The 225,051-nt window shown below is 69.5% G+C and carries 209 protein-coding genes and 1 pseudogene (2 of these 210 cut by a window edge); 94 read left to right on the forward strand and 116 right to left on the reverse strand.

What is annotated here, in order from left to right; all coding sequences use genetic code 11:
- The 3 genes in view from QSJ60_RS16075 to QSJ60_RS16085 are tightly spaced (at most 4 nt apart) and all read left to right on the forward strand, a layout consistent with a single transcriptional unit that may run on beyond the window.
- Positions 1-566 carry the 3' portion of a DsbA family protein gene (locus QSJ60_RS16075; RefSeq protein ID WP_285464477.1) on the forward strand. The gene continues 298 nt to the left of window position 1, outside the view, so only the last 566 of its 864 coding nucleotides appear in the window; its start codon lies off the left edge, out of view; the stop codon is at positions 564-566.
- A 4-nt stretch (positions 567-570) separates the two neighbouring features.
- Entirely contained in the window at positions 571-1,422 is an 852-nt protein-coding gene (locus tag QSJ60_RS16080; protein ID WP_285464479.1) for a cytochrome c biogenesis CcdA family protein, read from the forward strand.
- Positions 1,419-2,117 carry a GntR family transcriptional regulator gene (locus QSJ60_RS16085; protein ID WP_230764464.1) on the forward strand — a complete coding sequence of 233 codons (699 nt, stop codon included), beginning with the start codon at positions 1,419-1,421 and terminating at the stop codon, positions 2,115-2,117. The genes QSJ60_RS16080 and QSJ60_RS16085 overlap by 4 nt, the downstream gene beginning before the upstream one ends.
- An 18-nt stretch (positions 2,118-2,135) precedes the next feature.
- Here QSJ60_RS16085 and QSJ60_RS16090 read toward each other — a convergent pair whose 3' ends face one another.
- Positions 2,136-2,555 carry a pyridoxamine 5'-phosphate oxidase family protein gene (locus QSJ60_RS16090; protein WP_230764465.1) on the reverse strand — a complete coding sequence of 140 codons (420 nt, stop codon included), beginning with the start codon at positions 2,553-2,555 and terminating at the stop codon, positions 2,136-2,138.
- Between the two features lie 117 nt (positions 2,556-2,672).
- Between QSJ60_RS16090 and QSJ60_RS16095 the strand changes: the two genes are divergently transcribed.
- Positions 2,673-3,062 (forward strand): RidA family protein, encoded by a 390-nt coding sequence (locus QSJ60_RS16095; RefSeq protein WP_230764466.1) that lies wholly within the window; start codon positions 2,673-2,675, stop codon positions 3,060-3,062.
- A gap of 13 nt (positions 3,063-3,075) precedes the next feature.
- Here QSJ60_RS16095 and QSJ60_RS16100 read toward each other — a convergent pair whose 3' ends face one another.
- The 8 genes from QSJ60_RS16100 to QSJ60_RS16135 form a co-directional block, all read right to left on the reverse strand.
- Positions 3,076-4,632 (reverse strand): hydantoinase/oxoprolinase N-terminal domain-containing protein, encoded by a 1,557-nt coding sequence (locus QSJ60_RS16100; RefSeq protein ID WP_285464482.1) that lies wholly within the window; start codon positions 4,630-4,632, stop codon positions 3,076-3,078.
- Complete coding sequence (locus QSJ60_RS16105; RefSeq protein WP_285464484.1) at positions 4,632-5,759, reverse strand: S-methyl thiohydantoin desulfurase family protein; 1,128 nt, start codon at positions 5,757-5,759, stop codon at positions 4,632-4,634. The genes QSJ60_RS16100 and QSJ60_RS16105 overlap by 1 nt, the downstream gene beginning before the upstream one ends.
- Complete coding sequence (locus QSJ60_RS16110; protein WP_285464485.1) at positions 5,756-7,114, reverse strand: cytosine permease; 1,359 nt, start codon at positions 7,112-7,114, stop codon at positions 5,756-5,758. The genes QSJ60_RS16105 and QSJ60_RS16110 overlap by 4 nt, the downstream gene beginning before the upstream one ends.
- Positions 7,115-7,206: 92 nt before the next feature.
- Positions 7,207-7,785, reverse strand: coding sequence for a TetR/AcrR family transcriptional regulator (locus tag QSJ60_RS16115; RefSeq protein WP_189085775.1), 579 nt, complete (start codon positions 7,783-7,785; stop codon positions 7,207-7,209).
- 83 nt (positions 7,786-7,868) lie between these two features.
- Positions 7,869-8,348, reverse strand: a complete 480-nt coding sequence (locus QSJ60_RS16120; protein WP_285464487.1) for a GNAT family N-acetyltransferase — start codon at positions 8,346-8,348, stop codon at positions 7,869-7,871.
- Between the two features lie 47 nt (positions 8,349-8,395).
- Positions 8,396-8,884, reverse strand: a complete 489-nt coding sequence (locus QSJ60_RS16125) for an FBP domain-containing protein (RefSeq protein WP_230764475.1) — start codon at positions 8,882-8,884, stop codon at positions 8,396-8,398.
- A 228-nt stretch (positions 8,885-9,112) separates the two neighbouring features.
- Entirely contained in the window at positions 9,113-10,189 is a 1,077-nt protein-coding gene (locus QSJ60_RS16130) for an alpha/beta hydrolase (RefSeq protein ID WP_285464490.1), read from the reverse strand.
- Positions 10,190-10,217: 28 nt separating this feature from the next.
- Entirely contained in the window at positions 10,218-10,871 is a 654-nt protein-coding gene (locus QSJ60_RS16135) for a TetR/AcrR family transcriptional regulator (RefSeq protein WP_285464491.1), read from the reverse strand.
- Positions 10,872-10,949: 78 nt separating this feature from the next.
- Between QSJ60_RS16135 and QSJ60_RS16140 the strand changes: the two genes are divergently transcribed.
- A complete protein-coding gene (locus tag QSJ60_RS16140) occupies positions 10,950-11,822 on the forward strand; it encodes an oxygenase MpaB family protein (protein WP_285464493.1) in 873 nt (290 codons plus the stop codon).
- 69 nt (positions 11,823-11,891) lie between these two features.
- Here QSJ60_RS16140 and QSJ60_RS16145 read toward each other — a convergent pair whose 3' ends face one another.
- Complete coding sequence (locus QSJ60_RS16145; RefSeq protein ID WP_230764482.1) at positions 11,892-12,905, reverse strand: SDR family NAD(P)-dependent oxidoreductase; 1,014 nt, start codon at positions 12,903-12,905, stop codon at positions 11,892-11,894.
- 129 nt (positions 12,906-13,034) lie between these two features.
- On the opposite strand from QSJ60_RS16145, the gene QSJ60_RS16150 reads away from it, so the two are divergent.
- Together QSJ60_RS16150 and QSJ60_RS16155 are read left to right on the forward strand one after the other, a co-directional pair.
- Positions 13,035-13,601, forward strand: a complete 567-nt coding sequence (locus QSJ60_RS16150) for a TetR/AcrR family transcriptional regulator (protein WP_285464496.1) — start codon at positions 13,035-13,037, stop codon at positions 13,599-13,601.
- A gap of 46 nt (positions 13,602-13,647) precedes the next feature.
- The gene (locus QSJ60_RS16155) at positions 13,648-14,223 is read left to right on the forward strand and encodes a GNAT family N-acetyltransferase (RefSeq protein ID WP_189085769.1); all 576 of its coding nucleotides are present in this window, start codon (positions 13,648-13,650) and stop codon (positions 14,221-14,223) included.
- Here QSJ60_RS16155 and QSJ60_RS16160 read toward each other — a convergent pair.
- Entirely contained in the window at positions 14,216-15,757 is a 1,542-nt protein-coding gene (locus tag QSJ60_RS16160; protein WP_285464498.1) for an aminotransferase class I/II-fold pyridoxal phosphate-dependent enzyme, read from the reverse strand. The two genes, QSJ60_RS16155 and QSJ60_RS16160, sit on opposite strands and share 8 nt — an antisense overlap.
- An 83-nt stretch (positions 15,758-15,840) precedes the next feature.
- On the opposite strand from QSJ60_RS16160, the gene QSJ60_RS16165 reads away from it, so the two are divergent.
- Positions 15,841-16,749, forward strand: coding sequence for a LysR family transcriptional regulator (locus QSJ60_RS16165; RefSeq protein ID WP_285464500.1), 909 nt, complete (start codon positions 15,841-15,843; stop codon positions 16,747-16,749).
- A 10-nt stretch (positions 16,750-16,759) separates the two neighbouring features.
- Here the strand turns inward: QSJ60_RS16165 and QSJ60_RS16170 are convergent, their stop codons facing one another.
- A complete protein-coding gene (locus QSJ60_RS16170) occupies positions 16,760-17,749 on the reverse strand; it encodes an ArsR/SmtB family transcription factor (RefSeq protein WP_285464503.1) in 990 nt (329 codons plus the stop codon).
- Between the two features lie 46 nt (positions 17,750-17,795).
- Here QSJ60_RS16170 and QSJ60_RS16175 point away from each other — a divergent pair, with 46 nt between their 5' ends.
- The 8 genes from QSJ60_RS16175 to QSJ60_RS16210 all read left to right on the forward strand — a co-directional run bounded on the left by QSJ60_RS16175 (position 17,796) and on the right by QSJ60_RS16210 (position 24,176).
- Positions 17,796-18,131: a cupin domain-containing protein gene (locus QSJ60_RS16175; RefSeq protein ID WP_229781732.1), complete on the forward strand. Its 336-nt coding sequence runs from the start codon at positions 17,796-17,798 to the stop codon at positions 18,129-18,131.
- Positions 18,132-18,173: 42 nt separating this feature from the next.
- Positions 18,174-18,464: a DUF4287 domain-containing protein gene (locus QSJ60_RS16180; RefSeq protein ID WP_230764495.1), complete on the forward strand. Its 291-nt coding sequence runs from the start codon at positions 18,174-18,176 to the stop codon at positions 18,462-18,464.
- A 126-nt stretch (positions 18,465-18,590) separates the two neighbouring features.
- Positions 18,591-19,718 (forward strand): ABC transporter substrate-binding protein, encoded by a 1,128-nt coding sequence (locus QSJ60_RS16185; protein WP_285464510.1) that lies wholly within the window; start codon positions 18,591-18,593, stop codon positions 19,716-19,718.
- Between the two features lie 2 nt (positions 19,719-19,720).
- Positions 19,721-20,647 (forward strand): ABC transporter permease, encoded by a 927-nt coding sequence (locus tag QSJ60_RS16190; RefSeq protein WP_285464511.1) that lies wholly within the window; start codon positions 19,721-19,723, stop codon positions 20,645-20,647.
- Positions 20,644-21,474 (forward strand): ABC transporter permease, encoded by an 831-nt coding sequence (locus tag QSJ60_RS16195; RefSeq protein ID WP_230764501.1) that lies wholly within the window; start codon positions 20,644-20,646, stop codon positions 21,472-21,474. The genes QSJ60_RS16190 and QSJ60_RS16195 overlap by 4 nt, the downstream gene beginning before the upstream one ends.
- Complete coding sequence (locus QSJ60_RS16200; RefSeq protein ID WP_285464513.1) at positions 21,471-22,595, forward strand: ABC transporter ATP-binding protein; 1,125 nt, start codon at positions 21,471-21,473, stop codon at positions 22,593-22,595. The genes QSJ60_RS16195 and QSJ60_RS16200 overlap by 4 nt, the downstream gene beginning before the upstream one ends.
- 47 nt (positions 22,596-22,642) lie before the next feature.
- Positions 22,643-23,917, forward strand: a complete 1,275-nt coding sequence (gene ectB / locus QSJ60_RS16205) for a diaminobutyrate--2-oxoglutarate transaminase (protein WP_230764505.1) — start codon at positions 22,643-22,645, stop codon at positions 23,915-23,917.
- Between the two features lie 55 nt (positions 23,918-23,972).
- A complete protein-coding gene (locus QSJ60_RS16210) occupies positions 23,973-24,176 on the forward strand; it encodes a hypothetical protein (protein WP_285464515.1) in 204 nt (67 codons plus the stop codon).
- A 52-nt stretch (positions 24,177-24,228) separates the two neighbouring features.
- On the opposite strand, the gene QSJ60_RS16215 is transcribed toward QSJ60_RS16210, so the two are convergent.
- The 5 genes from QSJ60_RS16215 to QSJ60_RS16235 form a co-directional block, all read right to left on the reverse strand.
- The gene (locus tag QSJ60_RS16215) at positions 24,229-24,693 is read right to left on the reverse strand and encodes a recombinase family protein (RefSeq protein WP_189085757.1); all 465 of its coding nucleotides are present in this window, start codon (positions 24,691-24,693) and stop codon (positions 24,229-24,231) included.
- Positions 24,694-24,797: 104 nt separating this feature from the next.
- The gene (locus QSJ60_RS16220; RefSeq protein WP_285464517.1) at positions 24,798-25,655 is read right to left on the reverse strand and encodes an intradiol ring-cleavage dioxygenase; all 858 of its coding nucleotides are present in this window, start codon (positions 25,653-25,655) and stop codon (positions 24,798-24,800) included.
- A gap of 78 nt (positions 25,656-25,733) precedes the next feature.
- The gene (locus QSJ60_RS16225) at positions 25,734-26,534 is read right to left on the reverse strand and encodes an alpha/beta fold hydrolase (protein ID WP_285464519.1); all 801 of its coding nucleotides are present in this window, start codon (positions 26,532-26,534) and stop codon (positions 25,734-25,736) included.
- On the reverse strand, positions 26,534-27,085 hold the full coding sequence (locus QSJ60_RS16230) for a bifunctional nuclease family protein (protein WP_285464521.1): 552 nt from the start codon (positions 27,083-27,085) through the stop codon (positions 26,534-26,536). The genes QSJ60_RS16225 and QSJ60_RS16230 overlap by 1 nt, the downstream gene beginning before the upstream one ends.
- A gap of 77 nt (positions 27,086-27,162) precedes the next feature.
- Positions 27,163-27,747 (reverse strand): TetR/AcrR family transcriptional regulator, encoded by a 585-nt coding sequence (locus tag QSJ60_RS16235; RefSeq protein WP_285464523.1) that lies wholly within the window; start codon positions 27,745-27,747, stop codon positions 27,163-27,165.
- Positions 27,748-27,836: 89 nt separating this feature from the next.
- Between QSJ60_RS16235 and QSJ60_RS16240 the strand changes: the two genes are divergently transcribed.
- Positions 27,837-28,637: an SDR family oxidoreductase gene (locus QSJ60_RS16240; RefSeq protein ID WP_285464524.1), complete on the forward strand. Its 801-nt coding sequence runs from the start codon at positions 27,837-27,839 to the stop codon at positions 28,635-28,637.
- Positions 28,638-28,705: 68 nt separating this feature from the next.
- Here the strand turns inward: QSJ60_RS16240 and QSJ60_RS16245 are convergent, their stop codons facing one another.
- The 6 genes from QSJ60_RS16245 to QSJ60_RS16270 all read right to left on the reverse strand — a co-directional run bounded on the left by QSJ60_RS16245 (position 28,706) and on the right by QSJ60_RS16270 (position 36,159).
- On the reverse strand, positions 28,706-29,464 hold the full coding sequence (locus QSJ60_RS16245; RefSeq protein WP_285464525.1) for a GntR family transcriptional regulator: 759 nt from the start codon (positions 29,462-29,464) through the stop codon (positions 28,706-28,708).
- 28 nt (positions 29,465-29,492) lie between these two features.
- A complete protein-coding gene (locus QSJ60_RS16250; protein ID WP_285464527.1) occupies positions 29,493-31,040 on the reverse strand; it encodes a sulfatase family protein in 1,548 nt (515 codons plus the stop codon).
- On the reverse strand, positions 31,037-32,377 hold the full coding sequence (locus QSJ60_RS16255) for an MFS transporter (protein ID WP_285464529.1): 1,341 nt from the start codon (positions 32,375-32,377) through the stop codon (positions 31,037-31,039). The genes QSJ60_RS16250 and QSJ60_RS16255 overlap by 4 nt, the downstream gene beginning before the upstream one ends.
- 208 nt (positions 32,378-32,585) lie before the next feature.
- Positions 32,586-33,971 carry an MFS transporter gene (locus tag QSJ60_RS16260; protein ID WP_285464531.1) on the reverse strand — a complete coding sequence of 462 codons (1,386 nt, stop codon included), beginning with the start codon at positions 33,969-33,971 and terminating at the stop codon, positions 32,586-32,588.
- A gap of 239 nt (positions 33,972-34,210) precedes the next feature.
- Complete coding sequence (locus QSJ60_RS16265) at positions 34,211-34,876, reverse strand: class II aldolase/adducin family protein (protein ID WP_285464533.1); 666 nt, start codon at positions 34,874-34,876, stop codon at positions 34,211-34,213.
- Entirely contained in the window at positions 34,873-36,159 is a 1,287-nt protein-coding gene (locus QSJ60_RS16270) for an MFS transporter (RefSeq protein ID WP_285464534.1), read from the reverse strand. Before QSJ60_RS16270 ends, QSJ60_RS16265 begins: the two co-directional genes overlap by 4 nt.
- A gap of 182 nt (positions 36,160-36,341) precedes the next feature.
- Between QSJ60_RS16270 and QSJ60_RS16275 the strand changes: the two genes are divergently transcribed.
- Positions 36,342-37,256 (forward strand): sugar-binding transcriptional regulator, encoded by a 915-nt coding sequence (locus tag QSJ60_RS16275; protein WP_285464535.1) that lies wholly within the window; start codon positions 36,342-36,344, stop codon positions 37,254-37,256.
- Positions 37,257-37,306: 50 nt separating this feature from the next.
- On the opposite strand, the gene QSJ60_RS16280 is transcribed toward QSJ60_RS16275, so the two are convergent.
- The 4 genes from QSJ60_RS16280 to QSJ60_RS16295 all read right to left on the reverse strand — a co-directional run bounded on the left by QSJ60_RS16280 (position 37,307) and on the right by QSJ60_RS16295 (position 42,816).
- The gene (locus tag QSJ60_RS16280) at positions 37,307-38,314 is read right to left on the reverse strand and encodes an NAD(P)-dependent oxidoreductase (protein WP_285464537.1); all 1,008 of its coding nucleotides are present in this window, start codon (positions 38,312-38,314) and stop codon (positions 37,307-37,309) included.
- Between the two features lie 94 nt (positions 38,315-38,408).
- Entirely contained in the window at positions 38,409-39,944 is a 1,536-nt protein-coding gene (locus tag QSJ60_RS16285) for an FGGY-family carbohydrate kinase (RefSeq protein ID WP_285464538.1), read from the reverse strand.
- A gap of 129 nt (positions 39,945-40,073) precedes the next feature.
- Positions 40,074-41,405, reverse strand: a complete 1,332-nt coding sequence (locus QSJ60_RS16290; RefSeq protein WP_285464539.1) for an ArgE/DapE family deacylase — start codon at positions 41,403-41,405, stop codon at positions 40,074-40,076.
- 97 nt (positions 41,406-41,502) lie between these two features.
- On the reverse strand, positions 41,503-42,816 hold the full coding sequence (locus QSJ60_RS16295) for an MFS transporter (protein WP_285464540.1): 1,314 nt from the start codon (positions 42,814-42,816) through the stop codon (positions 41,503-41,505).
- Between the two features lie 174 nt (positions 42,817-42,990).
- Between QSJ60_RS16295 and QSJ60_RS16300 the strand changes: the two genes are divergently transcribed.
- Entirely contained in the window at positions 42,991-44,163 is a 1,173-nt protein-coding gene (locus QSJ60_RS16300) for a PucR family transcriptional regulator (protein ID WP_230764544.1), read from the forward strand.
- Here QSJ60_RS16300 and QSJ60_RS16305 read toward each other — a convergent pair.
- Positions 44,069-44,749: a phosphatase PAP2 family protein gene (locus QSJ60_RS16305; RefSeq protein ID WP_285464541.1), complete on the reverse strand. Its 681-nt coding sequence runs from the start codon at positions 44,747-44,749 to the stop codon at positions 44,069-44,071. The two genes, QSJ60_RS16300 and QSJ60_RS16305, sit on opposite strands and share 95 nt — an antisense overlap.
- Before the next feature lie 139 nt (positions 44,750-44,888).
- Entirely contained in the window at positions 44,889-45,746 is an 858-nt protein-coding gene (locus QSJ60_RS16310; RefSeq protein WP_230764547.1) for a polysaccharide deacetylase family protein, read from the reverse strand.
- Between the two features lie 179 nt (positions 45,747-45,925).
- Between QSJ60_RS16310 and QSJ60_RS16315 the strand changes: the two genes are divergently transcribed.
- Together QSJ60_RS16315 and QSJ60_RS16320 are read left to right on the forward strand one after the other, a co-directional pair.
- The gene (locus QSJ60_RS16315; RefSeq protein WP_230764549.1) at positions 45,926-46,558 is read left to right on the forward strand and encodes a class I SAM-dependent methyltransferase; all 633 of its coding nucleotides are present in this window, start codon (positions 45,926-45,928) and stop codon (positions 46,556-46,558) included.
- 63 nt (positions 46,559-46,621) lie between these two features.
- Complete coding sequence (locus QSJ60_RS16320; protein WP_285464545.1) at positions 46,622-48,067, forward strand: carboxylesterase/lipase family protein; 1,446 nt, start codon at positions 46,622-46,624, stop codon at positions 48,065-48,067.
- On the opposite strand, the gene QSJ60_RS16325 is transcribed toward QSJ60_RS16320, so the two are convergent.
- From QSJ60_RS16325 to QSJ60_RS16345, 5 genes are all read right to left on the reverse strand, one after another.
- On the reverse strand, positions 47,979-48,344 hold the full coding sequence (locus QSJ60_RS16325; protein WP_230764553.1) for a helix-turn-helix domain-containing protein: 366 nt from the start codon (positions 48,342-48,344) through the stop codon (positions 47,979-47,981). The two genes, QSJ60_RS16320 and QSJ60_RS16325, sit on opposite strands and share 89 nt — an antisense overlap.
- Positions 48,341-51,196 (reverse strand): alpha-L-rhamnosidase, encoded by a 2,856-nt coding sequence (locus QSJ60_RS16330; RefSeq protein ID WP_285464547.1) that lies wholly within the window; start codon positions 51,194-51,196, stop codon positions 48,341-48,343. The genes QSJ60_RS16325 and QSJ60_RS16330 overlap by 4 nt, the downstream gene beginning before the upstream one ends.
- Complete coding sequence (locus tag QSJ60_RS16335) at positions 51,193-52,488, reverse strand: MFS transporter (RefSeq protein WP_285464550.1); 1,296 nt, start codon at positions 52,486-52,488, stop codon at positions 51,193-51,195. Before QSJ60_RS16335 ends, QSJ60_RS16330 begins: the two co-directional genes overlap by 4 nt.
- Before the next feature lie 127 nt (positions 52,489-52,615).
- On the reverse strand, positions 52,616-53,203 hold the full coding sequence (locus QSJ60_RS16340; RefSeq protein WP_285464552.1) for a MarR family winged helix-turn-helix transcriptional regulator: 588 nt from the start codon (positions 53,201-53,203) through the stop codon (positions 52,616-52,618).
- Between the two features lie 68 nt (positions 53,204-53,271).
- The gene (locus QSJ60_RS16345) at positions 53,272-54,399 is read right to left on the reverse strand and encodes an FAD-dependent oxidoreductase (protein ID WP_352230706.1); all 1,128 of its coding nucleotides are present in this window, start codon (positions 54,397-54,399) and stop codon (positions 53,272-53,274) included.
- A 125-nt stretch (positions 54,400-54,524) separates the two neighbouring features.
- Between QSJ60_RS16345 and QSJ60_RS16350 the strand changes: the two genes are divergently transcribed.
- The 3 genes from QSJ60_RS16350 (at position 54,525) to QSJ60_RS16360 (ending at position 57,052) form a co-directional block, all read left to right on the forward strand.
- Positions 54,525-55,016: a MarR family winged helix-turn-helix transcriptional regulator gene (locus tag QSJ60_RS16350; protein WP_285464553.1), complete on the forward strand. Its 492-nt coding sequence runs from the start codon at positions 54,525-54,527 to the stop codon at positions 55,014-55,016.
- 93 nt (positions 55,017-55,109) lie between these two features.
- Positions 55,110-56,213, forward strand: a complete 1,104-nt coding sequence (locus QSJ60_RS16355) for an MBL fold metallo-hydrolase (protein WP_285464555.1) — start codon at positions 55,110-55,112, stop codon at positions 56,211-56,213.
- A gap of 35 nt (positions 56,214-56,248) precedes the next feature.
- The gene (locus tag QSJ60_RS16360; RefSeq protein WP_285464557.1) at positions 56,249-57,052 is read left to right on the forward strand and encodes an aminoglycoside adenylyltransferase domain-containing protein; all 804 of its coding nucleotides are present in this window, start codon (positions 56,249-56,251) and stop codon (positions 57,050-57,052) included.
- Here the strand turns inward: QSJ60_RS16360 and QSJ60_RS16365 are convergent.
- Positions 57,033-57,320, reverse strand: coding sequence for a hypothetical protein (locus tag QSJ60_RS16365; protein ID WP_230764568.1), 288 nt, complete (start codon positions 57,318-57,320; stop codon positions 57,033-57,035). The genes QSJ60_RS16360 and QSJ60_RS16365 overlap by 20 nt on opposite strands.
- A 110-nt stretch (positions 57,321-57,430) precedes the next feature.
- Between QSJ60_RS16365 and QSJ60_RS16370 the strand changes: the two genes are divergently transcribed.
- Both QSJ60_RS16370 and QSJ60_RS16375 read left to right on the forward strand, forming a co-directional pair.
- Entirely contained in the window at positions 57,431-57,589 is a 159-nt protein-coding gene (locus tag QSJ60_RS16370) for a hypothetical protein (RefSeq protein WP_189085730.1), read from the forward strand.
- Between the two features lie 148 nt (positions 57,590-57,737).
- Entirely contained in the window at positions 57,738-58,409 is a 672-nt protein-coding gene (locus QSJ60_RS16375) for a YoaK family protein (RefSeq protein ID WP_230764573.1), read from the forward strand.
- Here QSJ60_RS16375 and QSJ60_RS16380 read toward each other — a convergent pair.
- Positions 58,406-58,804, reverse strand: a complete 399-nt coding sequence (locus QSJ60_RS16380) for a hypothetical protein (RefSeq protein WP_189085728.1) — start codon at positions 58,802-58,804, stop codon at positions 58,406-58,408. The genes QSJ60_RS16375 and QSJ60_RS16380 overlap by 4 nt on opposite strands.
- 368 nt (positions 58,805-59,172) lie before the next feature.
- Positions 59,173-60,621 carry a multicopper oxidase family protein gene (locus QSJ60_RS16385; protein WP_285464563.1) on the reverse strand — a complete coding sequence of 483 codons (1,449 nt, stop codon included), beginning with the start codon at positions 60,619-60,621 and terminating at the stop codon, positions 59,173-59,175.
- 590 nt (positions 60,622-61,211) lie between these two features.
- Between QSJ60_RS16385 and QSJ60_RS16395 the strand changes: the two genes are divergently transcribed.
- The 6 genes from QSJ60_RS16395 to QSJ60_RS16420 all read left to right on the forward strand — a co-directional run bounded on the left by QSJ60_RS16395 (position 61,212) and on the right by QSJ60_RS16420 (position 67,256).
- Positions 61,212-61,694 (forward strand): hypothetical protein, encoded by a 483-nt coding sequence (locus tag QSJ60_RS16395; protein ID WP_285464566.1) that lies wholly within the window; start codon positions 61,212-61,214, stop codon positions 61,692-61,694.
- 78 nt (positions 61,695-61,772) lie between these two features.
- Positions 61,773-62,369 carry a DUF305 domain-containing protein gene (locus QSJ60_RS16400; protein ID WP_285464567.1) on the forward strand — a complete coding sequence of 199 codons (597 nt, stop codon included), beginning with the start codon at positions 61,773-61,775 and terminating at the stop codon, positions 62,367-62,369.
- Between the two features lie 132 nt (positions 62,370-62,501).
- Positions 62,502-63,074, forward strand: a complete 573-nt coding sequence (locus QSJ60_RS16405; RefSeq protein WP_124974030.1) for a CueP family metal-binding protein — start codon at positions 62,502-62,504, stop codon at positions 63,072-63,074.
- A gap of 96 nt (positions 63,075-63,170) precedes the next feature.
- Positions 63,171-65,441, forward strand: coding sequence for a heavy metal translocating P-type ATPase (locus tag QSJ60_RS16410; protein ID WP_285464568.1), 2,271 nt, complete (start codon positions 63,171-63,173; stop codon positions 65,439-65,441).
- 212 nt (positions 65,442-65,653) lie between these two features.
- The gene (locus tag QSJ60_RS16415) at positions 65,654-66,037 is read left to right on the forward strand and encodes an ArsR/SmtB family transcription factor (protein WP_285464570.1); all 384 of its coding nucleotides are present in this window, start codon (positions 65,654-65,656) and stop codon (positions 66,035-66,037) included.
- Entirely contained in the window at positions 66,030-67,256 is a 1,227-nt protein-coding gene (locus QSJ60_RS16420) for an MFS transporter (RefSeq protein WP_285464572.1), read from the forward strand. The genes QSJ60_RS16415 and QSJ60_RS16420 overlap by 8 nt, the downstream gene beginning before the upstream one ends.
- Positions 67,257-67,383: 127 nt before the next feature.
- Here the strand turns inward: QSJ60_RS16420 and mobF are convergent, their stop codons facing one another.
- The 13 genes from mobF to QSJ60_RS16485 form a co-directional block, all read right to left on the reverse strand.
- Positions 67,384-70,923, reverse strand: a complete 3,540-nt coding sequence (mobF, locus tag QSJ60_RS16425) for a MobF family relaxase (RefSeq protein ID WP_285465359.1) — start codon at positions 70,921-70,923, stop codon at positions 67,384-67,386.
- 117 nt (positions 70,924-71,040) lie between these two features.
- Positions 71,041-72,804 (reverse strand): ATP-dependent nuclease, encoded by a 1,764-nt coding sequence (locus QSJ60_RS16430; RefSeq protein ID WP_285464574.1) that lies wholly within the window; start codon positions 72,802-72,804, stop codon positions 71,041-71,043.
- Complete coding sequence (gene brxL, locus QSJ60_RS16435) at positions 72,801-74,981, reverse strand: BREX system Lon protease-like protein BrxL (RefSeq protein WP_285464576.1); 2,181 nt, start codon at positions 74,979-74,981, stop codon at positions 72,801-72,803. The genes QSJ60_RS16430 and brxL overlap by 4 nt, the downstream gene beginning before the upstream one ends.
- Positions 74,982-74,988: 7 nt before the next feature.
- Positions 74,989-77,481 carry a BREX-1 system phosphatase PglZ type A gene (pglZ, locus tag QSJ60_RS16440; protein WP_285464577.1) on the reverse strand — a complete coding sequence of 831 codons (2,493 nt, stop codon included), beginning with the start codon at positions 77,479-77,481 and terminating at the stop codon, positions 74,989-74,991.
- A complete protein-coding gene (gene pglX, locus QSJ60_RS16445; protein ID WP_285464578.1) occupies positions 77,474-80,857 on the reverse strand; it encodes a BREX-1 system adenine-specific DNA-methyltransferase PglX in 3,384 nt (1,127 codons plus the stop codon). The genes pglZ and pglX overlap by 8 nt, the downstream gene beginning before the upstream one ends.
- A complete protein-coding gene (gene brxC, locus QSJ60_RS16450; protein ID WP_285464579.1) occupies positions 80,857-84,339 on the reverse strand; it encodes a BREX system P-loop protein BrxC in 3,483 nt (1,160 codons plus the stop codon). Before brxC ends, pglX begins: the two co-directional genes overlap by 1 nt.
- Positions 84,340-84,343: 4 nt before the next feature.
- Positions 84,344-84,955, reverse strand: a complete 612-nt coding sequence (locus tag QSJ60_RS16455; protein ID WP_285464580.1) for a DUF1788 domain-containing protein — start codon at positions 84,953-84,955, stop codon at positions 84,344-84,346.
- Positions 84,955-85,698, reverse strand: coding sequence for a DUF1819 family protein (locus QSJ60_RS16460; protein ID WP_352230693.1), 744 nt, complete (start codon positions 85,696-85,698; stop codon positions 84,955-84,957). Before QSJ60_RS16460 ends, QSJ60_RS16455 begins: the two co-directional genes overlap by 1 nt.
- Positions 85,643-85,840, reverse strand: coding sequence for a helix-turn-helix domain-containing protein (locus QSJ60_RS16465; RefSeq protein WP_285464583.1), 198 nt, complete (start codon positions 85,838-85,840; stop codon positions 85,643-85,645). The genes QSJ60_RS16460 and QSJ60_RS16465 overlap by 56 nt, the downstream gene beginning before the upstream one ends.
- Before the next feature lie 113 nt (positions 85,841-85,953).
- A complete protein-coding gene (locus tag QSJ60_RS16470; RefSeq protein WP_285464586.1) occupies positions 85,954-87,090 on the reverse strand; it encodes an alpha/beta hydrolase family protein in 1,137 nt (378 codons plus the stop codon).
- The gene (locus QSJ60_RS16475; protein ID WP_285464588.1) at positions 87,087-88,106 is read right to left on the reverse strand and encodes a DUF6545 domain-containing protein; all 1,020 of its coding nucleotides are present in this window, start codon (positions 88,104-88,106) and stop codon (positions 87,087-87,089) included. Before QSJ60_RS16475 ends, QSJ60_RS16470 begins: the two co-directional genes overlap by 4 nt.
- Positions 88,103-88,567 carry a hypothetical protein gene (locus tag QSJ60_RS16480; protein WP_285464589.1) on the reverse strand — a complete coding sequence of 155 codons (465 nt, stop codon included), beginning with the start codon at positions 88,565-88,567 and terminating at the stop codon, positions 88,103-88,105. The genes QSJ60_RS16475 and QSJ60_RS16480 overlap by 4 nt, the downstream gene beginning before the upstream one ends.
- 61 nt (positions 88,568-88,628) lie before the next feature.
- Positions 88,629-89,060 carry a hypothetical protein gene (locus QSJ60_RS16485; RefSeq protein WP_285464591.1) on the reverse strand — a complete coding sequence of 144 codons (432 nt, stop codon included), beginning with the start codon at positions 89,058-89,060 and terminating at the stop codon, positions 88,629-88,631.
- A gap of 387 nt (positions 89,061-89,447) precedes the next feature.
- On the opposite strand from QSJ60_RS16485, the gene QSJ60_RS16490 reads away from it, so the two are divergent.
- From QSJ60_RS16490 to QSJ60_RS16550, 13 genes and pseudogenes are all read left to right on the forward strand, one after another.
- Positions 89,448-90,530 (forward strand): ArdC-like ssDNA-binding domain-containing protein, encoded by a 1,083-nt coding sequence (locus tag QSJ60_RS16490; RefSeq protein WP_285464592.1) that lies wholly within the window; start codon positions 89,448-89,450, stop codon positions 90,528-90,530.
- A complete protein-coding gene (locus QSJ60_RS16495; protein ID WP_285464593.1) occupies positions 90,530-91,453 on the forward strand; it encodes a bifunctional DNA primase/polymerase in 924 nt (307 codons plus the stop codon). The genes QSJ60_RS16490 and QSJ60_RS16495 overlap by 1 nt, the downstream gene beginning before the upstream one ends.
- Entirely contained in the window at positions 91,450-92,055 is a 606-nt protein-coding gene (locus tag QSJ60_RS16500) for a DUF2637 domain-containing protein (RefSeq protein WP_285464595.1), read from the forward strand. Before QSJ60_RS16495 ends, QSJ60_RS16500 begins: the two co-directional genes overlap by 4 nt.
- Entirely contained in the window at positions 92,052-92,423 is a 372-nt protein-coding gene (locus QSJ60_RS16505; protein ID WP_285464597.1) for a hypothetical protein, read from the forward strand. Before QSJ60_RS16500 ends, QSJ60_RS16505 begins: the two co-directional genes overlap by 4 nt.
- 96 nt (positions 92,424-92,519) lie before the next feature.
- Positions 92,520-93,374, forward strand: a complete 855-nt coding sequence (locus QSJ60_RS16510) for a hypothetical protein (protein WP_285464622.1) — start codon at positions 92,520-92,522, stop codon at positions 93,372-93,374.
- Entirely contained in the window at positions 93,371-94,387 is a 1,017-nt protein-coding gene (locus tag QSJ60_RS16515; RefSeq protein WP_285464623.1) for a ParB N-terminal domain-containing protein, read from the forward strand. Before QSJ60_RS16510 ends, QSJ60_RS16515 begins: the two co-directional genes overlap by 4 nt.
- Before the next feature lie 30 nt (positions 94,388-94,417).
- Complete coding sequence (locus tag QSJ60_RS16520) at positions 94,418-95,098, forward strand: hypothetical protein (RefSeq protein WP_285464625.1); 681 nt, start codon at positions 94,418-94,420, stop codon at positions 95,096-95,098.
- Between the two features lie 12 nt (positions 95,099-95,110).
- Positions 95,111-96,277, forward strand: a pseudogene (locus QSJ60_RS16525) (M23 family metallopeptidase); the annotation flags it as partial.
- Between the two features lie 23 nt (positions 96,278-96,300).
- On the forward strand, positions 96,301-96,567 hold the full coding sequence (locus QSJ60_RS16530) for a DUF6112 family protein (RefSeq protein WP_285464626.1): 267 nt from the start codon (positions 96,301-96,303) through the stop codon (positions 96,565-96,567).
- A 165-nt stretch (positions 96,568-96,732) separates the two neighbouring features.
- Positions 96,733-97,092: a Cd(II)/Pb(II)-sensing metalloregulatory transcriptional regulator CmtR gene (cmtR, locus tag QSJ60_RS16535; protein WP_025102589.1), complete on the forward strand. Its 360-nt coding sequence runs from the start codon at positions 96,733-96,735 to the stop codon at positions 97,090-97,092.
- Entirely contained in the window at positions 97,089-98,993 is a 1,905-nt protein-coding gene (locus tag QSJ60_RS16540) for a heavy metal translocating P-type ATPase (protein WP_285464630.1), read from the forward strand. The genes cmtR and QSJ60_RS16540 overlap by 4 nt, the downstream gene beginning before the upstream one ends.
- Before the next feature lie 47 nt (positions 98,994-99,040).
- Complete coding sequence (locus QSJ60_RS16545; protein WP_036292217.1) at positions 99,041-99,556, forward strand: signal peptidase II; 516 nt, start codon at positions 99,041-99,043, stop codon at positions 99,554-99,556.
- A 76-nt stretch (positions 99,557-99,632) separates the two neighbouring features.
- The gene (locus tag QSJ60_RS16550) at positions 99,633-100,235 is read left to right on the forward strand and encodes a cadmium resistance transporter (RefSeq protein ID WP_285464634.1); all 603 of its coding nucleotides are present in this window, start codon (positions 99,633-99,635) and stop codon (positions 100,233-100,235) included.
- 222 nt (positions 100,236-100,457) lie between these two features.
- Here the strand turns inward: QSJ60_RS16550 and merA are convergent, their stop codons facing one another.
- Entirely contained in the window at positions 100,458-101,834 is a 1,377-nt protein-coding gene (merA, locus tag QSJ60_RS16555; RefSeq protein WP_285464636.1) for a mercury(II) reductase, read from the reverse strand.
- A 100-nt stretch (positions 101,835-101,934) separates the two neighbouring features.
- On the opposite strand from merA, the gene QSJ60_RS16560 reads away from it, so the two are divergent.
- From QSJ60_RS16560 to QSJ60_RS16575, 4 genes are all read left to right on the forward strand, one after another.
- A complete protein-coding gene (locus QSJ60_RS16560) occupies positions 101,935-102,324 on the forward strand; it encodes a heavy metal-responsive transcriptional regulator (RefSeq protein WP_026937354.1) in 390 nt (129 codons plus the stop codon).
- A 185-nt stretch (positions 102,325-102,509) separates the two neighbouring features.
- Complete coding sequence (locus tag QSJ60_RS16565) at positions 102,510-102,821, forward strand: DUF6112 family protein (protein WP_026937353.1); 312 nt, start codon at positions 102,510-102,512, stop codon at positions 102,819-102,821.
- Positions 102,822-102,855: 34 nt separating this feature from the next.
- On the forward strand, positions 102,856-104,247 hold the full coding sequence (locus tag QSJ60_RS16570) for a TrbL/VirB6 family protein (RefSeq protein ID WP_285464644.1): 1,392 nt from the start codon (positions 102,856-102,858) through the stop codon (positions 104,245-104,247).
- Positions 104,248-104,253: 6 nt separating this feature from the next.
- Positions 104,254-105,720 (forward strand): SCO6880 family protein, encoded by a 1,467-nt coding sequence (locus tag QSJ60_RS16575; RefSeq protein WP_285464646.1) that lies wholly within the window; start codon positions 104,254-104,256, stop codon positions 105,718-105,720.
- A 9-nt stretch (positions 105,721-105,729) separates the two neighbouring features.
- On the opposite strand, the gene QSJ60_RS16580 is transcribed toward QSJ60_RS16575, so the two are convergent.
- Positions 105,730-106,983 carry a hypothetical protein gene (locus tag QSJ60_RS16580; protein WP_285464648.1) on the reverse strand — a complete coding sequence of 418 codons (1,254 nt, stop codon included), beginning with the start codon at positions 106,981-106,983 and terminating at the stop codon, positions 105,730-105,732.
- 104 nt (positions 106,984-107,087) lie between these two features.
- On the opposite strand from QSJ60_RS16580, the gene QSJ60_RS16585 reads away from it, so the two are divergent.
- From QSJ60_RS16585 to QSJ60_RS16620, 8 genes are all read left to right on the forward strand, one after another.
- Positions 107,088-107,861 carry a hypothetical protein gene (locus QSJ60_RS16585; protein WP_285464650.1) on the forward strand — a complete coding sequence of 258 codons (774 nt, stop codon included), beginning with the start codon at positions 107,088-107,090 and terminating at the stop codon, positions 107,859-107,861.
- On the forward strand, positions 107,858-109,351 hold the full coding sequence (locus tag QSJ60_RS16590) for a putative type IV secretion/conjugal transfer ATPase (protein WP_285464652.1): 1,494 nt from the start codon (positions 107,858-107,860) through the stop codon (positions 109,349-109,351). The genes QSJ60_RS16585 and QSJ60_RS16590 overlap by 4 nt, the downstream gene beginning before the upstream one ends.
- A 103-nt stretch (positions 109,352-109,454) precedes the next feature.
- Entirely contained in the window at positions 109,455-110,432 is a 978-nt protein-coding gene (gene trxB, locus QSJ60_RS16595; RefSeq protein ID WP_285464657.1) for a thioredoxin-disulfide reductase, read from the forward strand.
- Entirely contained in the window at positions 110,429-110,752 is a 324-nt protein-coding gene (gene trxA, locus QSJ60_RS16600; protein WP_026937347.1) for a thioredoxin, read from the forward strand. Before trxB ends, trxA begins: the two co-directional genes overlap by 4 nt.
- Before the next feature lie 41 nt (positions 110,753-110,793).
- Positions 110,794-111,888, forward strand: a complete 1,095-nt coding sequence (gene arsB, locus QSJ60_RS16605; protein ID WP_502871409.1) for an ACR3 family arsenite efflux transporter — start codon at positions 110,794-110,796, stop codon at positions 111,886-111,888.
- A 20-nt stretch (positions 111,889-111,908) separates the two neighbouring features.
- Positions 111,909-112,877 carry a metalloregulator ArsR/SmtB family transcription factor gene (locus tag QSJ60_RS16610; RefSeq protein ID WP_245575489.1) on the forward strand — a complete coding sequence of 323 codons (969 nt, stop codon included), beginning with the start codon at positions 111,909-111,911 and terminating at the stop codon, positions 112,875-112,877.
- Positions 112,878-112,897: 20 nt separating this feature from the next.
- Positions 112,898-113,308 carry an arsenate reductase ArsC gene (locus QSJ60_RS16615; protein WP_026937344.1) on the forward strand — a complete coding sequence of 137 codons (411 nt, stop codon included), beginning with the start codon at positions 112,898-112,900 and terminating at the stop codon, positions 113,306-113,308.
- A complete protein-coding gene (locus QSJ60_RS16620) occupies positions 113,305-114,390 on the forward strand; it encodes an ArsO family NAD(P)H-dependent flavin-containing monooxygenase (RefSeq protein WP_245575488.1) in 1,086 nt (361 codons plus the stop codon). The genes QSJ60_RS16615 and QSJ60_RS16620 overlap by 4 nt, the downstream gene beginning before the upstream one ends.
- A gap of 17 nt (positions 114,391-114,407) precedes the next feature.
- Here the strand turns inward: QSJ60_RS16620 and QSJ60_RS16625 are convergent, their stop codons facing one another.
- Positions 114,408-115,595: an MFS transporter gene (locus tag QSJ60_RS16625; protein WP_051267044.1), complete on the reverse strand. Its 1,188-nt coding sequence runs from the start codon at positions 115,593-115,595 to the stop codon at positions 114,408-114,410.
- Positions 115,596-115,626: 31 nt separating this feature from the next.
- Complete coding sequence (locus QSJ60_RS16630) at positions 115,627-116,934, reverse strand: NAD(P)-binding domain-containing protein (RefSeq protein ID WP_026937341.1); 1,308 nt, start codon at positions 116,932-116,934, stop codon at positions 115,627-115,629.
- 87 nt (positions 116,935-117,021) lie between these two features.
- On the opposite strand from QSJ60_RS16630, the gene QSJ60_RS16635 reads away from it, so the two are divergent.
- The 5 genes from QSJ60_RS16635 (at position 117,022) to QSJ60_RS16655 (ending at position 120,904) form a co-directional block, all read left to right on the forward strand.
- Complete coding sequence (locus QSJ60_RS16635; protein ID WP_026937340.1) at positions 117,022-117,375, forward strand: ArsR/SmtB family transcription factor; 354 nt, start codon at positions 117,022-117,024, stop codon at positions 117,373-117,375.
- 87 nt (positions 117,376-117,462) lie between these two features.
- Positions 117,463-117,996: a hypothetical protein gene (locus QSJ60_RS16640; protein WP_285464668.1), complete on the forward strand. Its 534-nt coding sequence runs from the start codon at positions 117,463-117,465 to the stop codon at positions 117,994-117,996.
- A complete protein-coding gene (locus QSJ60_RS16645; RefSeq protein WP_026937338.1) occupies positions 117,993-119,771 on the forward strand; it encodes a type IV secretory system conjugative DNA transfer family protein in 1,779 nt (592 codons plus the stop codon). Before QSJ60_RS16640 ends, QSJ60_RS16645 begins: the two co-directional genes overlap by 4 nt.
- Positions 119,772-119,854: 83 nt before the next feature.
- Positions 119,855-120,313 carry a single-stranded DNA-binding protein gene (locus QSJ60_RS16650; protein WP_026937337.1) on the forward strand — a complete coding sequence of 153 codons (459 nt, stop codon included), beginning with the start codon at positions 119,855-119,857 and terminating at the stop codon, positions 120,311-120,313.
- An 18-nt stretch (positions 120,314-120,331) separates the two neighbouring features.
- The gene (locus tag QSJ60_RS16655) at positions 120,332-120,904 is read left to right on the forward strand and encodes a hypothetical protein (RefSeq protein WP_026937336.1); all 573 of its coding nucleotides are present in this window, start codon (positions 120,332-120,334) and stop codon (positions 120,902-120,904) included.
- Between the two features lie 8 nt (positions 120,905-120,912).
- Here QSJ60_RS16655 and QSJ60_RS16660 read toward each other — a convergent pair whose 3' ends face one another.
- Positions 120,913-121,269 carry a hypothetical protein gene (locus tag QSJ60_RS16660; protein WP_035733135.1) on the reverse strand — a complete coding sequence of 119 codons (357 nt, stop codon included), beginning with the start codon at positions 121,267-121,269 and terminating at the stop codon, positions 120,913-120,915.
- Positions 121,270-121,463: 194 nt separating this feature from the next.
- Here QSJ60_RS16660 and QSJ60_RS16665 point away from each other — a divergent pair, with 194 nt between their 5' ends.
- Positions 121,464-122,444, forward strand: a complete 981-nt coding sequence (locus tag QSJ60_RS16665) for a DNA-processing protein DprA (RefSeq protein WP_285464674.1) — start codon at positions 121,464-121,466, stop codon at positions 122,442-122,444.
- Positions 122,445-122,447: 3 nt separating this feature from the next.
- On the opposite strand, the gene QSJ60_RS16670 is transcribed toward QSJ60_RS16665, so the two are convergent.
- The 10 genes from QSJ60_RS16670 to QSJ60_RS16715 form a co-directional block, all read right to left on the reverse strand.
- Positions 122,448-122,654: a helix-turn-helix domain-containing protein gene (locus tag QSJ60_RS16670; RefSeq protein ID WP_026937334.1), complete on the reverse strand. Its 207-nt coding sequence runs from the start codon at positions 122,652-122,654 to the stop codon at positions 122,448-122,450.
- A 58-nt stretch (positions 122,655-122,712) separates the two neighbouring features.
- Positions 122,713-123,993, reverse strand: coding sequence for a tyrosine-type recombinase/integrase (locus QSJ60_RS16675; protein WP_285464676.1), 1,281 nt, complete (start codon positions 123,991-123,993; stop codon positions 122,713-122,715).
- 363 nt (positions 123,994-124,356) lie between these two features.
- A complete protein-coding gene (gene nrdF / locus QSJ60_RS16680; protein ID WP_189085727.1) occupies positions 124,357-125,376 on the reverse strand; it encodes a class 1b ribonucleoside-diphosphate reductase subunit beta in 1,020 nt (339 codons plus the stop codon).
- A 25-nt stretch (positions 125,377-125,401) separates the two neighbouring features.
- The gene (nrdE, locus tag QSJ60_RS16685; protein ID WP_189085726.1) at positions 125,402-127,507 is read right to left on the reverse strand and encodes a class 1b ribonucleoside-diphosphate reductase subunit alpha; all 2,106 of its coding nucleotides are present in this window, start codon (positions 127,505-127,507) and stop codon (positions 125,402-125,404) included.
- 32 nt (positions 127,508-127,539) lie between these two features.
- Positions 127,540-127,959 (reverse strand): class Ib ribonucleoside-diphosphate reductase assembly flavoprotein NrdI, encoded by a 420-nt coding sequence (gene nrdI / locus QSJ60_RS16690; RefSeq protein ID WP_189085725.1) that lies wholly within the window; start codon positions 127,957-127,959, stop codon positions 127,540-127,542.
- Between the two features lie 57 nt (positions 127,960-128,016).
- Positions 128,017-128,250, reverse strand: a complete 234-nt coding sequence (gene nrdH / locus QSJ60_RS16695) for a glutaredoxin-like protein NrdH (RefSeq protein WP_189085724.1) — start codon at positions 128,248-128,250, stop codon at positions 128,017-128,019.
- A gap of 311 nt (positions 128,251-128,561) precedes the next feature.
- Positions 128,562-129,974, reverse strand: coding sequence for an acyltransferase family protein (locus QSJ60_RS16700; RefSeq protein ID WP_285464678.1), 1,413 nt, complete (start codon positions 129,972-129,974; stop codon positions 128,562-128,564).
- Positions 129,975-130,149: 175 nt separating this feature from the next.
- Entirely contained in the window at positions 130,150-130,821 is a 672-nt protein-coding gene (locus tag QSJ60_RS16705) for a response regulator (protein ID WP_189085722.1), read from the reverse strand.
- Positions 130,818-132,170: a sensor histidine kinase gene (locus QSJ60_RS16710; RefSeq protein ID WP_285464679.1), complete on the reverse strand. Its 1,353-nt coding sequence runs from the start codon at positions 132,168-132,170 to the stop codon at positions 130,818-130,820. Before QSJ60_RS16710 ends, QSJ60_RS16705 begins: the two co-directional genes overlap by 4 nt.
- Before the next feature lie 83 nt (positions 132,171-132,253).
- Entirely contained in the window at positions 132,254-132,838 is a 585-nt protein-coding gene (locus QSJ60_RS16715) for an HhH-GPD-type base excision DNA repair protein (protein ID WP_285464681.1), read from the reverse strand.
- A gap of 140 nt (positions 132,839-132,978) precedes the next feature.
- Here QSJ60_RS16715 and QSJ60_RS16720 point away from each other — a divergent pair, with 140 nt between their 5' ends.
- The gene (locus QSJ60_RS16720; protein WP_285465362.1) at positions 132,979-133,353 is read left to right on the forward strand and encodes a VOC family protein; all 375 of its coding nucleotides are present in this window, start codon (positions 132,979-132,981) and stop codon (positions 133,351-133,353) included.
- A 141-nt stretch (positions 133,354-133,494) separates the two neighbouring features.
- On the opposite strand, the gene QSJ60_RS16725 is transcribed toward QSJ60_RS16720, so the two are convergent.
- The 10 genes from QSJ60_RS16725 to QSJ60_RS16770 all read right to left on the reverse strand — a co-directional run bounded on the left by QSJ60_RS16725 (position 133,495) and on the right by QSJ60_RS16770 (position 147,247).
- The gene (locus QSJ60_RS16725; RefSeq protein ID WP_230764579.1) at positions 133,495-134,616 is read right to left on the reverse strand and encodes a substrate-binding domain-containing protein; all 1,122 of its coding nucleotides are present in this window, start codon (positions 134,614-134,616) and stop codon (positions 133,495-133,497) included.
- A 96-nt stretch (positions 134,617-134,712) separates the two neighbouring features.
- Positions 134,713-136,107, reverse strand: a complete 1,395-nt coding sequence (gene mmsB / locus QSJ60_RS16730; RefSeq protein WP_285464683.1) for a multiple monosaccharide ABC transporter permease — start codon at positions 136,105-136,107, stop codon at positions 134,713-134,715.
- Complete coding sequence (gene mmsA, locus QSJ60_RS16735) at positions 136,104-137,651, reverse strand: multiple monosaccharide ABC transporter ATP-binding protein (protein ID WP_285464685.1); 1,548 nt, start codon at positions 137,649-137,651, stop codon at positions 136,104-136,106. Before mmsA ends, mmsB begins: the two co-directional genes overlap by 4 nt.
- Before the next feature lie 168 nt (positions 137,652-137,819).
- Positions 137,820-138,860: a LacI family DNA-binding transcriptional regulator gene (locus tag QSJ60_RS16740; protein WP_502871396.1), complete on the reverse strand. Its 1,041-nt coding sequence runs from the start codon at positions 138,858-138,860 to the stop codon at positions 137,820-137,822.
- A gap of 281 nt (positions 138,861-139,141) precedes the next feature.
- Entirely contained in the window at positions 139,142-140,569 is a 1,428-nt protein-coding gene (locus tag QSJ60_RS16745) for an MFS transporter (RefSeq protein ID WP_285464689.1), read from the reverse strand.
- A 34-nt stretch (positions 140,570-140,603) separates the two neighbouring features.
- Positions 140,604-141,572: a cyclase family protein gene (locus QSJ60_RS16750; RefSeq protein ID WP_285464690.1), complete on the reverse strand. Its 969-nt coding sequence runs from the start codon at positions 141,570-141,572 to the stop codon at positions 140,604-140,606.
- Positions 141,569-142,948, reverse strand: coding sequence for an APC family permease (locus tag QSJ60_RS16755; protein WP_285464692.1), 1,380 nt, complete (start codon positions 142,946-142,948; stop codon positions 141,569-141,571). Before QSJ60_RS16755 ends, QSJ60_RS16750 begins: the two co-directional genes overlap by 4 nt.
- 124 nt (positions 142,949-143,072) lie before the next feature.
- Positions 143,073-144,236, reverse strand: a complete 1,164-nt coding sequence (locus QSJ60_RS16760; protein ID WP_285464694.1) for a cystathionine gamma-synthase — start codon at positions 144,234-144,236, stop codon at positions 143,073-143,075.
- 57 nt (positions 144,237-144,293) lie between these two features.
- A complete protein-coding gene (locus tag QSJ60_RS16765; protein ID WP_285464696.1) occupies positions 144,294-145,661 on the reverse strand; it encodes a cystathionine beta-synthase in 1,368 nt (455 codons plus the stop codon).
- Between the two features lie 119 nt (positions 145,662-145,780).
- Complete coding sequence (locus tag QSJ60_RS16770) at positions 145,781-147,247, reverse strand: sugar porter family MFS transporter (protein WP_285464698.1); 1,467 nt, start codon at positions 147,245-147,247, stop codon at positions 145,781-145,783.
- A 197-nt stretch (positions 147,248-147,444) separates the two neighbouring features.
- Here QSJ60_RS16770 and QSJ60_RS16775 point away from each other — a divergent pair, with 197 nt between their 5' ends.
- Both QSJ60_RS16775 and QSJ60_RS16780 read left to right on the forward strand, forming a co-directional pair.
- Positions 147,445-148,101 (forward strand): thioredoxin-like domain-containing protein, encoded by a 657-nt coding sequence (locus tag QSJ60_RS16775; protein WP_285464700.1) that lies wholly within the window; start codon positions 147,445-147,447, stop codon positions 148,099-148,101.
- Positions 148,102-148,105: 4 nt separating this feature from the next.
- The gene (locus tag QSJ60_RS16780) at positions 148,106-148,720 is read left to right on the forward strand and encodes a DUF305 domain-containing protein (RefSeq protein ID WP_285464701.1); all 615 of its coding nucleotides are present in this window, start codon (positions 148,106-148,108) and stop codon (positions 148,718-148,720) included.
- Positions 148,721-148,730: 10 nt separating this feature from the next.
- Here the strand turns inward: QSJ60_RS16780 and QSJ60_RS16785 are convergent, their stop codons facing one another.
- The 4 genes from QSJ60_RS16785 to QSJ60_RS16800 form a co-directional block, all read right to left on the reverse strand.
- A complete protein-coding gene (locus QSJ60_RS16785) occupies positions 148,731-150,605 on the reverse strand; it encodes an ABC transporter ATP-binding protein (protein WP_285465363.1) in 1,875 nt (624 codons plus the stop codon).
- A gap of 166 nt (positions 150,606-150,771) precedes the next feature.
- Positions 150,772-151,773 carry a carbohydrate ABC transporter permease gene (locus tag QSJ60_RS16790; RefSeq protein ID WP_189085709.1) on the reverse strand — a complete coding sequence of 334 codons (1,002 nt, stop codon included), beginning with the start codon at positions 151,771-151,773 and terminating at the stop codon, positions 150,772-150,774.
- Entirely contained in the window at positions 151,770-152,738 is a 969-nt protein-coding gene (locus tag QSJ60_RS16795) for a carbohydrate ABC transporter permease (RefSeq protein ID WP_230764598.1), read from the reverse strand. The genes QSJ60_RS16790 and QSJ60_RS16795 overlap by 4 nt, the downstream gene beginning before the upstream one ends.
- Before the next feature lie 131 nt (positions 152,739-152,869).
- Complete coding sequence (locus tag QSJ60_RS16800) at positions 152,870-154,228, reverse strand: ABC transporter substrate-binding protein (protein ID WP_230764601.1); 1,359 nt, start codon at positions 154,226-154,228, stop codon at positions 152,870-152,872.
- A gap of 258 nt (positions 154,229-154,486) precedes the next feature.
- Here QSJ60_RS16800 and QSJ60_RS16805 point away from each other — a divergent pair, with 258 nt between their 5' ends.
- Complete coding sequence (locus QSJ60_RS16805) at positions 154,487-155,521, forward strand: LacI family DNA-binding transcriptional regulator (RefSeq protein ID WP_189085706.1); 1,035 nt, start codon at positions 154,487-154,489, stop codon at positions 155,519-155,521.
- A gap of 73 nt (positions 155,522-155,594) precedes the next feature.
- Here the strand turns inward: QSJ60_RS16805 and QSJ60_RS16810 are convergent, their stop codons facing one another.
- Both QSJ60_RS16810 and QSJ60_RS16815 read right to left on the reverse strand, forming a co-directional pair.
- Positions 155,595-156,839 (reverse strand): MFS transporter, encoded by a 1,245-nt coding sequence (locus QSJ60_RS16810; protein WP_285464705.1) that lies wholly within the window; start codon positions 156,837-156,839, stop codon positions 155,595-155,597.
- Positions 156,836-157,300: a MarR family winged helix-turn-helix transcriptional regulator gene (locus tag QSJ60_RS16815; protein WP_189085704.1), complete on the reverse strand. Its 465-nt coding sequence runs from the start codon at positions 157,298-157,300 to the stop codon at positions 156,836-156,838. Before QSJ60_RS16815 ends, QSJ60_RS16810 begins: the two co-directional genes overlap by 4 nt.
- 116 nt (positions 157,301-157,416) lie before the next feature.
- On the opposite strand from QSJ60_RS16815, the gene QSJ60_RS16820 reads away from it, so the two are divergent.
- A complete protein-coding gene (locus QSJ60_RS16820; protein ID WP_230764605.1) occupies positions 157,417-158,196 on the forward strand; it encodes a GntR family transcriptional regulator in 780 nt (259 codons plus the stop codon).
- A 16-nt stretch (positions 158,197-158,212) separates the two neighbouring features.
- Here the strand turns inward: QSJ60_RS16820 and add are convergent, their stop codons facing one another.
- The 5 genes from add to rplJ form a co-directional block, all read right to left on the reverse strand.
- Positions 158,213-159,184, reverse strand: a complete 972-nt coding sequence (add, locus tag QSJ60_RS16825; protein ID WP_285464707.1) for an adenosine deaminase — start codon at positions 159,182-159,184, stop codon at positions 158,213-158,215.
- An 11-nt stretch (positions 159,185-159,195) separates the two neighbouring features.
- Entirely contained in the window at positions 159,196-159,990 is a 795-nt protein-coding gene (locus QSJ60_RS16830) for a nucleoside phosphorylase (protein ID WP_230764609.1), read from the reverse strand.
- Positions 159,991-160,078: 88 nt separating this feature from the next.
- The gene (locus QSJ60_RS16835; RefSeq protein ID WP_230764611.1) at positions 160,079-161,179 is read right to left on the reverse strand and encodes a BMP family lipoprotein; all 1,101 of its coding nucleotides are present in this window, start codon (positions 161,177-161,179) and stop codon (positions 160,079-160,081) included.
- A gap of 235 nt (positions 161,180-161,414) precedes the next feature.
- Positions 161,415-161,807, reverse strand: coding sequence for a 50S ribosomal protein L7/L12 (gene rplL / locus QSJ60_RS16840; protein ID WP_189085699.1), 393 nt, complete (start codon positions 161,805-161,807; stop codon positions 161,415-161,417).
- A gap of 43 nt (positions 161,808-161,850) precedes the next feature.
- The gene (gene rplJ, locus QSJ60_RS16845) at positions 161,851-162,366 is read right to left on the reverse strand and encodes a 50S ribosomal protein L10 (RefSeq protein ID WP_189085698.1); all 516 of its coding nucleotides are present in this window, start codon (positions 162,364-162,366) and stop codon (positions 161,851-161,853) included.
- 356 nt (positions 162,367-162,722) lie between these two features.
- Between rplJ and QSJ60_RS16850 the strand changes: the two genes are divergently transcribed.
- A complete protein-coding gene (locus QSJ60_RS16850; RefSeq protein ID WP_285464709.1) occupies positions 162,723-164,453 on the forward strand; it encodes an MDR family MFS transporter in 1,731 nt (576 codons plus the stop codon).
- Positions 164,454-164,463: 10 nt separating this feature from the next.
- On the forward strand, positions 164,464-164,901 hold the full coding sequence (locus QSJ60_RS16855) for a MarR family winged helix-turn-helix transcriptional regulator (RefSeq protein ID WP_189085697.1): 438 nt from the start codon (positions 164,464-164,466) through the stop codon (positions 164,899-164,901).
- 76 nt (positions 164,902-164,977) lie between these two features.
- Here the strand turns inward: QSJ60_RS16855 and QSJ60_RS16860 are convergent, their stop codons facing one another.
- Together QSJ60_RS16860 and QSJ60_RS16865 are read right to left on the reverse strand one after the other, a co-directional pair.
- The gene (locus QSJ60_RS16860; RefSeq protein ID WP_285464711.1) at positions 164,978-166,537 is read right to left on the reverse strand and encodes a sensor histidine kinase; all 1,560 of its coding nucleotides are present in this window, start codon (positions 166,535-166,537) and stop codon (positions 164,978-164,980) included.
- Positions 166,534-167,274 (reverse strand): response regulator transcription factor, encoded by a 741-nt coding sequence (locus tag QSJ60_RS16865; RefSeq protein ID WP_189085696.1) that lies wholly within the window; start codon positions 167,272-167,274, stop codon positions 166,534-166,536. The genes QSJ60_RS16860 and QSJ60_RS16865 overlap by 4 nt, the downstream gene beginning before the upstream one ends.
- A gap of 200 nt (positions 167,275-167,474) precedes the next feature.
- Here QSJ60_RS16865 and QSJ60_RS16870 point away from each other — a divergent pair, with 200 nt between their 5' ends.
- The 3 genes from QSJ60_RS16870 (at position 167,475) to QSJ60_RS16880 (ending at position 170,448) form a co-directional block, all read left to right on the forward strand.
- On the forward strand, positions 167,475-167,888 hold the full coding sequence (locus tag QSJ60_RS16870) for an SIP domain-containing protein (RefSeq protein ID WP_285464713.1): 414 nt from the start codon (positions 167,475-167,477) through the stop codon (positions 167,886-167,888).
- A 296-nt stretch (positions 167,889-168,184) separates the two neighbouring features.
- Positions 168,185-169,702: an ABC transporter permease gene (locus QSJ60_RS16875; protein ID WP_285464715.1), complete on the forward strand. Its 1,518-nt coding sequence runs from the start codon at positions 168,185-168,187 to the stop codon at positions 169,700-169,702.
- A 74-nt stretch (positions 169,703-169,776) separates the two neighbouring features.
- Positions 169,777-170,448 (forward strand): ABC transporter ATP-binding protein, encoded by a 672-nt coding sequence (locus QSJ60_RS16880; protein WP_285465365.1) that lies wholly within the window; start codon positions 169,777-169,779, stop codon positions 170,446-170,448.
- Between the two features lie 156 nt (positions 170,449-170,604).
- On the opposite strand, the gene QSJ60_RS16885 is transcribed toward QSJ60_RS16880, so the two are convergent.
- The 7 genes from QSJ60_RS16885 to QSJ60_RS16915 form a co-directional block, all read right to left on the reverse strand.
- The gene (locus QSJ60_RS16885) at positions 170,605-171,645 is read right to left on the reverse strand and encodes a sugar phosphate isomerase/epimerase family protein (protein ID WP_285464717.1); all 1,041 of its coding nucleotides are present in this window, start codon (positions 171,643-171,645) and stop codon (positions 170,605-170,607) included.
- Positions 171,642-172,511 carry a sugar phosphate isomerase/epimerase family protein gene (locus QSJ60_RS16890; protein WP_285464719.1) on the reverse strand — a complete coding sequence of 290 codons (870 nt, stop codon included), beginning with the start codon at positions 172,509-172,511 and terminating at the stop codon, positions 171,642-171,644. The genes QSJ60_RS16885 and QSJ60_RS16890 overlap by 4 nt, the downstream gene beginning before the upstream one ends.
- Before the next feature lie 116 nt (positions 172,512-172,627).
- Complete coding sequence (locus QSJ60_RS16895; protein ID WP_189085972.1) at positions 172,628-173,836, reverse strand: substrate-binding domain-containing protein; 1,209 nt, start codon at positions 173,834-173,836, stop codon at positions 172,628-172,630.
- Entirely contained in the window at positions 173,836-175,014 is a 1,179-nt protein-coding gene (locus tag QSJ60_RS16900; RefSeq protein ID WP_230764623.1) for an ABC transporter permease, read from the reverse strand. The genes QSJ60_RS16895 and QSJ60_RS16900 overlap by 1 nt, the downstream gene beginning before the upstream one ends.
- Positions 175,011-176,096, reverse strand: coding sequence for an ABC transporter permease (locus QSJ60_RS16905; RefSeq protein ID WP_230764625.1), 1,086 nt, complete (start codon positions 176,094-176,096; stop codon positions 175,011-175,013). The genes QSJ60_RS16900 and QSJ60_RS16905 overlap by 4 nt, the downstream gene beginning before the upstream one ends.
- Positions 176,093-177,601, reverse strand: a complete 1,509-nt coding sequence (locus QSJ60_RS16910) for a sugar ABC transporter ATP-binding protein (protein ID WP_230764627.1) — start codon at positions 177,599-177,601, stop codon at positions 176,093-176,095. Before QSJ60_RS16910 ends, QSJ60_RS16905 begins: the two co-directional genes overlap by 4 nt.
- A complete protein-coding gene (locus QSJ60_RS16915) occupies positions 177,598-178,704 on the reverse strand; it encodes a Gfo/Idh/MocA family protein (RefSeq protein ID WP_285464722.1) in 1,107 nt (368 codons plus the stop codon). Before QSJ60_RS16915 ends, QSJ60_RS16910 begins: the two co-directional genes overlap by 4 nt.
- Positions 178,705-178,819: 115 nt before the next feature.
- Between QSJ60_RS16915 and QSJ60_RS16920 the strand changes: the two genes are divergently transcribed.
- Complete coding sequence (locus QSJ60_RS16920) at positions 178,820-180,007, forward strand: ROK family transcriptional regulator (protein WP_230764631.1); 1,188 nt, start codon at positions 178,820-178,822, stop codon at positions 180,005-180,007.
- A 9-nt stretch (positions 180,008-180,016) separates the two neighbouring features.
- Here QSJ60_RS16920 and QSJ60_RS16925 read toward each other — a convergent pair whose 3' ends face one another.
- From QSJ60_RS16925 to QSJ60_RS16940, 4 genes are all read right to left on the reverse strand, one after another.
- On the reverse strand, positions 180,017-181,033 hold the full coding sequence (locus QSJ60_RS16925) for a LacI family DNA-binding transcriptional regulator (protein ID WP_285464725.1): 1,017 nt from the start codon (positions 181,031-181,033) through the stop codon (positions 180,017-180,019).
- A gap of 10 nt (positions 181,034-181,043) precedes the next feature.
- A complete protein-coding gene (locus QSJ60_RS16930; protein WP_230764635.1) occupies positions 181,044-182,033 on the reverse strand; it encodes a nucleoside hydrolase in 990 nt (329 codons plus the stop codon).
- Positions 182,030-184,249, reverse strand: coding sequence for an arylsulfatase (locus QSJ60_RS16935; RefSeq protein ID WP_285464727.1), 2,220 nt, complete (start codon positions 184,247-184,249; stop codon positions 182,030-182,032). The genes QSJ60_RS16930 and QSJ60_RS16935 overlap by 4 nt, the downstream gene beginning before the upstream one ends.
- 68 nt (positions 184,250-184,317) lie before the next feature.
- The gene (locus QSJ60_RS16940) at positions 184,318-185,658 is read right to left on the reverse strand and encodes an MFS transporter (RefSeq protein WP_189085685.1); all 1,341 of its coding nucleotides are present in this window, start codon (positions 185,656-185,658) and stop codon (positions 184,318-184,320) included.
- A gap of 250 nt (positions 185,659-185,908) precedes the next feature.
- On the opposite strand from QSJ60_RS16940, the gene QSJ60_RS16945 reads away from it, so the two are divergent.
- Together QSJ60_RS16945 and QSJ60_RS16950 are read left to right on the forward strand one after the other, a co-directional pair.
- Positions 185,909-186,571: a YqaJ viral recombinase family protein gene (locus QSJ60_RS16945; RefSeq protein ID WP_285465367.1), complete on the forward strand. Its 663-nt coding sequence runs from the start codon at positions 185,909-185,911 to the stop codon at positions 186,569-186,571.
- Entirely contained in the window at positions 186,568-187,356 is a 789-nt protein-coding gene (locus QSJ60_RS16950) for an alpha/beta fold hydrolase (RefSeq protein WP_285464730.1), read from the forward strand. Before QSJ60_RS16945 ends, QSJ60_RS16950 begins: the two co-directional genes overlap by 4 nt.
- Here QSJ60_RS16950 and QSJ60_RS16955 read toward each other — a convergent pair.
- Positions 187,295-188,002 carry a Pr6Pr family membrane protein gene (locus QSJ60_RS16955; RefSeq protein ID WP_285464732.1) on the reverse strand — a complete coding sequence of 236 codons (708 nt, stop codon included), beginning with the start codon at positions 188,000-188,002 and terminating at the stop codon, positions 187,295-187,297. The two genes, QSJ60_RS16950 and QSJ60_RS16955, sit on opposite strands and share 62 nt — an antisense overlap.
- Before the next feature lie 44 nt (positions 188,003-188,046).
- Entirely contained in the window at positions 188,047-189,006 is a 960-nt protein-coding gene (locus QSJ60_RS16960; RefSeq protein WP_230764644.1) for an ArsR/SmtB family transcription factor, read from the reverse strand.
- Between the two features lie 56 nt (positions 189,007-189,062).
- Between QSJ60_RS16960 and QSJ60_RS16965 the strand changes: the two genes are divergently transcribed.
- Complete coding sequence (locus QSJ60_RS16965; RefSeq protein ID WP_285464734.1) at positions 189,063-190,421, forward strand: MFS transporter; 1,359 nt, start codon at positions 189,063-189,065, stop codon at positions 190,419-190,421.
- Here the strand turns inward: QSJ60_RS16965 and QSJ60_RS16970 are convergent.
- The 3 genes from QSJ60_RS16970 to aceA form a co-directional block, all read right to left on the reverse strand.
- On the reverse strand, positions 190,418-190,972 hold the full coding sequence (locus QSJ60_RS16970; protein ID WP_285464736.1) for a GNAT family N-acetyltransferase: 555 nt from the start codon (positions 190,970-190,972) through the stop codon (positions 190,418-190,420). The two genes, QSJ60_RS16965 and QSJ60_RS16970, sit on opposite strands and share 4 nt — an antisense overlap.
- A 73-nt stretch (positions 190,973-191,045) precedes the next feature.
- Positions 191,046-192,710 carry a malate synthase A gene (gene aceB / locus QSJ60_RS16975; protein ID WP_285464738.1) on the reverse strand — a complete coding sequence of 555 codons (1,665 nt, stop codon included), beginning with the start codon at positions 192,708-192,710 and terminating at the stop codon, positions 191,046-191,048.
- Positions 192,711-192,780: 70 nt separating this feature from the next.
- Positions 192,781-194,115, reverse strand: a complete 1,335-nt coding sequence (gene aceA, locus QSJ60_RS16980; protein WP_285464739.1) for an isocitrate lyase — start codon at positions 194,113-194,115, stop codon at positions 192,781-192,783.
- 360 nt (positions 194,116-194,475) lie between these two features.
- On the opposite strand from aceA, the gene QSJ60_RS16985 reads away from it, so the two are divergent.
- The 5 genes from QSJ60_RS16985 (at position 194,476) to QSJ60_RS17005 (ending at position 200,388) form a co-directional block, all read left to right on the forward strand.
- On the forward strand, positions 194,476-195,633 hold the full coding sequence (locus QSJ60_RS16985) for an ABC transporter ATP-binding protein (RefSeq protein ID WP_285464741.1): 1,158 nt from the start codon (positions 194,476-194,478) through the stop codon (positions 195,631-195,633).
- A gap of 55 nt (positions 195,634-195,688) precedes the next feature.
- Positions 195,689-196,873 carry a polyamine ABC transporter substrate-binding protein gene (locus QSJ60_RS16990; protein ID WP_285464743.1) on the forward strand — a complete coding sequence of 395 codons (1,185 nt, stop codon included), beginning with the start codon at positions 195,689-195,691 and terminating at the stop codon, positions 196,871-196,873.
- Positions 196,866-197,792, forward strand: coding sequence for an ABC transporter permease (locus tag QSJ60_RS16995; RefSeq protein WP_230764656.1), 927 nt, complete (start codon positions 196,866-196,868; stop codon positions 197,790-197,792). The genes QSJ60_RS16990 and QSJ60_RS16995 overlap by 8 nt, the downstream gene beginning before the upstream one ends.
- Positions 197,789-198,631: an ABC transporter permease gene (locus QSJ60_RS17000; RefSeq protein ID WP_189085674.1), complete on the forward strand. Its 843-nt coding sequence runs from the start codon at positions 197,789-197,791 to the stop codon at positions 198,629-198,631. The genes QSJ60_RS16995 and QSJ60_RS17000 overlap by 4 nt, the downstream gene beginning before the upstream one ends.
- Positions 198,632-198,732: 101 nt before the next feature.
- Positions 198,733-200,388 (forward strand): amidohydrolase, encoded by a 1,656-nt coding sequence (locus QSJ60_RS17005; protein WP_285464746.1) that lies wholly within the window; start codon positions 198,733-198,735, stop codon positions 200,386-200,388.
- 189 nt (positions 200,389-200,577) lie between these two features.
- Here the strand turns inward: QSJ60_RS17005 and QSJ60_RS17010 are convergent, their stop codons facing one another.
- From QSJ60_RS17010 to QSJ60_RS17020, 3 genes are all read right to left on the reverse strand, one after another.
- Positions 200,578-201,039, reverse strand: coding sequence for a hypothetical protein (locus tag QSJ60_RS17010; protein WP_285464748.1), 462 nt, complete (start codon positions 201,037-201,039; stop codon positions 200,578-200,580).
- A gap of 232 nt (positions 201,040-201,271) precedes the next feature.
- Positions 201,272-201,919 carry a GNAT family N-acetyltransferase gene (locus tag QSJ60_RS17015; RefSeq protein WP_285464750.1) on the reverse strand — a complete coding sequence of 216 codons (648 nt, stop codon included), beginning with the start codon at positions 201,917-201,919 and terminating at the stop codon, positions 201,272-201,274.
- A gap of 166 nt (positions 201,920-202,085) precedes the next feature.
- On the reverse strand, positions 202,086-202,943 hold the full coding sequence (locus tag QSJ60_RS17020) for an NAD-dependent epimerase/dehydratase family protein (RefSeq protein ID WP_285464752.1): 858 nt from the start codon (positions 202,941-202,943) through the stop codon (positions 202,086-202,088).
- Positions 202,944-203,026: 83 nt separating this feature from the next.
- Here QSJ60_RS17020 and QSJ60_RS17025 point away from each other — a divergent pair, with 83 nt between their 5' ends.
- The 8 genes from QSJ60_RS17025 (at position 203,027) to QSJ60_RS17060 (ending at position 211,797) form a co-directional block, all read left to right on the forward strand.
- Complete coding sequence (locus QSJ60_RS17025; RefSeq protein WP_352230695.1) at positions 203,027-203,524, forward strand: winged helix-turn-helix transcriptional regulator; 498 nt, start codon at positions 203,027-203,029, stop codon at positions 203,522-203,524.
- Between the two features lie 207 nt (positions 203,525-203,731).
- Positions 203,732-205,336, forward strand: coding sequence for an HNH endonuclease signature motif containing protein (locus QSJ60_RS17030; RefSeq protein ID WP_285464754.1), 1,605 nt, complete (start codon positions 203,732-203,734; stop codon positions 205,334-205,336).
- Positions 205,333-205,902: a cysteine hydrolase family protein gene (locus QSJ60_RS17035; RefSeq protein WP_285464756.1), complete on the forward strand. Its 570-nt coding sequence runs from the start codon at positions 205,333-205,335 to the stop codon at positions 205,900-205,902. Before QSJ60_RS17030 ends, QSJ60_RS17035 begins: the two co-directional genes overlap by 4 nt.
- Positions 205,903-206,098: 196 nt before the next feature.
- Positions 206,099-207,598, forward strand: coding sequence for a helix-turn-helix domain-containing protein (locus tag QSJ60_RS17040; protein WP_285464757.1), 1,500 nt, complete (start codon positions 206,099-206,101; stop codon positions 207,596-207,598).
- A gap of 130 nt (positions 207,599-207,728) precedes the next feature.
- Positions 207,729-209,180 (forward strand): NAD(P)/FAD-dependent oxidoreductase, encoded by a 1,452-nt coding sequence (locus tag QSJ60_RS17045; RefSeq protein WP_285464759.1) that lies wholly within the window; start codon positions 207,729-207,731, stop codon positions 209,178-209,180.
- On the forward strand, positions 209,177-209,548 hold the full coding sequence (locus QSJ60_RS17050) for a cupin domain-containing protein (RefSeq protein WP_285464761.1): 372 nt from the start codon (positions 209,177-209,179) through the stop codon (positions 209,546-209,548). The genes QSJ60_RS17045 and QSJ60_RS17050 overlap by 4 nt, the downstream gene beginning before the upstream one ends.
- Positions 209,549-209,609: 61 nt before the next feature.
- Complete coding sequence (locus tag QSJ60_RS17055) at positions 209,610-210,986, forward strand: NAD-dependent succinate-semialdehyde dehydrogenase (RefSeq protein WP_285464762.1); 1,377 nt, start codon at positions 209,610-209,612, stop codon at positions 210,984-210,986.
- A gap of 10 nt (positions 210,987-210,996) precedes the next feature.
- Positions 210,997-211,797, forward strand: a complete 801-nt coding sequence (locus QSJ60_RS17060) for a nitrilase-related carbon-nitrogen hydrolase (RefSeq protein WP_285464763.1) — start codon at positions 210,997-210,999, stop codon at positions 211,795-211,797.
- 37 nt (positions 211,798-211,834) lie between these two features.
- On the opposite strand, the gene QSJ60_RS17065 is transcribed toward QSJ60_RS17060, so the two are convergent.
- Together QSJ60_RS17065 and QSJ60_RS17070 are read right to left on the reverse strand one after the other, a co-directional pair.
- Positions 211,835-212,431: a TetR family transcriptional regulator gene (locus QSJ60_RS17065; protein WP_285464765.1), complete on the reverse strand. Its 597-nt coding sequence runs from the start codon at positions 212,429-212,431 to the stop codon at positions 211,835-211,837.
- Positions 212,428-213,909 carry an APC family permease gene (locus tag QSJ60_RS17070; protein ID WP_285464766.1) on the reverse strand — a complete coding sequence of 494 codons (1,482 nt, stop codon included), beginning with the start codon at positions 213,907-213,909 and terminating at the stop codon, positions 212,428-212,430. Before QSJ60_RS17070 ends, QSJ60_RS17065 begins: the two co-directional genes overlap by 4 nt.
- 153 nt (positions 213,910-214,062) lie before the next feature.
- Between QSJ60_RS17070 and QSJ60_RS17075 the strand changes: the two genes are divergently transcribed.
- Positions 214,063-215,211: a DmpA family aminopeptidase gene (locus QSJ60_RS17075; RefSeq protein ID WP_285464767.1), complete on the forward strand. Its 1,149-nt coding sequence runs from the start codon at positions 214,063-214,065 to the stop codon at positions 215,209-215,211.
- Here QSJ60_RS17075 and QSJ60_RS17080 read toward each other — a convergent pair.
- The 5 genes from QSJ60_RS17080 to QSJ60_RS17100 all read right to left on the reverse strand — a co-directional run bounded on the left by QSJ60_RS17080 (position 215,208) and on the right by QSJ60_RS17100 (position 219,436).
- Positions 215,208-215,837, reverse strand: a complete 630-nt coding sequence (locus QSJ60_RS17080; RefSeq protein ID WP_285464768.1) for a hypothetical protein — start codon at positions 215,835-215,837, stop codon at positions 215,208-215,210. The genes QSJ60_RS17075 and QSJ60_RS17080 overlap by 4 nt on opposite strands.
- Positions 215,834-216,490, reverse strand: coding sequence for a hypothetical protein (locus QSJ60_RS17085; RefSeq protein ID WP_285464769.1), 657 nt, complete (start codon positions 216,488-216,490; stop codon positions 215,834-215,836). The genes QSJ60_RS17080 and QSJ60_RS17085 overlap by 4 nt, the downstream gene beginning before the upstream one ends.
- A 94-nt stretch (positions 216,491-216,584) precedes the next feature.
- A complete protein-coding gene (locus tag QSJ60_RS17090; RefSeq protein ID WP_285464770.1) occupies positions 216,585-217,328 on the reverse strand; it encodes a winged helix-turn-helix transcriptional regulator in 744 nt (247 codons plus the stop codon).
- A 10-nt stretch (positions 217,329-217,338) separates the two neighbouring features.
- Positions 217,339-217,776 (reverse strand): VOC family protein, encoded by a 438-nt coding sequence (locus QSJ60_RS17095; RefSeq protein WP_285464771.1) that lies wholly within the window; start codon positions 217,774-217,776, stop codon positions 217,339-217,341.
- Positions 217,777-217,879: 103 nt separating this feature from the next.
- Positions 217,880-219,436 carry a PucR family transcriptional regulator gene (locus tag QSJ60_RS17100; RefSeq protein ID WP_285464773.1) on the reverse strand — a complete coding sequence of 519 codons (1,557 nt, stop codon included), beginning with the start codon at positions 219,434-219,436 and terminating at the stop codon, positions 217,880-217,882.
- Between the two features lie 180 nt (positions 219,437-219,616).
- Here QSJ60_RS17100 and QSJ60_RS17105 point away from each other — a divergent pair, with 180 nt between their 5' ends.
- The 3 genes from QSJ60_RS17105 (at position 219,617) to QSJ60_RS17115 (ending at position 224,150) form a co-directional block, all read left to right on the forward strand.
- Complete coding sequence (locus tag QSJ60_RS17105; protein WP_189085654.1) at positions 219,617-221,167, forward strand: CoA-acylating methylmalonate-semialdehyde dehydrogenase; 1,551 nt, start codon at positions 219,617-219,619, stop codon at positions 221,165-221,167.
- Positions 221,168-221,196: 29 nt separating this feature from the next.
- Entirely contained in the window at positions 221,197-222,603 is a 1,407-nt protein-coding gene (locus tag QSJ60_RS17110) for an aspartate aminotransferase family protein (protein ID WP_285464774.1), read from the forward strand.
- 77 nt (positions 222,604-222,680) lie between these two features.
- Entirely contained in the window at positions 222,681-224,150 is a 1,470-nt protein-coding gene (locus tag QSJ60_RS17115) for a flavin monoamine oxidase family protein (RefSeq protein ID WP_285464775.1), read from the forward strand.
- On the opposite strand, the gene QSJ60_RS17120 is transcribed toward QSJ60_RS17115, so the two are convergent.
- Complete coding sequence (locus tag QSJ60_RS17120; RefSeq protein ID WP_230768078.1) at positions 224,047-224,835, reverse strand: Pr6Pr family membrane protein; 789 nt, start codon at positions 224,833-224,835, stop codon at positions 224,047-224,049. The genes QSJ60_RS17115 and QSJ60_RS17120 overlap by 104 nt on opposite strands.
- Before the next feature lie 31 nt (positions 224,836-224,866).
- Positions 224,867-225,051, reverse strand: partial view of an amino acid ABC transporter ATP-binding protein gene (locus tag QSJ60_RS17125; protein WP_285464777.1) — the end only. It continues 634 nt past the right edge of the window; 185 of the gene's 819 nt are visible here — the last part of the coding sequence; the start codon falls outside the window, past its right edge — the gene reads right to left on this strand; it ends in the stop codon at positions 224,867-224,869.

Raw genomic sequence — 225,051 nt, forward strand, 5'->3', positions numbered from 1 at the left:
GCGACCCCGACGACCCCTTCGCGATCGGCAGCGTCGACGCGCCGATCGTGCTCGTCGAGTGGGCCGACTTCCGCTGCCCGTTCTGCGCGGTGTTCACGAACGACACGATGCCCGTCATCCTCGACGAGTACGTCGACGCCGGGCTCGTGCGCTACGAGTTCCGCGACGTCGCCTTCTTCGGCGACGAGTCCGTCGACGCGGCCGTCGCCGCCCGCGCCGCCGGCGAGCAGGGCCGCTTCCCCGAGTACCTCGCCGCCCTCTACGCCGCGGCGCCCGAGTCCGGGCACCCCGACATGCCCCGCGAGAAGCTCCTCGGCTTCGCGAAGACGGCCGGCGTCCCGGACCTCGCCCGCTTCGAGGCCGACCTCGACCGGCCCGAGCTGCGCGACGCGGTGACGAAGAGCACCGCCGACGCGCAGGCGCTCGGTGTCTCGAGCGTGCCCTTCTTCGTCGTCGGCACGCAGGCGATGGCCGGCGCGCAGCCCGTCGACGCGTTCCGCGAGTTCCTGGACGCCCGGCTCGCCGAGGCCGGCGTCGACGCCCCCGGGGCCGGCCGGGCGGGCTGAGCCCGTGGAACTCGGCCTCGCGGGCGCGCTCGTCGGCGGCATCCTGACGCTGCTGAGCCCGTGCTCGGTGATGCTGCTGCCGGCGTTCTTCGCCTACGCCTTCACCACGCCGGGACGTCTGATGGCCCGCACCGGGGTCTTCTACCTCGGGCTGATCACGACGCTCGTGCCGATCGGGGTGCTCGCCGGCACCGTCGGCGCGTTCGTGAGCGCCAACCGGGTGCTGCTCGTGACGATCGCCGCGGTCGTCGTGATCGTGCTCGGCCTCGTGCAGCTGCTCGGCATCCCGCTGCCCGCCTTCACCCGCGAGCAGCCGGGCGAGCTCGGCTCGATCGCCTCGGTGTATCTGCTCGGCACCGTCTACGGGCTCGCCGGGGTGTGCGCGGGGCCCGTGCTCGGCTCGGTGCTCGCGCTCGCGGCGCTCGGCGGCAGCCCGCTGCAGGGCGGCGTCGCGCTCGCGGTGTTCGCCTTCGGCATGACGGTGCCGCTGTTCGTGCTCGCCTTCGCCTGGTCGCGCTCCGCGTGGGTGCGCCGGCTCGTGCGCCCCCGTACCGTGCGCATCGGCCGGTGGACGAACACGTGGACGCAGATCGTCGCCGGCCTCCTCGGGATCGGCATCGGCGTGCTGCTGCTCGTCACCGACGGCACCGCCGCCCTCGGCGGGGTGCTCGGCGCGACCGCGCAGTTCGAGCTCGAGGCATCCGCGCTCCGCCTCACCTCCGCCGTCCCCGACCTCGCGGTCGCGGGCGTCGCGATCGCGGTACTGCTCGGCGCCTGGCTGCTGCACCGGCGGAACCGGCGCCGAGCCGAGGCGCCGCGCTCCGCCGACGGCGGCGACGAGCGGATCGACGCGTGACGCTCGCGGCGCGGGCGGATGCGGCGACCCGGCACGCGCGCGATGATGGGCGGGTGCCCACGCCCGACAGCGCCGCGCTCCGCGCGCACACCGCCATCCGCGCGGCGATCCTCGACGGCACGCACCGCCCCGGCGAGATGCTCAGCGAGAACGAGCTCGCGCAGGGCCTCGGCATGAGCCGCACCCCGGTGCGCTCCGCACTCACGAGGCTGCAGGACGAGGGCTGGATCACGATCTACCCGAAGCGCGGCGCCCTCGTCCGCGCGCTCAGCGACCGCGAGATCGCCGAACTCGCCGACGCCCGGTTGATCCTCGAGGCCATGGGCGTGCAGCGCGCCTCCACCGAGGTGCGCCGGGCGCTCGCCGACCGCCTCGAACCGCAGCTCGACGCGCAGCGCCGGGCGCTCCTCGCGCGCGACCTCGACGGCTTCGTGACGCTCACGATCGCTTTCCACCGCTCCTTCGTGGAGGCGGCCGGGAACGCCGTGCTCGCCGAGATCGCCGATCGGCTGACCGATCGGCAGCGGCTGCTGCTCAGCGCCCACCGGGAGACCCTGTTCGAGCGGGTCGAGGAGACGGTCGCCGAGCACCGCTCGCTGATCGAGCGGCTGCGCGCCGACGACCCTGCCGGATTCGCCGCGGCGCTGCGCGGCCACCTGATGGACACGCACGGGCCGGAGCTCGGGCCGGTCTGACCTCGGCGCGGGAAGGCGCTACTGCGCGCGGCGCTCGAACCAGCGGCCGTGCAGCTCGGTGACGTCGATGCGCACCCAGCGGTCCTTCTGCTCGGGCGCCCAGGGCTCGATGCCGAGCCGCTCGGCCGCGGCGACCTCTCCCTGCCGATCGAACTCGCGCGCCGCTCCCTTCGCGACCACGCTGAACGCCTCGCGCTCGGTGAAGCCGTCGACCTGGAACGCCACATGGTCGCGGATCGTGAGCTCGAGGAGCTTCGTGCCCGGTGCGGTGCGGAACACGATCGAGCTGCCGTCGACCTTGTGGTTCACGGGGAAGATGTCGACCTCCCCCGCGACCGCGAGCGCGACGCGGCCGTACGGCGCCTCGCGCAGCCGCTGCCAGCACTCCTCGTCGCTCAGATGCCTGGTCGGGTTCCGCTCGTCGACCTGTTCGCTCATGCTCCGAGGCTAGGCCGATCGGATCGGCATGGCCAGAGCCGGGACGCGTCATCGACGGCCGGATGCCTCGGCCGCCGGGTCCCCGCCGATGTCGGCGGGGCGCGGCAGAATCGAGCCATGACGAAGCCCACGCAGATCGATCCGCCCCAGCTCTTCCGCAGCCCGGCGTTCGCGCAGGGCATGCTGGCCCCGGCCGGCCCCGTGCTCTACGTCGGCGGCCAGAACGGCACCGACGCCGAGGGGGCCTTGCTGGAGGGCCTGCGCGCCCAGACCGAGCAGGCGCTGCGCAATGTACTCGCCGTGCTCGCCGAGGCCGGCACCGACGCCGAGCACGTGGTGAAGCTCACCATCCACCTCGCGCCCGGCATCGACCCGACCGACGCCTACGGAGCGACGCGCGAGGTGTGGGGCGACCACCGCACCGCGGTCACCGTGCTCACCGTCGCCCCGGCCCGGCCGGGCGCGCTCGTCGAGATCGACGCGATCGCCGCGGTGCCCGCGGCCTGAGGCGCGGCGCCGCTCAGGCGGCGAGCCGCCCGACCGCACGCGCCCGGATGAGCACGGCCTGCCCGTCGAGGTACGCCACCGGCAGCTCCTCCACCGCGACGAGCTCGATCGTCGCCGGGTCGGCGCCGGCCAGGCGGGCGCGCTCGGCGGCCTCGCGCGAGGCATCCTCCCGCGAGGCGCGACGGTCGGTGCCCTCGAGCCGGTAGATCTTCTCGACCTGCCCGGCGATCTCGCCGAGCGCGGCGCCGACCGCATTGGCCGCGCCGAAGTGCTCGGGGCGGATCAGCTCCGCGACCCCGTCGAGCTCGTCGGGCGCGATGATGCTGCCCCCGCCCACCAGGATGACCGGCACGGGGGCCGCGTTCGGCTTCATCCGGTCGATCGAGTCCTCCAGCAGCTCGCGGATGCCGACCCAGGCGGCCGCCCCGGTCGCGGCATCCAGCTCGGGAGGGATGAGGCCGTCGATCGTCGCGCCGCCGACCGCGAGCGCCACATCGGTCGCGGTGAGCGTGCCGCCGCCGAAGGCGAGGCCCTCCTGCGGCAGGCGGTAGCCGACGCTGTCGGGTCCGACGGTGACGCCGTCGCCCTGCGGCCGCACGATGGTGCCGCCGCCGAGGCCGACGGACAGCACGTCGGGCATGCGGAAGTTCGTGCGGATGCCGCCGATCTCGACCGCGTGCGCCGACTGCCGAGGGAAGCCGCCGACGAGCACGCCGATGTCGGTCGTGGTGCCGCCGATGTCGACGACGAGGGCGTCGCTCGCCCCGGAGAGGTGCGCCGCGCCGCGGATCGAGTTCGTCGGCCCGCAGCCGATCGTGAGCACCGGGAACTCGAGCGCGTACTCGAGCTGCATGAGCGTGCCGTCGTTCTGCCCGAAGTACGGCGTCGCCTCGATGCCGCGGGCGCGCAGCGCGCCGACGAAGCCCTCCGCCATCTGCGTGAGCGTGCGCATCAGCGCCGCGTTCAGCACGGTCGCGTTCTCGCGCTCGAGCAGTCCGAGCGAGCCGATGCGGGCCGAGCGCGAGACCGGCACGCCGAGCTCTTCGGCCACGATCGCGGCGACTCGCTCCTCCTGCCGCTCGTCGACGGGCGAGAAGACGCCGACGACGGCGACCGCGTCGACCTCCCCGCGCATGCTGCGGCAGGCGGCGCGCACCGCGTCCTCGTCGAGCGGGGAGAGCAGTCGCCCGTCGACCTCGTAGCCGCCCGCGACGAGGTGGGCGTGCTCGCCGATCGCCCGGCGCAGGTCGTCGGGCCAGCCCTCGAGCGGCGGCACGGCGGTGGTCGCCGGCGCGCCGAGCCGGAGGATGCCGACCCGGCCGAGGCCGCGGCGCTCGACGATGGCGTTCGTGCAGTGCGTCGTGCCGAGCATGGCGTGGGTGACGAGCGCCGGGTCGATGCCCGCGGCCTCCAGCACGGCGTCGATCGCGGCGGCGACGCCGTCGCCGGTGTCGGCGGTGGTCGGCCGCTTCACGGAGGCGACGACGTCGAGCCGGCCGTCGAGCACGACCGCGTCGGTGTTCGTGCCGCCGACGTCGATGCCGATGCGGTAGCCCTGCGCTGCGGTCATCACGCCGCCTCCTTCCGCTCGCGCCGCTGCCGGGCGAGCTGTTCGACGGGGACCCAGTCGACGTCGTAGCCGAAGTGGCCGGGACCCGCGGTCGCGAGGCCGGCCTCGGTGCGCCACTTCTCGTGGCAGGGCATGGCGATCACCGTGACCCGCGCGCCGTAGCGGAGCGCCTCGGTCGTGATCGGCAGGCCGGTCGCGAGGTCGAGCACGGCGATCAGGTCGGGCGTGACGGCGGCGAGCTCGCCGTCGCGGCGGGCGAGCAGCATCTCGTTCTGGAAGTCGAGGCGGAAGCCGCTCCCCCGGTCGTCGCCGACGCCGTCGAGCTCGGCCGCGCCGCGGGTGAAGCCGCCGACGACCTCCCGCTGCAGGTCGGCGACCTTGCCGTCGAACAGCCGCACGGCGTCGAGCTCGGCGCAGAGCGCGTCGATCTTCTCGTCGTCGCGCAGTTCGGCGCCCGAGGCATCCCGTCCCAGCAGGATGCGGCCGATCCGCTGCGCCTGGGTGAGCGTCGCAGGGATGGCGCACTCGCGCACCACCTCGCCCCCGTAGGCGTAGTCGATCATCGTGGCCGCGCCGCCCATCTCGACGGTCGCGGCGCGGGCGAGCCGCTCGGACCACGCGCCGTCGACGGGCCGGCTGACGACCTCGTTGCCGTGGTGGTCGACGAGCACCGTCGCGCCCGGGCCGTAGCCGGCGAGGTGGAATGTCACCATCTGCGCCTCGGGGAAGGCCCGGCCCATCGCGTCGCCGTCCACGACGGGGAGCCCGGCCAGCGCGGCCGCCGCGATCGGCAGCATCGAGTTGCCGCCGCCGACCTCGATCGGCATGATCGCCGTCGGCACGCGGCGCACCGCACCCTCGATCGCCTCGAGCGCGGCGAGCAGTTCCGACTCGGCCTGGATGCGCTCGACGCTCACCGAGGGCGCGCCGATGCCGCCGATCGGCACGACGAAGTCGTGGTCCTCGAGGTCATCGACGTCGATGAGGCGCACGGGGCCGTGCAGGCGGATGAGTCGCTTCGCGATGAGCGAGCCGACGTGCGGGTCGCCGCCGCCGCCCGTGCCGAGCACGGCCGCGCCGAGGGCGATCTCGTCGATGTCGGACTCGGTGATCAGCCGCTCGCTCATGCGCGGGCCTCCTCGGGGTCCAGGCCGGTACCGGCGGCGGCCCCGGTGGCAGCGCTCGCAGCGGACTCGACGTGCTCCGTCAGCTCGCGCCGGCGCAGCGGCAGCAGGGCGAGATAGGCCACGAAGCCGACGACGAGCCCATCGAGCGCCGAGATGGTGGTGAGGCTGAACCAGCCGAAGCCGAGGCCGTCGGCCGGGTTCGTCGTCGCGAGCGCGACGAGGATGCCGACCGCCCACGCCGCGATCGCCCAGCCGTCGACCGTCGGCACCGCCGCACCCGCGCTCCACCGCGCGCTGCGGCGGCCGGTGAGGTACGCGGCGAGGTAGACGCCGCCGTACGGTGCGATGACGACGCCGATCGCGAGGATGAACGGCACGAAGAAGTCCGCGGCGCCCGCGACGGCGATGACGATGCCGATCGCCCCGCCGATGATCGTCAGCGTGCGCCGGTTGAGGCGCCCGTTGATCGAGGCGAAGCTCAGCGCCGCCGAGTAGATGTTCGTCGTGTTCGTCGTCCACTGCGCGAGGATCAGCACGACCACGGCGATGACGCCGAGCCCGAGGGCGAAGTAGATGGTCATGAGCTCGGACTGGTTCATCACCCGGGCGAGCAGGATCGCGACGACGATGATGATCGAGTTGCCGAAGAAGAAGCCGACGAAGCCGGCCGCCATCGCCTGCTTCGGCGTCTTCGCCCAGCGCGCCATGTCGGGGGCCGACACCACGCCGAGGATGAAGATGCCCATGACGAGCGACACCGCGCCGCCGAAGGTGATGGTCGCCTCGACCGGGGCGTCGAGGCCGCTCGCGCCGTGCATCGCGAAGGCGACGATGACGCCGACCACGAGCAGGATGAGCAGCAGCGGCACGGCGAGGGTGCTGAGCCGCGAGATCGAGCGGTAGCCCCAGAGGGCGGTGAGCACCATGAGCACGCCGCCGATCGCGGTGAACAGCTGCACGGGCAGCTCGAATCCGGTGAGCTCGGTGAAGGCGATCTGCGCGTTCGAGCCGAAGAAGCCCGCCTGCACCGCGAACCAGCCGAGCAGGCTGATCGCGAGGGCCAGGGCGAGCACGGCGCCGCCGATCTTGCCGAACACGGCGCGCGAGATCATCGCGGTGGACAGCCCGGTCGCGGCGCCGACGTAGGCGCACGCCATCGCGAGCAGGCCGAGCAGCAGGGAGCCGGTCACGGTCGCGAGGATGGCGGGCCAGAACGCCATGCCCGAGGCGAGGGCGATGCCGAGGAAGGCGCCGGAGAGGTCGATGCCGATGGCGATCCAGACGGCGGCGATGGAGATCCAGCTCTTGCGCTGGTCGGCGGGCACGGTTCCGTGCTCGTAGTCGGTCGAGTCCATGGGGGTTCTTTCGGAAGCGAGTGGCCGAGGTGCCCGACGTTCATGAGCGTCGGGCGACTCGGGAGTTCGGGGGAGGGAGTGGGGGATGACGGTCAGGCGGACAGCACGGCGGCGAGCTGCCGCCAGGCGTGCTCGAATCGCTCGCGGTACACCTCGGGCGCGTAGTGCGTGAGCTGCAGGAACAGGCCGTCCATGATGACGAAGACGAGGGCGGTGAACCCCTCGGGATCGCCCGGGGCGAAGCTGCCCGCCGCGACGCCGTCGTCGTACGCGCGCCGCACCGCGGCGGCGAGCTCGGACTCGGTGTCGAGGAAGATCTGCCGCAGTGCCTGCCCGTCGGGGCCGTATTCGGCGAGCGCGGCGCGCAGGCTGAACTCGGCGAGGTCGGGGCGGTCGCGGTAGTACGACTCGATGCCGCCGAGGAAGTGGCGCAGCCGCTCCAGGGGCGGCAATGCGCCGCTTCGCTGCACGAGCTCGTCGAAGAACGCGGTGTGCTCGACGACGACCTCGGCGTAGACCGCCTCGTACAGCGCCTCCTTGCTGGGGAAGTGCGCGTACAGGGAGGGCGTCTTGATTCCGACGGCCCCGGCGATCTCGCGCAGGCTCGCCTCGGCGTAGCCTCGTCGCCCGAAGACCGCACGGGCTTCGGAGAGGATCAGCGCTCTGGTCATGGCCTGCCTAACGATCATTAGTTAGGCAGAGGTTAGTCCGCGATGCCGCGGCATGCAAGAGCGGTTTCCTCGCGCGTCGGCGCTCAGAGGGCGAGCTTGAACCCGAGATGGGACGCCTCGAACCCCAGTCGCTCGTAGAAGCGGTGGGCGGCGTCGCGGCGCGCGTCGCTCGTGAGCTGCACGAGCCGGGCGCCGCGCTCGCGGGCGCAACCGATCGCCCACTCGATCATCGCCGCGCCGATGCCGCCGCCGCGCAGCGCCTCATCGACGCGCACCGCCTCGATCTGCATCCGGGTCGCCCCGCCGCGGGACAGGCCCGGGATGAAGCTCAGCTGCATCGTGCCCACGATCGCGCCGCCGGGGCCCTCGACGACGACGAGCAGCTGCGAGGCATCCGCGTCGATGACGTCGAAGGCGCGCAGCGCGGCGGCGTCGTCGCTGCGCGACTCCTCCCGGCGCAGCACGTCGCCGGCGAGCAGCTCGAGGATCGCCTCGACGTCGTCGCGCTCGGCGCGGCGCAGCGCATAGCGGGATCCGGATGCCTCGATGGTGGTGAGCGTCACGCTCCCACGATGCCACGCACCGAGGCATCCACCGACCCCGCGGGCGCTCAGTCCGCCGTCACCGCGCGGACGAAGCCGGCGACGTTCTCGCGCAGCGCCTGGATGCGGCGATCGCGCGCGGCCTCCACGTCGAAGCCGAGGTAGGCGACCGGCGGTCGCTTCCTGACGTTCTTCGAGCACTGGAAGTCGGCGCAGACGAGCGTGCCGACGGTGTCGCCGCGCCGGCCGGCCTGGCCGCCGCGCTTCGCGACGTAGAAGAGCACGTCGTTCGGCAGGTGCACGTCCTCGCACCACGCGCACTGCGGCCGGGAGCGCAGGCGCCCCTCGGCCCGGCGCAGCATGATGCCGACGGGGCCCTGCTCGCCCGGGACGACCGCGTACGCGACGAGCGGGAGCTTGGGATCGCGCCAACCGAGGAAGTCGAGGCGGTCCCAGTCGAGCTCGGCGAAGCCGGGCGGCAGGGTGAGGGCGGCGCGTTCGCGCACGCTGGCGTTGACGAAGGAGGCGCGGATCTGGGCGTCGTTCAGGGAGTGCATGGTGAAGTGACCTTTGTCTGCGTGGCGCCCGGGGACGGGCGACCGGAGGAATCGTTGACCTCGGCGCACGGGCGCGCCGGACCGCGGCCCCTCCTGCTCGCGCGCGGAGGAACCGGGGGCGGGGTCACCTGATCGCGGCGCGTGCGGCGCCGGAGACCTCCTGGATGCAGACGGATCGAAGCACGGAGTCGAGTGTACTCCGGTGCGCGAGCGGGAGGCCCGGCCGGCTCAGCGGTCGGCGTAGCGGTCGAGGAAGTCGATGGTCTGCACGAAGGCCTCCTGCGCCTCGTCCAGCTTGAAGTGGAACTGGTACTCGTGCGGGAGCTTCGGCTCGTGGTCGGCCGACCAGAACAGCTCGGTCGTCTCGACGCCGGCGTCCTGCAGGGCGGTCGACATCGGGATCGACTCGATCCAGGTGAGCGCGTCGCCGTTGCCGCCGCTGATGAAGGTGGGCGGCAGCGCCTCCGTGACGAACTCGATGGTCGACATCGTGCTGCCCGCGTAGTCGCTCGACCAGTTCTTCGTGCCCGTGTACGCCCACAGCGCGACCTTGAGCCCCCACTGCCCGATGCCGTTCAGCTCGGCCATCGCGGGCAGGTCGTAGACGCCGCAGTTCAGCACGAGCGCTGAGAGCTGCTGCGGCTGCAGCGCGGGCTCGATGCCGAGGAGGTGCGCGTACTTCTCGTTCGTGGTGAGCACCGCGAGCTGGCTCGCGAGCTGCGCGCCGGCCGAATCGCCCGCGAGCACGAGGTGGTCGGGGTCGACGCCGTACTCCTCGGCGTGCTCGAGGAGGTAGCCGAGGGTGTCGTTCAGCTGGTTCACCGCGGTCGGGTAGGTGGCCTCGGGGGCGACGGTGTAGTCGACGCCGACCGCCGTGTAGCCGTGACTCGCGATGAGGCTGAGGTAGGGGGCGACGTTCTCCTTCGAGCCCGAGATCCAGGCGCCGCCGTGGATCCAGACGACCGTGGGGTGCGCGCCGCTCGCTCCGGCCGGGGTGAACACGTCGAAGCCGGTGCCCGGCCCGCCCGCGACGTCCGTCGCCTGGTCGAGCCGCGCGTCAACCGGGCCGGCGGGCTCGGGGCCGTAGTCGAGCATCTCCTGCACCGTCGCCGCGCCGCCCTGCTCGAACACCGAGCGGATGAGCATCGCCGCGGGCCAGGGCGTCGCCGAGGTGATGCCGGTGACCGCGACGATCGCGAAGGCGGCGATCAGCGCGGCGAGGGTCCAGCGCCGCGCGCGTCGCGAGAGCGGCGGGCGACGGTCGAGGACGGCGGCGGCAGGGTCGGTGCGCGGTCGACTGGTCACGCCTCACATGCTGGCAGCCGCGCCGCGTTCACCCGTGCGACGCGCCGGGCGCGCCGGCGCCGGCGACGAGCGCCATCGCGGCGAGCGCCGCCCGGAACCGCTCCTCGTCGATCGCAACATCGCCCGCGCCGGCGAGGAACTCGGCCATCATCAGCCGCCCCGCTCCGGTGGCGGCCGCGACGGTGAGCGTCGCCTCGACGAGCGGGTCGCCCGGCAGGCGCTGCGCGTCGGGATGCCGGGCCAGCCAGTCGGCGAGGAGCGCGACGAGTCCGGCTTCCAGCTTCGCGACGGCCGCGGCGTGATGGTGCGCGAGGGAGGGGTCGGCCGCGACGAGGGCCACTCGCGCGCGCGCCACCTCGGTGTTGACCCGCTGACTGCCGAGCGCGTGGAGTCCCACGTAGAACACCCCGACGGCGAGTTCGCCGGCGTGCGCGTCGAGGATCGCCTCGCTCGTGGCGTCGGGCGCGAACTCGGCGGCGCGCCCGAAGATCGCCTGCTCTTTGCTCGGGAAGTAGTTGAAGAAGGTGCTTCGGGAGACCCCGGCCTCCCGGCAGATCGCCTCGACCGTCGCCGCCGGGATCCCGTCGCGCAGCGCCAGACCGACGGCGGCCTCTTCGATCGCGTTCTCGGTCGCGCGCCGCTTGCGCTCGCGCAGGCCCCCGGAGCTGCGCGAATCGTCCATGTCCCCATTATGCGTGACTTGCCCCCAGACTTGGACTGAGTACAAACTTGCACTTTGTCCAAGATTTCGGGAGCACGGATGAGCATCGCCACGGAGACGACCACGACGAGCCGACAGGGCGCCACGAGCACCCGCGCGGATGACGGCTACTTCGGCCCCGCCAGCGTCAGCTGGCGCCTGTTCGCCGATCCCGCCTCGAAGCTCGGCGGCATCGCCGCCATCCTGCTCCAGGCCCTCAACCCCGAGATGATGCGCCTCTTCGAGCACACCACGAACCTGTTCCAAGACGCCCAGGGCCGCGCCGAGCGGACGGCGCGCTACATCGACACGACCGTCTTCGGCGACCGCGCGCACGCCGACGCGGCCGGCGCCTCCGTGCGGCGGATGCACGCGCATGCGAGCTGGACCGATCCGGTGACGGGCCGCACGCTCCGCGCCGACACCCCCGAGTGGCTCGAGTGGACGCACAGCACGGTCGTCTGGGGCGTCTTGCGCGCGGCCGAGGCGTTCGGCCCGGAACTCAGCCGCGCCGAGCAGGACGAGTTCGTGCGCGAGCAGCACGTCGCCGCCCGACTCGTCGGCATCGAGCACGCGCTCCCGGCGACCCGCGCGGAGCTCGACGACTACGTCTCGGCGCAGCGCGAGCGGATGGCGCTCACGCTCCCGGCGGCCGAGCTCAGCCGGAGCCTGCGCCGGCCGTCGCTCGGCGGCAACCCGGTGAAGGCGTGGACCGGCGTCGTGATCCAGGACGGCATCCTCTCCCTCCTGCCGGACTGGGCGCGCCTGCTCTATGGCATCGAGGGCCGGCCGATGAACCTGCGCGCGGCGGCCGGGACCACACGCGGCCTCATCCGCGCCGCACGGCGCAGCGCCGGCTACGAGCGCACGATCACCGAGCTCACCACGCGGGTCGACACGCACCCGTACCGGAAGCTGCGCCGCCCGGCCTGAAACGCGCGACGCGCCGGAGCCGCGGGGGAAGCGGCTCCGGCGCGTCGCGGGAGCGGACGGATGGCCGGACTACTGCACCGACCAGCCGCCGTCGCTCGGCAGCACGGCGCCGTTGATGTTCACGCCGTCGTCGCTCAGCAGGAAGGTGATCGACGCGGCCAGCTGCTCGGCGGTCGCGATCGTCGGGATCTGCTGCTGGAACGGGGTGAGCCGGGCCTGCCCGGCCTCCGAGACGTGCGGCGGGAAGGGGATGCCGGTCGCGACGCCGCCCGGGGCGACCGCGTTCACCCGGATGCCCTGCGGCCCATACATGAAGGCGGCGCTGCGAGTCAGGCCCACGACGCCGTGCTTCGACACGGTGTACGCGTTGCCCGAGGCGTTGCCGCGGATGCTGGCCTCGCTCGCGACGTTCACGACCGAGCCGCGACCGGCCTCCACCATGCCGGGCAGCACCGCGCGGGTGAGCTTGAAGACGCCGGTGAGGTTGATGCCGATGACGCGGTCCCAGATCGCGTCGCTCGTCTCGGCGAGCGGCGAGAAGTCGTCGTTCACGCCGGCGACGTTGGCGAGGCCGTCGATGCGGCCGCCCGCCGCGGCGACGACGCGATCGATGTCGTCCTGCTTCGTGACGTCGGCGGCGACCGCGACGACCTGCCCCTCGGGCGCGGAGGCCGCGAACTCCTCGAGCCGCTCGGCGGAGATGTCGACGGCGACGACCCTGCCGCCCTCGCGCACGATGCGCGAGGCGGTGGCGCGGCCGATGCCGGAGGCCGCGCCGGTCACGACGATGGTGCGGCCGTCGAAGCGGCCGGGCGTCACGCGCTCCTGCCAGCCGGATGCCTCGGCGTCGTCTTCGGGCATGACGCCGCCGTTCGCCTTCAGCACGAGGTCGTCGATCACGGACTGCGGCAGCTGCCCCTGGCTGAGGGCGACGAGCTGCTGCAGCGGGAGCCCCTTGATCGGGGCGAGGGTCTCCTCCGAGGCGCCGCTCGCGGCGAGCAGGCCGCGGACGAGCGGACCGCCCTCCGGGTGCTCGAGCCACTGCTCGATCGAGCTGTTCGCGGTGAGGGGGTGGTGCGACATCGGGGTCTCCTTCTTCGGTCCCAGGCGCGTGATCTCGCGTCCTCTTCAGGGTATCCGACACTTGTTGGAAAACCGACGAATGTCGGAAATATCCCAGCTCTCGCGCCGTCGAGCTGGCAGACTCGCACGGTGGATGCACGAGTCGAACGGACCAGGCGGGCGCTGCAGGGCGCGCTGCTCGAACTCGCCCGCGAGCGGCCGTACGACGAACTGAGCATCAGCCTCATCGCCGAGCGAGCCGGCGTCAACCGCAGCAGCTTCTACCAGCACTACGGCGACCGCGACGAACTGCTCGCCGACGCCCTCGACGCCGCGGCCGACGCCGCGGGCGCGAGCGCCCCCGAGCTCGAGCTCGTGCCGACCGGTCGGCCGCCGGAGGGCATGACGCACTTCCTCAGCCACTTCGCCGACCACGCCGAGCTCTACCGGCGCGCGCTCGGCCCGCGCGGCTCCGCGCTCGTCGTCGCCCGGCTCCGCGGCCGCGTCGCCGCACTCGTGCGCGAGGGCGTCGCGCGCACCCACTCGCACGCCTTCGACGAGATGCCCATCGAGGTCGCCGCGGCCGGCCTCGCCGGCTCGATCGTGGGCGTCATCACCGCCTGGCTCGAACTCGACCCGCTGCCCGACGTCGACGTCGCCGCCGAATGGCTCTGGCGCATGGTGCTCGGCCCCGGCGACACTCGCGAGCCGCCGTAGCGCGGTGCGCCGTCGCGTTGTCGGTGGCGGGTGCCAGACTCTGCGCATGGGGATCGAAGTCCGCCCGGCCGACGTCTTCGACGACGTGGCCGCCGTCATCGGGCCGAAGAAGCCGACGTCGAACGTGTGCTTCTGCCTGAGCTACCGCCTGCTGTCCTCGAAGGAGAACGTGTCGCTGAAGGAGCCGGCCCGCTCCGCCCGGGTGCGCGAGCTCTGCGCCGAGGACCCGCCGCCCGGCGTGCTCGCCTACGACGGCGACGAGCCGGTCGGCTGGGCTGCCGTGCACCCGCGCGCCGACACGAGCTTCGCGAAGAACCGGCGCATCCCGCACGTCGACGAGCTCGACGTGTGGTCGGTGTGGTGCTTCCGGGTGCGTCCCGGCCATCGCAAACAGGGCCTCGTGCACCACCTGCTCACCGGGGCCGTCGAGTTCGCGCGCGAGCGCGGCGCGCCCGCGATCGAGGGCTACCCGGTCGACAACCGGGGCGAGAAGGTCGACCTGACGATGGCCTACGTCGGCACTCGCGCGGTGTTCGAGGCGGCGGGCTTCGAGAAGGCCGCCGACACGCAGTCGGTGCTGTCGGGGCATCCGCGCGTCATCATGCGGCTCGACCTCAGCTGAGCGCGAGCTCCCGATCGGCGTCGAGCACTGCGTCGGCGTCGGCCGCTGCGTCGGGCTGCCCGCGATCGGCGCGCACGACGCGCAGCACCGAGAGCGCCGGGTCGGCCGCGCCGCGGACGTGCCCGCCGGGCATCGCCGCGATGCGGCGCAGGAACGCGACCACCTCGGCGGTGATGCGCTCGCCGGGCAGCACGTTCGGGATGCCGGGCGGGTACGCCGCGAGCGAGTCGGTCGACACCCGGCCGACGGCCTGCTCGATCGGCACGGCCTCGCCCGGCGCGAGGAAGGCGTCGCGGGGGCGCATCACGAGCGGCCCGGGTGCGGGCAGCGCGAGCGCGCCGGCGCGGGCGACGAGGGCCTCGCCGGCGGCGGGCTCGACGGCCGGGATCGCGTGCAATGCCTCGACGACGCGATCGACGTCGGGCACGGCGCCCGCGCCCAGCACGGCGACGACGGCCGAGTCGGTCGAGATCTCGAAGGAGACGCCCTCGTGCTCGAGCCGCTCGCGCACCGCGTGCCCGTTCAGCCCGGCGGCGCCGACGTCGATCGAGACCCGCAGCGGGTCGACCGCGACGATGTCCGCGAAGCGGTCGAAGCCGTCGCTCACGATGCCGAAGCGGCCGCGCGACCGAACTGCCTCACGCAGCCGGTCGGCGGCCCCGATCGAAGCCGCGATGCGGGCTTCGCCGTGCTCGATGCTGTCGCGGGCGAGGTCGAGCGAGGCGAGCAGCAGCGCACTCGTGCTCGTCGACTGGGTGAGCGCGAACGCGCGCTCGAGCAGCGGCTCGAGCTCCGCGGCGAATGGCCCGTCGCCGAGGTGCAGCATGGCCGACTGGGTGAGGCTGCCGGCGAGCTTGTGCGTGCTCGAGACGACGAGGTCGGCGCCGAGCGCGAGCGGGTTCTCCGGCAGCGCCGGGTGGAAGCCGAAGTGGGCGCCCCAGGCGGCGTCGACGATGAGCGGCGCGCCGACCGCATGGGCGGCCTCGGCGAGCGCCGCGACGTCGGCGACGGCGCCGAAGTAGCTCGGCGTGATGAGGTAGACGGCCTTCGGCCGGGCCTCGCCGCGCTCGATCGCCTCGCGGAGCGCGGCGGGCGAGACGCCGTGGTTGATGCCGAGCACGGGGTCGATCGTGGGTGAGACGAAGGCGGGCACGAGGCCGGCGAGGATGATGCCGTCGATGAACGAGGAGTGGGCGCTGCGCTGGGCGAGCACGGGCTCGTCCGCGGCGCGGAAGGAGCCGAGCGCAATCGCGGCCATCCGGTTCGCCTGCGAGGCCCCGTTCGTGAGGAACCAGGTGCGCTTCGCGCCCCAGGCGCGCGCGGCGAGCCGCTGGGCCTCGTCGAGCGCGTTGCCCGGCCCCTTGTCGAGCCCGGAGAGCAGCGGTGTCACGTCGTGGCGCAGCAGCTCGGCCCCGAAGTACTCGGCGAGCGCGGGCGCCGCCTCGGCGTCGGCACCGTGCCCGGGCACGTAGAGGCGCACCCGGTCGTCGCGGGCGGCGTACTGGGCGAGGGCGTCGGCGTAGGGGGCGGTCATGCCTCGATCATCCTCCCGAGCGCTTCGATACGGAATAGCGGGTAGGCTGCAGATCTCGATACTGAGTATGGAGGTGAGCGACGATGCTCGACCTGCGTCAGCTGCGCGCCCTGCGCGCGGTCGAGGAGCACGGCTCGCTCGCCCAGGCGGCGCGGGCCCTCGACTGGAGCCAACCCACCGTCTCGCACCACCTGGCGGCGCTCGGCCGGGTCACGGGGGCGCCGGTGATCGCGAGCGATTCGGCGGGAACCCGGCTGACCGAGGCCGGCCGAGCCTGGCTGCCGCACGCCGTCGCGATCACGGAGCGCGCCGACCGGGCGCTCACCGAGGTGCGGGACGCGCTCGAGGCGAGGCGGCGCACGGTGCGCTTCGGGGTGTTCCCGACCGCCGCAGCCCGGCTGCTCCCCCGGCTCGTGCAGACGCTCGACGGACAGGGATGGCGCGTGGAGGCCTTCGAGGCCGAGCTCGACGGCATCGAGGCCGCGCTCGGGCGGATGGCGCTCGACGCGGCCGTCGTCTACGACACTCCCGGCGAGGCGCCGCACCCGACGCCGGGCCTCACCCGCACCCGGCTCTTCACGGAGCGCTTCTCGCTCGTGCTCCCGGCGGGGCATCCGCTCACCGACGGCGGGCCGGTGCCGCTCCGCGCGCTGGCCGAGACCCCCTGGATCATCGGCACGAAGGACGACGACCCGGTCGACGCGGCGTTCCGCGCTGCGGCGCGACGGGCGGGCTTCGAGCCCGTGATCGGCCCGCGCAGCGACGACTACCGGGTGGTCGTGGAATACGTCGCGGCGGGACTCGGGGTCGCCCTCGTGCCCGAGCTCGCGCTGCCGGTGTGGCGCGACGACCTCGTGCTCGCTCCTCCGGCCGGGCTCCGGCTCTCGCGCGAGGTCTCGCTCGTCACGGCGGCGACGATGGCACCTGGGCTGCGCGATGCCCTGTCGGCGGCGCTCGGCGCGGGCGCGGCGGGCGAGCGCGAGCAGGTCTAGAGCACGGCGCCTAGAGCACCGCCCCGATCATCGCCTCGCCGAGCGGCGTGCGCAGGTGCAGCACGCTCGTGCCCTCGCGGCGGCTCGCGACGAGCCCGGCGTCGCGGAGCACCGTGAGGTGGTGCGAGACGGTCGAGACGGCGAGGCCGGCGTCGGCGGCGACCTGCGAGGTGCTGCGGGCGCTGTGCGCCGAGAGCAGGATGCCGGCGCGGGCGGGGCCGAGCAGCGCACCGAGCGCGGCCTCGATGGACGCAGGGTCGCGCGCCCATCGCTCGGTGACCCCCTGCGCCGGGTAGAACACGGTCGGCTGGGCGGGCGGCTCGGTGAGCACCATGCAGCCGAGGGAGCTCATCACCGAGGGCACGAGCACGAGCCCGCTCCCCCGGCAGTCGAGCGCCTCCCGGTGCAGGCGCAGCTGCACCCGCACGGAGCCCTCGCTCCAGCGCACCGAGGGATGCAGCTCGTCGATCATGCTCGCGAGCCCCGCCGTCGCGACCCGCCGCGAGCGCACGGCGATATCGGCGCGGAGGATCCGCTCGAGCTGCGGCCAGACGGGGGCGAGCGCGGCATCCCACACCGCGTCCCAGGCGTCCGCGACCATCGCGCGCGCCCGCTCGGGCGCGGCGATCATCCGGCGCAGGGCGTCCTGCCTGGAGCCCTCGGAGCGCAGCACCATCTTCTCGAGGTCGACGAGCATGGGCGCGATCGGCGCCCGGCGGATGGCCTCGGCCTCGTCGGCGGGCTCGAGGTCCCAGGCGGGGTCGGAGGTGAGGAAGTCGGGCAGGTAGCCGTCGACGCCGATGAGCACGGCGAGGAGCTCGAACGGCTCGCGGGGCAGGCGTTCGCGCACCGCCCGCAGCCAGCCCCACTGCAGCGGATGCTCCGCCGGGCGCTGCAGCACGCGCACCGCGTGCGCCAGTTCGTGGCCGGGCGAGACGCCGAAGCGGATCGCCGAGACGTCGCCGGGGGCCAGCCGGAAGTCCACGAAGTTTCGATCCACATCGAAAGACTACCGAGCGCGGATGCCTCGGGCGGAAGCTCATGGCATGTCAGCACACATCGTCACCGCCGAGGAACTCCGCATCGGCACCCGCGGCACGCGCCGCTTCGAAGGCCGCGAGCACGAGGCCGCCATCTCGTACTTCTTCGTCGACAACCAGCCGGGCGAAGGCGCCGAGCGGCACTGGCATCCGTACCACGAGACGTGGCTCGTCATCGAGGGCACCGCGCGTGCCACGATCGGGGACGAGGAGCTCGAACTCCACGACGGCGACACCGCCACCGTGCCGCCGAACACCTGGCACGGCTTCGTGAACGCCGGGCCGGGCAAGCTGCGCCTCATCGGCATCCACGCCTCCGACACCATCGTCCAGACCTCCTGACCACCCGCCGCCCACCGCCAACCGCCCACCAGGGAGCACCGCATGTCGTTCCAGAGCTACCTCGACAACATCGAGACGAAGACCGGGCTGACGCCCCGCCAGTTCCTCGAGCTGGCCCACGAGCAGGGCTTCGACGAGACCACCAAGGCCACGCCGATCGTGGCCTGGCTGAAGGCCGACTACGGCCTCGGCCAGGGCCACGCCATGGCGCTCGTGCACGTCATCACCAAGGGGCCGAAGATCAGCCAGAAGCACGTCGGCACCGACGGCGTGCACCGCGACGCCACCGACACGCTCTGGCTCGACGGCAAGGACACGAACCCGAACCGCTGAGTTCACCGCGCATTCACCGGCGCACTCCCGACCGTCCTCCTTCGGCTCCTAACTTCGCTCTGGCGCTGCGGTCCCGACGCCCGCATCCACAGCGCGGGCGGCCCGGCGCCAGACGGAGGACACGCGTTGAAGAAGCACTACGCACTCGGTGCGCTCGCCCTGTCGACCGCGGTCGTGCTCGGCCTCGCCGGCTGCGCCGGCGGCTCGGCCGACGCCGCGGGCGGCGACGGCGGGACGGATGCCGCGACGGCCACGAGCCTCGCCGACTTCGGCGATCTCGCCGCGCTCGAGGAGGCCGCGAAGGCCGAGGGCCAGCTGAACGTCATCGCGCTCCCGCGCGACTGGGCGAACTACGGCGAGATCCTCGACCTCTTCGCCGAGAAGTACCCGGAGATCACGATCAACGAGGCCTCCCCCGACGCGTCCAGCGCCGAGGAGATCCAGGCCGCCGAGACGAACGCCGGCCTCGACACCGCGCCCGACGTGTTCGACCTCGGCCTCACCGTCGCCCTGCAGAACACGAAGCAGTTCGCGCCGTACCAGGTCGCGGGCTGGGACGACATCCCCGCCGAGCTGAAGGAGCCCTCGGGCCTCTTCGTCGGCGACTACGGCGGGTACATGTCGATCGGCTACGACTCGGCGAAGTACGCCGAGCCGGCGAGCCTCGACGCGCTGCTCGGCGCCGACTACAAGGGCGCCGTCGCCATCAACGGCGACCCGACCCAGGCGGGCGCCGCGTTCGCCGCCGTGGGCCTCGCGACCGTGCAGTCCGACGGCACCCTCGACGACTTCCAGCCCGGCATCGACTTCTTCCAGAAGCTGAACCAGGCCGGCAACCTGCTGAAGGTCGACGTCACCACCGCGACGGTCACCTCGGGCGAGACCCCCGTCGTCTTCGACTGGGACTACCTGAACGCCGCGCACACCGCCGACAACCCGAACTGGAAGACGGTCATCCTGCCGGGAACCGGCTACGCCGGCTACTACAACCAGGCCATCAACGCGGACGCCCCGCACCCCGCGGCGGCCCGTCTCTGGCAGGAGTTCCTCTACAGCGACGAGGTGCAGAACCTCTGGCTGAAGGGCGGCGCCCGCCCCGTCCGCGCCGAGGCCATGGCCGACGCCGGCACCATCGACCAGAAGCTCTTCGACGCGCTCCCCGAGGCGCCGGAGGACACGGTCGTGCCGACCGAGGAGCAGTCGACGAACGCCGGCACCCTGCTCGGCGAGAAGTGGGCCGCGGCGGTCGGCTGAGCATGACCGTCGCCGCTCCCGCGGCACCGCTCGTCGACGCCGCCGGGGCGGAGGAGCTCCCTCCGCCCCGGCGGCGCCTCGGCTCCGGCGCCGCGGCGGTGCTCGGCCTCGTGCCCTTCGCCGCCTACCTGCTGATCTTCCTCGCCCTGCCCACGGTCCTGACCGTCGCGAGCGGCTTCGTCGACGCCGACGGGAGCTTCACGCTCTCGAACGTCGCCGCCCTCGTCGACCCGGTGATCGTGCAGACCTTCGCGAACTCCGCCTGGCTCTCGGCGCTCACCGCCGCCGGCGGCGCGCTCCTCGGCGCGCTCGCCTGCTACGCGATGGCGGGCCTGCCCGAGACCGGCCGCACCCGCCGGCTCGTCGACGCCGCGAGCGGGGTGCTCGCGCAGTTCGGCGGCGTCATGCTCGCCTTCGCCTTCATCGCGACGATCGGCCTGCAGGGCCTCGTCACGCTCACCCTGAAGGACCGCTTCGGCATCGACCTGTTCGCCGAGGGCGCCTGGATCTACGGCCTGCCCGGCCTCATCCTGCCCTATCTCTTCTTCCAGGTGCCGCTCATGGTGATCACCTTCATGCCCGCCATGAGCGCGCTCCGCCCGCAGTGGGCCGAGGCGAACCTCACGCTCGGCGGCACCCGCGCGGGCTTCTGGTGGCACATCGGCATCCCCGTCCTCGCCCCGTCGTTCCTCGCGAGCCTGCTGCTGCTGTTCGCGAACGCCTTCTCCTCGTACGCGACCGCTGCGGCCCTCGCGAGCCAGGGCTCGCAGATCGTGCCGCTGCAGATCCGCACCGCGCTCACGAGCGAGACGCTCCTCGGCCGGGAGAACCTCGCGGGCGCGCTCGCGCTCGGCATGATCGTCGTGATGGCGGTGACGATGTCGCTCTACGCCCTCGTGCAGCGCCGCGCCGCCAGGTGGCAGCGATGAACACCCGCGGCTTCGCCCCGCACCCCGCCGTGCGCTGGCTGATCGGGCTCGCGATCATCGTGCTGTTCGCGATCCCGATCGTGTCGATGGCGGAGTACACGCTCCGTGACGCGGCCACGGGCGGCCACTCCCTCGTGCACTGGGTCGAGCTCTTCGACCCGGCGAAGGCGGGCACGTACCGGCCCATCTGGACCGGGCTCGGCAACTCGGTCGTGCTCGCCGTCGTGACCGTCGCGATCGTGCTGCTGCTGCTCGCGCCGACGATGGTGCTCGTCGAGCTGCGCTTCCCCAAGCTGAAGCGCCCGTTCGAGTTCCTCGCGCTGCTGCCGATCTCGATCCCCGCGATCGTGCTCGTCGTCGGCCTCGCGCCGATCTACCTCGCCATCGGCCGCACGATCGGCACCGGCATCTGGCCGCTCGCCTTCGCCTACGGCGTCACCGTGCTGCCGTTCGCGTACCGGGCCATCCAGGCCGCGATCGACGCGACCGAGCTGCGCGTCCTCGCCGAGGCCGCCCGTTCGCTCGGCGCGAGCTGGCCCGCGGTGCTCCTGCGCGTGCTCGCCCCGAACCTCCGCCCGGGGCTGCTCGCCGCCTCGCTCATCTCCGTCGCGGTCGTGCTCGGCGAGTTCACGATCGCCTCGCTGCTCAACCGGCAGAACCTGCAGACGGCGCTCGTCGTCGTCGGCAAGCAGGACCCGTACGCCTCGGTCATCCTCTCCCTCCTCGCGCTCGCCTTCGCCTTCGTGCTGCTCGTCGTCATCGGGCGCATCGGCGGCGGGACGCCGCGCGCCCGACGCTCCAGCCGACCCCCGAAGGACCAGCCATGACCGACACCGCCATCGCGACCGCCGACAACGCGATCCTCGCCGGGGCCCGCACGGGCTCGGCCGTCGCCTTCGAGGGCGTCGTCAAGGACTACGGGCGGACCCGGGTGCTGCACGGCCTGGATCTCGGGATCCAGCCCGGCGAGTTCGTCTCCCTGCTGGGTCCCTCGGGCTGCGGCAAGACGACGGCGCTGCGGGTGCTCGCCGGCCTCGAGCGCGCGAACGGCGGCACCGTACGCATCGGCGGCGCCGACGTCTCGGCGGTGCCGACGAACCGCCGCGACCTCGGCATGGTGTTCCAGGCGTACTCGCTCTTCCCGCACCTCGACGTCACCGCGAACACCGCCTTCGGACTGCGGATGCGGAAGGTCGCGAAGCGCGAGGCCGCCGAGCGGGTGCGCGACGCCCTCGCCCTCGTCGGACTCACCGGCTTCGGCGAGCGCTACCCGCACCAGCTCTCGGGCGGGCAGCAGCAGCGCGTGGCCCTCGCCCGCGCGCTCGTCACCGAGCCCCGGGTGCTGCTGCTCGACGAGCCGCTCTCGGCGCTCGACGCGAAGGTGCGCGTGACGCTGCGCGACGAGATCCGCCGCATCCAGCTGCGCCTCGGCATCACGACCGTGTTCGTGACGCACGACCAGGAGGAGGCCCTCGCCGTCTCCGATCGGATCGCGGTGATGAACGCCGGGCGCATCGACCAGATCGGCACGCCGGAGGAGCTCTACCTGCGGCCCGCGACGGCGCACGTCGCCGAGTTCGTCGGCCTGTCGAGCGTGCTGCCGTGCACCGTCGGTGGCGGGGCCGCGGAGGTGCTCGGCATCCGCCTCCCGATCGTCGGCGAGGCGGCGGATGGCCCGGCCGAGGCCTTCGTGCGGCCGGAGAACGTGCGCCTCGGCGGACCGATCGACGCCGTGGTGCTCGAGAGCACCTTCCTCGGCAGCGTGCGGCGCACCGTGCTCCGCACCGCGGGCGGGCAGCTGCTGCGCATGCAGCACGCGGTCGGCGAGCGGGTGCAGTTCGACGAGCGGGTGACGCTCGGCATCGAGCCCGCGCCCGTCGCGGTGCGCCCGCGGGAGGGATGCCCCGGGCTGCCCGGCTGCGCGCCCGCTCTCAGGCGGAGGCTCTAGGCTCGGAGCACCGCCTTCCGCCGATCCCGCAGAGGAGCCCGTCCGCCATGAGCGATGCCGCGAACCTTGACGTCTTCACCCGCCGCGAGTCCGAGGTGCGCGGCTACGTGCGCGCCTTCCCGACCGTGTTCGACCGTGCGAGCGGCTCGACCATCGTCGACGCCGACGGGCGCGAGTACCTCGACTTCTTCGCGGGCGCGGGCGTGCTGAACTACGGGCACAACAACCCGGCGTTCACCGAGGCGCTCATCGCCGAGCTCGAGCGCGGCGGCATCATGCACGGCCTCGACATGGCCACCTCCTCGAAGCGCGCCTTCATCGAGGCCTTCGAGCGCCTCGTGCTCGAGCCCCGGGGCTTCGACCACAAGCTCCAGTTCACCGGCCCGACCGGCGCGAACGCCGTCGAGGCCGCCCTCAAGGTCGCCCGCCAGGCCACGGGCCGGCAGACCGTCGTGGCGTTCACGAACGCCTTCCACGGCCTGAGCCTCGGCGCGCTCGCCGCGACGGGCAACAGCCACTACCGCGGCGCCGCCGGCGTCGGCCTCGACGACGTCGTGCGCCTGCCCTACGACGGCTACCTCGGCGACGGCGTCGACACCCTCGATCTGCTCGAGAAGATGCTCGACGACCCGGGCTCGGGCCTCGACCTGCCCGCCGCCGTCATCGTCGAGGCGGTGCAGGGCGAGGGCGGCATCAACGTCGCGAGCGTGCCGTGGCTGCAGCGGCTGCGGGCGATCACGGCGGAGCGCGGCATCCTGCTGATCCTCGACGAGATCCAGGCCGGCGTCGGCCGCACCGGCACCTTCTTCGCCTTCGAGGCCGCGAACATCGTGCCCGACCTCGTGACCGTCTCGAAGTCGATCTCGGGCTCCGGCCTGCCGATGTCGCTCGTGCTGCTGCGCCCCGAGGTCGACGTCTGGCAGCCGGGTGCGCACACCGGCACCTTCCGCGGCAACAACCTCGCCTTCGTCACCGCCCGCGTCGCACTCGAGCGGTACTGGGCCGACGACGCCTTCACGAGCGAGGTGGCCCGCAAGTCGGCGCTGCTGCGCGGCGAGCTCGAGGCGATCGCGGCCGAGCACCCCGAGCTCGAGCTCCGCGTGCGCGGCCGCGGCCTCATGTACGGCCTCGTCTGCGAGCTCGACCGCGGGCTCGCCGGGCGCATCTCGAAGGCCGCGTTCGCGCGCGGCCTCGTGATCGAGACCTCGGGCGCGCACGACGAGGTGCTGAAGTTCCTCCCCGCGCTGACCATCACCGACGAGGAACTGCGCCGCGGCCTGGAGATCGTGCGCGAGAGCCTCGCCGAGGTCAAGGGGCAGTAGCCCCGGCTCGCACGGCGAGATACCGCGCGCGCCGTTCTGGAGCTACCATGCACGCATGGACCGGAACGAGGGCGGCGGCATCCCGCCGTCGAGCGAGCCGCCGTTCCAGGCCGTCAGCCCGAACCTCGACCGCTTCTCGCGCTCGTCGCTCGACCCCGGCACGCTCAGCCGTCGCCGCATCGTGCGAACGGGCATCGCGCTCGGGGCGCTGCTGCTCGTGATCGTGGCGGGCGTGAGCTGGTGGATCGCGCTCGGCTGACCGAGCCGAGCCGCTGACCCGAGCCGAGCCGAGCCCCCGGGGTCGCCCGGCGCTACGCCTCGAGCCCGGTGCCCTCGAGGCCGGTGTCGGCGAGGTGGCGCGCGCCGTGGCTCAGCACCTTGACGACGACGCCGCGGCGGCGGAGCTCGGCGAGCGTGCGGAGCTCTTCGTCGACGTCGCGGCCGAGCGCGTGCACGGTGGCGACCACGAGCACGTCGCCGCTCTTGAGGGTGCCGAAGAAGCGCGCGAGCCGCTGCTCCCACGACTCGGACAGGTTCTCGGGCGCGGGGTGGCGGAAGTCGGAGATGGCGACCCCGAAGTGCGTCAGGTCGTCGCGCTGCTCGACGATCGAGGGCATGTCGTCGCGCGAGACGACGAGGCCGACGAGTCGCGAGCCGGCCGGGCGGGCCATCCACCAGTGCCCGTCGCGCTGCAGCTCGACGAAGCAGTCGGGGCACTCGATGGCGGCGTGGATCGCCTCGGCCTCGGCCATGGATCCCGTGTTCGTCTCGCTCATCGCCCGCTCCTCGTCAGTTTCCGCGCTCCCCTCCAGGGTACGGCCTCCGGCCGACACTCGCCGGGGGCATCCGCCCGTAGCGAGTACGAGGCCGAACGCGACGCTCAGACCTCGACGCCGAGGTTGGTGTAGGCGAGGTGGCCGTCCCCGACGACCTCCACCGTGAGCATCCCGCTCGCGTCGAGGATCCCGTCGTCGTCGTTGCGGGTGTCCCGCCCGGGATGGGCGTCGTACGGCGGCAGCCCGTGCACGGCGTCGTTCAGCGCATCGTCGAAGTACAGCTGGCTGGTCAGCACGTTACGCCGGCCGAGATGCACCTTCAGGTGCACGTGCACCGTGCGCCCCGTGTACCAGCCCGGCCAGATCGTGCGGAACTGCACGATGCCGTTCGCGTCGGCGACCTGGGCGCCGCGCAGGTAGGTGCCGTCGTCGTCGGGCACGTTCTCACGCACCCCGGCGCTGTACTCGCCGTCGCTCGTCTCGGTGCGGCCCGAGCTCGGGCCGCCGCGCGACGCCACCTCGTACCCGGAATAGAGCCCGCCCGCGTCGCAGTGCCAGATCTCGACGACGCTGTTCGGCAGCGGCCGGCAATCGCGGTCGTAGACCCGGAGCGCGAGCCGCAGCTCGGATCCGGGGCGGTCCTCGCGGATGTCGCTGCGGATGGCGTCGACGTCGAACCAGTACGGCCCCTGCGTCTCCTCGCTCGTCAGTCGGCATGCGCCGACCCCGTCGAGCTTCGCGATGAGCTCGGCTGTGGAGTCGGTGGAGGGCGAGATGGGGACGCCGTCGGAGGCGAGCGGGGTGGGCGGCGGCGGCGCGGTGCTCGGCGTCGCGCTCGCGAGCGACGGCTCGTCGGCCGGCCGGCAGGCGGCGAGGAGCGTGCCGAGGCCGATCGCGCCCCCGGCGGCCAGTGCCCGTCGTCGGCTGACTCGCAGCCGGCTCGCTCGGACGTCGTCATCCATGAGTGCATCCTCCCCGCCGGGGCCATCCGCGGCGCTCGTGGCGACGCTACCGGCGAGCGGATGCGCGTTCGCTGAGTCTCAGATCGAGTCGGCGAGGAACGCCGCCGCCCCCTCGCGGAAGACCTTTGACCCCGGCGCGTTGAAGTGGTGCCGCCCGGGCACCTCGAGGAAGCTCGCGGCCGGGGTCGCCTCGGCGAGGCGCTTGGACTGCGGCAGGATGGCGTCCTCCGAGCCGGTCGCGAAGAGCACCGGCTGACGCGGCGGGCGGGCGGGATCCGGGTCGGCGTCGCCGCCGGCCATCCCCTCGGCGAGCGCGATGAGCGCGAGGAGGTCGTTGCCGGGTACCCGCTCGGCGAGCGAGACGTAGCTCCGGGTCACCCGGTCCTCGACCGGGGTGCCGTGCTCGGCGTAGGCGCGGGCCTGCTCGGTCTTCAACCGGGCGAGCGGTCGGCCGTCGGGGATGCCGCCGAGCACCGCGCGGGAGACGTGCTCGGGCGCCTGCACGGCGAGCTGCCAGCCGACGCGGGCGCCGAGCGAGTAGCCCGCGTAGCGCACGCCGTCGAGCAGATACGTATCGAGCACCGTCACGAGGTCGGTGACGAAGGCCGACATCCGGTACGCCTCGGGGTCGTGCGGATGCCCGCTCGCCCCGTGCCCGCGCTGGTCGACGCCGAGCACGCGGAAGCCGGCGCCGAGGAGCTCCCGCACCCAGCCGGTCTCGACCCAGTTGTCACGGCAGCTCGAGGCGAAGCCGTGCACGCAGAGCACGGTCGGCGCGTCCTCGTCGCCCCAGGAGTAGGTGGCGATGCGGGTGCCGTCGGGGGCGAGCACGAACTGCGGGGCGGGCAGCTCGGTGCGCTCCGGGATCTTCGCGTCCATCAGCCTTGGAAGTCCTCCGGGTCGACGTCGTCGAGGAAGCGCTTGAACTCCTCGAGCTTGGCCTCGTCGGCGGCGGACGGCGGCGCGTCGGGATCGGCGGCGGATGCGGCGTCCTCGTCGTCCTCGTCGGCACCCGCCGTGAGCGCGGCGGGGATGGCGGCGTCCTCGAAGACGGACTCGTCGACGACGATCTCGGCCCCGGCGCGCACCGCGAGCGCGATCGCGTCGCTCGGCCGGGCGTCGACGAGGCGCGGGCCGCTCGGCGTGACGAGGGTGAGCTCGGCGTAGAAGGTGCCGGCGTCGAGCTTCGTCACCTCGGCGCGCGCGATGCGCGCCCCGAGGAGGTCGATGAGGGTGGTCGTCAGATCGTGCGTGAGCGGGCGCGGCGTGCGCTCGTCGTTGATCGCGACGAGGATCGAGTTCGCCTCCTGCGCGCCGATCCAGATGGGCAGCACCCGCGGTTCGCCGGGCCCGTCGATGAGGGGTTTCAGCAGCACGAGATGCTGCCCGGCCTGGTCGAGCGCGACCCCGAGCACGCGCATCATGATCATGCCGCCACCTCCCCTCCCATGGTAGGCGGAGCGGTGCGGTGGGGCTGAAGCCCCTTGCGCTCGGCGGCCGCGCGCGCTCAGGGGGCGTCGGGCGCCAGGCGGATCCAGGCGAGCGCGGCGTCGACCGCGTCGGCCGGGTCGCCCGGCACGCCGCCCTCGGCCCAGGAACTGAGGGCGGCGAAGGTCGCCGCCTCGTAGGCCGCGGCGAGCGCGGCGCACACGGCGGGCGTCGCCCCGGGCAGCCGCTCGGCGAGGTGCGCAGCGAGCCGGGCGGTCCAGAGCCGGTTCGCCGCGGCGGCGGTGGCGACGAGCTCGGGCTCCGCGGCGATGAGGCGGAACCAGGCGGCGGCGCTCCGGGCGACGTGCTCGTCGTGCGAGACGGAGGCGACGATCGCCCGGCGGACGGCGGCTGCGGGGTCGGGCTCGCCGCGGAGCTCGGCGATGGCCTGCTCGAGGCGCTCGTTCGCCGCCTCGACGCCGGCCCAGGCGATGCGGTCACGGGTGCCGAAGTGGCGCATCAGGGTGCGGGCGCTCACGCCGGTCGCCTCGGCGAGCTCCTTCCAGCCGGTCTCGGCATAGCCGCGATCCGACCAGAGCAAGAACGCGGCCTCGGTGACGGCCCCGACGTCGACGACACTGGGGCGTCCGCGGCCTCGAGTCATGCGATCCTCCCCATCCGTCGGATTATTGGCGTATCGTGTCAAATATACGGCATCACCCCAGCCGTCCCGTGAAATCGGAAGGACACCCCATGACTCGCACCTACGTCGTGACGGGCTCGGCCTCCGGCATCGGCGCCGCCACGAAGGGCGCGCTCGAGGCCGCAGGCCACCGCGTCATCGGCATCGACCTGCGCGGCGCCGACGTCGAAGCCGACCTCTCCACCCCCGAGGGCCGCACCGAGGCCGCCGCCCGCGCGATCGAGCTCGCCGGCGGCGTCGTCGACGGCGCCATCGCCTGCGCCGGCATCTCGGCCCCCGTCCCCGCCACCATCGCCGTCAACTACTTCGGCGTCGTCGAGGTGCTCACCCAGCTGCTGCCCGGGCTCGCGAAGTCCGACGCGCCGCGCGCGGCGGTCGTCTCCTCGATGGCCTCGCTGCAGCCGAACTCCGCCGAGCTCGTCGAGGCCGCGCTCGCGGGCGACGAGGCCGGCGCGCTCGCCGTCGCCGGCGAGCTCGCGGCACAGGGCCCCGAGGTCGGCTACCTCGTGTACCCGTCGTCGAAGCGCGCGCTCTCGCGCTGGGTGCGCCGCGCCTCGATCACCCCCGAGTGGGCCGGCGCCGGCATCCCGCTGAACGCGGTCGCCCCCGGCACCGTCATCACGCCGATGACGGCCGGGCTCCTCGAGACCCCCGAGGGCCGCGCGATGGTGGATGCCGCGGTGCCGATGCCGCTCAACTCGCACCAGCCGCCCGAGTCGATCGCGAACCTGCTCGTCTGGCTCACGAGCGAGCAGAACACGCACATGGCCGGCCAGACGATCTACTGCGACGGCGGCGCCGACGCGACGCTCCGCGGCGACGACATCTGGTCCTGGAACGACCCCGCCTGAGCCGCACCCACCCCACCGAGTTGCCCGACTTTCATGAAAGTCGGGCAACTCGGTTTGGAGCGGTTGGCTCAGCCGCCGATCGCGCGCACGAGCGTCGTGCTGATCTCGTCCTCGCGGAACGCGAGCTCGGCGCAGCTCACGGTCTCGCCCGTGTCGGAGATCGCGAGCTGCCTCGTGCGCAGCTGCGGCGCGCCGGGCTCGCGACCCAGGAGCCGGGCGGTCTCCTCGTCGCACGCGACCGCTTCGAGCGTCGACTCGTACTTCACGATGCGCGCGCCGTTCAGGCGCAGGAAGCGCGGCAGATCCATGCCGAGGTCGGCGAGCTCGGTCGGGTTCAGCCGTCCGCCCGGCAGCTCGAGCGGCAGGAAGTCGCGCATCACCATCGCGGGCGCCCCGTTGATCGCGAGCGTGCGGGTGACCCGCCAGAGCTTGCCGTCGGCGCCGAGCCGTTCGGGCGCGAGCGCCTCGGCCACCCACGCGGGCGGCACCAGGTGGTCCACGGCGAAGGCCGCGAGGCTCGCCTTCCGGCCGCTCGCGTCGATCTGCCCCGGCAGCGAGCCGATGTCGTCGAGGGCGACGTAGATCCGCCGGAACGGGCCCGCCGAGGCATCCCGCGAGCGCGCCGCGATGAAGGTGCCCGCACCCCAGCGGCGCACGATCGCGCCCTCGTACCAGAGCCGGTCGAGCACCTCGCGCACCGTGACCCGGCTGACGCCCGCGAGCTCGGCGAGCTCCGCCTCGCTCGGCAGCCGGTCGCCCGCGGCGCCGCCGTCGAGCAGCGCGCGGATCGCGGCTTCGGCGGCGGTGACCTTGCTCGAGGCGGGCATGGCTCCCATTATCGCGGCGGCCCGCCGCTCACCACGCGCCGATGCGGTACAGCTCGCGCGGCGTGTTCGGGAAGCCCTCCGCGATGATGAGCTCCGTCAGCCGGGCGAAGAGCTCGTCGCGCGTCGACCGCCAGGCCGGATCGGCGGCGAGGTTGCGCTGCTCGTCCGGATCGGCGAGGAGGTCGAAGAGCTGCTCGCCGCCGCCGTCCGGGTAGTAGGTGAAGCGGAAGCGTTCGGTGCGCACCGTGCGCGCCCAAGAGGACGGCCGGGCCTCGACGTGGCTGTTGTTCGACTGGATGTAGACGGCATCGCGGGCGGATGCCGCGGCCGACTCGCCGCCCGGCGCACCGAGCACGCTCGGCAGCAGTGAGCGGCCGTGCAGCATCGGCAGCCGGCGCTCCCCCGCCCGGGTGTGCTGCGGCAGCGTCGGCGGCTCGATCCCGGCCCAGTCGTACACGGTCGCGGCGATGTCGGTGTGCTCGGCGAGCTCGGCGCGCGGGCCCGGCACGGCGCCCGGCGCGGCGACGACGAGCGGAACCCGGATGCAGGGGTCGTAGTGCCGCTCCCACTTGCCGAGCAGGCCCTGGTCGTGCAGCAGCTCGCCGTGGTCGGAGGTGAACAGGAAGAGGGCCCCCTCGAGCCGGCCCGCCTCGGCGAGCGTGCGGCGGACCCGGCCGAGCTCGTGGTCGAGGTGCGCGAGGTCGGCGAAGTAGAGCTGCCGCTGCCGCCGCCAGTCGGCGTTCGCGTAGCTCGGCTCGCGGTAGCGCTCCTGGGCGAAGTACGGGATCGGCCGCTCGACCCACTCGGCGGGCACGGGCTCGGGGATCGCGTCGACGTCGACCCGGTCGACGAACTCGGCGGGCGGGGCGAAGGGGTTGTGCGGCTGCACGTAGGAGATGTGCGCGAAGAGGTCGCGCTCGCCGCCCTCGGCGAGGAACGCGCAGGCGCGGTCCGTGATCCACGCGGTCTGCGAGACCTCGGCGGGGAACGGCAGCTCGTACGCCTCCTCGGTCGACTCGGGGAAGCGCTTCTGGGCGGCGAGGATCCGCGCGCGCAGGTCGACGTGCTCGGGGCCGTAGTCGAGCAGGTCCTCCGACATCGTCATCCACACCGTCGAGAGCGCCGCCTCGTAGTGCTCGGGGTGCTCCCGCTCGACCCAGTCGATCCACTCGCCGGCCCGCAGGTCCTCGGTGTTCGCGACGACGTCGTAGCCGTAGACCGTGTAGTCGGGGGCGAGCTCCTCGAGCTGGGTGACGTGGTGCAGCTTGCCGAAGGCGCCCGTGCGCCAGCCGGCCTCCTGCAGCCCGCGCATGAAGGTGGGCACGCCCGGGTCGAGGTCGTAGCCGCACTCGGTGACGCCGTGGCTCACGTTCGCGAGCCCGGTGGCGATGCTCGCCCGGGACGGGCTGCACACCGGGTTCGTGCTGAACGCGTTGCGGAACGTCGCCCCCTCGGCCTGCAGCGCGTCGAAGTTCGGCAGTTCGACGATGCCCTCGCGGGCCCGCTCGAGCCACTTCGCGGCGAGCTGGTCGACCATGAGCAGCACGATCGTGCGCGGGGCGGTGGGGCGGGTCATACGGCGGATCCTTCGACGGGTTCGCGGACGGCGGATGGTTCGTGGGCGGCCTCGCGGCGGATGACCCTGGGCGCGACGAGCGTGCACACGATCATGAGGGCGGTGAGCGCGCCGAGGTAGACCGACACCGAGGTGGTCGTGCCCGTGGCCTCGGTGAGGCTCGCGGCGATGAGCGGAGTGAGCCCGCCGCCCAGCACGGCGGCGATCTGGAAGCCGAGCGAGATGCCCGTGTAACGCACCCGAGCGGGGAACAGCTCGAAGAAGAGCGCGGCCTGCGCGCCGTAGGCCACGCCCCCGAGGGCGCCCACGACGGGCATCACGGCGAGGATGAGCGGCACCGAGCCGGTCGCGCCGATGCCGAACATCAGGAACGGGGCGATCAGGATGAGCACGGCACCGACGAGGTAGGCGCGGGTGCGGCCGATCCGGTCGGAGAGCCAGCCGCCGAGGAGCGTCGCGAGCAGGTAGCCGGCGGCCGCGACGAGGTTCGCGAGCGTCGCCGTCGCCGGGGCGATCTGCATCTGGTTCACGAGGTAGGAGACGAAGAAGACGCCCTGCGTGAAGCCGAAGGCGGCGACGGAGATGTACATGCCGATGGCGACGAGCACCATGCGCCAGTGCTTGCGCAGCGTCTCGAACACGGGCACCCTGGGCGGCGCGGCAACCGCCTCGCGCTCGCGGAACGCGGGCGACTCCTCGATCTTCGAGCGGATGATGAGGCCGACGGCGACGAGCACGACGCTGAACAGCAACGGGATGCGCCAGCCCCACGCGTCGATCTGCTCGGGGGTGAGCAGCACGAAGAGCAGGGTGACGACGCCCGTGGAGAGCATGATGCCGAGGCCGCTGCCGGTCTGCACCGCGGAGCCGAAGATGCCCCGCCGTCTCTCGGGGGCGGACTCCATCATGAGGGTGATCGCGCCGCCCCACTCGCCGCCGATGCCGAGCCCCTGCACGAAGCGCAGCAGCACGAGCAGCACGGGCGCGAGCGCGCCGACCTGGGCGTAGGTCGGCAGGAGCCCCATCAGCATCGTCGCGATGCCCATCGTGAGCAGGCTCGCGACGAGCATGGGCTTGCGGCCGATGCGGTCGCCGAAGTGCCCGAAGACGATGCCGCCGATCGGGCGGGCGAGGAAGCCGACGGCGAAGGTCGTGAAGGCGAGGAAGGTGCCGAGCACCGGGTCCTCGGCGGAGAAGAAGAGCCGACCGAACACGACGGCGGTGAGGGTGCCGTAGACGTTGAAGTCGTAGAACTCGATCGCGTTGCCGACGACGGTCGCGGCGGTGAGCCGGGCCATCGGGGTGCGCGAGCCGGGGGAGGCGAGCTGGCGGGTCACGGGAATCTCCTTCGATTCGAGCCGAGAGGTATAGACGTCTTGTGCAGGCCGAGCGTAAGCCTTTCCGCGCAGGCCGTCAAGATCGATTCCGCAGCAGTCACGAAAGAGGTATGGATGTCTCCGCGTCTCGCTGCGCCCGCACGCGGAAGGGGCGCGGCATCCGATCGGATGCCGCGCCCCTCCGCGAGTTCGGCCCGCCGGCCGCGCCTCAGGCCTTGCTCAGACCGTAGATCGGGCTCTTCGCCTGCTCCGCCTCGTGATCCGGGCCGAGCGGGATGCCGCTGCGGTCGCGCAGCAGCAGGCTCGCCAGGAGCCCGAGCAGCGTCATGCCCGCGAGGTACCAGGTCACCGACATCGTGGTGCCGGTCGCGTCGACGAGCGCCGTCGCGATCGACGGCGCGAAGGCCCCGCCGAGGATGGCGCCGATCGCGTACGAGATCGAGACGCCCGAGAAGCGGATGGAGGCGGGGAACAGCTCCGAGTAGAGCGCCGCCTGCGGGCCGTAGGTGAAGCCGAGGCCGATCGTGAGCACCGCGAGACCCGCGAACAGCAGGCCGACCTCGCCCGTGTTCACGAGCGGGAACAGGGCGAAGACGCCGCCGAGCTGCAGCACCCAGCCGATGAGGTAGGTGGTGCGGCGGCCGATGCGGTCGCTGAGCCAGCCGGCGAACCACGTCGAGAGCAGCCAGGTCACGGCGGAGCCCGTGACGGCCCAGAGCACCGGGCCGCGCTCGAGGCCGATCGGGCCCTCCGGGTTCGTCGCGTAGTTCTGGATGTAGCCGCCGGTCGTCATGTACCCGACCGCGTTGTTGCCGGCGAAGACGAGCGCCGCGATGATCACGAGCAGCAGGTGCTTGCGGAACAGCTGGATGATCGGCATCCGCGTCTGCTCCTTGCGGTCCGCGATCTCGACGAAGACCGGGCTCTCCTCGACGCTGCGGCGCACGTAGTAGCCGATGAGGATGAGCACGACGCTGAGCAGGAACGGGATGCGCCAGCCCCACTCGAGGAAGGCGTCGCCCGGGGCGATGATCGCCATCAGCGCCATCGTGCCCGAGGCGAGCAGGAGGCCGAGCGGCACGCCGATCTGCGGCGAGGCGCCGAAGAGCCCGCGCTTGGACTTGGGGGCGTGCTCGACGGCCATCAGCACCGCGCCGCCCCACTCGCCGCCCGCCGAGATGCCCTGAACCACACGGAGCAGGATCAGCAGGATCGGCGCCGCGACGCCGATCGCGGCGTACGTCGGCAGGAGGCCGATGAGGGCCGTGGCGACGCCCATCAGGATGAGCGTCAGCATCAGCACAAGGCGGCGGCCGTACTTGTCGCCGAGGTGGCCGGCGAGGAACGCGCCGAACGGCCGGAACAGGAAGCTGATGCCGACGGTGAGGAAGGAGAGCAGCGTGCCGATGCCGGGACCGGCGGGGGCGAAGAACAGCTCGCCGAAGACGAGGCCGGCAGCGGAGGCGTAGATGAAGAAGTCGTACCACTCGACGGTGGTGCCGACGACCGTGGCGAAGACGACGCGCCGGCGGTCGGCCGCCTGGGCGATCGTGCCGGTCGGGGTGAACCCCGGAGGGTGCGCTGCTGCGCTCATGGCTGACTCCTTCGTCTGATCAGGGGCTCGGTGAGCGAGCGCCGCACGATCACCGAGGGCGGTCGCGACGAGGGGGTCGTCGACGACCGGCATCCATGATGATATACGATTTCAGATTTCTTCTCGACCCTGCCCGGCACACGAACCGCGCGCGAACCGCACACGAACCGCACGCGAACCAGGGTTGCCCAACTTTCATGAAAGTCGGGCAACCCTGGCTCTGGAGCGGATGAGCGCGCTCAGGCGTGGTGCAGCGCGGCGAAGTCCTCCGGCGGGAACGTGGTCGAGGTGTCCCCCAGCAGCAGCGCGCGATAGGTCGTCGTCGCCGCCTCCTCGAGGTTCAGCGCCCGGCGGAACGCCATCGCGACCGAGTCGCCGAGCGCCGAGCAGCCGTGGTGCCCCATCACGATGCAATCGTGCTCGCGCGCCTGCTCGGCGGCGCTGTCGGCGAGCTCGTCGGAGCCGTTCGGGTAGAACGGCGTGCGGCCGATCGAGCGCACGTAGTACGCGTGATCGAGGGTGATCAGCCGGATGTCCCGACCGAGCGCGTCGAGCAGCACTGCGTGCTGCGGGTGCACGTGGACGACGGCGCGCACATCGGGGCGCACGGCGTAGCTGCGCTGATGCAGCTTCCACTCGCTGGACGGCGTCGCCCCGGCGAGCACCTCCCCGTCGAGCGTCATGACGGCGAAGTCCTCGGGCCTCAGCCGGTCGAGCCAGGTGCCCGCGCCGGTCACGACGAAGCGCTCCTCGTCGATGCGGGCCGAGAGGTTGCCCCCGGAGGCGAGGGCGAGCCCGCGGGCGACGATGTCGGAGCCCACGCCCACGAGTTCGGCGACGAGCTCCCGGGCGCGGGCGTCGAACGCGGCGGCCGCGCCGCTCGGTGCGAGGTCGGTGTCGGTCATGCGGGGATCCTCTCGGGGGTCGGGAAGGTGCCGAGCCCGTCCTTCGGCGAGCGCAGCAGGAAGGTCAGGCCGAAGCCGACGAGGTACAGCGAGGCGATGATCCAGACGGTGCCCTGGATGCCGATAGGCGTGACGAGGCCGGCGATCACGGGGCCGACGAACTGGCTGAGCCCGGCGCCGAGGTTCAGGATGGCGACGGCCGCCGCCTTGTGCTGCGGGGCGAGCAGCGGCACGATCGCGGACAGCGGCACGAACATGCCGAGCGCGAGGCCGTAGACGATCGCGATGGCGATGGTGATGCCGAAGTTCGGGCCGATCGCCGTCGGCACGTAGTAGAGCGCGAGCACGGTGACGAAGCAGCCGATGCCGCCGGCCCAGGCCACCACGTTTACGCGACCGATCCAGTCGGCGAGGTAGCCGGAGATGAGGTTCGCCGCGACGTTCGCCGCGAGCATGGTGCCCCAGATGGCCTGCCACTCGGCGAGGCCGAAGCCGACGTCGCGCACCATGTACGTCGTGAGGAAGACCACGAAGGCGTAGAACGACAGCGTGTTGATGATGCGCACGACGCCGCCGACGCCGACCTTCGGGTTCGAGGCGACGATCGTGATGCTCGAGACGACGCCCTTGACGCTGTTCGCGAGCGTCACCTTCTGCGTCACCGGGTTCCGCAGCAGGAAGAGCACCATGAGCCCGCCGACGACGACGAAGGCGAGCGCCATCCAGAGGGTCGCGAGTTCGCCGATGAACGGGATGACCGCTCCGGCGAAGTAGGAGCTCAGCACGCCGAGGCCGAGCGTCGAGAAGAACCAGTACCAGCCGACGGCACGGCCCATGACCTGCTCGTCGGTGCCGATGGTGATCCAGACGAGGAAGCCGTAGGCGAACATCGGGTAGCCGAGGCCGCGGATGCCGAAGGCGAGCAGCATGATGCCGTAGTTGCCGCCCATCACGCCGAACACGAGGAAGACGAGCTCGAAGACCACCCAGATGGCGAAGCCCAGCATCATCACCCGCTTCGGCCCCCAGGCCTCGGCGAGCGCGCCGCTCAGCCAGGCGGCGACCGCGACGACGATGCCGTAGACGGCCCAGAGCGTCGCGACCTGCCCGGCCTCGAAGCCGAGCTCGTCGAGGTACGGCGAGAGGAAGCCGGCCTCGATGCCGTCGCCGATCATGAAGATCGTCAGGGCGACGAAGCCCCAGGCGAGCGGGCGGGCGATGCCCTGCGTGCGGAGCAGTCGGCCGAACCGGGTCTCGGTGCCGGCCGTGGGGGTGGCGGTCATGGATGGACTCCTCATTGAGTGCGCAGTCGGGCTGCGAGACTTCGGGGGATAATGTACATTTGTTCACAAGAATGAACTTCTGCTCAGTCATCATCCGGCGAAGCCGTGCTGCTGTCAAGCCCGCCAGGGACTGAGCCCCGGCGCGACCGTCGCGCCGGGATCCGGCATGGGAGGATGACGGCATGCTCTTGGGTCGCGTCGCACGCATGTACTACGAGCACGGGTTGACGCACCAGGAGATCGCCGACACGCTCGGCGTCTCCCGCATCCGCGTCACGCGCCTGCTCGCCGAGGCGCGCGAGACCGGCGTCGTCGAGATCATCGTGCACGTCGAGGAATCCCTCTTCGCCGACGACGAGCGCGACCTCGCCGCCGCCTTCGGGCTGCGCCAGGTGTGGATCTCCCCCAGCGTCGCCGACGAGCAGAAGGCCGCGCGCGCCTTCGCGAGCGTGGGCGCCGAGGCGCTCGCCGCGAAGCTCGAGCCCGACGCGGTCGTCGCCCTCGGCCTCTCGACGGCCGTCGCGCTCGTCGCCGAGGAGTTCCCCGAGCAGCCCCTCGCCGCGAGCTTCGTGCCCGTGGCCGGCAGCGTCAGCGGCCTCGTCAACGGCGCCAATCCGCACGAGCTCGCCCTCGCCTTCGCGCGGCGCACGAACGGCCGGGCGTTCCACCTGCCCGCGCCGCTGCTCGCCGCCTCCCCCGAGGCCGCCGCGGCCTCCCTCGCCGACCCGGGCGTGCGCGAGGTCCTCGAGCTCGCGGCCCGCGCGGACACCCTCGTCGCCGGCATCGGCGGCACTGCGAGGGGGCAGGGCCTGCTGCTCTCCTCGCTGGGCGACGCCGAGCGCGAGCGCCTGCTCGCCGACGGCGCGGTCGGCGACCTCGCCGGGCGCTTCTTCGACGCGGACGGCGAGGCCGTGCACGGCGCGCTCGACGCCCGGGTCGTCGGGCTCGGACTCGACGAGCTGCGGGCCATCCCGAACCGGCTCGGCATCGCGCGCGGCGAGACGAAGCTCGCCGCGCTGCGCACGGCGCTCTCCAGCGGACTCGTGAACCTGCTCGTCACCGACTCCGACACCGCGAGAGCGCTGCTCGCCGACTGAGCGCCCCCAGCGTTCGGCCGGCCGACCCCGCCGGCCCGGCAGGGCCCGCCTCAGGCGGCCCGCTCGGCGAGCGCGCGGGCATTGGCCACACCCGGCACCTCGTCGCCGGCGAGCCAGCTCCGCAGCGCGGTGGCCGCGATCCGGGAGTGCTCGGCGATCACGTCGTCGGACGCGCCCGCGATGTGCGGCGTCATCGTGACGTGCTCGAAGGAGAACAGCTCGGAGTCGCGCGGCAGCGGCTCCTCGTAGAAGACGTCGAAGCCGGCGCCCGCGATGCGCCGCTCGCGCAGCACCTCCATGAGCGCGGCCTCCTCGATGATCGCGGCGCGACCGGCGTTGACGAGGAACGCGCTCGGCTTCATGAGCGCGAGCTCGCGGGCGCCGATCAGCCCCTCTGTCTCGGGCATGAGCGGCACGTGCACGGTCACGATGTCGGCACTCGACATGACCTCGTCGAGCGGGGCGATGCGCGCCTCCTCGCCGAAGGCGTCGGCGGGCAGGAAGGGGTCGTAGACGAGCACGTCCATGCCGAAGCCGCGGGCCCGCCGGACCATCCGCCGCCCCACCGCGCCCCCGCCGAGCACGCCGAGCGTGCGCCCGCCGAGCCCGATGCTGCGGAAGCGCTCGTACGGCTCGAACACGTCGTCGGCGGTCCAGTTGCCCTCGCGCAGCCAGCGCTCGGAGGCGCTCACGTGGCGCACGGTCGCCATCAGCAGGGCGAAGCTCAGGTCGGCGGTCACCTCGGCGTTGCGGCCGGGCGTGGTGATGACCGGGATGCCGCGAGCGGTGCAGGCGTCGAGGTCGACGTTGACGGGCTTCGCGCGGCAGGAGACCACCGCCTTCAGGACCGGCGCGAGCGCGAGCGTCGCCTCGTCGACGACGTCGAGCTCCGCGACGATCACCTCCGCGCCGGCGAGCTGCGCCTCGAGCCCGCGCTCGGCGAGCGAGGCGCCGTCCATCGTCGCCTCGACGAGCTCGACGTCGAAGGCGTCGGTGAGCGCGGCCGCGACGCCCTCGTCGAAGGCGGCGGTCACGAGGATCTTGGGTCGGTGGGTCACGGGGCTCCTCCTCGGAGTGGATCGGTGCGTCGGTGGGTCAGTGGGTCGGGACGGGTGCGCGCCGGGAGCGCGGCCGGCAGGGCGGCGGGATGCCTCAGCCGGCGAGCCGCGTCGAGGCGGCCCGGAGTCGCCGCAGTGCGGGCCAGTGCGGGCGCATCGCGTCGCGGATGGCGAGGAAGTCGCCGTACGCCTCGGCGTAGACGGCGGAGCGCTCGGCATCCGGCGCGAAGACGCTCGTCTCGGGCGCGAGGGCCGCGACGGCCGAGGCGAGATCCTCCGCGTGCCCGGAGGCGACGAGCGCGAGGCTCGCGACCCCGCGGGCGCCGACCTCGGGTGCGTCCTGCCGGACGATCTCGCGACCGGTGACGTCGGCGAGGATCGCGCAGAGCAGGTCCGACTCGGAGCCGCCGCCGCACACGAGCAGCGCGCCCGCCACGCCGAGCACGTCGAGGCTTTCGCGCAGCGAGAAGGCGATGCCCTCGTACCCGGAGCGCAGCAGCTCGGCCGGGGTGGTGGTGACGCTCATGCCGTGCCAGGAAGCCGAGGCGGCCGAGTCGAGGAAGGGGGCGCGCTCGCCGCTCGGCGAACCGTAGGGCAGGTAGAGGACCCCGCCTGAGCCGGCCGGAACGGCGGCGGCCTGCCGCTCGACCTCGGACCAGTGGTCATCGGTGAGCCCGAGCGTGGCGCGCACCCAGTCGAGGTTCGGCGTGCCGGTCATGGGCGCCATCGACTCGAGCACCTGCGTGCCGCGTCCCGTCGAGAGCACGATGCCTGCGTCGCTGCGCACGTGCGCGCGGCTCGGCTGGTTGACCCCGACGAAGCCGGTGGTGCCGAGGATGGCGTAGCCCTGGCCGTCGCCGATGGCGCCGAGCCCGACGCCGGCGGCCGCGGTGTCGACGAGGCCGACGGCGACGGGCGTGCCCTCCGGCAGCCCGAGCCGTGCGGCCGCGGCGGCGGTCACCCGACCGGCGAGCGACTGCGGGTCGCGCACCTCCGGCAGGCCCGCCCGGATGTGCTCGTGCCCGAGCGCGTCGACGAGTTCGGCCGAGTAGGCGCCGGTCGCGGTGTCGAGGTAGGTGCGGGATGCCTCGCTCGGATCGGTCGCGATCTCGCCGGTGAGCCGGTAGCGCAGCCAGTCCTTGCAGTTCAGCTGGTGGGCGAAGCGCTCGCGGGTCTCGGGCTCGGCCTCGAAGAGCTCCTCCGCGAGCAGCGGCAGCGCGCCGGCGAACAGCGGCGACCCGGTCGCACGCTGCACGGCCTCGGCGCGGCCGTCGGCCCGCCAGGTCTCGAGCCGTTCCGTGGCGCGGCCGTCGAGCCAGAGCGCGGCGGGCCGCACGGGCCGCCCCTCGCGGTCGACGAACCAGGCGCCGTCGCCCTGGCCGGTGAGGCCGATGGCGAGGATCTCGGGGTCGTCGTCGGCGCGCACCTCCTCGAGCACCGCGGTGATCGTGGCGGACGCGGCATCCCAGATCCGGTCCAGGTCCGCCTCGGCGCCGCCGCGGGCGTCGCGCTCGATGCGCACGCTCGATCTGGCGACGCCGGCGATCGTGCCGTCGAGCCGGAAGGCGACGGTCTTTACCGAGGTCGTGCCGGCGTCGATTCCGAGGACAATCGGGGTGCGTCTCTGCATGAGCCCATCCGAACATTAGTACGCGTGATTGATCGATTGTTCACAGCGTACCCCGTGCGGCCCGATCGGTCCAACACGCAGGGTTGCCCGACTTTCATGAAAGTCGGGCAACCCTGGGAAGCGCGCGGCTCAGCCGCGCGGCGTCACCCCGCACCAGCCGGCGATGAACAGCGCGATGCTCTTCGTCACCCGGCGCAGCGAGTCGATGCTCGTGCGCTCGTCGTAGCCGTGGATCTGTTCGGTCTTGGGCCCGTACACGAGCGTCGGCAGCCCCTCGTAGAGCACGAACAGGCGCGAGTCGATGTAGCCGGGCGTCGTGAAGGAATCGAGCGGCGAGCCGAACGCGGCCTCGTGCGTCTCCCCCAGCAGCCGCTCGGCGTCCGAGCCCTCCTCGAGCACGTAGCCCTCGGCGTAGAAGCCCGTCTTCTCGGCGGTCACCGTCGCGTCGGCCGTGCCGAGCGCGGCCTCCGCGATCGCGAGCTGCTCGAGGATGCGCGCCCACGCTTCATCGGCCGTCATCCCCGGGTACAGCGCTGCGCGCAGCTCGAACTCGCACCACGCCGGCACGCTCGACGGCCAGTCCCCGCCGGAGATCTGCCCGATATTGAAGTTGATCGGGTGGTCGAGGTGCTCGAAATGCGGGTGCCGGGCGCGCTCGGCGTTCCACTCGGCCTCGAGCACCCGCAGCTGCGCGACGACCGCGATCGCGGCGTCGATGGCGTTGAAGCCGCTCGTCATCTCGCGCACGTGGGTCGGCGTCCCGCCGACGCGCACCTTCGCCCAGATCACCCCGACGTTCGCCCGGACCAGCATGTCCTCCTCGGGCTCGGGGATGAGCACGGCATCCGCCGTGTACCCGCGCTGGATGGCGGCGAGCGTGCCGTTGCCCGTGCTCTCCTCCTCGACGACCGATTGGAAGTGGATGCGCGCAGCCGGGTCGAAGCCCGCCGCGCGCACCGCGTCGAAGGCGAACAGCATCGCCCCCAGGCCGGCCTTCATGTCGCCCGAGCCGCGGCCGTAGAGCCAGCCGTCTTCGATGTGCGCGTCCCAGGGGTTCCGCGCCCACTGCTCGTGCGGCCCGTCGGGCACGACGTCGACGTGGCCGTTCAGGATGAGCGAACGGCCGAGCGTCTCGGCGGGCTCGTAGCTGCCGACGAGGTTCGTCATGCCCTCGTACGAGATCGCGACGGCGCCGGCGCCGACGTGCGTGCCGATCTCCTCGGGGTCGAGCTGCCAGCGGTCGAGGTCGAGGCCGCGCTCGGCCATCGCGCGCTCCATGAGGTCCTGGGCGCCGGCCTCCCGGCCGCGCAGGGACGGTTCGCGGATCAGCTCCTGCGTGAAGGCGAGCTGCCGGTCGAAGGCGGCGTCGACGGCGTCGAGGATGGCCCGGCGGGCCGTCTCGTCGAGGGCGGCCGCGCCGGTGTCGGCGAGGGTCGAGCTGGTGGGGTCTGCACTGGGCATGGTGGTGGGTCCTTCGTGTGGTCGCGGCCGGCCGGCCGCAGGAGCGGATGCGTGGGGATCGGGGGCAGGGTCGGGCCCGGCTCGGGGTCGGGCCGGCTCAGTCGAGCGGGCGCAGCCGCCCGGCGATGGCGCCGCCGAGCGCGGTGATCGCCGCGATCCCGACGAGCACGAGCGCGGGGGCCCAGGACTGGTTGCCCGCGGCCTCGAGCGCCGCGAGCGAGAGGAACGGCATGAACCCCGAGAGGGCGCCCGCGATGTTGTACCCGAGCGAGACGCCCGAGTACCGCAGGGCCGCAGGGAACAGATCGGCGAGCGCCGAGCCGGTGCCCGCGTAGCCGACGGTCATCAGCACGATGCCGAGCACGATGGCGACGACGACCGCTGCGGGCGACTGCTGGTCGATGAGCCAGAAGATCGGGAACGCCGCGAGCGCGGTCGTCGCGCCGCCGAGCAGCACCATGAAGGCGGAGCCCCAGCGCACGGCGAGCTTGCCGGCGATCACGGTCACGAAGATCTGCGCGACGGAGGCGATGAGGGTCGCGTTCACCATGAGGCCGCGGTCGAGGCCGATGCCCGTGCCGTAGCTGATCGCGAACGTCGTGATCATGTAGAAGCCGCCGACGGCGAGGAACGCGCACATCACGGCGACGAGCAGGCGGCCGCCGGTGCGCCGGAAGACCTCGACCGTCGGCACCTTCGCGCGGTCCTCCTGGGCGACGAGCTCGGCGAAGACGGGCGACTCCTCGAGCCGCATCCGCAGGTAGAGCGCGATGAGCAGCAGCGGGAACGCGGCGAGGAACGGCAGGCGCCATCCCCACGCGTCGAACTCCTCGCTCGGCAGCAGCAGCACGAGCGCAAAGGCGCCGGACGAGAGCAGCGTGCCGACGGGCGAGCCGATCTGCACGAGCGCCGCGTACCAGGCGCGGGTGCGCTTGGGGGCGTGCTCGACCGCGATCGTCATCGCCCCGCCCCACTCGCCGCCGACGGCGAGGCCCTGCACGAGCCGCAGCACGGCCAGCGCGATCGGCGCGGCGATGCCGACGGCGTCGAACGTCGGGAGCACGCCGATGAGGCCGGTGGCGACGCCGATCGCGACGATCGTGGTGAGCAGCGCCGGGCGGCGGCCGTAGCGGTCGCCGAGGTAGCCGAACAGGGCGGCGCCGACCGGTCGGGCGAGGAAGCCGACGCCGAAGGTGGCGAAGGCCGCGAGCGTCGCCGCAGTCGCGTCGAGCTCGGTGAAGAACAGGCGGTTGAAGACGAGTGCGGCGGCGGTGCCGAACAGGAAGTAGTCGTACCACTCGAGGGCGGTGCCGACGAAGGCGGCGCGGGTGACCCGCGCGGCGTCGCGCGGGTCGAGCTCGAACTCGTCGGCCTCGGCCGCGGCGCCGGGCTCGGAGGAGGTGGCGGTCATCGGGGGAATCCTTCCGGGAGAGTGTGCGAACGCCGCCGAACCGGAGGATGGTCCATTCGATCCTCGGGCGGATGCCTCGGCGGGTCGTGCGGGGACGTCCCCATCAGTATCGGACCGGATGGCTCCGCGCCACGAGGGTCGATCACTCCGCGTTCGACGGCGTATGGTGTGCACATGCACACCATCGCTGCGGATGGCCCGCCCGAGACCGCGCCCGATGCCGCGCTCCGCTCGCTCATGCTGGCGACCCTCGACGACATGGACGAGCTCATCGAGGGGTACCTCGGCCAGCTGCGCACCATCCCGGGCTACGGGCAGGTCGACATCCCCTCCGCCGATCTCGCCGACACGACGCGCGACGCGCTCGAGCTGATCCTCCGGAAGTCGAGCGGCCTGCCGCTCTCAGCCAGGCACGAGATCGTCTCGGAGGCCCTGGGCCGCCGCCGGGCGGCGCAGGGCGTGCCGCTCGAGGTGCTGCTGCAGGCGGTGCGCATGGTGTTCCGCCTGCTCTGGACGACCCTGCACGAGCGGGCCGACGACGCCCAGCGGGCGGCGCTCGACCGCTCGGCCGTGCAGCTCTGGGAGGCGATCGAGTTCCACACGGTGCGCGTGCACGCGGGCTACCTGCACGAGGTCTCGCGGATGCGGCGCGACCGCGAGACCGAGCGGGCCGTGCTGCTCACGCGCTTCCTCGACGCCGGCCGGCGCAACCCGGCCCTCACCGCGCAGCTCGCCGCGGAGCTCGGGCTCGAGCCCGAGGGGCCGCTGCTCGTCGGCGCCGCCCCGCTCGCCGCGGAGGCCGAGCTGCGCCGCCTGGCCGGGCCGACCACCCAGGTGCACCCGCGCAACGACTCGCTGCTCGTGCTCGAGCCCGGCGGACGAGCCGCATTCGACTGGGCCGAGCGCGCGGGGTTCCCCGTCGGGGTCGGCACCGCCGCGCCGCGGCTCGACGCCGTGCCGGCCGCCTGGCGCATCGCGCACGAACTGCTGATGGCCGCGCCGCCGGATGCGTCGGGCCCGCGCACCCTCATCGAGGACTGGCCGGACCTCGTCGTCCGGCGCCTGCCCGAGCTGTCGCAGAGCGTGCTCGGCACCGTCCGTCAGCGGCTCGCCCCGGTGAGCGGCGAGTCCCGCGAGCGCCTCCTCGAGACCGTCGAGCTGTACCTCCGCACGGGTTCCCTCGGCGGCACCGCCGAGCGGCTGTTCGTGCACCGCAACACCGTGTTGAAGCGCCTCGCCCGCTTCGCGGAGCTCACCGGGCTCGACCCGGCGCAGCCGTGGAATGCGGCGACGATCCGCCTCGTGCTCGCCGAGCGGGCCTCGCACCCCGCCGGCCCCCGCGAGTAGGGGCCAGCAGCCACCAGACCGTCGAGACGACGAGCACGCCGAGCAGCGCGCCCGCGGCGACGTCGTGCGCGTAGTGCACCCCCTCGAGCACCCGGGCCGCCGCCGCGACGACCGCGATGGCGAGCGCGAGCCAGATCGCGACCCGCCGCCCGGCGGCCAGCGCGATCACGGTGGCCAGCGCGAAGGCGACCGTCGCGTGGTTCGAGGGGAACGACCAGTCCCCAGCCGGCGGGCAGTCCGCCGCGATCCCGCTCGACCAGCACGGCCGGCCCTGCGCGACGAGCAGCTTGATCCCCTCGCTCGCGCCGTAGGCGAGCGGCACGGCGGCGCTCGCGAGCGCGAATCGCCGCAGCCGACGGCGGTCCCGCCCGCGCAGCAGTCGGATCGCGACGAGCAGCCACAGCCCGCCCAGCAGCCCGAGCGCGACGAGCGTCAGGGCGCCGATTCCCGGCAGCGCCGCCGCCTGGGCGACGGCCTCGTGCAGCCGCCCCGGCAGGCTGCCCGGCACGACGGGCATGAGCAGGAACGCCGCGGCGAGCGCGAGCAGCAGGGTGGCGGGCAGGAGGAGCGGGTGGCGGAGCGACATGGACCTCGACCGTACGTGGACGGGCGGGCGGCGTCATCCGCCTCGAGTCGGCCCCCGCGTCATCCGCTCGATCGACATCGACCGCCGACCACTCCCGAGTTGCCCCACTTTCATGAAAGTCGGGCAACTCAGGAGGAAGTCACGGGTGGTACTCGCTGCGGAACACGTCGTTCAGGGTGACCGTGGTGAGCCCGCGGTCGACGACGATGCGGTGCAGCTGCGGGAAGACGTTGGTCACGGGGGCGAAGTTCAGATGCCCGATCACGATGTGCTGCGGCAGGAACCACTGCCCCGCGAGATCGACGATCTGCTGCTCGGAGACCAGCCCGGAGTCGGCGAGCGAGCCGTACCAGAGCGTCGGCGTCGTGTAGCCGATCGAGGCGGCCGCGGCGATCACCCGATCGTCGAAGTAGCCGAACGGCGGCCGGTAGAACGGGCGCGCATCGACCCCGAACGTCTCGCCGAGGAAGTCGTGCGTGCGCGTCAGCTCGTCGACGATGCCCGCCTCGTCGAGCGAGGTGAGGTCGGCGTGACTCCACGTGTGGTTCGCGAGCTGCACCTGCCCGGCGTCGACCAGCGGGCGGAGCGCGTCGGCGTTGCGCGCCCACGAGTCGTAGCAGCCCGTGACGAAGAGGGTGAGCCGCACGCCGGTCGCGGCCGCGAAGGCGGCGTACGCCGCGACCACGGCGGAGTCGGTGCCGTCGTCGGCGGTCCAGGCGAGGAGCGTCCCCTCGCCGGGCAGGCCGGTGATCGGCTCGAACGGCGCATCGACGCGGTCGAGCACGGGGGCGGCCTGGCGCGTCTCGACGTGCACGGCGCCCGGGACCGCGCTCGGCGCAGGACGCGGCGGCGGGCCGCTCTGGGTGCTGGGGGCGGCGGCGGGAGCCGCGGGGCGCTCCTTCGCGCACGCGGCGAGCGCGCCGCTCACGAGCGCGGCGGCGCCGAAGCCGAGGACGGCGCGGCGGGACGCCCCGCCCGACTCCGCTGCCACGCGCATGCCCACTCCCCCCGGGTGAACGGCCGACGCCCTGCTCGCGGCGATCCTCGCACGGCGATGCGGTGCCGCCGAGCCCTGGCGCGGCATCCCCCCGCGTTCTGGGGGTGCCCACCGGACCGTCGATGCCGCTCGGATCGGCGCGTTTCGGCGGCGCAGCGGCGGCTGAGTAGGCTGCCCGGATGAGCCACGCGCACGACGCCGCCCACCCGCACGACGAGGCGCACGCCTTCGACGGGGCCTACTGGGAGGCGCACTGGGTCGAGGCCGCGCCGGACGGGGCGGCACCGCCGAACCCGCACCTCGGCGAGCTCGTCGGGCTCGCGCCGGGCACCGCACTCGAGGCCGGTTGCGGCGAGGGCGGCGAGGCCATCGCGCTCGCCGAGCTCGGCTGGCGCGTCACGGCGGCGGATGTCTCGGCCGAGGCGCTCGCGCGAGCCCGCCGCCGCCCCGGCGCCGACGCCGTGGAGTGGCGTCAGGCCGACCTCGGCAGCTGGGCGCCCGCCGAGCCGTTCGATCTCGTCACGACGTTCTACGCGCACCCCGCGATGCCGCAGCTGGACTTCTACGCGCGCATCGCGGGGTGGGTCGCGCCCGGCGGCACGCTCCTGATCGTCGGGCATCAGCACGATCACGGTCATCCCGAGCAGGCCAGCGCGAGCGCCGAGGCCGTCGTCGCCCGGCTCGACGCCGACGAGTGGACGGTCGCCGCCGCGTTCGAGCGCCCCCGCCGCGCGGTAGCGCCCGGTGGGCGCGAGATCGAGCTGCACGACGTCGTGGTCCGCGCGGTGCGGTCCCCGGGCACCGTCGTCTGAGCCGGCGCCTGCCCGCAGCAGCGGAGCAGCAGCGACCGGGGAGCGGCCCCCTACGCTGGACGGATGATCGAGTCGGAGAAGCCCCGGTCCGCCGCCCCCGCCGTCGCCTCGCTCTCGAGCGGGGCCGTCCGCGGCCGCGAGGAGGGAGGCATCCGCCGCTTCCTCGGCATCCCCTACGCGGAGCCGCCCGTCGGCGCCCGCCGCTTCGCTGCCCCCGAGCCGGTCGCGCCCTGGGCGGGCGTGCGCGAAGCCGAGCGGTTCGGCCCGACCGCGCCGCAGTCGCCCTACCGGGGCGCCCTCGGCGAGCTGCTCAGCTGCCCGGTGATCGAGGGCGACGAGGTGCTCACCGTCAACGTCTGGACCGCGGCCGTCGCCGCCGCGACCCCGGCGCCGGTCGTGCTCTGGCTGCACGGCGGGGCCCTCGAGCGCGGCGCCGCGGCCCAGCCCGGGTACGACGGCACGAGCTTCGCCCGCGACGGGGTCGTCTTCGTCTCGGCGAACTACCGCCTGGGCGCCGAGGGCTTCAGCGTGCTCGACGGCGCACCCCGGAACCTCGGGCTGCTCGACGCGGCCCTCGCGCTCGAGTGGGTGCACCGCGAGGTCGCGGCGTTCGGCGGCGATCCGGCCCGCATCACGATCATGGGCGAATCGGCGGGCGGCGCGCTCGTCGCCGCCCTGCTCGCGCGCCCGGCATCCCGCGCCCTCGTCGCCGGCGCGATCATCCAGTCCGGTCCGCTCGAGGCGGTCGCGCCTGAGCGGGCGCGACGCGCCTCCGACGCGATCGCGGAGCGGCTCGGCATCACCGCGACCCGTGAGGCGTTCTCCGCGGTGCCGCCCGCCGAGCTGCTGCGGGCCCGCTCGGAGATCGCGGCCGGCTCCTCTCCCCTGAACGGCGCGCCGGGCTTCGCGCTCGCGATCGACCCGCACACCCTGCCCGCCTCGCCCGTCGACGCGCTCGCCGACGCCGAGGTGCCGATCCTCATCGGCACGAACACCGACGAGTACCGGCTGTGGCTGAGCCCGGAGGCCCTCGGCGAGATCGGCCGGCTGAAGGCCTGGCTCGCCCGCCGGGTCATGCGCATCCCCGAGCGCGCGGCGCGGGCGGTACGACGCGCGTATCCGGACGCCTCGCCCGGCGAAGTGCTCGGCCAGCTCGTCACCGATCGGATGCTGCGCGCCCCCGCCACCCGCCTCGCACAGTCCAGGATCGCGCCGACCTTCGTCTACGAGTTCGCCTGGCCGAGCCCGGTCCGCGAGCTGCGCGCGGCGCACGCGATCGAGATCGCCTTCGCGTTCGATCGGCTCGACGACGAGGACGCGGTGCGGCTGAGCGGGACGGATGCCCCGGCCGCCCTCGCCCGCGAGATGCACGCCGCCTGGGTCGCCTTCATCGCGACGGGCGACCCCGGCTGGCCGGCGTTCACCGACGGGCGGATGACTCGCGTCTGGGACGAGCGCTCGCAGACGGTGCCGCAGCGCCGGGCCGAGGTGGTCGACGCGCTGGGATAGTGGCGGCCTCGTCGAGCTGCGCGGCGATCGCGGCGAGCAGCCCGGCGAGCCGGACCCCGTAGCCGCGGGCGAGGGCGGCGAGCACCTCGCTCGACGCCTCCTTGCGCCCGCGCTCGAGCTCGGAGAGGTACTGACTGCTGACCCCGGCACGCGCGGCCGCCTCGGCCAGGCTCTCGCCGCGACCCGCGCGGCGGCGACGCAGCTCGGCGCCGAGCGCCGCCCGCCAGAGCGGTTCGCGTTCGCCGAGCACGGCGATGCGCACCTGCGGCCCGCTCACGCCGCCCGCTCGCGCGCCGCTCGCTCGCGCGCCACGGAGAGCGCATCGAGCCGATGCCCGATCTCACGCTGCACCGTCGGGCTCGCGTACTGGAAGACGAGCTCGGCGAGCGTCTGCCCACGCGTCCACCGCGTGGCCGCGCGCATCGCGGCGACCGCGCCGGGGCGGTGCGCCTCGAGCAGCTGCTCCACGAGGTCGAGCGCCTCGGGATCGTCGGCGAGCTGCGCGAGCGACGAGTCGAGGCCGACGGTGCCGGGCCGTACCGGGTCGGGGGCCGAGCAGGTCCAACGGTGCCGCCCGGCGCCGACCACCCGCGGGGCGCCCGCCGGTGCGCCGGGCAGCGCGAGCTCGGCCTCGACCCCGAGCGGGATCGTGGCGGTGACGACGATGAGCCCGCCGTCGCGGCGCCAGCCGAGCTCGATGCGACCGAAGGGGCTCTCGAACGCGACCGCGGCATCGTCGATCCCGGGCAGCGGGTGCGGGGCGAGCCGCACCCGCCGATGGCCGGCCTCGAGGATCGTGAGCCCGGCGAGCTCGCGATGCATCCAATCGGCGACGGCGCCGAGCGCGTAGTGGTTGAAGCTCGTCATGTCGCCGGGGTTGATCGTGCCGTCGGGCAGCATCGAGTCCCAGCGCTCCCAGATCGTCGTCGCGCCCATCGTCACCGGGTAGAGCCACGAGGGGCATGCGGTCTGCAGCAGCAGCCGCGCCGCGGCCGCCTCGTGGCCGGTGGCGGTCAGCGCGTCGAGGACGAGGGGCGTGCCGACGAAGCCGGTCGCGATGCGGTAGCCGTTCTCCCGGACGAGCTCGGCGAGGCGGGAGCCGGCCGCCGCCCGGAGCGCCCCGGGGAGGAGGTCGAAGGCGAGTCCGAGGGCGTATGCGGTCGGGGTGTCCGAGAGCATGCGGCCGGCCGGGGTGACGTACTCGCGCACGAAGGCCCGGCGAACCTCCTCGGCGATGCCGTCGTAGTCGTCCGCGTCCCCGTCCCGACCGAGCAGCCGCGCCGCCCGGGCGAGCAGTCGGACCGAGCGGGCCAGGCAGGCCGTGGCCACGAGCCCGGTCGCCGTCATGGCCTGCCCGGGGCGCTCGGGCGGTGCCGTCGGGTCGAGCCAGTCGCCGAACTGGAAGTCGCCCTCCCAGACCCGGGCGGGGCCGGCGAGCCGGAGGCAGAGCTCGACCCAGGCCCGGGCGCTCGGGTACTGACGCTCCAGCGTCGCGAGGTCGCCGAAGCGGCGCTGCAGTTCGTCGGGCACCACGACCGCGGCGTCGCCCCACGCCGCAGCCGGGCGGGCCAAGCCGATGACGTTCGGCACGACGAACGGCACGAGCCCGTCGTCGTCCTGCTCGAGCGCGAGATCGCGGAGCCAGGAGTCGAGGAAGCCGCGCACGTCGTAGAGGAAGCCGGCGGTCGGCGCGAAGACCTGGATGTCCCCGGTCCAGCCGAGACGCTCGTCGCGCTGCGGGCAATCGGTCGGCACGGACAGGAAGTTGCCGCGCAGGCTCCACACCACGTTGTCGTGCAGCCGCTGCAGGAGGGGGTGCGAGGTCTCGAACCACCCGGTGCGCTCGAGCTCGCTGTGCACCACGACCGCGACGACGTCACCGGACCGGAGCTCGCCCGGCCACCCCGAGACCTCGGCGTAGCGGAAGCCATGGAACGTGAACTCGGGCTCCCACTCCTCCTCGCCGCTGCCGGCGAGGGTGTAGTGATCCGTCGCACTCGCCCGGCGCAGCGGTCGGGTGCCGAGCCGCCCGTCTTCGAGCACCTCGGCGTGCCGCAGGGTCACGGTGGTGCCCGCGGGCCCGGACACCCGGATGCGCAGGCGCCCCACGAGGTTCTGCCCGAAATCGAGGATGGTCGCTCCGTCCTCACCCGGGAGCTGGGCGACCGCGGCGAGCTGCTCGATCCGCCGCACGGGCGGCGAGATCCGGGCACCGGGCACCGCCTCGGCGGGCAGCACGCGCGCTCCGGGCCATCCGGTGTCGTCGTAGCCGGGTTCGGCGCAGTCGCGACCGGCGGCGTCGACGAGCGCGCTGCGGGCGTCGAAGCGCTCGCCCGCGTACAGGCCGCTCTCGAGGAGCGGGCCGGTCGCGGCCCGCCAGTCGCCGCTCGTCGCGATCCACCGGCTCGTGCCGTCGGCGAACTCGAGCAGGAGCTGGGCGGCCGCCCTGGGTTGGCCGCCGTAGCGGGGTTGCGCGTTCTGCCGGAAGCCGAAGTGCTCGGTCGCCCAGGCGCCAGCGAGCCGGATGCTCAGGCAGTTGGCGCCCGGCCGCACGAGCGTGGTGACGTCGGTCGTGTCGTGCACGGTGCGCGTCGCGAACGGGGTCCAGCCCGGCTTCAGCACCTGGTCGTCGACGTCGACGCCGTTCACGGCGAGCTGGGCGACACCGACGGCGCTCGCGTACAGCGTCGCTCTCACGACGGCGCCGCAGTCGAACTCGTGGCGGAGCACGACGGGCTGGGCGTGCCGCTCGGGAGCCGGGTGCCCGATCCACGCGGCGATCCACTCCCCTGCGCCGAGGAATCCGGCCGCGACCGCGACCGGCGCGCTCCAGTCGCCCGTCGCCCCGTCCTCGCCCGCGACCCGTACGCGCAGCCGGCCGCGGTCCCGGGGCGCGAGCGGCGCGAAGGGCCACGCGACGCCGAGCCGCCCCTCGCCCTCGACCCTGGCCATGGCCGTCGTCGTCGCGCTGCCGAGCTCCCAGCTGAGTTCGGCGAACGCCTGCCGCCACGCCGGATCGTCGGCCTCGACCCGCCAGCCGAGACGGGGCTCGGCGACGGAGACGGGGTCGCCTGGCCGGGGCGATTCGAGGTCGATGCGGACGACCCGGGCGCCGGTGCGCCCGCTCACCGGGCCGCCTCCGCCGACTCCGCCGTGACCTCCGGGTCCACGGCGCCCTCCTCGTCGATCACCCGCGTGGCCGCTCGCCCCCGGCGGAACACGAGCCACGCGCAGCCGAGGCCGAGCACGTTGAAGAGGGTGAGCAGCGCGTACATGAGAGTGACGCCGGACTCCAGGATGAGCGGCGTGATCACGGCGAGCCCGGCCGCGGCGAAGCGGCCGACCGCGATGATCGCGCCCTGCGCGGTGGAGCGGAGCAGCGTGGGGAACGACTCCTGCGTCCAGACCTTCATGATCCCTTCGAAGGCGAACGCGCCGCCGAGCGCGGCGAGCAGCGCGCTCACCGCGTAGCTCACGAGGTCGAGGCCGACGATCACGACCAGCAGCTTCGAGGCGATCATCAGCAGGGCGCCGATCTGGAAGTAGCGGAAGCGGTTCGGGCCGTCGGCGATCTTCATGAACCAGAGGTACCCGAGCACCGCGACGGGAACCATCGGCAGGGCGATGAGCGCGGCCTGACCGACCGTCGCGCCGCCGTAGGTGACCACGATGTAGGTGCCGAACTGGCCGCTCGTGTTGGCGACGAGATTCGTCAGCCCGTAGAAGGCCAGCAGCGCGAGGAACGGCACGAGGTACGGCGGGCGCAGCAGGTCGCGCACCCGCGCGCGGTCGGCGCGGATGGTCGCGACGCCGGCGCGACGCTCCGCGCGGGCCGCCTGCCAGCTCGGCGACTCCGGGATGGTCAGCCGGCCGAGCAGCACGAGCACGGCGACGAGCCCGATGTGCGCGAAGAGCACCTGGGCGCCGGCGCGCCCCCAGTCCCCGACGATGCTCGCCAGCACGGTGTTCACGACGATGCCGACGATCCACAGCAGGTTCGAGAAGCCGAGCAGTCGACCGCGGTTGCGGTCGCTGGCCGCCTCGGCGATCGTCGAGAGCGAGACCGGCAGATCGGCGCCGGTGCCGAGGCCGAGGAGCACGGCGCCGAGCACGACCGCCGTGAACGAGGGCGCGACGAGCAGCGCCGCGACCGCGACGATGATCAGCATCATCGTCGCGGTGAAGACCGGCCGGCGCCCGAAGCGGTCGCCGAGCCGACCGCCGACGAGCGCGCCGAACGCGATCGAGAGGGTGAGGGCGCCGGCCGCGACGCCGACCTCCCACTGCTCGAGGCCGAGGTCGCGCTGGAGGATGACGAGCGAGGTGCTGAAGCCGGTGATGGCGGCCGAGTCGATGTAGGACGCCATGCCGGAGACGACGGCGACCCACCAGGGGCGGGAGTGCAGCGGACGGGTGGGCATTGCTTCTCCTTCGAAGCCGAGGGGACCTGGTGCGACCACGGTACCTCATGATTGTCGTGACGACAATCATGTGGACGACGCGCCGACCTCGCTCCGGCCCGTCGCAAGCCGTCCGGACTGCGCGGCATCAGCCGCCGGCGTGCGGATCCCAGCGTGACGAGGACTCCTGCCACGGCACGCCGGCCACCCGCTGGATCTCCCCCTCGACGCGGTGGTCGAGGTCGCGCACGAGGCGGATCAGCAGATCCTCGAACCGCTCACGCTCGGCGACGCTCCACTCGGCGAGCGCCCCCGCGAAGTCCTCCTCGCTCGCGGCGACGATCCGTGCGGCGACCGCCCGGCCGTCCCGAGTCAGCGCGATCATGGTCTCGCGCCCGTCGTCGGGGTTCGCCATCCGCCCGACGAGGCCCGCCTCCTCCAATCGCCGCACGACCTTCGAGAGGTTCGAGCGCCCGGTATGCACGGCGTCGGCGAGCTCGGTGGGACGCGTCGCGCCGCGGTAGGCGAGCTGGTTGACGACGAGGAACGCGAGCATGTCACCCTCGAGCGGGAAGCGCGAACGGCGCAGCAGGTCTTCCCGCCGCGAGCCGGAGGCCGCCCACGTGACGATGGCCTGCATCGCGGCGCGGGCATCGAGTCCATCACCGCCGACGACGGCCCGCCGGAGCTCGGGGTCGGAATCCAGCAGCACGGCATCGACAGGGGGACGGGACATGCCGCCATTCTCCCGGTCCGGGAGCCTGGACTCCATTCGCCGCGTCGGACAGCCCGCCGGCGCGCCGCCTACTCGGGGACGCGGTAGGCGTACAGGTGGTTGTTCCTCGTGTCGCGCGTCGCGTTCTTGAGGAAGATCGGGAGCATGACGTCGCGCACGGCCGTCGCGAAGCGGGAGCTCCCGCCCTGCTTCTGCCGGCCGAGCTTGCGCGCGTAGGCGACGACGGCTTCGACGCGGGGCCGGCGCAGTCGCTCGTACTCGGCGAAGGCGGTCCCCGGCTCGGCCTCGCGTCGCAGACAGCCGGCGAGCGTCGCCGCGTCTTCGAGCGCGAGGGAGGCGCCCTGGCCGGCGTTCGGCGAGGTGGCGTGCACGGCGTCTCCGACGGCCACGACGCGGCCCCGGTGCCAGCGCGGCACGTGGGCGAGGTCGAAGATGCCGTAGGCGCCGATCTCGCCCTCCACGTGGTCGAGGATGCGCGGCACCGGATCGGGGTCGCCCGAGTGCGCCGCGCGCAGCTCGTCGAGCCAGGCGGATGCCGGCACGTCGCGCAGCGCGGATCGGTCCCCTTCGGGCCGACTCGGGTTGGCGAACCAGTACACCGTGCCGTCGTCGCGGACGAGGTAGCCGAAGAAGCCGCGGTCGCCGAACACCATGTGCTGGCGAAGCGGAGTCGGCTCGAGACCCGGCACGCGCGCGAAGCCGCCGACGCTGAGGATGCCGGTGTACGCCGGCTCCGGTGCGCCGGGATCGATCCAGCGCCGGGTGACGGAGCCGGTGCCGTCGCAGCCGATGAGCACGTCACCGCTCGCGCTCGTGCCGTCGGCGAAGCGGGCCGTGACGCGGCCGGGCGACTCCTCGATGCCGTCGAGTCGAGCGCCCCAAGTGATCGGGATACCCGCGGCCTCGACCGCGTCGCGCAGCACCTGGTGCAGCCAGGCCCGGCGGACGACGACCGAGCCGCGCTCGGGTGCGCCTGCGGGGCCGTTCGGGACCGTACCGAGCTTGCGGCCCCGGCCGCTCCACATCTCGAGGTAGGGGCTGAGGTGCCCGTCGGCGACGAGCCGATCGCGCAGCCCGAGCGTCTCGAGCACGGCGAGCCCGTTGCTCGCGACGTTCAGGAACAGTCCGCCGTAGGCCTCGGGTTCGCCGCGGGATTCGAACAGCCGCACGTCCCAGCCGGCCCGGTGCAGGAACAGCGCGTCGCGGGCCCGGCGACTCCGCCGCCGATGATGAGCGCCTCTGGCATGGCTCGCCCTTCGCTAGATTGGAGAGGAAACAGAGTCTCGAAGTTCGAGTCTCTCTATTTTAGAGAGGTTATCAGGTGGTCGACTCCCCTTCAAGCCGCGCGAGCGCCATCGCCGAGCACGCCGAGGCGATGCGGAGCTTCATGGCGCACGCCGTGCTGTTCCAGGACGCCGTCGCGCGCTCCGCCGGACTCAACGGCACCGACCTCCAGGCGCTCGGCCTGCTCCTGAGCGACGGTCCAGCCACCCCGGGCGAGCTCGCGCAGCGCACCGGCCTCACCGCCGGCGGGGCGATCACCACCATGCTCGACCGACTCGAGCGGGGCGGCTTCGTCACCCGGAGCCGGGACGCGGCGGACCGCCGACGCGTGCTCGTGTCCGCCGTCCCCGAGGCCGTCTTCGCCGAGGTCGGCCCCGTCTACGGCGCCGTCGCGGGGCGCTGGAACGAGTACCTCGACACCCTCAGCGAGGAGCAGATCCGCTTCGCCACCGAGTTCCTCACGCGCGCCGCCGCCTTCAACCGCGACGAGACCGAACGCCTGCGCCGAGCGCCCCGCGAACGCAGCTGACCCGCGCGACGGCGGCACGGCGCCGCGCTTGCTCCGGCCCAGACATCCTCGCTATGGTGCTTTGGATACTGAATCCAATGGAGGAATCAGCCCATGACGCCTGACGCCGGATCGCGCTCGCAGCTCACCAGACGCGGCATGCTCGCGGGGGCGGCCGCCCTCGGCGCGGGCTCCCTCACCCTCGGCGCGGCCCCCGCCTCGGCGTCGCCCCTGCGGGCGCCGAACCATCGCACCCGGGTCGTGCTCGCGGGCACCGCCGGCGGACCGCCGCCCCAGGACGGCCGGCTCGGCATCTGCACCGCGATCGTCGTGGAGGACCGGGTCTACCTCATCGACCTCGGCCCCGGAGCGGTCACCGCGTACGCCCAGGCCGGCCTCACGATGGAGCAGATCCGCGCGGTCTTCGTCACCCACCTGCACTCCGACCACCTCGCGGAGGTCTACAACCTCTTCTGGCTCAACTACGGCGCACCCGGCGCGCGCGGCAACATCTCGCAGCGCGTCGACGTCTACGGGCCCGGGCCGGCCGGCGCCCTCCCGCAGGCGCCCGGCGCACCCGTGCAGCAGCCGGACGCGCCGACGCCCGGGCTCACCGCCTTCCTGCGCACCGCGGTCGCCGCGACCGCCTACGATCTGAACACGCGGATGGCGGAGAGCCGCAAGCCCGACATCTGGAACGTCATCGCCCCGCACGACCTCGAGCTGCCCGACGTCGGCGCGAGCCCGGCGAACCGCGTACCGATCATGGAGCCGTTCCAGATCCTCGACGACGGATTCGTGCGCGTCAGTGCCATCCTCGTCGACCACCCGCCCGTGTTCCCCTCCTTCGCGTTCCGCTTCGACACGGCCGACGGCTCGGTCGTCGTGAGCGGCGACACGGCTCCCTCGGACAACCTCGTGCGGCTCGCGCAGGGTGCAGACGTGCTCGTGCACGAGGCGTACGACCACGACTACTTCGCCGCGATCAACCCCCGCCTCGCCGAGACCTTCTCGCGCACGCATACGCGGTCCGAGCAAGTCGGCGAACTCGCCACACGGGCCGGCGTCGGCACGCTCGTGCTGAGCCATCTCGTGCCGGCCGGCATCCGCGAGGTGCGCGACGCCGTCTGGAAGCGTAAGGCGCGCACCGGCTTCCGCGGCGAGGTCCTCGTCGGCCGCGACGGCGACACGATCGGGGTCGGGGAGAAGCGGAGGTAGCGAACACGAACATCCGCCGTTGCTAGCGTCGCAGGATGGACGATCTCCTCGAACCCGTGCTCGCCCACCTCGATCGCGCTGAGCCGGGCGAGTTCGCCGGCGTCTACCTGTACGGCTCGTCCGTGTCGGGCGGCCTGAGGCCCGACAGCGACGTCGACCTCCTGGTGCTGACGAGGCGCTCGCTGACGGCCGCCGAACGCGGGGAGCTGACCCGCGTGCTGCTCGACTCCTCGGCCTGGTCGGGGCACGCCGACACGTTCCCCGAGGCGGCGGAGGGCCGCTCGCTCGAGCTCACCTGCGTGGTGATCGGGGCGGATGGCCGCTGGCCCGAGCCGGCGGTGCACGACTACCAGTTCGGCGAGTGGCTGCGCGCCGACATCCTCGCCGGCTCGGTGCTGGAGCCGGCTGACGACCCCGACGTGCCGATCCTGCTCGCGACCGCGCAGACCGCGCACCGCGTGCTGCGCGGCGCGCCGCTCGCCGACGTCGTCCAGCCCGTGCCGATGTCGGCGCTCACCGAGGCGATGCTGGGGATCATCCCCGACATCCTGGAGGAGATCGTCGGCGACGAGCGCAACACGCTGCTCGCCTTCGCGCGCATCGTCACGACCCTGCGCACCGGGGGCGACATCGTGCCGAAGGATGTCGCGGCCACCGCCGTGGCCGCGACGCTGCCGCCCGAGGAGCGGGCGCTCATGGAGCGCGCGCGGGACGGCTACCTCGGCGTCGCGGCCGACGATTGGACGGGACTCGGCGAGGAGGTCACCGCGCTCTCGCACGCGCTCGCGCGGCAAGCCGAGGAGCTCGCCGGCCGCACCGTTACGCCAGAACGCGAGTGAGCAGCACGTAGCCGTCCGGCACCGCCGCCTCGAGCGCGGCGTTCGCCGTCGCGTAGTCGGGGCCCTCCGCCTCGATCGCTTCGACCCGGTCCGGCCGGATGACGCCCTTCGCGGTGGTGACGCCCTCCTTCATCGAGAAGTGCGCCTGCACGAGCACGTGCCCGGCCGGAACGAGCGCGAGGAGCGCGTCGTACGCGGAGCCGCGATCATGCCCCTCGGCGACGAGTTCCGTCGTGGCGGTGGGGCGGATGGTTCCGGTGAGGCGCATGCTTCGAGCCTAGAGCCGCACGCGCCGACGAGGAACGCGACGGCCACCCACATCGAAGGGCTGGTGTCTACCCGGTTGCGGGGGCGTAGGAGCCTCGTAACCTGGCCGAGGTGAAAGCCACCATCATCGCCACCAACCCGAACGACGAAGAACAACGCACCTTCGAGGCAGAAGCGCCCGACCAGGCGACCGCCGAAGCTGCAGCGCGAGCGAAAGCACCGAAAGGCTGGGTGACCGCGAGCGCCGGGCAATCGCCGCCGCGAACGTAGGCCAGCGAGCCATCGCGGTCGAAATGTCGGCGAGACGCCGGCTGCACGACTCCTCCTTCGATGACGGCGTAGATGAGCCGGTCCGCACCGACGGCGAGCACCGACGGCGAGCATCGTCTGGCGGGCCCGGCCAGCGGTACCCTGGCGGATGACGCGGAACGGAGGGCGAGTGCGGGAGGTCTCTCGTGGCGGCATCGCCCTCTCCGTCGCGCTCGGACTCATCGCCGGCTACGTCGACGCGGTCGGCTTCATCGAGACGGGCGGGCTGTTCGTCTCCTTCATGAGCGGGAACTCGACGCAGGCCGGGGTCGAGCTCTGGGACGTGGGACTCGCCGACGCCCTGCTGCCCCTGGGGCTCGTCGCCGCCTTCGTCGTCGGCGTCGCCCTCGGCGGCGCACTGGGCGCGCACGGCACGAGGCGCGCCTGGATCATCGCCGCGGCCGCCGCAGCCGTCGCGGCGACCGCCGTGCTCGGGCTCATCGCGCCGGACATCGGGTGGAGGTTCGGCCTCCTCGCCGCCGCGATGGGTGCGCTCAACACTCTGTACCTCGCCGATGGTCGTGCCCGGGTCGCGATCACTTACGCCACCGGCACGCTCGTGAGCCTGGGCCTCGCGCTCGCGGCGCTCGCGACCGGTCGGTCGCGGACGGCGTGGCGGCGGCCCCTCCTGCTGTGGGGCTCGCTGGCCGGCGGCGCCGTCATCGGCGCGGCCGTGCACCGTGCGACGGGCGGCTTCGCCCTCGTTCCCGCGGCGGCGGGGCTCGTCGCGATCGCGGTCCTCATCGCGGTCGTGCAGGCTCGACGGGGCGGCAGCGCCTAGGACCGGGAGCGTCGGACGAGCCCGACCGTCAACGAGACCGCCGCGATCGCAGCGGTCAGTAGCCCCGACCCGGCGAACAGCACGATCCCGTTCAGGCCCAGATCGGGTCGGCTGGACGGGACCATGCCGGTGAGCAGGAACCCGAGCATCGTCGCCGCGACGACGGCTCCCGCCGTGATCCCCGTCACCCGCCATCTCGCGGCGACCACGACGGCGGCGGCAGTGAGCAGCGCGGCGAGGAGCACCCCGGGGACGGCCATCCCATCGGAGAGATATGTCGCCGTCACCCAGCCGGCGAGGAGCATCAGCAGCGGCGCGAGGACGATGCCGGCCAGGATCTGCCACCCGGCCGCGATGCCACGCGCCTCAGCGGAAACGGAGTCTGCCCTGTCCATTTTCGCATCCTAGCCGCGGCCGGCAGCGCTGCACAGGCTCCCGCCCCCTCGCCGACACGACGAGGGGGCGGATGCCGAAGCATCCGCCCCCTCGTTCGCGAGAAGCCTGGGGCTTAGAAGTCCCAGTACTCGTCATGGGCCGCGTGATCACGCGGATCTTCGGGGTTTGCAGCGGTGCCGTGCCCTCTGCGTGCCACTCTGAAACAGGCTCTCATTTCTGCCGCTTTTCGCAGCGCGTGGCACGTTTCTAGGGTAGCCACGCGTGACGCGGGCGGCAACGATTGCCCGACGCACCCTCGCTTCGATAGGAATTTGAGGATCGATTCAGAAGAAGAGCTGCGGGCCGAGCCGCGCGAGGGCGCACGGTACTATGCGACGTCGACGGTGGCCATCATGCCAGCGTCTTCGTGATCAAGGATGTGGCAATGGTAGACGCTGCGCCCCGGGTGACGCGCGAAGTCGACGAGCACCCGCACTCCATCCTGCGCGGGAACATTGATGACGTCGCGCCAAGTGGGTTCACTGACCGGTTGCCCACCCGCTTCGATCACCTGCATCGGCCAAATGTGCAGATGGAAGGGGTGATCCATAGGGGTGGGGTTCGTGATGAGCCACTCCTCGACGGCCCCTGCAGCAACGTGTTGGTCCACTCGGTCTATGTCGAAGGCACGACCGTCGAACCCGAAATCCATCATGCTTCCGCCACCGCCCATCATCATCCCCATTCCCATGGTGAAGGTGATCTCGCGCTGCCGTGCGACGGGCTGCTCGCGCAGATCTCGAACCGACGGTCGTTCTAGTGCCGCGCCCGGCGCAGCAACTTCTTGCCCCGCGACAGTGAGCGTGGCAATGGTCTCGGGACCGGAGAGGTTCTGGCCTCCCATCATTCCCATCCCGCCGCGGTCATAACCCAGCGTCTGAAACTCACCACTCCCAGCGCTCATGCTCACGAGAAGATCGGCGCGATTGCCGGGCGCTAGAAGTACCTCCCGCACTTCCGGAGGAGCCTGCTCGTGGCCGCCGTCGATCCCGAGCAACTCAAGACGTTGCCCAGGCAGGGCCAAGCGAAGGTAGCGCGAGGTGCATGCATTGATCACACGCCAGCGTTCCTGCTCCCCAGGTCGTGCCGACATGTGCGGACGGTGCTGACCATTGACCAACAGGAGATCACCTTCGCGGCCCATCATCACGTCCGCGCCCGAGGCGGCCGCAATCTGTCCGCCAGGAGTCAGTGAAATGTCCGAGACGACGAGCACCCGCTCGCGGCTGATGGGCATGTGGCCATCCTCGACGATCAGCGCACCGTACAAGCCGCCGAATATCTGGTCGGCAACTGAGCCATGCCGGTGAGGGTGATACCAGAACACCCCAGGCGGATGATCCTCTGGCAACGTGAATCGGTAGTCAAAGCTCTGCCCCGGGTCTATCGAGAGGAAAGGGTTGTCACCGTTCCCCGCGGGAGACACCTGTAGTCCGTGCGTATGCAGGTTGGTTGGGGTGTCCAGTTCGTTCCGCAACTGCACCTCGATGGAGTCCCCCGGTCGCACGCGCCAGGTCCGTCCCGGCACCATGCCGCCGTATGTCAGGGCATACACCTGACGTCCGACGATGGTCAATTCGCGACGCGCGGCAACGAGGTCAACCTGCAGCAACCCGCCGCTGCTTCGTAACACCTCCGGCTCGATCAGCAGTTCTCCATCGGCCATTGCTCTGCCCCAGGGGAGACCTGTTTGAGAGAGACCGATCCCGCCGATGACGACACCGAGCCCTCCCAGAGCGCCGAGCTGGAGCGCCTGTCGACGGGTAATGGGTTTCATGCGTCGGGTGCTCGGTCAAGTCGTTGACGTCGCTCGTCGTACTCGGTGGTGTCAATTTCGCCACGGGCATAGCGCTCATCGAGCAACTCGCGAGCCCGGTTGCTCTCGGTGCGATGAGGTGACTGTCGAGGATCGCGTGCAGCAAAGACTCGAACTAGGAGCACAATGAGTACGGTAATTCCCACCAGGAGCAGGATGAGGAAAACCCAGCTCCAGCCCATACCCCACCAACCCATGTGGTCCCAGTTCGGCCCCATTACCCTCACCTCCGAGGTGCTGACTCCGCAAACTCCGGCGGGCAACTGTTGGGGTGGTATCGGCAACTCAGCCGCTGTTCCAGCAATCGTCGAGTGGAGTCTTTGCCTCGATTTTACTTGAGACCCGATTCCCCGACCATGTGTAATTACTGCGGGTGAATCGGGCGCTGGGAAGCTGAAGATGCGTCTGCACCTGATCGAGGTCTCGTACCGAGGTCGTGTCCGCCCGAGACGAACGGATTGCCAGGTGGTACCCCTGGGAGGTATCGCCTCGACATGATTGAATAGCATGTGCAAGTCAAGTTGCGACGTACCGGTCCGGGAGGTGTTGGAGTGTCAGTTCAAGGCGCCCTCCCCTCGGCCCCGTTCGACCTGAAGCCTCGCCGGTTCATCGTCGCCCTGTTCGCGATCGGTGCACTGCTGCTGTGTGCCTTCCTCATGCACGCCTTCGAGCATGGACAGAACCATGAGACCATGCCGACCGCGGCATCCTTGGTGCATGTCGCGGCTGCCGCGGGGAACCAATCATCGCCGGTCTCCTCCGGTCACGGCACCCAATCGTCAGTTGCGCAATCTGGTGGAGTCGCGGATCATGGCGACGCGTGTGGCGCAGGCTGTGGCGGACACGACGCGATACAGCTCGCCTGCATGCTCGCATTTCTGACGAGCCTCGTGTTCTTCGCCCTCTACCTCACCCGCCTGTTGGCAACGAATGACAGGCTTCGTGAGCGCGCGATGGAAACCATCGTGAGCGCTCGGGCTGGACCTCGCCCAATGACGCCGTCACCACAGGAACTCTCCATCAGTCGGACTTGATCGGTCCGTCGACGCTGCGCACATGCGCACCGCCTCGATTCGCCGACCCAAAAATTCTCCGACACATTGGAACGACTCTTGAAACTCCGAACATTCTTCGTTATCCCTGCCATCCTCACGGCAAGCCTGGTCTTGGCCGGATGCACGGCTGGCTCCGGCGCGTCCGCGCCGCCACAATCAACAACTTCGTCATCCGTGACTGAAGACTTCAACTCCGCTGACGTGATGTTCGCGCAGATGATGGTGCCCCACCACGTACAGGCCGTGGAGATGTCCGACGTGATCCTCGCGAAGGAGGGGATCGATCCTCGCGTCGTCACCCTTGCCGAAGAGATCAAGGCGGCGCAGCAGCCTGAAATCGACGCGCTCAACGGCATGATCGAAGCGTGGGGGATGCCACCGGCCGCGACGGATGGCATGGATATGGGGCATGGCGGCCACATGGACGGCATGATGACCGAGGAAGACATGGCCGCACTCGACGCCGCGACAGGCACAGAAGCGAGCCGACTGTTCCTTGAACAGATGATCGTTCATCACGAGGGGGCAGTGGAAATGGCGCAACTTCAGGTTGACTCCGGGGTGAACCCGGATGCGGTGACCATGGCCCAGGCCATCATCGACGCTCAGAACGTCGAGATCAAGACCATGCGCGAAATCCTCCAGAGCCTGTAGCTCCCCGCTCGGTGCGGGTGACGTTGCTTCCAGTCACGCCCGCACCGAGTCCCACCCCTACTTTGACTTCTGCTGTGCTCCTTGTGGTCGACCCGCGAGGAGCACAGCGTAATCAACCTTGAAAGACGTGACATGAAACGACCAACCATCCTCGCCGCAGCCGCAGCAGTCCTTGCCCTCGTGCTGGTCGGGTGCTCCGCCCCTGACACGAACCCTGACCCGGCAGGGGCCGATCTGCTCGCCGAGCACGGCCTCACCGACATGTCAGCGGTTGACATTATCGACAGCCTCGACAGAATGCCCGTGAGCGATCGCCCCGCAGACTTGATCGCATCCGTGCAGCCTGAAGCACTCGTTCTCACCGACAATGTCCGAGAAGTAACCATGGACATGCCGGACGATGTCACATACTTGTCAATCGCCCCATACGTCGAGCAGACCCATGAGTGCTATTACCACAGCCTCACGACCTGCCGCGGTGAGCTGTCGGGACAGGACATCGAAGTACGCATCGTTGACGACACAACCAGCGAAGTGATCGTCGCAGAGTCGACGACGACATTCGATAACGGATTCGCTGGATTCTGGGTTCCTCGTAGTCTGCAGGGAACGATCGAAGTGACATACGGCGGCCGATCCGGCACCACGCCGTTCTCTACCACAGGCGATGCGGCAACCTGCATCACAACGCTCCAGCTCACATGAAACGACGTGCCGCCGACCCTTATCGGCCACACCTCTCTCGCATCCATCGGGCCGACGTCTGAATCGCGACGTAGCCAGCCATAGACGGGAACTGCAATGAACCAACAACCAGGCCACGACCATCACGACCATCACGGCCACCACCCCTCCAATGGCCACAACCACGGCCGACCGGACACGCCGATCGAGCACGCCGCTCATGACGATCACGCCGTTCAACATTCGAGTGAACATGCACACCACGGCATGCACACCGAGACCGTCACCGCGGGCAGCCCGGATCCCCAGGTGGGTCACGATGCCCACGCGGGTCACGGAAGCGGTTCGCAGGGACATGATTCCCATGCTGATCATGATCCGGGCGCCCATGCCGGGCACAGCGTGGCCATGTTCCGGAACCGCTTCTGGGTGACACTTGTCCTTTCAATACCCGTGGTCGCGTTCAGCCCCATGATCGCGATGATCTTCGGCTACCACCTGCCCGAAACTGGGTGGACGATATGGATCGCGCCTGTCCTGGGCACAGTGATTTTCTTCTACGGCGGCATGCCGTTCCTCAAGGGCGCGTGGCGGGAGATCAAGCTCCGGCAGCCCGGGATGATGCTGCTCATCGCGATGGCGATCACGGTGGCGTTCCTCGCGTCTTGGGCCACGTCGCTCGGCGCCGGTCTCGATCTTGACTTCTGGTGGGAACTCGCCCTGCTGGTTGTCATCATGCTGCTCGGGCACTGGCTTGAAATGCGAGCACTCGGCGGTGCGTCAAGCGCCCTCGACGCACTCGCTGCGCTGCTTCCCGATACCGCCGAGCTGGTTCGTGAAGACGGGGCCGTGGAACAAGTCCCAAGTACCGACGTCAATGCCGGAGACCTCGTGCTTGTACGTGCCGGAGGACGCGTTCCCGCCGACGGAACCGTCGAGTCGGGATTCGCAGACATGGACGAATCTATGATCACGGGCGAATCGACAACCGTTTCCCGAGCCGTTGGCGATACCGTCACCGCGGGCACCGTCGCCACCGACTCAGCGATCCAAGTGCGGGTGACCGCAGTCGGCGAGAACACGGCGCTGGCTGGCATCCGTCGGCTCGTGGCGGACGCGCAGGCATCCTCCACTCGCGCCCAGGCGCTCGCCGACCGTGCAGCGGCACTGTTGTTCTACTTCGCCGTGGGTGCGGCCGTGATCACCGCAGTGGTGTGGCTCATCGTCGGCAGCCCCGCCGACGCCCTTACCCGCACGGTGACGGTGCTGATCATCGCCTGCCCGCACGCGCTCGGGCTCGCGATTCCATTGGTGATCTCGATCGCGACAGAACGGGCCGCCCGCGCTGGCGTGCTGGTGAAGGATCGGCTGGCGCTTGAGCGCATGCGCACCGTCGACGTGGTCATGTTCGACAAGACCGGCACGCTCACCGAGGGCCGCCACGCCGTCACCGCAGCCGCAGCCGTTCCTGGCACCGACCCGCAGCGCGTGTTCCGACTGGCTGCCGCGGCGGAATCACCGAGCGAGCACCCCGTCGCTCGCGCGATCGTCGCATGGGCAAACGAGCACAGCGACGGCTTGCCCATTCCATCGGTTACCGAGTTCCGCTCGGAGCCAGGTGTCGGCGTGTCAGGAACCGTCGAGGGTGTCGAGGTTCGCGTTGGTGGCCCTCGGCTCCTCGCCGCGCTCGACCTGTCCGTGCCCGAAGGAATCCAGGCCGAGGTCACCGAGTGGGAATCGACCGGGTCGAGCGTCCTGTTCGCGGTTATCGAGGGCCGCATCGAGGGTGCGTTCTCGCTCAAGGACGTCATTCGCCCCGAATCGCGTGCCGCCATTGACGAAATGCACCGTCGTGGGATCCGGGTTGGCATGATCACCGGTGACGCACAACAGGTCGCGGACGCGGTCGCAGCCGATCTCGGCATCGACGAAGTGTTCGCGGGGGTTCTCCCCGGAGACAAGTCCGCCAAGGTCGCTGAACTGCAGGAACGTGGCTTCAAGGTCGCGATGGTTGGCGACGGTGTGAACGACGCCCCTGCTCTTGCCCGTGCAGATGTGGGTGTTGCAATCGGCGCGGGTACCGACGTTGCGATCGAGTCGGCAGGCATCGTCCTGGTGTCGAACGACCCGCGCGCCGTGCTGAGCGCGATCGAGCTTTCACACGCCTCCTACCGGAAGATGGTGCAAAACCTCGTGTGGGCAACCGCCTACAACGTGATCTCGGTACCGCTGGCCGCGGGCGTGCTCGCTCCCATCGGCTTCAACCTGCCCCCGGCCGCCGCGGCAGTGTTGATGTCGCTGTCCACGATCATCGTTGCCCTGAACGCCCAGCTACTGCGCCGCCACGAATTGGATCCGGAGAAACTGGCGCCGTTGCACACTGCCTAGCAGTACCCAAGCGCTGACTGACCAAGCAGGCTCAGCGCTCGCTCGGAGCGAGATGTCCCGCCCGACGAGCGCTGGGCTTGCGGTTCCCAGACGAAGTTCGCGATGTCGCGAGAGGTAACCAGTTCAGCGGCCCTTCCACCAACAGTGGGCATAGAACTCATAGGCTTTCGTGTCGGATTGACTTATTTACCTGCGCAATCAAGAATATAAGCATGTATGCAGATGATGCTCCTATCTCACCGCAGCACCCGTATGTGGAGCTCGCTGTCGAGGTGTTCGCAATGCTGGCGGATGCCACCCGTGTGCGGATCGTGCTCGCCTTACAAGACGGCGAACTGTCGGTTGGTGAGCTTGTCGAGATCGTGGGGCGCGCGCCAGCAGGGGTGTCGCAGCATTTGGCGAAGCTCCGCATGGCGCGAATTGTCGAGACTCGCCAGGAGGGGCAGCGGGTGTTTTATCGGTTGGCGAATGAGCACGTGATTCGATTAGTGACCGACGCGATTCATCAGGCCGAGCATGCAATTGACGCGGATCCCGCGCACCACCGGTCGAAGCACACAGGTGCGGTCGAGGATCGCGAAGGTCGTCGTGCTTGAAGTACTCAAGAATCCGACCTACGCGAAGCTGTTCTCTGCCCAGATCATTGCCCTGCTCGGCACAGGCCTACTCACGGTGGCGCTGGGGTTGTTGGCATTCGATATCGCCGGTGGCGACGCGGGAGTGATCCTGGGTACGGCGCTGACGATCAAGATGGTCGCCTATGTGGCAGTGTCGCCGGTCATCACTGCCTTGACTGCCCGGCTCCCCCAGAAGACGGTACTCATCGTTGCCGACGTGGTTCGTGCGGCCGTCGCGGTGGGGCTGCCGTTCGTGACGGAAGCGTGGCAGATCTACATTCTGATCTTCCTGTTGCAGTCGGCATCGGCGACGTTCACGCCAGCATTCCAGGCCGTGATCCCTGAAGTGCTGCCCGACGAACGCCAGTACACGCGTGCCTTGTCACTGTCGAGGCTCGCCTACGACCTGGAATCGCTGCTGAGCCCGATGCTCGCGGCCGCGTTGCTCACCGTGATGACCTACAACAACTTGTTCGTCGGAACGATCATCGGATTCGTTATCTCGACCGTGCTGGTCACCATCACAGCATTCCCGCAGATCACGCCCGCCCCACCCGCACCGTTCTTTGCAGAGCTGACCCGCGGTGTACGTGCGTTCTGGCGTAGCACAGAGTTGCGTGCCCTTCTCGCGTTGAACCTCACCGTCGCAGCATCGACCGCGATGGTCATCGTGAACACCGTCGTGCTCGTGCAGGGTCAGCTCGGCCGCACGCAAGCCGATGTTGCGCTCTTGTTGGCCGCATACGGGGCCGGGTCGATGGTCGTCGCACTCATCGCTCCGAAGTTGCTCGATACATTCTCGGACCGTGGGGTGATGCTGCTCGGTGCGCTACTGATTCCGGTCGGCTTGATGGGTGCGGCCTCACTCATCGGCATGGCGCCTCCCACGGACATGTGGATGGGCCTGTTCGGGATCTGGGCGATCCTTGGTGCCGCAACGTCGTTGATCCTGACGCCGTCGGCTCGGCTACTTCGACGGAACTCGGATGAGACGAACAGGCCAGCCGTGTTCGCCGCGCAGTTCTCGCTGTCGCACGCTTGCTTCATGATTACCTACCCGCTCGCGGGAACGCTCGGCGCGGCGCTGGGCTTGAGCTGGACCGCTGTGATCCTCGCCGGTATCGGCGCGGTAGCCACCACGTTCGCGTTCGCACTCTGGAGGTCGCGTACGCCGGTGGCCGACCACACCCTGAGGTAGCGCCGCCGACGAACTCGCGACAACAACGCGGTCCTCCAGATCGCCCAGCCGCGCTTCAGCCAGCAGAGTGGTTCGGTACTGAGCTAGGCGGCTCGAAGATTTTCAAACCCATCACTGGGAGCACCCACTACCTCAACCCCAGCCCGCGAGCTTCGAGCGTAGCAACGGGATTCGGGGCGCGGCGCGACCGGCCCAGATTCTCGATCTCAAGTCGAGCCGCTTCGGCTCGGACTCGGTCGATCTTCTGGAGGGTCCCGTCGGATGGTGCACCGAGCGCGGAGTTGGCAGTGATCTGATAGCGGTCTCGGTAGGCGGCGACCACGAACGCTGCTCGACGCCAGACGGTGGCGCGCTGCGGGTCCGCGGGCTCGCCGCCAAGAGCCGCAATCCACGGCGCCGAGTCAGCGAGGGCCGCAACGAGCACCGCGTCCGCTCGCGCTTCGATCAGGTGACGGCGCTCCGCCAGAGCCTTTTCCATCTCTAGGCTCATAGCGCCAGTTGCCTCGGGGATGAGCCCGGCGATCAGCCTGGGCACCGACTGCCTACGGGCCGAGCGCGCTGGCCTCGCAGTAGCCACAGCGACTCGATGGCGGAGCACTGCGGCAATATCATCGGCATCGCCGAAACCACGAGCGTGGACGAGTCGAGGAAGCAGGACCTCCAGGTCGTGATGGTTGGCTTCGGCTCGGCGCAGTTCAGCGGTCAACGGTCCAAAAGCATCCGAGTCGATGACTTCGTCAGCCTGTTCTGCGTTGAGGCCCGATGTCCGCACCAGGGATGCCCAACGATCGCGTTGCGCGGCAGCAGCGATCGTTTCGTACTCGGCAGCAAGCTGCGCGATCGTGCCCCAGGATTCTTGCTCAGCGGCCATCGTTTCGTGTGCGGAGAGTTCGGCGCCGACGTGCTGGAGCACTCCGTAGAGCACGCTGCGACCGTTGGCGTCACCGTTGTCGCCCGGATGCGGTCCCCCGTGAGACGGGTCGGGCTTGTCGACTGCGACATAAGCAACGTTGGCGGTACGGCCCCTTGTCATGGCCACGTAGAACGTCTCGCGAGTCATCGCCGAATCGACGAGCACGTGCGCTGTATCGGTGGTGAGGCCTTGCGCCCGGAAGGAAGTGACGGCATAGCCAAGTTCGACATGCTCAGCGACGTAGGCCGCTGGCAAGAGGACAGCGGATCCCCGGGAGCGTCCTTCTCGTCGAACGAGCATTGAGCCGTCGCTTCGAACATCGGCGACCTTCCAACGGTCACCGTTGCGCACCCAGCTCCGCCCGGCCCGCAAGCGTCGGTCGTTACGTCGAGTGATCACGATGTCGCCGGACGCTGCGTGGGTGCCATCGTGCAGCTCTGACTCTCGCGCACCTCGGACGGTGCCGTCGAGGATCAGGTCGGTTCGCGCACGGTTATTGAGCGCGGTGACGGATTCGTTCGAGTCAGCGACGAGCACCGCCGCACGCCCCGCGATCAGGTCGGCGCGCCACGCGGCGTAGGCGGCATCGACCATAGCTTCGGTATCGCCTTCAAAGATGCGCCCATGCTCGGCGTAGGTGTCGATGACTTCTGTGTGGCCGTGGCGGAGATCGAGGGAGGCGCGTTTCTCCCACTCGTGCGTGAAGCGGTGAACATCGACGAGTTCGGCGACGTCATCGCGGTCGTGCGCGAGGAGCCCGAACGCTCCACCCGCGTCAACCGCTTGCAGCTGCGCGAAGTCTCCGACGAGCAGCACCTTTGCTCCCGCCGTGGCGGCAAGCTGGGTGATGCGGTCAAGTGAGAGTGTTCCTGCAAGCGAGGCCTCGTCGATGATGACGAGCTGCCCAGCCTGGAACGTCTCCCCAGTTTGGAGATGGGTCTGCCACCACTTCGCTGTGTTTTCCGTTGCGATCCCAAGGTCGTCGGCGAGTACCTGGGCCGCGCTTGAAGATGGCGCGAGCCCGACGACAGATCCCTGACCATACTTCTTCTCCCACGCTCGCCGCAGTGCGCTCATCGCGGTTGTCTTTCCTGCACCCGCCGGGCCGACCAGAAGGTCGATCACCCTCCCAGAGACCGCAATAGCTATCAGCGCGGATGCTTGGTCCGCAGCCAGCATCCGGCCCTCACGGTCAGGCTTCCGCACGATGCGTTCGACCATCGTCAATGCGACAGTCGGCGCCGTCGTTTCGCGCGCGAGCAGCAGCAGGCGGCCTTCAGCATCGAGCAGTTCACCCGACGAGAACACCGTGGAGTTCTTCGGGCGGAACACCGACGACTCATCGCTCCTGCGGAAGACGGCCGGGCTCGAAGCCAGCTCGGGCGGCGTGAGCCGGAGCGAAACGGCCTCGGCAGCATCCACGACCAATCCGACGATGGCCTCGCGGTCTCGCGTGCTCGCGAACCGATACCCCATCGTCTGGCGCGCAGCCTCAGCCGTGAGGTTCCAACGGCGCCACGTTGAACGTTTCTCTCCAACCACAGCGACAACACTCTGCCCGAGCCTCTGGACGACATCGAGCGGAACGTCATCGGCCCACAGGAGCAGCGGATCCTCGTTCGTGGTGACTCGTCGAGCCCAGCTCGTGGCATCCGCACCGAGGATCGTTCCCGCTCGCTCTCGCCATTGAGTGGTGAGTTCAGCAAGCGAATGGATCTGCTTTTCCGGCCTGGTGGCGAGCGTCGCTTGCGCCCGCAGCTTGATGATCGTCGTGCTTGATGGCTGCCTGCCGTGCTTCGCCACGTATTCAGCGATGAGACGGTCCTTTTCCTCGTCGATGTGCCGCGATCGCGAGGAGAACTCAGCGACGAGTTCTGGCGGGACTAGCGCGATCGTCCATGCCGGGTTGCGGTCGCGTCCCCTGTCGCGAGTTTCCCATTCGACGCCGAAGAGCCGGGTCAGGTGATCGGCGATCACGGCTTCGTGAAGCTCCGAGAGCGCCACCGTTGCCGCGTGCATGGGGCGGCTATCCAGGCTGCGCCATTTGTTGTCGAGCACGGTCTGGACCTTGTTGCTGATGACGACGTGCGTGTGCAAGTGGGGATCGCCCGCGCGTGAGTCGTAGTGGTCGTAGGCCGTCGCGATCAGCCCGCGCACGTCGACCTGCGCAACAGCACCGTCGCCGGGGGTTGCACCGGCGCGCGTGGCTGCAACTTCACGCTCCATGAATGCAACCACCTCTGCAACCGCAGCGTGATGTGCATCGACGATGAGCGATTGCGTTCCCGCGTCGGCGACTGCCCACAACACCGACGCTGACTTCGGAATCGAGAACGTGTAGTCATACCCTGCGACCGCGCGACGCGTGCCGCGTTCCGCCTCTTTGGCTTCGATCGCCGCGACTGCTCGACCGCGAGCAGTCGCATTCAGACCGGGGTCCAGTGCCGCAACTCGCTCAGCGACACGTTCGGCCTTCGCTTTGTACTGCGGGTAAGCGCGGCCCAACGGCGCACCCGTGAGAGGATCTCGACCCATTCCGATCAGCAGCTGAAGCTGCGCCTCGGTGACTTCGTCGCCTTCTTTGAGCTGACCGATGCCCAGTACCGCGAGCCCGCTACCTATCCAGCGTCCGGGTGGGGTCCCATCGGCGTTGTAATAGCGCGTAAGCGGTGTGGACAGGCTGCGGTCCCCGTCCCCGGCGGCGACGGTGCGCAGCAGGTACTTGTAGCCGTCGCCCGCCGACATCAATCGCATCGACACAGTCACCGGCGCTCACCTTCCCTCCGTCAAGGAGGAGGTGAACAAGGTGCTTCAAGACTCAGTCGTGAGGAGTCACGACCTCGATCTGCCAGACGCGTGGGGGTTCCGGCGTTAGCGAACGCGAGATTCCTTGGCAAGGCGCGGCAGCTCTCTGCGTAGGGCTTGGTAGGAACGCGGGAGCGCACCAGCGGGTAAGCCCGCGATTGCGGGAAGTAGGCATTCCTGCTTCTTGATCGCTTTTCTCTTCTTTTCCAAGAGAGTCGAGGTCGTCCGATCAGACTCCGCAACGTTCAGGATCTCAAACAGACGTTGGCGAGGCTGTTCCGCGTTGACCAGGTCAACTTCCAGAGCCCACATGAAGCAGAAGAACCCTCGCGGAATCAAGTCCTTCATAGCTGCGCTCGGTCTCGTGCGAAGGTCGGATATCAACCGGATCCTTTCATTAGGCTTCTCCACAATTTCGTTCAACAGGCTGTTCGGCTGCACTTCCTCGGCATATTGCGGAAATCCTCTGTTATCGATGCTGTCTTCTCTCCGCCCCTTTGAATACGGCAAGAAGTAGTCTCGGTCGACCACGAAAGCGGCGGGAATCTCAAGCTCACGAAGCAAGTGGTACATGTGATCAACACTTCCGTGGGTGACGCCGCCGTCAAGCGGGACGATGCTGATCCCGAGGCGGTCTGGCGGGTTTCCACTGTCCGCGAGCAAGTACTCGACAACTGCAGCGTCAATCGGGCTTTCAGTGACGACCACAAAATCTGCGAACAAAAATTCCGAGTTGCGTCGCTGATGGAACTTGTAATATGCGGACCGATTGATTCCGTGGTCCTCGAAAAAGGAAGCCTGGATCTGAGATACAGAGACTTCCAATTCCCGAGTGCGCCCGTTCCTTCGTTTGCATAACACCACGTGCTCATGGTCAAGCATGTCGACGATCGTTGGCGAGTGTGTTGTAAAAACAACCTGAAGCTCGAGAGTCTCGAGATTTCTCATCAACTCCTGCTGAGCCTGCGGGTGCAAATTCTGTTCTGGCTCTTCAAGGCCGAGAATAAAGTTTCGGTGCTCAAGATTCGCAAGATGCGCATAGAGGGCGAACACTGCCATACTCTGCGTCCCACTCCCCGCATCGGCCAGGTGGATCGATTGGCCTCCTTCATTGACAGTGAGAGCCAGATTCTGCAGCAGCACGCGGTAGTCCAGTGGAAGCGAGTAAGCGAGTTCGAACTTGAACGCTCCATCCATCGGGGCCAAAGACCTCAACTGAGCCTGTAGACCACGTAAAGTCTTCGATTGGAGCTTGGAACCTAGTTCCAAGACCTTCGGGCTCAGAGTGTCCCTCTGGCTATGATCACCGATCCAGCGTTCGACAGCCCGATGTAGAAGTCCCGTAACAGGATCATGAGCAACCGAATGGTCTCGGCGCACTGGCACGAAGGCATACGTTATGTGCTGGGAAACGATCTGATGCAAGTTTGTGGGCGCCGCGCGCCACTTGCCATCCGACCAACACTCCCACTTTACTTGTCGACGTGCCTTGAGCCTCACTCGTACTTCGTCGCTGCCGCTCCGGACTGATGGCAGCCCCTGGCCGCTGAGCCCTGCAAACGTAACTTCAACAACTGCGTTCGACCGACTGGAGTAGTCATGGCGTCCAGCAAGGAAGTCATCGCGTTCGTCGTCATAGTTGAAGAACGCGTTTAGCGCCCGCAAAATCGAAGTCTTGCCTGCACCGTTCTGACCGACAAGAGCAACTGTCTCACCGAGTTCGATGTCAGCTCTAGCAATCGCGCGGAACTTCTCAATCCTAAGATGTGTAACTCGCACTTTGCTTTGCTGCGGATCTCCTGCCGCACCGCTCGCCTTCACGGTCGTCATGAATCCTCTCGGATGTAGGTAATTCCAAACGCACGAACCTGACGGAACTCCTGACGACTGCTGCCGAAGTCGAACCAGCCGCCGTCGGATTTCTGGAAGATGTCGAGACCGCGCCCGAGATTGATGCGCCAACCCGTGTCGGTACGGATCCAGCGATCATGACCGCCGGGGTCCTTCGCGACGTCAACCTTGATGCCTTGCTGCGCAGCACCCTGCACGATCTCATTTAGCATCTGCAGCTGCTTCTTCTGGTACTCCGGCTCTTCCTCCAACAAAGTGAATAGCTTGAAGTTGACCTCGTCGGCCGGGTCCTTCGCCGACGCAATCATGGCGAGCAGCTCCACGAGATTGCGGCCCTGATGACTCATTCGGACATACGGGTCATGCAGCTCGATCTCAGCCGCACCCTCCAGGTACGGCATGAGCAGCGTCTCGTACGAGAGGCCTCGCTGATTCTCAGCGAAGTCACGGTGTCCTTCGAAGAGCTTCGGCTCGGGCACTTCGGCTTCAATCTGAACATCAGTACCAGTAGCCAGATCCACGCGAGGCAACGAGCCTTCACTGCCCCTGTCAGCCCCCGCGGCCTCAACGCCCATATCTGCATCAGCACCGGCACCGCTGGAAGCGGTTCGTCGCGAACGGTAGTACGTCGGAAACTCGTCCTCCTCTAGCGTCGTCACAGGTTTCCAGCCGCCGCCGATCGGCTCGTACCCGAACCGTACGTCCGCCATCGTCGCATCGATGCGCAAAATCTGGTCCTTCACGCGCTTACGCCCCTCGACCGCGAAGCGCAGGATCTCCTCGACTTCCTCGGCGGTTGCCTGCTCGTGCGGATAGAGCAGCTTCATCAGTCCCGAGAATGTCTTGTGGATGCCGTCTCGGTCACGGGTCGAGATGTCCGAGCCGAGAGTGAAGTACTGCTGGTAGCGGTCGGAGTAGTCGAGGTTCCGCATCGACTTGAGAACTTCGGCGATGTAGTCGACGACGAATCCGTAGCCACTGGAGAACATCTCGCTGCGGATGGTGTCAACCTCCCATCCGGGGATGTAGAAGTGCAACCGGTCAAGGAACGCCGGGTCATGGTAACTCTCAGGCAGCTCGTCGAACAGGTCTGAGTGCTTGAGCATGTATGGCACTGTGTGCGACGTATTGCCGACGAACACCATGGATGCCTCGGCGCCGAGTGTCTCCACACCGCGGGAGAACGACTTGTTCGCCATGTAGTTCTTCATAATGTCCACAAGCGCTTTATCTGTGCGCTTCTTCTTACCGGCGAACTCGTCGAACGCGACAACATCCCAGTACCCAACGAGGCCAAGTCGGCCATTGGAGTTGTTCACGAACAGCTTCGGTACTGTCACTTCTCCACCCGAGATGAGCATGCCGTGTGGAGAGAACTCGGAGTAGATGTGCGACTTGCCCGTACCCTTGGGCCCCAGCTCAACGAGGTTGTAGTTGCGCTCGACGAATGGGATCAGCCGCACCAGTTGCAAGAGCTTCCCGCGGCGCCCAAACATCTCGGGGTCGAATCCGATGGACTGGAGTAGCAGATCGATCCACTCGTCCGTCGTGAACTTCGCGCGCGCATCGAGATACCCGTCGTAATCGAAGTTCGACATCTGGATCGGCTTGAGAGAGCCCAAGATCCAAGGGGAAAGGCGCGCATCTTCAGTATGGAAGTACTCGACATCGCACAGGCACCAGACTCCACCGACGAGCAACTTCGGGTGAGCACCGATGGTTGCAGAGTCGACGATGACGCCACTGATCCCGAGATTGGCGAATGTGGCCTGGTAGACATCGTCTTTCTCGTTGAGTGCGACACTGACCTTGTCGATGATCCTATAGCGGCCTCGCTCCTTGATCTTGGACTTCACCAGTTCCGACTCATTACGGTGCACGTAGTGCTCCGCAAGGATCTTCCTGACGGTCTCGATGCCTGCTTGGATCGTCGCTTCGTCATCGGATGCCGCGTACTGGCCGAGCAGGTACTCAAGCACGTAGGAGGGCACGATTGCGTTGCCCTTGACCGCCTTGACGAGGTCCTTACGGACGACGGCACCAGCGAAGTGCTCGTTGATCTTGTCGTCGAGAGCTGACTTGGTTGGAGCAGTATCGGTCTTATCAGCGTCGGCGAGAACGTCGATCCCGCCGAGCGCATCTTCGAGGTTCGTCATGGCTCTCCTAGAAGTCGAAATCTGTCGTGAACGACCGCTTGATGGTGTAGTTCCCCTTCGAGAGCAACTTCCATTGAGTCGTGTTAGGGATCGGCTCTTCGAGGCGCAGCTCGACGGGTCGGTTGTTGTACTGGTCAGCGTCCTGGGTCAGATACAACACAGACTTCTGGTACCGGTCGCGCTGGTCGTCAGATGCACTGTCAAACGTGAGGATGGGCTGGTCAGAAATCAGCGTGTCGCCAACGTAAAGGCCGAGGCGCACTTGGCGAGGTCGGATCTTGTCAGTTACCGCTTCACGCTGAAGCAATTTGACTGCGAGCTGACCGGTGGTGATCTTGTCAGTCTCGGGCATGAGGTCGACATTGACGTGCCGGACGTCGCTCTTACGCTTCTTATTGACCGTGATCACTGGGACCACGATCTCCTGGAGCGATGCACCGCCGTGAACATATCGGGTACCAGCACCGGGTTGCGGAATGCGGTGGATCGCCTTCGGAATCTGAATGTCGATGTCCCCCACGAGCCCCACTTGTGCCGAGGTGAACGTCATGAAAGACGGGGAGGGCTTCAGCGACCTCCCCAGAACATAGCGACGGTTGGTCTTGGTGACCGCGTCCCCCTGCGGACTCTCGGAGAGGTAGTAGGCCTGCTCCAGCGGGATGTCCTGGTAGAGGAACCCATGATCGGCGGTGATCAGGATGTTCGTGGCGTTCGCGTTCGTCCACTTCTTCACGAGTTGGAGCAGCTCGCGCAATGTCTCTTCAGCGGCCTCGAAGACAGTTCGCTCGGTTGAGGCCGAATCTCCCGCGGCATCAATGCGGTCGTGGTAGACGTAGAAGATCTGGTGCTTCGTGTAAAGCTCACGAAGCTCGCTTCCCGGCATCGCCAGAACTTGGGCGGCCGTGATGGCATGCCCTTTGACTGATTGCAGAATCTTGTCGCGGTTCGCGGTTCCGTTCGTCGGCTTCCCGTCCGCCAGCACCGGCAGGCCTACGGGGTCGAGTTCGAGGCTCGACTGCGGTAGCAGCGACGCCATACCGAGCTGGGTATAACTCGGCAACGAGCCGAGCACGGCCGAGAGGGAGGCATCGAATCGGTTCTCGCTACGGATCGTCGAAGCGAGTTCCTCACCGACCTCGTAACGCATGCCATCAGAGATGATGACGACCACCTTCGTGCGCCCGTCCTTAACGACGGGAGCGACGTAGTGGTCATAGAATTTAGCCTGCGGTGCGAGAGCAGCTGACTTCCACTCGTTCATAGACTCAATTGCCTGCTGCCATCGCCCCCCGAAGTCGTAGAGGTACTTGTTGGCATATTGCTTATCGACCTCGGCTTTGAGCGCTTCGAGTGGCTTTTGAAAGTCAGCGGTCTGGTGAGCGTAGGTGAACCAGCGGTAGTGCTGGTCAATGCGGAACCAGTCAGACTGATACTTCTCCAGCCCGATGTCGGACGTAGCGATTGCATGCGGCAAACCGGCGATCTCTGTAAGTAGCTCGGATGCACTTCGGATGGCCTTGTAGAGCTTGGTGTACTTTGCACTCCACAGACTGTGCTGCCGCCGTCTGACAATATCGGCAACCTCGCGGGGCGTCACCGACTGGGTAGCAACGGCCGAAGCGAGATCAACAATCACCTTGCGGTCGATCTCTTCGAAGATCGTGATCTTGGCCAACTCACGGTAGCCGCGATGCTCAATCCTCGTCTTGACGTCGAGCGCGTCGGAAGCGCGTGACGCGAGTGTTGTCATCACGTCCTGCGTGCGAACGTCGTAGCGCAGGGCGTTGAAATCGCTGCGGATGTTGCGGAACTCGTCAGGGGTCGTCGATGAAAAGTCCTCGATCGCACGGCTGAACATCCACAGAACAAAGTCGTCAATTGTCGGGGTCGTGCTCTCGTACTTATAAATGCTCGCTAGCCCGTCCCAGAAGAACTGGCTGAGACCAAAAGTCACAAGATCATCGAACTTGGCGTGCTTTCCCGCCGCGTTCTCAACCAGGAGTTCGCGCACGATGTCGGTCAGCTTGTTGCCGGATGCTTTGACAAGCACCTGGCACATTTTGGCGCGAAGGAGCGCCGCGTCATCGCCGTCATTCAATAGCTTCGCCAGCGCCTGCTTACGACTATTTGCAGCGAAGAACTTCTGGTGCTCTTCGATTACCGGTAGCAAAGCAGGGTCACTGAGGCCTAGCTCCTGCTGGAGCATGGAGGTCCTGTCTGCGGTAAAGACCCCGTATGCCAATTCGAGGTCAAGTAACCAGTTCGCTGTTCCGTGTGGGATGACGCCGGAGCGGTAGACGAGGTACTTGGCGGTGTGATCAGCGAGAATCGTCCCCTTCACCCCAAACTCGTCGTCCTGAACGCGGATGACGTCGACCCCGCCAAGATCGAGCGCATCGAGGTCGGCGGTGTACTCCTCAATGGGATCGTGCCAGAACACCACCCGTTGGGAGGCAAGTCGGCTTTGAAGTGCATCCTGGACGGAGGTCAGATCAGTCACTCGCTGCCTCCAGTCCCGGAATCTTCTTAAGCGCAGCACCGAACTTCGGGTAATTCACCTTCACACCATCGTCGAGGTCGATCACGACGTTCTCGGATGCCTTCGGGAAGAGCGTGTCGTGCTCATACTCGTTCAGCTCAACAAGAACCTTTCGGAGCCGATCCGCTTCCTTCGCGTTCCCAGCACGCTCAGCCTGCTGCAACGCCGACTCCAACTTGGTTACATACTCACGCAGGTAGGTCAGCACCGTCGAGACCGTTGAGGGGGTGTAGCGGTGCATGTAAATCAGCGCGTTGAACGAGCCCTTAGGGCTGGAAAACAGCCAGTAGATGGGGCGCTTCTTGTAACGCTGAATGTGGTCCTTGTAGAAAGACTTCACGAAGTAGTCTCTAAGGCGCTTCACTCCGAGTGACTCGGTGACGAACTGCAGGTTCTCGTCGAAGTGCTGCTTGCCGAATGCCGCCCGCAAAAACTGGCGGAACCGCCCGACAATATCGTCCTCGAACCAATCGCCATCCACGATCGGAATCACGTTGTCTGCGTCCGGCCTGAACCTCGGCGACGGGACGTTCGCCAGGTAGTCCTCCAAAGTCGCTCCTTGATCGGCGAGGATCAGCCCGGGCTCATCGAGACTGTAACGGCCGAACGCGCAGCCAACGAAGTATGAAACCAACGCCAGAGTTTGCTCGCGAGCAGCAAGGCGACTCTCCATCTTCGGCAAGCGAGTCATCGGCTCGTTCAAACCGAAAGCTTTGCTTACCTCGACTTCGATTCGTGCTTCGACTTCCGACAACCTCTGCTCGCGTTCGGCGCAAGCAGCAGCATAGTTGTCCAGCGCGCCGCGCACTGAAGCCCCCCGCCCGAGGAGAGGCGATAGACGGAAGCCCATCGAAAGCTCGTTATCATCCCAGTCCTCCTTGGCCAGACTGATCGCGGCCTCGACGAGGTTCTCCAGTGCAACAGACTCAGTTCCCATCGTCGGCAGGCGTCCTATACTCCCTACCTCGAAGTTCATCGTTGGGCTCAGAGCGCTGAGCAGCTCCGCCGCCATCTTGGAGTTCAAGACCGCGAGGGCATTCAGCAACTCAACTCGCTCACCAATAATCGCCTTGCTACCGCTGCCAAACGTGTGGCCAGCCTCGATCATGCGGAAACTCGGACGTGAACTGGTCAGCGCGGACCACCCGATATGAGGCTGGAAATAGCTTGCATTTCCATCGTGCCGGAACCCGGGAAGCCGCTCCATCTCGGCTACTGCCGCGGTGTTGTACCGAAGAACATGCGAGACGTTTCCATACCAACGTCGTTCCGGTCCCCCCTTATGGTGTGGCGCCCAAGGTCGCGCCATCGAACCACCACCAGTCCGCCCCCACGACACCTCATGCCAAAGACGAAAGAACCTATCATTGCTTCCAGTGGAGATGCCGGCCACAGCAGGAAGACGCTTGGACATCGGGATCGGCCCAGCCAACAGGCCGACCAACTCATCTGCAAGGCGGAATGCGATCGGGTAACCCGGAATCTCAAGGAACTTCGCAGTGCTCCCCACGAACCAGTTTTCATCAAGCGCTCCACCAGATAGCGCTGCCTCGATTTGTTGTCGTTTTGCCTCAACCCCGGGTCGTGACGTCATGATGAAGGGCACGTGTGTTGCCGGGTCACCGCCAACTGTGAGCACGAAAGCCGAGTTTGCACCGAACTTCGAGGGCAGGTTTCCAGAGTCGTGCACGTGAATGAAGCTTGAGAACGCGGCCCTCTGGAGGACTTCCTTGCGAAACTCTTCAAACGACTTGATGAACATCCATGTGTCGCCCGTAACGGCCGCTACCACTCCGCCCTGAGCTACCCAGTCAAGCCCGCGCTTTACGAAGCATGCATAGAGGTCCTGCTTGTATCGAGGGTATTTCCGCTTCAGAATGTCACCCAGGACCGGCCCCATGTTTCCGCTGCCCATGTAGGGCGGATTGGCCACCACAACCGAGTAGCGCGGCGTCAAGTAACCGGCCTGCTCGATGACGCGTTCGGCCCGAGCCAGAGCATCGGCGTGGAGAATATCGCCTTGGTCGTCGAGCGTTGCGAGGTATTGGGTGAGCCTCGCGGTCAGAACAGGGTCGGGCTGGATAAGGGACCCGACGGTGTCTGCCTCGGCGAACTGGTTCCAGAACGCTTCCTCTGCGTGCCGGTCGCCATCCTCTGTTACTAGGTAGTTCAGTTCGTCAGCGGAGAAGGAGACCGGTTCGAGCACGCAGATCTTTGGGGCGACGGGGTTCTTGAGGAATAGCTTGCGTTTGGCGGCGGCCTTCATCGTCAGGGCGAACGCAGCCAAGGCACCCGCACGCGGGTCAATTTCAGTGCCATAGAGGTTATTCGTGAGGATCAGTCCCGGAATCTGCGACGGGGTGTAACCCTCCTCCTCGTAGATCGCGTACAGGAGGTCAAAGGCATAGGTGAGCATGTGTCCCGACCCACAGGCCGGGTCGATCACCGTAAGCTCTTCGGGCCTGGTGATCTTGAGGAAGTCTGTTTCCTCGTCGACTGGAGCGATGTAGTAGTCCATCTGGTCAACGAGGCGTGACTCAGGGTGGTTGAGCATCCATAGGCGACCGACGGAGTTTTCAACGAGGTAGCGGACGATCCAGTGCGGGGTGAAGAGCTGAGTGGCGGCAGGGATCTCGTCGGCCCCTGCTTTCTTGTTCTTCTTGAACCCGGCGAAGACCTCATCTTTACGTTCGGAGATATAGAACTGGTAGAGCCAGCCGATGACTTCGACGTCTTGGCAGACGTTCTCAGTCAGCACATTCACGGCACGGCTCAGGACAGAGTCTTCGGCGAGAACGTTCGCGGGGATCAGCAGTTCGGTGAAGTCCCCTTCGCGCTCGAACATGAACGGCATCGCCCGGTTCCAGTAGCGGCAGTAGTCCGCGAGCAGCAGCGAATAGGCTTCGGCTTGGGCATCGACACCGGGGCGGGGCTGGCGGGTACCGTTGAGGAGCCCCCTAATGGTGGCCGCGTTTGCACTCTTGACCACGTCACCGTCGAGTTGTCCACGTTTAGCGGCAGCGAGAATCTCGGGCTGGCCGACCTGGTCTGCCGCGGGTGAAACGACGCCAATCCCTGTGTATCCATTCGCATCCATGAATCGAAGGGCGATGATGCGGTTGAACCAGGTGTAGGCGACCTTGTCGGCCACGTGTGCTTTGCCCTTGTCGCCACCGCCTCCCGCGGAAATCGCGCGTTCCAGTTCCGACACAGCTCTCGGCTGCTCAACACGCTCGGGCGACCCCTGGGCAAGAACCGCTGTGATGCGCGCGGCCACTTCGCGGATAAGTTCTGTACGCGATGAAGCAGCAAAGGATTTAAGGAGGGTTGTATCCATCAGAGCGTGATTCGCTTTCCGTCGTTAAGGGTCGCAACCAGCGCGGTCCGCAAAGCGGCCAGGTAGTTATCGACATCCGATTCAGATTCGAGGACACCGGCAACGCCAGGGGCGCTTATTGTCTTCACCGAAACCATCGGCTTCGGCTGCGGGGTGTCGCCGTCCTCGCCTTGCTGTGACTCAACAAGTTGACTCAGCAATGCCGGGTAATCGTCCTGTTCAAAGGTCGCTCCCGTCTGGAGGATGATCGCGACCTGCGTTTCATTGCTGAGTCGCGCGAGGATGGCGTCGATTCGTCTAATCACGCTCTCCTGTGCCGCTGTCGGGGCGTTGGCGTAGTACGAGCTACCAAGGATTTCGGTCTTACGCCCTTCGATCGCTGCAATGACGGCGGCACGCTTTTCGGCCACAACGTCGTCAATCTGGCTCCTCAAAGCGTCGGCTGCCACCTTGAGTTGGTTCATCTTGTTGCCACGGAAGGCGTTGGCATCCGAAAGTAGTTCCTTGACCCGCTCGGCGCTACCTGCCGGAAGCGAGCCGAGATTTCCGGAGTTAGTGTTCAGAAGAGTCTGTGCTTCGTCGAAGATCTTCGCCTGCTGCCCGTTGAGGAAGGACTTGATGGGGTCGATCAAGTCCTCCTTGGCTTCGAGCAGCTCATCGGCCCTGTCGAAGTCGTTGAGGTACCAATCGACCTGCTTGCCGACGACGTCGTCGAGAAGAACGACAACATTGGAGAGTTGACTTGTGAACGGGTACCGGCTGCTGCCCACAAGGGCAGCTAGTTCGTCACGCCTCGCCGCGAGCTTGTCCTTGCCAAACCTGGCTAACTCGGTGGCGTCGGACGGTACTGCGGCTTCGTCAAAGAAGTCGGTGCAGAACTTCTTGAATGCGGCGACCTTCGCCTGGTCATAGGCCTTCTGCGGAGCAACGACCACGTGCTGGTGCTTTCCTGTATTGCGGATCAGGGAAGCTGCTTCGGTCCGAACCACCGGGTTGGAATCGACACTCAGCGCCACCCTGCCGTTTCCCACGAGCCACCCGAGCACAACCTCGATTGAGCCGAGGTCCCAGCCGTAAGGCTTGGTCTCGAAGCGGTCGACGATTTTCTTGACCGTCACTTGTTCTCCGAGGCCAGTCTGGGTGATGATCCAAGACTCCATCTCAGTACCCGGCGAGTTCAGCGCGCTGAGCGTCGCCGCGTCGAAGAGACCTCCGTCGTTCTGCACCGCACTCGCAACCTGCTGCTCAGGGAACACCTTTCCGCCGAGCAAACCCAGGCTGGTATATGTGCGACTCACGAGTTCCTGGAACCCGCCGGTCACGCGCGTGAGAGCGTCGTGCGAACTGGACGTGACCTCGGCGGCATTGATAATCAACTGGGCTCTGCCCACAGCCTGGCGAAGGCGCTCGATGAGTTCCTTCTCGCGGTCGGTGTTGAGTAACTGCTTGGACTGCAGGATCGCCTGCATTGAGGGAGTAGCACCGGAATTGGTGCGCTGCTTGGTGTACTTCTCCGTCTTCAGCAGCAGTCGCAAGTCGGCAAGCAACCGCTTGTCGCGACCAAGGAACACCCGCAGCTCGTCCCGACCCATGCTCTGTGCCGCGATCTCGGAATCGCTGTAGCTGGTCTCGGGAGTGATGAAGTGGATCGTCAGCTCACGCTGATTTCCCTGCGGAATGTCATCGAGCTTGTAACCAAACGAGAAGTCTTGGCCGTTCTTGGCGTACTTGAGTTTGTTGCTCTTGAGAATGTCGGAAGAAAGGTACCGGAAGAGCTTGCTCGAGACCTCGGAGGAGTCAACGTCGACCGCCTTGATCTCCTTTTCAATCTCCTGCTCCTCATTGGTGAGGTACTCGTAGATGTTGCCGTTCCGCTGAACATACGATTGCGCTTCCAGCAGGTTGAGCGCCTCCTGCACCTGCTTGCCCAGTCCCGTGAGGTCGAGCCCGAAGCGGTCATAAACGAGCACGGTGAGGTTACGGGGAGTCGCTTTGAAGGTGTCGACGTACTTCACCAGGAACAGCGCCTTCAGCAGGCGATTCGCGAGGATTGTGACATCCGAGCTTGGGTCAGGCAAGTGCTTCTCAGCCTGGAGAATGGCACTCTGAGCTGCCGACTTCAGTGCCGCGCTGATTCCGGCGAACATCTGGTCGAAGGTTGCAAGGTAACCAACCTGCTCGTTTCCGATGCGCTTGGCAACTTCCTGGACCACGCCGAGCATCGAGCGCTCACCGACCGAGCTGTTCTTGCCCTCGAACATGTTGTGGTCGGACAGGCCCTCGATTGCGGCCTGGAACATCGGAATTTGGTAGGTGACAAACGGATACGTGTTGATGAAGCGCGTTTCGTCCACGTAGTTGCGGTAGGTTTTCGCGCCGTCGACGAAGTTGAAGATGGTCGGGAAGTTCGCCGCCTGCGTGGAATGGATCGCCTTCAATGCGGTCGTTCCAGCGTCGTTCTTCTCCAGCAGACGCTTGCTGATGACTTCTTCGACGTCTTGGCTAGTGAGCTTGACCTTGGTGCTGAAACGAGCCTGGATCTTGGAGAAGTCGTTCCCCTGTTGCCTCGTACGGTCGCCGATGACCTTGTCCATGTCTTCCTGCGAAGTTACGAAGACCCACGACCGGCCCTTGCACTTGGTGTTGAGGGACTCGGCGATGGTTTGGAGGTTGAGCATGAGTTTGACGTCGTCGGCGATGAACTGGCCGACCTCGTCGACGAAGAAGTTGAGTCGGAAACCTGGCTCCTGCGTGTCAATCCATGCCTTCACAGACGTCGCGAAGTCTTCGATCGAGACTGCGTACGACTTCTGGTACTGGGCGATGATGCCTGGATTCGCCTCGCCATTTACTTCAGCGAATGCCTTGTCGATGTTGTGGCCTTCAAGTGCGGTCTGCTCGCGCCCTTGCGACCAGTCAATCCCGGCGATCCTCGCAAACGCTGCCTTGAACGCGTCATACTGGCCGCGCTTATCGAGGTCTTCCTCGAAGCGGGCGACGGCGCCGTCGTTACCGAAGTATCCGCGACTCTCATCAAACACTTTGACGAACACCTTGAGCAGTGCGTCAGTCTGGTCCTTTGCGATCAGGGTCGCCTTCTGGTCAATGTTGAACAGCAGGCTCTTGGCGGGGATGGACGCTGCTTTCTTCAAAGAGGCGCTAAGCATTGCGTCGTCGGTCTTGGCGAGGAAACTCTCTGCAACTTTTTCGCGCGCAAAGGCCTGGCCTTCGACGTCGCCGAGGAGGTGTGCGAGCATTTTCAACAGGTGGGACTTACCGGAGCCGAAGAAGCCCGAGATCCACACGCCGTTGGCGTTTGTGTAGTTGGTGTACTCCTCCAGTAGCGGCGCAACACCCTTGGCAGCGTCGTTGGTAAAGACATACTCCTCGACTTCGATGCCGAGGTGGTCAGCGTCATCGGCTTTGACGACACCCTCGATCGAGCGAGTGACGTCTTTGAGGAAGATCTCGTTAAGTTTCATCGGGTCATGCTTCCTGGTCGAGAATGCGCTTGGCGCGGTAGAAGGAGTCATCTTTGAGCTGGCCGAAGAGGACCAGGGCTGAGCCCTGAGTGGCTGACACCTCGTATCGGCCAGGGAAAAACATCAGCATCGGCTTGTCGGATACGACGGTCTGCAGGTTGTTGAGCACGGTGTGCGAGCGCACAAACGGGAACACCTCGCCGATTCCGGTAAGGAAGAGGATCTGGAATGACTCGGCCGCCATCAGCTCCTTGATCGCAGGGGCGAGATGCATCTGCGGGTCAAGCATGTTCTGCAGCATCTTGAGGAACTCTGGTTTGTCCATCGTCGGCTCAGCAGCAAGAACTCGATCCCAGACGTTGCGCTTCTTGAGCAGATCAACACACAAGTCATAGAGGTTGATTTCGAAAACCTTGATCCCCAGCTCGGTGTCGAGCTTGGTCTTGATGCGTTTCTTCGCCTGCGCGACGTCAAGCGCCCACGACGGGTCGTAATCGTAGATGAAGTGGGCGACCTCATTGCCGAGGCCCTCCATCTTGAGAAATCGTTCGCTGCTAAGGACCTTGAAGAGGTGAGCCTCTTGGTCGGCCAACTTGGGCTTAGATTGCAGTGGCATCAGACCGTCCTCGTCGGGAAGAAGCGGATGTCGCTTGGCGAGCGCTCGGTGAGGCATTCGGTCACGCGGGCAGAGAGCAGCACAGGCTCGATGGCGCCCTGTTTAGACACAAGCCCGGCCTCGACCATCATCTTGAACAGCACCTGTCGAAGCTTCTTGTAGGACAGGTCTGTGACGTCGTCCAGTTCGTCATGCCACATAGCCTTGGCCCGATAGAAGGTGTCATAGTCCTCGTACGACACGTTGCCTGCCAAGGTGAGAAATCGCTCATGGAGCACCTCCTCCGCGAACTCTCCAATGAGTTGGTACCGGCGACATGCTGCGGCCCACATCAAATGGCCGCGCTCGGTGGCCGTGACATCGGCGAGGATCTCAAGTTCACGCTCGGAGAGCACCGACAGACGGTTGAGGGTCTCGCGCACACGCCGGACACCAGTGCTGTGAGTTCTGGCCTGTAGGAGGTTCTCCTCAACTGCGGTGTCTCGGACCTTTGCCCAGTCGCGAAGTTTGCCGTACACGGGCGCCAAGACGGCGGCCTCCCGCGCAAGGAGGCCACCAGTAGTGAATGACAGCGAGTAACGACTATCTGCACTGTGACGCATAGGGCCTCCTTTCGAAAATGGGCAGTAGATCAGGGTATGAATGACCACCGACATTGATGGCGGTGGCGGCGTGTCGCGCGGGTAGTTAGGAGGGTGCGGTCTCCTCGGGTGCGGCTGCACCGCCACGGCGGACCCAGTCATCGACCTCCGTCGCTTGGAACTTCCAGAGGCGCCCGATTTTGTGGGCAGGCATGCTCTTGTCGGCGATCCAGGCGTAGACGGTGTCCTTGGTGACACCAAGATGAGAGGCGATGTCGTCGGCAGACAGCCACGGCTCGGTCACGTTGGTCCTCCCTCTCAGCCCGCATGGGCAGTCACTCAGATGCTATCGGAGTACTACCGAGCTGAGTAGGGTTTTTCCGGGTGTAATCCAGTGTGCGACGCCAAGACAGTGTTTCAGACGGCGAGATGGCCGGAGAGCCATGCTGAGACGGTCGCCCTCCAACGTTCTGTGTCCGAGTTCCACGCCAGCGTGTGACCCGCATTGAAGCTCTCCAGCTGCACGAGGTCCGGCCGCTTCCCTGCGAGCGCGGACGAAGTATTGATGGGAACTGAATCGTCGTCAGCCCCGTGAAGGATCAGCGTCGGCACAGAGAGTTCGTCGGCACGCGCAATCCAATCTGATTCGCGGAACGGGATCTGGCACGCGACTCCGGTCAGTCTGGAGAGCTGAGCATTGGTCAGCCACGGGACCGCGAGCAGCCCAAGACTGGAAGGGAGCCGGGCACGATTGCAGTTGGCCTTGATGACCTCAATCCAGTTAAGCACGGGTGAATCCAGGACAAGTCCGACTATCTGCGGCCCATAGTCCGACCGTGTCGCAAGCTGCAGCGCGATTGCGGCGCCCATAGACCAGCCGAACAGGACGATCCGTTCGGCTCCTCTGCGAACCGCGTATCCTATCGCGGCCTCGACGTCTTCGGTTTCGGCGGCGCCGAGCGTGGAGCGACCGGCCCCCACGGTAGGCCCTTCACCATCGTTACGGTAACTCACCACGAGCGACGTAAGCCCCAGTTGCGTCGCGACCTGTACACCGCGGAGCGTGCCCGTTCGGGGGCTGCCCAGACCGTGGAGGTGAATCGCCCAGGTCGATGTGTGGCCATCGACGCGCCATGCAGGTGCCGAACCAACCGGCGTCCTGATCGTGATGTCGCGGGCAACGAGCCCGGCGTCCTCGGGTGTCGCGAAGTAGATGCCGCTCCACGACGCTCGATCACTAGCTCGCGGGGTGAATCCTGGGGACACTCCAACGACGATGCGGGCGACTAGGTTTTGGCCACGATCCTCAACTTCGTTGCCGAGTTGCGCCCATCCACCGCGTTCAAACCAGAGATTGTAGGTGCCGGGCGCTTCGGTATCGCCAGTGCGATCGAGCAGAAGAAGTTGGCGATCACCATTGATCTCAACGCCTCGCAAGGTCAGGTTGAAACGGCGTGGCCCGACTGGTGCCGTGAGCTTCCGCGCGATCGTCCATCCCAGGGCTGCACCAGCAGCACCGACCATGGCGCCGCCGATCGCGAGCTGTCGCTTCATGTACGCTCCCAACTGTTGTCGCCACGATCCGCGCGCAAACCTTCGCGCACCACGCCCGAGTCGAGCCCCAGAAGTTGCGCCTCAGCCCGTTTCAGGAGAGCTACTTCAGTAGGCGTCACTTCGAATGTCACGCGCGGGTCGATCATGGCGTCGCGAATCTCAACCACTTCGCGGTGCAATCGTCCTTCAGGATCGTTGAGGCTGGCTCCAAGCGCGTCGGTGCCGCTGAGCCCGGGGCGCACGCTCGTGGCTCGCTGCCAGAGCGGCTCCAGCTCCTCCACAATCTGCGCTATCTGCGCGCGTCGAGAGCGATCACGCAGCGATCGGACAACTGGTTGGCCCGCGAACCCGGCGCACAAGAACAGGAAAGTGAGCAGCGAGAGCGGCCCGTATGCTTCGCCGAACATGCGCATCAGTTCCAGGTGACCCGCGACGTGTGCGACATCCATCACAAGGACCACGACGGCCAAACCCACGCCGCACGCCGAGCCAAGGAGCAGAAGGAATGCGGGGATGCGCTGGATTCCGGTAGCAACGCCGAGCTGACGGGTAGCCAACGCGAGCATGGCCGCCAGGACGATGCCGCAGTAGGTGAAGCCGATCATTGAGTAGGCGGCCGTTACCGGTTGGTCGCCGAGGTCAAGCATGAATGTCGCGGTCGACGCCCCTCGGTCGATGAAGAAGAACAACGCCGTCGTCGTGACCAGGGCAAGGATCAGCGCGGGGCGCCCGACGGCGGCTCGCACCAGCCGGGGACGATACTCACCAGCCTTCATCGCCGCGCGGCCCAGGAAGAAGAGCCCAATCATCAAGAGCGCGTCGGAAAGCAGAGTCGTGATGTTCGTTCCGCCGAAGACCGGATCAACGGCCAGGTAGATCGCATCCACATTGAGAGTCATCGCGATCGCGATTGTCAGGGATGCGTAGGTGATACTTCGGTCGGGGCGCCCGCGTCGCAGGATCAGCAGGCTCGCTACGAGAACCCACATCAAGACCGCAACGAGCGTCTGGATCATCCGAAGACCTCGAAGTAGCGAGACTCCGCGAAAGCGGAACCTCGGATCCCTGCCGCGAGCCGGTCTGCGAGGGACTCCGCAGCAATCTCGGTGTCGGAATCAAGATCCTGCCGCCTGAGCAAACGGGCGCGAGTGTGCGGAGGAATGTCAGGGAGGAGCACGTCCGCCTCTGTGCACTCGTCGCCGTCGCAGTGGCCCAGGATCATATGCGACAGTTCGTGCAACACGAACTGCTGGCGATGCAGGGCGGAGTCAGTGCGTGCGTGGATGATGATGTCGTCTTCGTCGGTCGTGAGCCAGACCGCGCAGAGTCCGTCATGATCGCCGATCTCGGCAAGCTCGACGATACGAAGGCGGCGCCCCCTGCGTTGCTGCACGACACCGTAGAGATCGTCGAATGTGAAGACACTGCCGAGGGCAAGATCCGAGACGGCCGTCTGAACGACCTGTTCGATATTCACGGTGCGCTCACCTCCTTCGAGGGCACTTCGCGGCATCGACTCGGCTACATGAGCGACGCCGCTATTGCTGGCCTGTATGCGTCATTTCCTCATCCAAGAACTTGCTGATGGCTTGGAGTGCCTTCGGTGAGATATCTCCAAGAGTGCGCGCCGCGTAGGACTTCACCTTCGCCGCGCGCATCGAGCGCACGAGGTCGAGTTGGGCGCTGACCTTCTCGGGAACTACGGCGTCGTTCGCGCCGATCAAGAAGTCAGTGTCGACATCGAAGAACGCTGCAAGCCCGGCAAAGACGGCGGGGTCCTGAACGTACCGGTGCCCGTTGACCATGTAGGTCCAGCGCGACCTCGACAGGTTGGTCCCGCGATCCCGGAGAAACGCCGCAATCTGTGAGTAGGTCGGCTCGGTGCCGGTCTCGGCGATCGCAACATCGAGTAACAGCCGCAGGCGCTTCGCAAGATCCGCAGCCGCAGTAGTACTCTCGTCGTCGGTCATGCGCGCTGACCTCCTTCGCTCACGGTGAGAAGCATCCTCGGCGGGGTAATCCCGGCACGTTACGCATGCTCAATATAGCCGTTGAGCATGAACAAATCAAGGGTTGCGCATGCTCAACGATTGGTGTTAGAAACGAAGCCCCGCACGTTTTGAGCATGCTCAACGACCGGGAGCCTCTGGACCCTTCGATCGCTCCTAGGGAGGTGAACCATGCCCAGATCCTGGCTGCCCACGCATTGTCGCCCGCACTCGCGTCGCAACAAGTCGCTACGTCGTGCATCTGGAACACGCAGGCGCATCCGCAGAGTTTGTGGAGTCGCTCGCCCACCTCACCGGTGTATCGCCACGCACTCCTGCGACGTGGCGCGCCGGAGAGGAGAGCACCCGATGGTGTCGACAGATGAACGCCGAGCCACCCGCGAAGCGAAGCTCGATGAGCTGCACGAGAAGCTGACCGAAGCAGTTGACAAGCTGGTTTCCGGCGAGGATTGGACAGCTGCGCTCCAGTTCGCAGCCAGGTTCCGCAGCCGTTCGTTCAACAACACGTTACTGATCTGGATGCAGCACACCGCCGCGTTTGAGGCGGGGCTCGTGTCCGAGCCGATGCCGTCGTACGTGGCTGGGTACAAGCAATGGCAGCAGTTGGGCCGCCAGGTCGAGAAAGGTCAGCCTGGGTATCAGATCCTCGCCCCAGTGACCGGTCGATTCGCCTCGCCGACGCCTGCGGATCCGGCGTCGTGGCGGCGACTCAACCGATTCGAAATGCCTCGACCGAGCGAGGAAGTCCGCTCGAAGATGATCGGCGTCCGCCCCGCCTATGTGTGGGACGCGGCGCAGACTTCCGGCGACTCCCTTCCAACTCCACCTGCACCGACATTACTGAAGGGCGAAGCACCAGATGGCCTCTGGGCGGGACTCGCCGAGCGAATCGAGGCGGTAGGTTTTCAGCTCCTCAATGTAGAGCACGAGGGCCTGATCCACGGTGCGAACGGTGTCACCGACTACACGGAGAAGACCGTCAAAGTACGCGAGAACATGGATCCCGCCGCGCGAGTGAAGACTCTTGCTCACGAACTCGCCCATGTGCTTATGCACGGCCCTGATCAAGATGCCGCACGGCAGCACCGGGGTGTCGGCGAGGTGGAGGCCGAGTCAGTCGCGCTGATGATCGGCGCTGCACACGGCATGGACACCCGCGACTACACGATTCCGTACGTCACTTCGTGGGCTGCAAAGGTCGACGGGCAGGAGCCCGCGGAGATCGTGCGCGCGACCGGAGAACGAGTGCGCACCACCGCTATGAGAATCCTCGACCAGCTGGACACGCAGATGATCGGCGACGGCACTCCCCCTGGGCTCGATCGCACCGCCCGTCGTACCAGCTCCGCCCCCGCGAAGCGCACGGGCACCGCGCCAACAAGCGCGGCCATCTCTAGAGACGCTCCAGCGCCCGAATCACGGGGGCTGTGATGAGCGTGGCAGATTCATTCGTGCAGGCACTCGATCGAATGGGCCGCGAGGACTCACTCGGTCGAAGCGCACTCGTGTTGGCAGCGAACGGCATCCCGGTCTTCCCATGTGCCGCTGGCGAGAAGCACCCCGCTGTCGCGGGAGGATTTCACGCGGCGAGCGCCGAAGCGGACGTGGTGGGGCGCTGGTGGACCGCGATGCCCAACGCGAACATTGGGGTGCCGACGGGCGCAGCCTCGGGGCTCGTCGTGGTCGATGTCGACGTTCATGGCGATGTCGACGGATACGCGGCGCTGGAGCGTGCGCGGCGCGAAGGGCTGGTGGATGGCTGGGTCGCAGCGCTGGAAACGCCGTCGGGCGGCCTGCACTTGTACTTCCCTGCGAGGGGCGATGCGCATCAGAGGTCGTGGCAGTCGGCGCGAGCGGGAATCGACTTCCGAGGCGACGGCGGCTACATCATCGTGCCGCCTTCATCGCGGGCCAATGCGGGTGAAGCGCGCCACTACAAGACGCTGCAGCTCGCTCGCGGAACCGACAGCCGGTTGGACTCCCGACGCCTTCGTGATTTCTTGGATCCTCCGCGGCGTTCCGCGGGCCCGCGCGGTGCAGCGTCTGCGATGGCGTCCGCTGATCTCACGCGGTTGACGAGTTGGGTATCCCGTCTCCAAGAGGGCGAGCGGAACCATGGTGTCTTCTGGGCGGCCTGCAAAATGGCGGAGCAAGACGTTCCCACAGGCGCGGCGCTCGACGCTCTCACGGCCGCGGGTGCGTCAGCTGGGCTCAGCGAGCGCGAAGTGACGACGACCGTCCGCTCGGCCTATCGATCCGTGCATGGCCCGTCGCCTCAACGCTTACCCGCGGACGCACCAATGACGCCGCCCCACCGACCGCGACCGGTCACGGATTCACGGGCTCTGGCATGAGGACCATTCGGGCGCGCCGATCGGCGATCATCACCGCCGTCGCGGGCACGGTCTTCATCGCTGCGGGAGCGTTTTGGCTGTCGTTTACCTCCCTGGCGGATCTCGCTGCCCGCTCGGGCATCGGCGCGGGTCAAGCATGGGCCTGGCCACTCATTGTCGACGGCGTCATCGTCGTTTCGACCGTTGCCGTCGTCGCCCTCGCCGGGTCACGCTCGGCCTGGTATCCATGGACGCTGCTTGCGGGAGCCGCAGCCGTCTCGGTGACCGCAAACTCGATCCACGCCGTGGTCGCCGCCGATGCCGACGTTCCAAGCGTGCTTGCCGCGGCGGTCGCTGCCGTTCCACCGGTCGTGCTGTTGGCAATCACGCACCTGACGGTGCTGTTCATGCGTACGCCCGAGGCCGCCGAGGAGCACTCCGATGACGCGCTCCTCTCGCCCCAGGAACAGGCGACCGCCTTGCGTGAAGAAGGGTGGTCGAACAAGCGCATCGCCCGCGAGCTGGACGTGCATCCGTCGACCGTCGGTCGCTGGTTCGCGAGCACACCTACCGAGCATGAGCGGGCGCTTTCGACACCCGACGAAACAGAGGACACAACATGAACGAGAACACGGCCGACGTCGGCAACCACCCCATCGATGCGCAAACCGTCGACGTCACGACGAGGCACGAAGCGGTCGAGTTGACGAGGCTCCGCAATCAGCGCAGGGGCGCGATGCGTGATCCTGCGACATACCGAGGGCGCGGTGTCGAATGGGTGCGCCCGACAGATCTGGTGGCGCGAAGCAGCGCCCGCGTGGCTGGTGCGGGGATCAACTTCCAGTCCGAGCTGCATCGGCGCACGCGCGCAGCGGCACAGGACGGCACCCGACGCATCGCCGAACGTGCACGTCGCCTCCCTCCGCTGTCAGCGTTTGGGCGCGGTGCCACTCGAACGGATGCGGGCCGCAGTTCGATCGGCGCCGCCTGATCGTGAAGAGCGGACATCGTCATGGGCACCTCATCCGCATCCAACCTCCCCAGCGGGGAGCGGGTGCGCACCTGCGTAGCAGGAGGTGCTCTTGTCATGACCACTCACTATTCCCCATCGCACCCTCGCGAGGACTTCACCACGAGCGAAGGGTTGCGCACCCTGCTGCACCGGTTGCACCAGTCGGGAGCCCGCGCCTGGAAACACGACCGCGTAGCCGCTGAACTCGCCGCGTTTGCTGCCGAGAAGTATGGGGCGCTCGCTCGCAAACACGGGCTCGACCCGTGGGAGGCCGCGTCCGCAGCCTTCGACGTGATGCGAACTCGTTCGGCGCGCGAGGCTGACGACCCCTGGGCAGTCGTCACTCGCGGCGTTCAGATCACGTGCATCGCCGAAGAGCGCGGGCAGGGGCTGCTGTGCGCCACGCACCAAGCTCGACGCCCGCACGTCTCCGCATTCCATGACCCAGAACGATTCGCCGACCGCGAGAATCCACTGGCCGATTACCATCCCGCGTTCCATGTGGTCGACAACTACCTCGAAACTGAGGTTGACGACGTCGACAAGAATGACGAGGTAGGCACCGCCAAACAGGCGATCGAGGTCTCAATCGCGTTGTTCGCGACGTTGGGTTGGCCGGAGAGCACGACGCGCTCCGCGATCGAGCACGTGTGTGGCGCGATCGCACGGGCAGGGTCTCGGCAAAGCGCCTACGAAGTGCTGCGCCGCGACAAGCATGCTCGTGCGCTCCTCGATCTTCCCGGCGATGCGTGGTCGGCCCTGCTGCATGCATTGCTCGGACATCCCAACCCCGCGTATCGCGCGACGAGCACCGGCCGCGGCATCCTCCTTCGCATCCTTGTTGGCGAGACTCTTCCTGACCTGCTGCTCGATGACGACCTCGTGTCGATCATCGTGACGTCCGCACCCAGACACGGGAGCGGACGATGAGCACGCACGACGGGCACATTGAGCTGGAGCGAGCTGTCGACTCAATCCACGTTGGCCATCGTCACCGCAGGGATCTCGGGGAACTCGACCTCCTCGCCGCGTCGATCGAACGGGACGGGCTGCTGCAACCAATCACTGTGACGCCGGAGGGCAATCTCGTGTGTGGTGCCCGTCGGCTGGCCGCGATCAAGCGACTGGGGTGGATGCACGTCAAAGTCTGGGTGCGCTCGGGCATCTCGGGCGAGCTTGCACACCTGCTTGCTGAGCAAGACGACAACGCGCTGCACAAGTCGCTCACCCAACTGGAAAACGCCGCCCTATACCGCGAGATCAAAACGTTGATGGCTGAGGATGCCGCCCGTCGCCAAGAAGCATCACGATTTAGCACCGAGAACCAGCCGGGAAATGACGGTGCCGCAAAATTTGCGGCACCGTCAGATTCTGTCGGAGACGCGCGCGAGCAGGCCGCCGCCATGATCCCGGAGGGCGCCTCTCACACGACCCTGGAGAAGATCAACTACCTGCAGCAGATAGCGAACGACGAGAGTCAGCCCGACTCCGTACGAGAAGGCATCGCGGCCGAGCTGGAACTCATCGGCTCAGGCGCTCCCGTGCACCCGAGCTTCCAGCGCGCTCGACAGCTCGTGACTGCGGCACAACCCGATGGTGACGTTGTGGATGTGGCGAAGCTGGCTGAGGAAGCACTTGCGCGCATCAAGAACGCTCCGAAGCCCAAACGGCGACCTTCACCGACCGCGCTGACCTCGCGCGTCGACGGCGACGAGCCGTGGCCGATTCGCGCATTCGTTGTCACGTGGACGGAACTCGACGGCTGGTGGCGGCACTTCGACGTCGACGAACTGGCTCGCCAACTGAGTGACGCCGAGATCGAGATGTTCCTGCACGTTGTTGAAGCCACCGCTCAGGTCGCTGAGCGACTCCGTGCCGCGCGGGACATCGATAGTGCGGACGCCGAGTCGGCGACCCAGGTGGGGAACCTTCGCGCCCTCTGAGCCGAGACTGATGCGGCGCACCTGTCCCGCATGAAGCTTCCTACCGCTCCCCGCGCACGCCGCACTCTGATCGCCCTCATCGCGGCGCTGTCTCTGGCGATCCTTGTCGCTGGAATCGGCATCTACGGACTCGTCATTGGATCCGAGCAACCCACCGAGTCAACTGATCCTCCATTGTCGAGTGCTGCTCCGAGCGCAGAACCTTCTCGTGAGCCGACCTCACCACCTCGGATCCCGTCGATCCCACAGACCACCGACGCCGAGGCGTTCGCACGCAGCGTCGCCGCGGCACTGTTCACCTGGGACACCGGCAGTGGGTTCCTGCCGCTCGACTACACCGCCGTCATCCTCGACGCCGCCGACCCGACCGGCTTCGAACAGTCGGGACTCGCCGCCGACATCGCCACTTACCTGCCCACGCCGAGCGCGTGGGCGCAGCTGCGACCGTACGCAACGACGCAGCGGTTGGAGATCATCTCAGTGTTCGTGCCGAATGCCTGGGCTGAGGCGCTCTCGCAGGCGCGCCCAGGGCAGCTGCCCGACGGTGCCGTCGCTTACACGATCGAGGGCATCCGCCATCGATCCGGCGTGTGGAACGGCGACCCGATCACCGCAGAGCATCCGGTCGCGTTCACGATCTTCATCGCGTGCCCAGCCGACGACCCTTGCTACGTCCTGCGGCTCTCGCAATTGAACAATCCGCTGCGTTAGGACGACTGGCTCATGATGAAGAAGCTCGCGATCGCAGTGGTCGCCTTGATGTTGCTCGCACCGACCCTCGGACTCGTCACCGTCGGACTGGTGGTGAATCCTGCTATCACCTCATGTCTTGCCTCGTCGGGACTCACCGTCGGAAACGTGCCGGACTCTCTCGTGGTCACGACCGCAAACGGCGAGACGTTCACCCTGAACAAACAACAGCTCACGCACGCGGCAACGATCATCACCGTTGGATCGAGCATCGACGGCATCACGAGGGACGCCGTCCAGATCGCGCTGATGGCAACGCTGACCGAGTCAATGCTTCGACAGCTTGCGAACACCGGCGCCTACCCCGAGTCCGGCAACTATCCGAACGATGGGAATGGCTCCGATCACGACTCACTCGGCCTGTTCCAGATGCGACCGCAATCGGGCTGGGGCTCGGTCGCAGAGCTGATGGATCCCGAGTACCAAGCCAAAGCATTCTTCGGCGGCCCGACGGGCCCCAACTACCCGTCACCCCGGGGCCTCCTTGACATCCCGGGCTGGCAGAGCATGGGTAAGGGGGAAGTCGCGCAAGCAGTCGAAGTGTCGGCATACCCCGACCGATACAACAACTACGAGCCCGTCGCCGAGACGATCCTCACGACACTCACGCGTGGCGCATCGGCAGCGACGGCGACGGCGACGACCACTGCATCGTCTGTCGTCGACGTGGCGGAGGCCTCGCGCGTCGTGTTCCCCTTGCCGGAGGGAACCTGGGTGCACACCAGTGATTTCGGTCCACGAACCGATCCCCTCACTGGCGAGAGCGCCTTCCACAGCGGAACGGACTTCGCCGCGCCTGATGGGACGCCGATCCTCGCCGCGGCTGACGGTGTCGTGACGGTTGCCGAGTTCTCTGGCGGATACGGCGGCCTCATCGTGATCGAGCACCTCCTCGGTGGTGTGACGGTTGCGACGGCCTATGCGCACATGTGGCAGCACGGCATCCACGTCACCGTCGGTGAGCGCGTCATCGCGGGGCAACACATCGGCGATGTGGGGTCATCCGGGCGCTCAACGGGCCCACATTTGCACTTCGAGGTTCGACCAGGTGGAACGAACGGCGAAGCAGTGGATGCCGCGAAATGGCTCAATGATCACAACGCCGCAGATCTCCCCGAAGCTACGGCAGGAGCCGGATGTTCCGCGCTTGGAGGCGGTCTCCGATGAACGTGTTTCCTGACTTCGGCAGCCTCAGCGGCATCGGTGACCTCAGAGTTGTGATCGGTGCGATGGTCACCGTCATCCTGATCGTCGCGGTGCTCATGATCACCATCAGCGCGATCACCTGGGCCATCGCCACGTCAACGGGCAACCCTGCGGTCGCCGCGAAGGCGCGCGCGGGGGTCTTTGTCGCACTCGGAGCCGCGATCCTCGCCGGTGGCGGCGTCACCTGGGTGAACTGGCTCATCAACGTCGGCGGACAGCTGTAGCAGTGCTGCTGGCCTTGGCCATGGCATGGTGCTGTCGCGATCTTTTCGCTCTGACCGTTTGCGTTTGAGTTGTTGATGCGAAGTCCATCAAGACGTTTTGGCAGCCGAGACCAGCGTCAAGTTACCGGGTACGCTGAAGTACATCAGATGATGTATAGTCATTGGATGCTGACTCTTACGGATCGAATCGACGTGATGAACCGGCTCGGTCGGGCGATGGCCGACCCGACCCGCTCTCGCATCCTCCTGACCCTCCTGGCTGGCCCGAGCTACCCGGCGGTGCTGTCTCGCGATTTGGGGCTTTCACGCTCGAACGTGTCAAACCACCTGACGTGTCTGCGCGGGTGCGGGATCGTGGTGGCCGAGCCCGAGGGTCGGCAGACCCGCTACGAGGTCGCAGACCCGCACCTCGCCCGCGCGCTGACGGCGCTGGTGGACGTGACGCTTGCGGTCGACGAGAGCGTGCCGTGCATGGACCCCGACTGCGGAGTCGAGGGCTGCGTGGCGGGGGAGGCTCGGGCGTGAGCGCCGTCACGGGTTCGCAGGTCGAGCACGTCGACCTCGACGACGATGATGACGATGATCGGCCGTGGTATCGGAGCCCCAGCGTTCTGATCCCGATCGCTTCGGGTGTCGCGTTCGCCGCCGGTCTGGTGTGCGAGTGGACCGGCGCCGAGACCGCGGGTCTGGTGCTGTTTTGGATTGGCTTGCTGCTGGGCGCGTCCACGTTTGTACCGGGTGCGCTGCGCAAGCTGTTCACGAAGGGCAAGCTCGGCATCGGGCTGCTGATGACGATCAGCGCCACCGGTGCGGTGATCCTCGGCTACGTCGAGGAGGCCGCCGCGCTGGCGTTCTTGTACTCCATCGCGGAGGCGCTGGAAGACAAGGCGATGGACCGTGCCCGCGCCGGGTTGCGGGCACTGTTGAAGCTCGTGCCCGACACCGCACTCGTCAAACGCGGCGACGCCACGGCCGAGGTCGAGGCGAAGGAGCTGCGCGTCGGGGATTTCCTCGTGGTCCGGCCGGGCGAACGGATCGCCACCGACGGCACCGTGCGCGCCGGGCGGAGCAGCCTGGACACGTCCGCGATCACGGGCGAGTCGATCCCGGTCGAGGTCGAACCGGGCACCGACGTGTCGGCCGGGTCGATCAACACCACCGGCGTTCTCGAGGTCGAGGCTACCGCCGCAGGCACCGACAACTCGCTCACCACCATCGTGGAGCTGGTCGAACAGGCGCAGGCTGAGAAGGGCGACCGTGCCCGCCTGGCCGACCGGATCGCCCGACCGCTGGTGCCCGGCGTGATGATCCTCGCCGTGCTAGTCGGCGTGCTCGGGTCGCTGCTGACCGGCGACTGGGAGCTGTGGATCACCCGCGCCCTGGTGGTGCTGGTCGCCGCGTCGCCGTGCGCGTTGGCGATCGCCGTCCCGGTGACTGTAGTCTCCGCGATCGGCGCTGCTTCGAAGTTCGGGGTGGTCGTGAAGTCCGGGGCTGCGTTCGAACGGTTCGGCGGCATACGTCACCTTGCCGTCGACAAGACTGGCACCCTGACCCGCAACGAGCCCACCGTGACTCGCGTCGTGACCGCCGCGGGCGTGACCGAAGAAGACGCGCTAGCTTGGGCGGCGAGCCTGGAAGGCAACAGTACGCATCCGCTGGCCGCCGCAATCACGAATGCCGTATTCGATGCCCCGATCGCTGAAGGCGTCACCGAGACCGCCGGACATGGCATCACCGGCACCCTCGACGGTGCCCGTCTCGCCGTGGGGAGCCCCCGCTGGCTCGACGCGGGCACGCTGACCGACCAGGCGCAAGCGATGGAATCCGAGGGGATGACCGTCGTCATCGTCCACCGCAACGATCAGCCAGCCGGGGCGATCGGGGTGCGGGACGAGCTACGCCCCGAGGTTCCCGAGGTCATCGCCACGCTGAACCGCCGCGGGATCGGGGTGACGATGCTCACCGGCGATAACGCGCGGACCGCCGCTGCCTTGGCCGACCAGTCCGGCATCAAGGACGTGCGCGCCGAGCTGCGCCCCGAGGACAAGGCCACGGCCGTGGCGGAGTTGTCGAAGTCTCAGCCCACGGCCATGATCGGCGACGGCATCAACGATGCTCCCGCTCTCGCGGCCGCGGATGTTGGGATCGCGATGGGGGCCAAGGGCGCGGATGCCGCGATCGAGTCGGCCGACGTCGCATTTACCGGCCACGACCTGCGCCTCATCCCGCAGGCCCTTGCCCACGCCCGCCGCGGCCGCAACATCATCAACCAGAACGTCGTGCTGTCGATCGCGATCATCGTCGTCCTTCTGCCGTTGGCAATCACTGGAGTCCTCGGACTTGCCGCGGTGGTGCTCGTGCACGAGGTCGCGGAAGTCGTCGTCATCCTCAACGGGCTCCGTGCTGCGCGGCGCACGAAGGCATGACCGATCCCCTTGACGGCTCCGCTCCCTCCCCGGGATCAGCGGAAGCCGTGGAAGCGAGTTCTGCCCGCACGGTGGCGCGCGTCCGGTTCCGCTGGTTCCTGCTCGCGTGCGCCGTCGCCGCCGGCGCAGTGCTGATCGACCAAGGCAGCAAGGCACTCGCCCTCGCACAGCTCAGTGAGGATGACCGCATCCCGCTGTTGGGAGACTGGCTCGGCTTGCAGCTCGCCTTCAACCCCGGCACCGTCATGTCCTTAGGGTCCGATTCAACGTGGCTGCTCACCGTCATCGCGACCGCGGCATCCATCGCCCTACTCATCGCGGCCGCGCGCACTCGATCGGCCGGGTGGGCGGTCGCGATCGGCCTAGTGTGGGGCGGCGCAGTCGGCAACCTCCTGGACCGGCTGTTCGCCCCACCCGGGTTCGGCCGCGGTCACGTCACCGACTTCCTCGCTTACGGCAACCTGTTCATCGGAAACCTTGCCGACGTCATCCTCGGCGTCGGCGTCGCCCTCGGCCTCCTGCTCTACCTCCGAGGCCCACACCACACCAGGAACGAACAATGATGGTCGCAGAGCATCAACGGCACGCGGCTGCCGGAAGCGCTGGGTCGCCAGGCTACTGGAACGCGGCGGTGGGCGCATGATCCTGTCCTCCGTCCTGCAGGCGATCGGCCTATTCATCGCCACGAACATCGATGACATCATCGTGCTCTCACTGTTCTTCGCCCGAGGCGCGGGCCAGCGCGGGACCACCGCCCGAATCCTGGTCGGACAGTACCTCGGGTTCATCGGCATCCTGGGCGCCTCCGTGCTGGTGACGCTCGGGGCAGGGGCGTTCCTGCCGCCAGAGGTCATCCCCTACTTCGGACTCATTCCGCTGGGGCTGGGACTTTGGGCTGCGTGGCAAGCCTGGCGCAACCGCGGTGCGGACGATGACGATGAGGCAAAGGTCGAGGGTAAAAAGGTTGGGGTGTGGACGGTGGCCGGGGTGACCTTCGCCAACGGCGGGGACAACATCGGCGTTTACGTCCCGGTCTTCCTCAGCGTGGGCCCAGCGGCCGTGGTGGCGCACTGCATCGTGTTCCTCGCCCTGGTCGCCGCCCTCGTCGGCCTGGGTAAGTTCGTCGCCACCCGCCGACCGATCGCCGAACTCCTGGAACGCTGGGAACACATCCTGTTTCCGATCGTGCTCATCGGCCTGGGCATCTTCATCCTCGTGAGCGGCGGTGCCTTCGGCCTCTGACCTCGTAGCCGACTACGTACATGGCAGCGTGCTGTGATTGCTACCTGGCGGCTGAGTGTCCTGGTGTGCTCCGCGTGTCAGCGGCCCAGACGACGCGCTCGGCGCCGCTGCCTCAACTGAGCCCACGCTGACCGCGTAGGCATCGATCACGCGGTCGGTGCCGGTGCTGAAGGGGTCGCGGATACCACTTGGACCACCACATCGCTGAGCCCGGCTCTTGTGTCAGGCGCAGCAGGAGGTGGGGAGTTCGTTGCGGAAGAGGTTCGCTGTGAGGCGAATGCCTTCCGCCATGGTGAGGTACGGAGCCCACGTGTCGGCGAGTTGCGTGACGGTGAATCCGGCTTTGATCGCGTAGGTCGCGGCGAGCATCATCTCCCCAGCGGTGTCGGCGAGGGCGTGGACGCCGAGAACTTTGCCGGTGTCAGCATCGGCGACAATCTTGATGCCACCGCGGGTGTCATGGTTGGCGATCGCTCGGGGCACATCGGACAGTCGCAGGTAGCGGCAAGCGCACCGGTATCCGGCGGCGATGGCGTCTGCTTCGGTGATCCCGGCGGAAGCAAGCTGAGGCGAGGTGAACAGCACGGAGGGGAGCCCGGTGTAGTCAACATGCTCAGCGCTACCGAGTGCGTTCCGCGCAGCGATCTTTCCTGCCATCGCGGCGACGTACACGTACTGGGGTGCATCGGTGACGTCACCGGCGGCGAACACGGCCGGGTTGGTTGTCCGCTGCAGTTCGTCGACGATGACGAAACCGCGCGCGTCGGTCGCAATGCCCGCCGCGGCAAGGTCGAGTCTCTCGGTGCGCGGCGTGCGGCCGGTGGCTACGAGTACCCGTTCACCCACAGCCACAGTCCCCCGGGCCGTCGTCACGTGCGCCAAACCGTCGATACGTGCGATGCTCGCGGCACGGTCACCAATGACAGTAATTCCGTCATCCAGGAAGGCCTTGCGGAGTTCCGAGGAAAGTTCGGGTTCGGTGTGCGAGGCGTGCCGTCCGATGACGGTGACGTCGACCCCGAGCCGGGCGAAGAGTTGCGCTTGTTCCAGACCAACGAAACCCCCGCCGATCACGACCAGCGAATCGGGCAGCTCAGTCAGTTCCATCGCTGTGGTCGACGTCAGGTACTCAATTTGTTCGATACCGGGGACTGCCGGGATGAGTGGTTCTGCACCGGTAGCGATGAGATACGACTTGGCACGCACCGGTTGGCCATCTACGAGCAGCGTGGATGGACTGGCGAACGTGGCTGTGCCGGGAAGGATCTCGAATCCGTACGCGGTGGCGATGTCTGCGTACTTGGTTTGGCGGAGCATGCCGACCAGCTCGTCTTTTTGTTGCATGAGCGCGGCGAGGTCAACGTTGCCAGCAATCGTGGAGACGCTCGGGAACGGACTCGAGATCGCGGCGTGGCGTATGTGAGCGGCCGCGAGGAGCGTCTTCGAAGGCACACAGCCAACGTTCACGCAGGTACCGCCGAGGGTGCCGGACTCGATGGCGACGACGCTCGCACCCTCCAAGCGAGCGTGGATTGCTGCGGACATTGCCGCGCCGCCAGTGCCGATCACCGCAAGGTCGAACTCGCTGTGTTGTGTCATGGTACTTCCCCCTATCGAACCGGGCCGTACGTTCGACCACTCGTAATAGGATGAACCTTCAAGTACGGTTGAAGGTCAAGCTGACTCCGGAGGTGTCACGATGCGGATCGGGGAACTCGCCGAAAAGGCAAGGACTACTACGTCGACCCTCCGGTACTACGAAGAGCGCGGGCTACTGCCGCAGCCAGAACGAACCCCGACTGGGTACCGCAGCTATGGGGACGAGTCAATTCAGAGGCTTGAATTCATTGACCGGGCACGTGCCGCCGGGCTCACCCTGGCACAAACCGCAGAGATTCTGGATGTTCGTGACTCGGGCCATTCGCCCTGCGATCACGTGCGAGGCCTCCTTGACCGTCAGCTCGTAGACATCGACGCGCAGATCGAAAAGTTGCAGGCCTTGCGCTCCAACATCGTCGAGCTTCGCGCAAACGCCACGGCAACCGCATCCGAACCCTGCGCTCCAGAGTCCATCTGCCGCTACCTCTGAAGGACGTTCGCGACACATCGTCGCTGACGGCATGAGGTTGAGGTAGTACGACCGAGTGCCCGCGTTCGTGGCTCGGCGAGTGGACTTGGCGGATCGGGCTATGCCCCGCGGGAGATGATCTGCGCACCTGGCTCTCGACCCTGTTCCGTCACCGCCGCGGGCGGTGTTCACGCCAAGGAGCCACCGTGTTCGAACTCATCACGACCCTCACCGCAGTCCTGCCAATGAATATCGACGTGACTCCCAACGACTCGGGGTTGCCCGGAATCGGGCAGCTGCGCGTCATCGTCGGCGCCGTCATGACGATCGGGCTGATCCTGTCCGTGCTCGCACTGATCGTGTCGGCGATCGTGTGGGGATTCGGCGCGAACTCATCCAATCCCCACCTCGCCTCCCGCGGCAAGTTCGGCGTACTCGTCTCCTGTGGCGCCGCCATCATCTGCGGTGCCTCCGTAACGCTGATCAACTTCTTCTGGAACGTCGGGCAGCAGGTGTGAGCTTCGCGAATCCACCGACTTCGAGAGCAACGCCATGAGTGTCTGCGATATCCCCGTCATCTCCAGTGTGTGCGATGCGGTCGGTGAGGGCGCCGCAACGCTGGTGTCTGCCCCATTCGACTGGCTGGCTGCGACGATGGGGCAAGCCGCCGGATGGCTCATCGAATCCATGTGGACCGTCTTCGACAGCACCACCCTCGTCGACGTCCAGTCGCAGGGCTACCTCGACGTCTACAACCTGCTCTTCGGTATCGGTGTCTTCATCGTGCTGCTCTTCTTCTGCTTCCAACTCATTCTGGGACTGATCCGGCGCGAACCTGCTGCGCTCTCGCGCGCAGCGCTCGGTGCGGCCAAGGCTGTGCTCGGTTCGTTTGTCGTCATCACGCTGACGGCAACGGCGTTGGAGATCGTCGACCAGCTCTCCATCGGCATCGTCCAAGCTGCGGGAGAGACCACCGAGACAATGGGCGACAAGATCGCGCTGCTCACCGCGGGCCTCACCACAATCAACATTGCTGCGCCCGGCGTTGGAGCGATCATCACGATTTTCCTCGCCGGGCTCATGATCTGCGCGGTCGCGATCGTCTGGTTCTCACTCCTCATTCGCAAAGCTCTGCTGCTCGTGGCAATTGTGCTTGCGCCGATCGCCTTCGCCGGTGCTGCCTGGGACGTCACTCGCGGATGGATCGGCAAATGGGTGGCGTTCGTCGTCGCACTGATCGTGTCGAAGCTCGTGCAGGTCATCGTGTTCCTCATCGCCATCACCCAGGTCTCGACACCGATCGAAGCTGACCTCGCCTCCGTGACCGAACCGATCTCGGGCATTGTGCTGCTGTTCATCGCCGCGTTCGCGCCTTACATGGTCTACCGATTCATTTCGTTCCTGGGCTTCGACCTCTACCAGGCGATGGGAAGCGAGCAGGAAGTGAAGAACGCCGTCAACCGCCCCGTTCCTGTTCCATCGAAGCCGCAAGGAGACGGCGTGAAGAGAGTCCTGGATGGCGGCTCCGGCGATAGTTCCGGCGCAACTCCCGCATCGAGCGGTGCGCGAGGCACAACGACCCCATCTGGAGCCAGTACCAGTAGAGCCGCAGCAGGAGCCAAAGCGGGAACCGGCGCGAGCGGAAGTGCTGGAGCCAGTGCTGGAGCGGGCGCTGGTGCTGGAGCTGCCGCGGCGGTCGGGCCTGCAGCAGCCGTGATCATCGGAGCCGAAGTCGTCAAGGGAGCAGCGACCGCTGGGCCGAAGGTTGGGCAAGCGATCGGTGGCACCGCCGAAACAGCGATGACTGGCGCAGGTGAAATCGGGGCTGCCCCGGCTACGACGCCGACTGCAACAGAGGCTCCCTCTGTTCCGCAACCGCCAGCACCACGATCAGATCCCGCACCGCCTAGCACCCCGCGGCCCCGGCCAAACGGCAAGGAGTGACCGATCATGCCGAAGAATCACGACGCGCAACGCGCCGGTGACCTCGTCCCGGTGAAGTTCTCCCGGCTTACTCGCCGAGGTGTCCTACTCGGGCTGTCGCTGTCGCAACTGGTTGCTCTCGGTCTCGGGGTCGGCACGCTCGTATGGGCGTTCTACGCTGGTGGCGGCATTCTCATCGCATTCTCTGCACCCGTGTGGCTTGCCGCGGCGGCCGTGGTGTGGATCCGGATCGCTGGACGCGCGATCGTCGAATGGATCCCTGTGGTCTTCTGGTGGATGTGGAAGACAACGGGTGGGCAACTTCTCTACCGTCGACGAGTTGTGAAACCTCGCCCAGCGGGGACTCTTGCGCTTCCTGGCGATATGGCGCGGCTCCGCGAGTACGACGACCCCACCACGGGCGCAGGGATGGTGCATGATCCGACCGCTGAAACGCTGACGGCGATCGTCGCAGTCTCGCATCCCGCATTCGTGCTTCTCGACCCAGGCGAACAGGAACGTCGAGTCAGCTCGTGGGGCCGCGTGCTCGCAACCGTATGCCGATCAGGACGCATCTCGATGCTCCAGGTGCTGGAACGAACGCTGCCCGACTCTGGGACAGGGCTTGCCGAATGGTGGGCGTCGCATGGCAACGCCGACGCCTCCTGGGCCTCAACCACGTACGCTGAGCTGATCGACCGCGCCGGGCCCGCCGGAGAACGTCACGCGACCACGCTGTCTCTCTCCCTCGACATGCGCTCAGCATCACGCCAGATCCGCACTGCCGGTGGCGGCATCCGCGGCGCGGCGGCAGTGCTCCGTCAAGAGATGTCCACGCTCGTTGCCGCGTTGCGATCCGCTGACCTCTCACCATCGTCCTGGCTGACGTGCGGTGAGATCGCGGTGATCCTGCGATCGGCTTACGACCCTGCCGTCGCCGCAACGCTCGAACGGCACGGTGAACTTGGGCAGTCCCTCGCGACGGCCGGGCCGGTCGCCGTCAACGAGTCTTGGTCGAGGCTGCGCACCGACTCGGCATTCCACGCGGTGCTGTGGATCTCGGAATGGCCGCGGTCGATGGTCTACCCAGGCTTCCTCGCACCACTGCTCCTCTCGACGGGGATCCAACGATCATTCTCGCTTCTGTGCACCCCGATGCGCTCTGATCAGGCGGCGCGCGACATCCGCAAGAAGAAGACCGAGTACATCTCGGATGCTGCCCAGCGTCAGCGGATCGGTCAGATCGAGGATGCATCGCAGACGGCGGAATTTCACGATGTGCTCCAGCAAGAAGCTGACCTCACTGCCGGGCACGGTGTGCTCCGCTACACGGGGCTCGTCTCAGTCTCGGCGCGAACCGCAGATGACCTCGACGCCGCAGTCGCCGCCATCGAACAAGCTGCGATCCAGGCGTCTTGCGACACGCGTCTTCTCGTCGGTCAGCAGGCCCAGGCGTTCACCGCCGCAGCCCTGCCGCTATGCCGGAACGTGTAATGGGAGCGTTCACGCCTCTCCGTCCGACAGCCCCTTGGAGTCGTCGCCCTTGAGTACCGCGGCAACTACAACCGCACCTACAGTGAGTCCGGCCACAGCAACTTTGGGTCCCGCATCTGCGGCCGCATTTTGCCATTGCTTCGGGTCGCGAACCGCATCCCGCCACCTAGTACGAGTTAGCTCGCGTCGCTGGGGCTCAATCCCGAGAGGGGCATAAAACTCATCAATTGAGTCACCAACTGTGTTGATTGAGTTAATTACTGCAGCCGCGGCTCTCACGTGCAATAGGACGTTCCCCTGAGCTACGCCTCCGGCTTCATGCATCCGTAGCAGCAAATGGCGTGATTTGTCGACGATCTTGTCGCGGCGATCGCTAAGGTCGTGTTGTATCCCAAGACGGTGGCCTTCAAGAGCCGATGGGGCAGTTTCAAGGACATGTTCGAGTTCAATTACTGCGTAATCGTCTTGGAGCTGAAAGCACCGCGATAGTACTGCCAGCCATACGGCAACTTCCCGTTCGATTTCTTTCAGAGCCTTGCTGAGTCCACCAACTGTGGCTTTTGCATCAACCTTGTCAGCGAGCGCTTCAAGCGCTCGCAGTGCGTCAGTCTGAACTTGCGCAAGTGTTCCAGCCTCGGGAAGCAATTTGGCCCATACAGTCTCCCGATCGCCGCCATGTTCCCGGACCCTCTGCGCGCTTTCAATTTGAAGAGCGACCCGGTCCATTCGGGCCAGTACCTCATCACGTTGCCTGCGGCGAACGTCATCGAGCTTCTCGTCAATGCGTACTAGAAGCGCCTTTAGTTCGCGTGCTTCTTGTTGCCGGGCAACTTGCATCATGATCCCCGCCGCGCCGGACAGCAAGGCAGGGTTCGTCAGGAAGGAGAACGAGTTATCCTCAATCTGGAGCCACTTAGCGATTGAACCGGGGTCACCGAGCATTGCATGGCTTATCCCCGGGGATTTAGTGGGCATGAGCCCGAACTCTTTCACGTTCTGAGCCGATTCCTTCGTGAGCTTCAGGTATCGCCCTGATTCGGCCGCAATCCGTGACACCGCTTCGGTCAATTGAGAACCGGTCTCCACTAGTGCACCAAGCTTGTTCAGACCGAACGGTTCTGAACTAGCCCACAGTCCGCGCCGCTTAAGGAATCGCTCCACAGCTCCGGGGTCTCCGAGAAGAGCGATCCCGACACCATCGCCGTAAACGACAACTCCATCTTCTTCGCTCGCCTGGTTGCTCAGATCAAGTTCGTCGCTCATCAGTGTCCTCCTGCTCTCCTCTACACAAATCGTAGTCGGCTCGATTTCCCCGGGACGGTTCGCATACCTCTCTTGTGTCCGATCTTCAGCGCAGGGAGTCCGCCATGCCAACGTTCTACGATCCCGGCGCCGATGCCGGTGAAGCATCCGAGGCGCTGCGCGGGCTCGCGCATGCGTCACGCAACTTCGAGAACCCCCAGGATCTCTACGGTGTGCTCGGCGACCTGCTGTCGGGAGTCCGTTCGCTGAGGCAGGTGCTCGATCAGCTCGCTACTGCCCACATAAGCAATCGTGCCCGTGCGTTCGACGATCACGGCGACCATGCCGTTGGATCAGCGGACGCGGTCGCTGCCGCCGATGAGTTGCACCAGGCGGCAACATGCATCGACCAAGCCGAGGATCGACTGAACGCCGCAGCATCTGCAGCGAGTCGTGTCGCCTGGTACGACGCGCCCGCGACAGAAAACACCCCGGCAACTCGGTGGCTCAACGTCGTCTTCATCCATGGTGAAGAAGCCGACGAGGTGCTCGACATGATCGACACCGACGGCCCTACCGCCGGACTCGACCACCTGAAGAGCTGGGATTACGGAGACGAGACCACGAGCGCGGCGATGGAGAACGGGTATGTCTACGACGAGCCGCCCAGCGGACCGTTGGAGCACGAGCTGCGCGAGGGTGACTACCACCTCACCTACAGTCACAGCTTCGACCACGTCGCCCTTTATCGACTCCACACCATCGAAGCCGAAGACGGACTTCCGAACGATTCGCGCGGCCTTGGTGCACGCCGAGCGGCGCCGCGTCAGCAGCGAGCATCTTGGTTCGAGCCTGCGAACATCACGGCACTCAAGCAACAGCGAGGACTGGGTCTATGAACCGGGATGAAGCCGAGCGACTCCATACGGCGGTCCTCGTTGCTCCGGCGTCTGAGAAGCGTCGAGTGCGCAAGCAACGTCAAAAGGCGGCAGCAAACCTACAGATCGAGCAGCAGCACTCGGAACGCGAAGAAACCCGCGCGAAGTATCTGGCCGAGTTGGCTGAGCGTCGGGGCACATCGTATCTCCCCGCCGCCGGGGAGCAGGGCCCCACTCAGCTGCGTTCACCAGGCAGGTTCCGCTTGCCCCGACATCAGGACACCTCTGCCACCCTCGCAGGGGCGTACCCATTCCTCGCGGAGGGCGGCCTCGGATCCGACGGCGTCTTCGTAGGCCAAGATCTGTACTCCGGCGGCTCCTTCGTCTACGACCCGTGGGTGCTCTACGCCCGCGGTATTATTACCGCCCCGAACCTCGTGCTCGCGGGCATCGTAGGCTCCGGGAAGTCCAGTCTTGCAAAGAGCCTCTACACACGGTCCCTCCCATTCGGGCGCCGCGTCTACGTGCCAGGTGACCCGAAGGGCGAGCACACGGCCGTCGCCGAAGCCGTCGGCGGACGGGCAATCGCGCTCGGGCACGGACTCGCCACACGACTCAACCCGCTCGACGAAGGCTACCGCCCCTCAGGCATGAGCGACGAGAGCTGGGCGTCCACCGTCGCGTCTCGGCGCCGCGACCTGATCGGCGCACTCGCTGAGACCGTTCTTACTCGACCCCTCACCCCGCTGGAACACACAGCCATCGACACCGCACTGACCGAGGTCGTGCGCAGCAACGATGTACCAATCTTGCCAATGGTCGTCGAACGCATCCTCGCCCCTGCTCAGGACGCCGACCCCGAGGGGAGACTCGCCGAAGACGGGAGGCTGGTCGGGCATGCACTCCGAAGGCTTGTGGCTGGAGACCTCGCCGGGCTCTTCGACGGCCCGTCAACGGTGACCTTCGATCCGACGTTGCCCATGATCTCACTCGACCTTTCACGCGTGACCGAGAACTCCACGCTGATCTCGGTACTCATGACCTGCTCCTCAGCGTGGATGGAGTCCGCCCTGCTCGATCCCAACGGCGGCCAACGCTGGTGCATCTACGACGAAGCCTGGCGACTCATGTCCCACCCAGCATTGCTGCGAAGGATGGATGCCCATTGGCGACTCGCACGTCACTACGGGATCGCGAACATGCTGATCTTCCATAAGCTGACCGACCTGGAAAACGTCGGTGACGAAGGTTCCGCCATGCGCGCGCTCGCCAACAGTTTGTTGGCCAACGCCGAGACGCGGATCATCTACCGGCAGGAATCCGACCAACTCGGTGTCACTGCCGGAGCACTCGGGCTCACCGGTACGGAACAGAAGCTACTGCCCGGTCTCGGCATTGGCCAGGGCCTCTGGCGCATCAAGGATCGCTCGTTCGTCTGCCAGCACCAACTGCATCCTGACGAGCTGGAACTCTTCGACACCACGGGCCGCATGGTTTCGAATCGCCACTGATTCGCAAGCCATAACCCAAGAGCGAGCGCACCCCAACATGAACAGTTGATGACGGGGGCCAACCAGACTTGATAGTCATTTCGATTTCTATCAATATAGAAGTATGTCGAATCAAGAAGTTGAGTTGGTCATCGTCGGTTCTGGGCCTGCCGGATACACAGCCGCTGTGTACGCGGCGCGCGCCGGTCTGGAGCCGGTGGTGATTGCGGGAGCGGTGACCGCGGGCGGCGCACTGATGACGACCACCGAGGTAGAGAACTTTCCCGGCTTCCTGGATGGTGTTCAAGGCCCCGACCTGATGAAGAGGATGCGAGCACAGGCCGAACGCTTCGGCGCCAGCATCGTGTATGACGACGCGACCAACCTGAAACTCACAGGTGACGTGAAGACCATCGAGACGGGGAATGGCGTGACCTATCGCGCCCGCGCGGTGATCCTTGCGATGGGTTCGGCGTATCGCAAGCTTGGGCTCCCCGAAGAAGAGCGCCTGTCTGGGCACGGCGTGTCATGGTGTGCAACCTGTGATGGGTTCTTCTTCCGCGAGCAGAAGATCGCCGTGATCGGCGGTGGCGACTCGGCCATGGAAGAGGCGTTATTCTTGACTCGGTTTGCATCACAGGTGATCTTGGTTCATCGGCGCGGTGAGTTTCGCGCATCGAAGATCATGGCGCAACGTGTACTTTCTGACCCGAAGATCGAGGTCGCTTGGAACAGTGAAGTGATGCAGATCCTTGGCGAGGATCAAGTCACCGGGCTTCGGCTACGCGATACCGTGACTGGCGCCGAACGGGATCTCGATGTCTCCGGGGTGTTTGTCGCGATTGGGCATGACCCTCGATCCGAACTTGTGAACGACCAAATCGCGACAGACGACGATGGGTATGTTCTTGTGGACCACCCTTCGACGCGCACGAACCTTCCCGGCGTGTTCGCCGCGGGCGACCTTGTGGATCACACCTACCGGCAAGCGATTACTGCTGCAGGGACCGGGTGCGCAGCCGCCCAGGATGCGCAGCACTATCTCGCTCAGCTGGCACCAGACGGCGCCGCCGACGCACGGGTTCTGGCGGTCTCCGCATGAGCATCACCCATGTCACCGATGCCACCTTCCACGCTGAAGTCATCGAATCCGAGTTACCAGTGCTCGTGGATATCTGGGCAGCATGGTGCGGCCCATGTAAGGCGATTGCGCCGATCCTCGACACGCTCGCGGAAGAGTATGCGGGCCGGGTGAAAGTTGTGAAGGTTGATGCCGACGCCAACCCGGAAACGGTGACTGCTGCGGGAGTGACGTCGATACCCACCATCGGATTCTACCGCGCAGGCGAACGTGTAGATGTGCTGATCGGCGCGCATCCGAAGCCCGTGATCGCGGCAAAGATTGAAGACGTGATCGCATGAGGACGACGACCACCCCTGCATCCCTCATCACACCGAAGCGGATGTCGACGCTCGACAAGTGGCTACCACTGTGGATCGGGCTCTCCATGGTCGCTGGCCTGCTGCTGGGCCGATTCGTGCCAGCGTTATCTGGGCTACTGGCGCGCCTGGAAGTTGGCGGCATCTCGGTTCCCATCGCACTCGGGCTGCTCGTGATGATGTACCCGGTGCTCGCGAAAGTCCGGTACGACAAGGTTGCCGCGGTCACCGGCGACAAGAAGTTGCTGGTCTCCTCGCTGCTGCTGAACTGGTTGGTCGGCCCGGCAGTCATGTTCGCGCTCGCCTGGGTTTTCTTACCAGGCCTCCCCGAATACCGCACGGGCCTCATCATCGTGGGCCTCGCACGCTGTATCGCGATGGTGGTGATATGGAACGATCTCGCCTGCGGTGACCGCGAGGCGGCCGCGGTACTCGTCGCGATCAACTCCGTGTTTCAGGTGGTCATGTTCTCGGTGCTCGGTTGGTTCTACCTGACCGTGCTACCTGGGTGGCTCGGTCTCGACACACAAGGGCTTGAGGTGTCGCTGTGGCAGATCGCGTTGAACGTGCTTGTGTTCCTCGGCGTGCCACTCATGGCCGGGTTCGCCTCTCGCTGGATCGGTGAGAAGCGCCGCGGCCGCGTCTGGTATGAACAGAAGTTTCTCCCAGTCATTGGGCCCTGGGCGCTCTACGGGCTGCTGTTCACGATCGTGCTGCTCTTCGCGTTGCAGGGTGAGGCTATCGCCGAGAACCCGTTCGATGTTGCCCGGATTGCGTTGCCGCTGTTCATCTACTTTCTGGTGATGTGGTTCGCAGGAATCCTCCTCGGGAAGGGCCTCGGGCTCGGATACGCGCGATCCACGACGTTGGCGTTTACTGCGGCAGGCAACAATTTCGAACTCGCGATCGCGGTTGCGATCGGCACGTTCGGCGCTGCGTCAGGTCAAGCCCTCGCAGGAGTGGTCGGGCCCCTCATCGAGGTGCCCGTGCTCGTCGGGCTGGTCTATGTTTCGCTGTGGGTGGCACGTGCCTGGTTCCATACCGACCCGTTCAACTCCGTCGCAGTTCCAGTGACGGAAGCCGCAACCGACCCGGCAATTGAGACGAGGACATCATGACAGACACCTGCACTCCGTCCATGGCGCATGCGATCGGCGAGAGCGCAGCGACCACCGTCGCGAGCACTTTGAAGGCCCTCGCTGACCCGTTCCGACTGCGCGTGCTGTCGGCCATTGCGACCGACCCGCGCGGTGAATCGTGTGTGTGCGACCTTGCAGAACTCGCCGACGTCTCCCAGCCCACTGTCTCCCATCACCTGAAAGTGCTCAAGGACACCGGACTGTTGGCCTCCGAGCGGCGAGGTACCTGGGTCTGGTACCGCATCGCACCCGAGAAGCAGCACGCGGTCAGCTCCCTGCTTGACGCGTTCGCCCCCGCAGCGCTGGCGAACCAAACTAGCGAGACGAGCGATGCGGCCCTCGCGAAGGCCGACGCACTGGTCGAAATGGATGCCCGGGTGACACGTCTCGCCGAGGAACTCGCAGACGAACACGCGGACCAAAGCCGCGACCTCGTGATTGCGATGGTGAGGGAGTCGTTTGCGGGTCTTGCCCGCGCCGCCCGTGTCCCCCAGCACCTGATTCCCCTGACAGAGCGGTTCGCTCGGCAACGCCTGACAGACCTCGCCCGTGAACGGAAAACCGGCGTGCCGCAGGTGCTGTTCGTGTGCGTCCAGAACGCGGGCCGTTCGCAACTAGCAGCCGCACTCGTGAACCAACTCTCCGATGGCCGGGTCGTCGCCCGCTCAGCCGGATCCGCACCCGCGGCCGACGTGCACCCGCACGTGCGCTCTCTCCTCACCGAGATCGAAGGCGGCCAGCGCACCGACGCCGCATTCCCGAAGCCCCTCACCGACGATGCGGTGCGCGCCGCCGATGTCGTCGTGACGATGGGGTGCGGGGATGTGTGCCCGATCATCCCCGGGGTGCGCTACGAGGACTGGGCCGTGGGCGACCCGGCCCTCGCCTCACCCGAGGGTGTTGCCGCGATTCGCGACGACATCGCCGGGCGCGTGCGCACCCTCATCGACTCCCTCACCAACGACTGAAACGGAAAGCTTCCATACTCATGACCGATCAGAAGCCGTCAGTATTGTTCGTCTGCGTGCACAACGCCGGGCGCTCGCAAATGGCCGCAGGCTACCTACGTCACCTCGCGGGCAACGCCATCGAGGTGCGTTCGGCCGGGTCGATGCCCGCCGAGCAGATCAACCCTGTAGCGGTCGCAGCGATGCGCGAAGAGGGCATCGATATCACCGCGGAAGCCCCGAAGGTACTCACCACCGAGGCTGTACAGGCCTCCGATGTGGTGATCACGATGGGGTGCGGCGACGCCTGCCCCTTCTTCCCCGGCAAACGCTACGAGGATTGGAAGCTCGATGACCCCGCCGGTCAGGGTATCGATTCCGTCCGGCCCATCCGCGACGACATCAAGGGCAGAATCGAAACCCTCGTCGGCGAACTGCTCGGAAAGCAGTGACCAAGCCTACGCAGAGCCCCTCTGCCATCCCGCTGGCGGATCGGGACCTAGATGTAGTCGTCATCGGTGGCGGCCAGGCCGGACTAGCCGCCGGATACTACCTACGCCGCGCGGGTGTGCGCTTCGTAATCCTCGATGCGTCCGCCGATCCTGGCGGCGCATGGCAGCATGGCTGGAACTCGCTCCGTCTCTTCTCCCCGGCCGAGTACAGCCCACTGCCGGGATGGCCGATGCCAAGGCAGGAAGGCGAGGAGTATCCGACCGCTTCGCACGTCGTCGACTATCTTCGCGCGTACGAGCACCGCTACGACCTCCCCACCCATCGCCCGGTCCGGGTGAGCGCGGTTCGACGTGATGGGGAACAGCTAGCAGTGGACACCGACCACGGCACCTGGCAGGCCGCTCACGTGATCAGCGCGACCGGCACTTGGGGGAACCCCTATGTACCGACGTACCCTGGCGAATCCTCCTATACCGGGAAGCAGCTCCACACTGTCGATTATTCGTCACCCGACTCCTTCCAGGGGAAACGGGTCGCTGTCGTCGGCGGTGGCAACTCTGCGGCGCAGATCCTCGCGGATGTGTCCATGGTCGCTGCGACCCGGTGGTATGCGCAGCGGCCACCCCGGTTCATGCCGGACGACGTCGACGGCCGCGTACTGTTCGACGTCGCAAGCCGTCGAGAAGCCGCGCAACGACACGGAAAACAGACGGCCGGTGTGTCAGCGCTGGGTGATGTCGTCATGGTGGAAAGTGTCCGCGAGGCACGTGATCGCGGTGTCCTCCACACACTCCCGATGTTTCATCAGCTCACCGCCCACGGGGTTATCGAGTCGGACGGCAGCGAGTGGGAGTGCGATGCGGTCATCTGGTGTACCGGGTTTCGGCCCACCCTCGACCACCTCGCACCGCTTCATCTCACGACTCGGGCAGGCGAGCCGCTCACGAACGGGACACGCTCAGCAGATGAACCACGGCTGGACCTACTCGGTTATGGGGATTGGACGGGTATCGCATCGGCGACCATCGTCGGCGCGAGCCGCACAGCCAAGCTCGCCGTCGCAGATATCGTCAATAGCTGACTGGGCGGAAGCCGACGTTATCGCACGTGCGCCAGGGGCGATCGGGTTTCAACACGAGCGCTGGCGATCAGGAGGAGCGTTGCGATACCCGCGATAACAGCCAGCGCGCCGAAGGCGGCCGCGTAGCTGCCGAACGCTCCGGCGAGTACCACGCCGATCCACGGCGCCATCGCTGTTACCAACATGGTGGGTGTTCCGACTATCCCTGAGAGTTGCCCATAGGCGCGCGGCCCCCAACGATCCGTCACAGCGGTGGCCTGGAGAAGGGTCCCGATGCCACGACCGACCCCGGCTGCCATGGAGATTCCCACGAGCACCGCGAACGGGCCGGAAAGGATCGCGAATGCCGCAGCGCTCACGGCGACGATCGCAAACGCTGCCCCGGTGTGCATGGTGAGCGACGCTCGCCGCGCGAAGGCGGTGTAGAAGACACGCCCCGCGACCTGCCCGATCCCGCCGAGTCCGAGCACCCACGCAGCTTCGGACGTCGTCAGTCCACGTTCGAGCATCAACGCCATCATCGCGATCAACACCGTATGTATCGCGGCGGATGCGATCGTGAGCCCGGCCGTCAAGAGCCAGAACTGGCCACGGCGGAGAACTCCTGACACGTACCCCCGCTCATCGAGAGACCGAGCTGTGTGGTCAGCGTGCTGTTGGGGTCGCGAATGTCGCAAGAGGATCCAGTGCGCTGGTGCGGTGACTAGTGCCAGAGCGACGGCAGACCACAGGTAAGTGCCACGCCAACCGACAGCCGCCCCAACGTGCGCGACGAGCGGAGCGAACACTGTTGCGGACAGGCCAGCGACCAGCGTGAGCGTGGTCAGTGGCCCGAGGCTGCGCGCGCCGTACCATGAGGTGATGGCCGCGAACGCGGGCTGGTACAGCACGCCCGACATTCCGAATCCCGCAAGGATCCACGCGGCAGCGAACACGATCGAATTGTCAGATGCGGCAACGAGAGCCAGCGCCGCCGCGCTGAGCAAGGACCCGAGGGCCATTACCCAGCGCGGGCCGTGTCGGTCGATGAGCTTCCCGACCGGCACCCCGAGGAGCGCGGACACCACGAGCGACCCTGAGAACGCGAGCGTCACGAACTGGGCAGACCAGCCCGTGTCGCTCACGATTTGCGGTGCAAGAACGGGAAACGCGTAGTACAGCAACCCCCACGACACGGTGACCGTGACGCTGAGCGTGGCGAGCATCACACCCAGCCGCGGCGGGCGTTCTCGCACGTCACACAGTGAGCGTCAGCGATACCGGCTTGGGAGCACAACACGAGCCCGCGCCGCTCACCGCGTCTGGGGCGTCGAAGTCGCCAGCGCCTCCGCACACGCCCGTGTCGGGGAGCACGAGATCGACTCGTGCGGCAGCCTCGTGATCGCCCGCGATCTCCGCCACCACGCTACGCACCTGCTCGAACCCGGTCAGTGCGAGGAAGTTCGGCGCACGACCATAAGACTTCGCGCCGACAATATAGAAGCCTTGCTCGGGGTGTGCGAGATCCGCCGCGCCGGTCGCACGAATCGACCCGCAGGAGTGGAGATTCGGGTCAACCTCCTCCGCGACACGCACCGGGGCCTCAAGACGCACATCGAGATCGAGTCGAATCTCAGACAAGAACGACAGGTCGGGACGCAACCCGGTCGCAACGAACACGCGTGCAGCAGGATCGAGTCTCCGCCCGTCTTCTGCGACCAGGACCACCCGGCCGTCCTCGTGCAGAATCTGTTCGGTGCGGAACCCGGTGACCAGGTCGACAAGCCCATCGTCGACGGCCTGCTTCGCGCGCTGCCCGAGCGCTCCGCGCTCCGGCAACTCATCAGCTGTGCCCCCGCCGAAGGTGTTGCCGACCAGGCCGCGACGTAGCACCCACGACACCCGTGTGCCCGGCGCCTCGCGTACCACGGGCGCGAGCAGAGTAATGGCGGTCGCCGCAGAGTGGCCATTGCCGACCACGACCACGTGCTCACCGCCGAATGCCGCTGCCGACTCGCTGGTCGGGATGCCGTAGCTGAGCGCCCCGGCTTCAACCGCCGCCAGCTCACCGAGGGCAGGCAACCCGTCGGCGCCCGCCGGGTTTGGGGTCTGCCACGTGCCCGAGGCGTCGATCACGGCACGAGCATCGATGCGACCCTCGCCCCCATCCGCAAACTGCACGTGCACGACGAAGGGCTGTTCGTCGCGGCCCGCGTCGACCGTGCGGTCACGACCCTTGCGACTGACTCCGACCACGCGCGAGCCGTACCGGACGCGATTGCCCAGCGCCTCAGCGAGCGGGGCGAGGTACCCGTCGATCCACTCCGCTCCGGTCGGAAATCCGCTCTCGGGCTGCACCCAGCCCGTGGACTCTAACAGCCGGGCACTGGCCGCATCGACCAGCTCGGCCCAGTCCGAGAACAAGCGCACGTGGCCCCACTCCGCAACGCCGGAAGCCGCACCCGGTCCCGCTTCCAGCACGAGCGGTTCGATTCCGCGCTCCACAAGATGGGCCGCGGCGACAAGTCCCTGTGGGCCTGCACCAATTACGACGACAGGATTCATTTCATACCTTCTCTTATCGACATTCTTCGATGGGTCAAGCATGTCGAATGCATCGACAAATGTCAATACGTGCGAGAGAATGGATCTATGGCAACCCCGGGAAGTACCACCGAAGAGATCACGGCACGCACGTGCTGCGCGCCCGCAAACGATGCGGCACTCGATGACTCACGTTCGCAGCACCTCGCACAGGTGTTCAAAGCGCTCGGCGACCCCGCCAGAGTAAAGTTGTTCTCACTAATCGTCGCGAGTGCCGACGGTGAGATGTGCGTCTGCGATCTCACCGAGCCCGTGGGGCTCTCACAATCGACTGTCTCACATCACATGAAACTGCTCGTCGAGGCGGGCCTTGTCACTCGTGAACAGCGTGGGCGTTGGGCGTACTACCGGACGGTTGACGGCGCTGTCGAAAAGGCCGCCCGCTCGGTCCTCACCGTCTAGGCCTTCATGCCACCACAAGTTCTCGGTCAGGTGTGGCTGATCGGGGACGTCTGAGATCGATCGCGCGCGACTGAGCACCTTCTTTGCATGAGCAAGCGCAACACTCGAAGTTCATTACCCGATCCCTCCGTCGACCTTCCAATCGCCAGCATCAGCGTCGATGAGCGTGGCGCGATGCACGTCACGTACGACGGACATGAGTTCCCACCTTCGACGCCAGATACAGAATGGAGTCGGGGTCGGTTCGGTGATCTGCTCGACGCACTCTCCGCGCACCGCACGCGCACACTCCGCGTCGAGGTGCACGAGTACGACGGCTCGGTATTCACTGACATCATCCACGCCACTCGCAGCGAGCGCATCGAAGACGAGGTGCCGCTGCCCAGTGCCACGCGGCGAGCGCGCCATCGAACGACTCATCAACTGATCGAGATACGCGGCTCTGGGTTCATCCCCGGTGAGGACGTGACGATTGCGCTCACGCTATCGAGCGCGGAAGGCGCCGCAGACGGCACAGCTCGCGCAGTTGTCGATCTCAGCCACATTGCGGGTCAGAACGCAGAACTCCTGCTCATCGGGCGCATCTCAGGTGTGATTGTCGTCGAGCGGTTGCAGTCATGACGAGCGCCCAGTCTCACAGCCGAGGTCTTGGAGAGGAGCTGACCAACGCCCTCATGATTGGCCTCTTCGCACTGTTCGGTTTCGCCGCCGTACTCCGCGGGGCCGGATCGGTCGCAGCGTTTCTTACTGGTGCTAAGCAGCCTGAAATCGGCTTCGCTGGGGGTGTCAACGTGCTCTTTGCCCCCGCTGACCCCGCCACGGCACTTGGTGCGCACGGCCTCAATGCAGTTGTGTACTGGGTCGTAGCAGTTCTTCTTCTCGGTTTGCTCACCACCGCGATTGTGTGGGCCTGGGCTCGGATACGACGCCATACTCGGGCCCTCACTATCGACCCCCGCAAGCTCCAAGGAACCGCGAGTGGGCACGACGTCGCATCCAGCGCTTCCTCGAAGTCACTCCTTCGTCGGGCTGCGACGCTACGTCCTTCGCTTGAGCATCCGAAGCCGGAGGATGTGGGCTTCTTGCTTGGTCGCTCGCACGGCAAACAGATCTGGGCGAGCGTCGAAGATTCGATCTTGCTGATCGGTCCTCCGCGCTCAGGCAAGGGTCTCCATTTCGTGATCCCGGCCATCCTCGACGCCCCAGGCGCAGTCGTCACAACGTCCACCCGCCCAGACAACCTCACCGTGACGCTCAAGGCACGAGAACGCATGGGCCCTGTCGCGGTCTTCGATCCACAACACCTGGCCGAAGGCATTCCTGCCGGGCTGCGATGGTCACCGATCAGAGGCTGCGAGGATCCGCTCACTGCGATGATCCGAGCGACCGGTCTCGCGGCAGCAACCGAACTCTCCTCTGGTGGTGTCGAAGGTGGCGGCTTCTGGGAGGGCAAGACCCGGGTCGCGCTACAAGCGCTCCTCCACGCCGCAGCCCTCGATCACAGGACCCCTGCGGAACTATTCCGATGGACGCTCGACCCCGCGGCCGCCGCCGAGGCCGTTGCGATCCTCACCGGTTCACCGCTCGCCGCAACCGGATGGGCCGAATCATTGGAAGCAATGCTCGACGCTGACCCGCGCACTCGCGACAGTATCTGGCAGGGAGTGTCGCTCGCACTGGCGTCACTCGCCGACCCCAGGGTGTTGGACGCGGTAAGCCCCACTGAGGGCGAGCACTTCGACCCGGAGCAGTTCATTCGCAGCCGGGGCACGCTATACCTGCTCGCGACCGGAGCTGGTGCCGGAAACAGCGCCGCGCTGGTCGCTGCCTTCGTCGAAGACCTCGTCGAAACCGCGCGCCGCATGGCCGCACGATCACCCGGCGCGAGGCTGGATCCACCGCTACTGCTCGCGCTCGATGAGATCGGGAACCTCGCCCCGCTCCCTTCATTGCCAACCCTCATGGCCGAGGGTGGCGGCACGGGCATCACGACGATGCCGGTGCTCCAATCGCTCGCTCAAGCACGCGACAAGTGGTCAGAAAATCAGGCCGCTGCGATCTGGGACGCAAGCATCGCGAAGATCATCCTCGGCGGTGCATCGAACTCTCGCGACCTCCAAGACCTCTCCACCCTCATCGGCGAACGCGACGAATTCACCGATTCCGTTACGTTCGGCGACTACGGCTCACGCTCCAGTCAGCGCTCCGTCCGCAGAGTCCCCATTCTGCCGCCGGATCGCATTCGGACGCTCCCCTTCGGGTCCGGCGTGATTCTGCTCCGATCGACGGCACCAATCATCACCGATCTACACCCATGGCCGAAACGTGCTGACGGAGAGAAGCTCCGCCTCGATCGTTCGGCGACCGAGGCTCTGCTGGAGCACCCCAAGCATTAGCAAGCACGGGTGACGATCGCGCACCTACCTGTCGCAGCGGCTGAACAAAGGCGGCCGCCTGACCAGACAGGAAGAACATCATCATGTCGATCCACACACAAGAATCCGTCTCGGGCTTTGTCACCTCAGAACCGCAGCTGACCGTCTCGGCTAATGGCAACCCGCGCCTCTACTTTCGCTTCGGGCAAGAACACTTCCGCCGCGAGGAAGACGGCACATTCACGCAACTGGAGTCGAGCTTTCACCACCTCGTCATGTTCGGGCGTTCCGCCGAACGCGCTTCAGAACGATTTTCCAAGGGCGACAACTTCATAGCTGAGGGATATCAACGACCCGTAAGCTACGAGCGCGAAGGTCAAAGCGTCGAGAGCGAGGAGTTCGTCGCAAAGCGGATCGGCCACGACGCGGCCCGCACCCGGTACGAAGTCGACCGCTCACCCCGCAAGACCGCCTCGCGGAGCAGCGCCGACAAAGAGCAGCGCCGTGCATTTGCACCCCGAACCTCGGGAGCCGTGAATGGTGCTCCGTCTCTCGGGTACTGAGCCGGATCGGAGCAGCACATGAACGAGCACAGCATCCCCGGCGAAGACAACGAGAACATCCAGGCTGAGCGGTTTGAGCCGGATCTCGTCGCAGAGCCGCCACATCCCATCAACTGGAACCTCCTCACATCGCAAGACCTCGAAGAAGAACTCCTCGAACTCAATCGCTGGGTGAACTGGCTCCGCACGGAGTACGGCCTACCCGCCGCGGTGATTCCACCGGTCTGGCATCGTCACCCCGAGTTGTTCTGGGAGCTTTCCGCACTCCACCTGCATTGGCTGTGCGCCTACGACGCCAACCAAGACGGCTCAGCACCGTTCGGTTGGCATCGCGACTTCGCAGAGGCCCGTCAGCGTCTGCGCGACTGGGTGACGGCCAGCGGCACGCGACTTGACCGAGATCGCCCGACGCGGCAAACCGTCTGGCCGGGCGAGGAACGCACCGTCGACATCGTGGAGCAGACCATCACGGATCGGGATGCAGATTTCGTACAGTTCGTTCTCGAACAGGTTGAGGCGCGCAGGGCCGCAGAGGATGCGTTCTACGCAAGTATCGACGATCGGCCCGGGGAGGTGTCTGGTCAGGAGTAGTCCAGCCTTCATGTGCCGACGAGTTCCCCGTGATGTTCGTGGCGCGCTTGCTCGCGACGTGCCACGGCTTCGTCGTGTCGCGCACGGATGAGAAGTGCCACGGAGATCGGGCCGATCACGACGTATTTCAACGCGTTCCACAGGCACAGCAGGATGACGAGGTTGAGCCAACCTGGGGCGCCATCGCCGACCCCAGATGAGCACCAATACGCGAGCACGATGTACGGCGCAGCCAAGAGCATCGCGGGAACGCCCCATTTCAGGCCACGGCGTCGCCGGATCCGGCCCAGCACAATGTTCGTGGGTGCGTATCGCTGCAGAACTGCATAGATGAAGCTGCTGACCGTCAATATCAAACGGATCATGATGGGGCCTATCGTCACACGTCGATCTCCGTCGAGGAAGCAGCATGTGAATCGAACGCCCGAGAGGGCCGCCCCGAAGGGCCCGCAGAGTTGGGAACCTGCTTCGTCTCCCAGGGTACGCCTACTCCGTATGAGTCGAAAGGGGCAGCATTCGAACACCTTCTCAGTGAGATCTCACCTCGAAGGAGGCCATCATGCCCACGCTCTCGAATCTCGCGAAAGATGAGCGAACTGCCCGCCAGGTGCTGTCATTGATCGGCACCCCGAACGACGCCGCAACGGGCGCACTCCTCGAACGAGTCGGTGGGGTCGAACTCATCGCACTGGTCGAGCGCGACACCGCGATTCCCGGGATGGATCGAATCGAAGCGGCAATCTGGCGAGATCGATTGCAATCACGCGCGAATCCCAATCAGGTCGCCTCGCGGTTGCTCACTGAGAACGACTATCGGGTGCTCGTACCCGAGGACTCAGAGTGGCCCGCCGCCCTCAATGACCTCCGCGAGCGAGCCCCGTACGCGCTCTGGGCTGCGGGACGTGCAGAACTTCTCAGCGCGCAGCCCTCTCAACTGATCACGATCACTGGCGCCCGGGCGGCGACCGCTTACGGCGTGCACGTTGCCGAGGACATCTCCAGCGAGCTGGCCCGGAACGGCAAGACTCTCGTCGCCGGTGCTGCCTACGGTATCGAAGGCTCCGTACACAGGTCTGCGCTCATCGAGAGCGGCAACACGATCGCGGTACTTGCCTCGGGCGTCGACCGCCCCTATCCCGCAGGTCATGCTGACCTCATTGCGAGCGTTTCACGCCAAGGGCTGGTGCTCTCTGAGTTACCGCCAGGGGTCAGCCCAACCCGTCAGCGTTTTCTGGATCGTTCCCGTATCCTTGCAGCGCTGTCTGGCGCCACCATCGTCGTTGAAGCGGGGTTTCGGTCTGGAACGCTGCACACAGCTCGGGAGGCTGGGCACTTGGATCGCATCGTTGGCGCTGTCCCCGGGCCCGTTACCTCCGCCGCCAGCGCCGGAACGAATCATCTGCTTCAGGAGGGGAGCGCACGCGTCGTCACCAACGCATCGGACGTCACGCGGATGCTTGACACTGCGAACGCCCCCAGGCGGAGCGTCATCCACCTGGGGGCGTCGCGTGCCGTTCTGCCGAACAACCGCGCGCTGTAACCGCTATCTCATCGTTGGGATCTCCACGACGAGACTCTTTCGCAGTTCATCCATGTCAACCCGGATGAGGCGCCCGACCCGGTACCCGCGAACCGTGCCGTCGGAGATTCGACGCCGGATCGTCTTGACTGAGACGCCCAGGCTTTCGGCCGCGACGGTAAGAGAGACCAGGTCGGGTTCGTGCTCCTCGCTGCGAGTTCGAGAGTTCATGGCAGTGCCTTCCTGTGAATGGATTGGTGTTACCTCACAGGTGTCCGCGGCTGTCCGCTTACGACTCCTCCCCTGCGTTCTTCCGGGCGAGGTTCGGGTCGAGGGTCGCTGCGACGCGTGCGCTCATCCGATCCGCCAGCTCTCGGTCGCGATTCATGGTGGCGTGCTGGTATCGCAGCACGATGTGAATGTCGGCGTGCCCGCCCCTGCGCATCAGCTCAGCGAGCGTCGCACCTTCCTGAGCGAAGATCGTCAGCCCAGTGTGACGCAGATCGTGGAAGCGGAAACGGTGTGGCAACCCGTCAACGCTGTCGCGTACGTCGGCCCAGATATAACCCCAGCGGGTATTCGAGAGCGGCATGCTGCCGCGAATGCTTGCCGGGACAAGCGGAGCCTTGTCTTCGCTTGCGACGTGGTCTTTGAGGTGCTGCTTCAATCGATCGGTCATGAGCTTCGGGATGCTCAGCGACCGCCTGCCCGCTTCGCTCTTCAGGTCGGTGTAGTCGCCAGTGTTGGCGTTCAACTGACGTCGCACGTGCAGAGTCGCACTGCCGTCATCATGCCACTCGACATCACGCCGTTGCGCGCCCAGACATTCCCCACGTCGCAACTGACACCAGGCGGCGAGCTGCACCATGATCGCCCACTGGTCCGGAACCGCTTGATACAAGGCCTCCACCTGTTTCGGTGTGATGATGTCCTCGCTTTCATCATGGTCGGCATCATGACGAACCGATTCCTGGCGGGGAATCGAGACGCTTGGCGCCGCAGGAATGATGCCGTCGCGGGCCGCTTGACGCAGGATCATCATGAGCACGATCAGCACCGGCCTTGTGATGCCGTTGAACTTCGATTTCGGGTTCAGCGGCGCCGGGATCTGGTCGAGTCGATCTGTCATCATGCGGATGCGGTTGACGTCGATGTCCCGGATTGGGGTGTCTCCGAACTCAGGGACGAGATAGCCAGAGACCTTGCCTTGATACGAGCGGACGGTCCCGACGGCACGTATCTTGCCGCTTCGGTTCGGCTCAGTCTTGATCATCTGCAACCAGCGCTTCGAGTACTCCTCGAAGCCCATGGATCGCGACTGCTCAGCGGCAGTCTCGGCGCGGCGTCGCTCCGCAATGACCTCTGGTGGCTCCCACAAGCCGAGCGAGATCTTCGAGTGCATCGACGCGAGCCACTTCCGCGCATCGGTCTTCGTGACGAACGTCAGCGCCTTGTCGTCCTCGGTTCGTGCCGGGTACATCTCGCCATCTGGCGCGGGATAGCGGGCCTGCCAGCGACCCGACGGGAGCTTGCGCAACCGACCCCAGGCCTCGCGTTTCACCGTGCTCATGATGACCTCCCGTGGACTCGAACAGCCGCTCGTGGACCGTCGTGCCCCTCCGTGCCCCTCACGTTGCGCAGGCCCAGAGATCCGCAGCATTCCGCGGAAGTTGAGCCTTTGCGTTCACATCGAGGGGCACGATGGGGCACGGCGTTGGGCGTCAGCCGAACCCCGATTCGGTTCGGATCGCACCTCCTTGCCCACGTCGAAGGTGCACGCGTGCCCCCTGCGTGCCCCACTGAATGGATATTCCTGGTCATCTCTGTTCTCCTCTGTCGTCGAACAGAGGGCATAAAAACGGCCCGAACCCGCGAGATTTCGCGGATCCGGGCCGTTGACCAGGCTTTTCAGCCGGGGCTTCTCAGAAAACTTCTAGAAGTCCCAGTCCTCGTCCTCGGTGTTGACCGCCTTGCCGATGACGTACGACGAGCCCGACCCGCTGAAGAAGTCGTGGTTCTCGTCGGCGTTCGGCGACAGCGCCGAGAGGATCGCCGGGTTCACGTCGGTGACCGACTTGGGGAACATCGGCTCGTAGCCGAGGTTCATGAGCGCCTTGTTGGCGTTGTAGTGCAGGAACTTCTTGACGTCCTCGGTGAGACCGACGCCGTCGTAGAGGTCCTGCGTGTACTGCACCTCGTTGTCGTAGAGCTCGTAGAGCAGCGAGAAGGTGTAGTCCTTGATGTCCTCGCGCTCGGCCTCGCTCACGAGCTCCAGCCCGCGCTGGAACTTGTAGCCGATGTAGTACCCGTGCACGGCCTCGTCGCGGATGATGAGGCGGATGAGGTCGGCCGTGTTGGTGAGCTTCGCCCGGCTCGACCAGTACATCGGCAGGTAGAAGCCGGAGTAGAACAGGAAGCTCTCGAGCAGGGTCGAGGCGACCTTGCGCTTGAGCGGCGAGTCGCCGCGGTAGTACTCCATCACGATGGAGGCCTTCTTCTGCAGGTTCTCGTTCTCGACCGACCAGCGGAACGCGTCGTCGATCTCCTTCGTCGAGCAGAGCGTCGAGAAGATCGAGGAGTAGCTCTTCGCGTGCACCGACTCCATGAAGGCGATGTTGGTGTACACGGCCTCCTCGTGCGGGGTCAGCGAGTCGGGGATGAGCGAGACCGCGCCGACGGTGCCCTGGATCGTGTCGAGCAGGGTGAGGCCGGTGAAGACGCGCATCGTGAGCTGCTGCTCCTCTGGCGTCAGCGTGTTCCACGACTGGATGTCGTTCGACAGCGGCACCTTCTCGGGCAGCCAGAAGTTGTTCACCAGGCGGTTCCAGACCTCGAGGTCCTTGTCATCCTGGATCTTGTTCCAGTTGATCGCGTTGACGTGGTCGACGAGCTTGATCTTGCCGGCGTGCGCCGGGTCGTTCTTCGCGGAGTTGACCGGATCGGTGAGAGTCATCGGTGGGGGTCCTTCGTTCCAGCCGTTAGAGCGTGCAGCTCACGCACATGTCGAGCTCGGTGCCCTCGAGGGCCATCTGCCGCAGGCGGATGTAGTAGATGGTCTTGATGCCCTTCTTCCACGCGTAGATCTGCGCCTTGTTGATGTCGCGGGTCGTCGCGGTGTCCTTGAAGAAGAGGGTGAGCGAGAGGCCCTGGTCGACGTGCTGCGTCGCCGCGGCGTAGGTGTCGATGACCTTCTCATAGCCGATCTCGTAGGCGTCCTGGTAGTACTCCAGGTTGTCGTTCGTCATGAAGGCGGCCGGGTAGTACACGCGCCCGAGCTTGCCCTCCTTGCGGATCTCGATCTTCGAGGCGATCGGGTGGATCGACGCCGTCGAGTTGTTGATGTACGAGATCGAGCCGGTCGGCGGCACCGCCTGCAGGTTCTGGTTGTAGATGCCGTGCTCCTGGATCGAGGCCTTGAGCTCGCGCCAGTCGTCCTGGGTGGGGATGTGCACGTTCGAGTCGGCGAACAGACCCGCCACCTTCTCGGTCGCCGGCACCCACTCCTGCTCGGTGTACTTGTCGAAGAACTCGCCCGAGGCGTACTTCGAGTCGGCGAAGCCGTCGAACACCTCGCCGCGCTCGATCGCGATCTTGTTCGAGGCGCGCAGCGCGTGGAACAGCACCGTGTAGAAGTAGATGTTCGTGAAGTCGACGCCCTCTTCGGACCCGTAGAAGACGCGCTCGCGGGCGAGGTAGCCGTGCAGGTTCATCTGCCCGAGGCCGATGGCGTGCGACTTGTCGTTGCCGTCCTCGATCGAGCGCACCGAGGTGATGTGGCTCTGATTCGACACCGAGGTGAGGCCGCGGATGGCGGTCTCGACGGTCTTGCCGAAGTCGGGCGAATCCATCGTGAGCGCGATGTTCAGCGAGCCGAGGTTGCAGCTGATGTCCTTGCCGATGACGTCGTAGGAGAGGTCCTCGTGGTAGGTCGTCGGCGTGTTGACCTGCAGGATCTCGCTGCAGAGGTTCGACATGTTGATGCGGCCCTTGATCGGGTTCGCCTTGTTCACCGTGTCCTCGAACACGATGTAGGGGTAGCCCGACTCGAACTGGATCTCCGCGAGGGTCTGGAAGAACTCGCGCGCGTTGATCTTGGTCTTCTTGATGCGCGCATCGTTCACCATGTCGCGGTAGTTCTCGGTGAGCGGCACGTCGCCGAAGGGCTTGCCGTAGACCTTCTCGACGTCGTACGGCGAGAAGAGGTACATGTCCTCGTTGTTCTTCGCGAGCTCGAACGTGATGTCGGGCACGACGACGCCGAGGGACAGCGTCTTGATGCGGATCTTCTCGTCGGCGTTCTCGCGCTTGGTGTCGAGGAAGCGCATGATGTCGGGGTGGTGCGCCGAGAGGTACACCGCGCCGGCGCCCTGACGCGCGCCGAGCTGGTTGGCGTAGCTGAAGGAGTCTTCCAGCAGCTTCATCACGGGGATGATGCCGGAGGACTGGTTCTCGATCTGCTTGATCGGCGCACCCGACTCGCGGATGTTCGAGAGCAGCAGTGCGACGCCGCCGCCGCGCTTGGAGAGCTGCAGCGCCGAGTTGATGCCGCGGGCGATCGACTCCATGTTGTCCTCGATGCGGAGGAGGAAGCAGGAGACGAGCTCGCCGCGCTGGGCCTTGCCCGTGTTGAGGAAGGTCGGCGTGGCGGGCTGGAAGCGGCCGGCGATGATCTCCTCGACGAGGTCGATGGCGAGCTGCTCGTCGCCGCGGGCGAGGCCGAGCGCGGTCATCACGACGCGGTCCTCGAAGCGCTCGAGGTAGCGCTTGCCGTCGAAGGTCTTCAGCGTGTAGCTCGTGTAGTACTTGAACGCGCCGAGGAAGGTCTCGAAGCGGAACTTCTTCGAGTAGGCGAGGTCGTTGAGCTTCTGGATGAACTCGAAGGAGTACTGATCGAGCACGGCCTGCTCGTAGTACTCCTTCTCGACGAGGTAGTCGAGCCGCTCCTTCAGCGAGTGGAAGAAGACGGTGTTCTGGTTGACGTGCTGGAGGAAGTACTCGCGCGCCGCCTCGCGGTCCTTCTCGAACTGGATCTCGCCGTTCGGACCGTAGAGGTTCAGCATGGCGTTGAGGGAGTGGTAGTCCATTCCGCTCGACCCCCGGGGCGCCTCGATCAGAGCTACGCCGTCAGTCGTTGCTGCTGTGCTTGCCAAAATGCGTCCAATCCCTCGTCGACGGCGCGAACGTCGTCTGGTGTTCCGAATACTTCAAATCGATAGAGATGCGGCACGGCGCACTTGGCGGCGATGATGTCGCCGGCCAGGCAGTAGCCGGTGCCGAAATTGGTGTTGCCGGCGCCGATGACGCCGCGGATGAGCGCCCGGTTCGCCGGGTCGTTGAGAAAGCGGATGACCTGCTTCGGGACGGCGCCATTGCCGTCGCCTCCGCCGTAGGTCGGCACGACGAGCACGAACGGCTCGTCGGCGTGGAGCGGCTCATCGCGGGCGTACAGCGGGATGCGGTCGGCCGGACGGCCGAGCTTCTCCATGAAGCGCTGCGTGTTGCCCGAGACGCTCGAGAAGTAGACCAGGTTCGTCATGTTCCCTCCCTCACGTCGTGCACGGCCGGATCTCGTGGAGCTCACCGACCGCCATGACTACGCGAGGCGGGCGGCCAGCTCGTCGATCTTGTCGGGGCGGAAGCCCGACCAGTGGCCGTCGTCGGTGATGACGACCGGGGCCTGCAGGTAGCCGAGCTCTTTCACCTGCGCGAGCGCCTGCTCGTCGACAGAGAGGTCGAGCACTTCGTACTCGATGCCCTTGCTGTCGAGGGCGCGATACGTCGCGTTGCACTGCACGCAGGAAGGCTTGGTGTAGACCGTGACCGTCATGATTTCCCCTCGTTCTCGAGCCCCTCGGGGAGCTCGCCCCCGGTTCGTAGCTGGTGCCTTCGATACTACATCTTGTGTTCACCCAGCGGGGCGGCCACAACATGCTGTAGTTACATTCGTGTAGTTATCCACGGGGTTATCCACGGGATTTCCCCAGCCCGGCCGCCCCGGATTCGGCGGAAATCCGCCCTTCCGGGCCCTGTTATCCACAACGCTCACGACCCAGGAAAAAGTCCTTGTGGACAGTCGCCCCGGCGTGTCGCGGCGTGTCGCTGAGCCCCAATACCTTGGGGCCCTCGCCGGGCCGACCCCTACATCTGGTGTTGTGGGATCAGCTTCCCACCGACCACCGACATTCCGGCCTCGACACGCGCCACCAGGGCTGCACGTCCGTGCAGGCGGGGCGGCCGGGCGCCCAGCAGCGCGACGCCGAGCAGCGCGAGCGAGACGAGGGCCGGCACCGGGGCGAAGCCCACGACGAGGGCGGTGCCGACGCCGAGCACCCCGGCCGGCACGGCGAACCAGGCCGGCACGCGCGGCAGCTCGCCTGCGAGCGCGCGCGCCCGCGGCATCCGCCCCGTCCCGTCGTCGCCCTCGCGACCCGAGCTGCGCGAGCCGCGCTCCCAGCGGGCGAAGGCGCGCACGGCGAGCGCCGTGACCGCCGCGGCCCCCAGGAGCCAGAGCGGCCGCGTCGCCCACCACTCGGCGCTGAGCGGCTCGGGCAGCACGAGCCCGAAGCTCGCGTTCGCGGCGAGCAGGCCGGCCGCGAGCAGCACGAAGGCCGGCAGGTGCCAGAGGTACATCGTCATCCCCCACTCGCCGAAGCTCGCGACGACGCGGGCCGGGCCGCGGCGCTCCGCCCAGCGGCCGAGGGGGCGCCGCACGAGCGAGAAGAGGGCGAGCTGCGCGGTGCCGAGCAGCACGAGGCAGACCGTGGGCGGGTTGAGGTTCTGCAGCAGGTCCGGCGTGTACGGGCCGGAGAGGGTGATCGCGAGCAGCCCGCCGAGCGCGCAGCCCGCGAGCCGCAGGCGCGCGGTCACCGGCATCCGGTCGACCGTCCCGTCGGCGAGCAGGAAGCCGAGCTGCTGCATCGCGAGCCACACGAAGGCGAGGTTCAGGAAGCCGAGCGCCTCGACACCGGTGGCGAAGCGCAGCGCGTCCACCGCGACGACGGCGCCGACGAGCGCGCCGATCGTCACGCCCGGCCGCCACTCGTGCAGGCGCACCATGAGCGGCACGAGCGCGGAGGCGCCGAGGTAGACGGCGAGGAACCAGAGCGGCTGGCCGATCCGGAACGAGGCCGTCTGCACGATTTCGGCCGGCACCCCGGCCGCGGCGAGCCCGGCCAGCGCGAGCCCCACGACGGCGACGAGCGGCACGGCGGGGCGCACCAGCCGGGTGATCCGGTCGCGCACGAAGCCCGCCGCGTCGACGCCGCGGGCCCGGCGCCGTTGCCAGGCGGTCCAGCCCGAGAACCCGCCGATCAGGAAGAAGAGCGGCATGATCTGCACGACCCAGGTCGCCGGGGCGAGGTACTCCCAGCCCTCGAGCGCGTTCTCGAGCACCGGCCCGCCGGGTCCGACGCTCACGCCGACCATCATCGCGTGCAGCAGGAACACGACGGCGAGGCATCCGGCCCTGGCCGCGTCGATCGCCGTGTCCCGCGCCGGCTTCGTGCCCGCCGCGGCGCGCCCTGCGGCGCTCGCCTGGATCGTCGCGTCCATCGGGATCCCCTCCGCCGGCGGTCCCTCCCCCGGCTCCCGCAGGCTATGGACGCGGCACCGGCCGGGGCATCACCCGGTGGAACGGTTCGTGCCCCCTACCTCGGTAGGGGGCACGGGGCGGCGGATGGCCCGACGGGCGGATGCCTCGGGGCGCGCGCTCCGCGCGCCGAGCCGCTCAGCGGGCGGGCGAGACGAGCCCGGTGTCGTACGCGAAGACGACCGCGTGCACCCGGTCGCGGAGCCCGAGCTTCTGCAGGATCTTGCTCACGTGCGTCTTCACCGTCTGCTCGGCGATGAACAGCTCGGCCGCGATCTCCTGGTTCGAACGGCCTCGGGCGATGCGCACGAGCACCTCCCGTTCGCGCTCGGTGAGCGCCGAGAGCAGGTGCTCGTCGACGGGGCGCGCGGGCGCCTGCTTCGCCACGTCCTCGATGAGCCGGCGGGTCACGCTGGGCGCGAGCAGCGCCTCCCCCGCGGCGATCACCCGCACCGCGCGGGCGACCTCGTCGGGCAGCGCGTCCTTCAGCAGGAAGCCGCTCGCCCCCGCGCGCAGCGCCTGGTACACGTACTCGTCGATGTCGAAGGTCGTGAGCATGAGCACCCGCGGCACGTAGTCGCTCGAGCGCGGCGGGGTCTGCAGGGCGCGGGTGGCCTCGATGCCGTTCGTGCCGGGCATCCGCACGTCCATGACGATCACGTCGGGCCGCAGCTCGTGCGCGAGCCGCACCGCCTCGGCGCCGTCGGAGGCCTGGCCGACGACCTCGATGCCGGGCTGCGCGTCGAGCACGGCGGCGAAGCCGGCGCGCACCATGGCCTGATCGTCGGCGACGAGCACGGTGATGGTCATCCGGCGGTTCCTCCAGGGCTGGCCTCGGCGATCACGGGCAGCACGGCGGCGACCCGGAAGCCGCCCGACTCGGTCGGCCCCGTCTCGATCGTGCCACCGACGAGCCGCGCGCGCTCGCGCATGCCGAGCAGGCCGTGCCCCGCGTCGCCGTCGGGACGGCCCGCGGCGGCCCGATCGCGGCCGGCTGCGTCGGCGGCCGGCGTGTTCACCACCTCCACGAGAAGGCGCGTGCCGTCGCCGTGCACCTCGACGGCGGCCTCCGCGCCGGGCGCGTGGCGCAGCACGTTGCTGAGCGCCTCCTGCACGATCCGGTACGCGGCCTGGCCGACCGCGGTCGAGACGGGGGCGGTCGTGACGATGCGAGCGTCGACGACGAGCCCCGCGCGGCGCACGCTCGATACGAGCGGGCCGATCTCGGCGAAGCCGGGCTGCGGGGCGGTCTCGGCCTCGGCGTCCGGATCCCGGAGGACCGCGAGCAGCTCGCGCATCTCGGCCATCGCGGCGCGCGCGTTCGCGGCGATCTCGCCGAACTCGGCGGTCGCCGCCTCGTCGAGGCCGCTCAGCCGGTACGGGGCGCTCGTCGCCTGCACCTGCACGATCGACATGCGGTGCGCGACCACGTCATGCAGCTCGCGGGCGATGCGGGTGCGCTCCTCGGCGACGAGCCGGCGCTCGTGCTCGGAGGCGCTCGTGCGGCGCTCCGCCTCGAGCGTGTCGGCGACGCGGGCGCGCAGCACCCGCAGGAGCCAGGCGAGCCCGAGCACCCCGGCGCTCACGGCGGCGCCGGTCACGAAGCTCGCCGCGATGGTCGACGGCTCCTCGGCGCGCGCCGGCGGCAGCACCGCGGCGATCGAGCCGAACACGGTGCCGCCCCACAGCACGACGGCCGGCAGGAAGCGGCCGCGCAGGGCGAGGATGACGAGCCCGGCGCAGAGGGCGAGCAGCATCGGCACGCTGATCGGCCACGGCGCCCCGGGCGGCGGCACCGCGAGCGCGAAGAACGCGGCCTGCCCGCCGAGGCCGGCGATCGCGCCGGGCCACGCCCAGCGCATCGCGAGCGGCAGGCCGCCCGCCGCGAGGAGCGCGACGCCGAAGGCCGCCGCCACGGGCACCCCGTAGAGCGAGGCCGACACCGGCACCAGCACGGAGAACAGCGCGACGGCGACGAAGATCACGGCGAACCAGCTGAGCACGAGGCCGGGCCAGGCATCCGTCTCGGTGAGACGCGGGCGTCGGCGGACCGTCACCGCCGAAGTCGGCGGCGTCGGCGCCGCCTCCGCGGCGGCCGCGACGAAGCCCTCCGGCGGCGCGGGCGCCTGCGGGGCTGCGGGGGCGGCGGGATCGGTCATGGCACCATGCTCGCACCGGCCCGCGCCCGGGGCATCCCCCGGCGGTGGTGTTCGCGCCCCCTACCGCGGTAGGGGGCGCCGGCTCAGCCCTTCGCCGCCTTCGCGGCCTTCGCTTGCGCCTTCATCTCCTGCTTGTGCGCACGCACCTTCTGCAGCGACTCCGGGCTCACGATGTCGGCGACCGAGGCGAAGCTGCCCGCCTCGCCGTAGCCGCCGGCCGCCTCCCGCCAGCCCGGCGCCTCGAGGCCGCACTGCTTGCCGAGGAGGGCGAGGAAGATGCGCGCCTTCTGCTCGCCGAAGCCGGGCAGCGCCTTCAGCCGCTTCAGCACCTCGGCGCCGCTCGGCTCGCCGCGCGTCCAGATCTGGCTCGCGTCGCCGCCCCACTCCGTCTCGACCGCGGCCGCGAGCTGCTGCACGCGGCCCGCCATCGAGCCCGGGTAGCGGTGCACCGCCGGCGTCTGGCTGAAGAGCTCGACGAGTCGCTCCGGATCGGTCGCGGCGATCGTCGCAGGGTCGATCGAGCCGAGGCGCTCGCGGATCTTCTGGGGACCGGCGAACGCGGTCTCCATGGCGACCTGCTGGTCGAGCAGCATGCCCGTGAGCAGGGCGAAGGGATCGTTCGAGAGCAGCTCGTCGGCCGACTGCTCCCCCGTGATGTGCAGTGCCATGCCCCCATCCTCGCACCGCCCGCGGCGAAGGGGGATGGCGGATGTCGGCGGATCGTGCTCGGATGGCCCCGTCGGAGCCCTCCGGCGAACCACGATCCCACCGCATCCGCGAACCAGGAGGAGGCATCATGCCGCTCGAGATGGACGTGAAGATCGAACTCATCCACGTGCCCGTGAGCGACGTCGACCGCGCCAAGGCGTTCTACGTCGAGCAGTGCGGCTTCGTCGCCGACCACGACGTGCAGGTCAGCGAGACGCTGCGCTTCGTGCAGGTGACCCCGCCGGGCTCCGCCTGTTCCATCGCCTTCGGCGAGGGGCTCGGCGCGACGCTCGCGCCCGGGTCGCTCGACGTCATCCAGGCGGTCGTCCCGGACGCGGATGCCGCGCTCGCGCAGCTGCGGGCGGCCGGCGTCGACGCGCAGGGCGTCGACGAGCAGGTCTGGGGGCGCTTCGTGACGTTCGCCGACCCCGACGGCAACCGCTGGACCCTGCAGCAGCTGCCCGCGCGCGACTGAGCCGCGCTCGTCGGCGCCCGGGGGTGGACCGGGACACCGCCCACCCCCGGACGCCGACGGCTCCCGCCCCTTCCGGAGCGGGAGCCGCCATGCGGGCTTCGGGTCTGCCCCGGCATCCTCAGGACGCCGTTGCCGATCCGATCAGCCGGCCTGCTTGACGATGTCGAGCAGGTTCGGGTTGTTCGCGTACGCCTCCGCCGCGTTCTCCTTGGTCACGATGACCGGAGCGAGGAGGTACGCCGGCACGACCTTCACGCCGTTGTCGTACTGCTCGGTGTCGTTGACCTCGGCCTCGTCGCCCTTCTGGAGCTGCTGGATCATCTTGATCGTCTGCTCGACGAGGAGCGAGGTGTCCTTGTTGATGGTCGAGTACTGCTCACCGGCCATGATCGACTTCACCGACTCGACCTCGGAGTCCTGACCGGTCACCGTGATCTTCGAGATGTCCTTGCCGGCCTGCTTCGCCGAGGTGATGATGGCGCGGGCGAGGGTGTCGTTCGGCGAGAGCACGCCGTCGATGTTCGCCGAGGTGTAGTTCGCGGCGAGGATCGAGTCCATGCGGCTCTGCGCGTTCTCGGCCTTCCAGCCCTGCGTCGCGGTCTGCTGGATGTCGGTCTGCCCCGAAACGACGACGAGCGTGCCGTCGTCGATCTTCGGCTGCAGCACGTCCATCGCACCGTTGAAGAACACGGCCGAGTTCGCGTCGTCAGGCGAGCCGGAGAAGAGCTCGATGTTCCACGGCGCCTCGTGGCCCGAGCGGGCGGCGAGCCCGTCGAGGAGGGCCTGGCCCTGCAGCTGACCCACCTTGAAGTTGTCGAAGGCGACGTAATAGTCGACGTTCGGCGTGTTCTCGATGAGCCGGTCGTAGGCGATGATCTTCACGCCCGCGTCAGCCGCCTGCTGCAGCTGCGTGCCGAGCTGCTTGCCGTCCTTCGCGCCGATGACGATGACCTTCGCGCCATTCGTCACCATCGACGAGATCTGGTTCTGCTGCTCGGCGACGGTGTTCGAGGCGGGCGCGTACTGCACGTCGGGGTTGAAGCCGGCCGCCTTCAGGCCGTCCTCGAAGAGCCCGCCGGCGAGCACCCAGTTCTCGCTGGTCTTGTCCGGCAGGGCGATGCCGATCGTCGCGTCGGCCGCGAAGCCGGCCGAGTCGGTCGACTCGCCGCCGCCCGATCCGCCGCCGCGGTCCGAAGAGCAGCCGGAGAGCGCGAGGGCCGCCGCCGCGGCGACCGCGGTGGCTGCGAGAGCGATCTTCTTCATTGATCAGTCACTTTCTCTTGGTGTCCCGGGGCGGCTGCCACGAGAGGGGGAGGTGCGTTCCGGCATCCGCCGCGGACAGCGCCGCGGGGTACCGGGTCAGAGCCGGGCGACGTCGCGGGGCTCGGACGATTCGTTGGTGCCGGAGCTCGGCACGACGGCGGGCGGCTCGGTCGGCCCCTGCTCCTCGAGGCGGGTGCGCCGGCGGCGCGACCACAGCCCGAGGATCGACGGCCGGCCCTGGCTCTTGCTCCACACGTCGACGCCGACGGCGAGGAGCAGCACCATGCCCTTGATGATCTGCACCCAGTCGGCGCCGACGCCGAGCAGCTGCAGGCCGTTGTTCAGGAACGCCATCACCAGACCACCGATGATGGAGCCGATGACCGTGCCGATGCCGCCGGACACCGCGGCACCGCCGATGAAGACGGCCGCGATGGCGTCGAGCTCCCAGCCGTTGCCGTCCTGCGGGCCGGAGGCGGTGGAGCGGGCGACGAAGATCATGCCGGCGAGCGAGGCCAGGACCGACATGTTCATCATCACGAAGAAGTCGACCCGGCGGTCCTTCACGCCCGAGAGCGTCGCCGCGAGGCGGTTGCCGCCGACCGCGTAGATGTGGCGGCCGAAGACGGTGCTGCGGGTGATGAAGGAGTACAGGATGACGAGGAGCACGAGGATGATGCCCGAGATCGGGAAGCTCGTGCCGGGTCGGCCGGTCGCGAACAGCCACGCCGCCCAGAGGATGACGCCCGCGAGCAGCACGACCTTGACGACGCTGACCCAGAGCGGCGCCTGCGGCGAGCCCATCTTCTTCTGCACGCCGCGCAGGTGCAGCTCGTTGTAGACGATCCAGGCGGCGCCGAGCACGCCGAGCGCCATCGTCGCGTAGTTGAAGAGGGAGCCGGGGACGTCGGGCAGGTAGCCGGCGCCGATGTAGGTGAACTCGACGGGCACCGGCGTCGTGGTCGACTGGCCGATCCACTGGTTGCCGCCGCGGAAGATGAGCATGCCCGCGAGCGTCACGATGAACGCCGGCACCCCGACGTACGCCACCCAGAAGCCCTGCCAGGCGCCGACGGCCGCGCCGACGAGCAGGCCCAGCACGATCGCGAGCGGCCAGGGCAGGTCCCAGTCGGCCATCGCCTTCGCCACGATGATGCCGGTGAACGCGGCGACCGAGCCGACCGAGAGGTCGATGTGCCCCATGATGATGACCATCACCATGCCGATCGCGAGGATCAGGATGTAGCTGTACTGGTTCACGACGTTGATGAGGTTCGTCGAGGAGAGGGTGAGCCCCGTCCCCTTGATGAGCCACGTCAGCAGCTGGAAGAGCGCGATGATGACGACGAGGCTGCCCAGGATGCCGAACTGGCGCAGGGTCGACTGGCCGTTGCCGAACATCTTGCGCAGGTCGGCGAAGCCGCCCCGCTTCTCGGGCGTTGCGCCGGTCGTCGTGGCGCCCGTGGGGGTCGCGCCGGTCGGAGTGGTCATGCGTTCGCCTTCTTCTTCGCGGAGGTCATGCTGCGCATGAGGGCCTCGGGAGTCGCCTCGGACACGGGCAGGTTGTCGGTGATGCGGCCTTCGAAGACCGTGTAGATGCGGTCGGCGATGCCGAGCAGCTCGGGCAGCTCGCTGGAGATGAGGATGACGCCCTTCCCCTGTGCCGCGAGCTGCTGGATGATCGTGTAGATCTCGTACTTGGCGCCCACGTCGATGCCGCGCGTGGGCTCGTCGAGGATCAGCAGATCGGGGTCGGTGAACATCCACTTCGCGAGGACGACCTTCTGCTGGTTGCCGCCCGAGAGCTTCGCGACGCCCATGTCGACGCTCGGCGACTTGATGCGCAGCTGCTTGCGATAGCTCTCGGCGACCTGCGACTCCTTGAACTCGTCGACGACGTCGAAGCGGGAGATCTTACGGAGCTTCGCGGAGACGATGGAGCGCTTGATCGTGTCGAGCAGGTTGAGCCCGAGCACCTTGCGGTCCTCGCTCACGTACGCGAGGCCGTGGTCGATCGCGGCCTCGACGTCCTTCAGCACGATCTCCTTGCCGTCCTTCACGATCGTGCCCGCGAGGTAGGTGCCGTAGGAGCGGCCGAAGATGCTCATCGCGAGCTCGGTGCGGCCGGCGCCCATGAGGCCGGCGAGGCCGACGATCTCGCCGCGGCGCACCTCGAGGTTCGAGCCCTTCGCGACGAGCCGCTCGGGCACCTGGGGGTGCTGGATGGTCCAGTCGCGCACCTCGAAGAACACCTCGCCGATGTGCGGCGTGCGGTCCGGGTAGCGGCTCTCGAGGGAGCGGCCGACCATGCCGCGGATGATCCGGTCCTCGTCGACGTCGCCGCCGTGCACGTCGAGGGTCTCGATCGCGTGGCCGTCGCGGATGATCGTGATCGCGTCGGCGATCTGCTCGATCTCGTTGAGCTTGTGGCTGATCATGATCGATGCGATGCCGCGGCCCTTGAGGCCGAGGATGAGGTCGAGCAGGTGCTGCGAGTCGTCCTCGTTCAGCGCCGCCGTCGGCTCGTCGAGGATGAGCAGCTTCACGTCCTTCGCGAGCGCCTTGGCGATCTCGACGAGCTGCTGCTTGCCGACGCCGAGGTGCTTGATCTGCGTGTCGGGGTCCTCGGACAGGCCGACGCGGGCGAGCAGGTCGAGGGCCTTCCGCTTCGCGGCCGACCAGTCGATCCGGCCGCCGCGGGCGATCTCGTTGCCGAGGAAGATGTTCTCGGTGATCGAGAGCTCGGGGATGAGCGCGAGCTCCTGGTGGATGATCGCGATGCCGGCCTGCTCGCTCTGGCGGATGTCCCGGAACTGCACCTCCTCGCCGCGGAAGAAGATCTCTCCCGTGTAGGTGCCGTGCGGGTACACCCCGGAGAGCACCTTCATCAGGGTGGATTTGCCTGCGCCGTTCTCGCCGCAGATCGCGTGGATCTCGGCGGGCATCACGGTGAGCGAGACATCGCTCAGCGCCTTCACGCCCGGGAACTCCTTGGTGATGGAGCGCATCTCCAGGATGGGCGGGGGCGCGTTCATCGGCTGCCCGCTCGGGCGCTGGTCGTCATCGACGGAATCACTGATCTGGACCTCGGTGTCGTGTGCTGCTGCGTGTGACGTGATCGTGTGACCGTTCACATCGACACCATGCTGCATCCGCGGGGCGGGCGTGTCAAGCCGGTGCGCGGAACGGGCGCGGCGAGCCGCTCAGCGCGCGACGGACGCCGGCCGCACCGCGACGGGCGCCGTCGAACCGCGCACCACGAGCCGCGGCACGATGTCCTCGACCTCGATCCGCTCGGCGCCGTGGACCTGGTTCAGCAGCAGCGCGACGGCCCGGCGGCCGATCTCGTGGAAGTCCTGGTACACGGTCGTGAGGGTCGGCGCGACGTGCTTCGCGACCGGGATGTCGTCGAAGCCGACGACGCTGACGTCGCCCGGCACGTCGAGCCCGGCGTCGCGGAACGCGTGCATGAGCCCGATCGCCATCTCGTCGTTCGCCGCGAACACGGCGGTGAAATCCCGGCGGCGCACGAGCTCGCTGCCCGCGTAGTAGCCGAAGTCGGCGGTCCAGTCGCCGAGGATCGGCGGGTGCAGGCCGAGCTCGGCGTCGTCGATCGCCTCGAGGAAGCCCCGCATCCGCGCCTCCGCCTCGATCCAGTCCTGCGGGCCGGCGAGGTGCACGATCTCGCGGTGGCCGAGCCCGATCAGGTGCTGCGTGGCGCGGCGCGCGCCCGTCACCTGGTCGACCGAGAGGGCGAGATGGTCGCGCCGCCCCGTCGACTGGAGGCTCACGAAGGGCACCCCGATCGAGGACGCCGCGAGCACCTCGAACACCCGCACCTGCGGGGCGATCACGACGAGCCCCTCGATCGCCTGCAGCATCAGGTGCTCGATCGCGTCGGCGATGCCGGCGGGCGAGGTGTCGGCGAGGTTCGCGGTGTTCACGTGGTAGCCGTGCTCGCGTGCGGCGTCCTCGATGGCCGCGATGCTCGTGGCCGGGCCGTAGGTCGTGCTCATGGCGGCGAGCACGCCGATCGTGTTCGATCGGCTCGTGACGAGGGTGCGGGCGGCCCGGTTCGGCCGGTACTGCAGCGTCTCCATGGCCTGCAGCACGCGCTCGCGCGTCTCGGGGCGGATGCTCGGGTGGTCGTTCAGCACCCGGGACACGGTCTGGTGCGAGACCTCGGCCAGGCGCGCGACATCGCGGATGCTGGGCGCGCGCCCGCGGTCCTGGGGAGGAGACACTGTTCGCCGATCCGGATGTGCACGTTCACATCGCTGTCGCATCCATTATGCACGCCGCGCTCCCCGCGTACAGTCCGGCCATGTGACAGTCACAACGGGCGGTCGAATCGAATCGATCGAGCCTGGGCGCATGAGAGCGCGCTCACCACACCCGCACGACGGCATTCGGGCGATTTCTGCGGGTCAGGGCCTCCCGGCACCCGCAAATACCGCCGACACGCACCAGAGGGAGGGCCCGAGCAGCAGGATGACCCGCGCAGCGCGCGACCAGCGCGCGCTGCTCAGCGCGCGGCGGGCGGACGCACCCGGGAGGCGAGCAGCACCGCGACGACGGCGACCGCCAACGCGACAGCGAAGTCCGGGGCGAAGCCGCCCCACACTACGGCACTCGACACGAGCGCGGTGATGGCGAGCGCGATCGAGGCGCCGAGCGACTCCGCGATCGAGAGCGCGGCGCTGTTGAAGCCCTGGGCCGAGACCGGCGACAGGCTCAGCACCGCGACCGAGAAGCGCGGGTACATGAAGCCCATCGCGCCGCCCGCGAGCGTCCAGGCTACGAAGGCGATCGCGGGGTGCAGGTGCAGCGCGGCGACCGCGAGCACCACGGCGAGCGCGACGACGAGCAGCGTCGAGCCGGTGACGACGGCGCGTACGTTCGAGATGCGGTCCCCGAGCCGGCCCTGCAGCCAGGAGGCCGCCGCCCAGCTCACCCCGGCCCCGGTGAGCACGGCGCCGGCGAGGCTCGGCTCGAAATCGTAGTCCTCGATGAAGAGGTACGGCAGGTAGATCTCGCTGCCGAAGAACGCGCCGGCGACGACGAGGCGCATGAGCACGGTCGCCGGCAGGCCGCGCGCGGCGCGCAGGGTGCCGGCGGGCAGCAGCGGGCGCACGGCCACGATCACGATGGCGACCGAGAGCCCGGCGACGACCCAGCGCAGCGGCGAGTCGAACTCCTTCGCGAGCGAGACGCCGAGCGCGGCCGCCGCGGTCAGCACGGCCCAGCCCACCCGGGACGGGCTCCACGGCACGGCGGCATCGCCCTGCACCTTCGCACGGGCCCGGAGCAGCGGCGGCAGCAGCATCGCGGTCGCGGGGACGACGATCGCGATCACGCCGAGGAAGACCCAGTGCCAGCTCGCCTGCTCGGCGACGAAGCCGGCGACCGCGGGCCCGACGATCGAGGGGATGACCCACGCCGCGGCGAAGCCGGCGAACACCCGGGCTCGGATGGCCTCGGGGTACACCCGGCCGACGATCACGTAGAGCGGCACGATGACCGCCGCGCCCGCGATGCCGTGCACGAAGCGCCCGACGATGAACACGATCATGTCGGTCGCGGTGCCGGCGATCACGAGGCCGACGACGAAGAGCACACCGGAGGTCAGGAGCGACGGCAGCGGCCCGTTGCGGTCGGTCCAGTTGCCGGCGATGACCATACCGATGATGCCCGCCGCGAGCGGCACGGCGAAGGCGAGCGCGTACAGCGCCTCGCCGTCGAGGTCGCGGGCGACGAGCGGCATGATCGTCGTGACGGCCATCGCCTCGAACGCGGCGAGGAAGATGAGCGCGAACATGCCGATCGAGAGCCACCGGTACGGCCGGGCGAGCGGACCGCCGACCGGCACCGCGGGCGCCGACGCGTCGCTCGCCGTCGGCTCGGCGGGCGCCGCGGCGCGAGGTTCGGTGGAGGGGCTCGGGGATTCGCTCACTCGATCGACCCTAGGACTTCAAGGGCCCTTGAGGTCAACCGGCCGCGCCGGGATCCGCCGTCGACAGCTCGGCGAACGCCCGCACCGGGAAGGTGCCGAAGCCCTCGATCCGCGGCGGGACCGCGGTGAAGCGCGCGCCGCGGGCCGGCAGCCGCTCGAGTCCGGTCAGGTGTTCGACGACGTGCACGCCGGCCGCGAGCAGCAGCGAGTGCGCCGGCCGCTCGCCAGTGCCGCCCTCCGTGTCGTCGATGTTCAGCGAGTCGATGCCGACGAGCGCGACGCCCGCCGCGACGAGGAAACGCGCACCCGCCTCGCTGAGGAACGGAGCTCCCGTGGCGTACTCGGGGGTGCCGAAGTGCCGGCTCCAGCCGGTGTGCAGCAGCACGGCGGCCCCCGCGAGCTCGACGGCCGTGCGCTCGAAGAAGACCTCGGCGGGGATGCCGCGCTCCGCCGCATCCGCGAGGTGCAGCACCTGCGCCGGGAGCCCGACGAGGGTCGCGAGCTCGAGCGAGGCGAGGTCGCCGCCGTCGGCGTAGCGGTGGTACGGGCTGTCGAGGTAGGTGCCCGTATTGCCCGCCATCGTGATGACGTCGATCGCGAACTCGGTGCCGGGCGCGTACACCTGCCGCGAGGCCGCGCGCGTCAGGTGCGGCGCGATGCTCGGCGCGGGGATGCCGGGGTACGTCACGAGCCCGGCGCGGATCGGGTGGCTGAGGTCGAGGAGGCGGGATGCCGCGCCGGCGCCGGCCCCGCCGGGCGACGTGCCGAGCGAGGCATCCGCGGCCACGCCCCGGGAGCCCTTGTGCGCCTCGGCGACGATCTCGAAGCTCGGGAACTCGACCGAGCCGACGAGCGCGAGCCCGAGATGCCGCACGAGAAGCTCGGCGACCGCGGCCTCGCCGACGTCGGGCCCCGGTACGTCGAGCCGGAAGCCGCGGGCGCTCAGCCCGCCGCCGTTCACGAAGGCGATCTCGGCGTCGAAGACGGCCCGGTACTCGGTCATACGCGCTCCTCTATTCTGTGGTCGGATCCGGATCCGAGCGCTCCGGCCCGGGCGTCGGCGTCGGTCCCGCGCCGGTGCGGACGCCGACCCGCGCGCACTCGCCGTACGAGGGTCACCGCGATCGCGGCGACGGCGAGCAGGCCAGGCACGACGAGGTTCGGACCGGCGAGCACGAGCAGCCCGGCCGTGAGCACCGTCGCGATGACGGCGAGCCACCAGCCCACGCTCCAACGGCGCAGCAGCAGCGTCGCGGCGAGCATGCCGACGAAGTAGATCGCGACCATGTTGCTCGTGTGGATCAGGATGAACGCGCCGAGCGCGCCGCCGTTCGCGACGACGAGCACGAAGTACCCGAGCGAGACGACGCCGGTGAGGGCGAGCGCCCGCCTGGGCACCTCGCCGCCCGCGGCGCCCTTCGCGAAGTACCGGGGCAGGTCGCCGTCGCGGCCGAGCGCTGCGCCGAGATTGCCGAAGGCCGGCAGGTACGCGTTCATGACGCCCACGGTGACGATGACCGCGATCGCGGCGACGATCGCCGGGCCGATCCCGGGCAGCACGACGTCGACGAGGTCGATGAGCGGCACGACGCCCTGCCCGGCGCGCTCGCCGAGCACGCCGACGGTGACGAACTGCAGCGCGAGGTAGCCGACGCCGACCACGACGATCGCGATGGCGGTCGCGATGGGGATGACGCGGCGGGGGTTCCGGAACTCCCCCGCGATGTGGGTGCCGACCTCCCAGCCGGCGAACGCCCACACGAACAGGCTGATCGCGGTGCCCACCCCGGCCCAGCCGTTCGGCAGGAACGGCGTGAAGGCGGCCGTCTCGACGTGCGGGAAGGTGAGCGCGACGACCGCGACGACGACGGCGAGCAGCAGCGCCGTGAGCACGAGCTGCACCCAGCCCGCGACCCGCACCCCGAACCAGCTGATGACGTAGGGCGGCACGAAGATCGCCGCGGCGATAAGCGGCACGGCCGCGCGGTCGACGCCGAGCGCCGCGACGACGTACTCGCCGCAGAGCAGGGTGACGACGGGCGCGCCGACGCAGACCCCGAAGTAGAACCAGTACCCGGTCATCCGCGCGACGGTATCGCCGAGGGACCGCCGGGCGTAGCTCGCGACGCCGCCCGGGTCGGGGAAGCGGGCGGCGAGCGCCGCGAAGGTCCCCGCGAGCGGGATCGACAGCACGAGCACCGCGGCGACCGCGAGCACCGAGGCGGGACCGGCGGCGGCGGCCGCGAGGCCGGGGAGGGCGAGGATGCCGGTGCCGAGCACGCTCGCGATGTAGAGCGCCGTGCCCTGCCCGAGGCCGAGGGTGCCGTGGCCGGCGGCCGGGGTCTCCGGTGCGGTCGCGGGGTGCTGCGTCGAGGTCACCCGCACAGTCTGGCGCACGTGGCATCCGTCCCGCGCTGGCAGGAGTGACACCCTCAGTGCATATCCTGCCAAGCTCGGCCGCCCGGCAGGGCCTACTCCCGCCGGGCCCGGGCGCGGCGGCGCGCTACAGGCGTGCGAGCGTCTGGTCGATGTCGGCGAGCAGGTCGTCGACGTCCTCGATGCCGACCGAGAGCCGCACGATCGAGGCCGGCACCTCCGCCTCCGTGCCGCGCACCGAGGCGTGCGTCATCTCGGAGGGGTAGTTGACGAGCGACTCGACCCCGCCGAGCGACTCGGCCAGCTGGAACAGCTCGGTCGACTCCGCGAAGCGGCGGGCCGCCTCGCCGCCGCCGGCCAGTTCGATCGAGAGCATGCCGCCGAAGCCCGACATCTGCCGGCCGGCGAGCTCGTGGCCGGGGTGCGACTCGAGGCCCGGGTAGTAGACGCGGGCGATGCCCGCGTGCTCCTCGAGCCGGCGGGCGATCGCGAGGGCGTTCTGGCTGTGCCGCTGCATCCGGATGCCGAGCGTCTTGATGCCGCGCGAGGTGAGGAACGCGTCGAACGGACCCGACACCGCGCCCGCCGCGAACTGGGTGAACTGCACCCGCTCGTGCAGCTCCTCCTGGCCGGGCGCGAAGACGACCGCGCCGCCGATCACGTCGGAGTGCCCGCCGAGGTACTTCGTGGTCGAGTGCACGACGACGTCGGCGCCGAGCGCGACCGGCTGCTGCAGCGCGGGGCTCGCGAAGGTGTTGTCGACGACGACGAGAAGGCCCGCCTCGTGGCCGAGCTCGGCGAGCGCGGCCACGTCGGAGATCTTCATGAGCGGGTTCGAGGGCGTCTCGATCCAGAGCACCTTCGTGACACCCGGCTCGATCGCCGCGCGCACGAGGTCGAGGTCGCTCGTGTCGACGGTCGAGTGGCGCACGCCCCAGGCGCCGTGCACCCGGCGGATGAGCCGGTGCGTGCCGCCGTAGACGTCGTTGCCGATGACGACGTGGTCGCCGGGGGCGAGCACGGTGCGCAGCAGCGCGTCCTCGGCGGCGAGGCCGGAGGCGAAGGACAGCGCATGCGCGCCGCCCTCGAGCGCGGCGAGCTGAGTCTCGAGGGCGGTGCGGGTCGGGTTGCCGCCGCGCGAGTACTCGTAGCCGCCGCGGAGTCCGCCGATGCCGGCCTGCACGTAGGTGGAGGTGGCGTAGATGGGCGGGATCACCGCGCCGGTCGTGGGATCGAACGCCTGGCCGGCGTGGATGGCTCGGGTGTCGAAACGGGCGTCGTCGGAGTTCATGATGGAGTCGCTTTCGAGTGGTTCGGAGAGACCGGGGAGCCGCGCTGCAGCCGGGGGTCAGTGGGAGAGGTAGCCGAGCAGGTCGCTGCGGGTGACGACCCCGAGCGCCTTGCCGCCGTCGGTGACGAGCATGGCGGGAGCGTCGGTGAACGCCTGCCGCGCCGCGGCGACGGGCTCATTCACGCCGATCAGCGGCAGCGGTGCGCCGAGCACCTGGCCGACCTCGTCGGTGAGCTTCGCCGCCCCGGAGAAGACGCGCTCGAGCAGCTCCTCCTCGTGCAGCGCGCCGAGCACCTCGCCGAGCACGACGGGCGGCTCGTGCCCGACGACGACGAGCTGCGAGACGCCGGTCTCGGTCATCTTGTCGATCGCGTCGCGCACGGTGTCCTGCGGGAAGACGTGCACGAGCGGCTCGGTGCGGTCGGCCTTCGCGGCGAGCAGATCGGCGACGGTGTGCCCGCTCGGGGCGTTGCCGAAGCCATAGGCGCGCAGCCACTTGTCGTTGAAGATCTTGCCGAGGTAGCCTCGGCCGCCGTCGGGCAGCAGCACGACGAACACGTCGTCGGGCCCCGCCTTCGCGGCGGCCTCGAGCGCGGCGACGACGGCCATGCCGCTCGAGCCGCCGACGAGGATGCCCTCCTCGCGGGCGAGCCGTCGGGTCATCGCGAACGACGCGGCGTCCGAGACCTCGATGATCTCGTGCGGCACCGCGGGGTCGTAGGCGGTGGGCCAGAAGTCCTCGCCGACACCCTCGACGAAATAGGGGCGGCCGGTGCCGCCGGAGTACACCGAGCCCTCGGGGTCGGCGCCGATGATGCGCACCTGGTCGCCCGAGACCTCGCGGAGGTAGCGGCCGGTGCCCGTGATCGTGCCGCCCGTGCCGACGCCCGCGACGAAGTGGGTGACCCGGCCCTCGGTGTCGCGCCAGATCTCCGGCCCGGTGGTCTCGTAGTGCGAGCGCGGGCCGTTGGGGTTCGAGTACTGGTCGGGTTTGAACGCGCCGGGGATCTCGCGGACGAGGCGGTCGGAGACGCCGTAGTACGACTCCGGGCTGTCGGGCGCGACGGCCGTCGGCGTCACGACGACCTCGGCGCCGTAGGCGGTCAGCACGTTGCGCTTGTCCTCGCCGACCTTGTCGGGGCAGACGAAGATGCAGCGGTAGCCCCGCTGCTGCGCCACGAGGGCGAGGCCGACGCCGGTGTTGCCGCTCGTGGGCTCGACGATCGTGCCGCCCGGCTTCAGCTTGCCCTCGCGCTCGGCCGCGTCGATGATGCGGCCGGCGATGCGGTCCTTCGAGGAGCCGCCGGGGTTCAGGTACTCGAGCTTCACGAGCACCGTCGCCGTGGTGACGCCCTCGGTGACGCGCGAGAGCTTGACGAGCGGGGTGTCGCCGACGAGGTCGACGATCGATTCTGCGTACTTCATGGCCGTGTTCATTCCTCGTGTGGGGTGCGTCGCATCGATCGGATGCCGCGCGCGACGCGATGAATAGGGGTCGCGGAGCTCAGCGACAACAACACAGCGAGAAGTTCACGCTCGACAGCCTAGCCGGTCGCCTCAGCTCGGCGCTTGGCCGATCCCTTCGCGGGGAAGAGCGTCTCGGACTCCTCGAGCGACATGCCGTTCGTCTCGGGCACCTTGAGGAAGACGAAGAGGAAGGAGAGCGCGGCGAACAGCGCGTACATCCCGTAGGTGAAGAGCAGCGAGAAGTCGCTGAGCGCCGGGAAGCTGACGGTGATGAGGAAGTTCGCGATCCACTGCGCCGCCGCGGCGAGACCGAGGGCGCGGGCGCGGATGCGGTTCGGGAAGATCTCGCCGAGCAGCACCCAGACGAGCGGGCCCCACGAGAAGCCGAAGAACACCACGAACAGGTTCGCGGCGACGAGCGCGACCGGCCCCCAGGCGCCGGGCAGCGAGACCTCGCCGTCGACCGTCACGGAGTTCGCGAAAGAGAGCGCCATCGCCGCGAGCGACACCGTCATGCCCGCCGAGCCGACGAGCAGCAGCGGCCGCCGGCCGACGCGGTCGACGAGCACGATCGCGACGAAGGTGACGACGATGTTCGTCACGGAGGTGATCACCGAGATGAGCAGCGAGTTCGACTCGTCGAAACCGACCGCCTTCCAGAGGGTCGTCGAGTAGTAGAAGATCACGTTGATGCCGACGAACTGCTGGAAGACGCTCAGCAGGATGCCGATCCAGACGATGCCCTGCAGCCCCAGCACCGGCCCGCGCAGCGCGCCCTTGCGCTTCGCGTAGGCGTCCTGCTGCATCGAGTCGTGGATGTCGCGGATGGCCCGGTCCACCTCGTGCGGTTGGATGCGGGCGAGCACCTCTTTCGCCTTCTCCTCCTTGCCGGCCTTGACGAGGAAGCGGGGTGACTCCGGCAGGGTCAGCGCGAGGAGCCCGTAGACGAGCGACGGCACGATGCAGGCGAGGAACATCCAGCGCCAGGCCTCGAGCCCGAACCAGAACGCGTTGGATGCGCCGCCCGCGGCCGTCGCGAAGAGCGCGTCGGAGAGCAGGGCGGCGAAGATGCCGAACACGATCGCGAGCTGCTGCAGCGAGGCCAGCCGGCCGCGGGCCTTGCGCGGCGAGATCTCGGCGATGTAGGCGGGCGCGACGACCGAGGCGATGCCGATGCCGACGCCGCCGATGAGCCGCCAGACGATGAGGTCGACCACCCCGAAGGCGAAGCCGGAGCCGAGCGAGGAGACGAGGAAGAGGATGGCACCGAGCACCATCACGGGGATCCGGCCGAAGCGGTCGGCCAGCCGGCCGGCGAGCTCGGAGCCGACGGCGCAGCCGAGCAGGGCGCTCGCGACGGCGAAGCCGGTCACCCCGGAGCTGAGGTCGAACTGGTGCTGGATGGCGTCGACCGCCCCGTTCACGACGGAGGAGTCGAAGCCGAAGAGGAAGCCGCCGACCGCGCCGGCGGCCGCGAGGCCGATCACCTTCGCGTTGAGCCCGTCTCCCCCGCCGGCCTGCGGCTCGGCTGCTGCGCTCGTCATGTGCGGTCTCCTCGCTCGCCCGGCCCACCCCCGGCGTCGGGGTCAGACTATGCCTTCGGCCCGGTGCGGGACGAGGGCTTGACTGGATCCTGGTATCCCGATCAGACTGCGAAAGCCCTGGGAGTACCCCGCCGCGTACCGGGGTTCGGATCTATGCATCCGTATCATCGGAGCGACGCGTCGAGAGAGGTCCACCAGTGAGCGCCAGCCCCAAGCAGCCGTCGATCAAGCAGCAGCGCGCTGCCGCCCGCGAGGCGAAGCTCGCCGAGTTCCGCGCCAAGGAGGCCCGCCGCAAGCGGGTCCGCACGATCGGCATCGCCTCGGGCATCGTCGCCGTCATCGGCCTGCTCGTGACCGCGATCGTGCTGACCCCGAAGCCGGCGAGCTACAGCAAGGGCGGCACCGGCGCCGAGATCGACGGCGTCGAGACCTTCGACAACGGCGCCGGGCACGTCGCGGGCACCGTGGACTACCCGCAGACGCCGCCCGCCGGCGGCGAGCACAACCAGGTATGGCTGAACTGCGGCGTCTACGAGCAGCCCGTGCCGAGCGAGAACGCCGTGCACTCGATGGAGCACGGCGCGATCTGGGTGACCTACGACCCCGAGCGGGTCTCGGGCGACGAGCTCGCCACGCTGAAGTCGAAGCTGCCCTCGAGCTACGTCGTCCTCTCCCCCTTCGAGGGCCTCGACACGCCGATCGCGCTGAGCGGCTGGAACGCGCAGCTGAAGCTCGACGACGCGGCCGACCCCCGCATCTCCGAGTTCTTCGAGGAGTACTGGCAGAGCCAGAACGTGCCCGAGCCGGGCGCGCTCTGCACGGGCGCCTTCGACGCGCCCGGCAAGGTCTCCTGACCCCGTGAGCCGCACGCGCATCGTCGCGGCCTCGATCGCCGGCGTCGTCGCCGTCGTGCTCGTCGCGGTCGCCGCGTTCGCCTTCGGCCGGCTCTCGACGGTGCCCGAGGCGACGCCGTCCGAGGGCAGCGCCGAGGCGGGCTTCGCCCGCGACATGCAGGTGCATCACAAGCAGGGCGTGGAGCTCGCCCTCATCGTGCGCCAGGTCACCGACGACGCCGAGGTGCGCCTGCTCGCCGATGACATCGCCGCGACGCAGGCCCAGCAGTCCGGTCAGCTGGCCGGCTGGCTGAACGTCTGGGACCTGCCTCAGTACAGCGCCGAGCCGCAGATGACGTGGATGACCGACGGGGGCGCGCACTCGCACACGGCGGGCGAGCCGATGCCCGGCCTCGCGACCCCCGAGCAGATCGCCGCGCTGCGGGCGTCGAGCGGGGTCGAGGCGGAGCGGGAGTTCCTCGAGCTGATGATCGCGCACCACCTCGGCGCCGTCGAGATGGCCGAGGCGCTCGAGGAGCGCTCGAGCCATCCGGTCGCCCTGGCCTTCGCGCGGGCCGTGATTGCCTCGCAGCAGTCCGAGATCGAACTCATGCAGGGCATGCTCGACGCCCGCGGCTGAGCGAGTGCGCTCAGCCCTGCGCGGGCAGCGCGAGGTCGGCCTGCTCGCGGTAGAGCGAGGCGTACACGCCGCCGAGACCGAGCAGCTCGGCGTGGGTGCCGCGCTCGACGATGCGGCCGGCGACGACGACGAAGATGACGTCGGCCGAGACCACGGTCGTCAGCCGGTGCGCGATGGCGATCGTGGTGCGACCCTTCGCGGCGTCGTCGAGGGCGGCCTGCACGACCCGCTCGGAGATCGTGTCGAGCGCGCTCGTGGCCTCGTCGAGCACGAGCACCGGCGGATCCTTCAGGAGCACCCGGGCGATCGCGATGCGCTGTTTCTCGCCGCCGGAGAGCCGGTAGCCGCGTTCACCCACGACGGTGTCGTAGCCCTCGGGGAAGCTCGCGACGGTCTCGTGGATGTTCGCCGCGCGGGCCGCGGCCTCGAGCTCGGCGTCGGTGGCGTCGGGCTTCGCGTAGCGCAGGTTCTCGGCGATGGAGGCGTGGAAGAGGTACGTCTCCTGGCTGACGATGCCGATGCGCCCGACGAGCGACTCCTGCCGGAGCTCGCGCACGTCGACCCCGGCGAAGCGCACGGTGCCGCCCGTCGCCTCGTACAGCCGCGGCACGAGGTAGGACACCGTCGTCTTGCCGGCGCCCGACGGCCCCACGAAGGCGGCGAACTGCCCCGGCTCGATCGTGAACGAGACCTCGTCGAGCGTGGGGCGACCGTCGGCGTCGGCATCGGGGTAGCGGAACGACACTCGGTCGAACTCGACGCGGCCGAGCTCGGCGCCGTCGGGCACCTCGCGGGCGCCGGGGGCGTCGGTGATCGCCGGCTTCAGGTCGAGGTACTCGAAGATGCGGGCGAACAGGGCGCTGGAGGTCTGCAGGTCGAGGGCGACCCGCATGAGGCCCATCAGGGGGAAGAGCAGCCTCGCCTGCACAGTCGTGAACGCGACGATGGTGCCGGCGGTGACATCGGCCGCGCCGCCGGTGATGAGCCACCCGGACACGAGGTAGACGATCGCCGGGATCGAGGACATGAAGATGTTCACCATCGCGAAGAACCACTGACCGGTCATCTGCTGGCGCACCTGCAGGCCGATCTGGTTCCGGTTCTCGTCGGCGTAGCGGTCGATCTCGCTCTGCTGGCGGGTGAAGCTCTTCGACAGCAGGATGCCGGAGACCGAGAGCGTCTCCTGCGTGATCGCCGTCATCTCGGAGAGCGACTCCTGCGTCTTGCCGGCGATGCGGGCCCGCACCTGGCCGACCCGGCGCTGGGCGATCACCATGAACGGCATGAGCAGCAGCGCGACGAGGGTGAGCTGCCAGTTCAGGATGAGCATCGCGACGAACGCCGAGATGACGGTGACGGTGTTGCCGAGCACGCTCGACACGGTGTTCGTCAGCACGCCGGCGACGCCGCCGACGTCGTTCTGCAGCCTGGACTGGATGACGCCCGTCTTCGTGCGGGTGAAGAAGCTCAGCTCCATCGACTGCAGGTGCGAGAACAGCCGCACCCGGAGGGCCCCCATGACCTTGTTGCCGATCGTGGAGGTGAGCCAGGTCTGCCACACGGCGAGCAGCGCCGAGACGATGAACACCGCGATCATGCCGACGACGAGCCAGGTGAGCTGCGGCACGTCGGGCGGGAGCGCATCGCCGGCGGCGTTCTTCGGGAACAGGCCGTCGTCGAAGGCGCGCTGGGTGAGCAGCGGCGGGATGACGCTGAGGGCCGCCCCGATCAGCACGAGCACGATCGTCGTGACGAGCGCGGCCCGGTGCGGCGCGAACAGTTCGGCGATGCGGCCGAGCAGGTTCGGGATCTTCGGCGCCTGGGCGTTCTCGGCGCGCTGGGCGGCCTCGTCGGCCGAGGCGATGCGGGTGCGCGGCTTGCCCATGCGCCCGCTCTGCCCGCCCGGCGCGGTTCGGTTCATGCTCACCGCTTCACCCTACGCCGCGCCGGGGACGCCCCGGCCGGGCGGCCGCGATCGGCCCCGGCGGCCGGTGCGGACGAGCGGATGCCGCGAGCCTCGGCCCGCGGCATCCGCTCCCCCCTGCCCGGTCTCAGCCCTTGGTCGATCCCGCCAGCAGGCCGCGCACGAAGTATCGCTGCAGGCCGAAGAAGACGGCGAGCGGGATGATGATCGAGATGAACGCGCCTGCCGTCAGGCGCTCCCACTCCTGGCCGCGCGAGCCCACCATCTCCGCCAATCGCTGGGTGAGCGGCGCGACGTCCTGCGTGCCGCCCGAGAAGATGAGGGCGACGAGCAGGTCGTTCCACACCCAGATGAACTGGAAGATCGCGAACGAGGCGATCGCCGGCGTCGCGAGCGGCAGCACGATGCGGAAGAAGATCTGCCCGTGGGTGGCGCCGTCGACCCTGGCGGCCTCGATGACCTCGCTCGGGATCTCCGCGATGAAGTTGTGCAGCAGGAAGATCGCGAGCGGCAGCGCGAACATCGCGTGCGCGAGCCAGACCGGCGCGTAGTTCTGCTCCGGGATGATCGGCACGACGTCGTGCAGCCACGCCTGCATCGGGCGCAGCCAGGTCGAGAAGATCTGCAGCAGCGGCACGAGCGCCATCTGCAGCGGCACGATCTGCAGCGCGAACACGAGGATGAACAGCACCCCGGCACCCTTGAACTTGATCCACGCGAAGGCGTACGCCGCCATCGTCGCGAGCACGAGCGGGATGAGCGTGCCGACGAGCGAGATCGCGATGGAGTTCACGATGTACGCGCCGAGCTGCGGCGACGACTGCGAGGTCGAGAGCAGCACGTCCTTGTAGTTGTCGAGCGTGAAGCCCCAGTTCTCGAAGATCGTCCACCAGCCCGTGGTGCGCACGAGCTCGGCGGGACGGAACGAGGAGATCAGCAGGCCGAACGTGGGGATGGTCCAGAGCACGGCGATGATGAGCGCCGCGACCGTCGCGGTGCGCGAGGTGAGCCGCTTCTTGACGCGGGCGGACTTGGTGCCGACGACCTCGGTCAGGGCGGTCGTCTCGGCGGCCCCCTCGATCGAGCCGCGGTCCTTGCCGGTGGGCAGGTCGGCGGGCGCGATGCTCATCGGATCTCCCTCTGCTTGCGGAGCACGTTGATGTTGTAGACGACGATCGGGAGCACCAGGAGGAAGAGGATGAGCGCGAGCGCCGAGCCGCGGCCGACCTCGCTCGCCCGGAACGCCTGGGTGTACATCTCGTTCGCGATGACCGAGGTGTTGAAGTTGCCGGCGGTCATCGTGCGGACGATGTCGAAGACCTTCAGCGTCGCGATCGAGATCGTCGTGAGCACGACGACGAGCGCCCCGCGGATGCCGGGCACCGTCACGTTGATGAAGCGCTGCCAGCCGTTCGTGCCGTCGAGCTGGGCCGCCTCGATCTGCTCGGTCGGCACGCCCTTGATGGCCGCGCTCAGCAGCACCATCGCGAAGCCCGTCTGGATCCAGATCATCACGATGATGAGCAGGAAGGTGTTCAAGGGGTCGGTCTGCATGAACTGCACGGGTTCGCCGCCGAAGGCCGTCACGATCGCGTTCAGGAGGCCGATCTGCTCGCGGTCGCCCGAGCGGTACTCGTAGACGAAGCGCCAGATGATGCCCGCGCCGACGAAGGAGATCGCGATGGGCATGAACAGGATGACCTTGTAGTACTTCTCGCCGCGCGAGCGGTCGATGAACACGGCGTAGGCGAGGCCGATGGCCGTGGAGACCGTCGGCACGAGCAGCACCCAGATGACGGTGTTGATGAGCGTGCGGATCGCCGTCGGCTGGGTGAAGGTCCACACGAAGTTGTCGAGGGTCCACTCGCCGCCGGAGGTCTGGAAGGCGAGCAGCGAGGTGCGGATGGCCGGGTACACGAGGCCGATCGCGAGGAAGATCAGCGCCGGGGCGAGGAAGCCGACGAGCTGCCAGTAGTCGCGGCCCTTCTTCGGCGCCTTGTCGATGAAGAAGATGAGCAGGCCGACGACGGCGGCCAGTACGGCGAGCCCCATCACCACCTGCAGGAGCTTGCCGAGCAGATCGGCGGTCGTCATCGTGCCTCCCGGGTTTTCGTCTTCGAAGCCAGCCGGAGCTGGAGGGGGGTGCGAGGGGCGGAGCCGTGCGGCTCCGCCCCTCGATCATGCCGCGCTGGGCGCTGGGTCTGCGACCGGCGCGCGGCGTTCGCTCAGCTGGCGGGCCAGCTGGACTCGATGGTGTTCAGGGTGTCCGCGGTGCTCTGCCCCGTGGTCCAGGCGACCATGCCCTTCCAGAAGGAGTCGGCGCCGACGGCACCGGGCATGAGGTCCGAACCATCGAAGCGGAACGTCGTCTCGGGGTCCTGCAGGATCTCGATCGACTGCTCGAGCAGCTCGCTCGACGCGTTCTTCGGGTCGAGACCCTTGTTCGCGCTGATGACGCCGCCGAGCTTCACGCGGTTGTTCGCCCAGGTGTCGCTGGAGAGGTAGGCGCGCACGGCCTCGACCTCTTCGGCGTCGCGGAAGGCGACCGGGAACTCGCCGCCGCCGGTGACCGACAGCGGGTCGTCGGCGTTGGCCGGCGGCATCAGGAAGGCGAAGACCGAGCCGTCGCTCGCGACCGTGTTGGCGTCGCCGCCGTCCGGGTTCCAGAAGGTCTCGTAGAACGAGGCCTGGTGGTGCAGCGAGCACTGGCCGTCGAGGATCGGGAGCCCGGCGGTCTGGAAGGCCTCGGTGACGATCGTCGACACGTCGCCGATGCCGCCGTTGACCATGGCGTCGTTCTTCAGGATCTCGCCCGCGGCGTCGAAGGCCTCCGCGACCTTCGGGTCGTTGAACGGGATGCCGTGGGTGACCCACTGGTCGTACACGTCGGCGCCGTGCAGGCGCAGCATGTAGTCCTCGATCCAGTCGGTGCCCGGCCAGCCGGTGGCGTCGCCCGACTCGAAGCCGACGCACCAGGGCTTGTGGTCGCCCTCGGCCGCGATCTTCTCGGAGAGCGCGTTCAGCTCGTCGAGGGTCTTCGGGATCTCGTAGCCCTTCTCCTCGAACTCGGACGGCGAGTACCAGATGTAGCCCTTGATGCTCGCCATGAGCGGCGCGGCGTAGAAGGTGTCGTCGTAGGTGCCGTACTGCTTCCAGTCCTCGCTCCAGAACTCGTCGACGTTGGCCTCGACCTCCTGGGATGCGGGGACCAGCCAGCCGCCGTCGGCGAGCCGGCCGAGCAGGCCCGGCTGGGGCACGATGCCGATGTCGGGGGCGTTGCCACCCTCGGCGAGCACGGCGATCTGGGCCTCGAACTCGCTCGAGCCCTGGTAGGTGATCTCGATGCCGGTGCAGGTCTGGAAGTCCTTCCAGGACTCGACCAGGCGGTCGGCCTCGAGGTCGAGGATGGTGCCGCTGATGGACACCTTCTTGCCCTCGAAGGTGCCGTACTGCTCGTAAGGCGCGCAGTCGACGTCGGCGGCATCCTCGTTGGCGATGTCGCCCGTACATGCCGTGAGGGCCAGGCCGAGCGCGGCGGCCGCCACGACGGGGACCACCAATCGGCGATGACGCGTGAAACGCATAGCTCTCTCCTCGTTGAGTGTGGTGCAGGCGGACCGGAACCGGTTCCAGCGACCACCGTAGAGCACGGTCGCGTCTCGCCACAAGTGACCCCCGATCACGAATCGGCGACAAGTCACTCCCTCGCCAGCGTTGGGTGAGAGCGCTTCCACGAAAATCTCCCGTTCGACCGGCAAAACGCGATCTCGACTGGAACCGGTTCCATACATCCGGCCCGGGCGAGTATGCTCTGCATCGAATACGCCGAGTGAGGAGCCGCGATGACCGCGATCGCCGACGTCGCACGCCTCGCCGGCGTCTCGAAGGCGACCGCCTCCAGGGCGCTCTCCGGGCGCGGGCACGTCGCCGAGGCGACGCGCCGCAGGGTCGAGACGGCGGCCGCGGAGATCGGCTACATCGTCTCCCCCGACGCCGCGAGCCTCGTCACCGGCCGCACGAAGAACATCGGCGTCGTCATCCCCTTCGTGAACCGCTGGTTCTTCGGCGAGGTGCTCGAGGGCCTCGAGCGTACGCTGCTCAGCGCCGGCTACGACCTCACCCTCTACAACGTCGACGGCGCGGGGCCCGACCGCGACCGCGTCTTCGAGTTCTTCCTCGCGCGCAAGCGCGTCGACGCGGTCATCGCGGTCGGCGTCGACCTCGCCGAGCACGAGCTCGCGGCACTCGAGCGGCGCGACAAGCCGGTCGTCGTCCTCGGCGGCGGCGAGGCCGGCGCGCTCGGCCCAGCCCGCCTGGGCATCGACGACCGGGCGGTCGGGCAGCTCGCCACCGAGCATCTGCTGCAGCTCGGGCACACCCGCCTCGTGCACCTCGCGGGCGACGGCGCGGCCGCCCGGCCGCTCAGCGTGCAGGGCCTGCGCCGGCACGGCTACCTCGACGCGATGTCGGCGGCGGGGCTCGCGCCGCGGGGGCGCGCCGAGGTCGTCGAGACCGAGATGACGATGCCCGGCGGCTATGAGGCCGCCCTGCAGCTGCTCGGCCAACCCGGACGGCGCCCAACGGCCGTGTTCGCGGCCTCCGACGAGGTGGCCTTCGGGGCCATCCGCGCGGCCGAGCGACTCGGCATGTCGGTGCCGCACGACCTCTCGATCGTCGGCGTCGACGGGCACGAGTACGCCGAGATGTTCGGCCTCACCACGGTCGAGCAGTCCCCGAGCGGGCAGGGCCGGGCGGCCGTCGACCTCGTGCTCCGGCTGCTCGGCGAGGGCGCGGAGGCCGACCCGCTGCCCGACTCCGGCGCGCCGCTGCCGACTCGCCTGGTCGTGCGCACCTCGACGATGCGCGCCCCGCTGTAGGCCGCGGGTGCATGACGTCACTTTTTGCGGGTGCGGCGAGGATCGCACCCGCAAATAGTGCCGTCTTGCGGGCCTAAGCGGCGTCGCCCGCGGTGATCGCCTCGGCCTCGGTGAGTGCGGGCTCCGCCTCGACGCGGTCGACGCGGCGCAGCGCCCGGTGCCCGAGCACGACGATGACGAGGGCGACGGCGACCGAACCGGCCGCCGCGTAGTACGGGGCGTCCGGCGCGATCAGGTGGGCGAGCTCCGCCGCGGCGGGCGGGGCGACCGCGCCGCCGAGGAAGCGCACCGCCGAGTACGCGCTCGAGGCGACGGAGCGCTGGAGGTCGGTCGCCTCCATGACGCACTCGGTGAGCACCGTGTTCAGCACGCCGAGCACGAGGCCGCCGATCACGATGCACACGACGAGCGCGGTCGGGTTCGCGATGACGAGCCCGGCCGCGACGAGGTCGATCGCGAGGAGGGGCAGCGCGATCCAGAGCACGCGGGTGCGCGGCATCCGGGCCGTCAGGAGCGGCGCGACGAAGACCGAGGTGACCGCGAGCGCGAGCCCCCAGCCGAAGAAGGTGAAGCCGAGCCCGAGCGCGTCGAAGCCCAGCGGGAACGGCGAGTAGGCGAGCAGCACGAAGAAGCCGATGTTGTAGAAGAGCGCGGCGGCGGCGAGCACCGCGAGCGCGGGCTGGCGGAGCGCCCGGAGGGGCGCGGAGAGCTTCGTCGGCACGGGCTTCTCGGCATCCTGCTCCGGCCGCAGGAACGCGACGATCGCGATGAAGCCGATCGCCATCAGCGCGGCGGTGCCGAAGAACGGGCCGCGCCAGCTCAGGTGGCCGAGCAGGCCGCCGAGGAGCGGGCCGATCGCGATGCCGAGCCCGAGCGCGGCCTCGTAGAGGATGATCGCCGAGCCTGTGCCGCCGGACGCGGCGCCGACGATCGTCGCGAGCGCGGTCGAGATGAACAGCGCGTTGCCGAGGCCCCAGCCTGCGCGGAAGCCGATGACGGACTCGACGTTCTGCGACAGCCCCGCGGCGGCCGCGAAGATCACGATGAGGCCGAGGCCGATGAGCAGCGTCTTCTTCGCGCCGATGCGGCTCGACAGCCAGCTCGTGCCGAGCATGGCGAGGCCGGTGATGAGCAGGTAGCTCGTGAAGAGCATCTCGGTCTCGGTCGGCGTCGCCTGCAGGCTCTCGGCGATGGCCGGCAGGATGGGGTCGACGAGGCCGATGCCCATGAAGGCGATGACGCAGGCGAAGGCGACCGCCCACACCGCCTTGGGCTGCTTGAGGATGGATGCGGATGTCTCGTGCGAGCCGTGGCTCATTCGTGCTCCTTGCTGCGGCCGAGGCTGGCGTCGGCCCGATCGAGGCCGGCCTGCAGCACCGCGACGGTGCGCTCCAGGGCGGCGAGGTCGTCGTCGGAGAGCTCTGGGAACATCGGCGCGATGGTCGCCGTGAGCTCGTCGCGCCACGCGTCGAGCGCCGTGAGCCCGGCCGGCTCGGCGGCGACGCGCAGGGCGCGGCCGTCGTCGGGGTCGGGCGTGCGGCGCACCCAGCCGCGCTCCTCGAGCGCGTTGACGAGCTTCGTCATGGTCGGCTGGGTGACCCGGCTGACCCTGGCGAGCTCGCCGAGGCGCAGCGGGCCGAGGTCGCGGAGCACGCCGAGGGTGCGCCAGACGGCGGGCGACTCCTCGCTGCCCGTCGCGGTCGCCGCGACGCGGACGAGCCGGCTGTTCGCCGACACGAGCGCGCCGATGAGGGCGGGCAGGTCGAGGTCGCGTGGCATGCACACCAGTATACATAGCCTGGCTATATATCTCTGGACTGCCCACGAAATCCCCGCCGACCCGCGAGAATAGGAGGGCTGCGCGCGAGCGCGGCGACGCAGACGAAAGGGCGCAGATGGGCACCAGCTACCTCGAACAGCCGTTGCTCACCTCCCCCGGCCAGCCGCTGCGCGTGGCCGTCTACTCGCGCATCGCCCACGGCATCCGCACCGGGGTGTTCCCGCTCGGCACCGCCCTCCCCCGCGAGACCGAGCTCGGCACCGCCCTCGGCGTGAGCCGCACCGTCGTCCGCGAGGCGCTCATGCTGCTCGAGGAGGACGGCCTGATCAGCACCAGACGGGGCGTCGGCCGCTTCGTCGCCGACGCCGTGCCGCACGCGGGCCTCGAGGAGTTCCGGCCGCTCGAGCTCGTGCTCGCCGAGCCCGGCGTCACCATCGAGCTGCGCCACGTCGAGCTCACCCAGCAGACCGCGACGGACTTCGTCTCGACGTACCTGCAGCTCGCCGACGACGCCCGGTTCTGGTTCCGCGAGGCGATCGCCTCCCGCGACGGGGAGCCGATCGCGGTCGTGCAGGAGTACCTCCCCGTGGGCGACGACCGGGCGGGCTTCGGCGCCGCGGTCGAGGCGGCCCTCCCCGACATCGACGAGGCCCGCTCGACCGTGCTGATGCGCATCATCGACCGCACCGGGCTCGCCTTCGTGACCGGGGTCTGCCGCATCGGCGTCAGCGTCGCCGGGGCGACCCGGGCGAAGCAGCTCGAGCTGAAGGCGGCCGACCCGGTCATGCTGCTCACGCAGACCGCCGACCTCGACGGCCGGCCCGCCTACCTCGCGAAGGTCATCGTCGCGCCCTCCGTCGGGCACCTCGCGGTGCGGCAGTCCTCGGGCGGCTGAACGGGAGCGTCTCCGCTCAGGCGGGCAGCCGCGCCTCGAGCGCGCGCCGGACCGCCGGCTCGAGGAACGCCGCGGCCACGCTCGTGCGATCGAGCTCCGCGAGCGAGCGCTCGTCCCAGCCGAGCTGCGCGACGAGCACGCGGCGCTCGGCCGCGAGGTCGGAGCCCGTCTGCATCGGGTTGTCGTCGCCGAGCACGAGCCGGACCCCGGCCCGCCGCATAGCCGCACCCGGATGGTCGGCGACCCGATCGATCGCCCCGGTGAAGTGGTTCGAGGTCGGGCAGATCTCGACGACGAGCCCGGCATCGGCCGCCCGGGCAAGCTGCTCCGGCTCGTCGACGAGGTGCGCGCCGTGCCCGATCCGGCTGACGCCGAGCCAGTGGAGCGCGTCGGCCACGGCCGCCGCCTCGCCGGCCTCGGCGGCGTGGCAGGTGAGCCCGAGGCCCGCCGCGGCGGCGACGCCGAACGCTGGCGCGTGCACGTCGTGCCGCGGGAAGCGCGACTCGTCACCCGCGAGGTCGAAGCCGCAGACGACGTCGCCGGCGGCCGCGGCCGCCGCCCGGGCGACCGCGAGGTTCGTCGCCTCGTCGTGGTGGCGGAGCGCGGCCACGACGGCGCCCGACGGCATCCCGCTCGCGGCGCTGCCCGCGGCCATCCCCCGGGCGACCGCGGCGATCACCTCGGCGAGGCCCCGATCGTCGTCGGCGTGCGTGGCCGGCCCGAAGCGCAGCTCCAGGTAGTCCTGGCCGCCCGCCGCGCCATCCTCGACCGCCTCCCTGGCGATCCGCTCGATCGCGTCGAGCCGGCGGAAGAACGGATAGCTCGCGGCGACCTTCTCGAGGTACGCGGTGAGATCCGCGGGCCCGTCGAGCCGGAGCGCCCGCGCCCAGCCGGCGGGCGGCTCCGGCACGCCGGCCCCCCGAGCGAGCTCGGCGGCCGTCTCCGGCCGCACCCGCCCCTCGAGGTGGCTGTGCAGGTTGATCAGCATCGGCCCGCGACTCAGAGCTCGAGCCGCACGGCGGTCTCGAGCGCCGCCTCGATGCTGCGCATCCAGCCTTCCTTCAGCGCCTCCTTGACGCCCGAGTAGAGGCTCGTGCCGTCGTAGAGGTTGCTCGACGTGGAGCAGATCATCCCGGCCCGCACGCCGCGGAGGCGCGCGACGACGAAGATGGCCGAGGCCTCCATCTCGACGTTCGTCACGCCGAGCTCGTGCAGCGTGGAGATCCACTCCGGCGTCTCCGCGTAGAAGGCGTCGTCGCTCACGCTGATGCCGGTGTGCACCTTCGCCTGCGTGCCCTCGGTGAGCTCCCGCGCGGTGCGGGCGAGCTCGGCGGTGATCGCGAGGTCGGGGACGGCCGGGTAGCCGGTCATCGCGTAGGCCGCGGTCGTACCGTCGTTGCGCAGCGAGCCCTCGCTGACGAGCAGGTCGCCCGGCGCGATGCCGGCCTGGAGCCCCGCCGAGGAGCCGACCCGGATGAACGAGGTCACGCCCACCCGGACGAGTTCCTCCACCGCGATCGCCGCCGAGGGGCAGCCCATCCCGGTGGAGGTCGCCGTGATCCGCCGCCCCTTGTAGTCGCCCGTCATCGTGAGGTGCTCGCGCTGGTGCGCGACCGTGCGCACATCGGTGAGGAACTCGGCGATCATCGGTACCCGGAACGGGTCGCCGGGCAGCAGCGCCACCGTCGAGACCTCACCGGGCGCGACCCCGATGTGGTACTGGCGTTCGCCGATCCCGGCGCTGGCCTTGTCGACGGCAGTGGCAGCGGTAGTGGCGGAGGTGGTCGTGGTCATCGTGGCGCGGGCCTTTCGTTCGGGTGCGCGGGGTGCGCGGGCAGGGGGATGCGCGGGAGCGCGAGCAGTGGCGGAGCGGATGGCCCGCTCAGGCCTTCGGGGACGAGGGCGATTCGACGACGAACTCTCCGGAGACGATCTGCTGGCGCAGTTCCTCGACCTCGTCGAGCAGGGCCGGATCGATGCGCGACTCCCAGTCGTGGGTCGGCGCGATGCCGACGCCCTCGTTCTCGAGCGTGCCGATGTAGGGGGTGCTCGAGAAGTCGCCGGCGGCCGCCGCGAGGGTGACCTCTTCGGCCGCGGTGGTGAGGTTCTTCAGCACCGAGGTCAGGTAGTACTGGCGGAACTTCGGCACGGCGTCGTAGACGTCGCCGTTCACGCCGATGATCGCGAGGTCGGTGCCGCGCTCGTCGGCGACGGCGGCGCTCGCCTCGAACAGGCGCCCGGCGACGGGCATGATGACGTCGGCGCCCTGGTCGAGCAGACCCTCGGTGAGGGTGCGCGCCTTGATCTGGTCGTCGAAGCCGCCGACGAAGAGGCCGTTCTGGGCGGCCTTGTCCCAGCCGAGCACCTTCACGTCGGTGCCGTGGGTCTCGTTGTAGTGCGCGACGCCGTCGGCGAAGCCGTCCATGAACACCGTGACCGAGGGGAACGGCATGCCGCCGTAGGTGCCGACCGAGCCGGTCTTCGTGACGCCCGCGGCGAGGTAGCCGGCGAGGGCTGCAGCCTGGGCGGTGTCGAAGAGCACGGGCTTCACGTTGTCGAGCGCGAGCGGCGCGCCCTCGGCGTCGGTCACGGTGCTGTCGATGAGCGCGAAGTCCACCTCGGGCGCCTGCTGCGCGGCATCCCGGGTCGCGTTCGCGAGGGCGAAGCCGACCGTGACGATGAAGTCGCAGTCCTGCTCGACGAGGCCCTGGATGTTGCCCGCGTACTGGTCCTCGGTGTTCGAGTCGGCGGTGAGCACCTTCGTGCCGAGCTCGTCGGCGGCGGCCTTCACGCCCTCGTAGGTGAGCTGGTTGAAGTCCTTGTCGTCGAAGCCGGTGATGTCGGAGACGGCGCAGGGGGTGAAATCGCTCGCGGCGGCCGCGTCGTCGCTCGACGTCGGCGCGGCGCCGCAGCCGGTGAGGAGGAGGGCTGCGGCGCCGACGGTCAGGCCGGCGGCGAGCAGGGGTCGGGGGAAGCTTCGCATCATGACGTCCTTGTCTGGGGGCGGAGGACGCGGGGCACTCGCTCCCCGCGCAGTATGATGTTATACCTCTCGGTCGACGAAGGCAATGGTCGATGATCGCCGACCGCGGGCCGGGCGCGCGGGCCAACTCTGGAACGACGGATGCCCCGTGCCGAAGGAATCGGCACGGGGCATCCGTGTACTGCAGCGACGTTCGTCGCCTCAAGCGGGGTGCACTCGCAGGGAGTGCGCCGGATTACTTGAGGGTGACGGTGGCGCCGGCCTCCTCGAGGGCGGCCTTGGCCTTCTCGGCGGTCTCCTTGTTGGCGCCCTCGAGGACGGCCTTCGGAGCACCGTCGACGACGGCCTTCGCCTCACCGAGGCCGAGCGAGGTGAGCTCGCGGACGACCTTGATGACCTGGATCTTCTTGTCGCCGGCGGCCTCGAGGACGACGTCGAACGAGTCCTTCTCCTCCTCGGCGGCGGCGTCGCCACCACCGGCGGCGGGCGCACCAGCGGCCGCGACGGCGACCGGGGCGGCGGCGGTGACCTCGAAGGTCTCCTCGAACGCCTTGACGAACTCCGAGAGCTCGATGAGGGTGAGCTCCTTGAACGCCTCGAGCAGCTCTTCAGTCGAAAGCTTTGCCATTTTTCTCTCCTTGTTGTGTACTCACCGCAGCGTGGCTCGCGCCTTACGCAGCGGACTCCTGCTTCTCGCGCAGCGCGTCGACCGTGCGGACGGCCTTCGACAGCGGCGCGTTGAACAGATATGCGGCTCCGAACAGCGAGGCCTTGAAGGCACCGGCGAGCTTCGCCAGCAGCACTTCGCGGGACTCGAGGTCGGCGAGCTTGCCTACCTCTTCGGCGGTCAGGGGCTTGCCATCGAAATAGCCGCCCTTGACCACGAGGAGGGGGTTCGCCTTGGCGAAGTCACGCAGCGACTTCGCGACGGCGACGGGGTCGCCGTGCACGAACGCGATCGCCGACGGGCCCGCGAGGGCGTCGTCGAACGCCGAGATGCCGGCGTTGTTCGCGGCGATCTTGGTCAGCGTGTTCTTCACCACGGCGTAGCTCGCGTCCCCACTGATGGACTTGCGCAGCTCCTTGAGCTGGGCAACAGTGAGGCCGCGGTATTCGGTCAGCAGAACGGCGGTCGAGCTCTGGAACATCTCCTGGAGCTCGGCAACCGCGGCTTCCTTGTTCGCCATGGCCACTCCTTGTGTCTTCATCGCGCATCGCGGTGACGATGCACGGCCTGGGAGCGCTGGCATGAAAAAAGCTCCGGCGCAGACGCGCGGAGCTTCGGGCCGGAGAATTCCGGAGAGACTTCGTCACACCTGCGCGGGCCCCTTGCTCTCGCAAGAACTTCGGTCGAACCCCTTCGGGCACGACGACCAGCGGTCTTTGGCTCGGATCAGCGTACCCGACCCCGCGCCATCCGCCAAATCCCGCCCGCGCAACGGAATCGCACACCCGGGGAATAGTTGACCAAGGTCGATAGTTGACGTACATCAACGACAGAGTTATCGTTGACGCACATCAACTTTCTACGAGGACTACTTCTTTGACGTCTCAGCTCACCGCCTCGACTACCGAGGCACCCCGCTCCGCCCGCGAGGTGTTCACCGCACTCTCCGGGCTCATCATGGGCATGTTCGTGGCCGTGCTCTCCGGCACGGTTGTCTCGACCTCGATGCCCGTCATCATCGCCGACCTCGGCGGCGACCAGTCCGCCTACACCTGGGTCATCACCGCGAGCCTGCTCGCGACCGCCGTCTCCACCCCCATCTGGGGCAAGCTCGCCGACCTCGTCGACCGCAAGGTGCTCCTGCAGCTCGCGCTCGGCCTCTTCGTCGTCGGCACGGCGATCGCCGGCCTCGCGCAGGACACCGGCATGCTCATCGCCGTCCGCGTCGTGCAGGGCCTCGGCGCCGGCGGCCTCATGTCGCTCGTCATGATCGCGGTCGCGCTCATCATCTCGCCGCGCGAGCGCGGCAAGTACATGGGCGTCGTCGGCGGCATCATGGCGCTCGCCACGATCGGCGGCCCGCTCCTCGGCGGCGTCATCACCGACGCCTTCGGCTGGCGCGCGAACTTCTTCATCGGCATCCCCTTCGCGGTCGCCGCGATCATCATGATCCAGCGCACCCTGCACCTGCCGAAGCCGAACCGCGCGCGCGTGCGCATCGACTACCTCGGCGCCGTGCTCCTCACCGTCGGCGTCTCCGTGCTCCTGATCTGGGTGTCCATGGGCGGCAGCCAGTTCGAGTGGGACTCCATGCAGAGCTACCTCATGATCGGCGGCGCGGTGCTCGCGCTCCTCGCCTTCATCGTGACCGAGTTCTTCGTGCCCGAGCCGATCGTGCCGATGTCGCTGTTCCGCAACCGCACCTTCACCCTCTCCGTGATCGCCTCGATCTCGGTGGGCGTGGCGATGTTCGCGACGAGCGTCTTCCTCGCGCAGTACTTCCAGCTCGCCCGCGGAGCGACCCCGACCGAGTCGGGCCTCATGACGATCCCGATGATCGTCGGCCAGATGGGCGCCTCGATCGGCATCGGCCAGCTCGTCTCGCGCTTCGGCAAGTGGAAGGGCTGGATGCTGCTCGGCTCCGCGCTCATCATCGCCGGCGTGAGCCTCATGTCGACCCTCCGCTACGACACCGACTTCCTCTGGGTCTCGGTGTACATGGTGATCCTCGGCGCCGGCCTCGGCATGGTCATGCAGAACCTCACGCTCATCGTGCAGAACGACACCCCGGCCTCGCAGCTCGGCGCTGCGAGCTCGAACGTGAACTTCTTCCGCTCGATCGCCGGCACCATCGGCGTGACGATCATGGGCTCCGTGCTCGCCAGCCAGGTGACGACCCACATCACCGACGGGCTCGCGAAGTTCACGCCGTCCTCGGCCGACGAGGTCGCGGCGCTCAAGGGCCTCGCGTCCGGCAACGTGCCGAAGGTCGGCGAGCTCCCCGACGCGATCCGCGTGATCGTCGAGGGCGCCTACGGCCACGGCATCGCCGACGTGTTCATCATCGCCATCCCGCTGGCCGTGCTGAGCCTCATCGCGATCGCCTTCCTGCCGAACAAGCCGCTGTCGACGAAGAACGCCGCGCAGTCGCTCGCCGAGGAGGCCGAGGAGGTCGCCATCGACCTCGCCGAGGCCGAGACCGGCTCGCCGGTCACCGCCTCGGTCGCGATCGGGCGGGCGGATGCCTCGCGCGAACCGCGCACGGCGGCGGATGCCGAGGCATCCACCACCGCTTCGGAGGGCGAGCCGGCCCCGGCCCGCAAGTAGCATGAGTGCCATGACCGAGTCCTCCGTCGACGAGGCGATCGCGCGCGTGGAAGACCAGCTCTCCGTCGTGTTCGGTCGCGCCCGCACCGTGTGGAAGGAGGCGGCGCAGCAGATCCACCCCGAGCTGAACCCGGCCGGCTACAAGCTGCTGTCCACCGTCGTGCGACTCGGTTCCACGAACGCCCACGTGCTCGCGGAGCTGTTCGACATGGACAAGAGCGTCGTCAGCCGCCAGCTGCGCATGCTCGAGGAGGTCGGCCTTCTCGAGAGCCGCCCCGACGAGCGCGACGGGCGGGTGCGCGTGCTCGTGCCGACGCCCCTGGCGCTCGAGCGGGTCACCTCGGTGCGCGCGCGCAACCAGTCGCGCCTGCACGCCGCGCTCCGCGAGCGCACGCCCGAGGAGCTGCTGCTCTTCGCCGAGATGCTCGGCGTCCTCGCCGACGCGTAGACCCGGTCGGCACTCGACTCGAACGGCCCGTCCCCTCCCGGGGGCGGGCCGTTCGGCGTCGCCGGCGGGCTTCCGCTCAGGCGGCGGGGGCGAGCGGGAGCTCGACCGTGAAGACCGTTCGGCCGGGCTCGGACTCGACGGAGACCGTGCCGTGCTGCGCCTCGACGACGGCCCGCACGATGGCGAGACCGAGGCCGGTCGACCCGGCCCGGCGGGAGCGCGAGGCGTCGCCGCGGGCGAAGCGCTCGAACATCGTGTCGCGCACCTCCTCGTCGATGCCGGGGCCGTCGTCGGCGACCTCGATGCGGACGACGCCGGGGTCCTCGCCGTCGCCGGGTTCGGGGGTGACGGTGACGTGCACCGCGGTGCCGGCCGGCGTGTGCACCCGCGCGTTGGCGAGCAGGTTCGCGAGCACCTGGCGGAGCCGGGCGTCGTCGCCGGAGACCTCGACGGGACCCTCGGGCACCTCGACCGACCATTCGTGGTCCGGGCCGGCGACCTGGGCGTCGCCGACGGCGTCGACGACGACGGTGCGCAGGTCGAGCCGACTGTGCACGAGCTCCCGGCCCTCGTCGAGGCGGGCGAGCAGCAGCAGGTCCTCGACGAGCTCGGTCATCCGCAGCGACTCCGACTCGATGCGGGAGATCGCGTGCGTGACGTCCTCGGGCAGCGTGCCGCCGTGCAGGCGGGTGAGCTCCGCGTAGCCGCGGATGGAGGCGAGCGGGGTGCGCAGTTCGTGGGAGGCATCCGCCACGAAGCGGCGCACCTTGCGCTCGGATTGCTCGCGCGCCGAGAGCGAGCCCGAGACGTGCCCGAGCATGCGGTTGAACGCGGTGCCGAGCCGGCCCACCTCGGTGCGCGGGTCGTCGACCGGCACTCGTTCGTCGAGGTCGACGTCGCCGCGGTCGAGCGGACGCTCGGACACGGCGAGCGCGGTGTCGGTCATCCGCGCGAGCGGCACGAGGGCGCGGCGCACGATGAGGGTGCCGAAGGCGATCGCGAAGAAGAGGCCGGCGAGCGCGACGAGGGCGATGGTGAGGGCGAGCTGCCCGGTCGCGCGGTTCACGCCGGCGAGCGGCAGCGCCACCACGACGTTCAGCTGCGGCAGCACCGGGGTCGCCATCGCGCGGTACTCGCCGAGCTGCCCGCCGAGGGAGACGGTGTGCGCCCGCCCGTCGGCGGCCACCTCGCCGAGCTCGGCGACCGCCCCGCTCTGGAACGTCAGCACCTGTCCCCCGTCGGCGATGTAGCGGGCGCCGTCGACGGAGCCGTCGTGGTTCACGAAGGCCGCGATCGTGCCCGCCGACTGGCCGGGCACGTCGAGTGCGAGGCCGACGTCGCCGCCGGGGGTCGGCACGGCGGCGATGCCCGTCGCGGCGCGCTGCAGCGAGGTGCGCAGGTCGTCGTCGACGCTCTGCACGGAGGAGCCGTGGAAGACAGTGACGCTGACGACGCCCACGACGACGCTGACGGCGGCGAGGAGGGCCGCCATCGCGACGACGAGGCGGCGTTCCAGGGTCCAGCGACGGCGGGCGGATGCCTCGGCGTCGGCGTGCGCCTCGGCATCCGCGCCGTCGCCGCGCTCGGCCCGCGCCCGCGACTCCGCCGCGTAGCCCGGGTCGCCCGGCCGCGTCACTCCGCGGCCTTCAGCAGGTAGCCCGCGCCGCGGACCGTGTGGATCATCGGCGTGCGGCCGGCGTCGATCTTCTTGCGCAGGTAGGAGATGTAGAGCTCGACGACGGACTCCTTGCCGCCGAAGTCGTACGACCAGACCCGGTCGAGGATCTGCGCCTTCGAGAGCACCCGGCGGGGGTTCCGCATGAGGTAGCGGAGCAGCTCGAACTCGGTCGCGGTGAGCTCGATCAGCTCGCCGTCGCGGTGCACCTCGTAGGAGTCCTCGTCGAGGGTGAGGTCGCCGACGCGGAGCACCGGGTCCTTCGCCTGGGCGAGGGTGAGCGTCGAGCGGCGGATCAGGCCGCGCAGACGGGCCACGACCTCCTCGAGGCTGAACGGCTTCGTGACGTAGTCGTCGCCGCCGGCGGTGAGCCCGGCGATGCGGTCGTCGAGCGCGTCCTTCGCGGTGAGGAAGAGCACCGGGGTCTCCGCACCGTCGGCGCGCACCCGCTGCAGCACCTCGAGCCCGTCGATGTCGGGCAGCATGATGTCGAGCACGATCGCGTCGGGGCGGAACTCGCGGGCCACCTTCACGGCGGTGAGCCCGTCGCCCGCGGTGCGCACGTCCCAGCCCTCGTACTTCAGCGCCATTTTCAGCAGCTCGGTGAGCGAGTGCTCGTCGTCCACGACGAGGACGCGCACCATCGAGCCGTCGGGCTTCGCGATCTGCGGCGCGCGGGCGGGTGCGGGGGTGCTCATGCTTCCAAGTATCCGCGTCGGGCTATGCGTTGGCTATGACCCGGCTGTGCGCTCCCCTGGTTCCCTGAGCCTGGTTCCCTGAGCTCGTCGAAGGGAGCCGACCCCGTGGTTCCCTGAGCTCGTCGAAGGAACGCCCGCCCGCTTCGACGAGCTCAGCGAGCACCCTTGCGGCTTAGGTAAGGCAAACCTAAGCTACTGCCATGCTGTGCTTCCTCCCGAACCGCCGGCCGGACCTCGTCGACGACGGGCCGCCTCCCCGCCGCCACCTGCTGATCGCGGCGGGCGCCGCCGACCTGCTCGAGGTGAGCCGGGTGCTCGCCGTCGCCCCGGTCGACGTGCGCGGATTCGTGGCGCTGGAGTCCGACGGGCCGATCCCGGCGCAGCCGATGACCGCCCCGGAGGGGGTCGCCGTCCGCTGGTTCCGTCGGGAGGGCGCCGCGGGGGCGGCGTGCGTGCGCGCGGCCGACGCGTGGCTCGACGAGTGGATGCGCGCCGACGAGGACGCCCGAGCGGAGTACGCGATCTGGATCGGCTGCGAGGGCAGCGACCTCGTCAGCGGCTTCGTGCACGCCATCGGGCTCGAGCTCGCGGCGAACCGCGCCGGCGAGGCCTGAGCCGCCTGGTTCCCTGAGCCTGTCGAAGCGGGGGGGCGTTCCCTTCGACGAGCTCAGGGAACCACAGGATGGTGCGCTGAGCCCGTCGAAGCGGGGGGGGGTGTTCCCTTCGACCAGCTCAGGGAACCACGGGATGGTGCGCTGAGCCTGTCGAAGCGGACGGGGCTCCTTCGACCAGCTCCCCTTCGACAGGCTCAGGGAACCGGGCACCAGGGAGAACGCATAGCCGGGCCAAAGTCCCGCCATAGCGGGCGTGCCTAGCGTCTCGTCGACCCCCATCGACGAGAGGACCCCCCATGTTCTTCACCTTCCTCCGGCGCGAGCTCGCCGGCAGGCGGAGGCAGACCGCGATCGTCGCGATCGGGATGGCGATCGCCATCGCGCTCGTGATGATCGTGAACGCCGTCTCCACGGGCATGCGCGACGCCCAGGCCGAGGTGCTGCAGTCCGTCTACGGCGTCGGCACCGACCTGACGGTCACCGCGACGCCCACCGCGCCCGGCGAGGGCGGCGCCGCCGGCGGCCCGCAGCGCTTCGAGTTCGACGCCGGCGCCGGGCAGACCGCCGACGGCTCGACGGCGCTCAGCCAGTCCCGGCTCAGCTCCGGGCCCGGCAGTCAGACCTTCGACGCGACCGCGCTCGACACCGTGCAGGCGATCGACGGCGTCGAGGCCGCGGCCGCGACGCTCGCGCTCGAGAACGTCACCTTTTCCGGCGAGCTGCCCGCGATGAGCCAGGACCAGGGCGGCACCAACGTGCAGACAGCGCCGGATGGCGGCGGTGCGCCGCCGCAGGGCGGCTTCGACGGCGCCGGCGGCAGCGCCTTCGACGTCGACCGGGTGACGGTGCTCGGAATCGACCCGGCGGGCGCCGCCGTGGGCCCGCTGTCGGCGGCGGCCGTCGACGAGGGACGCGGGCTCGAGGCATCCGACGCCGGCCAGGCGGTCGCCGTGCTCGACGCGAGCTACGCGGCGAGCGCCGGACTCGCCATCGGCGACGCGATCGAGCTCGGCGGGACCGAGTTCGAGATCGTCGGCACGGTCGCGTCGACCTCCGCCGACGCGACGACCGCGTCGAACGCGTACGTGCCGCTCGACCTCGCGCAGTCGCTCTCCGGCCAGGAGGGCAAGGTCAGCGACGTGTACGTGCAGGCCGCCTCGGCCGACCGGATCGACGCCGTGCAGGCCTCGATCGAGGAGGCGCTGCCCGACACGAGCGTGTCGACCCAGTCGGACCTCGCGGCGCAGGTGTCCGGTTCGCTCGGCAGCGCCTCCGCGCTCATCTCGAACCTCGGGCTCTGGGTCTCGATCGCCGTGCTCGCGGCGGCGTTCCTCACGGCCATCCTGTTCACGATCCAGGGCGTCACCCGCCGCACCCGCGAGTTCGGCACGCTCAAGGCGATCGGCTGGCGCAACCGCCGCATCGTCGGTCAGGTCGCGGGCGAGTCCCTCGTGCAGGGGCTCATGGGCGGCGCGGCCGGACTCGTCGTCGGCCTCGCCGGCATCTGGGTCGTGAACCTCCTCGGGCTCACCCTCGGCGGCAGCACCGGCGGCGGGTTCACCGCCGGCGGTCCCGGCGCGATGCAGGGAGCGGATGCCTCGGCCGGCGCCCCTCCCGGCGGGATGACCGGCGGCCCGTTCGGCGCGGCCTCCAGCCAGACCGCGACGGAGGTCGTGCTGAGCGCCCCGGTCACCATGAGCGTCATCGCGATCGCCGTCGGCCTCGCCGTGCTCGGCGGACTGCTCGCCGGCGTGATCGGCGGCTGGCGCGCCGCCCGGCTGCGGCCGGCCGAAGCCCTGCGGAGCGTCGCATGAGCGCCGCGGCATCCACTCCGACCAGCGCCACGAGCGCCCCGCCGAGCGACCCGACCCAGAGGAGCACCGCCGCCATGTACCGGCTCGACCACGTGACCAAGCAGTACCAGGGCAAGCGCACCGTGACCGCGCTGAAGGACGTGACGCTCGAGATCCCCGCCGGGCAGCACGTCGCCATCCAGGGCCCCACCGGTGGCGGCAAGTCGACGCTGCTGCAGATGCTCGGCGCGCTCGACCGGCCGACGAGCGGACGGGTGGTGCTCGGGGACGCCGAGCTGTCGCACCTGCCCGACGCGAAGCTCGCCCGGGTGCGCGCCGCGCAACTCGGCTTCGTGTTCCAGGGCTTCAACCTGATCCCGACCCTCACCGCGCAGGAGAACGTCGAGGCGGCCCTCGCGCCCATCGGCGTCGCCGCGGCGGAGCGCACCCGGCGGGCCGGCGAGGCGCTGGCCGCGGTCGGACTGGCCGACCGGGCCGGGCACATGCCGGGCGAGCTGTCGGGCGGGCAGCAGCAGCGCGTCGCGATCGCCCGGGCGCTCGTGAAGGAGCCCGAGGTGCTGCTCGCCGACGAGCCGACGGGCGCCCTCGACGAGACCACGCGCGACGAGATCCTGCAGCTGCTCGAGGGCATCCGCCGGGATCGCGGGCTCACCCTCGTCATCGTGACGCACGACTCGGCCGTGGCGCGGCGGGCGGAGCGGCGGCTGCACCTCCACGACGGGGTGGTGACGGAGGGGGCCCGCTGAGCCCGGCGGTTCGCTGAGCCTGTCGAAGCGGCGGAGTTCCCTTCGACGAGCTTAGGGAACCAGCGTGGTTCGCTGAGCTCGTCGAAGCGGTGGGGCTCCCTTCGACAAGCTCAGGGAACCAGCGTGGTTCGCTGAGCCCGTCGAAGCGGGCCGGCGCTACTGGTTCGAGAACACTGCGTCGAAGGCGGCGGTCGGCCGGGGGAAGAGCTGCTTGCGGACGAACTCGAGCGCCTCGGGCGCGCCGTGCAGGCGGTCCATCCCGGCGTCCTCCCACTCGATCGAGATCGGCCCGGTGTAGCCGATTCGGTCGAGGGCGCGGAACGCGTCCTCCCAGGGCACGTCGCCGCGCCCCGTCGAGACGAAGTCCCAGCCGCGCCGCGGGTCGCCCCACGCGAGGTGCGAGCCGAGGATGCCGGCGCGGCCGGTGGGCGGGCGGAGCCGGGTGTCCTTGCAGTCGACGTGGTAGATGCGGTCGGCGAAGTCGACGATGAAGCCGATCGGGTCGATGCCCTGCCACATCATGTGCGAGGGGTCCCAGTTGAAGCCGAACGCCTCCCGCCGGCCGATCGCCTCGAGCGTGCGCACGCTCGACCAGTAGTCGTAGGCGATCTCGGAGGGGTGCACCTCGTGCGCGAAGCGCACGCCCTCGGCGTCGAACACGTCGAGGATCGGGTTCCACCGCGTCGCGAAGTCCTCGTAGCCGGCGTCGATCACCGACTCCGGCACCGGCGGGAACATCGCCACGTACGGCCAGATCGCCGAGCCGGTGAAGCCGACGACGGTGTCGACGCCGAGCCGCCGGGCGACCCGCGCGGCCCGCTTCATGTCCTCGGCGGCCCGCTGCCGCACGCCCTCGGCGTCGCCGTCGCCCCAGGTGTACCGGCGCACGATCGCCTCGTGCCGGAAGTCGATGGGGTCGTCGCAGACGGCCTGGCCGGTGAGGTGGTTCGAGATGGCGTGCACCTCGAGGCCGTGCCGCTTCAGGAGCTCGACCCGCTCGGCAAGGTAGCCGGGCTCTTCCTCGGCGAGCTTCAGGTCGAGGTGGTCGCCGGAGCAGGCGAGCTCGAGCCCGTCGTAGCCCCAGCCGGCGGCGAGCCGGGCGACCTCCTCGAGCGGGAGGTCGGCCCACTGCCCGGTGAAGAGGGTGACGGGGTGGCCCCCGTTCGCGCCCGTCGAGGATGCGGTCGTGTCGGTCATGCCCCTGCCCTTTCGTCCTGCAGTGCCTGGAGGTAGCGGATGCTGCGCGCGGCGAGCTCGTCCTGCGACGCGGCGAGCGGGCGCCAGACGGAGGCGGCGACCGCGATGGTGGCGTTCTCGCCCGTGAAGCTCTCGAGCCCGAGCGGGCCGGCGTAGCCGGCGTCGTCGAGGGCGTCGAGGAAGCCCGGCCAGTCGAGGTGGTCGTCGCCGACGGGGCCGCGGTCGTTGCCGCAGACCTGCACGTGGGCGAGGTGCTCCCCCGCGGCGCGGATGGCGTCGCCGATCGAGCGCTCCTCGATGTTCAGGTGGTAGCTGTCGAGCGCGAGGCCGAGGCCGGGCCCGAGCAGCGGGCCGAGGGCGTCGAGCGCCTGCTCGACGGTGTTCACGAGGCTCGTCTCGTAGCGGTTCAGCGGCTCGACGGCGAGGCGGATGCCGCGGGCCTCCGCCTGGCGCACGACGGGCGCGAGGTTGCGGCGGAGCTCCTCGATCCGCTCGCAGCGCTCCGCGGCATCCATCCGCCACGCCCGTCCGGTCGCCGAGGTGAACGGGCCGGCGACGACCTGCGCGCCGAGCCGTTCGGCGACGCCGAGGCAGTGCACGAGGTAGTTCTGCGTCGCGACGATCTCGGAGCCCGGCGCCGCGAGGAGGTTGCGGCCGGGGCCCATCGCGCCGACCACGATCGGGGCGAGCCCGTGCCCGGCAAGCACCTCCGCGGCCCGCTCGGGCGCCCAGTCCCCCGGCTGCTCGACGGGCAGTTCGATCGCGCCGAAGCCGAGGCCGGCCGCCTTCGCGGCGAGCTCCAGCAGGTTCTCGTCGGTGAGCGGCGACGCCCACACCCAGGTGTTCACGCCGATGATGCGGCGCATGCGGCCTCCTCGCGGCGCCCCGCCCTCGCCGGCGCCCGTGTCGATGGTGAGCGTATCGGGACCGCGGCGCGTGCCGCGGCCCCGATACGCGATCGGCGTGTTCCCCCAGCGCCGGTTTACGGGATGACGCGGTCCTCCCAGACCTGCGGGTAGCCGGGCAGGTCCTCGCCGCCGAACTTGGCGTAGTGGCCGTCGGGCATGCCCTCGTTCAGCGCGAGGTACTGGTCGACCTCCTCGGCCGTGATCGGCGACTGCGGCAGCACCCACTCGACCGGCACCTGCTCGCCCGCGAAGATCTTCTGCGCGGCCAGCAGCGGCGTGCGCCACTGGAAGTTGGAGTACACGGGGGCGAGCCCGGTGAGGCCCGTCTCCTTCCACTTGCGGAGGAAGCTCATCTCGTCCTCGCCGGTCATCACGGGGTAGTCCGCACCGGCGTCCTCGAAGGCCTCGATCGCGGCGACGGCGCCGTCACCGGCATCCATCCAGATGCCCTGGACCTCGCCCTTGGCGAGCTCGTCCGAGATGATCTTCTTGATCTCGGCCGGGTCCGCACCGGTGAAGTAGTCGACCGCCTCGATGCCGGCCTCGTCGAACAGCTTCTCGGCCGCGGCCCAGCGCTGCTCGAGCACGTCGACGCCCGGCAGGATGCGGAGCGCGACGACCTTGTCGCCCTTCTCGAGGTTGTCGATCAGGAACTCGGCCGTGTCGATGCCCCAGGCGAAGCCGCCGATCGGGTGGATGAACGTGACCGGGCAGTCGGTCTGCACGCCGCGGTCGAAGACCACGACGGGCTTGCCGGTGTCGCAGGCGCGCTCCACGGCGGGCGTCATCGCCGCCGTCGAGTTCGGCGAGATCAGGAAGATGTCGCAGTTGCCCTCGTCGATGAAGTAGTCGATGTCGGCGATCTGGGTGTCGTCGGAGTCCTGCGCGTCGCGGGTCTCCATCTCGCTGATGACGCCCGCGTCCTGCAGCACCTTGAGCTGCTGGTTCATGGTGATCCAGCCGGTCTGGCGCCACGGGTTCGAGATCGAGGCGTTCGCGAAGCAGGCCTTCTTCGGGCCGGTGCTCGCGTACTGCGCGGTGTCGACGAGCTCCGCGTTGATCGTCTGCAGCCACGGCTGCCCCTCGGGCCCCTCGGGCACGACGGTGCGCTCGGCGTTCTGCTTGTCGAAGAGGGCCTGGTCGAACCACTCGACCGACGCCTCCTCGCTGGACTCGGGCGCCTCGCTCGAGTCGGTCACGCTCGGATCGGTCGTGCAACCGGCGAGCGTCATCAGCGCCACGGCGCCGACCATGGCGGATGCCACGGTGAACCTGCGTCGCATCACGAACCTCCCTTGGTTTCGTTGTCTGCCCTCTGCGTCGAGGGAATGGGTGCAGGGGTGGCGGGCGTCTCCGGGGAGTCGTCCGTCTTCGCTCCGGATGCGGGCGAAGTCTCTGGGGCCGCCTGGGGCGGCGGGGCCTCCGGCGGCCGACCGGCCGGGGCCTCGAGGGCCCGGCCGCGGCGCCTGGCGCGGAAGGTGGTCGCCGAGTAGGCGACGGCGAGGATGATGATCGCGCCCTGCACCGCGTCGCGGTACGTCGAGGGCACGCCGGCGAAGTTCAGCAGCGTGAAGAGGGCTTCGAGGGCGAAGGCGCCGGCCGCCGCGGCGACGACCCAGCCGCGCCCGCCGCCGAGCACCACGCCGCCCAGCACGACGGCGGTGATCGCCGTGAACTCGTAGCCGCGGCCGACGGAGGGGTGCACGCCGGCGTAGCCGACGAGGAGCACGCCCGCGACCGTCGCCGAGAGCGAGGAGATCATGAACGTCGAGGTCTTCACCCACCAGCTGCGGGTGCCGGAGAACCGCGCCGTGGTGGGGTTGTCGCCGAGCGCGATGATGGTGCGGCCGAAGGGGCGCCGGGCGAACCAGACGGCGAGCACGAGCACCACGACGAGGATGACGACCGACCACGGCAGGATGTCGATCACGGGAATGCCGCGGATGCCGCCGCGGCCGATCTCGCGGAAGCCGTCGGCGGGGTTGCCGGTCGCGGCGCCGCCCGTCCAGTAGAGGACCGCGCCGAGCAGGGCGAGCATCATGCCGAGGGTGACGATGAAGCTCGGCACCTTCAGGAACGAGACGATGAGCCCGTTCACGAGGCCGATGACCGCGCCGAAGCCGAGCATGAGGGCGAGCACGGGCAGCGCCTTCGACTCGTCCTGGCCGATGAGGTTGCCGGCGATCACCACCTGGGCGGTGACGACCGAGCCCATCGAGAGGTCGAACTCGCCGCCGACGATGACGAAGTACTGGCCGATCGCGACGATCGCGACGGGCGCGACCCGCTGGACGAAGCGGATGAACTGGCTCGGCTCGGCGAAGGAGGGGTTCAGCGCCGCGATCGCGACGAGGAGCAGCACGAGCAGCAGGAAGACGGCGCCGCGGGGGCTGATCAGGGTGCGGGCGAGGCCCGCGAGGCGCTGCCCGGCGCTCGGGCGGAGCTCGGTGGCGGCGGTCATCGGACCCCTCCTTCCGCGGCGGCGGGCTCGGCCGGCTCGGCGGGTGCGGCGAACGCCTCGCTCGAGGCCGGCGGCGGCGCACCGCCCCCGTCGAAGCGCGGCCGGCGGCGCTCGACCGAGCGGCTGGCGTAGACCGCGACGGCGGCGACGATGACGATGCCGCGCACGACGTCCTTCAGGAACGGGTTCACCTGCATGACGCTCATCACGTTGTCGACGACGGCGAAGATCGCGACGCCGCCGATGGTGCCCCAGACGGAGCCGCGGCCGCCGAGCAGCAGGGTGCCGCCGAGCACGACCGCCGCGATCGAGAGCAGGTCGTAGCCGCCCTGGGCGCCGAACGTCGGGTTGCCCACGCCGGAGCGGCTGGCGAGCAGCAGGCCGGCGAGGGCCGCGCTCATCGAGCACAGCACGTGGGCGATGATCACCGGTCGGGCGGTGCGGATGCCGGAGAGCCGCGCGACCTGCTCGTTGCCGCCGACGGCGTAGATGTGGTGGCCGGTGCGGGTGCGGCTGAGGAAGAGCCACACGAGCACGGCCACGGCGAGCATCAGGATGGTCGACACCGGCACGGGGCCGAGCCCGGTGGCGCCGATGAGCCGGAACTCCATCGGCACATCGCCGCTCGTGCCCTTGTAGTTCGAGTCGAGGAAGCCCTTGATGATGAGCCCGGTGCCGAGGGTGGCGATGAAGCCGTTCACCTTCAGCTTCGTCACGATGAGCCCGTTCGCGAGGCCGATGAGCCCGGCGACGCCGAGCGAGGCGGCGAGCGCGAGCGGGATGTTCGCCGGATTGCCGGCCATCAGATCGGCGGCGATGAGGCTCGACAGGCTGATCACGTAGAGCACGGAGAGGTCGAGCGAGGCGCAGAGCACGACGAGCGTCTGCCCGATCGCGACGAAGCCGAGCACGCTCATGCCGGTGAGGATGTCGCGGATGTTGCCGGGGCTGAAGAAGTTGCGGCCGACGGTGGCGACGAGCACCGCGCCGATCGCGATCACCACGACGAGCGCGATGCCGACGACGAGCGAGGAGTCGAGGCGGCCGCGCCGGCGGCGGGCGGTGGGGGTCACGGCGCTCATGCCGCCCCTCCCCCGGGCTCGATCGCGGCGAGGGTGCCGGTGGCGGCGGCGAGGATGGTCGCCTCGTCGCTGCGCGCAGGCAGCTCGGCGGAGGCGCGGCCGTCGTGCATCACGATGATGCGGTCGGACATGCCGATCACCTCTGGCAGTTCGGAGGAGATCATGAGGATGGCGACTCCTTCTCGGGTGAGCCGGCGCATGAGCCGGTAGACGGCGACCTTCGCGCCGACGTCGATGCCGCGGGTCGGCTCGTCCATGAGCACGACGCGGGGGTTCGTGGCGAGCCACTTGGCGAGCACGACCTTCTGCTGGTTGCCGCCGGAGAGGTACTGCACCTCCTGCTCGACGCCGCGGGAGGCGACTTCGAGGCTGGAGAGCACGCCGGGCAGCTCCCGCCGCACCGCGGCGGTGCGCCTCGAGAACACGGAGCGGATGACGAGCAGCGCGTTGTCGAGCACCGATTGGTTCAGGGCGAGGCCCTGGGCCTTGCGGTCCTCGGTGACGAGGGCGAGGCCCTCGCGGACGGCCTGGCGGGCGCCGGTGACGCGGATCGCCCGGCCGTCGAGCTCCATGGTGCCGCGGGTGAACGGGGCGATGCCGAAGACGGCCTCGGCGAGCTCGGTGCGGCCGGAGCCCTGCAGCCCGGCGACGCCGACGATCTCGCCGGCGCGCAGCTCGAGCTCGATGCCGTCGACGTAGCCGTTGCCGGCGCCGCGCAGCACGAGCCGGGGTTCGCCGAGCTCGGTGCCGGGCTCCGCCTCGGGGAAGTAGCTCTCGATGGGGCGGCCGACCATGCGGCGCACGAGCTCGTCGGTGTCGAGCTCGGCGGCCGGGCCGGTGGAGACGAGCGCGCCGTCCTTCAGCACCGTGATGGTGTCGCAGAGGTCGAAGATCTCCTTCAGCCGGTGCGAGACGTAGAGGATGGCGACGCCCCTGGCCTTCAGCCGGGCGATGATCGCGTAGAGCAGCTCGACCTCGTGGTCGGCGAGCGCGGCGGTCGGCTCGTCCATCTGGATCACGCGGGCATCGACGGAGAGCGCCTTCACGATCTCGACGATCTGCTGTTCCGCGACGCTCAGTCGTCGCACCGGGGCATCCGCGTCGATGAAGTCGATGCCGAGCTCGGCGAGCAGCTGCTCGGTCTGCCGGACCATCCGCCGCCGGTCGACGAGACCGTAGCGGCGCGGTTCGCGACCGACGAAGACGTTCTCGGCGACGGTGCGCTCGGGCAGCAGGTTGAACTCCTGGAACACGGTGGCGAGGCCGGCCTCGGCCGCCTGCACCGGGTGCTGGAAGTCGACCTCCTCGCCCGCGATGCGGACCGTGCCGCCGTCGCGCTGGTACACCCCGGCGAGGATCTTCATGAAGGTCGACTTGCCGGCGCCGTTCTCGCCGATGAGGCCGTGCACCTCGCCCGGGTGCAGGGTGAGGCCGACGCCGCGGAGCACCTGAACGCCGAAGAAGGACTTCTCGAGGCCCTCGGCGACGAGGATCGGCTCGCTCATGCCGCCACCTCCGCCCAGTCGCCGCTGCGGGCCGAGGCGAGCACGGCCTCGGTGACCCGCGCGGAGCGCAGCCCGTCGGCGAAGTCGGGCAGCCCCTCGGGCCGGGCGCCGCCGATGGCCGCGTACGCGTCGGCGACGAAGGCGTTGAACGCGTCCTGATAGCCCATCGGATGCCCCGCCGGCACGAGCGACAAGCGGGCCGCCTCGCTCGAGAGTCTGGCGGGGTCGCGGTCGACGAGCCGCGAGCCGTCGACCCGGCCGAGCCAGAGCCGCTCGGGGCGCTCCTGTTCGAAACGCACCGTCTCGCGGGCGCCGGAGAGCTCAACCACGAGCGCGTTCTTGCGCCCCGGGGCGACCTGCGAGATGAGCAGGGTGCCGATCGCCCCGCCGGCGAGCTCGACGACGACGGCGACGAGGTCCTCCGTGGCGATCGCGTCGCGGCCGGCGCGGTTCGGGTACACGGTGCGGGTGCGGGCGTTCAGGCGCAGGATGCGCTCGCCGGCGACGAACTCGAGCAGGTCGACGAGGTGCGAGCCGATGTCGGCGAACGCGCGCGACGGACCGCCGAGCGCGGGGTCGACCCGCCAGTCGTCGGCCTGCGGGTCGGCGAGCCAGTCCTGCAGGTAGGCGCCGTGGACGCTCACGAGAGGGCCGGCGTCGCCCGCCGCGATCCGAGCCCTGGCCTCGCGGGCCATGGGGTGGAAGCGGTAGATGAAGGGGACCGCGGCGACGAGGCCGCGCTCGGCCGCGAGCCCGGCGAGCTCGGCGGCGTCCGCGGCGTTCGTGGCGAGCGGCTTCTCGCAGATGACGTGCTTGCCCGCGAGGAGCGCGGCCCTGGCGTAGTCCGCGTGGGTCGTATTCGGGGTGCAGACGTGGATCACGTCGATCGCCGGGTCGGCGAGCAGCTCCTCGGCCGAGTCGTAGGCGGCGGCGATGCCGAGCCGCTCGGCGGCCTCGGCCGCGCGTCCCGCGGATGAGGAGGCGGAGCCGGCGAGCGCCCCGCTCGCGGCGCGCGCCGCCCGCGAGTGCACCGCCGCCATGAAGCCGCCGCCGATGATGCCGGCGTGGACCGCACGGGCTGGAGCGCTGACGTCCGTTGTCATGCTGCACATCGTGACACGGTTCGCCGACTTTTGCTAGTCAAGAATCAAAAGTTGATTTGTTCGTTCCGAATTTGTGATGAGTCGGAGCGACAAGGCGGTGTGCTTTACTCGATACATGGTCGACACGAGTCGGGTCTCAGCGCCCGGCACCTCCGGGGCGAGCGAGCTCTTCCAGCTGCTGCGCGACGGTGCGCCGCGCACCCGCGCCGCCCTCGCCCAGGCCACGGGGCTCGCCCGTTCGACCGTCGCCGCGCGCGTCGACGAGCTCATGCGTCTCGGCCTCGTCGCCCCCGTCGCCGACGCCGCTTCCACCGGCGGCCGCCCGCCCTCGCAGTTCGCCCTGAACCCCAGCGCCCGCGTGGTGCTCGCCGCCGACCTCGGCGCCTCGCACGCGACGCTCGCCATCACCGACCTCACGGGGGCGGTGCTCCTCGAGCGCAGCGAGCCGATCGACATCGCCGAGGGCCCGGAGGCCGTGCTCGGCTGGCTCGTCGAGACGGGCGTCGCCATGCTCCGCGAGCTCGGCCGCGACCGCAGCGAGCTCGTCGCGATCGGCATCGGCATCCCCGGCCCCGTCGAGCACTCCACCGGCCGCCCGGTGAACCCGCCGATCATGCCCGGCTGGAACCGCTTCGACGTGCCCGGCTGGGTGCAGCAGCACCTCGAGGTGCCCGTGCTCGTCGACAACGACGTGAACATCATGGCCCTCGGCGAGCGCCAGGCCGCCTGGCCGAGCACCGACCACCTCATGTTCGTGAAGGTCGCGACGGGCATCGGGGCGGGCATCATCTCGGGCGGGCTGCTGCAGCGCGGCGCGCAGGGCATCGCCGGCGACATCGGGCATGTGCGGGTCTCCCGCGGCGCCGGGGTGCCGTGCAGCTGCGGCAACCAGGACTGCCTGGAGGCCCTGGCCTCGGGCCCCGCGATCGCCCGCTCCCTGCGCGAGCGCGGACTCGACGCGGCGAGCGGCCGCGACGTCGTGGCGCTCGTGCAGCGCGGCGACCTCGACGCGATCCAGGCCGTGCGGCAGGCGGGCCGCGACATCGGCGAGGTGCTGACCGCTTCGGTGAGTCTCATCAACCCCTCCGTCATCGCGATCGGCGGCTCGATGGCCCGGGCCGGCGAGCATCTCATCGCGGGCGTGCGCGAAGCGGTCTACACCCGCTCGATGCCGCTCGCCACCGAGCACCTGCAGATCGTGCAGTCCGCCGCCGCCGAGAACGCGGCCGTGCTCGGCGCGAGCATGCTCGCCATCCAGCACGTGCTCTCGCCGGAGGGCGTCGACCAGCTCGCCGCCCGCTGAGCCGCGCGGCTACCGCGTCGGCACGAAGGACTCGCGCACGACGAGCTCGGCCTCGAGCGGCGGGCGCGGGGCGTCCCGCCCGGCGAGGGCGTCGGCGAGCAGTCGCATGATCGCGTGCCCATTGCGCTCGGCCGCCGCGGACAGGGTCGTGATCGCCGGCCGCACCTGGGCGGCCAGCGGCACCTCCTCGCCGCTCAGCACGACGAGGTCGTCCGGCACCCGGAGCCCGCGCGCCTCGGCCGCGCGGATCGCGCCGATCGCCATCGGCACCGTCGCGGCCAGGATGCCGCCCACACTCGCGCGGTCCAGGAGCGCCGCGGCGGCCGCCTGCGCGCCGTCGAAGTCGTAGGGCGTCTCGACGACGAGCTCGGGCGCGCCGGGTGACAGCGCGTCGAGGTAGCCCGCCACGAGCTGCCGGCCCAGGGGTCCGATGCCGGTGCCGACGAGGAGGGCGACGGGACCGTGCCCGGACCCCGCCATCGCGCTCGTCGCCGCCCTGGCTGGCTCGCGGTAGTCGAAGCCGAGGCTCAGCGCGTGCCGGGCGTCGTCGCGGTCGACGGTGGTGAGCACCGGGATGCCGTGCTCGTGCAGCACGTCGAGCGCCTGCAGCGTCTCGGGCTCGACGAGCGCGTCGGCGGTCGCGAGCACCACCGCGTCCACCCCCTGCTTGGGCAGCTTCTCGAGCACCCGCCGCAGTCGGGTCTCGCTGTGCGCGAGGTCGTAGAGCATGACGCTGTAGCCGAGGTCGTCGGCCTCGTGCGAGATCGTCTTCGCGAGGCCGCCGTGGAAGGGCTGCGACACGTCGCCCACGAGGAGCGCGATGGTGCCGGTGCGCCCGTTGCGGAGGCTCCGGGCGGCGGCGCTCGGCACGAAGTTCAGGCGATCGGCGGCGGCGCGCACCTTCGCGAGCGTGTCCGGCGTGACCCGCTCCGGCTCGTTCAGCACACGGGAGACCGTGGTGCGGGAGACGCCGGCGAGCCGGGCGACATCCAGGATGGTCGCCTGGCCGCGTTCCGGTGCCGTCACATCCGCGATCCTATCGAGGCGGGACCGCCGCACCGGCGTCGACGGCGGCGAGGAACAGCTCCGCGCAGCGCTCGCCGTCGAGGTCGAGCACGACCTCGACGTGGCTCTCGGCATCCTTCGTCGCCTCCCCGCCCGCGCCGAGCCCGGTGCGGAGGTCGACGACGGTGCAGCCGCGCGTCGGCCCCTCGGCGAGCGCGACGCGCACGGGCGCGCGCCGGAGCCGCAGCAGCGTCGGGTCGATCACCGCGGCGACCGTGCCGGCGTCGCCGATCGCCGCGGCCCCGGTCCCGTCGACCCGGCCCTCGTCCTCGGTGACCCCGGCGAGGTGCGCGAGCAGCGAGCCCGCGGCGCGGGCGACCGGATCGGCCGAACGGCCGAGCTCCGCGATCCGCTCGGCGGGCACCGTCGCGCGGTAGAAGGGCTCGAGCCCGTACATGACGACGGGCACCCCGCTCGTGAGCACGATTTCGGCTGCCTCGGGGTCGTGCCAGACGTTGAACTCGGCCGCCGCGGTCGCGTTGCCCGCGCCCACCGCGCCGCCCATCATCACGACCCGCGCGATGCGCGGCGCGACCTCGGGGTGCATCCGCAGCAGCACTGCGAGGTTCGTGAGCGGTGCGAGCGCGATCACCGTGACCGGCTCGGGCGCGGCGAGCAGCGTGCGGCGCAGCAGCTCGACCGCGTGCACCGGCTCCACCTCGCGCTCGCTCGGCGGCAGCTCCAGGGTGCCGAGCCCCGTGGCGCCGTGCACGTAGCTCGCGTCCTGCGGCGTCTCGACGAGCGGCCGGTGCATGCCCGCGGCGATCGGCACCGGCGGGGCGTCGGCGAGGTCGAGGACGCGCCGGGTGTTCTCCACGACCTTGGCGAGCGGCACGTTGCCGCCCGCGCAGCTGACGGCGAGGACGTCCAGGGCGGGATGGCGCACCGCGAGCAGCAGGGCGAGGGCGTCGTCGACACCGGTGTCCACGTCGAGGACGACGGGAATCGGCCGCGCGCTCATTCGCTCGCCAGGATCAGCTCGGCGTACTCGACGGCGTCGTCGGCCGCGGGGTGCACGTCGATCGCGACGAGCTCGAGCAGGGCGGGGTCGATCGGCACAGCCTGCAGCGGGCTGAACGCGCTGACCGGCGCGAGGCCGACGTCGAGGCCCCAGAACGACAGGTGCGCCCCAGTGCGCGGGATCCGCGCCGAGCCGAGCTGCTCGCCGCCGGCCTCGAGCACGAGCTCGCCGCTGAGGTCGGGCAGCGAGCGCAGCCGGAACCCGGCCTCCCGCTCCCCCGGCGCGAGGGCCCGCGATGCGCGCAGCTCGACGGTCTCGCCGAGCGCGGAGTGGGCGAAGGCGAGCACGCCGTCCTGCAGCGCGAGCACGTAGCCGCCCTGCGCGTTGCCGCTCGACAGCAGCACGCCGCTCGCCGTCGAGGCGTCGACGCGGAACCGCGCCCGCACGTCGATCGAGCGGTTCGAGCCGGTCACGGCGCTCGGGAACGGCACGTGGCTCTGGCCCGGGCGCAGCACGATCCGGCGCTCGGCGTAGAGGCCGATGGGCCCGCGCGCCTCGATGACCTCGTGCAGCGGCCGGTCGTCGAGCGGGAAGACGTCGTGCCGCCGCGCCTCCCGCCACCACAGCTCCTGCAGCTCGGCGAGCCGTTCCGGCTCGCGCGCCGCGACGTCGGTGGCCTCGGCGAAGTCGGCGGCCGTGTCGTAGAGCCGCCACTCGTCCTCGGCGTAGTCGGTGCCCGGGACGTGCGCGGTGACGGCACGCCATCCCTCGTGCCAGATCGCCCGGTGGCCGAGCGTCTCCCAGTACTGGGTGCGGCGTCCGGCCGGGCTGTCGGCGTCGGCGAGGGTCGCGGCGACGCTGCGGCCGTCGAGCTCGCCGGGCGCCGGGATGCCGAGCAGCTCGTAGAGCGTCGGCGCGATGTCGATCGCGTGCACGAACTGCCGGCGCACCCCGCCGGGCGTGCCGGGCCCGTTCGGCCAGGCGACGACGAGCGGCGAGCGCACCCCGCCGAGGTCGACGAACTGCTTGTAGCGACGGAAGGGCGTGTTGCCCGCCATCGCCCAGCCCTCGGGGTAGTGCGAGCCGCCCGTGAGGGTGCCGACGCGGTCGAGCTCCCCGACGAGCTCGGCGGCCGGACGGCGGATGCCGCTGTACGGCGCATTGGTGTCGACGTCGCCGCCGGGCCCGCCCTCGCGGCTTGCGCCGTTGTCGCTCGTGACGAGCACGATCGTGTCGCCGAGCTCGCCGAACTCGCGGAGCGCGTCCACGACGCGGCCGAGCTGCGCGTCCGCGTGCTCGAGGAAGCCGGCGAAGGCCGCCTGCAGCGCGGCGTAGACCCGGCGCTCGTCCTCGTCGAGCTCGGCCCAGGGGCGCACGCCGTCGTTGCGTTCGGCGAGCGGCGTGCCCTCGGGCACGAGGCCGGCCTCGATCTGCCGGGCGAGGCGGGCGCGCCGCGTCTCGTCCCAGCCGACGGTGAAGGTGTCGAGGTACTGCTCGATGAATTCCCGCGGGGCCTGGAAGGGCGCGTGCGTCGCCCCGAAGGCGAGGTGCAGGTAGAAGGGGTCGCCGGGTCGGAACGCGAGGTGGTCGCGCACGTAGCCGATGGCGCGGTCGGCGAGGTCCTCGCTGAGGTGGTAGCCCTCGCGCTCGGGCACGGGCGCAGGGTGGTTGTCCTCGAAGAGCTCGGGCTCGTACTGGTCGGTGCAGCCGTCGAGGAAGCCGTAGTAGCGGTCGAAGCCGCGGGCGAGCGGCCAGTTGCCGTAGGGGCCGGCGGGCGTGATCTCGTGCAGCGGCGCGAGGTGCCACTTGCCGACGAGGTAGGTGCCGTACCCCTCGCCGCGGAGCACCTCGGGCAGCAGCGGCACGTCGCGGCGGATGGACCCGCGCGAGTTCGGGAAGCCCGTGTCGGTGTCGGCGAGGAAGCGCATCCCGATGCCGTGGTGGTTGCGCCCGCTCAGCAGGGCGGCGCGGGTCGGCGAGCAGAGCGGGGTGACGTGGAACCCGGTGTAGCGGAGGCCGGCATCGGCCAGGGCGTCGATCGTCGGCGTCCGCACCTCGGAGCCGTAGCAGCCGAGGTCGCCCCAGCCCGTGTCGTCGAGGATGACGACGACGACGTTCGGGCGCTTCGGCCCCTCGCGCCGCTCGGGCCACCACGGGGTGGACTCGGCGACGGTGGTGCCGATCCGGCCGGGGAAGTCGGGATGCGTGGTCGACATGGTGGTGCCTTTCCGGGCCGGGCGGATGCCCCGGCCGATGCCTGGTCGCGGGAGGGTGGTGCCGGGCCTCAGCCGGCGTGGCTGCGGGCCGCCGGCTCCGGCAGCGGCAGCACGGCGTGCGAGCCGAAGCGCGGCTTCACGATCGCGGTGAACACGAGGGCGACGACCGCGACGAGCACGAGGTAGCTCGAGACCGACCAGGTCTGCCCGCCCGCGGCGTTCGTGAGCGCCTGCGCGATGAGCGGGCCGAAGCCGCCGCCGAGCACGGTGCCGAGCTGGAAGCCGAGCGACATGCCCGAGTAGCGCACGCGCGGCTCGAAGAGGTCGGCGAAGAGGGTCGCCTGCTGGCTGAACAGCAGGCCGACGAGGATGCCGCTGACGCCCGTCGCCGCGAAGAGGCCGACGACGGTCTCGGTGCCGATGAGCCAGAACATCGGGAACGCCCAGAGCACGAGCAGTCCGAGCCCGACCATGAGCAGCCGGCGCTGGCCGTAGCGGTCGCCGAGGTGCCCGGCGATCGGCGTCGTGACGAGGTTCGTGAGCGAGGAGAAGACGTTCGCGAGCAGCACGACGGTGGGGTCCATGCCGAGGGCGCCGGAGGCGTAGCCGAGCACGAAGACGCCCTGGATGAGGCCGAGGGTGGTGTCGCTCGTGTGGATGAAGACTGCCGCGGCGATCTCCTTCGGGTAGCGCCGGATGGCCTCCCAGACGGGCAGCTTCGCCTCCGCCTTCTTCTCCTGCACGGCGACGAACTCGGGGCTCTCGTCGACCTTCAGGCGCAGGAAGACGCCGACGACGAGCAGCAGCGCGCTCGCGAGGAAGGGGATGCGCCAGCCCCAGGCGACGAGCGCCTCGAGGCCGATGGTGGCGGTGAGCAGGGCGACGACGCCGCTCGAGAGGATGACGCCGATCGGGGCGCCGGCCTGCACGAGGCTGCCGAAGAAGCCGCGGCGCGCGGTCGGGGCGTGCTCGACCGCCAGGAGGGCCGCGCCGCCCCACTCGCCGCCGATGCCGATGCCCTGCAGCACGCGCAGCACGACGAGCAGGATGGGCGCGGCGACGCCGATCTGGGCGTACGTCGGCAGCACGCCGATGAGCACGGTGACGGTGCCGGTGAGCATGAAGGTGAACAGCAGCACGCGCTTGCGGCCGATGCGGTCGCCGAAGTGGCCGAGGATGATGCCGCCGAGCGGCCGGGCGATGAAGCCGACGGTGAAGGTGGCGAGGGAGAGCAGGGTGGCGACGCCGGCGTCGCCCGTGGGGAAGAAGACCTGCCCGAAGACGAGGGCGGAGAGCGTGCCGAAGACGAAGAAGTCGTAGTACTCGAGCACCGATCCGATGGTGCTGGCGGTGACGGCGCGCCAGGAGGCCGCTGGGGCCTTCGTGGGCGAGGGGGCGGTCGTGTCCATGTCACTCCTCATTGAACGTGCGGACTCGGGGATTGGGGGATGGAATCGATTCCGGAATCGATTCCACAGCGTACGTCCCGAGCTCGCGGCCGTCAATCCCCAGCCGAGGGAGCGCGAGCCGGATGCCGCGGCAGCGGCACCCCGCCGCGGCATCCCGCGCCGGCATCCGGCCGCCGTCGCCCGGCGGAGGTACCCTCGGATGGTGACCGAGCCCTTCGCCCTCTTCGACCTCGACGAGGTCGCCCCGCGGGTGTCCGAGGCGCTCCGGCACGAGCCGCACCCGCACGAGCGGCGCATCGTCGCCGACTCCGGCGACCGCGTCGCCTGGCTGCGGGCGCGCAGCCAGGGCATCACCGCGACGGATGCCGCGAAGCTCGCCACCCGCGAGTCGGTCCGCGCGGCAGCCCACGAGAAGCTGCACGGGGCCCGGCGCAGCTTCGGCGGCAGCCGCTTCACCGACCACGGCCGCGAGCGCGAACCCGTGATCGCGGCCTGGGTCAAGCAGACCCACGGCATCCTGCCGTCGAGCCTGCTGTTCCACGCCGAGACCGAGCGCCGCCACCTCGCCACGCCCGACGGCCTCGTGGCCGACGCGGCCGGCCGGCTCACGCTCTGCGAGATCAAGACCACCTCGAAGCCGTGGCGCTCCATCCCCCGCTCGTACCTGCGCCAGGTCTGGTGGCAGCAGTACGTGCTCGGCGCCGAGCGCACCCTCGTCGTCTGGGAGCAGCACGACGACTTCGTGCCCGTCGAGCCCGAGCCGCGCTGCCGCTGGGTCGACCGCGACGACGACGAGATCCAGCGCCTCGTCACCCTCGCCGGCGAGCTGCTCGAGGCGATCGGGCCGCGCCCGCCCGTGCAGCAGCCCCGCGAGCGGGACCGCTCCTTCTACCGGCCGGGCGCCCTGGCGTGACCGCGCTGCTCCTGCACGGACTCGGCGCCGACCGCCGCCAGCCGCTGGAGCTGCTCGCCCCGCCGCTGCTCGGCGTCGAAGGCCCCGAGCAGCGCCTGCTCGCGACCGACGCCCGCGCACACGGCGACTCGACCCGCATCGGCGAACCCGGCGACTTCGCGCTCGACCGGCTCGCCGAGGAGGCCGTCGCCGACGCGCTCGCCCTCGACCCGGGCCTCGCCGAGGGTCCGGTGACGCTCCTCGGCATCTCGATGGGCGCGGCCCTCGCCCTGCGCATCGCGCTGCGCGGCCTGCTGCCCGTCGACCGGGCGGTCTTCGTGCGCCCCTCCTTCGACGACACCCCCTACCCGGAGCACCTCCGGCCGTTCCCCGTGATCGGGCAGCTGCTGCACGACCGCGGGCCGGCCGCGGTCGAGGACTTCCGCGAGAGCTGGCACTACCGCTCGGTGCAGCACCGCTCGCCGGCGGGGGCGCGGGCGCTGCTCAGCCAGTTCGGCTCGCCGCGGGCGGCCGAGCGGGCCGTGCGGCTGGTCGAGGTGCCGCGCAACCGTGCGTTCTCGGGCGACGCGGAGCTCGCGGGTGCGCCCGAGGCGGGCATCCGCTCCCTCGTCGTCGTCGCCGAGCGCGACCCCGTGCACCCGCTCGAGCTCGGCGAGCGCTGGGCCGCAGGCCTTCGGGCCGAGCTCGTCGTCGCCCCGCCAAGGGAGGACGGCATCCCCGCGCTCAGCGCACGGATTCGCGAGGGCGTGGCGCGCTGGCTCGAGGCGAACCCGCCGCGCCGCTGAGCGCCGGGTCGGCCGGGTACGGCCAGCTCGTGCGGCTGAGCGCGAGGACGCCGGCCCCCATCAGCAGGATGAACGCGGCGATCGCGAGGACGTAGACGAGCACGCCGCCGTAGCCGACCCCGGGGGCCACATCGGGATTGAGGAACGGGTACGGGTACCAGTCCGCGATCGGCCCGCGCACCATCGTGTACGCCGCCCAGACGAGCGGGTAGACGGCGACGAGCCAGAGCCGGTTCCAGCCGATCGGACGGCGCCCCGGCGCGAGCACCCAGTCGACGAGCACGTAGAGCGGCGCCCAGACGTGCAGGATCTCGTTCGACCACGGCACCGTCGCCGCCTGGTCGAGCGCGAGGTCGCGCAGCAGCAGGTTGAACACGACGAGCGTCGTCGTGAGGTACGTCGTCGCGCAGGCGCGGACGAGCGCGAACCCCGGGGAGTCGTCGCGCCCGCGGAACGCGAGCACGGCCCCGACCACGAGCACGACGGCGCCAATGAGGTTCGACTGGATGGTGAAGAAGCTGAAGAAGTTCACCAGGAAGACGCCCGGCTCGGGAACGAGGGACAGGCTCTTCACGAACTGGCCGACCACGGCGGCCACGATGGCCGCGGCGGCGACGAGCCGCAGGACCGCGAAGGCGATGCGCATGGCCAGAGCATAGCGGCGCACGGGGGCCTCGCGGCGGGCGGGCGCTACGCGCCGCGCCCCGCGAGCAGCGCCGAGCCGAGCTCGCTGCGCAGGTAGAGCACGCTCCGGCCGGAGCGGGTGCCGACGAGCAGACCGGCGTCGCGGAGGGCGCGCAGGTGCTGATTCACGGCGCTCGTCGTCACGCCGAAGCGCACGCCGAGCTCGGTCGAGGAGGCGGGGTCGCCTAGCGCCGCGAGGAGCTTCGCGCGGGTCTCGCCGAGGATCCCGGCGAGCGCCGCGGGGTTCGCGACTGGCTCGGTCTCCCAGAGCGCACCCTGCCCGCGTGCCGGGTACATCAGCATCGGCGGGCCGTCGCCGACGGGGGCGGACGCGCGCCGGGTGAACATCGTCGGCACGAGGGTGAGGCCGTGCCCGTCGATCGGCTGCACGCGATCGGCCGGGTCGCGCAGCCGCACCGCGACGACGCCGTCGGCGTAGTCGACCGTGGAGGAAATGCCGTTCAGCATCGTCGACAGTCCGTTCTGCGCGATCTGCCGGCCACGGTAGACGACGTCGGCCTCCAGCACGGTGCGCATGCGCGGCCAGTAGGGCTCGAAGGTCGCGGTCCAGAGTTCGCGGAGCGCGCGGACGACCCGCCGGAACGCGGCCCGCGGCGGTCCGGCGAGCGCATCGGGCACCCGGCCGTGCACGGCGACGAGGTCGGCGAGGAACACCTCGACCGGCAGGGCTTCGAGGGCGGCGAACTCCTCGTCGATGCGGGTGAGGGGCGAGGCCGGTCGCGGGTTCAGGAAGTCCGGCGTCCAGAGCCGCTCGTCGATGAGCGCCTGCAGCACCTCGAGGTCGAGCTCGGCACGGGCCGCCTCGGTGCGCCGGAGCCACGGGAGCTGCAACGGGAATCCGGCGGGCATCATGACCGCCCGCAGCGAGAGGCCGAGCTCGCACATCGGCGAGATGCCGAAGCGCACGGCGGCGACGTCGGACTCGCTGAGGACGTAGCTGAGCATGAAGCACAACGCTACATCGTTTTTGCGAGGCATCCGGCTCTGGCAGAACTGAATCCGTGACCAACACCCCGCCCGCCGACGCCCCCGCCCGTCCCCCGTTCCGCGAACGCCTCGCCGCCGCGGTGAGCGACCCCGTGCTGCGCATCCTCGTCGGCTCGACCCTCATCTCGCGCGTCGGGCGCGGCATCTTCCTCACGGTCACGGTGCTCTACTTCACCCTCATCGTCGGGCTCACCCCCGGCGAGGTCGCGATCGTGCTCGCCTCGGCGAGCGCGGCGGGCGTCCTCGCCTCCTTCGCGGGCGGCTGGCTCGCCGACCGGGTGAGCGCGAGGCGACTGCTGCTCTGGGCGACCGGCATCGAGGGCGTCGCCCTCATCGCCTACGTCTTCGCCGGGGACTTCCTCACGGCCCTCGTCATCGCGATCGTCTGCGGGCTCTTCGAGCAGGGCGCGAACTCCACCCGCTCGGCGATCATCGCCCGCGCCTTCGAGGGCGAGGCGCGGGTCGGCGCGCGAGCGGTGCTGCGCACCGTGACGAACGCGTCGATCGCGGTCGGCTCCGGCCTCGGCGCGCTCGCCCTCGCGATCGGCACCGCCGAGGCGTACCGGGCGCTCATCGTCGGCGCGGGCCTGCTCTACCTGCTCGGCCTCGTGCAGCTCGTGAAGCTGCCCGCCCGGGTCGACGCCCCGGCGCGCGCGCCGATCGCCGAGGTCGTCACCGCGACCGGCTCGGTGGATGCCTCGGCCACCGCCGCGGCCGCGCGCACCGCGCGCCGCGATTGGCGCAGCCACTCCCCCTGGCGGAACCCCAGGTACCTCCTGCTCACCGCCCTCAGCGCGATCTTCGGCATGCAGTTCGGCGTCGCCGAACTCGGCGTGCCGCTCTGGATCACCCGCGAGACGGCCGTGCCCGAGGTGCTCATCTCGGTGCTGCTCATCCTGAACACCGTGATCGTGATCGTCTTCCAGGTGCCCGCCTCGCGCGGCACGCACGACCTCCGGGTCGCCGGGCGCGTCTCGGGGATCGCGGCGTGGCTGATGGCCGCGGCGTGCCTCGTCTACGCCGCGGCCGCCGGGCTGCCCGTCGGCTTCGCGATCGCCGTGCTCGTCATCGCGGCCGTCGCGCACGCCTTCGCCGAGGTGCTCTCGCAGGCCGGCGGCTGGGGGCTCAGCTTCGAGCTCGCCGACCCGGTGCGCGCGGGCGCCTTCCAGGGCGTGTTCGGCATGGGCTACTCGGTGGGCGCGCTCGCGGCGCCCCTCGTCGTGAACGCCACGGCGATCTCGCACGGGCTCGCCGGCTGGGCCGTGCTGGCCGGGGTGTTCCTCGCCTCGGGTCTCGGCATCCGCTGGATCGCCCGGCGCGCCGCGAGCCGGGCCGACGCCGCGGCCGAGCTGCCGGAGCCGGCCGCCGCTTAGTCGCCGGCGGGCGCGTCGAAGGCGCGCTCGAGCACGAGGTCGTGCTCGAGGCGCCCGCCGAGGCGGAAGCGCTTCGTGCCCACCCGCGCGAAGCCCTGCTTCTCGTAGAAGCGGATCGCGCGCGCGTTCTCGGCGTTCACGCCGAGCCAGACGCTCGCGGCCCCGCTCGCCGCGGCGACCTCGAGGCTCGCGGTCATGAGCTCGGCCGCCACTCCTCGGCCGTGGGCGGCTGCGTGCGTGTAGAACTTGCTGAGCTCGATCGTGGGCCGGGCGGCGACGGCGGCCGCGGCATCCGCGTCACCGGGCTCGCCGCCCACGAGCATCGACCAGCCGATCAGCCGGCCGTCCTCGTCCGCGGCCAGGAGCACGGCCCTGGCCGGATCGGCCAGGTGCGCCGCGAAGCGCTCCGGCGTGAGTTCGGCCGCGAGGTACGCCGCGATGTCCCCGGCGGTCGCCCCGGGCGGGCAGGCGAGCGGGAAGGTCTCGGCGGCGAGCTCGGCCAGCTCCTCGAGGTCGGCGGGCGCGGCGGCGCGGATCGTCAGCACGGTCACCCTCCGATTCTGCCCGAACACGACTTGCCCGACTTTCATGAAAGTCGGGCAAGTCGTGGGGGTGGGGCGGCGTTCAGAGGAAGCGGGCGTAGGCCCCGAGGGTGAGGAACGTCGGGAACTCCGGCTCGAGCGCCACCGTGCGGAACACCTGGATGGCGTCGTCGAAGCGATCGCCCTCGAAGCGCGGCAGCCCGCGCACGGCCTCGCCCATCGCCTGCACGATGTAGGTCTGGTCGATGCGGGTGCCCTCGGCCGTCACCGTGTTGTCGTGCAGCCACTGCCAGATCTGCGAGCGCGAGATCTCGGCCGTCGCGGCATCCTCCATCAGGTGCTCGATGGCGGCCGCGCCGACGCCGCGGAGCCAGGACTCCACGTAGCGGATGGCGATCTGGATGTTGTCGATCACGCCCGCCTCGGTGACCGCGCCGCCGACGGACGGGATGTCGAGCAGCTGCGCCGCCGTGACCTCGACGTCCTCGCGGAGCCGCTCGAGCTGGTTCGGCCGCTCGCCGAGCACCCGGTCGAACTCGGCGCGCGCCGTCGGGATGAGATCCGGGTGCGCGACCCAGGTGCCGTCGAAGCCGTCGCCCGCCTCGCGGCGCTTGTCGGCGGCGACCGCGGCGAGCGCGCGCTCCGTGATCTCCGGGTCGCGGCGATCGGGGATGAACGCGCTCATGCCGCCGATGGCATGTGCCCCGCGGCCGTGCGCCGTCTGCACGAGCAGCTCGGTGTACGCGCGCATGAACGGCACGGTCATGGTGATCTGCGCCCGGTCGGGCAGCACCCAGCGGCGGCCACGGCTCCGGAACGTCTTCACGATCGAGAAGATGTAGTCCCAGCGGCCGGCGTTCAGGCCCGCGCAGTGCTCGCGCAGCTCGTAAAGGATCTCCTCCATCTGGAACGCGGCCTGGATCGTCTCGATCAGCACCGTCGCTCGGATCGTGCCCTGCGGGATGCCGAGCGCGTTCTGCGCGAAGACGAAGACGTCGTTCCAGAGCCGGGCCTCGAGGTGCGACTCGAGCTTCGGCAGGTAGAAGTACGGCCCGCGGCCGAGCTCGATGAGCCGGCGCGCGTTGTGGAACACGTAGAGCCCGAAGTCGACGAGCGAGCCGGAGGCGTGCATGGCGCGCCCGGTGCGGTCGTGGAAGCGCAGGTGCTTCTCGGTGAGGTGCCAGCCGCGGGGGCGGAACACGATCGTCGGGGTCTCGGCGAGCTCGCGCTCGACGCGGTACTCCTTGCCCTCCGGGCTCGTGAAGCCGAGGCGGCCGCGCAGGGCGTCGGCGAGGTTCAGCTGACCCTCGACGATGTTGCGCCAGGTCGGGCTCGTGGCGTCCTCGTGGTCGGCGAGCCAGACCTTCGCGTCGGAGTTCAGCGCGTTGATCGTCATCTTGCGGTCGGTCGGGCCGGTGATCTCGACGCGGCGGTCCTCGAGCCCGGGGCCGGCGCCCGCGACCCGCCAGCTGCGGTCGGCGCGGATCTCGGCGGTCTCGGGGAGGAAGCGGGGGTCGCGGCCGTTCGCGGCGTCGACGCGGGTCTGCAGCCGGGCGGCGAGCAGGTCGTGCCTGGTGTGCGCGAAGCGGTCGTGCAGCGCCGCGAGGAAGTCGAGCGCGGCCGGGGTGAGGATCTCCTCGTAGCGCTCGCCGAGCGGGGCGGTCACCTCGATCCACGGCGAGACGGTGGCGAAGCCGCCGGCGCTCTGGCGGGGCTCGGTGCGGTCGAGGGCGGGTGCGATGGTCATGAGGTCGTCTCCTTGGTTCCGTGGAGGTGAGGCCCGGCGCGCCGAGGGATGCCTCGGCGCGCTCAGGGCGTCAGAACTGGTCTTCCTCGGTCGATCCGACGAGGGCGAGCGTGGCGCTCTGCGGGTTCAGCGCGGTGGCGATGCGGTCGAAGTAGCCGGTGCCGACCTCGCGCTGGTGGCGCGTGGCGGTGTAGCCGGCGGCCTCCGAGGCGAATTCCGCCTCCTGGAGCTCGACGTAGGCCGACATGTGCCGCTCGTTGTAGTCCTTGGCGAGCGTGAACATGCCGTGGTTCAGGGAGTGGAAGCCGGCGAGGGTGATGAACTGGAACGCGTAGCCCATGGCCGCGAGCTCGCGCTGGAACTTCGCGATCTGCTCGTCGTCGAGGTGGCGCTTCCAGTTGAACGAGGGCGAGCAGTTGTAGCTCAGGCGCTTGCCGGGGAACTTCGCGTGCACGGCCTCGGCGAAGCGGCGGGCGAGCTCGAGGTCGGGCTCGGCCGACTCCACCCAGAGCAGGTCGGCGTACTCGGCGTAGGCGAGGCCGCGGGCGATGACGGGCTCGATGCCGTTCTGCACCTCGTAGAAGCCCTCGGCGGTGCGCTCGCCGGTGACGAAGGGGCGGTCGCGCTCGTCGTGGTCGCTCGTCAGCAGGGTCGCGGCGAGCGCGTCGGTGCGGGCGATGATGATCGACGGCACCCCGGCGACGTCGGCCGCGAGCCGGGCGGCGTTGATGGTGCGGATGTGCTGGCTCGTCGGGATGAGCACCTTGCCGCCCATGTGGCCGCACTTCTTCTCGCTCGCGAGCTGGTCCTCCCAGTGCACGCCGGCGGCGCCCGCCTCGATCATCTGGTGCATGAGCTCGTAGGCGTTCAGGGGGCCGCCGAAGCCGGCCTCGGCGTCGGCGACGATCGGGGCCATCCAGTCCTTCTGCTCCTGCTCGGCCGACCCCTCCCCCGTCTCGATCTGGCCGGCGCGCAGCAGCGCGTTGTTGATCCGGCGGACCACCGCGGGGACCGAGTTCGCCGGGTACAGCGACTGGTCGGGGTAGGTCTGGCCGGAGAGGTTCGCGTCGGCGGCGACCTGCCAGCCGGAGAGGTAGATGGCCTTCAGCCCGGCGCGCACCTGCTGCACGGCCTGGTTGCCGGTGAGGGCGCCGAGCGCAGCCGACCACTCGGGCTCGGCCATCGGGGCGAACGCGGTGCCGGTGTTGCGCTGGAGGTCCTCCCAGAGCCGCTCGGCGCCGCGCTTGGCGAGGGTGCGCTCCTCGCGCACCGGACCGCGCAGGGCGATGACGTCCTCGGCGGTGTAGTCGCGCCGGACGCCCTCCCAACGGGGGTTCGCGTCCCACTCGAGCTGCAGCTCGGCAGCGGTCTGGGTCTGGTCGCCGGGGCGGAAGGGGGTGCTCATCGTCGTGCTCCGTTCGAGTTCGCCGCGGGTGCGGTTCGCTGTGGTGCCATCCATGCTGCGTCCGCCGTGAGGGGCGCGGGCGACGATCCGGGGGGTGAACTTTCCGGGAAGTTCTGCGCCGCGGAAAAGCACCCGTCGCAGCGGGGCTGCACGGCGCTATAGCCCCTCCGAACCGCGCTCGGGTTTCGGCGCGGTGACGAGAGCTCGGACGAACTGTCGCCGTTCGCTCACGGCGGGCGATGGATCGTCCGGTTCTGCACGCGACCATTGCCCCCACCCGGCCCCGGCGGTTGAATGGCGGCACGCGAGTGAACGGCGGCGTGCGAAGTGGCGCGCTGCAGACCCGGGAGGTACCACGAGGTGACGACGGCGACCGAGGCGAGAACGGCCTCCCAATCCAGTGTTCGGGCGGGCTCCGTCGAGATCGACCGGGTCACGAAGCGCTACGGCGATCAGACCGCCGTCGACGGCGTCTCGCTCACGATCGAGCCCGGCGAGTTCCTCTCCCTGCTCGGCCCCTCGGGCTGCGGCAAGACGACGACGCTGCGCATGATCGCCGGCTTCGAGCAGCCGGACGAGGGCGACATCCGGGTCTCCGGGCGTTCGGTGCTGGGGCTGCCGCCGTACCGGCGCGACGTCAACACGGTGTTCCAGGCCTACGCCCTGTTCCCGCACATGTCCGTCGCGGAGAACGTCGCCTACGGCCTGCAGCAGCGGCGCACCCCGAAGTCCGAGCTCCGCGAGCGCGTGGCCGAGGCGCTCGAGCTCGTGCAGATGCGCCGCTTCGCCGATCGCAAGCCGACCCAGCTCTCGGGCGGCCAGCAGCAGCGCATCGCCCTCGCCCGCGCGCTCGTGAACCGCCCCGCGGTGCTGCTCCTCGACGAGCCGCTCGGCGCCCTCGACCGGCAGCTCCGCGAGGAGATGCAGCTCGAACTGAAGCTCTTGCAGTCCCGGCTCGGCATCACCTTCGTCTTCGTCACCCACGACCAGGGCGAGGCGCTCTCCATGAGCGACCGCATCGCCATCATGCGCGACGGCCGCATCGAGCAGCTCGCCGATGCCGACACGATCTACGCCCGCCCGGTGTCGGCGTACGTCGCCGCGTTCGTCGGGCAGCAGAACTTCTTCCGCGGCCCCGTCGTGGCGGGCGGCGCGGCCGTCGAGTCGCCGCACGCCGTCGTGCAGGGCACGGGCGCGGCGCTCGCCGGCCTGGCCAACGGCCAGGCCGCGGTGCGTCCCGAGTTCGTGCGCATCGAGGCCGACGACGCCGCGGCGCCCGCCGCACCGAACTCGGTGCGCGGCACCCTGCTCGGCGTCTCCCACCTCGGCGAGACCATGCAGTACCTCGTGCGGCTCGGCGAGGAGCAGAGCCTCATCTCCCGGCGCCCCACCCCCGAGGCGCCGACGCTCGAACTCGGCCAGACCGTGCGCTGCTCCTGGTCGGCCGAGAGCGTGCTGCTCTTCCCGGCCGACGAGGCCGCGCAGGCCGGGGGCTACGTGGCCCCGCCGACCGCGTGACCGTCCCGGCATCCGCTCCGCCCCGCTGTCCCGCAGAACCACCCAGGAGGACCCCATGACCGAATCGACCCCCACCGTGCGGATCCTCGCGAGCACCGACGCCGCGAAGGTCATCCGCCGCGAGCTCAGCCGCCGCGGCTTCCTGAGCGCCGCGGTCGCGGCCGGCGCGACCGGCGTGCTCGCCGCGTGCAGCCCGGGCGGCGGCGCCCAGAACGCCCCGGTCGCGACCGGCGGCCCGCTCGAGTCGAAGCTCTCGATCTACACCTGGGGCGACTACGACGCGCCCGACGTGCTCGAGGCGTTCACGAAGGAGCTGGGCCCGAAGATCACGCTCAGCTCCTTCAACTCGAACGAGGAGCTCATCTCGAAGCTCGTCGCGGCGAAGGGCACGAGCGGCTTCGACATCGTCGTGCCGACCGGCACGTTCATCCCGCAGATGATCGAGAACGGGCTGCTGCAGAAATTCAACTTGGAGCTCATCCCGAACATCGAGCACATGGACCCGGCGTTCCTCGGCCGGGCCTGGGACCCCGACAACGAGTACTCCATCTGCAAGGCGTGGGGCACCACCGGCTTCGTCTACGACAAGACGGTCATCACGCGCGAGCTGAAGGACTGGAACGACTTCATCGACGCCGCGCAGAACGAGGCGAGCGGCAAGACGAGCGTGCTCGACGACCCCGCCGAGCTCACCGGCATCTACTTCTGGGCGAACGGCATCGACTGGACCACGACCGACCCGGCCGATCTCGACGCGGCCGAGGACTTCCTCGTGAACACCCTCGCCCCGCACGTCGCGGCCTTCGACTCGTACCCCGGCGGCTCGGCGATCCCGCAGGGCACCCAGGTGCTCATGCAGTCCTGGAACGGCGACGCCCGCCTCGGCATCCTGGAGAGCCCGGACCCCAGCCGCTGGCAGTGGGTGCTCGGCTCCCCCGCGACGGAACTGTGGATGGACAACTGGGCCATCCCCACCGGCGCGCCGAACCCCGAGGCCGCGCACGCCTTCATCAACTACGTGCTCACCCCCGAGAACTCGCTCGCCGAACTCGACTACATCGGCTACCACACGGGCGCGACCGGCATCGAGCAGGCGGCGGCCGACGCGGAGCTGCCCATGCTCGACCTCGTGTTCTTCACGCCGGAGCAGATCGAGACGATGCACGAGGGCGAGGTGAACGAGGCGCAGGAGCGCGTCGTGGAGATCTGGAACACGATGAAGGCGGCGGCCGGTGCGTAAGAGCGCCGGCGTCGCCCTCGCCTTCCCGGCGTGGGTGTGGCTGCTGGTCTTCTTCGTCGCCCCGGTGGGGATGGTGATCTGGTTCAGCTTCGGCTACAAACCGGGCATCTTCGGCACCCACGCCAACGACGTGCTGAGCTTCGACCGCTACGCCGAGGCGATGTCGCCGACCTTCTTCGCGACGTTCCAGAACACGCTCTGGGTCGGCATCGCGGGCACGGTGATCTGCCTGCTCGTCGGCCTGCCGGTGGCGTACTGGATGGCCGTCAAGGCGCCGCCGTCGCGCCGGGGCCTGCTCGTCGCGCTCGTGATGGTGCCGTTCTGGACGAACTTCCTCGTGCGCACGATCGGCTGGCAGGTGATCCTCGCCCCCGAGGGCTGGTTGTCCAGCGCGCTGCAGGCGGTCGGCCTCATCGACGGCCCCCTCGAGCTGCTCTACACCCGCGGGGCCGTGCTGCTCGGCGTGGTCTACAACTACCTGCCACTCATGATCCTGCCGCTCTTCGTCGCCTTCGACCGGGTCAGCGGCCCGCTGCGCGAAGCGTCGAAGGACCTCGGCGCAGGCAAGTGGACGACCTTCTTCCGCGTCACGCTGCCGCTCGCCCGCCCCGGCGTCGTCGCCGGCGTGCTCCTCGTGTTCATCCCGCTGATGGGCGACTACATCACGGCCACCGTGCTCGGCGGCGCGAAGGGGAACATGGTCGGCCAGCTCGTCGCGAGCCAGTTCCAGACCGCTCAGAACTGGGCGCTGGGCTCGGCGATGGCGGTGCTGCTCATCATCGTGATCATGGCGACCGTCGCGGTCGGGGCGGGCCTCGTCTGGCTCGTCACGCTGCCGTTCCGCACCCGGAACCGGCTCGTGCTCGGCGAGCCCGAGCCATCCGCCGTGTCGAAGCCCGTCGAGGAGGTGGCCGCATGAAGCAGCGGTCGTGGTCGGATGTCGTCCTGAGCGTCTGGGGCGTGCTCGTCTTCGTGTTCCTCTTCGCGCCGATCCTCGTGATCATCGTGTCGTCGTTCAACGTGGGGCGCCTGCTCGTGTCGTGGCAGTCCTTCGGCTTCGACTCGTTCCTCGCGCTCTTCGAGAAGCCCGCGATCCGCGACGCGGTCTGGATCTCGGTGCAGACGGGGTTCATCGCCGCCGTCGTCGCGACGCTGCTCGGCACCCTCGCCGGCATCGCGATGGCGCGCCACCCCGGCAAGTGGGTGTGGTGGTTCCTCGGCCTGCTGCTGCTCGTCTCGGTGACGCCGGAGATCGTCGACGCGGTGGCGCTGCTGCCGTGGCTCGTGGTCCTCGGCCAGGACCTCGGCATCGGGCTGTTCAACGACGGCATCGTGCGGCTCGTGATCGGCCACTCGCTGTTCTCGGTCGCGGTGGTCTCGTACCTCGTGCGGGCCCGGCTCGTCGGCCAGGAGGGTCAGCTCGAGGAGGCGTCCGCCGACCTCTACGCGAAGCCGCCCGCCACCTTCCGCCGGGTGACGCTGCCGCTCGCGATGCCCGCCGTCCTCGCCGGCTTCCTGCTGTCGTTCACGCTGAGCCTCGACAACACCGTCATCGCCGCGTTCGTGCAGGTGTCGGGCACGACGCCGTGGCCCGTGTACGTGCTGAGCGCGCTGCGCAGCGGCCTGCGACCGGAGATCGCCGCGGTGTCGACGATCATGCTCGTGCTGACCCTCATCGCCCTCGGCCTCGTCGCGTACGTGCTGCGGCGCGCGGGCGACTCCGCCGCCGACATCGCGCGCACCATGGGCGGCGGCTGAGCCGCCGCGCTCATCGGCTCCCCTGCTGCTCGCGCGCCTTCGCACCGCTCGCGCTGCTCGCCTCGTGCGCGCCCGTCGCGCCCCACTGAAAGGACTCACGGATGCCTCACGCCGACCTCGTCTTCACCGGCGGCCCCGTCTTCACCGCCGACGCGGTGCGCTCGCGCGCCTCGGCCGTGGCCGTCTCGGGCGGCCGCATCGTCGCCGTGGGTGCGGACGACGACGTGCGGGAGCTCATCGGCCCGGGCACCGAGCACGTCGATCTGCGCGGCCGACTGCTCGTGCCCGGCTTCCAGGACGCGCACGTGCACCCCGTCTGGGGCGGGCTCGACATGCTGCGCTGCGACCTCCGCGACGGCGAGACGGAGGGCGCCTACCTCGACACCATCGCGGCGTACGCGGCGGCGCACCCGGATGCCCCGTGGATCCTCGGCGGCGGCTGGGGCATGTCCGCGTTCCCCGGCGGCACGCCCACGGCTGCGGCGCTCGACCGGGTGCTGCCCGACCGGCCGGCGTTCCTGCCGAACCGCGACGGGCACGGCGCCTGGGTGAACAGCGCCGCGCTGCGACTGGCCGGAATCGACCGGCACACGCCCGATCCCGCCGACGGCCGCATCGAGCGCGACGCCGACGGCGCACCGAGCGGCACGCTGCACGAGGGCGCCATGGACCTCGTGCGCCGGCACCTGCCCGCCACGACGCCCGAGGAGCTCGAAGCGGCGGTGCTCGAGGGGCAGCGGTACCTGCACTCCTTCGGCGTGACCGCCTGGCAGGACGCGATCGTCGGCGACTACGGCGTCGGCGACGATCCCGGCCGCGCGTACCTCTCGGCCGCGGCATCCGGCCGGCTCACCGGGCGCGTCGTCGGCGCGCTCTGGTGGGACCGCGCGAAGGGGCTCGAGCAGATCGACGGGCTCCTGGCGAAGCGCGAGGAGTACCGCGGCGGCCGCTTCGCCGCGACGAGCGTGAAGATCATGCAGGACGGCGTCGCCGAGAACTTCACGGCCTCGATGCTCGAGCCGTACTGCGACGGCCACGGGCACCCGACCGACAACTCGGGCATCTCCTTCGTGCCGCCGGAGCTCCTGAACCAGGCGGCGCCTCTGCTCGACGAGCTCGGCTTCCAGCTGCACTTCCACGCGATCGGCGACCGGGCGGTGCGCGAATGCCTCGACGCCGTCGAGCACGCGATCGCCCGCAACGGCCGGAACGACCACCGGCACCACATCGCGCACCTGCAGGTGGTGCACCCGGACGACGTGCCGCGCTTCCGCGAGCTCGGCGTGGCGGCGAACATGCAGTCGCTGTGGGCGGCGCTCGAGCCGCAGATGGTGGAGCTGACGCTGCCGTTCCTCGGCTCGCCCCGCGACGCCTGGCAGTACCCCTTCGGAGATCTGCTGCGCTCGGGCGCGGTGCTCGCGGCGGGCAGCGACTGGTCGGTGTCGACGCCGAACCCGCTCGCGGCCATCCACGTCGCGGTGAACCGCGTCTCGGCGCCCGGCGAGAAGGAGGGCGAGTACCCGCCGTTCCTGCCCGAGCAGGCGATCGACCTCGCGACCTCGCTCACCGCGTACACGGCGGGCTCGGCGTACGTGAACCACCTGGACGAGACCGGCACGATCGCGGTCGGCAAGCTCGCCGACTTCGCCCTGCTCGACCGGGATCCCTTCGCCGGGCCGGCCGAAGAGATCGGGGCGACGCGAGTGCTGCAGACCTTCGTCGAGGGCGAGCGGGTGCACGCGGCCGGGGACGCCTGAGGCCTCGGGCGCGCCTCTACCGAACCGAAACGCGAAACGGCCCGCACCCTCTCGGGTGCGGGCCGTCGTGGTTCCGCTCGGGCGGTCACCCCGTCGCAGGGTCCGCTGCGGCGCGGGGCCGTGGCCGGGTCAGCTGGCGCGTGGCCGGGTCAGCTGGCGCGTGGCCGGGTCAGCTGGCGCGTGGCCGGGTCAGCTGGCGCAGACGGTGCCGAGCTCGGTGACCGACTCCTGCAGCGAGGTGATGTGCTCGCTCATGGCCGAGATGTCGGCGTTGGCCGGGTCGGCGACCATGCCGTCGAGGTAGACGACGTACTCGTCGAGCGCGACGGCGGCCTGGTCGGCGGCGGCCTTGACCTCGGGGTTGCCGACCTTGGCGGCGGTCTCCGAGACGGTGCCCGAGGCCTCCTTGAGCGCGGCGAGGGCCGCAGCGGGGTCGCTGGAGTCGACCGAGCTCAGGCTGGAGAGCTCCTGGAGCGCGGTCTGCACGTCGGTGCAGGCCTCCTGCTTGGTCTGCTCGGACGCCGCGGGCGCCTCCGCCTGCTTCTCCGACTTCGCGGCGGTGCCCTCGGCGTTGCCGCCCGAGGCGCAGCCGGCGAGCAGCAGGGCCATCGCGGCGAACGAGACGGCGGCGATCTTACGGGTTGCGGTCATGATGGTTCTGGTTCCCTCCGGTTCCCGGGTCGATCCCGGGCCCCCGCCGACCATCCAAGCAGCAGAGCGGCCTCCCCCAAAATGGGGAGGGGTCCCCGTCCCGGATCCGACCGAATCGCTGGCACGCTGGTGCACGGTTCGTGCGGCTCGGCCACGGGTCGCGATCAGGCCCGGGCCGCCGCGGTCCGTCGCTCGCAATCGCAATCAGTTGCCGGCAGCATCGAGTCGGCGATCACTCGCCGAGCAGGAACGGGCGCGCTTCATCGACCCCGTCCACCTCGAGCTCCCATGCGGGTCGCCGGAACGCGGATGCCTCGAGCCGCAGCCGCACCTCGTCCTCGACGACGCCCGCCTTCGGCGAGCGCCGCGTGACACCGTTCTCCCGGTAGCCGAGCTTCGTCGAGACGGCCAGCGATGGCGAGTTCCAGTCGTACGCCTCCGACTCCGCGACGGTCGCGCCGAGGTGGTCGAACGCGAACAGGAGCAGGGCGGCGCGCATCTCGGTGCCGAGGCCGAGGCCTTGGCGGGAACGTGTCAGCCACGACCCGCTCGACACCGTGCGGAGCGCGGCGAAGTTCGTCGCCCGCAGATCCTGGACGCCGATCGGGCGGCCATCCTCGAGCACCGCGAAGAGGAGGTTCCACTCCTCGGGGACGACGCCCGCGCGCTCGCGCCAGACGAACCGCGCGAGATTCGGCAGGAGCTCCTCGCGCGGCGCGTCCGTCCACGGGAAGCCGAACGGCGTGCGCTCAGCGTCGTGGACGCCGTCGAGTGCTGCCTGGGCGAGCCCCGGGAGATCGGCGTCCCGCACCGGGCGCAGCTCCAGCCGCGGCGTGCGCAGCCGAAGGCGGAAGACAGGCCAGACGTCGAGGAGGTCCATCCGTCGACGATACCGGCGGGATGCCGGGCGCCCGGCCTCCACTGCGCTTCGTCGCGGTCGTGCTCCGTCGTCGCCGTGCTCGGGTCCCTAGTGAGCTCCGTCGTCCTGAGCTCCTTGGTGGCCGAGCTCCGTCGTCACCGAAATCCGTCGCCGTCGCGCGTCGTCGTCACCGAGCTCCGTCGCCGAACACCTCCTCGAGCAGGCTCAGGTGAGCGGGCCGCCAGCCGAGCGCGCGCGCCTTCTCGCCGAGCGCGCGCTGGTCGAGCAACAGGGCGTCGGCGAAGGGCGTGCCGAGCCGCGCCCGCGACTCGTCGACCGATTCCTCGACCACGGCGCTGGCCCGCCCCGAGGCGACGGTCGCTTCACCGATCGCACGTACGCTCTGCGGTCGGCCATCGACCGCGATGAGCCTTCCCTGCTCCTGCGGATGCTCGACGGCGATGCGGTAGAGCCGCGCCAGGTCGTCCCGGTGCACGAGGCTCCAGTGCTGTCGGCCGTCGCCCACGAGTCGGACCCGTCCATCCGGGCCCGGCGTCGTCAGGAGCTCGGGAATCCCTCCGGAGCCGTAGACGACGCCCGGTGCGATGATCGTCGCGGAAACGGGCCCTGCGAGGAGCCGCTCCTCGAGGGGCACGCGCCACGCCACGATCTCCGGCGGGTCGAGCGGACCGTCGTCCTGGAGGCTCGCGCCCGAACCGTACTCCCAGATCCCGCTCGTGTGCACGAACCGGCGCCCAGTCGTCGCGAACGCGTTCCCGACGGCGTCGAGGACGGCTGCGTCGAACTCGGGCGCCCCGCTCGCCGGCGCGGCGGTGTGGATAGCGGCTTCGGCCTCGGCGAGCTCGGCGCCGAACCAGCTGGCGTCCGTCACCTCGCCGAGCCGCGCGGAGGCACCTCGTGCTGCGACCGCCCGCGCCGACTGCTCGCTCCGGACGACCGCTCGCACCTCGTGTCCAGCCTCGACGAGCTCGTCGAGCACCGCCGAGCCGATGGTCCCGGTTGCCCCGGTCAGTAGGATTCTCATGTCGGCAACGCTATGGATGCACCGCCGGTTACTTCAACGGAACTTCCCTCGAGGAAACCACGACGCCGGACGGGAGGCCGCCGATGCCTCAACCCAACGCACACAGTACTGCCGCCGCCGCTGCCACCGGCTCCGCCGCCGCTGCCACTGCCACTGCCACTGCCACCGCCACCGCCTCTGCCGCTGCGGCCTCCGCCTCCGCCTCCGCCTTCGAGGAGGCGCGCGACGTGCTCGCGCCGGAGTGCCCGAGCCGCGTAGTGTTCGAGCGGATCGGCGAACGCTGGACCATGTTCGTGCTGCTCGCACTTGAACGGGGCGGCACCTTGCGCTTCGGCGAGCTCCGCGAGCGCGTCGGCCGTGTCACCCCGAAGGTGCTCACCGAGACGCTGCGCGCGCTCGAGGCCGACGGCTTGATCGTGCGTCGAGCGTTCCGCGATTCTCCGCCGCGCGTCGAATACTCGCTCACGGAGCTCGGCATCTCCCTGCTCGACCCGATTCGGGCGATGCGTGAGTGGGCAGAGGCGCATGTCCCTGAGGTGCTCGCGGCTCGCGACCGCGCGGCGGACACCGAGCACGAGTAACCCCGCGTGCCGTGGTTCGTAGCTGTATTCGAATCTCATCTCTTTTCCCTCCGGGTGTCGACCCCGACCATTCGGCGCGGGAGAATCTCTCGGAGTGCCGTATTCGTGGGCAGCCCCGAGCGTATCCGAGCCCAGCAAGGCGTACGGAGTTTTCCACAGCCCGAACATTTCTTCGAATGTATGGCGCACCCCGGGCAGAATAGGGGTATGCACTCCACGACCGCCGTCACCCCCTTCGCCGAAGCCGCTGCCGACGCCGTCGCGACCTGGGCGGGCGCGTTGGCCGGGGCGGCGAGCGGCGTCGACGCCGAGGTGCACGCGATGAGCGGAGCGGGGCTGGTGCGCACGGTCGAAGCACTCGCCAGAGCGGCACGCGCCCTCGAGGCCCTGCAGGCGCGGTGCGCGGCCGAACTCGCCGACCGCTCGTGCGGAGAGGTCGATGCCGATCTCGCCCGCGAGCACGGCTTCCCCAACGCGGCCAGGCTCCTCGCTGCAGTCAGCGGCGGGCGAGGCATCGACGCGATTCGCCTCATCGAAGTCGGACGGGCGATCTCCGCCAGGCGTAGCTTCTTCGACGACCAGCTCCCGGCGAAACGCCCGCTCGTCGCTGCGGCGATGCACCGGGGCGAACTCTGCGTGGATGCGGCCGGCGTCATCGTTCGCTTCCTCGATCGCATCGCCCTCCGCTGCGAACCCGAGGCGCTCGCATCAGCCGAAGCCCTGCTCGTCGAACGCGCGCCCGTCGTCGGCGTCGACGGCGTGCACGGCCTCATCAAGCGACTCGAAGCTCACCTCGACCCCGACGGAGTGCAACCGCGCGAAGACGAGCTCCGCGCTCGACGATCGCTCTCGATCCGTGAAGACCGCTTCGGCATGGTGCTCGTGCGCGGCGCGTTCGATCCCGAGAGCGGAGCCGCGATCAAGGCCGCGGTCGACGCGCTCGTCGGCGCCGCGCTGCGCGCCGGGCGAGGCAGCAACCGCACCGACCACGCAGGGAGCGGCGGTGGCGCACTCGACAGCGGCGCACTGGCAAGCGCCGCGCGCGGAGGCGGGAACCGCAGCAACGACGACCCCGTCAGCCCCGTCTCTCTCGATCCGTTGTTCCGCGAAGACCGCTCGATCGCGCAGCTCAACGCCGACGCGCTCGCCGACCTCGCCCGGCACGCCCTGGGCTGCGGCGACGGTCCGACCGCGCTTCGTCGCGTCACCGTCGTCGCCAGAGTCGACGCCGAGGCGCTGACCAGCGGCGAGGGGCACGCGACGATCGACGGCATCGAGCAGCCCGTCTCGATCGCGACCGCCCGCGCCCTCGCACTGAGCGCGGGCATCAGCCCGCTCCTGCTCGGCGACGGCCGCGCTCGGCTCGACCTGGGCCGTGCGGCCCGACTGTTCAGCACCGAGCAGAAGCTCGTGCTCGTCGACCGGGACGGCGGCTGCGCCTGGCCCGGATGCCTCAGACCGCCGGGCTACGCCGAGGCGCACCATATCGCGTGGTGGCGGCGCGACGACGGCCGCACCGATACCGGCAACGGCATCATGCTCTGCAGCCACCACCACCATCGGGTCCACCGGGACGGTTGGCGCATCCACGTGCGCGACGATCACAGCTGGTTCACCCCGCCGGCGCATCTCGATCCGCAGCAGGTGCCCCGTCCAGGCAATCGCGCCAACGAACGGGTGATCGCTGAACGGTTGGCGAGCCGCCGGAGCACTACCCGAAACACGCCGCCGGGCACGCCCCGCGGCGCATCCCGAGGAAGTTCCCGGAGGGCTCCCGCGAGCCCGCCACCTCCCGCTAGCGTGAGCGCATGACCCGAACGCTGCTCATCATCGACATCCAGCAGGACTACTTCGCCGGAGGCCGGCACCCGCTGGTCGGCCCCGAGGCGGCTGCCGATCGGGCGAGCGAGGTGCTCGCGGCATGGCGCGAGCGCGGCGAGCCGGTCGTGCACATCCAGCACGTCTGGGACGCTCCGGACGCGGCGTTCTTCCAGCCGGGCACCCCGGGCGTCGAGATCCACCCGAGCGTCGCACCGCTCGAGGGCGAGACCGTGCTCACCAAGGCGCTGCCGAACGCCTTCATCGGCACCGGGCTCGAGGTCGTGCTCCGCGAGCACCACACCCCGACCATCGCCGAGGCCGCACCGCAGCTCGTGGTCATGGGCATGATGTCGAGCATGTGCGTCGACGCCACCGTCCGGGCCGCGGCCGACCTGGGCTTCCAGGTCACCGTCGTGCACGACGCCTGCGCGGCACCCGATCTCAGCTTCGACGGCGTGACCGTGCCGGCCGCCCAGGTGCATGCCGCGTTCATGGCCGCGCTCGGCGACAGCTACGCCGAGCTCGCGAGCGCCGAGGAGATCCTGACCCGGCGCTGATCCGCCGCGATCCCGGACCAGCAGCACGCCGCACCCGCCCAAGCTCCGGCGATTCGGTAGTTCGGCGCTTCTTCACCCGGTTCCTCGCGAATCCGCCCGAATCAGCCCAGCGAATCCGCATCAACACCCGACTAGACCAGAACTTTCGCAGAAGTTCCGTTTGCGGCATCCGCCATCGCGTGTGACCATCGTTGACATGATCGCCGTCGATCGATCCCGGTCCGAGCCGGGCACCGCTGCCGCCGCCGCCGAAGCCGCCACCTCCGGCGAGGTCGACGCGCTCACGCTCGGCCGCCGCATCCGCGAGCACCGCACCGCCCGCGGCCTGACCCTCGGCGAGCTGGCCCGCGCGATCGACCGGGCGCCCAGCCAGGTCTCCGCGATCGAGAACGGCAAGCGCGAACCGCGCCTCTCGATGCTCCGCACGATCGCCCTCGCGCTCGGCACCTCGGTCGACGAGCTGCTCCGCGCCGACGCACCGAGCGAGCGCGCCGCCCTCGAGATCGCCGTCGAGCGCGCGCAGCGCGGTCCGGTCTTCTCGGCGCTCGGGCTCGACCCGTTCCGCGTCGCGAAGACGATGAGCGACCAAACCCTGCAGACGATCCTGGCGCTGCACAACGAGATCGACCGTCTGCACCGCGAGCGAGCGGCGACGCCGGAGGAGGCCCGCCGCGCGAACGCCGAACTCCGCGCCGAGATGCGCGCCCGCGACAACTTCTATCCCGAGCTCGAGCGCGTCGCCGCCGAACTCCTCGAAGCGGTCGGCCACACCGGCGGTCCGGTCTCGCACCAGCTCGTCGCCGACATGGCCTCGCACCTCGGCTACTCCCTGCACTACGTCGGCGACCTGCCGCACTCGACCCGCTCCGTCACCGACAAGCGGCACGGGCGCATCTACCTGCCGACCCAGCAGTCCCCCTCCCGGGACTCCCGCTCGCCGATCCTGCAGGCGCTCGCGAGCCACCTGCTGCACCACGAGGAGCCGCGCGACTACGGCGAGTTCCTGCGCCAGCGGGTCGAGACGAACTACCTGACCGCGGCGATCCTCCTGCCGGAGCAGGCCGCCGTCCGCTTCCTCGCGGAGGCGAAGAACCTGCGCCGCATCTCAATGGAGGAGCTGCGCGACCACTTCGCGGTCTCCTACGAGACGGCCGGCCACCGCTTCACGAACCTGGCGACCGCCCGCCTCGAGATCCCGGTGCACTTCATGAAGGTGCACGAGTCCGGCACCATTATCAAGGCGTACGAGAACGACCGCGTCCGCTTCCCCTCCGATGCGCTCGGCGCCGTCGAGGGCACCACCGTCTGCCGCAACTGGACGGCCCGCACGGTCTTCGACGTCGAGGACCGCTTCAGCCCCTGGTACCAGTACACGGACACTCCGTCCGGCACCTTCTGGTGCACCTCCCGCATCGAGAAGGCGAAGGAGGGCGAGTACTCGGTCTCGGTCGGCGTGCCCTTCGAGCACGTGAAGTGGTTCCGCGGCCGGGAGACGCCGCACCGCGCCGTGTCCCGCTGCCCCGACCCGAGCTGCTGCCAGGCGCCGGAGGGACTCGCCGACAAGTGGGCGGATGCCTCGTGGCCGGCCGCGCGCACGCCGACGAGCCTGCTCGCCGCCCTCCCGACCGGCACCTTCCCGGGCGTCGACCAGACCGAGGTGTACGAGTTCCTCGAGCAGCACGCCCCCACGGCCTGACCGCGCGACGGGCGGGCGCAGCCCGTCAATCTGTCCGGAGCCGCCGCGATTCCGCGACAGCGGCGGGCTGGCGGCCCGGCCGCCGCCGCGTCAGGATGGTGGGAACCAAACACGCATCGGAGTGATCCCCGTGGGCACCACCGTCTTCGAACGACGTCGACCCTCTTCATCCGTCATCGAGCATGCGCTCGCCGACACCCGCCACTCGGTCTTCTGGCGGGACGACCTGCCGGCGGCGCTGAAGCCGTCCCGGCCCAAGCTCAGCGGCACCGTCGTCGCCGACCTCGTGATCGTCGGCGGCGGCTACACCGGCCTCTGGACGGCCCTGCTCGCGAAGGAGCGCGCGCCCGAGTCGCACGTCGTCCTCGTCGAGGCGAAGCGCATCGGCTGGGCGGCCTCCGGCCGCAACGGCGGCTTCTGCGAGGCGAGCCTCACGCACGGCCGCGAGAACGGGCTCTCCCGCTGGCCGAAGGAGATGCCGCTGCTCGACCGCCTCGGGCTCGAGAACCTCGACGCCATCGAGGCGAGCGAGCAGCGCTACGGCATGGACTTCGAGTTCGAGCGCACCGGCCAGCTGGCCCCCGCGATCGAGGAACACCAGCTCGAGTGGCTGCGCGAGTGGGCCGACGAGGCCGCCGCAGCGGGCGAGGCCGACGAGGTCGTCTTCCTCGACGAGGCCGCGGCCCAGGCATCCGTCCACTCCCCGACCTACCTCGGCGCGGTGTGGGAGAAGCGCACCAACGCGATGGTGCACCCGGCCCGTCTCGCGGCCGAGCTCGCCCGCGTCGCCGAGGAGCGCGGCGTCGAGATCTTCGAGCAGTCGCCGGTGCGCCGCCTCGACACCCCCGGTTCGACGGGTGCCGTGAGTGTCGTCACCGACGGCGGACGCATCGACGCGAAGCACGCGGTGCTCGCGACGAACGTGTTCCCCTCGCTCCTGAAGCGCAACCGCCTGATGACCGTGCCGGTCTACGACTATGTGCTCATGACCGAGCCGCTCTCGGCCGAACAGCTCGACTCGATCGGCTGGAAGGACCGCCAGGGCATCGGCGATATGGCGAACCAGTTCCACTACTACCGGCTCTCGAAGGACAACCGCATCCTCTTCGGCGGCTACGACGCCGTGTACCACTACGGCCGCAAGGTGCGCGAGCAGTACGAGAACCGCCCCGAGTCGTGGCAGAAGCTCGCGAGCCACTTCTTCACGACCTTCCCGCAGCTCGAGGGCCTGCGGTTCAGCCACCAGTGGGCCGGCGCGATCGACACCTCGACCCAGTTCACGGCCTTCTTCGGCACGGCACGCGAGCACCGCGTCGCGTACGCGGCGGGCTTCACCGGCCTCGGCGTCGGCTCGACCCGCTTCGCCGCCGAGGTCATGCTCGACCTGCTCGAGCGCCGCGACAACGAGCGCACGCAGCTCGAGATGGTGCGCAAGCGCCCGCTGCCGTTCCCGCCCGAGCCGGCCGCCGCGATCGGCATCAACGCGACCCGTTGGTCGCTCGACCGCGCCGACCACAACCGCGGCAAGCGCAACGTGCTGCTGAAGACGCTCGACGCCCTCGGACTCGGGTTCGACTCGTGAGCACCGAGCAGCAGGGCGCCGAGCGCCTCGTCCCCGGCGCGCTCGTCGACGGCCCGGCCGTCGCACTCGAGCACGAGCCGGTGCCCGCCGAGCAGTCCGTCGCCGGCGAGCCGACCACTGCGTACCTGCCGCTCGACGTCTCGGCGGCCGGCGAGATCGGTATCTGGGAGATGGGCCGCGGCACGATGCGCGACACCGAGGTCGACGAGGTGTTCGTCGTCCTCGCGGGCGACGCGACCGTCGAGTTCGTCGAGCCCGCCTGCGAGGCGATCGTGCTCGCACCCGGCTCGGTGGTGCGCCTCGAGGCCGGCATGCAGACCATCTGGACCGTGCGCGAACCGCTGCGCAAGGTGTTCATCGAGCGCTGAGCGCTCCCGCGCGGGCCGACGCCCGTGCCGCAGACCCACGAAGACGAAGGAGAGAGCCGAAATGGCGAAGTACCGGGTGCAGAACCCAGCGACGGGCGAGATCGTCGAGACCTTCGAGGTCGCGACCGACGCCGAGATCGAGCAGACGCTCGCGGCGGCCGACGGCGCCTACCGCGAATGGCGCGAGCGCAGCGTGCAGGAGCGCGCCGCCGTCGTGAAACGCGTCGCCGAGCTGTTCGAGGAGCGCAAGGAGGAGCTCGCCCGCCTCATCGCGGTCGAGATGGGCAAGTCCCTCGCCGAGTCGATCGACGAGGTCGAGTTCGCGACGGCGATCATCGAGTACTACGCGGTGCACGGACCGAGCCTCATCACCGACTACGAGATCCCCTCGACCATCCCCGGCAAGGCGATCATCGAGCAGCTGCCCATCGGCACGCTGCTCGGCGTCATGCCGTGGAACTTCCCCTACTACCAGGTGGCCCGCTTCGCGGCCCCGAACCTCGTGCTCGGCAACACGATCATCCTGAAGCACGCCGACATCTGCGCCCGCTCGGCCCTCACGATCCAGGAGATCATGGAGGAGGCGGGCATGCCCGTCGGCGGTTACCAGAACGTGTTCGCCTCGCACGAGCAGATCGCCACGATGATCGCGGACGACCGGGTGCAGGGCGTCTCGCTCACCGGCTCCGAGCGGGCTGGCGCGATCATCGGCGAGCAGGCGGGCCGGCACCTGAAGAAGTGCGTGCTCGAGCTCGGCGGCATCGACCCGATGGTCGTGCTCGACGCCGACGACGTCGCGAGCGTCGCGAAGGCAGCGTGGGACTTCCGCGTCTACAACGGCGGCCAGGTCTGCAACTCGAACAAGCGGATGATCGTCATGGACGACATCTACGACGAGTTCGTCGCCGAGCTGAAGAAGCTGGCCGACGGCCTCGTCCCCGGCGACCAGCTCGCCCTCGGCGAGGGCGAGTACGCCCCGCTGTCGACCCGCGTGGCCGCCGAGACGGTGCACGAGCAGGTGCAGCGCGCGGTCGCCGCGGGTGCAACGCTCGAGGCGGGCGGCGTGCTCTCCGACGGTCCCGGCGCGTACTACTCGCCGGCCGTGCTCACGGGCGTGCCGCGCGACTCCGCGTCGTACCGCGAGGAGATCTTCGGGCCGGTCGCGACCGTCTACCGGGTGCACAGCGACGAAGAAGCCCTCGAGCTCGCGAACGACTGCGACCTCGGCCTCGGCGGCTCGGTGTTCTCGACCGACGAGGCGCGCGCGGCGCGCGTCGCCTCGCGGCTCGAGGTCGGCATGACCCACGTCAACACGATCGCCGCGGAGGCGGCGGAACTGCCCTTCGGCGGCGTGAAGCGCTCCGGCTTCGGCCGCGAGATGGGTCCCATCGGCATCGGCGAGTTCGCGAACCGCCGCCTGTCCTTCGTCGCGAAGTAGCGGGCACGAGATGAGCCGGCACGCGGGGACCGCCCGGGAGCGCGAGCTCCGGGTGGTCCTCGCGCAGCTCGCGGCCGCGCCGCGCGATCTCCGCGCGAACGCGGCGACCATCCATGAGGTGCTGGCGGGCCATCCGGATGCCGAGCTCGCCGTCTTCCCCGAGCTGTTCCTCTGCGGCTACACCGGCGAGCGCGTCGGCGAGCTCGCCCTGACGCGCGACGACCCGCTGCTCGCCGAGCTCGCGACGGCCTGCGCCGACTCGGGCACGGCCGTCGCCTTCGGTTTCGCCGAGCGCGGCGAGCCGGATGCCTCGCGGCCCGACGGCGCCGTGCACAACTCGCTCGCGATCATCGACGCCGAGGGCCGGCTCGCCGCCGTGTACCGCAAGCGCCTCCTGTTCGGCGCCGAGGCGGAGGCCTTCGCCCCCGGCGCCGACGATGTGCTCGGCACGGCGGCGGGCACCGCGATCGGCGCGCTGATCTGCTTCGACGTCGAGTTCCCGGAGCCGGCGCGCCGGCTCGCCCTGGCCGGAGCCGAACTGCTCGTCTCGGTCGCCGCGAACATGGCCCCCTACCTGCCCGACCACGAGCTCGCCTCCCGGGCCCGGGCGCTCGACAACCGGCTGCCGCACGTCTACGTCAATGCTGTGGGCGAGGCCGAGGGCCTGCGTTTCGTCGGCGGTTCGCGTGCGGTGCGGGCCGACGGCTCGGTCGCCCTCGAGCTCGGCGCCGGCGAGGAGGTCGCCGAGGCCGTGCTCACCGTGGGCGCGGCGGTCGACCCCGCGGTGGACTACCTGCGCTTCCTGCGCTGAACGGCACGCACGGCGCGCACAGCGCGCACCGCGCACGTCAGCCGAGCCCGCAGTCCAGTGCGAGCTCGGCGTACTCGACGACGGCGCGGCGGCAGGCCGCCCGGTCGAGCTCGACGCCGATCAGCGGGTAGAGGTCGTACGCGTCCTCGAGCGCGACGAGGTTGCGCGCGATGGTCGCCTGCTCCTGGCGCGGCCGGAATGCGCCGAGCGCCGTACCGACCTCGATCGTCGAGCGGTACAGCATCACCTGCCGCTCCACGATCGAGCGGTGCAGCGGCTTGTACTGCGGCTTCTCGCGCAGCAGTCCGATGCTCTCGTAGACGAGTCGGAGCTCGTCGCTGATCACGTCTGGCACGCCGGCTTCGATGAGCGCGCGGAGTCGCGCCGCGGCATCCGGCTCCCGCTCGGCGATCGCGCGCCGGCGCTCGTAGAACTCCTCGAGCACGCCCTCGACCGCGGCGAACTGCAGCTGCTCGAAGCTGTCGAAGTAGTAGAGCACGCTGCCGGCGCTCACCTCGGCCTCGGCGGCGACGGCGCGCACATTGGCCTGGGCCATCCCCCGCTCCCGCGCGACGCGGCGCAGCGCCGCGACGAGATCGTCGCGGCGCTGCGCGTGCTTCGCGGATCGCGTCACGCTTCGGCCCGTTCGTCGTCGAGGTTCTCGGCGAGGGCGGCGTAGCGGCCGGGGTCGCGTCGGCGGATGATCATGGCGATCACGATACCGACGATGAACAGCAGCGGGGTGGGCGCGAGCAGCACCCAGTTGATCGGGCCGGTCATCGTCGTCACGATCTCGAAGTTGAACGCGATGAGCAGGAACCCCGTGATCAGGCCGGCCGCGCCGATCGCGGGGGCGACGAGCACCCGCCAGACGCTGTGCCCGCGGCGGTTCCGGGCGAAGAAGCCGACGACGGCGACCGCGGCGACCGCCTGTGCGAAGACGAGGCCGGCGACGCCGGTGGCGTACGTCCAGATCGCGAACTGCAGGAAGGGGTCGGCCCCCAGCAGGAACGCGACGAGGATGGCGACGACGGCGATCACGCTCATCACGGCGCTCGCCACGTACGGCGCCTTCGTCTTCGGGTGCGTGCGGCCGAGCGCGGCCGGCAGCAGCCGCTCGCGGCCGAGCGAGTAGAGGTAGCGGCTCGACGCGTTGTGGAAGGCGAGCAGGCAGGCGAAGAAGCTCGTCACGATGAGCACCTGCATGACGATCGCGGCCCAGTCCCCGAGGTACTCGGCGCCCGCCGCGAACACCATCGTCTCGAAGGCGTCGCCTCGGGCAATCTCGATCACGCCGTCGGCGCCGAACGCGACCGTGAGCATCCAGAAGGTGAAGGCGTAGAAGACGCCGAGGAAGCCGATCGCGAGGTACGTGGCGATCGGCACGGTGCGCCGCGGGTTGCGGGCCTCTTCGGCGTAGATCGCGGTGCCCTCGAAGCCGAGGTAGGCGCCGAAGCCGACGACGAAGAGGCTGCCGGCGCCGGCGGCGAAGAAGATCTCCTTCGGGTCGAAGGGGGCGGCGCTCCACGGCTCGGGACCGCCCTGCACCAGCACGGCGACGGACAGCACGAGCAGGATGGCGACCTCCGCGGTGAGCAGCACGCCGAGCACCTTCGCGCCGACGTCGATCTTGCGGTAGCCGAGCAGGGCGACCACCGCGGCGGCGATCAGGGACCAGACCACCCAGGGCAGTTGGATGCCGAAGAGGCCGCCGAACGTGAGCTCGCCGAAGAAGCCGATGAAGCCGTAGAAGCAGACCGTCAGGATCGCGTAGGCGAAGATCGTCACGAACGACACCCCGAGGCCCGCCGGCTTGCCGAGGCCGCGCGAGACGTACGCGTAGAAGGCGCCGGTGTTGCGCACATGCGTCGACATCGCGGTGAAGCCCAGGGCGAAGAGGATCAGCACGACGGCGCAGACGAGCATCGCGCCGGCCGCCCCGATGCCGCCCATGCGCATGGAGGTCGGCGCGGCGCTCGCGACCACGGTGAGCGGTGCCGCGGCCGAGACGACGAAGAAGACGACGTCGCCGACGCCCAGCCGGCCGGCGGCGAGGGAGCCTCTTCGGGTGGACGGGGCGCGCTCGGCGGTGTTGATCGGGTGTTCAGACATCATCGTCTCCTCGGCGTGGGGGCAGCCGCATCGGGTGCAGCAGAATCTGAACGCTCATTCAATCGAGGCACCCGGGCGCTGTCAAGAGTGCTAGCGTGATCGTCACCCGAAAGTTGAACGGGTGTTCGAGAACGTCGAGAACGAGGAGCGTCGATGACGACCACCAGCCAGTCCCCCGTCGAGTCCCCGCGGGCCAGAGACCTCGGCGTGCCCTTCGACGGCACCCCGGGACCTGTGAACGCGATCACCGACGTCCCCGGGGTGCAGGTCGGCTACACGACGCTCGTGAGCGGACCCGACGCGGCGGGCACCGCGCGCACCGGGGTGACGGCGATCCTCCCCCGCGGCCGCGACGGCGTCGGCGTCCCCTGCGCCGCCGGCACCTTCTCGCTGAACGGGAACGGGGAGCTGACCGGGCGCAGCTGGATCGACGAGGCCGGCATGCTCGCGCTGCCGATCGCGATCACGAACTCGCACGCCGTCGGCGCCGTGCACCAGGGCGTCGACGAGTGGGTGCACGAGACGCATCCCGAGGTGTCAGCGCAGTGGATGCTGCCGGTCGTCGGCGAGACCTGGGACGGCTACCTGAACGAGATCAACGGCGGGCACGTGCGGCCCGAGCACGCGCGGGCCGCCCTCGACGCCGCCGCCGGCGGCCCGATCGCCGAGGGCAACGTCGGCGGCGGCACCGGCATGAACTGCTACGCCTTCAAGGGCGGCACCGGCAGCGCGTCGCGGATGGTCGCGACGGCCGGCGGCGAGTACACCGTCGGCGTCCTGCTGCAGGCCAATTTCGGCGATCGCGACGAGTTCCGGCTCGCCGGCCGGCCGCTCGGCCGCGAGTCCGCCGCGCCGAAGCCGATCGAGGACGACGACTGGTTCGTGCGCGACGGCGAGCGCACGAAGGCCGCCGCGGGCGCCGGCAGCGTGATCGTCATCGTCGCGACGGATGCCCCGCTCCTCCCTGGCCAGTGCGAGGCCCTCGCCCGACGAGTGCCGCTCGGCCTCGCCCGCACCGGCACGGCGGGCAGCCACTTCTCGGGCGACATCTTCCTCGCGTTCTCGACCGCGAACCCCGGCGCCCTCACCTCCCAACTCGGTCGCGGGGCGAACCAGGGGCTCGAGCGGCTCGACTTCGTGCCCTGGGGCGCGATCGATCCGCTGTACCGCGCGACGGTCGAGGCCGTCGAGGAGGCCGTCGCGAACGCCCTCGTCGCCGCCCGCGACCTCGAGGGCCGCGACGGGCACGCGAGCTACGCCCTCCCGCACGAGGAGGTGCGCCGGGCGTTCGCCGAGCGTTAGCCGCAGAACTCCTTCGGCGCGCGGGGCTCGGCGGAGGAGCCGATGTACGTGACAGCGCCCTGATAGACGATGAAATCGAGCCACCCGGCGTCGTCGTCGCCGACCGCGTAACCGTAGCCGTCGAGACTGACCTGCGTGGTCTGCTGCAGCGTCGGGTACGCAGCGGTGAGCTCGGCGAGCGTCGAGCCGAGCCCGATGCCCTCGGCGGTGCGCGGGGCCTCGGCGCCCGGGGCGCCGGAGAGCCACACCTCATCGACCTGATCGCCGGCCTCGGACGTGATCAGCAGCACGGTCGCCGTGCCCTCGCGCGACATCGTGTGCAGGCGCGGGCATGCCGCGTCGACGGGCTCGAGCGCGAACGTCGTGAGCGGGGTCGCCACGTCGGGGTAGACCGCGCCGCGCGCGACGGGACCGACGCCGAACGCGCTGATCACCCAAGTGCTGACGTCGGCGGGATCGGGTGCCGCCACGGTGGGCGTCGCGGTGGGCGTCGGCGTCGCGGTGGGCGTCGGCGTCTCGCTCGCCGTCGGGCTCGGCGTCGGCTCCGGCCCGCTCGCGCAGCCGGCGAGCAGCAGCGCCGCGATCGCGAGACCCCCGAGCATGGCGGCACCGCCTCGCACGCTCACGCGCACAGCTCCTGCGGGGTGAACTTCGTGTCGGCGGCGGCGATGCCGCCCACGACACCCTCGACCGCAGTGAAGATGATCCATCCCGCCTCGTCGTCGCCGACGGAGAACACCGTCGAACTCGGCCGCTCGATGACCAGCTCGAGATCCGGGTAGGCGGCCTGGAGTTCCGCGACGGTCGCGCCCAATCGAATCCCGGCTTCGGTCGCGCCGCCGTCGCGCAGCCCCTCCGGGTCGCGGACGGAGCCGAAAACCCAAACCCGGTGCACCAAGGACCCGTCCTCCGAGCGGATGACGAGCACGTCGGCGGCGCCATCTCGTCGCAGGTACACGAGCTCCGGGCACAGCCCGGACGGCTCGACCGAGTACAGCTCCGTCAGCGAGTCGATCGCGTCGGGGTATGCCGCTCCGCGCTCGATCGGCCCGATACCGTCGGCGCTGATCAGCCAGCTCGACGGGTCGGCCGGGTCCGGCGCGGCCACCGGCGTCGGGGTGGGTGTCAGGGTCGGCGTCGGGGTGGGCGTCGACGTCTCGCTCGCCGGCGGGGTCGGCGTCGGCTCCGGCCCGCTCGCGCAGCCCGCCAGCAGCAGCGCGGCGACCGCCGCGACCGCCCCCGCGATCCTGACGCGCCCGCCCGCGCTCGATCCCGCCATCATCTCCCCCAAGCCGTTCACCTGCAGTGGTCGGCTCAGCGTATCCGCACGATGCCCTCCGCCGGGCGTCGCGGAGATATCGCTCCGGTAACGCCTACGCGACCGCGACGCCCGTCGAGCCCGCCGCGCCGGGCGGCGGTCCGACGGGTTCGATGCGGAAGGTGCGGGTGAAGCGCTCGAGCAGCTCGGCATCCCCCGCGAACGCCGCCGACCCGGGCCGGCCCATCGCGCTGTCGGCGAGCAGGGCGCGCAGCGCCGCCGGCGCCAGCTCGAGCTCGAGCACCGCCTCCGGCACCGGCTCGAGCGCGGAGCGCCGCCGCGGTTGGGGCAGCGCACCGGAGCCGACGGGGACGACGTCGAGCGTGCCGCCGACCACGATCGCCGAGACCGCCACGGGCGGCTCCGCCCCGGAGAGCGTCAGCACGTACTCGGTCGGCGGGAGCGCCGCCGCGGCATCCGGCCGGAACGCCGCGGCGAGCGCGAAGCCGAGCGCGTCGGCGCTCATCGTCTCGCCCTCGCCGGGATCGCCGAGCACCGACCAGCCCCAGCGCTCGAGCGCGAGGACCACGGGTTCGAGGCCGCGACCGAGCGGCGTCAGCTCGTAGCCGCCGCGCACGCTCGGCACGCGGCGCACGAGGCCCGCCTCCTGCAGCTCCTTCAGGCGATCGCTCAGGATGTTCGTCGGGATCCTGGGCAGGGACGCCTTGAGGTCGCTGTACCGGCGCGCACCGCCGAGCAGGTCGCGGACGATGAGCAGCGCCCATCGTTCGCCGACCCGTTCGACGGCGCGCGCGACGCCGCTGTACTGGCCGAAGCCGCGCGCGGCGCGGGTGCCCACGGGCGCCTCGTCAGGCCTGGCCGGCGAGGTACGCGTCGGGGCCCTGCTCGGCGGCAGCCTGCTCCATGAAGAGGAACTCGAGCACGTTGCCGTCCGGGTCCTCGAGGTCGCGCGAGTACATGAAGCCGTAGTCCTGCGCCTCGCGCGGCTCGGTACCGCCCGCGGCGAGCCCCCTCGCGAGCACCTGGTCGACGTCGTCGCGGGACTCTCGGCTGAGCGCGATGAGCGCCTGCGCGTGCGTCTTCGGGTCGATGATCTGCTTGTCGGTGAAGGTCGCGAGGTAGTCGCGGGTGAGCACCATGAAGTACACGTTCTCGCCGAGCACGACGCAGGCCGCGTTCTCGTCGGTGAAGAGCGGGTTGATGCTGAAGCCGAGCGCCTCGTAGAACGCCTTCGAGCGCTCGAGGTCGGTCGTGGGGAGGTTCACGAAGATGCTGGTGGCGGTCATGGCGTGCTCCGGTTTCGTCGTCGAGATGGTGCGTGGACGCCTTTAGCTTGCTCTTTGCAAGTCAACTTGTCAATAGCAAGTAACCGGATGCCTCGCCGCCGGCTCAGCGACTCCCGCTCCGCCGCACGAGCAGCGCGAGATGCAGCGCCGTGAGCGTCTCGCCGTCGTCGAGATCGGCGTCGAGCAGCTCCGCGATGAGCGCGATGCGCTGGTAGAACACCGAGCGCGACAGATGCGAGGCCGACGCCGCGGCCGTGCGGTTGCCCGGATGCGCGAGCATCGCGGCGAGCACGTCGAGCAGGTCGCCGCCGCGGGCGAGGTCGTGCTCGATGAGCGGCGCGAGCATCCGCTCGCCGTGCTCCTGCAGGCGGTGGTCGTCGCGCAGCGAGGTCACGAGCCGCACGAGCGGGCGGTCGTCGGCGCGCCGGACGACGGGCCCGCGCGTGCCCCGCGCCACCGGCACCCGCGCGAGGTCCCGCGCCTGCTGCACCGAGGCGAGCAGCTCGGCGAGGCCGTGCGCCGCCTGACCCACCGAGAGCACGAGCCGCTCGCGAGCGGCGGGCTCCTCGACGAGTGAGCGGGCGAAGGCGAGCACCCCGGTCTCGTCGACCGCGAAGCGCGTCGCCTCCGGCAGCGAGACGAGCAGCACGGAGGCTGGCGCCTGCCCCTCGGCGAGCGCGCCGGCGAGTGCCCGGCCGCCCAGCGCGCGCGCCGCGGCATCCGCCCGCTCGCCCGAGATCTCGGCGCCCGAGGCGACCACGCCGAACTGCACCCCGTGAGCGATCGGCAGCCCCGCCGCCTCGAGCCTGGCCGCGGCGTTCGGCAGCGCGGCGAAGCGCCCCTCGAGGAGGGCGTCGACGAGTCGCTGGCGCCCGATGCGCGCCCATTCGTCGCCGCCCGCGTCGGCGAGCCGGCCGAAGGCGAGCGCCGTCGCACCCTGTTCGAGCACGGCGGATCGACCGGCGGGATGCTCCGGCCCGGGGAGCGCCACGAGGTGCCCCCAGCGCAGCCCGCGCGCCTCGACCGGCACGATGAGCCAGCCCTCGACGTCGCCGCGGTGCGCGCGCCGCGAGCGCGCCTCCCACTGCCGCAGCAGCGGCTCCTCCTCGCTCGGCGGCACCTCGGCGCTCACCACCTCGTGCGCGAGGTTCTCGAGCACGACCCCCGAGCCGAGCGTCGCCGCGAGCTGACGCACGATGAAGTCCGCCGGCGAGCCGCGCAGCGCGAGCCCGGTGAAGCGCTCGCGCACCTCGTCGCGGGCGACGAGCGCGGCGGTCTGCGCCGAGATGATGCGGCCGTGCACGGCCTCGGTGAGGGCGACGAACTTCACCTCGCGGTGCAGCGCGACGAGCGCGAGGCCCCGACGCTCGGCCGCCTCGGCGACCACGGCGGGCACGTAGCGGTAGTGCACGCCGAGCTCGAGCACGAGCCCGGCGAGCCCGGCGTCGACGAGGCCGCCGATGAACGCGTCCAGCTCCTCGGGCTCCGTCGGCCAGCCGGAGCCGGTCGTGAGCAGCAGCTCGCCGCCGTCGAGGAGACGGGCGACGCCGGCGCTGTCCGAGACGTGCGCCCAGCGCACCCGGGCGTCGAGCGCCTCGCCGCCGACGAGCACCTCGGGCACGCCGTCGGCGAGCGCCGGGAGGGCGAGGAGCTCGCGCACGGTCGGCAGCCCGGCACCCTCTGCGACCGGGCTCGGACGTTCCGTTCGGATCGACTCATCTTCGCGACGATCTGCCACCGCTTCACTCACTTCGGCTCTGCAACACTGGGAAACACAAGCTTAGCCGAGCTCCGGGCATTCTGTCCGGCCGGCCCGTTCCACCCCTGAGAAGGAGACGCCATGAGCACGACCGAGACCGCATCCGCCACGAGCTCGACGGCCTCGGTGCCGGTCATCGGCCACTGGGTCGACGGCGGCCACCGCGCCTCGACCTCGGGCCGCACCGCCCCGGTCTTCAACCCGGCCACCGGCGCCGTGCAGGCCGAGGTCGCCCTCGCCGACCAGGCCGAGATCGACGCCGCCATCGCCTCGGCCCAGGCCGGCTTCGAGATCTGGAGCGGCTACTCGATCGCCAAGCGCCAGACGGTGCTCTTCGCGTTCCGCGAGCTGCTGAACGCCCGCCGCGGCGAGCTCGCCGAGATCATCACTGCCGAGCACGGCAAGGTGCTCTCCGACGCGATGGGCGAGATCCTCCGCGGCCAGGAGGTCGTCGAGCTCGCGACCGGCTTCCCCTCGCTCATCAAGGGCGCCTTCTCCGAGAGCGCCTCGACCGGCATCGACGTCTACTCGATCAAGCAGCCGCTCGGCGTCGTCGGCATCATCAGCCCCTTCAACTTCCCGGCCATGGTGCCGATGTGGTTCTTCCCCATCGCCATCGCCGCCGGCAACTCGGTCGTGCTGAAGCCGAGCGAGAAGGACCCGAGCGCCGCCCTCTGGCTCGCCGAGCTGTGGAAGGAGGCCGGCCTGCCCGACGGCGTCTTCACCGTGCTGCAGGGCGACAAGCTCGCCGTCGACGGCCTGCTCACCTCGCCGCTCGTGCAGTCCATCTCCTTCGTCGGCTCGACTCCGATCGCGCAGTACATCTACGAGACCGCCTCCAAGCACGGCAAGCGCGTGCAGGCCCTCGGCGGCGCGAAGAACCACATGCTCGTGCTGCCCGACGCCGACCTCGACCTCGTCGCCGACCAGGCCATCAACGCGGGCTACGGCGCCGCGGGCGAGCGCTGCATGGCCATCTCGGTCGTGCTCGCCGTCGAGCCCGTCGCCGACGAGCTGATCGCGAAGATCACCGAGCGCATCGCGAAGCTGAAGATCGGCAACGGCGCGGGCACCGACGGGGTCGAGCCCGACATGGGCCCGCTCATCACCGCCGTGCACCGCGACAAGGTGTCCTCCTACGTCGACATCGCCGAGGCCGACGGCGCCGAGATCGTCGTCGACGGCCGCGGCTTCACCGTCGACGGCCACGAGGACGGCTTCTTCTTCGGCCCGACCCTGCTCGACAAGGTGCCGACCACCTCGCGCGCCTACACCGAGGAGATCTTCGGCCCGGTGCTCTCGGTCGTCCGCGTCGCGAGCTACGACGAGGGCCTCGAGCTCATCAACTCCGGCCAGTTCGGCAACGGCACCGCGATCTTCACGAACGACGGCGGCGCGGCCCGCCGCTTCCAGAACGAGGTCCAGGTCGGCATGATCGGCATCAACGTGCCGATCCCCGTGCCGGTCGCCTACCACTCCTTCGGCGGCTGGAAGCAGTCGCTGTTCGGCGACGCCAAGGCCTACGGCGCGCACGGCTTCGACTTCTTCACCCGCGAGAAGGCGATCACGAGCCGCTGGCTCGACCCGGCCCAGCACGGCGGCATCAACCTCGGCTTCCCGCAGAACCACTGACCCGCCTCGCTGAACCGGCAAGGAGCATCATGACCGACACGCTGACCCAGACCGCCAGCTACACCGACCGCCACGGCGCGACGCACGCCCTGCCCGACGCCGCCGGCGACGCGCAGGTGCGCGCGGACGACCGTGCGCACGTGTTCCACTCGTGGAGCGCGCAGGCCCTCATCGACCCGCTGCCCGTCGCCACGGGCGAGGGCTCGACGTTCTGGGACTACCAGGGCAACGCCTACCTCGACTTCTCGAGCCAGCTGGTGAACCTGAACCTCGGCCACCAGCACCCCGACCTCGTCGCCGCCATCCAGCAGCAGGCGGGCCGGCTCGCGACGATCCAGCCGTCGATGGCCTCCGACGTGCGCGGCGAGCTCGCCCGCCGCATCGCCGAGGTCGCCCCCGGCGACCTCGACAAGGTGTTCTTCACCAACGGCGGCGCGGACGCGAACGAGTACGCGGTGCGGATGGCCCGCCAGGTCACCGGCCGCCGCAAGGTGCTCTCGATGTACCGCAGCTACCACGGCTCGACCGCCACCGCGATCTCGCTCACTGGCGACCCGCGGCGCTGGGCGAACGAGCCGAGCGACGGCAGCGTGGCGCACTTCTTCGGCCCCTACGAGTACCGCTCCGCGTGGGGCTCGACGAGCCCCGAGGAGGAGACGGCGCGCGCCCTCGCCCACCTCGAGCAGGTCATCGTGCTCGAGGGCGCCTCGACGATCGCCGCGATCATCATCGAGACCGTCGTCGGCACGAACGGCGTCCTGGTGCCGCCGCCCGGCTACCTGCAGGGCGTCCGCGAGCTCGCCGACCGCTACGGCATCGTCTACATCGCCGACGAGGTCATGGTCGGCTTCGGCCGCATCGGCGAGTGGTTCGCGGTGAACCACTTCGGTGTGACCCCCGACCTGATCACCTTCGCGAAGGGCGTGAACTCGGGCTACGTGCCGCTCGGCGGCGTCGTCATCTCGCAGCGGATCGCCGCGCACTTCGACACGGTCGCCTTCCCGGGCGGGCTCACCTACTCGGGCCACCCGCTCGCCTGCGCGGCCGGCGTCGCGACCTTCGAGGTGTTCGAGCGCGACGGCATCCTCGAGCGCGTCCGCGAGCTGGGCGAGCGCGTCGTCGCCCCGCGGCTCGCCGAGCTGCAGGACAAGCACCCCTCGGTCGGCGACGTGCGCGGCCTCGGCCTGTTCTGGGCGATCGAGCTCGTGAAGGACCGCGAGACCCGCGAGCCGCTCGTGCCGTTCAACGCCTCGGGCGCCGCAGCGGCCCCGATGGCCGCGTTCGCCGCGGCGTGCAAGCAGAACGGCGTCTCGCCGTTCGTGCACTTCAACCGCACGCACGTCGCCCCGCCGCTCGTCATCACCGAGGACGAGCTCGTGCGCGGACTCGACGTGATCGACGAGGCCCTGACGGTGGCCGACGGCTACACCGTCTGAGCGCGCTCGCCTCTACGATGATCGCCCGCGTCCGCACGGACGCGGGCGATCTCGCGTTTCCGGCTAGCCTGAGAGGCATGCGGGAGCGGGCTGACGGAGGCGGCATGAGCCGCCGGGCGCTCCTGGCCGCCGGGCTGGCGGGGGCCGCCTCGCTCGCGCTCGCGAGCTGCACGGCGGGCCCGAAGCCGACCCCGAGCGGCTCTCCCGCGCCGAGCCCGAGCCTGTCCCCCACCCCGACGCCGAGCGCCCCAGCCGGCATCCCGCTGCCGAGCGCCATGCGCCGCTCCTCCTGGGCGGCCGACCCCTTCGCCCGCGGCGCCTTCGGCTTCCAGGCCGTCGGCACGACGCCCGAGCTGCGCGAGGCGCTCGCCGAACCGGTCGCCGACCGGGTCTGGTTCGCCGGCGAGGCCTGCTCCGTCGACGCGCCCGGTACCCTGCAAGGCGCGCTCTCCTCGGGTCGGCTCGCCGCCCGCTCGCTCGTCGAACGCGCGGAGCCCGGCGAGCGCGTCGCCGTCGTCGGGGCCGGTCTCGCGGGCCTCGCCGCGGCCCGGGTGCTGCAGGACGAGGGCTTCGAGGTCATCGTCGTCGAGGCGCGCACGCGCATCGGCGGGCGCATCGACTCGGTGGAGGATGCCGCGTTCGGCCGTCCCGTCGAGCTCGGCCCGCTCTTCGTGGACGACGACGAGGAGCTCACCGCCCTGCTGGCGGCCAGCGACGTCGCGACGGAGCCCTTCTCGAGCAGCACCCGGACCCGCGCCGCCGACGGCACCGTGCTCGAGGTGCCGGACACCGGCCCCGACGCCCTCGCCCGTGCGCACGAATGGGCCCTCGCGCAGGACGTCGACCGCTCCCTCGCCGACGCGCTCCGCGCGAGCGGTGCGAACGAGTTGCCGCCGGAGGGCCTCGCCTGGCTGCAGCACTCGATCCGCACCGGGGTCGAACCGCTCACCGGCGCCGGCACCACCCTCGTGTCGGGGCGGGCCGACCTCGCGGGGCTCGCCGAGACCTCCCGCCGCCTCGTCACCGGTCGGCTCGCCGACGTCACCGACCGGCTCGCCGACGGCCTCGACGTCGCCGCGGGCAGCGCGGTCACCCGGGTGACGATCACCGATCGGCGAGTCGGCCTGCGCCTCGACTCCGGCGAGTCCGTCGCCGCCGACCGCGCGATCGTCGCCGTGCCGCTCGGGGTGCTGCAGTCCGACGCCTTCGCCTTCGAACCGGCGCTGCCCGCCGCGCATCAGGAGGCGATCGACGTGCTCCGCACGGGGGCCCTCGACTTGGTCTGGCTCCGCTTCGAGGAGGCGTTCTGGCGCGACCCCACCCCCGCAGGGGGCGAGACGTCCGCCGACGCGCAGGCGGGGATGCCGCAGCTGCTCACCGTCGAGACCCCCTCGCACGTCGCCGGCTGGATCGACCTCGGCGGAGACCCGGTGCTCGTCGGCGTCATCGCGGCGTCGCAGGCACGGCTGCTCGACCGGCTCGACGATCAGACGTTCCAGAACGCCGTGCTCGTCGATCTCGCGCCGTACGCCACAGTCCGCGGTTGAGCGCGACGAGCCCGGCCGTCACGCTCACGAAGATCACGAGCACGACGGCGCAGTAGAGCGCCACGCCCCACGGGCCGCCGACCTGCGTCTCGTCGAGGAAGAAGTACGGGTACCAGCCGACGTCGGCGCCGCGCACGAGGGTGTAGCCGAGCCAGAGCACCGGGTAGACGAGCACCCAGCCGAGCGTCGACCACGGCACGCGCGGGTTCACCGCGAGGGCGGCGTCCACCGTCCAGGCGACGAGCGCGAGCGCCGGCACGACGAAGTGCAGCAGCGTGTCCGACCAGGGCACCTCGATGCGGTAGTCCCGGGTCGAGGCGTTCGCCACGATGAGGGCGAAGACGATGCCCGAGATCACGACGTACACGGTCACGATCGTGCGGAGCGTGCCGAGCCAGCGGGGGTCGCGCGGCGCGAGCAGGGCGTAGCCGCCCGCGAGCACGAGCGTCGCGACCGCCGCGAACGCCGACTGCACGGTGAAGTAGCTGAAGAAGTTCGCGGTCGCGAAGGCGCGGAAGCCGAGCACGTAGACGAAGTTGCCGATGAGGGCGACGACCTCGAGCACGGCGATGCCGAGCCGGAACCAGCCGAGCGCGCGTCGCTGCCGACCGGTGGCCAGCCGCCGCGCCCGGGTGAACGCCCGCGCCCGGGCCGGCGACGCGAGGCCGTCGGTGCGCGGAGTCATCCTTCAACGCTACCGTCGGGGGCCGCGCCGCTCAGTCGAGCGGGCGCAGGATGCGGTCGAGGAAGCGGCGGGTGCGCTCCTCGCGCGGCGCGGTGAAGAGCTCCTGCGGCGCGCCGCGCTCGACGACGACGCCGCCGTCGAGGAACAGCACCTCGTCGGCGGCCTGTCTGGCGAAGGCGAGCTCGTGGGTGACGACGACCATGGTCCAGCCCTCGC

This window comes from Agromyces sp. NBRC 114283 (assembly GCF_030268405.1).
In the GTDB taxonomy this organism is placed as follows: domain Bacteria; phylum Actinomycetota; class Actinomycetes; order Actinomycetales; family Microbacteriaceae; genus Agromyces; species Agromyces mediolanus.

What these genes read in the sequence shown, in the direction of transcription:
- QSJ60_RS16090 (WP_230764465.1), bottom strand. Translation starts at nt 2,555, where the DNA reads ATGAGCGAACAGGTCGACGAGCGGAACCCGACCAGGCATCTGAGCGAC.
- QSJ60_RS16095 (WP_230764466.1), top strand. Translation starts at nt 2,673, where the DNA reads ATGACGAAGCCCACGCAGATCGATCCGCCCCAGCTCTTCCGCAGCCCG.
- QSJ60_RS16100 (WP_285464482.1), bottom strand. Translation starts at nt 4,632, where the DNA reads ATGACCGCAGCGCAGGGCTACCGCATCGGCATCGACGTCGGCGGCACG.
- QSJ60_RS16105 (WP_285464484.1), bottom strand. Translation starts at nt 5,759, where the DNA reads ATGAGCGAGCGGCTGATCACCGAGTCCGACATCGACGAGATCGCCCTC.
- QSJ60_RS16110 (WP_285464485.1), bottom strand. Translation starts at nt 7,114, where the DNA reads ATGGACTCGACCGACTACGAGCACGGAACCGTGCCCGCCGACCAGCGC.
- QSJ60_RS16115 (WP_189085775.1), bottom strand. Translation starts at nt 7,785, where the DNA reads ATGACCAGAGCGCTGATCCTCTCCGAAGCCCGTGCGGTCTTCGGGCGA.
- QSJ60_RS16125 (WP_230764475.1), bottom strand. Translation starts at nt 8,884, where the DNA reads ATGCACTCCCTGAACGACGCCCAGATCCGCGCCTCCTTCGTCAACGCC.
- QSJ60_RS16135 (WP_285464491.1), bottom strand. Translation starts at nt 10,871, where the DNA reads ATGGACGATTCGCGCAGCTCCGGGGGCCTGCGCGAGCGCAAGCGGCGC.
- QSJ60_RS16140 (WP_285464493.1), top strand. Translation starts at nt 10,950, where the DNA reads ATGAGCATCGCCACGGAGACGACCACGACGAGCCGACAGGGCGCCACG.
- QSJ60_RS16145 (WP_230764482.1), bottom strand. Translation starts at nt 12,905, where the DNA reads ATGTCGCACCACCCCCTCACCGCGAACAGCTCGATCGAGCAGTGGCTC.
- QSJ60_RS16155 (WP_189085769.1), top strand. Translation starts at nt 13,648, where the DNA reads ATGGGGATCGAAGTCCGCCCGGCCGACGTCTTCGACGACGTGGCCGCC.
- QSJ60_RS16160 (WP_285464498.1), bottom strand. Translation starts at nt 15,757, where the DNA reads ATGACCGCCCCCTACGCCGACGCCCTCGCCCAGTACGCCGCCCGCGAC.
- QSJ60_RS16165 (WP_285464500.1), top strand. Translation starts at nt 15,841, where the DNA reads ATGCTCGACCTGCGTCAGCTGCGCGCCCTGCGCGCGGTCGAGGAGCAC.
- QSJ60_RS16175 (WP_229781732.1), top strand. Translation starts at nt 17,796, where the DNA reads ATGTCAGCACACATCGTCACCGCCGAGGAACTCCGCATCGGCACCCGC.
- QSJ60_RS16180 (WP_230764495.1), top strand. Translation starts at nt 18,174, where the DNA reads ATGTCGTTCCAGAGCTACCTCGACAACATCGAGACGAAGACCGGGCTG.
- QSJ60_RS16190 (WP_285464511.1), top strand. Translation starts at nt 19,721, where the DNA reads ATGACCGTCGCCGCTCCCGCGGCACCGCTCGTCGACGCCGCCGGGGCG.
- QSJ60_RS16195 (WP_230764501.1), top strand. Translation starts at nt 20,644, where the DNA reads ATGAACACCCGCGGCTTCGCCCCGCACCCCGCCGTGCGCTGGCTGATC.
- QSJ60_RS16200 (WP_285464513.1), top strand. Translation starts at nt 21,471, where the DNA reads ATGACCGACACCGCCATCGCGACCGCCGACAACGCGATCCTCGCCGGG.
- ectB (WP_230764505.1), top strand. Translation starts at nt 22,643, where the DNA reads ATGAGCGATGCCGCGAACCTTGACGTCTTCACCCGCCGCGAGTCCGAG.
- QSJ60_RS16210 (WP_285464515.1), top strand. Translation starts at nt 23,973, where the DNA reads ATGGACCGGAACGAGGGCGGCGGCATCCCGCCGTCGAGCGAGCCGCCG.
- QSJ60_RS16215 (WP_189085757.1), bottom strand. Translation starts at nt 24,693, where the DNA reads ATGAGCGAGACGAACACGGGATCCATGGCCGAGGCCGAGGCGATCCAC.
- QSJ60_RS16220 (WP_285464517.1), bottom strand. Translation starts at nt 25,655, where the DNA reads ATGGATGACGACGTCCGAGCGAGCCGGCTGCGAGTCAGCCGACGACGG.
- QSJ60_RS16225 (WP_285464519.1), bottom strand. Translation starts at nt 26,534, where the DNA reads ATGGACGCGAAGATCCCGGAGCGCACCGAGCTGCCCGCCCCGCAGTTC.
- QSJ60_RS16230 (WP_285464521.1), bottom strand. Translation starts at nt 27,085, where the DNA reads ATGATCATGATGCGCGTGCTCGGGGTCGCGCTCGACCAGGCCGGGCAG.
- QSJ60_RS16235 (WP_285464523.1), bottom strand. Translation starts at nt 27,747, where the DNA reads ATGACTCGAGGCCGCGGACGCCCCAGTGTCGTCGACGTCGGGGCCGTC.
- QSJ60_RS16240 (WP_285464524.1), top strand. Translation starts at nt 27,837, where the DNA reads ATGACTCGCACCTACGTCGTGACGGGCTCGGCCTCCGGCATCGGCGCC.
- QSJ60_RS16245 (WP_285464525.1), bottom strand. Translation starts at nt 29,464, where the DNA reads ATGCCCGCCTCGAGCAAGGTCACCGCCGCCGAAGCCGCGATCCGCGCG.
- QSJ60_RS16250 (WP_285464527.1), bottom strand. Translation starts at nt 31,040, where the DNA reads ATGACCCGCCCCACCGCCCCGCGCACGATCGTGCTGCTCATGGTCGAC.
- QSJ60_RS16260 (WP_285464531.1), bottom strand. Translation starts at nt 33,971, where the DNA reads ATGAGCGCAGCAGCGCACCCTCCGGGGTTCACCCCGACCGGCACGATC.
- QSJ60_RS16265 (WP_285464533.1), bottom strand. Translation starts at nt 34,876, where the DNA reads ATGACCGACACCGACCTCGCACCGAGCGGCGCGGCCGCCGCGTTCGAC.
- QSJ60_RS16270 (WP_285464534.1), bottom strand. Translation starts at nt 36,159, where the DNA reads ATGACCGCCACCCCCACGGCCGGCACCGAGACCCGGTTCGGCCGACTG.
- QSJ60_RS16275 (WP_285464535.1), top strand. Translation starts at nt 36,342, where the DNA reads ATGCTCTTGGGTCGCGTCGCACGCATGTACTACGAGCACGGGTTGACG.
- QSJ60_RS16285 (WP_285464538.1), bottom strand. Translation starts at nt 39,944, where the DNA reads ATGCAGAGACGCACCCCGATTGTCCTCGGAATCGACGCCGGCACGACC.
- QSJ60_RS16290 (WP_285464539.1), bottom strand. Translation starts at nt 41,405, where the DNA reads ATGCCCAGTGCAGACCCCACCAGCTCGACCCTCGCCGACACCGGCGCG.
- QSJ60_RS16295 (WP_285464540.1), bottom strand. Translation starts at nt 42,816, where the DNA reads ATGACCGCCACCTCCTCCGAGCCCGGCGCCGCGGCCGAGGCCGACGAG.
- QSJ60_RS16300 (WP_230764544.1), top strand. Translation starts at nt 42,991, where the DNA reads ATGCACACCATCGCTGCGGATGGCCCGCCCGAGACCGCGCCCGATGCC.
- QSJ60_RS16305 (WP_285464541.1), bottom strand. Translation starts at nt 44,749, where the DNA reads ATGTCGCTCCGCCACCCGCTCCTCCTGCCCGCCACCCTGCTGCTCGCG.
- QSJ60_RS16310 (WP_230764547.1), bottom strand. Translation starts at nt 45,746, where the DNA reads ATGCGCGTGGCAGCGGAGTCGGGCGGGGCGTCCCGCCGCGCCGTCCTC.
- QSJ60_RS16315 (WP_230764549.1), top strand. Translation starts at nt 45,926, where the DNA reads ATGAGCCACGCGCACGACGCCGCCCACCCGCACGACGAGGCGCACGCC.
- QSJ60_RS16320 (WP_285464545.1), top strand. Translation starts at nt 46,622, where the DNA reads ATGATCGAGTCGGAGAAGCCCCGGTCCGCCGCCCCCGCCGTCGCCTCG.
- QSJ60_RS16335 (WP_285464550.1), bottom strand. Translation starts at nt 52,488, where the DNA reads ATGCCCACCCGTCCGCTGCACTCCCGCCCCTGGTGGGTCGCCGTCGTC.
- QSJ60_RS16340 (WP_285464552.1), bottom strand. Translation starts at nt 53,203, where the DNA reads ATGTCCCGTCCCCCTGTCGATGCCGTGCTGCTGGATTCCGACCCCGAG.
- QSJ60_RS16355 (WP_285464555.1), top strand. Translation starts at nt 55,110, where the DNA reads ATGACGCCTGACGCCGGATCGCGCTCGCAGCTCACCAGACGCGGCATG.
- QSJ60_RS16360 (WP_285464557.1), top strand. Translation starts at nt 56,249, where the DNA reads ATGGACGATCTCCTCGAACCCGTGCTCGCCCACCTCGATCGCGCTGAG.
- QSJ60_RS16365 (WP_230764568.1), bottom strand. Translation starts at nt 57,320, where the DNA reads ATGCGCCTCACCGGAACCATCCGCCCCACCGCCACGACGGAACTCGTC.
- QSJ60_RS16375 (WP_230764573.1), top strand. Translation starts at nt 57,738, where the DNA reads ATGACGCGGAACGGAGGGCGAGTGCGGGAGGTCTCTCGTGGCGGCATC.
- QSJ60_RS16380 (WP_189085728.1), bottom strand. Translation starts at nt 58,804, where the DNA reads ATGGACAGGGCAGACTCCGTTTCCGCTGAGGCGCGTGGCATCGCGGCC.
- QSJ60_RS16385 (WP_285464563.1), bottom strand. Translation starts at nt 60,621, where the DNA reads ATGAAACCCATTACCCGTCGACAGGCGCTCCAGCTCGGCGCTCTGGGA.
- QSJ60_RS16405 (WP_124974030.1), top strand. Translation starts at nt 62,502, where the DNA reads ATGAAACGACCAACCATCCTCGCCGCAGCCGCAGCAGTCCTTGCCCTC.
- QSJ60_RS16410 (WP_285464568.1), top strand. Translation starts at nt 63,171, where the DNA reads ATGAACCAACAACCAGGCCACGACCATCACGACCATCACGGCCACCAC.
- QSJ60_RS16415 (WP_285464570.1), top strand. Translation starts at nt 65,654, where the DNA reads ATGTATGCAGATGATGCTCCTATCTCACCGCAGCACCCGTATGTGGAG.
- mobF (WP_285465359.1), bottom strand. Translation starts at nt 70,923, where the DNA reads ATGCGATTGATGTCGGCGGGCGACGGCTACAAGTACCTGCTGCGCACC.
- QSJ60_RS16430 (WP_285464574.1), bottom strand. Translation starts at nt 72,804, where the DNA reads ATGACGACCGTGAAGGCGAGCGGTGCGGCAGGAGATCCGCAGCAAAGC.
- brxL (WP_285464576.1), bottom strand. Translation starts at nt 74,981, where the DNA reads ATGACGAACCTCGAAGATGCGCTCGGCGGGATCGACGTTCTCGCCGAC.
- pglX (WP_285464578.1), bottom strand. Translation starts at nt 80,857, where the DNA reads ATGGATACAACCCTCCTTAAATCCTTTGCTGCTTCATCGCGTACAGAA.
- brxC (WP_285464579.1), bottom strand. Translation starts at nt 84,339, where the DNA reads ATGAAACTTAACGAGATCTTCCTCAAAGACGTCACTCGCTCGATCGAG.
- QSJ60_RS16455 (WP_285464580.1), bottom strand. Translation starts at nt 84,955, where the DNA reads ATGCCACTGCAATCTAAGCCCAAGTTGGCCGACCAAGAGGCTCACCTC.
- QSJ60_RS16460 (WP_352230693.1), bottom strand. Translation starts at nt 85,698, where the DNA reads ATGACTGGGTCCGCCGTGGCGGTGCAGCCGCACCCGAGGAGACCGCAC.
- QSJ60_RS16470 (WP_285464586.1), bottom strand. Translation starts at nt 87,090, where the DNA reads ATGAAGCGACAGCTCGCGATCGGCGGCGCCATGGTCGGTGCTGCTGGT.
- QSJ60_RS16475 (WP_285464588.1), bottom strand. Translation starts at nt 88,106, where the DNA reads ATGATCCAGACGCTCGTTGCGGTCTTGATGTGGGTTCTCGTAGCGAGC.
- QSJ60_RS16485 (WP_285464591.1), bottom strand. Translation starts at nt 89,060, where the DNA reads ATGACCGACGACGAGAGTACTACTGCGGCTGCGGATCTTGCGAAGCGC.
- QSJ60_RS16490 (WP_285464592.1), top strand. Translation starts at nt 89,448, where the DNA reads ATGGTGTCGACAGATGAACGCCGAGCCACCCGCGAAGCGAAGCTCGAT.
- QSJ60_RS16495 (WP_285464593.1), top strand. Translation starts at nt 90,530, where the DNA reads ATGAGCGTGGCAGATTCATTCGTGCAGGCACTCGATCGAATGGGCCGC.
- QSJ60_RS16500 (WP_285464595.1), top strand. Translation starts at nt 91,450, where the DNA reads ATGAGGACCATTCGGGCGCGCCGATCGGCGATCATCACCGCCGTCGCG.
- QSJ60_RS16505 (WP_285464597.1), top strand. Translation starts at nt 92,052, where the DNA reads ATGAACGAGAACACGGCCGACGTCGGCAACCACCCCATCGATGCGCAA.
- QSJ60_RS16510 (WP_285464622.1), top strand. Translation starts at nt 92,520, where the DNA reads ATGACCACTCACTATTCCCCATCGCACCCTCGCGAGGACTTCACCACG.
- QSJ60_RS16515 (WP_285464623.1), top strand. Translation starts at nt 93,371, where the DNA reads ATGAGCACGCACGACGGGCACATTGAGCTGGAGCGAGCTGTCGACTCA.
- QSJ60_RS16520 (WP_285464625.1), top strand. Translation starts at nt 94,418, where the DNA reads ATGAAGCTTCCTACCGCTCCCCGCGCACGCCGCACTCTGATCGCCCTC.
- QSJ60_RS16530 (WP_285464626.1), top strand. Translation starts at nt 96,301, where the DNA reads ATGAACGTGTTTCCTGACTTCGGCAGCCTCAGCGGCATCGGTGACCTC.
- cmtR (WP_025102589.1), top strand. Translation starts at nt 96,733, where the DNA reads ATGCTGACTCTTACGGATCGAATCGACGTGATGAACCGGCTCGGTCGG.
- QSJ60_RS16550 (WP_285464634.1), top strand. Translation starts at nt 99,633, where the DNA reads ATGATCCTGTCCTCCGTCCTGCAGGCGATCGGCCTATTCATCGCCACG.
- merA (WP_285464636.1), bottom strand. Translation starts at nt 101,834, where the DNA reads ATGACACAACACAGCGAGTTCGACCTTGCGGTGATCGGCACTGGCGGC.
- QSJ60_RS16560 (WP_026937354.1), top strand. Translation starts at nt 101,935, where the DNA reads ATGCGGATCGGGGAACTCGCCGAAAAGGCAAGGACTACTACGTCGACC.
- QSJ60_RS16570 (WP_285464644.1), top strand. Translation starts at nt 102,856, where the DNA reads ATGAGTGTCTGCGATATCCCCGTCATCTCCAGTGTGTGCGATGCGGTC.
- QSJ60_RS16575 (WP_285464646.1), top strand. Translation starts at nt 104,254, where the DNA reads ATGCCGAAGAATCACGACGCGCAACGCGCCGGTGACCTCGTCCCGGTG.
- QSJ60_RS16580 (WP_285464648.1), bottom strand. Translation starts at nt 106,983, where the DNA reads ATGAGCGACGAACTTGATCTGAGCAACCAGGCGAGCGAAGAAGATGGA.
- QSJ60_RS16585 (WP_285464650.1), top strand. Translation starts at nt 107,088, where the DNA reads ATGCCAACGTTCTACGATCCCGGCGCCGATGCCGGTGAAGCATCCGAG.
- QSJ60_RS16590 (WP_285464652.1), top strand. Translation starts at nt 107,858, where the DNA reads ATGAACCGGGATGAAGCCGAGCGACTCCATACGGCGGTCCTCGTTGCT.
- trxB (WP_285464657.1), top strand. Translation starts at nt 109,455, where the DNA reads ATGTCGAATCAAGAAGTTGAGTTGGTCATCGTCGGTTCTGGGCCTGCC.
- trxA (WP_026937347.1), top strand. Translation starts at nt 110,429, where the DNA reads ATGAGCATCACCCATGTCACCGATGCCACCTTCCACGCTGAAGTCATC.
- arsB (WP_502871409.1), top strand. Translation starts at nt 110,794, where the DNA reads ATGTCGACGCTCGACAAGTGGCTACCACTGTGGATCGGGCTCTCCATG.
- QSJ60_RS16610 (WP_245575489.1), top strand. Translation starts at nt 111,909, where the DNA reads ATGGCGCATGCGATCGGCGAGAGCGCAGCGACCACCGTCGCGAGCACT.
- QSJ60_RS16615 (WP_026937344.1), top strand. Translation starts at nt 112,898, where the DNA reads ATGACCGATCAGAAGCCGTCAGTATTGTTCGTCTGCGTGCACAACGCC.
- QSJ60_RS16625 (WP_051267044.1), bottom strand. Translation starts at nt 115,595, where the DNA reads ATGCTCGCCACGCTCAGCGTCACGGTCACCGTGTCGTGGGGGTTGCTG.
- QSJ60_RS16630 (WP_026937341.1), bottom strand. Translation starts at nt 116,934, where the DNA reads ATGAATCCTGTCGTCGTAATTGGTGCAGGCCCACAGGGACTTGTCGCC.
- QSJ60_RS16635 (WP_026937340.1), top strand. Translation starts at nt 117,022, where the DNA reads ATGGCAACCCCGGGAAGTACCACCGAAGAGATCACGGCACGCACGTGC.
- QSJ60_RS16640 (WP_285464668.1), top strand. Translation starts at nt 117,463, where the DNA reads ATGAGCAAGCGCAACACTCGAAGTTCATTACCCGATCCCTCCGTCGAC.
- QSJ60_RS16645 (WP_026937338.1), top strand. Translation starts at nt 117,993, where the DNA reads ATGACGAGCGCCCAGTCTCACAGCCGAGGTCTTGGAGAGGAGCTGACC.
- QSJ60_RS16650 (WP_026937337.1), top strand. Translation starts at nt 119,855, where the DNA reads ATGTCGATCCACACACAAGAATCCGTCTCGGGCTTTGTCACCTCAGAA.
- QSJ60_RS16655 (WP_026937336.1), top strand. Translation starts at nt 120,332, where the DNA reads ATGAACGAGCACAGCATCCCCGGCGAAGACAACGAGAACATCCAGGCT.
- QSJ60_RS16660 (WP_035733135.1), bottom strand. Translation starts at nt 121,269, where the DNA reads ATGATCCGTTTGATATTGACGGTCAGCAGCTTCATCTATGCAGTTCTG.
- QSJ60_RS16665 (WP_285464674.1), top strand. Translation starts at nt 121,464, where the DNA reads ATGCCCACGCTCTCGAATCTCGCGAAAGATGAGCGAACTGCCCGCCAG.
- QSJ60_RS16670 (WP_026937334.1), bottom strand. Translation starts at nt 122,654, where the DNA reads ATGAACTCTCGAACTCGCAGCGAGGAGCACGAACCCGACCTGGTCTCT.
- QSJ60_RS16675 (WP_285464676.1), bottom strand. Translation starts at nt 123,993, where the DNA reads ATGAGCACGGTGAAACGCGAGGCCTGGGGTCGGTTGCGCAAGCTCCCG.
- nrdF (WP_189085727.1), bottom strand. Translation starts at nt 125,376, where the DNA reads ATGACTCTCACCGATCCGGTCAACTCCGCGAAGAACGACCCGGCGCAC.
- nrdE (WP_189085726.1), bottom strand. Translation starts at nt 127,507, where the DNA reads ATGGACTACCACTCCCTCAACGCCATGCTGAACCTCTACGGTCCGAAC.
- nrdI (WP_189085725.1), bottom strand. Translation starts at nt 127,959, where the DNA reads ATGACGAACCTGGTCTACTTCTCGAGCGTCTCGGGCAACACGCAGCGC.
- nrdH (WP_189085724.1), bottom strand. Translation starts at nt 128,250, where the DNA reads ATGACGGTCACGGTCTACACCAAGCCTTCCTGCGTGCAGTGCAACGCG.
- QSJ60_RS16700 (WP_285464678.1), bottom strand. Translation starts at nt 129,974, where the DNA reads ATGGACGCGACGATCCAGGCGAGCGCCGCAGGGCGCGCCGCGGCGGGC.
- QSJ60_RS16705 (WP_189085722.1), bottom strand. Translation starts at nt 130,821, where the DNA reads ATGACCATCACCGTGCTCGTCGCCGACGATCAGGCCATGGTGCGCGCC.
- QSJ60_RS16710 (WP_285464679.1), bottom strand. Translation starts at nt 132,170, where the DNA reads ATGACCGATCCCGCCGCCCCCGCAGCCCCGCAGGCGCCCGCGCCGCCG.
- QSJ60_RS16715 (WP_285464681.1), bottom strand. Translation starts at nt 132,838, where the DNA reads ATGGCACTGCACATCACGGGGGAGCAGTCGGCCGACGAGCTGCTCTCG.
- QSJ60_RS16720 (WP_285465362.1), top strand. Translation starts at nt 132,979, where the DNA reads ATGGACGTGAAGATCGAACTCATCCACGTGCCCGTGAGCGACGTCGAC.
- QSJ60_RS16725 (WP_230764579.1), bottom strand. Translation starts at nt 134,616, where the DNA reads ATGAAGAAGATCGCTCTCGCAGCCACCGCGGTCGCCGCGGCGGCGGCC.
- mmsB (WP_285464683.1), bottom strand. Translation starts at nt 136,107, where the DNA reads ATGACCACTCCGACCGGCGCGACCCCCACGGGCGCCACGACGACCGGC.
- mmsA (WP_285464685.1), bottom strand. Translation starts at nt 137,651, where the DNA reads ATGAACGCGCCCCCGCCCATCCTGGAGATGCGCTCCATCACCAAGGAG.
- QSJ60_RS16750 (WP_285464690.1), bottom strand. Translation starts at nt 141,572, where the DNA reads ATGACCGAGTACCGGGCCGTCTTCGACGCCGAGATCGCCTTCGTGAAC.
- QSJ60_RS16760 (WP_285464694.1), bottom strand. Translation starts at nt 144,236, where the DNA reads ATGAACTCCGACGACGCCCGTTTCGACACCCGAGCCATCCACGCCGGC.
- QSJ60_RS16765 (WP_285464696.1), bottom strand. Translation starts at nt 145,661, where the DNA reads ATGAAGTACGCAGAATCGATCGTCGACCTCGTCGGCGACACCCCGCTC.
- QSJ60_RS16770 (WP_285464698.1), bottom strand. Translation starts at nt 147,247, where the DNA reads ATGACGAGCGCAGCAGCCGAGCCGCAGGCCGGCGGGGGAGACGGGCTC.
- QSJ60_RS16785 (WP_285465363.1), bottom strand. Translation starts at nt 150,605, where the DNA reads ATGGGCAAGCCGCGCACCCGCATCGCCTCGGCCGACGAGGCCGCCCAG.
- QSJ60_RS16790 (WP_189085709.1), bottom strand. Translation starts at nt 151,773, where the DNA reads ATGAGCATCGCGCCCGCCGACCTGCCCACCGGCAAGGACCGCGGCTCG.
- QSJ60_RS16795 (WP_230764598.1), bottom strand. Translation starts at nt 152,738, where the DNA reads ATGACGACCGCCGATCTGCTCGGCAAGCTCCTGCAGGTGGTGATGGGG.
- QSJ60_RS16800 (WP_230764601.1), bottom strand. Translation starts at nt 154,228, where the DNA reads ATGCGTTTCACGCGTCATCGCCGATTGGTGGTCCCCGTCGTGGCGGCC.
- QSJ60_RS16805 (WP_189085706.1), top strand. Translation starts at nt 154,487, where the DNA reads ATGACCGCGATCGCCGACGTCGCACGCCTCGCCGGCGTCTCGAAGGCG.
- QSJ60_RS16810 (WP_285464705.1), bottom strand. Translation starts at nt 156,839, where the DNA reads ATGAGCCACGGCTCGCACGAGACATCCGCATCCATCCTCAAGCAGCCC.
- QSJ60_RS16815 (WP_189085704.1), bottom strand. Translation starts at nt 157,300, where the DNA reads ATGCCACGCGACCTCGACCTGCCCGCCCTCATCGGCGCGCTCGTGTCG.
- QSJ60_RS16820 (WP_230764605.1), top strand. Translation starts at nt 157,417, where the DNA reads ATGGGCACCAGCTACCTCGAACAGCCGTTGCTCACCTCCCCCGGCCAG.
- add (WP_285464707.1), bottom strand. Translation starts at nt 159,184, where the DNA reads ATGCTGATCAACCTGCACAGCCACCTCGAGGGGCGGGTGCGGCCGGAG.
- QSJ60_RS16830 (WP_230764609.1), bottom strand. Translation starts at nt 159,990, where the DNA reads ATGACCACGACCACCTCCGCCACTACCGCTGCCACTGCCGTCGACAAG.
- QSJ60_RS16835 (WP_230764611.1), bottom strand. Translation starts at nt 161,179, where the DNA reads ATGCGAAGCTTCCCCCGACCCCTGCTCGCCGCCGGCCTGACCGTCGGC.
- rplL (WP_189085699.1), bottom strand. Translation starts at nt 161,807, where the DNA reads ATGGCAAAGCTTTCGACTGAAGAGCTGCTCGAGGCGTTCAAGGAGCTC.
- rplJ (WP_189085698.1), bottom strand. Translation starts at nt 162,366, where the DNA reads ATGGCGAACAAGGAAGCCGCGGTTGCCGAGCTCCAGGAGATGTTCCAG.
- QSJ60_RS16855 (WP_189085697.1), top strand. Translation starts at nt 164,464, where the DNA reads ATGACCGAGTCCTCCGTCGACGAGGCGATCGCGCGCGTGGAAGACCAG.
- QSJ60_RS16865 (WP_189085696.1), bottom strand. Translation starts at nt 167,274, where the DNA reads ATGAGCACCCCCGCACCCGCCCGCGCGCCGCAGATCGCGAAGCCCGAC.
- QSJ60_RS16870 (WP_285464713.1), top strand. Translation starts at nt 167,475, where the DNA reads ATGCTGTGCTTCCTCCCGAACCGCCGGCCGGACCTCGTCGACGACGGG.
- QSJ60_RS16875 (WP_285464715.1), top strand. Translation starts at nt 168,185, where the DNA reads ATGTTCTTCACCTTCCTCCGGCGCGAGCTCGCCGGCAGGCGGAGGCAG.
- QSJ60_RS16880 (WP_285465365.1), top strand. Translation starts at nt 169,777, where the DNA reads ATGTACCGGCTCGACCACGTGACCAAGCAGTACCAGGGCAAGCGCACC.
- QSJ60_RS16885 (WP_285464717.1), bottom strand. Translation starts at nt 171,645, where the DNA reads ATGACCGACACGACCGCATCCTCGACGGGCGCGAACGGGGGCCACCCC.
- QSJ60_RS16890 (WP_285464719.1), bottom strand. Translation starts at nt 172,511, where the DNA reads ATGCGCCGCATCATCGGCGTGAACACCTGGGTGTGGGCGTCGCCGCTC.
- QSJ60_RS16895 (WP_189085972.1), bottom strand. Translation starts at nt 173,836, where the DNA reads ATGCGACGCAGGTTCACCGTGGCATCCGCCATGGTCGGCGCCGTGGCG.
- QSJ60_RS16900 (WP_230764623.1), bottom strand. Translation starts at nt 175,014, where the DNA reads ATGACCGCCGCCACCGAGCTCCGCCCGAGCGCCGGGCAGCGCCTCGCG.
- QSJ60_RS16905 (WP_230764625.1), bottom strand. Translation starts at nt 176,096, where the DNA reads ATGAGCGCCGTGACCCCCACCGCCCGCCGCCGGCGCGGCCGCCTCGAC.
- QSJ60_RS16910 (WP_230764627.1), bottom strand. Translation starts at nt 177,601, where the DNA reads ATGAGCGAGCCGATCCTCGTCGCCGAGGGCCTCGAGAAGTCCTTCTTC.
- QSJ60_RS16915 (WP_285464722.1), bottom strand. Translation starts at nt 178,704, where the DNA reads ATGACAACGGACGTCAGCGCTCCAGCCCGTGCGGTCCACGCCGGCATC.
- QSJ60_RS16920 (WP_230764631.1), top strand. Translation starts at nt 178,820, where the DNA reads ATGGTCGACACGAGTCGGGTCTCAGCGCCCGGCACCTCCGGGGCGAGC.
- QSJ60_RS16930 (WP_230764635.1), bottom strand. Translation starts at nt 182,033, where the DNA reads ATGAGCGCGCGGCCGATTCCCGTCGTCCTCGACGTGGACACCGGTGTC.
- QSJ60_RS16935 (WP_285464727.1), bottom strand. Translation starts at nt 184,249, where the DNA reads ATGTCGACCACGCATCCCGACTTCCCCGGCCGGATCGGCACCACCGTC.
- QSJ60_RS16940 (WP_189085685.1), bottom strand. Translation starts at nt 185,658, where the DNA reads ATGGACACGACCGCCCCCTCGCCCACGAAGGCCCCAGCGGCCTCCTGG.
- QSJ60_RS16955 (WP_285464732.1), bottom strand. Translation starts at nt 188,002, where the DNA reads ATGCGCATCGCCTTCGCGGTCCTGCGGCTCGTCGCCGCCGCGGCCATC.
- QSJ60_RS16960 (WP_230764644.1), bottom strand. Translation starts at nt 189,006, where the DNA reads ATGCTCAGCTACGTCCTCAGCGAGTCCGACGTCGCCGCCGTGCGCTTC.
- aceB (WP_285464738.1), bottom strand. Translation starts at nt 192,710, where the DNA reads ATGACCATCGCACCCGCCCTCGACCGCACCGAGCCCCGCCAGAGCGCC.
- aceA (WP_285464739.1), bottom strand. Translation starts at nt 194,115, where the DNA reads ATGAGCACCCCCTTCCGCCCCGGCGACCAGACCCAGACCGCTGCCGAG.
- QSJ60_RS16990 (WP_285464743.1), top strand. Translation starts at nt 195,689, where the DNA reads ATGACCGAATCGACCCCCACCGTGCGGATCCTCGCGAGCACCGACGCC.
- QSJ60_RS17000 (WP_189085674.1), top strand. Translation starts at nt 197,789, where the DNA reads ATGAAGCAGCGGTCGTGGTCGGATGTCGTCCTGAGCGTCTGGGGCGTG.
- QSJ60_RS17005 (WP_285464746.1), top strand. Translation starts at nt 198,733, where the DNA reads ATGCCTCACGCCGACCTCGTCTTCACCGGCGGCCCCGTCTTCACCGCC.
- QSJ60_RS17010 (WP_285464748.1), bottom strand. Translation starts at nt 201,039, where the DNA reads ATGACCGCAACCCGTAAGATCGCCGCCGTCTCGTTCGCCGCGATGGCC.
- QSJ60_RS17015 (WP_285464750.1), bottom strand. Translation starts at nt 201,919, where the DNA reads ATGGACCTCCTCGACGTCTGGCCTGTCTTCCGCCTTCGGCTGCGCACG.
- QSJ60_RS17020 (WP_285464752.1), bottom strand. Translation starts at nt 202,943, where the DNA reads ATGAGAATCCTACTGACCGGGGCAACCGGGACCATCGGCTCGGCGGTG.
- QSJ60_RS17025 (WP_352230695.1), top strand. Translation starts at nt 203,027, where the DNA reads ATGCCTCAACCCAACGCACACAGTACTGCCGCCGCCGCTGCCACCGGC.
- QSJ60_RS17030 (WP_285464754.1), top strand. Translation starts at nt 203,732, where the DNA reads ATGCACTCCACGACCGCCGTCACCCCCTTCGCCGAAGCCGCTGCCGAC.
- QSJ60_RS17035 (WP_285464756.1), top strand. Translation starts at nt 205,333, where the DNA reads ATGACCCGAACGCTGCTCATCATCGACATCCAGCAGGACTACTTCGCC.
- QSJ60_RS17040 (WP_285464757.1), top strand. Translation starts at nt 206,099, where the DNA reads ATGATCGCCGTCGATCGATCCCGGTCCGAGCCGGGCACCGCTGCCGCC.
- QSJ60_RS17055 (WP_285464762.1), top strand. Translation starts at nt 209,610, where the DNA reads ATGGCGAAGTACCGGGTGCAGAACCCAGCGACGGGCGAGATCGTCGAG.
- QSJ60_RS17060 (WP_285464763.1), top strand. Translation starts at nt 210,997, where the DNA reads ATGAGCCGGCACGCGGGGACCGCCCGGGAGCGCGAGCTCCGGGTGGTC.
- QSJ60_RS17070 (WP_285464766.1), bottom strand. Translation starts at nt 213,909, where the DNA reads ATGTCTGAACACCCGATCAACACCGCCGAGCGCGCCCCGTCCACCCGA.
- QSJ60_RS17075 (WP_285464767.1), top strand. Translation starts at nt 214,063, where the DNA reads ATGACGACCACCAGCCAGTCCCCCGTCGAGTCCCCGCGGGCCAGAGAC.
- QSJ60_RS17085 (WP_285464769.1), bottom strand. Translation starts at nt 216,490, where the DNA reads ATGGCGGGATCGAGCGCGGGCGGGCGCGTCAGGATCGCGGGGGCGGTC.
- QSJ60_RS17095 (WP_285464771.1), bottom strand. Translation starts at nt 217,776, where the DNA reads ATGACCGCCACCAGCATCTTCGTGAACCTCCCCACGACCGACCTCGAG.
- QSJ60_RS17105 (WP_189085654.1), top strand. Translation starts at nt 219,617, where the DNA reads ATGAGCACGACCGAGACCGCATCCGCCACGAGCTCGACGGCCTCGGTG.
- QSJ60_RS17110 (WP_285464774.1), top strand. Translation starts at nt 221,197, where the DNA reads ATGACCGACACGCTGACCCAGACCGCCAGCTACACCGACCGCCACGGC.
- QSJ60_RS17115 (WP_285464775.1), top strand. Translation starts at nt 222,681, where the DNA reads ATGCGGGAGCGGGCTGACGGAGGCGGCATGAGCCGCCGGGCGCTCCTG.
- QSJ60_RS17120 (WP_230768078.1), bottom strand. Translation starts at nt 224,835, where the DNA reads ATGACTCCGCGCACCGACGGCCTCGCGTCGCCGGCCCGGGCGCGGGCG.